General features: G+C 38.4%; 214 protein-coding genes, 1 pseudogene and 1 riboswitch (2 of these 216 only partly in view). Of the genes and pseudogenes, 106 read left to right on the top strand and 109 right to left on the bottom strand.

Features of this window, described 5'->3' with window-relative positions; all coding sequences use genetic code 11:
- From infB to PKC55_RS00270, 11 genes and pseudogenes are all read right to left on the bottom strand, one after another.
- On the bottom strand, nt 1–1644 hold the 5' portion of the coding sequence (infB, locus tag PKC55_RS00220; RefSeq protein WP_291127659.1) for a translation initiation factor IF-2. 1329 nt of this gene lie to the left of the window's left edge; 1644 of the gene's 2973 nt are visible here — the first part of the coding sequence; it begins with the start codon at nt 1642–1644; its stop codon lies off the left edge, out of view.
- 118 nt (nt 1645–1762) lie between these two features.
- Nucleotides 1763–3019, bottom strand: a complete 1257-nt coding sequence (gene nusA / locus PKC55_RS00225) for a transcription termination factor NusA (RefSeq protein WP_135104724.1) — start codon at nt 3017–3019, stop codon at nt 1763–1765.
- A 5-nt stretch (nt 3020–3024) separates the two neighbouring features.
- Nucleotides 3025–3492: a ribosome assembly cofactor RimP gene (gene rimP / locus PKC55_RS00230; RefSeq protein ID WP_291127656.1), complete on the bottom strand. Its 468-nt coding sequence runs from the start codon at nt 3490–3492 to the stop codon at nt 3025–3027.
- Nucleotides 3493–3625: 133 nt separating this feature from the next.
- Complete coding sequence (locus PKC55_RS00235; RefSeq protein ID WP_135104726.1) at nt 3626–5893, bottom strand: RelA/SpoT family protein; 2268 nt, start codon at nt 5891–5893, stop codon at nt 3626–3628.
- Nucleotides 5894–6717: 824 nt separating this feature from the next.
- Nucleotides 6718–7995: pseudogene (locus tag PKC55_RS18165) on the bottom strand (LysM peptidoglycan-binding domain-containing protein); the annotation flags it as partial.
- Nucleotides 7996–8021: 26 nt separating this feature from the next.
- Nucleotides 8022–8720, bottom strand: a complete 699-nt coding sequence (locus PKC55_RS00245; RefSeq protein ID WP_135104728.1) for a DUF5683 domain-containing protein — start codon at nt 8718–8720, stop codon at nt 8022–8024.
- Nucleotides 8721–8746: 26 nt separating this feature from the next.
- A complete protein-coding gene (locus PKC55_RS00250) occupies nt 8747–9655 on the bottom strand; it encodes a ParB/RepB/Spo0J family partition protein (protein ID WP_135104729.1) in 909 nt (302 codons plus the stop codon).
- Nucleotides 9656–9689: 34 nt separating this feature from the next.
- Nucleotides 9690–10454 (bottom strand): ParA family protein, encoded by a 765-nt coding sequence (locus tag PKC55_RS00255; RefSeq protein WP_291127645.1) that lies wholly within the window; start codon nt 10452–10454, stop codon nt 9690–9692.
- Between the two features lie 152 nt (nt 10455–10606).
- A complete protein-coding gene (locus tag PKC55_RS00260; protein WP_324371363.1) occupies nt 10607–11770 on the bottom strand; it encodes a glycosyltransferase in 1164 nt (387 codons plus the stop codon).
- The gene (gene hemH, locus PKC55_RS00265; protein ID WP_135104732.1) at nt 11771–12730 is read right to left on the bottom strand and encodes a ferrochelatase; all 960 of its coding nucleotides are present in this window, start codon (nt 12728–12730) and stop codon (nt 11771–11773) included.
- 81 nt (nt 12731–12811) lie between these two features.
- On the bottom strand, nt 12812–13786 hold the full coding sequence (locus tag PKC55_RS00270) for a type I phosphomannose isomerase catalytic subunit (RefSeq protein WP_291126422.1): 975 nt from the start codon (nt 13784–13786) through the stop codon (nt 12812–12814).
- Between the two features lie 258 nt (nt 13787–14044).
- On the opposite strand from PKC55_RS00270, the gene PKC55_RS00275 reads away from it, so the two are divergent.
- Nucleotides 14045–14647 carry a hypothetical protein gene (locus PKC55_RS00275; protein WP_291126424.1) on the top strand — a complete coding sequence of 201 codons (603 nt, stop codon included), beginning with the start codon at nt 14045–14047 and terminating at the stop codon, nt 14645–14647.
- Nucleotides 14648–14704: 57 nt separating this feature from the next.
- On the opposite strand, the gene PKC55_RS00280 is transcribed toward PKC55_RS00275, so the two are convergent.
- The 4 genes from PKC55_RS00280 to PKC55_RS00295 are packed head-to-tail and all read right to left on the bottom strand — an operon-like array spanning nt 14705 to nt 18044.
- Nucleotides 14705–16711 carry an alpha amylase C-terminal domain-containing protein gene (locus tag PKC55_RS00280; RefSeq protein WP_291126426.1) on the bottom strand — a complete coding sequence of 669 codons (2007 nt, stop codon included), beginning with the start codon at nt 16709–16711 and terminating at the stop codon, nt 14705–14707.
- A 48-nt stretch (nt 16712–16759) separates the two neighbouring features.
- Nucleotides 16760–17206 (bottom strand): NanQ anomerase/TabA/YiaL family protein, encoded by a 447-nt coding sequence (locus PKC55_RS00285; RefSeq protein WP_324371368.1) that lies wholly within the window; start codon nt 17204–17206, stop codon nt 16760–16762.
- A gap of 14 nt (nt 17207–17220) precedes the next feature.
- Nucleotides 17221–17619, bottom strand: coding sequence for a DUF805 domain-containing protein (locus tag PKC55_RS00290; protein WP_291028681.1), 399 nt, complete (start codon nt 17617–17619; stop codon nt 17221–17223).
- Between the two features lie 20 nt (nt 17620–17639).
- Nucleotides 17640–18044 (bottom strand): DUF8479 domain-containing protein, encoded by a 405-nt coding sequence (locus tag PKC55_RS00295; protein ID WP_291028682.1) that lies wholly within the window; start codon nt 18042–18044, stop codon nt 17640–17642.
- Between the two features lie 164 nt (nt 18045–18208).
- Here PKC55_RS00295 and PKC55_RS00300 point away from each other — a divergent pair, with 164 nt between their 5' ends.
- From PKC55_RS00300 to PKC55_RS00325, 6 genes are all read left to right on the top strand, one after another.
- The gene (locus PKC55_RS00300) at nt 18209–20362 is read left to right on the top strand and encodes a M3 family metallopeptidase (protein WP_291028683.1); all 2154 of its coding nucleotides are present in this window, start codon (nt 18209–18211) and stop codon (nt 20360–20362) included.
- 98 nt (nt 20363–20460) lie between these two features.
- On the top strand, nt 20461–21027 hold the full coding sequence (gene efp / locus PKC55_RS00305) for an elongation factor P (protein ID WP_135104740.1): 567 nt from the start codon (nt 20461–20463) through the stop codon (nt 21025–21027).
- Nucleotides 21028–21157: 130 nt separating this feature from the next.
- Complete coding sequence (gene radC, locus PKC55_RS00310) at nt 21158–21856, top strand: RadC family protein (protein WP_291128794.1); 699 nt, start codon at nt 21158–21160, stop codon at nt 21854–21856.
- Between the two features lie 21 nt (nt 21857–21877).
- On the top strand, nt 21878–22429 hold the full coding sequence (locus PKC55_RS00315; protein WP_291128792.1) for an SMI1/KNR4 family protein: 552 nt from the start codon (nt 21878–21880) through the stop codon (nt 22427–22429).
- Nucleotides 22430–22524: 95 nt separating this feature from the next.
- On the top strand, nt 22525–22839 hold the full coding sequence (locus PKC55_RS00320) for a metal-sulfur cluster assembly factor (RefSeq protein WP_006843372.1): 315 nt from the start codon (nt 22525–22527) through the stop codon (nt 22837–22839).
- 73 nt (nt 22840–22912) lie between these two features.
- On the top strand, nt 22913–23656 hold the full coding sequence (locus tag PKC55_RS00325; RefSeq protein WP_324371807.1) for a UDP-2,3-diacylglucosamine diphosphatase: 744 nt from the start codon (nt 22913–22915) through the stop codon (nt 23654–23656).
- A gap of 67 nt (nt 23657–23723) precedes the next feature.
- On the opposite strand, the gene PKC55_RS00330 is transcribed toward PKC55_RS00325, so the two are convergent.
- Nucleotides 23724–24200: an outer membrane protein gene (locus PKC55_RS00330; RefSeq protein WP_291128787.1), complete on the bottom strand. Its 477-nt coding sequence runs from the start codon at nt 24198–24200 to the stop codon at nt 23724–23726.
- A 400-nt stretch (nt 24201–24600) separates the two neighbouring features.
- Between PKC55_RS00330 and PKC55_RS00335 the strand changes: the two genes are divergently transcribed.
- Entirely contained in the window at nt 24601–24948 is a 348-nt protein-coding gene (locus PKC55_RS00335; RefSeq protein ID WP_291128784.1) for a CidA/LrgA family protein, read from the top strand.
- A complete protein-coding gene (locus PKC55_RS00340; protein ID WP_291128781.1) occupies nt 24945–25643 on the top strand; it encodes an LrgB family protein in 699 nt (232 codons plus the stop codon). Before PKC55_RS00335 ends, PKC55_RS00340 begins: the two co-directional genes overlap by 4 nt.
- 72 nt (nt 25644–25715) lie before the next feature.
- Here the strand turns inward: PKC55_RS00340 and PKC55_RS00345 are convergent, their stop codons facing one another.
- Nucleotides 25716–26849, bottom strand: coding sequence for an NAD(P)-dependent alcohol dehydrogenase (locus PKC55_RS00345; RefSeq protein ID WP_291128778.1), 1134 nt, complete (start codon nt 26847–26849; stop codon nt 25716–25718).
- A 313-nt stretch (nt 26850–27162) separates the two neighbouring features.
- Here PKC55_RS00345 and PKC55_RS00350 point away from each other — a divergent pair, with 313 nt between their 5' ends.
- From PKC55_RS00350 to PKC55_RS00455, 22 genes are all read left to right on the top strand, one after another.
- Nucleotides 27163–29040 carry an ABC-F family ATP-binding cassette domain-containing protein gene (locus PKC55_RS00350; RefSeq protein ID WP_291128775.1) on the top strand — a complete coding sequence of 626 codons (1878 nt, stop codon included), beginning with the start codon at nt 27163–27165 and terminating at the stop codon, nt 29038–29040.
- Nucleotides 29041–29171: 131 nt separating this feature from the next.
- Entirely contained in the window at nt 29172–29657 is a 486-nt protein-coding gene (locus tag PKC55_RS00355; RefSeq protein ID WP_135104749.1) for a GyrI-like domain-containing protein, read from the top strand.
- Nucleotides 29658–29757: 100 nt separating this feature from the next.
- The gene (locus PKC55_RS00360) at nt 29758–30303 is read left to right on the top strand and encodes an REP-associated tyrosine transposase (RefSeq protein WP_291128773.1); all 546 of its coding nucleotides are present in this window, start codon (nt 29758–29760) and stop codon (nt 30301–30303) included.
- Nucleotides 30304–30566: 263 nt separating this feature from the next.
- Nucleotides 30567–31394, top strand: a complete 828-nt coding sequence (murI, locus tag PKC55_RS00365; RefSeq protein WP_291128803.1) for a glutamate racemase — start codon at nt 30567–30569, stop codon at nt 31392–31394.
- 158 nt (nt 31395–31552) lie between these two features.
- Complete coding sequence (locus PKC55_RS00370; protein ID WP_291128770.1) at nt 31553–32200, top strand: hypothetical protein; 648 nt, start codon at nt 31553–31555, stop codon at nt 32198–32200.
- Nucleotides 32201–32381: 181 nt separating this feature from the next.
- Nucleotides 32382–33989: a sulfatase family protein gene (locus PKC55_RS00375; protein WP_324371377.1), complete on the top strand. Its 1608-nt coding sequence runs from the start codon at nt 32382–32384 to the stop codon at nt 33987–33989.
- Nucleotides 33990–34059: 70 nt separating this feature from the next.
- Nucleotides 34060–35235: an anaerobic sulfatase-maturation protein gene (locus PKC55_RS00380; RefSeq protein ID WP_291129175.1), complete on the top strand. Its 1176-nt coding sequence runs from the start codon at nt 34060–34062 to the stop codon at nt 35233–35235.
- Between the two features lie 60 nt (nt 35236–35295).
- Nucleotides 35296–36381 carry a DNA polymerase IV gene (gene dinB / locus PKC55_RS00385; protein WP_291129173.1) on the top strand — a complete coding sequence of 362 codons (1086 nt, stop codon included), beginning with the start codon at nt 35296–35298 and terminating at the stop codon, nt 36379–36381.
- 63 nt (nt 36382–36444) lie between these two features.
- Nucleotides 36445–36660 carry a hypothetical protein gene (locus PKC55_RS00390; RefSeq protein ID WP_018074919.1) on the top strand — a complete coding sequence of 72 codons (216 nt, stop codon included), beginning with the start codon at nt 36445–36447 and terminating at the stop codon, nt 36658–36660.
- Nucleotides 36657–37103, top strand: coding sequence for a nucleoside deaminase (locus tag PKC55_RS00395; RefSeq protein ID WP_291129170.1), 447 nt, complete (start codon nt 36657–36659; stop codon nt 37101–37103). Before PKC55_RS00390 ends, PKC55_RS00395 begins: the two co-directional genes overlap by 4 nt.
- Before the next feature lie 139 nt (nt 37104–37242).
- Nucleotides 37243–38001: a NigD1/NigD2 family lipoprotein gene (locus tag PKC55_RS00400; RefSeq protein ID WP_135104754.1), complete on the top strand. Its 759-nt coding sequence runs from the start codon at nt 37243–37245 to the stop codon at nt 37999–38001.
- A gap of 174 nt (nt 38002–38175) precedes the next feature.
- Nucleotides 38176–38688 carry a Fur family transcriptional regulator gene (locus tag PKC55_RS00405; protein ID WP_283685844.1) on the top strand — a complete coding sequence of 171 codons (513 nt, stop codon included), beginning with the start codon at nt 38176–38178 and terminating at the stop codon, nt 38686–38688.
- Nucleotides 38685–39950: an adenylosuccinate synthase gene (locus tag PKC55_RS00410; protein WP_324371383.1), complete on the top strand. Its 1266-nt coding sequence runs from the start codon at nt 38685–38687 to the stop codon at nt 39948–39950. Before PKC55_RS00405 ends, PKC55_RS00410 begins: the two co-directional genes overlap by 4 nt.
- A 263-nt stretch (nt 39951–40213) precedes the next feature.
- Entirely contained in the window at nt 40214–40897 is a 684-nt protein-coding gene (locus tag PKC55_RS00415) for a zinc metallopeptidase (RefSeq protein WP_135104757.1), read from the top strand.
- Between the two features lie 151 nt (nt 40898–41048).
- A complete protein-coding gene (locus PKC55_RS00420) occupies nt 41049–42182 on the top strand; it encodes a metallophosphoesterase (RefSeq protein ID WP_291028696.1) in 1134 nt (377 codons plus the stop codon).
- Nucleotides 42179–43372: a metallophosphoesterase gene (locus PKC55_RS00425; RefSeq protein ID WP_291124469.1), complete on the top strand. Its 1194-nt coding sequence runs from the start codon at nt 42179–42181 to the stop codon at nt 43370–43372. Before PKC55_RS00420 ends, PKC55_RS00425 begins: the two co-directional genes overlap by 4 nt.
- Nucleotides 43373–43382: 10 nt before the next feature.
- Nucleotides 43383–45047 carry a DNA repair protein RecN gene (recN, locus tag PKC55_RS00430; protein ID WP_324371809.1) on the top strand — a complete coding sequence of 555 codons (1665 nt, stop codon included), beginning with the start codon at nt 43383–43385 and terminating at the stop codon, nt 45045–45047.
- A 5-nt stretch (nt 45048–45052) separates the two neighbouring features.
- Nucleotides 45053–46156: a DegT/DnrJ/EryC1/StrS family aminotransferase gene (locus tag PKC55_RS00435; protein ID WP_291130637.1), complete on the top strand. Its 1104-nt coding sequence runs from the start codon at nt 45053–45055 to the stop codon at nt 46154–46156.
- Nucleotides 46157–46489: 333 nt separating this feature from the next.
- On the top strand, nt 46490–47833 hold the full coding sequence (gene purB, locus PKC55_RS00440; protein ID WP_135104762.1) for an adenylosuccinate lyase: 1344 nt from the start codon (nt 46490–46492) through the stop codon (nt 47831–47833).
- 77 nt (nt 47834–47910) lie between these two features.
- On the top strand, nt 47911–49356 hold the full coding sequence (locus PKC55_RS00445) for a pseudouridine synthase (protein WP_135104763.1): 1446 nt from the start codon (nt 47911–47913) through the stop codon (nt 49354–49356).
- 99 nt (nt 49357–49455) lie between these two features.
- The gene (gene asnS, locus PKC55_RS00450) at nt 49456–50856 is read left to right on the top strand and encodes an asparagine--tRNA ligase (protein WP_291130631.1); all 1401 of its coding nucleotides are present in this window, start codon (nt 49456–49458) and stop codon (nt 50854–50856) included.
- A 126-nt stretch (nt 50857–50982) separates the two neighbouring features.
- On the top strand, nt 50983–51651 hold the full coding sequence (locus PKC55_RS00455; RefSeq protein ID WP_006843347.1) for an HD domain-containing protein: 669 nt from the start codon (nt 50983–50985) through the stop codon (nt 51649–51651).
- A gap of 71 nt (nt 51652–51722) precedes the next feature.
- On the opposite strand, the gene PKC55_RS00460 is transcribed toward PKC55_RS00455, so the two are convergent.
- The 6 genes from PKC55_RS00460 to lon form a co-directional block, all read right to left on the bottom strand.
- Nucleotides 51723–51974 carry a DUF4834 family protein gene (locus tag PKC55_RS00460; protein WP_006843346.1) on the bottom strand — a complete coding sequence of 84 codons (252 nt, stop codon included), beginning with the start codon at nt 51972–51974 and terminating at the stop codon, nt 51723–51725.
- A gap of 128 nt (nt 51975–52102) precedes the next feature.
- Nucleotides 52103–52681, bottom strand: coding sequence for a manganese efflux pump MntP (locus PKC55_RS00465; RefSeq protein ID WP_291028703.1), 579 nt, complete (start codon nt 52679–52681; stop codon nt 52103–52105).
- Nucleotides 52678–53196, bottom strand: a complete 519-nt coding sequence (locus tag PKC55_RS00470) for a nitroreductase family protein (RefSeq protein ID WP_291130627.1) — start codon at nt 53194–53196, stop codon at nt 52678–52680. The genes PKC55_RS00465 and PKC55_RS00470 overlap by 4 nt, the downstream gene beginning before the upstream one ends.
- A gap of 86 nt (nt 53197–53282) precedes the next feature.
- Entirely contained in the window at nt 53283–54233 is a 951-nt protein-coding gene (locus tag PKC55_RS00475; protein ID WP_291130625.1) for a glycosyltransferase family 2 protein, read from the bottom strand.
- Nucleotides 54234–54240: 7 nt separating this feature from the next.
- Nucleotides 54241–54795, bottom strand: a complete 555-nt coding sequence (locus PKC55_RS00480) for a DUF4199 domain-containing protein (RefSeq protein WP_135104769.1) — start codon at nt 54793–54795, stop codon at nt 54241–54243.
- 150 nt (nt 54796–54945) lie between these two features.
- Nucleotides 54946–57435, bottom strand: coding sequence for an endopeptidase La (lon, locus tag PKC55_RS00485; RefSeq protein WP_283685854.1), 2490 nt, complete (start codon nt 57433–57435; stop codon nt 54946–54948).
- 199 nt (nt 57436–57634) lie between these two features.
- Here lon and PKC55_RS00490 point away from each other — a divergent pair, with 199 nt between their 5' ends.
- A complete protein-coding gene (locus tag PKC55_RS00490; RefSeq protein WP_291130623.1) occupies nt 57635–58345 on the top strand; it encodes a tRNA1(Val) (adenine(37)-N6)-methyltransferase in 711 nt (236 codons plus the stop codon).
- 40 nt (nt 58346–58385) lie between these two features.
- Here PKC55_RS00490 and PKC55_RS00495 read toward each other — a convergent pair whose 3' ends face one another.
- The 3 genes from PKC55_RS00495 to panC are packed head-to-tail and all read right to left on the bottom strand — an operon-like array spanning nt 58386 to nt 61022.
- Entirely contained in the window at nt 58386–59741 is a 1356-nt protein-coding gene (locus PKC55_RS00495; protein ID WP_291130620.1) for an MATE family efflux transporter, read from the bottom strand.
- 60 nt (nt 59742–59801) lie between these two features.
- Nucleotides 59802–60155, bottom strand: coding sequence for an aspartate 1-decarboxylase (gene panD / locus PKC55_RS00500; RefSeq protein WP_006843338.1), 354 nt, complete (start codon nt 60153–60155; stop codon nt 59802–59804).
- A 15-nt stretch (nt 60156–60170) separates the two neighbouring features.
- Nucleotides 60171–61022, bottom strand: a complete 852-nt coding sequence (gene panC, locus PKC55_RS00505) for a pantoate--beta-alanine ligase (RefSeq protein WP_283685857.1) — start codon at nt 61020–61022, stop codon at nt 60171–60173.
- A 229-nt stretch (nt 61023–61251) separates the two neighbouring features.
- Here panC and PKC55_RS00510 point away from each other — a divergent pair, with 229 nt between their 5' ends.
- From PKC55_RS00510 to PKC55_RS00530, 5 genes are all read left to right on the top strand, one after another.
- Nucleotides 61252–62058, top strand: coding sequence for a glycogen/starch synthase (locus tag PKC55_RS00510; RefSeq protein ID WP_135104774.1), 807 nt, complete (start codon nt 61252–61254; stop codon nt 62056–62058).
- A gap of 97 nt (nt 62059–62155) precedes the next feature.
- Nucleotides 62156–63571 carry a DUF4270 domain-containing protein gene (gene bamH / locus PKC55_RS00515; protein ID WP_283685858.1) on the top strand — a complete coding sequence of 472 codons (1416 nt, stop codon included), beginning with the start codon at nt 62156–62158 and terminating at the stop codon, nt 63569–63571.
- A gap of 17 nt (nt 63572–63588) precedes the next feature.
- Nucleotides 63589–63969: a DUF8478 family putative metalloprotein gene (locus PKC55_RS00520; protein ID WP_291028711.1), complete on the top strand. Its 381-nt coding sequence runs from the start codon at nt 63589–63591 to the stop codon at nt 63967–63969.
- A 197-nt stretch (nt 63970–64166) separates the two neighbouring features.
- A complete protein-coding gene (locus PKC55_RS00525; protein ID WP_291130615.1) occupies nt 64167–66452 on the top strand; it encodes a TonB-dependent receptor in 2286 nt (761 codons plus the stop codon).
- Between the two features lie 302 nt (nt 66453–66754).
- A complete protein-coding gene (locus PKC55_RS00530; protein ID WP_135104778.1) occupies nt 66755–67402 on the top strand; it encodes a LysE family translocator in 648 nt (215 codons plus the stop codon).
- Between the two features lie 12 nt (nt 67403–67414).
- Here PKC55_RS00530 and PKC55_RS00535 read toward each other — a convergent pair whose 3' ends face one another.
- From PKC55_RS00535 to PKC55_RS00560, 6 genes are all read right to left on the bottom strand, one after another.
- Nucleotides 67415–68797, bottom strand: a complete 1383-nt coding sequence (locus PKC55_RS00535) for a DUF3329 domain-containing protein (RefSeq protein ID WP_291130612.1) — start codon at nt 68795–68797, stop codon at nt 67415–67417.
- 94 nt (nt 68798–68891) lie between these two features.
- Nucleotides 68892–71435 carry an adenosylcobalamin-dependent ribonucleoside-diphosphate reductase gene (locus tag PKC55_RS00540; RefSeq protein ID WP_283685862.1) on the bottom strand — a complete coding sequence of 848 codons (2544 nt, stop codon included), beginning with the start codon at nt 71433–71435 and terminating at the stop codon, nt 68892–68894.
- Nucleotides 71436–71762: 327 nt separating this feature from the next.
- On the bottom strand, nt 71763–72518 hold the full coding sequence (locus tag PKC55_RS00545) for a zinc ribbon domain-containing protein (RefSeq protein WP_135104781.1): 756 nt from the start codon (nt 72516–72518) through the stop codon (nt 71763–71765).
- 111 nt (nt 72519–72629) lie between these two features.
- Complete coding sequence (locus tag PKC55_RS00550) at nt 72630–73724, bottom strand: Nif3-like dinuclear metal center hexameric protein (protein WP_252638566.1); 1095 nt, start codon at nt 73722–73724, stop codon at nt 72630–72632.
- Nucleotides 73725–73875: 151 nt separating this feature from the next.
- The gene (dnaJ, locus tag PKC55_RS00555) at nt 73876–75012 is read right to left on the bottom strand and encodes a molecular chaperone DnaJ (protein ID WP_135104783.1); all 1137 of its coding nucleotides are present in this window, start codon (nt 75010–75012) and stop codon (nt 73876–73878) included.
- A 15-nt stretch (nt 75013–75027) separates the two neighbouring features.
- Nucleotides 75028–75582 carry a nucleotide exchange factor GrpE gene (locus PKC55_RS00560; RefSeq protein WP_135104784.1) on the bottom strand — a complete coding sequence of 185 codons (555 nt, stop codon included), beginning with the start codon at nt 75580–75582 and terminating at the stop codon, nt 75028–75030.
- Between the two features lie 395 nt (nt 75583–75977).
- On the opposite strand from PKC55_RS00560, the gene PKC55_RS00565 reads away from it, so the two are divergent.
- Nucleotides 75978–76505, top strand: coding sequence for a hypothetical protein (locus PKC55_RS00565; RefSeq protein ID WP_135104785.1), 528 nt, complete (start codon nt 75978–75980; stop codon nt 76503–76505).
- Nucleotides 76506–76974: 469 nt separating this feature from the next.
- Nucleotides 76975–78804: an SLC13 family permease gene (locus PKC55_RS00570; RefSeq protein ID WP_324371811.1), complete on the top strand. Its 1830-nt coding sequence runs from the start codon at nt 76975–76977 to the stop codon at nt 78802–78804.
- Nucleotides 78805–78810: 6 nt separating this feature from the next.
- Here the strand turns inward: PKC55_RS00570 and msrC are convergent, their stop codons facing one another.
- The 18 genes from msrC to PKC55_RS00660 form a co-directional block, all read right to left on the bottom strand.
- Nucleotides 78811–79293 carry a free L-methionine (R)-S-oxide reductase MsrC gene (msrC, locus tag PKC55_RS00575; protein ID WP_291130602.1) on the bottom strand — a complete coding sequence of 161 codons (483 nt, stop codon included), beginning with the start codon at nt 79291–79293 and terminating at the stop codon, nt 78811–78813.
- 8 nt (nt 79294–79301) lie between these two features.
- Nucleotides 79302–80459 carry a glycosyltransferase family 4 protein gene (locus tag PKC55_RS00580; protein WP_291130599.1) on the bottom strand — a complete coding sequence of 386 codons (1158 nt, stop codon included), beginning with the start codon at nt 80457–80459 and terminating at the stop codon, nt 79302–79304.
- Nucleotides 80460–80690: 231 nt separating this feature from the next.
- On the bottom strand, nt 80691–81812 hold the full coding sequence (locus PKC55_RS00585) for a glycosyltransferase family 4 protein (protein WP_291130597.1): 1122 nt from the start codon (nt 81810–81812) through the stop codon (nt 80691–80693).
- Between the two features lie 10 nt (nt 81813–81822).
- Complete coding sequence (locus tag PKC55_RS00590; RefSeq protein ID WP_291130594.1) at nt 81823–82959, bottom strand: glycosyltransferase family 4 protein; 1137 nt, start codon at nt 82957–82959, stop codon at nt 81823–81825.
- Nucleotides 82960–82970: 11 nt separating this feature from the next.
- On the bottom strand, nt 82971–83990 hold the full coding sequence (locus tag PKC55_RS00595) for an EpsG family protein (RefSeq protein ID WP_303895587.1): 1020 nt from the start codon (nt 83988–83990) through the stop codon (nt 82971–82973).
- Nucleotides 83991–84092: 102 nt separating this feature from the next.
- Entirely contained in the window at nt 84093–85022 is a 930-nt protein-coding gene (locus PKC55_RS00600; protein ID WP_291130589.1) for a hypothetical protein, read from the bottom strand.
- Nucleotides 85023–85024: 2 nt separating this feature from the next.
- A complete protein-coding gene (locus PKC55_RS00605; protein WP_291130586.1) occupies nt 85025–86317 on the bottom strand; it encodes a lipopolysaccharide biosynthesis protein in 1293 nt (430 codons plus the stop codon).
- Nucleotides 86318–86332: 15 nt separating this feature from the next.
- Nucleotides 86333–87379, bottom strand: coding sequence for a hypothetical protein (locus PKC55_RS00610; protein ID WP_291130583.1), 1047 nt, complete (start codon nt 87377–87379; stop codon nt 86333–86335).
- A gap of 35 nt (nt 87380–87414) precedes the next feature.
- A complete protein-coding gene (gene pseI / locus PKC55_RS00615) occupies nt 87415–88422 on the bottom strand; it encodes a pseudaminic acid synthase (protein WP_291130581.1) in 1008 nt (335 codons plus the stop codon).
- Entirely contained in the window at nt 88419–88850 is a 432-nt protein-coding gene (locus PKC55_RS00620; protein ID WP_291130579.1) for a GNAT family N-acetyltransferase, read from the bottom strand. The genes pseI and PKC55_RS00620 overlap by 4 nt, the downstream gene beginning before the upstream one ends.
- A 49-nt stretch (nt 88851–88899) precedes the next feature.
- Complete coding sequence (locus PKC55_RS00625; protein WP_291130577.1) at nt 88900–89949, bottom strand: PseG/SpsG family protein; 1050 nt, start codon at nt 89947–89949, stop codon at nt 88900–88902.
- The gene (locus PKC55_RS00630; RefSeq protein ID WP_291130575.1) at nt 89930–90886 is read right to left on the bottom strand and encodes an ATP-grasp domain-containing protein; all 957 of its coding nucleotides are present in this window, start codon (nt 90884–90886) and stop codon (nt 89930–89932) included. The genes PKC55_RS00625 and PKC55_RS00630 overlap by 20 nt, the downstream gene beginning before the upstream one ends.
- Nucleotides 90883–91554, bottom strand: coding sequence for a pseudaminic acid cytidylyltransferase (pseF, locus tag PKC55_RS00635; protein ID WP_291130573.1), 672 nt, complete (start codon nt 91552–91554; stop codon nt 90883–90885). Before pseF ends, PKC55_RS00630 begins: the two co-directional genes overlap by 4 nt.
- Nucleotides 91547–92734: a UDP-4-amino-4,6-dideoxy-N-acetyl-beta-L-altrosamine transaminase gene (pseC, locus tag PKC55_RS00640; protein WP_291130570.1), complete on the bottom strand. Its 1188-nt coding sequence runs from the start codon at nt 92732–92734 to the stop codon at nt 91547–91549. The genes pseF and pseC overlap by 8 nt, the downstream gene beginning before the upstream one ends.
- Complete coding sequence (gene pseB, locus PKC55_RS00645; RefSeq protein WP_291130566.1) at nt 92731–93741, bottom strand: UDP-N-acetylglucosamine 4,6-dehydratase (inverting); 1011 nt, start codon at nt 93739–93741, stop codon at nt 92731–92733. The genes pseC and pseB overlap by 4 nt, the downstream gene beginning before the upstream one ends.
- Nucleotides 93742–93764: 23 nt before the next feature.
- A complete protein-coding gene (locus tag PKC55_RS00650; protein ID WP_291130563.1) occupies nt 93765–94844 on the bottom strand; it encodes a Wzz/FepE/Etk N-terminal domain-containing protein in 1080 nt (359 codons plus the stop codon).
- 1 nt (nt 94845) lies between these two features.
- Nucleotides 94846–97263 (bottom strand): SLBB domain-containing protein, encoded by a 2418-nt coding sequence (locus PKC55_RS00655; protein WP_324371415.1) that lies wholly within the window; start codon nt 97261–97263, stop codon nt 94846–94848.
- A gap of 299 nt (nt 97264–97562) precedes the next feature.
- Complete coding sequence (locus PKC55_RS00660; protein ID WP_291126545.1) at nt 97563–98153, bottom strand: D-sedoheptulose-7-phosphate isomerase; 591 nt, start codon at nt 98151–98153, stop codon at nt 97563–97565.
- A 133-nt stretch (nt 98154–98286) separates the two neighbouring features.
- Here PKC55_RS00660 and PKC55_RS00665 point away from each other — a divergent pair, with 133 nt between their 5' ends.
- Entirely contained in the window at nt 98287–99210 is a 924-nt protein-coding gene (locus PKC55_RS00665; RefSeq protein ID WP_291126547.1) for an HU domain-containing protein, read from the top strand.
- Between the two features lie 73 nt (nt 99211–99283).
- Here the strand turns inward: PKC55_RS00665 and upp are convergent, their stop codons facing one another.
- The 3 genes from upp to PKC55_RS00680 form a co-directional block, all read right to left on the bottom strand.
- Nucleotides 99284–99940 (bottom strand): uracil phosphoribosyltransferase, encoded by a 657-nt coding sequence (gene upp / locus PKC55_RS00670; protein ID WP_291126549.1) that lies wholly within the window; start codon nt 99938–99940, stop codon nt 99284–99286.
- Nucleotides 99941–100003: 63 nt separating this feature from the next.
- Nucleotides 100004–100750 carry a shikimate dehydrogenase family protein gene (locus tag PKC55_RS00675; RefSeq protein WP_291126551.1) on the bottom strand — a complete coding sequence of 249 codons (747 nt, stop codon included), beginning with the start codon at nt 100748–100750 and terminating at the stop codon, nt 100004–100006.
- Between the two features lie 80 nt (nt 100751–100830).
- Nucleotides 100831–101448, bottom strand: coding sequence for an OmpH/Skp family outer membrane protein (locus tag PKC55_RS00680; protein WP_135104808.1), 618 nt, complete (start codon nt 101446–101448; stop codon nt 100831–100833).
- A gap of 210 nt (nt 101449–101658) precedes the next feature.
- Here PKC55_RS00680 and PKC55_RS00685 point away from each other — a divergent pair, with 210 nt between their 5' ends.
- The 4 genes from PKC55_RS00685 to PKC55_RS00700 all read left to right on the top strand — a co-directional run bounded on the left by PKC55_RS00685 (nt 101659) and on the right by PKC55_RS00700 (nt 106898).
- On the top strand, nt 101659–103116 hold the full coding sequence (locus PKC55_RS00685; RefSeq protein WP_291028737.1) for an aminoacyl-histidine dipeptidase: 1458 nt from the start codon (nt 101659–101661) through the stop codon (nt 103114–103116).
- A gap of 178 nt (nt 103117–103294) precedes the next feature.
- Nucleotides 103295–104023, top strand: coding sequence for a DsbA family oxidoreductase (locus PKC55_RS00690; protein ID WP_324371422.1), 729 nt, complete (start codon nt 103295–103297; stop codon nt 104021–104023).
- 399 nt (nt 104024–104422) lie between these two features.
- Complete coding sequence (locus PKC55_RS00695; protein ID WP_291126555.1) at nt 104423–105880, top strand: choice-of-anchor Q domain-containing protein; 1458 nt, start codon at nt 104423–104425, stop codon at nt 105878–105880.
- Nucleotides 105881–105950: 70 nt separating this feature from the next.
- Nucleotides 105951–106898, top strand: a complete 948-nt coding sequence (locus PKC55_RS00700; protein WP_291126557.1) for an endonuclease/exonuclease/phosphatase family protein — start codon at nt 105951–105953, stop codon at nt 106896–106898.
- 1 nt (nt 106899) lies between these two features.
- Here the strand turns inward: PKC55_RS00700 and PKC55_RS00705 are convergent, their stop codons facing one another.
- Nucleotides 106900–107373 (bottom strand): MarR family winged helix-turn-helix transcriptional regulator, encoded by a 474-nt coding sequence (locus PKC55_RS00705; RefSeq protein WP_135104813.1) that lies wholly within the window; start codon nt 107371–107373, stop codon nt 106900–106902.
- A gap of 154 nt (nt 107374–107527) precedes the next feature.
- Between PKC55_RS00705 and rpsF the strand changes: the two genes are divergently transcribed.
- The 3 genes from rpsF to rplI are packed head-to-tail and all read left to right on the top strand — an operon-like array spanning nt 107528 to nt 108615.
- Nucleotides 107528–107884 carry a 30S ribosomal protein S6 gene (gene rpsF, locus PKC55_RS00710; protein WP_006843294.1) on the top strand — a complete coding sequence of 119 codons (357 nt, stop codon included), beginning with the start codon at nt 107528–107530 and terminating at the stop codon, nt 107882–107884.
- A gap of 3 nt (nt 107885–107887) precedes the next feature.
- Nucleotides 107888–108154 (top strand): 30S ribosomal protein S18, encoded by a 267-nt coding sequence (gene rpsR / locus PKC55_RS00715; RefSeq protein WP_006798740.1) that lies wholly within the window; start codon nt 107888–107890, stop codon nt 108152–108154.
- Between the two features lie 17 nt (nt 108155–108171).
- A complete protein-coding gene (rplI, locus tag PKC55_RS00720) occupies nt 108172–108615 on the top strand; it encodes a 50S ribosomal protein L9 (protein WP_135104814.1) in 444 nt (147 codons plus the stop codon).
- A gap of 75 nt (nt 108616–108690) precedes the next feature.
- On the opposite strand, the gene PKC55_RS00725 is transcribed toward rplI, so the two are convergent.
- Nucleotides 108691–109605 (bottom strand): ketopantoate reductase family protein, encoded by a 915-nt coding sequence (locus PKC55_RS00725; RefSeq protein WP_291126559.1) that lies wholly within the window; start codon nt 109603–109605, stop codon nt 108691–108693.
- 11 nt (nt 109606–109616) lie between these two features.
- The gene (locus PKC55_RS00730) at nt 109617–110444 is read right to left on the bottom strand and encodes an AraC family transcriptional regulator (RefSeq protein WP_291126561.1); all 828 of its coding nucleotides are present in this window, start codon (nt 110442–110444) and stop codon (nt 109617–109619) included.
- Nucleotides 110445–110808: 364 nt separating this feature from the next.
- On the opposite strand from PKC55_RS00730, the gene gnd reads away from it, so the two are divergent.
- The 3 genes from gnd to pgl all read left to right on the top strand — a co-directional run bounded on the left by gnd (nt 110809) and on the right by pgl (nt 114052).
- The gene (gene gnd / locus PKC55_RS00735; RefSeq protein WP_291126563.1) at nt 110809–111705 is read left to right on the top strand and encodes a phosphogluconate dehydrogenase (NAD(+)-dependent, decarboxylating); all 897 of its coding nucleotides are present in this window, start codon (nt 110809–110811) and stop codon (nt 111703–111705) included.
- Between the two features lie 89 nt (nt 111706–111794).
- Nucleotides 111795–113330 (top strand): glucose-6-phosphate dehydrogenase, encoded by a 1536-nt coding sequence (gene zwf, locus PKC55_RS00740; protein WP_291126565.1) that lies wholly within the window; start codon nt 111795–111797, stop codon nt 113328–113330.
- Nucleotides 113327–114052 (top strand): 6-phosphogluconolactonase, encoded by a 726-nt coding sequence (gene pgl / locus PKC55_RS00745; protein WP_291126567.1) that lies wholly within the window; start codon nt 113327–113329, stop codon nt 114050–114052. The genes zwf and pgl overlap by 4 nt, the downstream gene beginning before the upstream one ends.
- 127 nt (nt 114053–114179) lie before the next feature.
- On the opposite strand, the gene PKC55_RS00750 is transcribed toward pgl, so the two are convergent.
- Together PKC55_RS00750 and PKC55_RS00755 are read right to left on the bottom strand one after the other, a co-directional pair.
- A complete protein-coding gene (locus PKC55_RS00750; RefSeq protein ID WP_291126569.1) occupies nt 114180–115694 on the bottom strand; it encodes a GH3 auxin-responsive promoter family protein in 1515 nt (504 codons plus the stop codon).
- On the bottom strand, nt 115691–116386 hold the full coding sequence (locus PKC55_RS00755) for a Crp/Fnr family transcriptional regulator (RefSeq protein WP_135105280.1): 696 nt from the start codon (nt 116384–116386) through the stop codon (nt 115691–115693). Before PKC55_RS00755 ends, PKC55_RS00750 begins: the two co-directional genes overlap by 4 nt.
- A gap of 611 nt (nt 116387–116997) precedes the next feature.
- Between PKC55_RS00755 and tig the strand changes: the two genes are divergently transcribed.
- The 7 genes from tig to PKC55_RS00790 all read left to right on the top strand — a co-directional run bounded on the left by tig (nt 116998) and on the right by PKC55_RS00790 (nt 125562).
- Nucleotides 116998–118386 (top strand): trigger factor, encoded by a 1389-nt coding sequence (tig, locus tag PKC55_RS00760; RefSeq protein WP_291126571.1) that lies wholly within the window; start codon nt 116998–117000, stop codon nt 118384–118386.
- Between the two features lie 243 nt (nt 118387–118629).
- On the top strand, nt 118630–119301 hold the full coding sequence (clpP, locus tag PKC55_RS00765; RefSeq protein ID WP_006843285.1) for an ATP-dependent Clp endopeptidase proteolytic subunit ClpP: 672 nt from the start codon (nt 118630–118632) through the stop codon (nt 119299–119301).
- A 36-nt stretch (nt 119302–119337) separates the two neighbouring features.
- A complete protein-coding gene (clpX, locus tag PKC55_RS00770) occupies nt 119338–120573 on the top strand; it encodes an ATP-dependent Clp protease ATP-binding subunit ClpX (protein ID WP_135104820.1) in 1236 nt (411 codons plus the stop codon).
- 89 nt (nt 120574–120662) lie between these two features.
- Entirely contained in the window at nt 120663–122858 is a 2196-nt protein-coding gene (recQ, locus tag PKC55_RS00775; protein WP_291126573.1) for a DNA helicase RecQ, read from the top strand.
- 3 nt (nt 122859–122861) lie between these two features.
- A complete protein-coding gene (gene coaD / locus PKC55_RS00780) occupies nt 122862–123320 on the top strand; it encodes a pantetheine-phosphate adenylyltransferase (protein WP_291028742.1) in 459 nt (152 codons plus the stop codon).
- Between the two features lie 66 nt (nt 123321–123386).
- A complete protein-coding gene (locus PKC55_RS00785) occupies nt 123387–124982 on the top strand; it encodes a S41 family peptidase (protein ID WP_135104823.1) in 1596 nt (531 codons plus the stop codon).
- 76 nt (nt 124983–125058) lie between these two features.
- Nucleotides 125059–125562, top strand: coding sequence for a pyridoxamine 5'-phosphate oxidase family protein (locus tag PKC55_RS00790; RefSeq protein WP_135104824.1), 504 nt, complete (start codon nt 125059–125061; stop codon nt 125560–125562).
- Here PKC55_RS00790 and PKC55_RS00795 read toward each other — a convergent pair.
- The 3 genes from PKC55_RS00795 to PKC55_RS00805 all read right to left on the bottom strand — a co-directional run bounded on the left by PKC55_RS00795 (nt 125559) and on the right by PKC55_RS00805 (nt 127862).
- Nucleotides 125559–126119 (bottom strand): NUDIX hydrolase, encoded by a 561-nt coding sequence (locus PKC55_RS00795; RefSeq protein WP_291126575.1) that lies wholly within the window; start codon nt 126117–126119, stop codon nt 125559–125561. The genes PKC55_RS00790 and PKC55_RS00795 overlap by 4 nt on opposite strands.
- Nucleotides 126120–126148: 29 nt before the next feature.
- The gene (locus PKC55_RS00800) at nt 126149–126964 is read right to left on the bottom strand and encodes a peptidylprolyl isomerase (RefSeq protein WP_291028744.1); all 816 of its coding nucleotides are present in this window, start codon (nt 126962–126964) and stop codon (nt 126149–126151) included.
- A gap of 193 nt (nt 126965–127157) precedes the next feature.
- Nucleotides 127158–127862 carry a hypothetical protein gene (locus PKC55_RS00805; RefSeq protein WP_291028745.1) on the bottom strand — a complete coding sequence of 235 codons (705 nt, stop codon included), beginning with the start codon at nt 127860–127862 and terminating at the stop codon, nt 127158–127160.
- 139 nt (nt 127863–128001) lie between these two features.
- On the opposite strand from PKC55_RS00805, the gene pyrH reads away from it, so the two are divergent.
- The 9 genes from pyrH (at nt 128002) to PKC55_RS00850 (ending at nt 136439) form a co-directional block, all read left to right on the top strand.
- Nucleotides 128002–128712 carry a UMP kinase gene (gene pyrH, locus PKC55_RS00810; RefSeq protein WP_135104827.1) on the top strand — a complete coding sequence of 237 codons (711 nt, stop codon included), beginning with the start codon at nt 128002–128004 and terminating at the stop codon, nt 128710–128712.
- Nucleotides 128699–129040 carry a hypothetical protein gene (locus tag PKC55_RS00815; protein WP_291126577.1) on the top strand — a complete coding sequence of 114 codons (342 nt, stop codon included), beginning with the start codon at nt 128699–128701 and terminating at the stop codon, nt 129038–129040. The genes pyrH and PKC55_RS00815 overlap by 14 nt, the downstream gene beginning before the upstream one ends.
- Before the next feature lie 47 nt (nt 129041–129087).
- Nucleotides 129088–129651, top strand: coding sequence for a ribosome recycling factor (gene frr, locus PKC55_RS00820; protein WP_135104828.1), 564 nt, complete (start codon nt 129088–129090; stop codon nt 129649–129651).
- 89 nt (nt 129652–129740) lie between these two features.
- A complete protein-coding gene (rsgA, locus tag PKC55_RS00825) occupies nt 129741–130667 on the top strand; it encodes a ribosome small subunit-dependent GTPase A (protein ID WP_324371439.1) in 927 nt (308 codons plus the stop codon).
- A 2-nt stretch (nt 130668–130669) separates the two neighbouring features.
- Nucleotides 130670–131038, top strand: coding sequence for a ribosomal maturation YjgA family protein (locus tag PKC55_RS00830; protein WP_291126579.1), 369 nt, complete (start codon nt 130670–130672; stop codon nt 131036–131038).
- 161 nt (nt 131039–131199) lie between these two features.
- A complete protein-coding gene (gene cls / locus PKC55_RS00835; protein ID WP_324371441.1) occupies nt 131200–132636 on the top strand; it encodes a cardiolipin synthase in 1437 nt (478 codons plus the stop codon).
- Nucleotides 132637–132983: 347 nt separating this feature from the next.
- Nucleotides 132984–134135 carry a GDP-mannose 4,6-dehydratase gene (gene gmd / locus PKC55_RS00840; RefSeq protein WP_291128334.1) on the top strand — a complete coding sequence of 384 codons (1152 nt, stop codon included), beginning with the start codon at nt 132984–132986 and terminating at the stop codon, nt 134133–134135.
- 19 nt (nt 134136–134154) lie between these two features.
- The gene (locus PKC55_RS00845; protein WP_291128343.1) at nt 134155–135255 is read left to right on the top strand and encodes a GDP-L-fucose synthase family protein; all 1101 of its coding nucleotides are present in this window, start codon (nt 134155–134157) and stop codon (nt 135253–135255) included.
- A 38-nt stretch (nt 135256–135293) separates the two neighbouring features.
- Nucleotides 135294–136439, top strand: a complete 1146-nt coding sequence (locus PKC55_RS00850) for an OmpA family protein (RefSeq protein ID WP_291128332.1) — start codon at nt 135294–135296, stop codon at nt 136437–136439.
- Nucleotides 136440–136720: 281 nt separating this feature from the next.
- On the opposite strand, the gene PKC55_RS00855 is transcribed toward PKC55_RS00850, so the two are convergent.
- Together PKC55_RS00855 and PKC55_RS00860 are read right to left on the bottom strand one after the other, a co-directional pair.
- Nucleotides 136721–138613: a DUF3858 domain-containing protein gene (locus PKC55_RS00855; RefSeq protein WP_291128329.1), complete on the bottom strand. Its 1893-nt coding sequence runs from the start codon at nt 138611–138613 to the stop codon at nt 136721–136723.
- Nucleotides 138614–138628: 15 nt separating this feature from the next.
- A complete protein-coding gene (locus PKC55_RS00860; protein WP_228093805.1) occupies nt 138629–140617 on the bottom strand; it encodes a DUF3858 domain-containing protein in 1989 nt (662 codons plus the stop codon).
- 486 nt (nt 140618–141103) lie between these two features.
- On the opposite strand from PKC55_RS00860, the gene PKC55_RS00865 reads away from it, so the two are divergent.
- Genes PKC55_RS00865 through PKC55_RS00930 form a run of 14 tightly spaced genes read left to right on the top strand, consistent with a single transcriptional unit; the run spans nt 141104 to nt 153959 of the window.
- Nucleotides 141104–141472, top strand: coding sequence for an NADH-quinone oxidoreductase subunit A (locus PKC55_RS00865; RefSeq protein ID WP_291128326.1), 369 nt, complete (start codon nt 141104–141106; stop codon nt 141470–141472).
- A gap of 13 nt (nt 141473–141485) precedes the next feature.
- Nucleotides 141486–142037 (top strand): NADH-quinone oxidoreductase subunit B, encoded by a 552-nt coding sequence (locus PKC55_RS00870; protein WP_006843264.1) that lies wholly within the window; start codon nt 141486–141488, stop codon nt 142035–142037.
- A complete protein-coding gene (locus PKC55_RS00875; RefSeq protein WP_291128323.1) occupies nt 142037–142570 on the top strand; it encodes an NADH-quinone oxidoreductase subunit C in 534 nt (177 codons plus the stop codon). Before PKC55_RS00870 ends, PKC55_RS00875 begins: the two co-directional genes overlap by 1 nt.
- Before the next feature lie 12 nt (nt 142571–142582).
- Nucleotides 142583–143818, top strand: coding sequence for an NADH-quinone oxidoreductase subunit D (locus PKC55_RS00880; protein WP_291128322.1), 1236 nt, complete (start codon nt 142583–142585; stop codon nt 143816–143818).
- Nucleotides 143819–143826: 8 nt separating this feature from the next.
- Complete coding sequence (locus PKC55_RS00885; protein WP_291128319.1) at nt 143827–144351, top strand: NADH-quinone oxidoreductase subunit NuoE family protein; 525 nt, start codon at nt 143827–143829, stop codon at nt 144349–144351.
- Nucleotides 144352–144356: 5 nt separating this feature from the next.
- Nucleotides 144357–145712 carry an NADH-quinone oxidoreductase subunit NuoF gene (nuoF, locus tag PKC55_RS00890; RefSeq protein WP_135104840.1) on the top strand — a complete coding sequence of 452 codons (1356 nt, stop codon included), beginning with the start codon at nt 144357–144359 and terminating at the stop codon, nt 145710–145712.
- A gap of 6 nt (nt 145713–145718) precedes the next feature.
- Nucleotides 145719–146762: an NADH-quinone oxidoreductase subunit G gene (locus PKC55_RS00895; RefSeq protein ID WP_135104841.1), complete on the top strand. Its 1044-nt coding sequence runs from the start codon at nt 145719–145721 to the stop codon at nt 146760–146762.
- An 8-nt stretch (nt 146763–146770) separates the two neighbouring features.
- Nucleotides 146771–147814 (top strand): NADH-quinone oxidoreductase subunit NuoH, encoded by a 1044-nt coding sequence (nuoH, locus tag PKC55_RS00900; RefSeq protein ID WP_324371449.1) that lies wholly within the window; start codon nt 146771–146773, stop codon nt 147812–147814.
- Nucleotides 147815–147830: 16 nt separating this feature from the next.
- The gene (locus tag PKC55_RS00905) at nt 147831–148364 is read left to right on the top strand and encodes a NuoI/complex I 23 kDa subunit family protein (protein ID WP_006843257.1); all 534 of its coding nucleotides are present in this window, start codon (nt 147831–147833) and stop codon (nt 148362–148364) included.
- Nucleotides 148365–148389: 25 nt separating this feature from the next.
- On the top strand, nt 148390–148893 hold the full coding sequence (locus PKC55_RS00910) for an NADH-quinone oxidoreductase subunit J family protein (protein WP_135104843.1): 504 nt from the start codon (nt 148390–148392) through the stop codon (nt 148891–148893).
- 3 nt (nt 148894–148896) lie between these two features.
- The gene (gene nuoK, locus PKC55_RS00915) at nt 148897–149220 is read left to right on the top strand and encodes an NADH-quinone oxidoreductase subunit NuoK (protein WP_252638624.1); all 324 of its coding nucleotides are present in this window, start codon (nt 148897–148899) and stop codon (nt 149218–149220) included.
- 6 nt (nt 149221–149226) lie between these two features.
- A complete protein-coding gene (nuoL, locus tag PKC55_RS00920) occupies nt 149227–151101 on the top strand; it encodes an NADH-quinone oxidoreductase subunit L (RefSeq protein WP_324371453.1) in 1875 nt (624 codons plus the stop codon).
- Nucleotides 151102–151116: 15 nt separating this feature from the next.
- Nucleotides 151117–152550, top strand: a complete 1434-nt coding sequence (locus PKC55_RS00925; protein ID WP_135104846.1) for a complex I subunit 4 family protein — start codon at nt 151117–151119, stop codon at nt 152548–152550.
- A gap of 17 nt (nt 152551–152567) precedes the next feature.
- Nucleotides 152568–153959 carry an NADH-quinone oxidoreductase subunit N gene (locus tag PKC55_RS00930; RefSeq protein ID WP_135104847.1) on the top strand — a complete coding sequence of 464 codons (1392 nt, stop codon included), beginning with the start codon at nt 152568–152570 and terminating at the stop codon, nt 153957–153959.
- Nucleotides 153960–154148: 189 nt separating this feature from the next.
- Here PKC55_RS00930 and PKC55_RS00935 read toward each other — a convergent pair whose 3' ends face one another.
- From PKC55_RS00935 to PKC55_RS00950, 4 genes are read right to left on the bottom strand one after another with little or no spacing between them, the layout of a single operon-like run.
- Nucleotides 154149–155108 carry an RnfABCDGE type electron transport complex subunit D gene (locus tag PKC55_RS00935; RefSeq protein ID WP_291127907.1) on the bottom strand — a complete coding sequence of 320 codons (960 nt, stop codon included), beginning with the start codon at nt 155106–155108 and terminating at the stop codon, nt 154149–154151.
- Complete coding sequence (rsxC, locus tag PKC55_RS00940) at nt 155095–156387, bottom strand: electron transport complex subunit RsxC (protein ID WP_291127909.1); 1293 nt, start codon at nt 156385–156387, stop codon at nt 155095–155097. The genes PKC55_RS00935 and rsxC overlap by 14 nt, the downstream gene beginning before the upstream one ends.
- Nucleotides 156388–156414: 27 nt before the next feature.
- Nucleotides 156415–157320 carry an FAD:protein FMN transferase gene (locus tag PKC55_RS00945; RefSeq protein WP_291127912.1) on the bottom strand — a complete coding sequence of 302 codons (906 nt, stop codon included), beginning with the start codon at nt 157318–157320 and terminating at the stop codon, nt 156415–156417.
- An 8-nt stretch (nt 157321–157328) separates the two neighbouring features.
- On the bottom strand, nt 157329–157748 hold the full coding sequence (locus PKC55_RS00950; RefSeq protein WP_291127914.1) for a hypothetical protein: 420 nt from the start codon (nt 157746–157748) through the stop codon (nt 157329–157331).
- Between the two features lie 147 nt (nt 157749–157895).
- Between PKC55_RS00950 and PKC55_RS00955 the strand changes: the two genes are divergently transcribed.
- The 6 genes from PKC55_RS00955 to PKC55_RS00980 all read left to right on the top strand — a co-directional run bounded on the left by PKC55_RS00955 (nt 157896) and on the right by PKC55_RS00980 (nt 164398).
- Entirely contained in the window at nt 157896–158417 is a 522-nt protein-coding gene (locus PKC55_RS00955) for a hypothetical protein (protein WP_291127916.1), read from the top strand.
- 91 nt (nt 158418–158508) lie between these two features.
- Entirely contained in the window at nt 158509–160377 is a 1869-nt protein-coding gene (locus PKC55_RS00960) for an alpha-L-fucosidase (RefSeq protein ID WP_291127919.1), read from the top strand.
- 33 nt (nt 160378–160410) lie between these two features.
- Nucleotides 160411–160989 (top strand): hypothetical protein, encoded by a 579-nt coding sequence (locus tag PKC55_RS00965; RefSeq protein WP_291127922.1) that lies wholly within the window; start codon nt 160411–160413, stop codon nt 160987–160989.
- A 25-nt stretch (nt 160990–161014) separates the two neighbouring features.
- Nucleotides 161015–161563 carry a hypothetical protein gene (locus PKC55_RS00970; protein ID WP_291127925.1) on the top strand — a complete coding sequence of 183 codons (549 nt, stop codon included), beginning with the start codon at nt 161015–161017 and terminating at the stop codon, nt 161561–161563.
- A 111-nt stretch (nt 161564–161674) separates the two neighbouring features.
- Nucleotides 161675–162988: a ribosome biogenesis GTPase Der gene (gene der / locus PKC55_RS00975; RefSeq protein ID WP_135104856.1), complete on the top strand. Its 1314-nt coding sequence runs from the start codon at nt 161675–161677 to the stop codon at nt 162986–162988.
- Between the two features lie 9 nt (nt 162989–162997).
- Complete coding sequence (locus PKC55_RS00980; RefSeq protein ID WP_291127930.1) at nt 162998–164398, top strand: DUF3329 domain-containing protein; 1401 nt, start codon at nt 162998–163000, stop codon at nt 164396–164398.
- Nucleotides 164399–164665: 267 nt separating this feature from the next.
- Here PKC55_RS00980 and PKC55_RS00985 read toward each other — a convergent pair whose 3' ends face one another.
- From PKC55_RS00985 to PKC55_RS01000, 4 genes are all read right to left on the bottom strand, one after another.
- Nucleotides 164666–167902 carry a UvrD-helicase domain-containing protein gene (locus PKC55_RS00985; RefSeq protein WP_324371460.1) on the bottom strand — a complete coding sequence of 1079 codons (3237 nt, stop codon included), beginning with the start codon at nt 167900–167902 and terminating at the stop codon, nt 164666–164668.
- Nucleotides 167880–168224: a translation initiation factor gene (locus PKC55_RS00990; RefSeq protein WP_185146739.1), complete on the bottom strand. Its 345-nt coding sequence runs from the start codon at nt 168222–168224 to the stop codon at nt 167880–167882. The genes PKC55_RS00985 and PKC55_RS00990 overlap by 23 nt, the downstream gene beginning before the upstream one ends.
- A gap of 50 nt (nt 168225–168274) precedes the next feature.
- Nucleotides 168275–168874, bottom strand: coding sequence for a nitroreductase family protein (locus PKC55_RS00995; RefSeq protein WP_324371462.1), 600 nt, complete (start codon nt 168872–168874; stop codon nt 168275–168277).
- Between the two features lie 121 nt (nt 168875–168995).
- Nucleotides 168996–170330, bottom strand: a complete 1335-nt coding sequence (locus tag PKC55_RS01000) for an NADP-specific glutamate dehydrogenase (RefSeq protein WP_291123998.1) — start codon at nt 170328–170330, stop codon at nt 168996–168998.
- Between the two features lie 204 nt (nt 170331–170534).
- On the opposite strand from PKC55_RS01000, the gene rfbB reads away from it, so the two are divergent.
- From rfbB to PKC55_RS01025, 5 genes are all read left to right on the top strand, one after another.
- Nucleotides 170535–171671: a dTDP-glucose 4,6-dehydratase gene (gene rfbB, locus PKC55_RS01005; protein ID WP_291123996.1), complete on the top strand. Its 1137-nt coding sequence runs from the start codon at nt 170535–170537 to the stop codon at nt 171669–171671.
- 22 nt (nt 171672–171693) lie between these two features.
- Nucleotides 171694–172407: a hypothetical protein gene (locus PKC55_RS01010; protein ID WP_324371466.1), complete on the top strand. Its 714-nt coding sequence runs from the start codon at nt 171694–171696 to the stop codon at nt 172405–172407.
- Nucleotides 172408–172440: 33 nt separating this feature from the next.
- Nucleotides 172441–173448 (top strand): UDP-N-acetylmuramate dehydrogenase, encoded by a 1008-nt coding sequence (gene murB / locus PKC55_RS01015; RefSeq protein WP_291123994.1) that lies wholly within the window; start codon nt 172441–172443, stop codon nt 173446–173448.
- Between the two features lie 21 nt (nt 173449–173469).
- On the top strand, nt 173470–174774 hold the full coding sequence (gene murA / locus PKC55_RS01020; protein WP_291028769.1) for a UDP-N-acetylglucosamine 1-carboxyvinyltransferase: 1305 nt from the start codon (nt 173470–173472) through the stop codon (nt 174772–174774).
- 96 nt (nt 174775–174870) lie between these two features.
- Nucleotides 174871–175512, top strand: a complete 642-nt coding sequence (locus tag PKC55_RS01025) for a DUF6891 domain-containing protein (RefSeq protein ID WP_252638651.1) — start codon at nt 174871–174873, stop codon at nt 175510–175512.
- 66 nt (nt 175513–175578) lie between these two features.
- Here the strand turns inward: PKC55_RS01025 and PKC55_RS01030 are convergent, their stop codons facing one another.
- From PKC55_RS01030 to PKC55_RS01040, 3 genes are all read right to left on the bottom strand, one after another.
- Nucleotides 175579–176640 (bottom strand): NADH:flavin oxidoreductase/NADH oxidase, encoded by a 1062-nt coding sequence (locus PKC55_RS01030; protein WP_291123992.1) that lies wholly within the window; start codon nt 176638–176640, stop codon nt 175579–175581.
- A gap of 14 nt (nt 176641–176654) precedes the next feature.
- Entirely contained in the window at nt 176655–177818 is a 1164-nt protein-coding gene (gene pncB, locus PKC55_RS01035) for a nicotinate phosphoribosyltransferase (RefSeq protein WP_291123990.1), read from the bottom strand.
- Between the two features lie 138 nt (nt 177819–177956).
- A complete protein-coding gene (locus tag PKC55_RS01040) occupies nt 177957–179201 on the bottom strand; it encodes a DUF1015 domain-containing protein (RefSeq protein WP_324371473.1) in 1245 nt (414 codons plus the stop codon).
- Nucleotides 179202–179479: 278 nt separating this feature from the next.
- On the opposite strand from PKC55_RS01040, the gene serC reads away from it, so the two are divergent.
- The 6 genes from serC to PKC55_RS01070 all read left to right on the top strand — a co-directional run bounded on the left by serC (nt 179480) and on the right by PKC55_RS01070 (nt 187039).
- Complete coding sequence (gene serC / locus PKC55_RS01045) at nt 179480–180553, top strand: 3-phosphoserine/phosphohydroxythreonine transaminase (protein WP_135104870.1); 1074 nt, start codon at nt 179480–179482, stop codon at nt 180551–180553.
- Nucleotides 180553–181476, top strand: a complete 924-nt coding sequence (locus tag PKC55_RS01050; protein ID WP_283685922.1) for an NAD(P)-dependent oxidoreductase — start codon at nt 180553–180555, stop codon at nt 181474–181476. Before serC ends, PKC55_RS01050 begins: the two co-directional genes overlap by 1 nt.
- 432 nt (nt 181477–181908) lie before the next feature.
- Nucleotides 181909–182754: a hypothetical protein gene (locus PKC55_RS01055; RefSeq protein WP_291128746.1), complete on the top strand. Its 846-nt coding sequence runs from the start codon at nt 181909–181911 to the stop codon at nt 182752–182754.
- 318 nt (nt 182755–183072) lie between these two features.
- Entirely contained in the window at nt 183073–185055 is a 1983-nt protein-coding gene (gene porE / locus PKC55_RS01060; protein ID WP_291128749.1) for a PorE family type IX secretion system protein, read from the top strand.
- 1 nt (nt 185056) lies between these two features.
- Nucleotides 185057–185953 (top strand): type IX secretion system protein PorD, encoded by an 897-nt coding sequence (gene porD, locus PKC55_RS01065; RefSeq protein WP_291128752.1) that lies wholly within the window; start codon nt 185057–185059, stop codon nt 185951–185953.
- 15 nt (nt 185954–185968) lie between these two features.
- On the top strand, nt 185969–187039 hold the full coding sequence (locus tag PKC55_RS01070; protein WP_291128755.1) for a hypothetical protein: 1071 nt from the start codon (nt 185969–185971) through the stop codon (nt 187037–187039).
- A gap of 32 nt (nt 187040–187071) precedes the next feature.
- On the opposite strand, the gene PKC55_RS01075 is transcribed toward PKC55_RS01070, so the two are convergent.
- The 8 genes from PKC55_RS01075 to PKC55_RS01110 all read right to left on the bottom strand — a co-directional run bounded on the left by PKC55_RS01075 (nt 187072) and on the right by PKC55_RS01110 (nt 195160).
- Nucleotides 187072–187428 (bottom strand): hypothetical protein, encoded by a 357-nt coding sequence (locus tag PKC55_RS01075; RefSeq protein ID WP_135104876.1) that lies wholly within the window; start codon nt 187426–187428, stop codon nt 187072–187074.
- Between the two features lie 319 nt (nt 187429–187747).
- Nucleotides 187748–188800: a type IX secretion system ring subunit PorN/GldN gene (gene porN / locus PKC55_RS01080; RefSeq protein ID WP_291028778.1), complete on the bottom strand. Its 1053-nt coding sequence runs from the start codon at nt 188798–188800 to the stop codon at nt 187748–187750.
- Between the two features lie 5 nt (nt 188801–188805).
- A complete protein-coding gene (gene porK, locus PKC55_RS01085) occupies nt 188806–190227 on the bottom strand; it encodes a T9SS ring complex lipoprotein PorK/GldK (RefSeq protein ID WP_291127282.1) in 1422 nt (473 codons plus the stop codon).
- A gap of 80 nt (nt 190228–190307) precedes the next feature.
- Nucleotides 190308–191279, bottom strand: coding sequence for a PorP/SprF family type IX secretion system membrane protein (locus PKC55_RS01090; protein WP_291127285.1), 972 nt, complete (start codon nt 191277–191279; stop codon nt 190308–190310).
- Nucleotides 191280–191570: 291 nt separating this feature from the next.
- On the bottom strand, nt 191571–192068 hold the full coding sequence (locus tag PKC55_RS01095; protein WP_303892152.1) for a hypothetical protein: 498 nt from the start codon (nt 192066–192068) through the stop codon (nt 191571–191573).
- Between the two features lie 69 nt (nt 192069–192137).
- Complete coding sequence (miaA, locus tag PKC55_RS01100) at nt 192138–193046, bottom strand: tRNA (adenosine(37)-N6)-dimethylallyltransferase MiaA (protein ID WP_291130663.1); 909 nt, start codon at nt 193044–193046, stop codon at nt 192138–192140.
- Nucleotides 193046–193597 (bottom strand): IS1096 element passenger TnpR family protein, encoded by a 552-nt coding sequence (locus PKC55_RS01105; protein ID WP_006843218.1) that lies wholly within the window; start codon nt 193595–193597, stop codon nt 193046–193048. The genes miaA and PKC55_RS01105 overlap by 1 nt, the downstream gene beginning before the upstream one ends.
- Nucleotides 193598–193699: 102 nt before the next feature.
- Nucleotides 193700–195160 (bottom strand): ATP-binding cassette domain-containing protein, encoded by a 1461-nt coding sequence (locus tag PKC55_RS01110; protein WP_291130667.1) that lies wholly within the window; start codon nt 195158–195160, stop codon nt 193700–193702.
- Between the two features lie 230 nt (nt 195161–195390).
- Between PKC55_RS01110 and PKC55_RS01115 the strand changes: the two genes are divergently transcribed.
- A complete protein-coding gene (locus PKC55_RS01115) occupies nt 195391–196044 on the top strand; it encodes an OmpA family protein (protein WP_291130670.1) in 654 nt (217 codons plus the stop codon).
- Between the two features lie 130 nt (nt 196045–196174).
- Complete coding sequence (locus PKC55_RS01120; protein ID WP_291028785.1) at nt 196175–196609, top strand: META domain-containing protein; 435 nt, start codon at nt 196175–196177, stop codon at nt 196607–196609.
- A gap of 10 nt (nt 196610–196619) precedes the next feature.
- Here PKC55_RS01120 and PKC55_RS01125 read toward each other — a convergent pair whose 3' ends face one another.
- From PKC55_RS01125 to PKC55_RS01145, 5 genes are all read right to left on the bottom strand, one after another.
- A complete protein-coding gene (locus tag PKC55_RS01125) occupies nt 196620–197558 on the bottom strand; it encodes a putative 2-dehydropantoate 2-reductase (protein ID WP_291130673.1) in 939 nt (312 codons plus the stop codon).
- A 30-nt stretch (nt 197559–197588) separates the two neighbouring features.
- The gene (locus PKC55_RS01130) at nt 197589–198371 is read right to left on the bottom strand and encodes a hypothetical protein (protein ID WP_291130675.1); all 783 of its coding nucleotides are present in this window, start codon (nt 198369–198371) and stop codon (nt 197589–197591) included.
- An 82-nt stretch (nt 198372–198453) separates the two neighbouring features.
- On the bottom strand, nt 198454–199209 hold the full coding sequence (locus PKC55_RS01135) for a succinate dehydrogenase/fumarate reductase iron-sulfur subunit (protein WP_135104886.1): 756 nt from the start codon (nt 199207–199209) through the stop codon (nt 198454–198456).
- Nucleotides 199210–199220: 11 nt separating this feature from the next.
- A complete protein-coding gene (locus PKC55_RS01140; protein ID WP_283685936.1) occupies nt 199221–201179 on the bottom strand; it encodes a fumarate reductase/succinate dehydrogenase flavoprotein subunit in 1959 nt (652 codons plus the stop codon).
- A 41-nt stretch (nt 201180–201220) separates the two neighbouring features.
- Nucleotides 201221–201922: a succinate dehydrogenase cytochrome b subunit gene (locus PKC55_RS01145; protein ID WP_135104888.1), complete on the bottom strand. Its 702-nt coding sequence runs from the start codon at nt 201920–201922 to the stop codon at nt 201221–201223.
- 617 nt (nt 201923–202539) lie between these two features.
- Here PKC55_RS01145 and PKC55_RS01150 point away from each other — a divergent pair.
- A complete protein-coding gene (locus PKC55_RS01150; RefSeq protein WP_006843210.1) occupies nt 202540–202740 on the top strand; it encodes a hypothetical protein in 201 nt (66 codons plus the stop codon).
- Here PKC55_RS01150 and PKC55_RS01155 read toward each other — a convergent pair.
- The 12 genes from PKC55_RS01155 to PKC55_RS01210 all read right to left on the bottom strand — a co-directional run bounded on the left by PKC55_RS01155 (nt 202733) and on the right by PKC55_RS01210 (nt 215925).
- A complete protein-coding gene (locus PKC55_RS01155; protein ID WP_291130678.1) occupies nt 202733–203794 on the bottom strand; it encodes a glycosyltransferase family 4 protein in 1062 nt (353 codons plus the stop codon). The two genes, PKC55_RS01150 and PKC55_RS01155, sit on opposite strands and share 8 nt — an antisense overlap.
- Before the next feature lie 6 nt (nt 203795–203800).
- The gene (locus tag PKC55_RS01160; RefSeq protein ID WP_291130680.1) at nt 203801–204895 is read right to left on the bottom strand and encodes a hypothetical protein; all 1095 of its coding nucleotides are present in this window, start codon (nt 204893–204895) and stop codon (nt 203801–203803) included.
- Between the two features lie 3 nt (nt 204896–204898).
- Entirely contained in the window at nt 204899–206350 is a 1452-nt protein-coding gene (locus tag PKC55_RS01165) for an MBOAT family O-acyltransferase (RefSeq protein ID WP_324371490.1), read from the bottom strand.
- A gap of 3 nt (nt 206351–206353) precedes the next feature.
- Nucleotides 206354–207199: a hypothetical protein gene (locus tag PKC55_RS01170; protein ID WP_291130685.1), complete on the bottom strand. Its 846-nt coding sequence runs from the start codon at nt 207197–207199 to the stop codon at nt 206354–206356.
- Between the two features lie 6 nt (nt 207200–207205).
- Complete coding sequence (locus PKC55_RS01175) at nt 207206–208234, bottom strand: GHMP family kinase ATP-binding protein (RefSeq protein ID WP_291130686.1); 1029 nt, start codon at nt 208232–208234, stop codon at nt 207206–207208.
- 11 nt (nt 208235–208245) lie between these two features.
- On the bottom strand, nt 208246–208803 hold the full coding sequence (locus PKC55_RS01180) for a D-glycero-alpha-D-manno-heptose-1,7-bisphosphate 7-phosphatase (RefSeq protein WP_324371493.1): 558 nt from the start codon (nt 208801–208803) through the stop codon (nt 208246–208248).
- A 7-nt stretch (nt 208804–208810) separates the two neighbouring features.
- Complete coding sequence (locus PKC55_RS01185) at nt 208811–209506, bottom strand: nucleotidyltransferase family protein (protein ID WP_291125649.1); 696 nt, start codon at nt 209504–209506, stop codon at nt 208811–208813.
- 27 nt (nt 209507–209533) lie between these two features.
- The gene (locus PKC55_RS01190; protein ID WP_291125647.1) at nt 209534–210808 is read right to left on the bottom strand and encodes a hypothetical protein; all 1275 of its coding nucleotides are present in this window, start codon (nt 210806–210808) and stop codon (nt 209534–209536) included.
- A gap of 5 nt (nt 210809–210813) precedes the next feature.
- Nucleotides 210814–211878 (bottom strand): glycosyltransferase family 2 protein, encoded by a 1065-nt coding sequence (locus PKC55_RS01195; protein WP_324371497.1) that lies wholly within the window; start codon nt 211876–211878, stop codon nt 210814–210816.
- A complete protein-coding gene (locus PKC55_RS01200) occupies nt 211875–212939 on the bottom strand; it encodes a glycosyltransferase (protein WP_291124900.1) in 1065 nt (354 codons plus the stop codon). Before PKC55_RS01200 ends, PKC55_RS01195 begins: the two co-directional genes overlap by 4 nt.
- 114 nt (nt 212940–213053) lie before the next feature.
- Nucleotides 213054–213647 (bottom strand): nicotinamide riboside transporter PnuC, encoded by a 594-nt coding sequence (gene pnuC / locus PKC55_RS01205; RefSeq protein ID WP_291124898.1) that lies wholly within the window; start codon nt 213645–213647, stop codon nt 213054–213056.
- Nucleotides 213648–213705: 58 nt separating this feature from the next.
- Nucleotides 213706–215925, bottom strand: a complete 2220-nt coding sequence (locus PKC55_RS01210; protein WP_324371500.1) for a TonB-dependent receptor — start codon at nt 215923–215925, stop codon at nt 213706–213708.
- A gap of 104 nt (nt 215926–216029) precedes the next feature.
- Nucleotides 216030–216125, bottom strand: a riboswitch (TPP riboswitch).
- A gap of 150 nt (nt 216126–216275) precedes the next feature.
- Between PKC55_RS01210 and PKC55_RS01215 the strand changes: the two genes are divergently transcribed.
- Complete coding sequence (locus PKC55_RS01215) at nt 216276–216824, top strand: hypothetical protein (RefSeq protein ID WP_135104900.1); 549 nt, start codon at nt 216276–216278, stop codon at nt 216822–216824.
- Nucleotides 216821–220162, top strand: a complete 3342-nt coding sequence (locus tag PKC55_RS01220) for an AAA domain-containing protein (protein WP_324371503.1) — start codon at nt 216821–216823, stop codon at nt 220160–220162. The genes PKC55_RS01215 and PKC55_RS01220 overlap by 4 nt, the downstream gene beginning before the upstream one ends.
- 315 nt (nt 220163–220477) lie before the next feature.
- Here PKC55_RS01220 and recA read toward each other — a convergent pair whose 3' ends face one another.
- Genes recA through PKC55_RS01240 form a run of 4 tightly spaced genes read right to left on the bottom strand, consistent with a single transcriptional unit; the run spans nt 220478 to nt 223153 of the window.
- On the bottom strand, nt 220478–221500 hold the full coding sequence (gene recA, locus PKC55_RS01225) for a recombinase RecA (protein ID WP_135104902.1): 1023 nt from the start codon (nt 221498–221500) through the stop codon (nt 220478–220480).
- Between the two features lie 29 nt (nt 221501–221529).
- Nucleotides 221530–221994, bottom strand: coding sequence for a thioredoxin-dependent thiol peroxidase (bcp, locus tag PKC55_RS01230; RefSeq protein ID WP_283685951.1), 465 nt, complete (start codon nt 221992–221994; stop codon nt 221530–221532).
- A 12-nt stretch (nt 221995–222006) separates the two neighbouring features.
- Entirely contained in the window at nt 222007–222534 is a 528-nt protein-coding gene (locus PKC55_RS01235; RefSeq protein WP_252636969.1) for a hypothetical protein, read from the bottom strand.
- Between the two features lie 43 nt (nt 222535–222577).
- Nucleotides 222578–223153, bottom strand: coding sequence for an LOG family protein (locus PKC55_RS01240; protein ID WP_272040719.1), 576 nt, complete (start codon nt 223151–223153; stop codon nt 222578–222580).
- A gap of 306 nt (nt 223154–223459) precedes the next feature.
- On the opposite strand from PKC55_RS01240, the gene PKC55_RS01245 reads away from it, so the two are divergent.
- Nucleotides 223460–223939 carry a surface-adhesin E family protein gene (locus PKC55_RS01245; RefSeq protein WP_291130103.1) on the top strand — a complete coding sequence of 160 codons (480 nt, stop codon included), beginning with the start codon at nt 223460–223462 and terminating at the stop codon, nt 223937–223939.
- A 43-nt stretch (nt 223940–223982) separates the two neighbouring features.
- Here the strand turns inward: PKC55_RS01245 and PKC55_RS01250 are convergent, their stop codons facing one another.
- Nucleotides 223983–224372 (bottom strand): hypothetical protein, encoded by a 390-nt coding sequence (locus PKC55_RS01250; protein ID WP_291130106.1) that lies wholly within the window; start codon nt 224370–224372, stop codon nt 223983–223985.
- A 241-nt stretch (nt 224373–224613) separates the two neighbouring features.
- Between PKC55_RS01250 and PKC55_RS01255 the strand changes: the two genes are divergently transcribed.
- Together PKC55_RS01255 and PKC55_RS01260 are read left to right on the top strand one after the other, a co-directional pair.
- Entirely contained in the window at nt 224614–224925 is a 312-nt protein-coding gene (locus PKC55_RS01255) for a hypothetical protein (protein WP_296952204.1), read from the top strand.
- A gap of 132 nt (nt 224926–225057) precedes the next feature.
- The gene (locus tag PKC55_RS01260) at nt 225058–226011 is read left to right on the top strand and encodes an NAD-dependent epimerase/dehydratase family protein (RefSeq protein ID WP_291128290.1); all 954 of its coding nucleotides are present in this window, start codon (nt 225058–225060) and stop codon (nt 226009–226011) included.
- Between the two features lie 10 nt (nt 226012–226021).
- Here the strand turns inward: PKC55_RS01260 and PKC55_RS01265 are convergent, their stop codons facing one another.
- On the bottom strand, nt 226022–226390 hold the full coding sequence (locus PKC55_RS01265; RefSeq protein ID WP_291128293.1) for a YccF domain-containing protein: 369 nt from the start codon (nt 226388–226390) through the stop codon (nt 226022–226024).
- Nucleotides 226391–226549: 159 nt separating this feature from the next.
- Here PKC55_RS01265 and PKC55_RS01270 point away from each other — a divergent pair, with 159 nt between their 5' ends.
- On the top strand, nt 226550–226939 hold the full coding sequence (locus PKC55_RS01270; protein WP_291128296.1) for a lipocalin family protein: 390 nt from the start codon (nt 226550–226552) through the stop codon (nt 226937–226939).
- Between the two features lie 47 nt (nt 226940–226986).
- Here PKC55_RS01270 and PKC55_RS01275 read toward each other — a convergent pair whose 3' ends face one another.
- From PKC55_RS01275 to PKC55_RS01290, 4 genes are all read right to left on the bottom strand, one after another.
- On the bottom strand, nt 226987–227991 hold the full coding sequence (locus tag PKC55_RS01275; protein WP_291128299.1) for a hypothetical protein: 1005 nt from the start codon (nt 227989–227991) through the stop codon (nt 226987–226989).
- A gap of 154 nt (nt 227992–228145) precedes the next feature.
- Nucleotides 228146–228601, bottom strand: coding sequence for a lipocalin family protein (locus PKC55_RS01280; protein WP_283685960.1), 456 nt, complete (start codon nt 228599–228601; stop codon nt 228146–228148).
- A gap of 35 nt (nt 228602–228636) precedes the next feature.
- The gene (locus PKC55_RS01285; protein ID WP_291128303.1) at nt 228637–229296 is read right to left on the bottom strand and encodes an oxidoreductase; all 660 of its coding nucleotides are present in this window, start codon (nt 229294–229296) and stop codon (nt 228637–228639) included.
- Nucleotides 229297–229325: 29 nt separating this feature from the next.
- Nucleotides 229326–230686, bottom strand: partial view of an endonuclease MutS2 gene (locus PKC55_RS01290; RefSeq protein ID WP_291128306.1) — the 3' portion only. Its footprint extends 1102 nt past the window's final position; the window shows 1361 of its 2463 coding nt (coding positions 1103–2463); the start codon falls outside the window, past its right edge; the stop codon is at nt 229326–229328.

Below are 230686 nucleotides of genomic sequence, written 5' to 3' on the forward strand. Positions count from 1 at the left end.
CCCCGGAGTATCGAGGAATGTGATACGTCTTCCCGATTTCAGTTTAACGTTGTATGCCCCGATGTGCTGGGTGATTCCCCCTGCTTCGCCAGCAATCACATTTGTTTGGCGTATGGTATCCAATAACGATGTTTTACCGTGGTCTACGTGTCCCATTACGGTAACGATAGGAGCACGAGGTTCCATATCTTCCGGATTGTCTTCTTCCTCGTTTATTGCTTCCACTACTTCGGCACTTACGTATTCGGTTTCGAATCCGAATTCTTCGGCAACGATATTGATCGTTTCAGCATCTAGTCGTTGGTTGATAGACACCATGATACCGATACTCATACAAGTAGAGATAACTTTTATAACAGGTACATTCATCATGTTGGCGAGGTCGTTGGCGGTTACAAATTCTGTAATCTTCAACACCTTGCTTTCGTGCATCTGTTGTTCGAGTTCCTCCTGTTGTCTTTGAGATACAGCTTCACGCTTCTCTCTTCTATATTTAGCCCCTTTGTTTTTTCCGCCTTTGCTAGTCAAACGCGCCAGGGTTTCTTTTATTTGCTTTTGTACGTCTTCTTCGTTTACGGCATGCTTGATGATAGGCTTGCGTACGCTGCGTTTCGATCTGTCGCCTCCGGCATTTGGCTGTTGTTGTCCGCCACCGCCACCTTGAGGTATAGCTCCTTTCTCGATATCGACTTTTCCTTTTTTGATACGATTGCGTTTTTTCTTCGATGCGTCATCATTGTCATCGTTGATTGCTTTTCGTTTCTTCTCTTCGTCTGTTTCTTTTTTCAACAGGCGAACAGTGTTTTCTTTCACCCTTTTCTGATCTTGCATTTCTTTTTCCAAGCGTTCTTTTTTCTTTTCGGCTTTGGTTTTCTTTGCAGGACGGGTTTTGTCGTTTATCGAACTTAGATCGATAGAGCCTTTTACAACAATGTTTGATTTTATTGTTGCCTTATTCAGCCTGAATATCTTATCTCCCTTTTCTTCTGTTTCCTCATTTGCGGGAGCTGTAGACGTTGGTTGAGGTTTATCCTCTTTTTCTTCGTCTTTCTCAATAATGGCTTTTTCTTCTTTTTGTATAAACACAGGTTCTTCTTTTGGTGTTTTTTCTATAGCCGGTTGCTTTATTTCTTCTTCGGCCTTAGGCTCTTCTTCTTCTTTTTCTACTATAGGAGCCGGGGCTTCTGCTACTTCTATTTCTGGGGCTTTTACTTCAGGAACTTCAACCTTTGGTGCTTCAACAACCGGAGCCTCTACCTCAGGGGCTTGCTCTTCTTGTTTCACTTCTACTCTTTTTGGTCTGTTCAGAGCATCGAGATCAATCTTATCCACAATCTGCACATGCGGCTTAATGGATTCGGGTATCTCTGTTCTGATCACTTCCGGTTCACTTTGAGCTTTGGCTTCTTCCTCTTCTTTCTTAGCCTGAGCTTTGACAAGCTCTTTCTTTTCTTCTCGTCTGCTTAATAGTGCATCGATGTCGGAGTCTCGTCCGAATTCTTTTACCAGCAATTCGTATTGTTCACTGCCAATTTTAGTATTCGGGTTTGATTCTACATCAAAGCCTTTCTTATGTAGGAATTCAACAAGGCTGCTGATTCCTACATTCAAATCTTTGGATATTTTTATTAATCTTATCGACATATATTTTTTTTAATTCTAAAAATAGACAGTGAACCCAATAAATGCTTCTGAAAACAGATGAGGTTGGCTTTCTCCAAATACAAAAGTATTAAGAAATCAGCTAATCACCAAATAAAGCTTAAGCTTCATCATCAAATTCGGCACGTAAAATATTGAGTACTTCGTCTACAGTGTTTTCTTCAAGGTCGGCTTCCTGTATGAGTTTGTCTCTGTCGGTAGCCAACACGTTTTTAGCTGTAACACAACCAATTTTTTTCAACTGATCGATAACCCATCCGTCGATTTCGTCGCGGAATTCGTCTAAGTAGATATCTTCTTCGTCGAAGTCGTCGATGTCGCGGTACACATCTATCGTGTATCCGGTAAGCATACTGGCCAGCTTGATATTGAAACCGCCCTTACCGATAGCAAGTGATACTTCTTCGGGACGCAACAATACTTCTGCACGTTTTTCTTCTTCGTTGATCTTCACCGAAGTTATTTTGGCAGGGCTAAGAGCACGTTGTATATACAGGTTCATATTCGACGTATAGTTGATAATGTCGATATTTTCGTTGCGCAACTCTCTCACGATTCCATGTATACGCGATCCTTTCATACCCACGCAGGCACCCACAGGGTCGATGCGCTCATCGTACGATTCTACGGCTACTTTGGCTCTTTCTCCCGGTATGCGGGCTATGTTTTTTATTGTGATCAGTCCGTCGTTTATTTCAGGAACTTCGAGCTCGAGCAATCTTTCGAGGAATGTCGGTGAAGTTCTTGATAAAATAATCTTCGGATTGTTGTTCTTATTGTCAACTCTTTCTACTACTGCACGAACATGCTCGCCTTTGCGGAAAAAGTCGCTAGGGATCTGCTCTGTTTTAGGTAAAAGAAGTTCTTCTTTTTCGTCATCGAGCAACAAGATTTCTTTTTTCCATATCTGGTAGACTTCACCCGATACGATTTCGCCTATCTTCTCTTTGTAACGGTTATATAAGCTTTCTTTTTGCAGCTCAAGTATTTTGGATGTCAACGTCTGGCGAAGGTTAAGGATGGCACGACGTCCGAAGTCTTCGAAAAACACTTCGTCTGTCACTTCTTCTCCTACCTCAAAGTCTTCGTCTATCTTTTTGGCTTCCGAAAGTGCAATTTCTGTATTATCATCCTCTAATTGATCGTCTTCTACGATGACACGGTTGCGCCATATCTCAAGGTCTCCTTTGTCGGGGTTGATGATTACGTCATAATTATCATTCGACCCAAACAGTTTTGCTATTACATTGCGGAAAGAGTCTTCGAGCACACTGATCATAGTCATTCTGTCTATGCTCTTCAGTTCTTTAAATTCTGAAAATGTATCAATTAGATTGATAGTTTCTTTCTTAGCCATGGTTGTTATTTAAATCTTATTAAATATTTTGTATGTTTTACGTCTTGATAAACAAAAGAGAAATCTTCGTCTACTGCAACTTTCTTTTTCCCTCCATCGGGTTTCACCATTTTGGTAACGGTAATTACAAAAGAATTATCGTCGCACGATTTGAGTACACCCGAAAGTTTTTGTCCTTTCTTCGTCAGCACTTCCACTTCGTTACCAATATTTTTCTTGTACTGGCGTGGTATTTTCAGAGGAGAAGTAATACCTGCCGATCCTACTTCGAGCTCAAAATCTTCTGCATCCCTGTCCAGATGCGATTCTATATTACGGCTCAATGCAATGCAGTCGTCAATGCTTACACCTTCGTCGCTGTCTACTTCTACAACAATAGCATTGCCGGGCTTTACCACTACATCTACAAGAAACATTGTTGTTCCTTTCAGATATTTCTCTGTGATATCTTTAATGAGTTCTTTTTCTATCATCTTTTTACCAAGTAATAAAAAAAGGAAGCCATAGCCTCCTTCTCTCCCTTTTGTATTTCGGATACAAAATTAGGGAATTTTATTTTTTTTTCCAAATTTTGGAAGCGAATATCTTGATCTTAAGATTTTTTATTTATACAGGTTGAGTATATTCCCCGCCAATTTGCTTCCTATTAACGGCTTTTACTCCCTTTATTTTGGCTAAGCGAGCGCATAATGCCTGCAAGTCGTTCACATCGTGAACGTTTACCACGATTCGCCCTTCAAATACGCCATCGTTGGATTCTATGCTCATATTCTTGATATTCAGCGATCCGGCAGTGATCACTTTTGTGATGTCATTGAGCATTCCTATGCGGTCGATACCGTTTATGGTGATGGCCGAAATGAACGGAAATTGTGTATAGCTACCCCATTCGAGGTTTACAATCCTGTTGCCGTGGCTGGCTTTTAACTTGAGTGCTACGGGGCAGTTTATGCTGTGTACTTCTACTTCGTTGTTATCTGTAATATATCCGATTACCTTGTCGCCCGGAATAGGGTTGCAGCAGGTTGGCATTATAAAATTCTTGTTGAAAGAATCTTCTTCGAGGATATATGTTTTTTTAGGATCAATCGGTTCGTTCTCCGATATTTTTGTTTCTGCTTTCCCTATCTTTTTGCCTACATGCAATGCTTGTTTCATGTAGCTGAATATACCATTGTTAGGGTTTTGCCTTTTTAGGGTTAGCAGCTTTTCTATTTTCTGCGGCAGTGCTATTTCTTGGTTGCCGATAGCATAGAAAAGGTCTTCTTTATTCGTTTTCTGATAGTAGTCCATCATTTTGTCGAGGATGGGCTGCGTGATCTCTATCGTTGAACCTTCTGTGCTTTTGTAAAGCATTTCCTCTCCTTGCTTAGCGATGTCCCTTTTCAGTTTTCGCAGAGCATATTCTACCTTTGTGCGGGCTTTGGCAGTAGTAACGATGCTCAGCCATTCCAGCTTAGGAATCTGCGATTTGGATGTAAGTATTTCTACCTGATCTCCGCTTTTTAGCTTTTCACTCAGCGGAACGAGTTTATGATTTACTTTGGCACCGATGCAATGGTCTCCGATGTCGGAGTGCAGATCGTAAGCAAAGTCTAAAGCTGTGGCTCCCTGCGCCAATGTCCTGATTTCACCTTTTGGGGTGAAGACGAATATTTCTTGCGAAAAAAGATTAAGCTTTATTGTATCCAGAAAGTCCAACGCATTGGGGCTTGGGCTTTCCAGTATTTCCTGAATTGTTTTGAGCCACTTGTCTAGCTCGGTATCTTCTTCTATTTTGCCTTCTTTGTATTTCCAATGTGCCGCAAATCCTTTTTCGGCTACATCGTCCATGCGACGGCTACGGATTTGTATTTCTACCCACTGCCCGTCGGGTCCCATTACGGTGAGGTGCAGTGCTTGATAACCGTTGGCTTTAGGGCGGCTAACCCAGTCTCGGATACGATCGGGGCGAAGCTTGTAAATATCTGTTATGACGGAATATATATCCCAACATCGCTTTTTCTCGTCTACACCGAGTTCGTTTTCGAAAATGATACGGACAGCGAATATATCGTATATCTCCTCGAATGGCACACCTTTGGCTTGCATCTTATTCCAGATAGAATACACCGATTTGTCTCGAGCCCTGATTTCGTATTTGAATCCAAGCTCATTCAGTTTTTCTATAACCGGTTGTGCAAAATGCTCGTAGAGGTCTTTTCTGGAGAGGTGTGTTTCTTGAAGTTTGGATGATATTTCCTGATATATTTGTGGGTTTTCCCATTTGAAGCTGAGTTCTTCAAGTTCTGTTTTTATGGCAAATAGTCCTAAGCGATGGGCTAGGGGTGCATAAATAAACATGGTTTCTCCGGCTATCTTGTATTGCTTGGCCGGAGCCATAGACCCCAATGTGCGCATGTTGTGCAGGCGGTCGGCTATCTTGACCAGAATGACACGGATGTCGTCCGACATGGTAAGCAACAGTTTTCTGAAATTCTCGGCCTGTGCCGAAACATTCTCCCCAAACATGCCACTCGATATTTTTGTAAGCCCGTCTACAATCTGAGCTATTTTTTCGCCAAAGAGAACTTTTATATCTTCTACTGTATATTCGGTATCTTCTACCACGTCGTGCAGCAATGCCGCACAGATGGATGTGGAACCCAGCCCTATCTCGCCGCAGACAATGCGTGCGACGGCTATCGGGTGCATAATATATGGCTCTCCCGAACGGCGACGGGCTCCTTTGTGAGCCTCCTTTGCCAGAAGGAAAGCTTTGGTTATAATTTCTACCTTGCGCCTGTGGTTCGTCTTAAGATAATCATCGATCAGACCGTTAAATTCCGACTCGATGGCTAAATCATCATTCGTATGTGTATCCTCTTTACCCATAAATATTCAGTAAGGATACAAAAATAATAAATTCAACGATAATTAACAGCAAGAGTGTTGCAATAAAGTGGTTTTAACAATAATGTTTTATTTCCTTATTAGTTGCCGGCTGTAAGCGTTTCGTCTTTCGTTGGCTGTTGGGCTTTGATATTAGATGCACCTTCGGTTCTGCTGTCGGGAAGAATGATCAATAATCGTTGTCCAACCTTTGCTACATTCGATGACAACTTATTCCAAGTTATGATCTCCTTTTTTGTTACATTATAGCGTGAAGCTATCTGTGTAATGGTTTCTCCAATTCTTACTTTGTGGTATATAATTTTGGATTCGCCTGCCGAGCGGGTTTCTTTAGCAGTAGAGTTGTCATCCTCATCGTCTTCATCGTCTGAAGCTATGCGTACACGAGGAAGTTGAGACTCATCTCGTTCTGTTCCTACTTTTTTCAGGTAGGTATCGAACAGTGATGCTGTAAAGGCTGTGTCGATTTCTACTGTTGGCAATATTGGCTCACTCAGTTTGTTTTGCACAGCTACTTCTTCTTCTACCTCAATATATTTCGTTTTCTGAATCTTTAGTTGCTTACCGGCTATCAGGCTATTGCTTTTTATATTGTTCCATTTTTTTAGCTGAGCCACTGTTGTTCCGTTTTTCTTTGCTATCCCTGCCCAAGTATCACCTCTGCGAACTTTGTAGTATGAGGTTACTGTTTTGGCTTCGGTTTTTTTGATGGTATTTACCGACTTATTGCTAGTGTTGTCCGAGCTTTGGGTATTGGATGCCAATACTGCTTCGCCTGATTGTTGTTCTGCCTTTTGCGGAACTTCACGATATATTTTCAGGCGTCTGCCTACTGTCAGTTTGTTAGACGATAGGCTATTCCATTGTTTTATCTGATTGGATGTTACTCCGTATTTGCTTGCCAGCTTAGATAGTGTGTCTCCTCTTTTTACCCGATAAGTAATTGTTTTGGAGCCCGATGTACCTCCGCCAACTACGTCTAATCCTGCAACCTTGCGGTGCGGCATCAGCTCCTCAAACTTATGAGCATATATTGTATCCTTGTTTTCTATAAATGCAGATACTTTTTGTATTGGCAGGTTCAGTGCATATCCTTTGTATTCGCCGGGTATTATGTCGCTCTTAAACTGAGGGTTGAACTGGCGCAAGTCGTCAACAGATACATTTATTATATCGGCAATTTGCTGGAAGTGCACGTTTTTATTAATCATCAACGAGTCCATCGATGCTGGATTGCTGCACTCTATAGGACAGATATTATGATCGTTGTAATAATTCATTATATACGTGGCAGCAATAAATGCAGGTACATATCCTCTTGTTTCGCGAGGCAGATAAGGGTAGATAGCCCAATAGTCGGTTTGTCCGCCACTGCGTCGTATGGCTTTGTTTACATTTCCGGGTCCGCAATTGTATGCAGCAATTACAAGGTTCCAGTCGCCATAGATAGAGTATAAATCTTTTAGGTATTTGGCTGCGGCATTTGTCGACTTCATCGGGTCGCGGCGTTCGTCTACCAAACTGTTTATCTCCAGATCGTACATCTTTCCGGTACTTGCCATGAATTGCCAAAGTCCTGTTGCTCCTACTCTTGAGCGGGCAATAGGATTGAGTGCTGATTCTATAACGGGCAGATATTTTAGTTCGAGAGGTAATCCTTCACGGTCGAGAGCTTCTTCGAATAGAGGAAAATAAAATTTTCCTTCACCCAGCATGTAGCTCACCTGATTTTTTCTACGTCCGGCATACATTTCTATATAGCTTCTGACTACGGGATTGAATACCATTTCCATCTTAGTGGGCAGGCTGTACAAGCGGCGGATGTAAATCGAATCGTCAAAAACGATTGGCAGGTCGCTTAGCGATTTGCAATCGTCTCCATATTTAACATTCTTACTCCATGTAGACAACAACTGGTCGTAATTTTGCTCCATGTCTGCAGGGAAAACAATCGAATTGTCTGTGATTGTGTCGCGTAATGCGAGAGATTTGCGATTACTTTGCCCGACGACTGCGAGTGAGCAGCCAATAAGAAATCCGGTAAATATAATTTTTCTCAGCATAAGTGTTTTTTTATGATACATAGCAAGGGATAGGAACCCTGCTTAGTTTAAAAATTTATAATACATTGAAGCCCGAAAGCGGCTTTAGAATAGGGTGTCGGTATCCAGATCATGGGTTCAATCCGCATGGATAGATCCGGAGACATATCAAAATCATATAATTGAGCATCGACATACGCGTCGATCATACATAGTGCATATACTCCAACCGAAGCAATAATAGCCAAGTCGCGATTTCTCCTGAAAAAGTCTTTCTGACGCTTAAATCTATCGATCCAAACTTGCTTATTTGCTTGTACATCTTTGTTACTGATAAAGTTCAGATAGCTCGTTCCTGTTCCCAATACCAAGTCTTTATAAGCCTGCGAATACTCGTTGTACCGTGCTCCATTCCATGTTATGGCATAGGTAAGCCCTAATGCGCCTCCATAGATAATGGGTAGTTTCCAGTATTTGCGGTTATAAATTTGCCCTGCTCCGGGAAAGATAGCCGAGTATAAGACTGCCTTCTTAGAGTCAGGCTTAAACTCAGGTTTGCCAATCGTAATTATAGAATCGGCTAATACCACTACAGGTTTTTCGCTTATCAGCGGAGATACGGTATCACTCTTGATAGCGTTTTCTTTTGCTTCCCGCCGTGCATTTTTGAGAATGGTAGAATCGTTTGGAAGTGCCTCCTGAGCATTGCTACTCAGACAAAAGTTCCCTAAAACGCAACACAAACCAATTATTAACCCCTTCCTCATATAGATATTACGGAGAATACTTCGTTTTATTTTTTTAATTGGTCAAAAATAGCTATAATTTTTTCCAGATCTTCTTCCGACTTGAAAGGGATGCTTATTTTCCCTTTTCCTTTTTCGTTGCAAGTCAGTTGAACCTTTGTAGAAAAGAATTTTGATAAATGGTCTTTCAACAATTCAAATTCTTCGGGAGTCGCCTTTTTTATCCCCGCTTTTTTTACGGTTTCTACTGCTTTCTCTTCTTTAAGCAGGTCTTCAAGCTTTTCTCCCTTGCTGATAGCTCTTACGTATTCTTCTACTTTGCGCACCGACAGTCCTTCTTCAAGTATCAGTTCGTATACTTCGAGCTGAGCCGCAGGGTCTTCGAGTGTGACAAGTGTACGGGCGTGTGCCATATCTATCTTCTTGTCTCTGATGCCCATTTGTATTTCAGCTGGAAGCTTCAACAAGCGCAGATAGTTGGCTATTGTTGTCCTTTTCTTTCCTACACGTTCGCTTAGTCGTTCCTGTGTAAGATCATATGTTTCTATCAGATTCTGATATGCCAAAGCTATTTCTATCGAGTTGAGGTCTTCACGCTGGATATTTTCCACAAGGGCCATCTCCATCACATTTTCGTCCTCTGCCGTTTTTATATATGCAGGGATTGTAGTCAGGGAGGCCATGAGTGAAGCTCTGTAGCGACGCTCTCCGGCTATGATCTGATATGAGTCTTCGTTTATTTTTCGTAAAGTAATTGGCTGTATAACACCTATCTGCCGAATAGAAGATGCAAGCTCTTGTAATGCTTCGTCATCAAAAATACGTCTTGGCTGATCGGGATTAGCCTGTATTTTCGATAATTCTATTTCGTTGATAGAGGAAGAGCCTTCGGTCTTTACTTCGTCAATGGCAATCAGTGCATCGAGTCCTCTTCCTAAAACCATTTTTTTAGCCATAATTGTTAGTTATATATTCTACAGAAAAACAAAGTTAAGAATTTTTCTCAATAAGCTCTTGCGCCAGCTGCATATGATTGATCGCTCCTTTGGATGCTGCATCATATACCAATACCGGCTGAGCGAAACTTTGCGATTCGCTGAGCTTGATATTTCGCTGTATAACGGTAGTAAATACCAAGTCTTGGAAGTGGTTTTTCACCTCTTCATATATTTGGTTTGCCAAACGTAAACGGGCATCGTACATCGTGAGAAGGAATCCTTCTATTTCTAATGCCGGGTTTAGCTTGTTCTTTATTATCTTTATTGTATTCAGTAATTTGCTGATTCCTTCGAGGGCGAAATATTCGCACTGCACGGGTATGATGATAGAGTCTGCCGCTGTAAGTGCGTTTACTGTAATCAGCCCCAATGACGGAGAGCAGTCGATGAGTATAAAATCATAATCGGTCTTCATGGGAACTAACACTGCCGCCAGTTGTTTTTCCCTGTTTTCTATATTCAGCATTTCCAGTTCGGCTCCTACCAGATTGATGTGCGAAGGCAGTACATCAAGGCGTTCTATATCGGTCTTTACGATTGCATCTTTGGGCAATGCTGTACCGATAAGGCATTCATAGATCGTTTTGTTTACTTTCTTTATGTCTACCCCAAGTCCGGAAGATGCATTTGCTTGAGGGTCGGCGTCTACTACCAGTACCTTTTTTTCGAGTGCTGCCAACGATGCCGCCAAGTTGATTGTGGTGGTGGTTTTTCCTACGCCACCCTTTTGATTAGCTAATGCTATAATTTTACCCATAGAGAAAGTTAATAATAAAATTTCCGAGGACAAATTAAATAAATAAAAATAGGATTTAGAAGTTAAATATGTGTAACAAGATATTTTTTGTTGAAAAGTCAGGCAGATTGTTAATAAAAGCCGAGCGCATTTATCTGCTTGTACACCAAAAGCTATGAATTAACAGCCAATAGTTTTTCCACGCTTTTCAGCCAGCCTTGATAGTCGAATCGGGCAACAGCCTTGTCGAGGTCTGCACTGTATTTAACGGACAGGGTAGGGTTGTCCAAAACCATCTTCATGCCCTGATAAACCCCTTCGGTACTATTCTCTACAAGGATGCCGTATTTGCCTCCGTCTACAATGTCGCCGGGGCCTCCGCAGTTGGTTGTTATCACAGGTGTTTTTAGTGCCATCGATTCGAGTAAGGCGAGTGAAAAGCTTTCTCTCTCTGATACACATAGCGACCACTTGCATTGTAATATATAAGGAAAAGGATTGTCGATGCGTCCTTTCAGCGTGATTGTGTCCTGCAGGTGTGATATTGCAATAGAATCTTGCATCGATTGGCTATCCATGCCTTCGCCTATTATATATATATGGAAATCATACCCTTCTTCTTTTAACCTCCTTGCTGCACTAATCAGTCTGTCGGTGCGCTTTTCGGGAGAAGTGCGTGTCAGTAATATGAAGTTAGTTTGTCCTTGCGGCAGGGTTTTTATCGTTTGTTTCGATTTTTCTATCGCTTTTGTAAGGTCTATAGCGTTGTATAATACCCGTATGTCCTGATTGGGACTTGTTCCGTTGTGCAACACCGAGAGGTATGCGTTTCTGGCTGCATCCGATACGCATATTATTTTATCGAAATGGTTGTATGACGCTTGTACAAGCTTTAATTGCTTCTTGTTGAGCCATACGGAAAATTTATCTCGCAAAGAACCTGTTTCGTATATGCGTTTATATAAAATATTGTGTATCCATAAAATTTTAGGTAATTGCATCTTGCTGAATATACGAGCAAAGAATGTTTCTTTGAAACAAACGATCTGGTCGTAGTCAGATTCTTTTATGCCTTTCCATTTCGCAAACAAGCGGGGAAAGAATACCATAAAATTCTCTCCCAACTTTCTTTTCAGGTGCGATGTATTCTCTTTGTATATATACTTTATAGTAATGGATTGTGATATTTCTTCGATCAATATATTCTTCTCCGAAGGCATTGGCAAAAGAAGCGTGATCACGCAGCCTTTACCTGCCAGATGATTGAGCAGACTCACCAATAACTTTTCGGTTCCGCCTGTTTCCATGCCATCGTTGAAGAATAAAATACGTTTCATCTAAGAAATTATTTTAGCTACAGCTTCTACCCAATGCGGCTCACTGTTGAGGCAAGGGATATATGTAAGGTCTGTACCTCCTTGTTTTAGGAACAGTTCTTTTGTTCTTATATCTATATCGTATAATGTTTCCAGATTGTCGGCAGCAAAGCCCGGAGCAACCACCAGCAGTTTCTTCTGACCTTCTTCTGCCAGTTCTTTTACTATTTCATCCAAGTCGGGGCCCAGCCATTTCTTTCCCATCGCCGAGTGGTAGGTTTGGCGGGTTTTCTTGGTGTCTATACCCAGCTCCTTGATCACAAGCCTCACCGTTTCTTTGGTTTGATATACGTAGTCGAATTCTTTCCCTTTCTTCCAGCCTTCTTCTACATGGTCGAGCGGCAGGCTGTGGAAGCTGAAAATAATTTTGTCGTATTCTTTTTCGATATATGGTCGTATACTTTCGGCTAAAGCTGAAATATAGGCAGGATGATTGAAGTACGGCTCTATAAATTTTAGTCTGAAAGGGTATGGACGTTTAAAAAACTCTTTGCCAACCTGATCTACCGCTGTCTTGTACGATGATTCTGCATACTGTGGGAACAGAGGGAACACAACCACCTCGTGCAATCGGTTATTCTTGCTCATCAGGTAATCGAGTGCGGCAGTCGTATCGGGCTGTCCGTATCTCATGGCGGGTTCGGTGGGGAGGCCTGTGAGCTCTTCCAGCTTTTCGGACAATTGTTTTGCCTGATGTATCAATGGTGAGTCGTCGAGCGAATTGTCCCAGATGAGTTCATAATGCGCTGTAGAGCTGAACTGACGGAGCGGAATAATAATTCCGTTGACCAAGATAGGTCGAAACCAATCGGGAACGGTCATCACATAGGGGTCTGAAAGCATCGATCGGATAAAGAATTTTACATCTTTTCGTTCACATGTTTTCGGACTCCCTGTATTTACTATTAATACTCCTCTCATTTTTCTTCTAAAAAAGACACCATACACTCCCGGAAAGGAAAATATGGTGTCGCGTTATTATATAAATATCTTATAAACTAACTATACATATGTTTCCAAAAGTAGGACATTGCCTTCGGGGCTGATGCTTACGCTTTGTGTGTCGGCAGGGATAAGGATTGTTTCGCCTTGCTTCACACTCAGGTCGTTGCCTTTATTGTCTCGTATATTGCAAGCACCTCCCATACAAATATAAGCAACAAATGAGTCATTGTTACTATAGTCTCTTGTAATATCTTTGGTAAGCTCAAGCAGATTGGTTGTGAAATATCTGCACGATTCCAATTCTACAGGTTGATTTTCCTTGCGTGTGTATGCTGTTTGGTAGCTGTCGTACAATTTATAATCGATAGCATCTTTTGCCAATTCGGTATGCAGTTCGCGTCCGTTACCGTTGGCATCTTTACGGTTGTAGTCGTAGATGCGGTATGTGATGTTCGATGTTTGTTGTATTTCGGCGATGAATGTTCCCGCACCGATTGCATGAACACGTCCGGCAGGCAAGAAGAATACATCTCCTTTTTTAACGTCATGTTTTGCAAGGTAATCTACAAATGTATTGTCTTCAATGCTTTTTACATATCCATCGGGAGTTATTTCTTTTTCGAATCCTGAATATAGGAATGCGCCCGGAGCAGCATTGATAACATACCACATTTCGGTTTTCCCGAAAGAGTTGTGTCTTTTCTTTGCCAATTCATCGTCTGGGTGTACTTGTATCGACAGATTGTCGCGTGCATCTATAAACTTGATAAGCAAAGGGAATGTAGTGCCGAACGTTTCGAAATTCTTCTTTCCGAGCAACTGCTCTTTGTATGTAGAAATAATTTCGTCGAGGCTTTTGTTTTCCAACGCACCGTTGGCCACTACCGAAACGTTGCCTTCCACGCTTGATATTTCCCAGCTTTCGCCGATCCCTTCCTGAAGCGGGCTTACGTTTTTAAACTTACATATTTCGTCTCCCCCCCAGATGATGGATTTGAGGATAGGTTTAAATTTTAATGGGTATAAACTCATTTGGTTGAAAATTTATTTTTGTGATTACACGGAATATCCGTGATTGCGATTAATCTATTTTCGTGATTTCCGATCAGTATGCTTACGTTTATTGTATGCTTTTCAAGAAATCAGAACAAAAATAGTCAATCTTTTTATTATTATCCGTTATTATTTAATTTACCTAAATAAGTGTAATCTTTATTTATAAAAATTTAATATATTCGTAGAAACTTACTAAGCACACAAACTTACAGTTACACGATAATAGAGTACACTATGAATTTTATTTTTGGAACAAGGGGAACGTCTGCTTCTCCTATTCACACAGGACAGTCATGCCCTGCATGTGGTAAGGAAGATTCTATTCTGATGATGCCATATCAGCGTTATTTTCATCTGCTTCGGATTCCTTTATTTCCCACAACTAAACACTTCATTCCTGTTTGTTGTTCATGCGAAACATCGTTTACTATTCAACAATTTCCCGTGACGGACGAAATTCGCAATCGGTTTAGAACTCCTCGGTGGATATTCATTATGCCATCTGTGCTCGCACTACTAGTCATCTTTATTCTTGTATGGGTTGTAATAAACGCTATATCCGGCGAAGTGGATATAAAAGACAAAGTAGAGAATCCACAGGTCGGTGACGTTTACTATGTGAGGTACGACAAAAATGAATATAGCCTGATGAAGGTTGCGTCATTTACGGTCGATTCTATTTATTTTTATTTATCTCCCGGTAGAGCCGAAGATAGAGGGCTGGATATGCTGCCCGGAGTTGATGTTTATGATACAATCTTAAAGAAGGGTTTTTCGAAGAATGAACTGAAATATAATTCGGTGAAAGAAGTGGTAATATTGAAGATTGAAAGATGAAAATTGCCTTAAAGGTATACTCCTTCTTCCTTTAAGGCAACTTGTTTTATCTGATAGCTAGTCTATTTTTCTCAGAACAAAAGCCGTACGTGCAGGTATATACAACTTGAGCCAGCCTTTTCCGTCTTTGTGGTATAGCTCGTCATGTATAGTGAAGTGTTCTATACTGTCGTCCGTCAGGCCATTACCTCCAAAAGCGAGAGAGTCGGTATCGAGCACCACCTGATATTTTCCTTCGGGAGCAAGGAATCCATAGTCGTAGAACGATTGGCTCGGGTTGAAACTGAAAACAAATATCAGATTGCCACGCATGTAGGCGAGCACCTGATCTTCGTCCTTATCCCACAATCTTATAATAGGTGTTTGCTCAAATTTTTTTTCCGATTTTAGAAGCGAAAGCATGGCTTTATCAAAGTCGCCCAAATAATGATAGCGCAGGTCTTTGTTGTCTGCCAGCCACCATTGTCTGCGGGCATACTTGTGCGACCACCCATTGCCCTCGCGAGGGAAGTCTACCCATTCGGGATGCCCGAATTCGTTACCCATAAAGTTGAGGTAGCCGCCATTGATTGTTGAGGCGGTTGCAAGGCGTATCATTTTATGCAGCGCTATCCCTCTGTCGGTGGCATACGAGCTGCCGTAATGCTTCGACATATACCAATACATATCAGAGTCTATAAGCCTGAATATTATTGTTTTGTCGCCTACCAATGCTTGGTCGTGGCTCTCGGCATAAGAGATTGTTTTCTCTTCCTCACGGCGATTTGTCAGTTCCCAGAATATGCTTGTAGGATGCCAGTCTTCGTCTTTTCGCTCTTTGATGATTTTTATCCAGTAGTCGGGTATGTTCATCGCCATGCGGTAGTCGAAGCCGTATCCGCCGTCTTTTATCTTTGTAGCCAGCCCCGGCATGCCGCTTACTTCTTCTGCTATGGTAATGGCGTTTGGACGTACTTCGTGGATTAGCTTGTTTGCCAATGTAAGGTAGCAAATGGCATCGTCGTCTTCGTTGCCGTTGTAGTAGTCCTCATAGCCGCTAAAGTTATCTCCCAGTCCGTGCGAGTAATAAAGCATAGAGGTGACGCCATCGAAACGGAATCCGTCGAAGTTGTATTCCTCGAGCCAAAACTTACAGTTGGAAAGCAGGAAGTGTATTACCTGACTTTTTCCATAGTCGAAAATCAATGAATCCCAAGCCGGATGTTCGCGCCTGCTGCCTCCATGAAAATATTGGGTGTAAGATCCATCGAATCGTCCCAGTCCTTCTTTTTCATTTTTTACGGCATGTGAGTGTACGATATCCATAATCACGGCTATACCCATCGCATGCGCATCGTCTATCAGGTGCTTTAGTTCGTCGGGTGTGCCAAAGCGTGAAGATGCCGCAAAAAAGCTGGAGACGTGATATCCGAACGAGCCGTAATACGGATGCTCCTGTATTGCCATTATCTGGATAGCATTATAGCCGTCTTCTTTGATACGGGGAAGCACATTTATTCTGAACTCTTCGTATGTACCCACTCTTTCGTCTTCTACAGCCATCCCTATATGGCATTCGTAAATCAAAAGGGGGTTCGTGTTGGGCTTAAATTTTTTTGTGCGAAACTCATAAGGCAGAAACGGGTCCCACACCTGTGCGCTGAATATATGAGTATGATGGTCTTGTACTACCCTGGTTGTCCATGCGGGGATACGTTCGCCCTCGCCACCATTCCAACATACAATAAGTTTGTACAGGTCGTGGTGTTTTATTTTGTCCAGAGGCAGTTCTATTTGCCACTCACCGTTACCGTTTGGTTGCAGTCTGAATTCTTCAGTTTTTTGCCAGCCGTTGAAATCGCCTATCATATAGATCGCGGTTGCATTCGGGGCCCATTCTCTGAATATCCACGACTTTTCTGTTTTGTGAAGCCCAAAATACAGGTGTCCTGAGGCAAATTCAGAAAGAGTGATCTTTCCGTTGCAGGTAAGGTCGGCCTCTCTTTTCTGAATATATTCATAACGGCCTTCTATCGCTGCTGCATAAGGTTCTAACCAAGGGTCGTTTTTAATGAGTTTAAGCATGTCTGTCAATTGTTAATTACAGTTCGTCTCCCAAAGTGGGGGAGGAACTTATATTTTTATTTTTACCACTACTTTTCTTACCTGTCCTTCGCCTATGCAAGGGGCATGCCCATCTTCGGGGAAGAATATAAGAAAGTTGCCGGGTAAGACTGTTATCTGTGTTTCAACTTTGTCGTCAAAGAACTGAATGTCTTTTTCTTCATCAAAGTTGCCAATAGGATGCGTCAGGTCTTGGCGAGCTTTCCACCCAAAGGTTTCAGGCCTGCTTATTGGCAGTTGTATATCTATATATTTGTTATGTGCCTCCGGCTTCGCATTGTCGGCGGCTCTCAGGTCGCTGTCGCTTACCATTACAAAAAGGTCTTTGCCTTTCAGCTCTGTTTTAGTCGGTTCGGCTTTCGAGAAATCAATTGATTTCAGATAGTCGAATGCCTGTTTAAACAGCGGGTGTAGATGTTCGTATTTTCCTGAGTTTTCTAATTTGTCTAATATCATTTTTATTTCTTCTTTTACTCCTGTTCGGGTACTCCTATATTGTCTATCATATCTTCTACACTTTCGTTGCCTTCGCCTTTGGGATTAAACCCATATTCATTTTCGCCATAATCACTTCCTGCAAAAAGCATCCAAAAAGCATAAAAAGGGACGAGTTGAAACCATCCGCTATTACCTCTGTCGTGGCATCTTTTCGCTCCTTGTGCAATCAAAAACCAATAGGCTGGTATCAAAAGAAGGAAAATGATGAGAAAACTCCAGTTTACATCCTCAAGTATTCCAGACAAGGCAAGAATGAGGGCAATCGTATAATAGTATGCTACATAAATAAGATAACTAAGTCCATATTCTAATCTGCGGATACGTCCTTTTGCAGAAAATGGATTTTGAAACATGCGTTGTTTGTCTTCCATATTTTATTTTGTAATCCTTTTTATTGCTTATATTCTTGAGGTGTTATGATTGTAGAAAATATATACTTTCCATTTTGGTCGTTGTATATATACTTTACGGTAATATCGTTATCCCTGAATATTTTTAAGTCGGGATTTGTTTTCAATACCTCCAAAAGCTGCGGCTTCAATTGTGTTTTGAAAGTGGTGGTATCACTTATCACCACTTGTAGTATGGTAAGATGATACTCAAAATTACTACTGCCTACAGCAACGCACTTATCTAGGCGAGTCCACTGATCCAATGTCTTAGGGCAATCTTTGTTTGTCTCGGCAGCTATTGCCTGCAACTTGCTTTCGATACTGCCTGCACACCGGGTGAATGAAAAAATGCTAATTAGCAGAAATGTGCAAATGAGGTTTCGGCTACTTAGAAGTTTGTTCATGGATTCTTAAATTTTATAAACCATACAAGTTTAAGAAAATTAATCGGATTATCTGTTAATTCCGCTGTTTTTTATTGTGGAAGCCGATTAAATGTTTCTCCTTAACGTTATTTTTACTTACTTTTGTCATAAAATCTAATCATTCACACGATTAACTTATTTGTATGAAGAAAATCTTATTTATTCTTAGTATTCTAATTATGGTTTATTCTTGTAACACTACAAGCAATAAGGATGGGAAAGATAATCCTTTCTTTTCCGAATTCGACACTCCGGAAGGGGTTCCTCCTTTTGATAAAATAAAAGCAGAACATTTTATGCCTGCTTTCGAAGAAGCAATGAAGCGTCATAATGCCGAGATTGATTCTATCATCAATAACCCCGAAGCACCTACTTTCCAAAATACAGTAGTGGCTTTGGACGAGTCGGGCCGGATGCTTGATCGGGTAGGTTCTGTATTTTCTGTAATGACAGGTACAATGTCCGATTCTGTGTATCAGAACATAGAAAAAGAGATTACGCCTTTACGTACCGAGCACTATGATAATATCAACTTCAACGAAAAGCTTTTTGCTCGCATCAAAACCGTGTACGACGATAGCCTGCAAGTAAAGACCTTGACAACAGAGCAAAAGATGTTGTTGGATAAAACATACAAAGGCTTTGTCCGTTCGGGTATCCTTTTGGATGGTTCGAAGCAAGCACGTTTGCGTGAGATCAACAAAGAGCTGAGCAACGCATCGCTTAGTTTTAATCAGAACCTGTTGAAAGAGACAGATAGCTACCAATTGGTAATTGATAAAAAAGAAGACCTCTCGGGACTTCCTGAGGATGTGATTGCCGCTGCTGCTAAAACAGCAAAAGATAAAGGGCTGGAAGGCAAATGGGTGTTTGGGCTGAGTAAGCCAAGCTGGGAGCCGTTTTTGCAATATGCCGACAATCGTGCGCTTCGCGAAAAACTATATAAGGCGATGTATATGCGTTGTGATAACGGAAATGAATTCGACAACAAAGAAAACATCAAGAAGATAGTTAGCCTCAGACTCGAAAAAGCAAATATGCTAGGCTATAAATCACACGCCGACTATGTGCTCGAAGAAACAATGGCTAAGACTCCTGAAAATGTGATGGGGCTGCTAAACAATATATGGAAGTATGCTTTGCCGCAAGCTCAAAAAGAGGCTGCCGAACTTCAGGCTATTGCCAAGAAAGAAGGACATGATATAAAAATAGAATCGTGGGACTGGTGGTACTATGCCGAAAAGCTTCGTAAAGAAAAATACGCATTGGATGAAGAGGCTTTGAAACCTTACTTCAAAGCAGATAATGTGCGTGAAGGTGTATTTGCTGTCGCAAACAAACTATATGGCATTACATTCAAGCCGAAAACAGATATACCTGTATATCAGCAAGACGTAAAAGCATATGAGGTAAGTGATGCTGACGGTTCATTTATCGGAATCATTTATTTCGATGATTTTGCACGTCAGGGTAAGCGTCCGGGAGCATGGATGAGCAGCTTTCGCAAACAGGAAGTATATAAAGGTGAGTTTGTTTATCCATTGATCTACAATGTGGGTAACTACAATCCTCCAACAGATGGCAAGCCGGCACTGTTGACTCTCGATCAGGTGGAAACGATGTTCCACGAATTCGGACATGGATTGCACGGATTGTTATCTAAATGTACTTACAACGGCGTGTCGGGTACATCGGTTGTTCGCGACTTTGTAGAGCTGCCTTCTCAGATCATGGAGCACTGGGCATTTGAACCGGAAGTGTTGAAGATGTATGCAAAGCATTATGAAACAGGTGAAACTATTCCTGCCGAGTTGATACAAAAGATTCAGAATGCGGGTTACTTCAATCAAGGATTTGCTACCACTGAACTTGTGGCTGCTGCAATTCTGGATATGAAATGGCATACCCTGACCGCTTCTTCTCCAAACTTTGACCCTAAACATGGCGAAGGTCTTGAAAAACTGAACGTAGATAAATTTGAGGCAGATGCAATGAAAGAAATCGGCTTGATCTCCGAAATAATACCTCGATACAGAAGCACGTATTTCCAACATGTATTCAGCGGAGGTTATTCTTCGGGATATTACAGCTACTTGTGGTCTGAAGTTTTGGACTCTGACGCATTCCAGGCTTTTGTAGAAAAAGGAAATATTTTTGATCAGGAAACTGCAAAATCGTTCCGTGAAAACGTATTGTCGAAAGGCGGATCGGAAGAGCCAATGGTATTGTACAAAAAGTTCAGGGGCGCAGAACCTAATCCGATTTATCTGTTGAAGAACAGGGGATTTGTAAAGTAATAAGTTCTAAGTTGTTTGTTAACTGATAACTGTTGGCTGATAAATGTAATTTATTATCTTTGCAACTCGAAAAAAATAATAACAATAAAATACAATCAATGGCAACTACTGCAGATATAAGAAACGGTATGTGCATCGATATCGATGGACAATATTATGTAATAATCGAATTCCTTCATGTGAAACCCGGTAAAGGTGCCGCATTTGTACGTACAAAAATGAGAAGTGTAACTACCGGACGTGTTCTTGAAAGAACATTCAATGCCGGAGTGAAGCTGGATGAAGTACGTATAGAAAGACGTCCGTATCAATTCCTTTATCAGGACGATATGGGGTATAACTTTATGAATACCGAAACTTTCGAACAAATATCTCTTGCAGGGGATATGATAGCCGGGGTGGCTTTTCTTAAAGAAGGAGATATGGTAGAGATACAGGTGCATGCCGAAACAGAAACTGTATTGACAGCCGAAATGCCTCAGAACGTTGTACTTTTGGTAACGTATACCGAACCCGGACTGAAAGGCGATACTGCAACCAATACGTTAAAGCCGGCTACAGTAGAAACAGGGGCTGAGGTGCGTGTTCCACTCTTTATTAACGAAGGAGACAAAATTAAAATTAATACAGCCGATGGCTCGTATGTAGAAAGAGTAAAAGCATAGTAATTATTACTTTTATAGAGGATAAGGTCAGTTTTCAAAACTGGCCTTATTTTTTTTTATAAAATATTTTATATTCAAATTTTATTATATATTTTTGAAGTTGAATGGATCTAGGAGACAAATAACCTACATGAAACTTAATACGAAACTAAACATTAAGGATTGGGCTCAAGAAGACCGACCCCGCGAAAAGATGTTGTTAAAAGGGGTATCGGCACTTTCTGATGCTGAATTGCTAGGTATACTGATCGGTTCGGGCAATAAAAGCGAAACAGCGGTTGAGCTGTCCCAACGGATTTTACATAGCGTTTCCAATAACCTGAACACTCTGGGTAAATTGGAAATAAAAGACCTTATAAAGGATTTTAAAGGAATAGGAGAAGCGAAAGCAATAACAATAGTGGCGGCACTGGAATTGGGAAAAAGAAGGAAATTGTCTGAAGCCCTTGTCAGTCCGCAAATTACGTCCAGTAAAGATGTGTATGATATATTTCATCCGATATTAGCAGACCTAAAGCATGAAGAAGTATGGGTTTTGTTCCTTAACCGGGCTAATAAAGTGGTGAAAAATATACAGATAAGTAAAGGTGGTTTGACCGCAACAGTAGTGGATATCCGTCTTATAATGAAAGAAGGTATTCAATCCTTAGCCTCGGCTATGGTATTGTGTCATAATCATCCCTCGGGAAGCACTCAACCGAGCGACGATGATGATCAGATTACAAAGCGGCTCAAAGAAGCAGGATATATTATGGATATCCGCCTGCTCGATCATATTATTGTTTGTGACAACTCATACTACAGCTATATGGATACTGGGAGATTATAGAAGAGCAAAATAAGTATAAAGATGAAAACCGCTATTACACAAAACTCAATTGTAGAGGAAAGTTGGCCTCGTATAGAGAGCTATTTATTGAAACGAGGCGTGAAACCTGATGCAGTATTACTACCCGGGGCAACGCAAGAACAGATAGGCTGGGCCGAGTCTGTGCTTGGTGTAAAGTTACCCATCGATTTTCTCGAATTTTATAAAATACATAACGGACAGATACCCAATGCGTATGGTATCGTCAACGGCGAAGAGCTGATGAGTCTTGAACGTATTGTAGAAGAATGGGTAATCTGGCAACGTCTGGCTACTACCGGAGCCTTTGATGATGCGATGGCAAATGCAGACGATGGCGTACAAGATGTGTGGCATAGTCGCTTGTGGATACCTTTTACCGACGATGGCTTGGGTAATCACTTGTGTTTAGATATGGCTCCAGCAAACAGGGGATCGCGGGGTCAGATAATTCGTATATGGCACGACGATACCGGTCGATTCAGGCAAGCACCATCTTTTGGCTCTTGGGTTGCTAATTTTGCATACGACTTGAACCGGGCGATGTTCGTATAATCATCTTTTTTCATTATTTTTGTACCTCTAACAGAGGGTGATTGTAAACATTATATGCCAAAGAATGTTTATAACTCACATACAAAAAATGAATTATGAGTGATTTATTACAATTAGAAAGCAAAATAGTAAACATGTTGAAGACTGTTTACGACCCGGAAATACCAGTCAACGTTTACGATCTCGGACTAATCTACGAAGTGGATATAGACGATGATAAAAATGTAACCATCACAATGACGCTGACAGCTCCAAACTGTCCGGCAGCCGATTTTATACTCGAAGATGTAAGATATAAAGTACAGTCGGTTGCGGGAGTCAATAATGTGATCGTAGATCTTACTTTCGAGCCCGAGTGGAACAAAGATATGCTTAGCGAAGAGGCAAAACTTGAGTTAGGATTTTTATAAAACACTGGCGGTGGGAAAGAAAGTTTATTTTTTATCCGATGCCCATTTGGGTTCTGCTTTTCATAAGAAAAGAATGGATAAGCAACAGATGATGACATTGCCATCTGTAAAAATCAAAGAAAGTTATTTCCCACAACATGAGGTGGAGCGCAAGCTGTGTCGTTGGCTTGATATGGTAAAGCAAGATGCACAGGCTGTTTATCTGTTGGGTGATATCTTCGACTACTGGTTCGAGTACCGGAATGTGGTTCCGCGTGGATTTGTCCGCTTCTTGGGCAAAGTAGCCGAGCTTACAGATATGGGGATAGAGGTGCATTTCTTTATCGGCAATCACGATATTTGGGTGACCGACTACTTACAGAAAGAGTGTGGTATGATTGTTCATGTTCAGCCTTTGGTCAAAGAAATATTCGGCAAAAAGTTTTTTCTGGCACATGGAGATGGCTTAGGAGATGATTCCGCATCATTTAAAATCCTGCGGTCTGTTTTCCATAGCAAAATATGCAGAAAAGCTTATGCCGCTATTCATCCCCGTTGGACGGTAGGCTTTGCGCAATGGTGGTCGAACCACAATCGTGAGAACGACGAGATGCCGGACTATTTTGGTGAAGATAAAGAGCACTTGGTGGTTTATGCCAAAAATCATTTGAAGCTGGCTCCGAATATCAACTTCTTCATCTTCGGACATCGGCATATAATGCTCGATCTGATGATTTCTGCTACCGGCAGAGTGGTGATATTGGGCGATTGGATTAAGTTTTTCTCTTATGGAGTATACGATGGTGAGAACTTTTCGTTAGAGATGTTTGAAGAGTAAACGGTTAAATAATAGACACAAAAAAAGGGAGAATAAAGATTCTCCCTTTTTTGTTGTTTATAGATATTTAGAACTTAACACCATATCCAAATCCTACAGTGAAATGGTCAGCATCGCTGAATGTATACTTCATTTCGAGGTTTAAGAAAGTATTGCTGCTCAGATTATACTCCAAGCCTCCACCAAGATTGAATCCCCAGTTTGTGAAGCCATTACTGCCACCACCATTACTACCAGAATAGCGATTGTTCAACATTGCCAAACCTGCTAAAGGGAATACACTTACATTACCTTCTAATGGAAATACATAATGTGCATTTACGTTGATATCAAGCCCTGTAACTTTATTCTTAGGAAATAAGAACATTACATCCGGTGCAATACGAATATTGTTAGTGATGTTGTATCTGCCTTCAGCACCAATCATCAAACGACCCGGGTCTGATTGATAACCGGCTTGAAGAACGCCTGATTTTTCACCTTGTTGTGCTTGCACTCCGATTGCCAATAAGGCAAACATAAAAACGAATAATACTTTTTTCATATACAATTATTTAATAAATTATTATACAATAAAATATACTTTAAATATTTAAAATTAAGATTTGATTATTTTTTCAGATTGTAATGTGCTACGGTTAAAAAATTTGTTCTGGTTTTAATTTTTTATTTAATATTATTATTGTGTCCTTTTTTAAATCCCTTTTAACAAACAAACGCACAAACATAATATAAAGTTCACAAATATTTGTGCTTTTAGGTTTGTTTTTTCTAAATAAAAGCGTTTTTGATAAATATTTACAGCCTCTGAAATGACTTTAAAATCTACATAGTTAAATAATACTTAGGGAGTTTACTCTGCCTGAAAAATTAAAGTGAGGTCTGATAGCTTATCAATAAAAAACATCTAACTTTGTACCCGAGTTAATTAGAAGGTTATCGTTATGAAAATGATAAAAGGTATCTTTATCATTCTCCTGTTTTATTTCTTGGGACAAGGAATCAGTTATCTTATTCAAGGATTCGTTCCCGGGAATATCATCGGAATGATTTTATTATTCCTCAGTCTTTACTTCAAGGCTATCTCTCCCGACAATGTAAAAGACGTAGCAAATGTGTTTACCCGCAACATGGCAATATTCTTTATTCCTGCCGGAGCAGGCTTATTGGGTGCGTATGGTGTGATCAGTAAATTCTGGATGTCTATACTCATCGTTTGTTCGGTGAGTACGGTATTGGTTATTGTGGTTGTCGCTATTGTTCAACAACAAATGGAACGAAGAAGAAAATGAGAGCACTATTTGAATCCACAGAATTTACGCTTCTCCTTGTTTTTGGCAGTTACCTGTTCGGACAATGGGTTTTTAAGAAGACACGCATCGCTTTGTTGCATCCTATGATTGTTGCCATTGCTATTATTATAGCATTCTTGAAGGTGACAGGTATTGATTACCGGACTTTTGAAGAGAGTAGCCGGTTCGTTAGCTTCATGCTCGGGCCTTCCGTTGTGGCGTTAGGCTATATCCTATACGAGCAGTTGGCATACCTCAAAGGCAATGTAATATCCATCCTTACCTCTATCTTTATGGGTAGTATTGTGGGGATACTAAGTGTGGTACTATTAGCGAGAATAACAGGAGCCGATCAGATGCTTATCCATTCTCTCGAACCCAAATCGGTGACTACACCTATTGCGATGAGTATTGCCGAACAATCGGGCGGTAATGTATCGCTTACGGCGGTGATTGTGCTTTTCTGCGGTATATTCGGAAGTATTATCGGACCACCTATATTACGTTTGCTGGGTATCAAAAGTAGTGTTGCCAAAGGCTTGGCGATGGGGGCTTCGTCGCACGGGGTAGGTACAGCCAAAGCGATGGAAATGGGGATGATAGAGGGTGCATTGAGCGGGCTTGCCATCGGTTTGATGGGGGTAATGACTGCATTGCTGATACCGATATTGCACCAGCTGTTTGCTTCATTATAGAAAAAGGCCGATAGGATGAAAAATCCTTATCAGCCTCCAAGCATAAATAGCTTATTGAATTCAGCAAAACTCTTATCTCAAAGATGATATGTCTATAACGTAACGGAATTGAACTTTTCCGGCCAGTACATTTTTGTATGCTTCATTTACCTGTTGTATCGGTATAATCTCTACCATCGGGTAAATGTTGTTAGCGACCGAGTAATCCATCATTTCCTGTGTCTCGCGTATGCCGCCAATCAACGTTCCATATATTTTCTTGCGTCCTTGCAGAGCCCACGTTTGCACAGATGGCATATCTTTGATAGCCGGAACACCAATCAGAACCATTGTACCATCAACTTTCAGCATCGACAGATACGATTCTACGCTGAACGAAGCAGGGATCGTGCTCAAAATGAGATCGAATGTACCTTCCAGACCTTTCGATTCGTCTGCATTTTTTGTGTTTACATATCTTACCGCACCCAGTTTGGCGGCAGCCTCACGTTTATCTTCGGTAATGTCGAAAACAGTAACTTCGGCTCCCATCTTAATGGCATATTGCACAGCCATATGTCCCAATCCTCCAAAGCCCGCAACAGCAACCTTATCGCCCGCCTTCACCTTATTATATTTCAAAGGCGAATAGGTAGTAATACCTGCACATAGAAGAGGAGCTATTTTTTCGAGAGGAGCTCCTTTCGGTATGGTTATCGCAAAAGCTTCTCTGACAACGATGTTGTTTGAGTATCCGCCTTGCGTATATCCGTCACCTTCCTTGCTGCTGTAGGTATAAGTAGCCCCTTTGGTGCAATATTGTTCTTCACCCGCTTTGCAGTAGTGACATTCTCCGCACGAGTTGACCATACAACCCACGCCTGCATAATCTCCGACTTTGAACTTAGTAACATTCTTGCCTGCTTTCACTACCTTGCCCACAATCTCATGTCCCGGAACAAGCGGATAGGCTACTTGCCCCCAGTCGCCTTTAACGGTATGTATATCTGAGTGGCAGATACCCGAATACAGTACCTCTATCAGAATATCATCATCGTTGAGGTTTCTGCGTTCAAATTCGTAAGGGGTAAGAGGAGCGGAGGGATCTGTTGCAGCATAAGCTTTTGTACAGATATGCCCATCATGTTGGTGATCGCATTGAGCATTCAGGTGAATGACTCCGAAAATAAACAGAGCAACGAAGCTGCTAAGAAATTGTGTCTTCATGATGATTGTCGATACTTTAAAGTGATAGACTAAAATGACCGTATACATAATATGATCGTTGAGAAAAGAAAAACCCTAAAGGAAAAATCACTTTTTTTATACCCGAGATTTGAAAATATTCTTGTCTTATTTTACATGATAAAGACAAAAGATACTCCCTATCGTCAGTATGACTGAGTGGAGGTGATCTGCGGTGATAACGTTTTAGGTTACTTATAATATCAGGCAGTTCTTTTTTTGGTTACCTTTGCGATGATTAGAAATACAATCTCGGTTTAGAAAAATAGTTTTCAATTTATAACTCAAAATATATATGGCTTCTTTTCTGCAAGTTGAAGGACTTACAAAAAGCTTTGGTGATCTGGTTTTGTTTCGTGATATATCATTCGGTATAGCCGAAGGCGAACGCATCGGGTTGATCGCAAAAAATGGGTCGGGCAAGACCACCTTGTTGAATATCCTCACAGGAAAAGAACCTTACGATAGCGGAGCCGTTGTTTTTCGCCGCGACTTGCGTGTTGCCTATCTTGAACAAGATCCTACCTATCCCGAGAATCTGACGGTGTTAGAAGCGTGTTTCCATTCGGGGAATGATGTTACAGACCTCATTGCCGAATACGAAAGGGTAATCAACTCGAAAGATCATTCGGGGCTTGATGCTATCTTGCAGAAGATGGATATTTTGCAGGCATGGGACTACGAGCATCGTGCAAAGCAGATTTTGGGACAACTGAAAATTACCGATTTCGAACAAAAAATATCGCAGCTATCGGGAGGACAGCTCAAACGTGTGGCTCTCGCCAATGTGCTGATTACCGAACCCGATCTTATTATTCTCGATGAGCCTACCAATCACCTCGACCTCGATATGGTGGAGTGGCTCGAAGAATACCTTCAACGTTCACGTTTGAGTCTGTTGATGGTAACGCACGACCGCTATTTTCTCGATCGTGTATGTAACGAAATCATAGAGATAGATCAACAACAGTTGTATCAGTATAAAGGAAATTTTTCGTATTATCTCGAAAAGCGTGACGAGCGTATTTCTGCTCAGAATGCCGAACTGGATCGTGCTAACAATATTCTGCGTAAAGAGCTGGAGTGGATGCGGCGTCAACCGCAAGCCCGTGCTACGAAGGCAAAGTCGAGGATCGATGCATTCTACGATCTGGAAAAGAAAGCCCAGCAGGTGCGTGATGCCGGAAATGTGCAATTACAGATGAAAGGTACATATATCGGCAATAAGATTTTCGAAGCGCAGCATGTTTATAAATCCTTTGGAGATATTAAGATACTCGAAGACTTTAATTATGTGTTTGCCCGATACGAAAAACTGGGTATTGTAGGAAATAACGGTACGGGGAAATCTACTTTCATCAAAATGCTGATGGGGGAGGTTGCTCCCGACAAAGGAGGTTTCGATATTGGAGAAACTGTAAAATTCGGTTACTATAGTCAGGACGGACTGAAGTTTGACGAGCAGATGAAGGTTATTGATGTGGTTCAGAATATAGCTGAGGTGATAGATTTGGGCAATGGCAGCAGACTGACAGCATCGCAATTTCTACAACATTTTCTCTTTCCACCCGAAAAACAACACAATTTTGTCTATAAACTTTCGGGAGGAGAAAAACGCCGTCTGTATCTCTGTACAGTCTTGATAACCAACCCAAACTTCTTGGTGTTAGACGAGCCTACCAACGATTTGGATATCGTCACGCTCAATATTCTCGAAGAATACCTTCAACAGTTCAAAGGCTGTGTGATTGTGGTATCGCACGACCGCTATTTTATGGATAAGGTGGTAGATCACTTGCTTGCTTTTCAGGGAAGTGCACGTATAAAGGATTTTCCCGGAAACTATACTCAATACCGTGAGTGGAAAGAAGTGCAGGAGCTTCTTGAAAAAGAAAAGGAACAGGCTGCGAAGCCTAAAGAAGAAAAGGTGCAACAGGCGCAGCCCAAGAATGACGAAAAGAAAAAGCTTTCGTTCAAAGAAAAGCGCGAGTTTGAAGAACTCGACGCTCTGATACCGCAACTCGAAGAAGAAAAAGCGAACCTTGAAAATGAATTATCCAGCGGTACATTATCTACCGATGAGTTGTTACAGAAATCAAATCGTATCAGTCAACTGATAGAGGCGATAGAAGAAAAGACAATGCGTTGGCTGGAGTTGAGCGAGCTGGCATAGTATTAGAATAGGTGATTGCAAATCCCTCATGACTTAATCTTTCGGATTGCAAATCCTTATAGTAGAACGCAGGTGATTACAAATCCCCTGCAACGAAAGTATTAATTACATTCGATAAAGATAGAAATATAATGAAAAATTTGAATGTTAAAATAATAGAGTTAAACGAACGAAAATTAGTAGGATTATCTTTAGAAATGTCTTATGCTAATAACTTGACCGCAAATTTGTGGAGAAGTTTTATGCCTCGAAAGCATGAAATTAAACGTATAATAAATTCTGATTTAATCTCTATGCAAATTTATCCAGTTTCTTTTGATTTTTCTCCAAATATAAATTTTAGAAAGTGGGCTGCTGTAGAGGTTTCACTGGTTGAAGATATTCCTCAGAATATGGAAAGTTATACTATACAAGGAGGACTTTATGCCCTGATTCATTATAAGGGGTTGAGTACAGATACACGTGTCTTTGGATATATTTTTAATGAGTGGCTACCCCAATCTGAATATCTCTTAGATAATAACAGACCTCATTTTGAAGTGTTGGGTGAGAAATATAAAAATAATGATCCTGAATCTGAAGAGGATATCTATATCCCGATAAAGATTAAAAAGTAAAGAGAAGATTTGTTCCTCTCCAATTTTACCGTCCGATCGTCCTTTCGGATTTGCAATCCGAAAGTATATATTAGCAGGATTTGCAATCCGCAATAGAATCATGATAAATATACAAAACCGAATAGCACAAGATATATATTTTACAACAACTACAGTTGTCGATTGGGTTGATATCTTTACTCGTCCACGATATAAACATATCATAATAGAGTCATTGCAATACTGTCAACAAAACAAAGGTTTATTAATATATGCGTGGGTATTAATGAGTAATCATTTGCATATGATTGTAAGTGCAGAAGGAGAAAATACGATGAGTGACATTTTGCGTGATTTCAAGAAACATACAAATAAGGAAATTATGCGTTCGTTAGAGAGCGACATTCAGGAGTCGCGTCGCGAATGGATGTTAAACCGTTTTGAGTACGCTGCACGAAACGATAAGAAGATTAAGAATTATCATTTTTGGCAAGATGGGAACGATATGCAACCTATTTATATGTATGACTATTTAGTACAAAAATTGAATTATATCCACCAAAATCCAGTAGTAGCCGAAATTGTTAATAAGCCGGAGGACTATAAATATAGTTCGGCTGTAGATTATACAGGCGGGAAGGGTCTGCTAAATGTAATTATTGTTTAGTTTTTTTCAGATTGTAAATCCTTATAATAGATGGCAGGTGATTACAAATCCCCTGCAACGAAAAAACCTAACTTGCGGATTGCAAATCCACAAGAACGAAATTCCTTCCCAATTTTACCGCCCTTTCGGATTTAACTACGTTACACTCCGTTGATTGCTAATTGCAATCCGAAAGCTCAACACAAGAACATATTAAATTTTTAATATCAAGATTAATCAAATAACTTCAATATTGTATTTATCTTTGCAGAAACAAAAAGATGATGCTTAAACCCGGACCTATTGGTGTATTTGATTCAGGATATGGAGGTCTCACGATACTCTCGGAGATACAAGCTCTTATGCCCGAATATGATTATTGCTACCTTGGCGATAATTCACGTGCACCTTATGGCGCTCGGTCGTTTGAGGTAGTCTATGAGTTTACCAAGCAGGCTGTAACGGCATTGTTCGATATGGGGTGTAACCTTGTTATCCTTGCCTGTAATACAGCATCGGCAAAAGCTTTGCGTACCATTCAGCAAAAAGATCTGCCAAATATGAATCCTGATAAGAGGGTGTTGGGTATTATACGCCCTACAGCCGAGATCATTGGACAGATAACACGCAGCAGGCATGTAGGAGTATTGGGTACAGTGGGCACTATACAGTCGCAGTCGTACCCGATAGAGATAAACAAACTGTTTCCCGATATAAAAGTAACCGGTGAGGCTTGCCCTATGTGGGTTCCTTTGGTAGAAAATAACGAATACGAAAGTGAAGGAGCAGATTACTTTGTGAAAAAAAATCTCGATAATATTTTAGCTAAAGATCCCGATATAGATACACTTATTCTTGGCTGCACGCATTACCCGTTGTTGCTGAATAAGATAAAGAAAGTCCTACCCAAGGAGGTAACCGCCTTGCCTCAGGGAGAATACATTGCCCATAGCCTCAAAGATTATCTGCGACGGCATCCTGAGATGGATGAGGCGTGTACCAAAAACGGAGAGACACATTATTTTACAACCGAATCTTCCGAAAAGTTTTCAGGTGCGGCAACTATTTTTCTGAACAAAGAGATAGAAGTAAAGCACATTACACTCGATTAAAAATCCCTTATTTTTCGGTCTGCTAAAAAACAATTATATTTGTTTTTATTAATTGGCATGGATTTTACAAAAAGGAAATAGAAAAGTAAAAACCCCCCTATTGTATATTATATAAATATACATCATTTAGAGCATTTCAATAAAAATAAACAAACAGAATGAGCTACCTTTCGAAAGAATATCAGGAACAGTGGAATTTCTCAAAATATCCTCCAAGTGCTTATCGCATCTTTGGATTTGTGTTTAGCAAACAACCCGGAAGTTTTAACTACAATAAAAATATTGTTCAGATATTTACATTAAAACCAGATGATTTACCCGAACAAATTAGAATTGATAATTTCAAGAAATTATGTCAAAGCTTGTTCAGAGAGGTGAATGTAAAAGAAGACTTAGATGTAAAAACAGAAACTGACCATGAAAGTAAAGAGACTACAATCACTTTCTCTTCCAACAATATTTGCAACTGCTTGCAGTCTTTAAAATATGAAGATGAGAAGATACTCTTCAATACGCTTTACAAACCATCATTGGGAACATATCCCTTGAGTCTCAATCAGCGTGTCGAGTTTATTTTGGGAGTTTATTTAAATCATTCTCATCACAAAACAAAAATGCTGTTTCGCGACAACTATCCTAAAATGGCATTGACTCATAGTTTTATGGCTGATCTGGCGGGAGAGGATGACGAATTTATTTTAACTTCACGTTTCGACAAGTCGCATAGCCACGTTATTGAGATTAACGAAAATGGGCAACTGTGGAAAAAAATAGAAACATTGCTTCAAGAATATGGGTATCAATAATAAGTGATGATTCTTTTTTCGCTTCTTGAACCTGCGATTTTCTATTTTTCAGGAAGTATAACATTAGATGTAAGGAACGTAATATAAAAGTAACAGCCTGAGGCGTGTTACTTTTGTTTTATCATTCAATTTATTTTTATTAATTTTAGAGTATTGTTTTAACCCAAACACCTGATATCCCATGATAGATTTAAAGAGGTTTACTTTAGTAATTATTCCTGCGTCAATACTCAGCCCATATAGTTATAGCCAAAATAAACAGAGTGATGCACCTCAATCCCGTCCCAATATTATTCATATAATGACGGACGATCATTCGTTTCAGACAATCAGTGCATACGGGCATCCTATCTCCAAGTTAGCACCTACACCCAACATAGACCGGTTAGCGAACGAAGGCATGTTGTTTCAGCAAGCTTTTGTCGAAAACTCATTGTCTACCCCTAGCCGTGCATGTCTTATGACAGGCTTGTATAGCCATCAGAACGGGCAACGTCAGTTGGGTGCAGGTATAGATACAACCAAAATCTTTTTTTCTGAATTACTTACGCAGGCAGGATATCAAACAGGAGTTGTAGGTAAATGGCATATGCAATGCGAACCAAAAGGATTTGATTATTATTGCGTGCTCAACGATCAGGGAGATTATTATAATCCGAGCTTCAAAACGAAAGACTCTCACGGCAAATACATACGTGAAGAGGGGTATGCAACCAACCTGATTACAACTCATTCGATAGACTTTCTTAAAAACAGAGACAGGAGCAAACCTTTTGCCCTGTTGGTACATCATAAAGCTCCACACAGAAACTGGATGCCCGAAGCGAAGTACTATGATTTGTACGAAGATGTGGAATTCCCTAAACCGGAAACATTCTATGACGATTACGAAAGCCGTTGCTCTGCTGCCCGTACTCAGGATATGACTATCGATAAGACGATGACATTTATTTATGATCTGAAACTAAATGAATTGAAGAATACACCACCCTATAATAAGGAATGGAGTGACGGTGGATTGCAACAGGCGATGGATCAAATGACTCCCGCTCAACGTGAAGCTTGGGAGAAGTCCTATCATCCTAAGAATATGGAATTCATTAATAGTAATCTGTCCGGCGATGCGCTGCTCGATTGGAAATTTCAACGTTATATGAGAGATTATCTTCGCTGTATAAAATCGATTGACGATGAAGTCGGACGCTTGATTGATTACCTCGAAAAAGAGGGTTTGATGGATAATACAATTATTGTGTACACCTCCGATCAAGGTTTTTATATGGGAGAACATGGGTGGTTTGATAAGCGTTTTATGTACGAAGAATCGTTCAGAACACCGCTGATAATACGTTATCCCAAAGCCATAATGTCAGGGACGAAAACCGATGCTTTGGTGCAGAATATAGACTTTGCTCCTACTTACTTGTCATTAGCCGGAATAGAGAAACCCACAGAAATGAGCGGAGTTTCTCTTGAAGGATTGTTTGACGGCAAAACTCCTAAAAATTGGAGAAAAGATTTATATTATCACTATTATGATTATCCTGCAATTCACAATGTACGCCGTCATGATGGTGTGAGGACAGAAAGGTATAAGCTGATTCATTTTTACGGTAAAGGAGAAATAGGCAATGATGAAGATATCAATTGTAACGAGTTGTTTGACTTGCAAAATGATCCGACTGAATTACATAATCTCTACGGAAAAGAAGGGTATGAAGAAATAACGAAGGAGTTGCAGACTACTCTCGATAATTATAGAAAGAAACTCAAGGTAGATGAATTTTAAGTGAGTGAAAAACTTTTTCCGTCCTTCTATTATCAACTAGAAATAATATCACAATCTAAAACCAGACCGGATGTCTTCGAAAACGTATGCTCCTTTTGCAAAGCCACTGTATGTGATGCTCAAGCCAATAGGTGCTGTTTGTAATCTAGGGTGCACTTACTGTTATTATCTGGAGAAGAACGAACTGTATCCCGACAAAGGTAATAAGACAATAATGAGTGATGATCTTCTGGAACGGTTTGTCTCTCAATACATCGAGGCGCAAACCATGCAGCCGATACTGTTTACATGGCATGGGGGCGAACCTTTGATGCGTGACATCTCGTTTTATAAGAAAGCACTGGAGTTGCAACGTAAATATGCTAAAGGGAAACAGATATCGAATACCCTGCAAACCAACGGCACGCTGTTGAACGATGAATGGTGTGAATTTTTTAGAGAAAACAACTTCCTGATCGGCATTTCCATTGATGGGGCTAAGCCCTTCCATGACAAATACAGAACAACAAAAGATATGCGTCCGACATTCGATCGTGTTGTGGGGGGGATCAATCTTCTAAAGAAGCATGGAGTGGAATACAATATAATGGGAGTTGTAAATGACTTTAATATCAACCATCCGCTACAGTTTTATCAGTTTTTTAAAGATATCGATTCTCATTACATCCAATTCTCTCCTGCTGTGGAAAGAGACTGCAAAGGGAATGTGACTCAATGGAGTGTTACACCCGAAAAATGGGGCGATTTTCTTATTGCTATATTCAACGAGTGGGTAAGGAAAGATGTCGGAACATATTTTGTTCAATACTTCGATTCTGCACTGGCCAATTGGGTGGGTGTCGACCCCGGAATTTGTATCTTTGCTAAGAATTGCGGACATGCCGGAGTTATGGAATTTAATGGTGATGTGTATTCTTGCGATCACTTTGTATATCCTCAATATAAGTTGGGTAATATAAAAGACAAGACATTGATGGAGATGATGTATTCGACGCAACAAACCGAATTTGGATTAGCAAAGTCAGCTTCTTTGTCATCTCAGTGTAAGCAATGTAAGTATTTGTTTGCTTGTCGTGGCGAATGCCCTAAAAACCGAATGTCAAAAACTCAATCGGGCGAAGAAATAAATTATCTATGTAATGGCTATTACAAGTTCTTCGAACATATAGCCCCCTATATGGACTTCATGAAAAAAGAGTTGGAAGCACAACGTCCTCCCGGTAATATTATGAAAGTCTTAAAATAATTATTGCAATAAGATTTTTATGTACACTTTTGTTACTTTTTAGTTGGAGTAAGAAAGAATATGCGAAAAATAATCCACATAGATATGGATGCTTTCTATGCATCTATCGAGCAACGCGATTATCCCGAATATAGGGATAAGCCTCTTGCTGTGGGTTATGCGGGACCTCGGGGAGTAGTGGCGGCAGCCAGTTACGAGGCTCGTCGCTACGGGGTACGTTCGGCTATGGCTTCCAAAACGGCTTTGCGTAAATGTCCGCATCTAATATTCGTTCCTGCACGCTTCGATGTCTATAAGTCTGTTTCGAAACAAATAATGGAGATATTCCACGAATATACCGATTTGGTAGAGCCCCTCTCGCTGGACGAGGCGTTCCTCGATGTTACCGAGAATAATATGAATATAGCTTCAGCCACTCATATAGCACAGGAGATAAAGCAAAAAATACGAGAAGCTACAAACCTAACGGCTTCGGCGGGAGTTTCGTTTAATAAATTTTTAGCAAAGATTGCCTCCGATCAGGATAAACCAAACGGGCTGTTTGTTGTAAAGCCTAAAGTAGCTGAGCAGTTTGTAGAATCACTAGCTATTGAGCAATTCTTTGGGGTAGGGAAGGTCACCGCCAAAGTAATGCATCAAATGGGTATCAAGACGGGGTGGGACTTGAAGCAACGTTCGGAGAATGAACTTGTATCTGTTTTTGGTAAAGCAGGACATATTTATTATCAGAATGCACGAGCCATCGATTATCGTCCTGTAGAGTCGCAACGCATCAGAAAGTCCATCAGCTCCGAAACAACCTTCGACAGGGATATCGACTCGCTTGACGAATTGGCGGTGGAGTTGGATGCCGTGGCACGTGATACGTTCGATTACCTACAGAAGAAGAAGTTTAAGGGAAGAACCGTAACGCTGAAAATCAAATATGCTGACTTTAAGATAATAACCCGAAGCCGTACATTCGCTGATGCTGTGGAAGACTACGAATCGTTTTACAAAGCAGGATTTGAGTTGCTTAAGCTCGTCGATCTATCTCCTAAAGTTCGCCTTATTGGTTTGGGTGTAAAGAATAGCGATGATGAAATGGGTTGGTATGATGCTGTGCAGTTGCGCATCAATTTTGAAGAAGATGAGGCTAAAGGTTAGGCTAAATGTATATTCTTCTCAAAATCCTTTCAGATATTCAGATAAGTACTTACTTTTGCAGCAATGAAACCAAAGAAGAAAGGGGCACATAGTAACCGCACGAAGCATTTGCTTTTCTCGCTCAACGAAGAAGAGTATGCCCTTATATCTTCGTACATCAAAAAATACAAGATAGCCAACCGTTCGCGATGGTGCAGGGAAACAATTATTACCCATGTGCTAAAAAGCCTTGAGCAGGATTATCCTACGCTTTTTGGCGAAAACGAAATGCGCCGATGACAACTAATATTCTCAACGACGAGTACTATATGCGTCAGGCTCTTAACGAAGCCCGTCAGGCATTCGGCAAGGGTGAAGTTCCTATAGGTGCGATAGTTGTTTGCAAGGGGCGTATCATTGCACGTGGACACAATCTCACCGAAACGCTCAACGATGTCACAGCCCATGCAGAGATGCAGGCGATTACGGCAGCCGCCAATGTACTTGGTGGTAAATATCTTACCGATTGTATTCTGTATGTTACCATAGAGCCATGCCCGATGTGTGCCGGAGGTTTACTCTGGTCTCAAATATCTAAAATTGTATATGGGGCAAAAGATGAAAAAAAAGGCTACTCTGTATTTTCCCCATCCATATTACACCCCAAAACTGAAGTTGTTTCCGGTGTCATGGAAGACGAATGCGCTTCTTTGATGAAAGAATTTTTCAAACAGAAGAGGTAGTTAACTTTCTGTATTATAGACAATAACTAATTGTTTAACATTAATTTATATTTTCTCATGCAACATGAGAGACGAAATATTGTCTATTATATTGTAAGGCAAAAGTATTTTAAACTATACATTAAAAAATTAAAGAGTTATGAAGAAAACTGTAAAACTATTTTTAGCATCAATTCTCGGCTTTGTTTTAACAGCAGGATTTTCTTCTTGTTCGGACGATGATGGTTACTCACTCGATAAATACTGGGTGTCTATGGTAACCGTAAACAAAGTGGGAGAAAATACGTATGATTTTACGCTCGACAATGGAAAAAAACTGTGGATTGCAGCTCCTGTTGGGTTAAATCTGAAACCAAAATATAACAGAGCTATTATAAACTACACAATTTTATCCGACCAATATCAGGGATATGATCATGCTATCAAACTCAACGGCTACAAAGAAGTGTTGACAAAGGGCGTAGTATACATTCCGTCCGACGATCAGGCAAAGCAAGACAGCATCGGTCACAATCCTATTAAGGTTCATTCTGCATGGGCAAGCGGAGGCTATCTGAATATCTATTTTGGATATAACAGTGGCGGAACCACAGCCCACATGCTCAATCTTGTGTCAGCACAGCCCGACTTGTCGGTGTCAGGTGATGTGGTGAAGCTGGAATTCAGACACAACCAACGACAAGATCCGGAGCATTATCCTGTGAGTGGCTATGTATCTTTCGATCTAGCACCATATTTGATAGCAGGACGAGATAAAGTAACATTTGAAATAACATGGATGGACTTTGGTGGGAAAACCAAGACAGATACGATTGAATACAAGTATGGTGCGGTTGAGGCTCAATCTAAAGACATACCAAGCGACGACAGTAAAACAACTAACCTGAATATTTATTAATATTCTTTTTGATTTCCTTTCGAAAAAGAGAGCTCGTGAGAGTTCTCTTTTTCTTTTTTCTGCTATAAAGTCTTTGAGATACTGGTTTTTATGAACACTTTCTTTTTTTTCTGAGGTTATACCACTGTTTATTCTTTAAAAAGATGTATTTTTGTTCAGATCAGATTTTTTTAAATGGATAACATTAAACTAAAAGACCAAGTTAAGAACGAATTCACAGATTATCTGAATTTAAACAAGCATCGTAAAACTCCCGAAAGATACGCAATACTGGATCACATCTATTCTACTAAAGGGCATTTCGATATGGACTCCCTTTACAATTCTATGAAGCAGTCGTGTTTTAGGGTTAGCCGAGCCACATTGTACAATACTATAGAGCTGTTGCTGGATTGCAATCTGGTAGTCAAGCATCAGTTTGGAGCAAATGTGTCTCAGTACGAACGTGCTTATGGAAATGAGAACCATGACCATCTGATCTGTCTTAGTTGCGGCGAGGTGAAAGAGCACAAAAATGGCAACCTGTTCACTCCTGCGCAACAGAAAAAACTACAACGCTTCAAGGTTAGCTATTACAGCATGTATATTTATGGTATATGCAACAAATGTATGCGGGCTAAGAAGACGGAAGAAAAAAAGAATAAAGTAACAGAAAGTAAGAATACTCGTATTAATAAGAAAAAATGAAAGTAGATGTATTGCTCGGCCTGCAATGGGGCGACGAAGGTAAAGGAAAGATAGTAGATGTTCTAACGCCTGATTATGAAATCGTAGCCCGTTTTCAAGGTGGCCCAAATGCAGGGCATACACTTGAGTTTGAAGGCAAAAAGTATGTTCTCCGTTCAGTGCCATCCGGTATATTTCAGGGTAATAAACTGAATGTTATCGGCAACGGTGTTGTTCTCGATCCTGCTTTATTCAAAGGAGAAATAGAAGCATTGGAAAAATCGGGACATGATCTCAAATCGAGACTATATATCTCAAAGAAGGCTCACCTTATCCTTCCTACACACCGTTTGCTCGACGCATGCTACGAAGCATCGAAGGGAGACTCTAAGATAGGAACTACAGGTAAGGGTATTGGCCCTACATATACCGACAAGGTTAGCCGCAACGGCTTGCGTGTGGGCGATATTCTTCACAACTTTGAAGAAAAGTACAATGCTGCCAAAGCAAAGCATCTGAGAATTCTCAATCAATATAATTACGATACAAATGCGCTGTCTGATATCGAAAAAGAGTGGTTTGAAGGAGTGAAGAAGCTCAAAGAATTTACTTTTATCGACAGCGAGCACTTTATAAATAATGCTACCAAGTCGGGCAAAAAAATATTGGCAGAAGGAGCACAAGGTACAATGCTGGATATCGATTTCGGATCGTATCCGTTTGTTACTTCTTCCAATACAATTACAGCCGGAGCGTCTACAGGTCTGGGTGTTGCCCCTCGGAACATCGGTGAGGTGTATGGTATCTTCAAGGCATATTGTACACGCGTGGGTAGCGGGCCGTTTCCTACCGAGCTGCATGATGCTACGGGAGATAAGTTGCGTGAATTCGGATTTGAGTTTGGCTCGGTAACAGGTCGCCCGCGTCGTTGCGGATGGATCGATCTGGTTGCTTTGCGCTATGCTATAATGATAGATGGTGTGAGCCAGTTGATAATGATGAAGAGCGACGTGCTCGATACATTCGAAACGATAAAAGCCTGTGTGGCTTATGAAGTAAACGGAGAGAGAGTAACCGAATTCCCTTTCGAGATAGATGATAGTATCAAACCTATATATCAGGAAATGAAAGGCTGGAAAACCGATATGACAAAAATGCAGAAGGAAGACCAGTTCCCGAAAGAATTCAGCGATTATGTTGCATTCCTCGAAAAAGAACTGGGTGTGCCTATCCGTATTGTTTCGCTCGGACCTGACAGAGCGCAGACCATTATTCGTAAATAATTTCTGATAAGAAATATATCGACCTCTTTGTCATGCTGAATGAGAGTAAGGCGTCTTGAGATAGAAAAAGACGATTTTGTCTCATTCTGCATGACATTAGGTTTTTTAATAGAGATGACTGAAACGAAAAATAAGTCAAATTTAATTAAGAAATGTGATTGTCATTCAAATACATTATATGACAAAAACTCAGGTGGCACATTTTTTGTTTAGTTACTAACAAGTAAATTAGTAGAAAAAATCATTTTAAAAAGAAATAGACTATGCCTATAGGTTGGATATTATTTGGACTAATAGCAATAGCCAGTTTTGCAGTTCAGCAGATGCTGAAAAGCAAGTTTAATAAGTACTCTAAAGTTCCGTTGAGCAGCGGAATGACAGGTCGTGATGTAGCCGAAAAGATGCTTCATGACAATGGAATTTATGATGTGAAAGTTGTATCTACAAGCGGTATGCTTTCGGATCACTACAACCCTGCCAATAAGACAGTCAATCTGAGCGAAGGTGTATATGCCAGCAATAGTGTGGCTGCTGCTGCTGTAGCTGCTCACGAATGTGGTCATGCGGTACAGCATGCTCACGAGTATGGACCGTTGAAGATGCGTTCGGCTCTTGTACCTGTTGTAAGCTTTTCATCAAGCATTGTGATGTGGGTTATTCTTGCCGGAATATTTACGATTAATATATTCCCTGCCTTGATATGGATTGGTATTGCGCTTTTTGCAATGACAACGATATTCAGTTTTGTTACACTCCCTGTAGAGGTGAATGCCAGCAGCCGTGCTTTGGCATGGCTTAATACTGCCGGAGTGACAAATGTAAACAATCATGATATGGCAAAGGATGCTCTCAAATGGGCAGCTTATACCTATGTGATAGCAGCCATCGGCTCATTGGCTACACTTATATATTACATCATGATAGCCATGAGTGGCAGACGTAGCTAATCGTTTATACGATAGAAAGATATTCGAAAGAGTGGTCATTGGCGACTGCTCTTTTTTCACATAAACCGAAAGGTTGATAGCCCGTACTTTTTACCTATGCATCTTTTGCATCTGTATATACATACACACAATAAACGTATAAATGAAATCGATGTTTTTTATTATAGTATTCACAGTATACCTCTTAGCTAATTTTTATGTATTCAGGCACTTTTGGATTGCGATGCCTCCGAGTAATGTGGGGCGTATAGCACTTCTGTCGTTTGCGGTTATAGCGGTTACTTCATTTTTTATATCCTTCCTGATCGGTGACTCCTTACCGGTAGGGCTTACTTCGTTGCTATACAAAGTGGGCACAGCATGGTTTTTCATCCTTCTTTATTTCCTTATGATAATTGCTGCAAAGGATTTGCTGGGGCTTAGTAATAAGTTGCTGCACTTTATGCCGAGCGATTCCATCACCCGTTATACGAGAGACAACTGGGTTGGTCTGGGGCTCATGGTAGGCTTTGTTGCACTGTTGATGACCTGCGGCTATCTTAAATATCAGTGGAAAGTGAGGGTCGATCTTCCTGTTCAGATATATAAAACCTTTGGTGATACCATTTCACCACGCTCGTTACGCATTGTTGCCATTACCGATCTGCATTTGGGGTACGGTATCGGTGAAAAGGAGTTTGAAAAATGGGTAGACCTTATAAATGCTGAAAATCCCGACATTGTACTCATTGCCGGAGATATTATCGACAATAGCGTGCGTCCGCTCAAAGAAGGGCATTTCGCAGAAGTCTTTCATAAGATAAAGGCACCGATGGGCATTTATGCTTGCCCCGGAAATCACGAGTATATAAGCGGAGCAAAAGAGAGCTTCGATTTTATTACAAAAGCAGGGGTACATCTCTTGCGTGATTCTGTAGCTGAGGTAGATAGTTGTTTTTACGTGGTTGGGAGAGACGATAAGTCTAACCCGAATCGCAAATCATTGGAGGAGCTTGTCGCGGGGCTCGATCATACCAAGCCAATCATAATGCTCGATCATCAGCCTTATCACCTCGAAGAGGCAGAAGCCAACGGTATCGATATACAGATTTCGGGACATACCCACCAAGGGCAGGTGTGGCCTATATCGATGATTACCAAAAAACTATATGAGAGAGATCATGGTTTTGTAAAAAAAGGGAATGCAAATATATACGTAAGTTCGGGTATTGGTCTCTGGGGAGGGAAATTCCGTATAGGTACACAATCCGAGTATGTTGTAATAGATGTGAATAAAAAGAAATGAGAGTCTTTTTCAATGCCATAATGATTCAGATATTCTTCAGTGCATACATCTACTGGAGAGGATGGCAGGCATTGCCCGATAAGAAGTATATTAAGATTCCCTACACTGCCATATATGTTGCAGAGCTGATAATATACTTTATCGGATTCTTTACCTCAAAACACTTATCGTTCGATGCGCTTCATACATTCGCCTGGACGGGTACAACGTGGATGTTGTTTACTATCTATATGACGTCTTTGCTCTTATTGTATGATTTAGTGAAATATATAAATAAAAAGAAAAAAATATTTTCGCTCGATTTTGCAGCAAAAAAGCCCCGACTTGTTTATTTTTGTACAGCATTGCTTTTGGTAGTGGCTGTGATGTGGAATGGGAACTACCGATTCTGGCATCCTGTGATAACGGAGAAGAACCTCACGATAGAGAAGCATTCGCCCAATGTGAAAAACTTGCGCATCGTGGTAGCTACAGATATACATGCGGGATATCTGATCGACAAGAAAATTATTTCCATGTATGTGGATAAGATAATGGAGCAGAAACCCGACCTGATATTGTTGGTGGGTGATATTGTCGATTATGATGCCAAATCGCTATACGAGCAGCAAATGGAAACAGAGTTTCATCGGCTCAAAGCTCCTTATGGGGTGTATGCGTCTACAGGAAATCATGAGTATATAGAGCTGGACGAGCCTAAGGACGAAAAAATCCTGTGGTTGAGCCAAAAGGCCGGAATAAATGTTTTGCGTGATACTACTGTTATGATCGCAGATTCTTTCTATCTTGTAGGCAGGGAAGATGATATGTGTAAAAACCGTAAACAATTACCCGAAATAATGCAGGGGGTAGACAGGCAATATCCTGTCATTGTGATGAATCACGAGCCGCATCGCTTACAGGAGGAGGTTGAAGCCGGTGCAGATATTGCTCTGTATGGTCATACGCACAACGGTCAGTTTTTTCCAAACAATGTGATTATGGCTGCTTCGTCCATGATATACAATTCGGGGATATTGCCGGAGAGCATTTCTTCCAAAATGAGATTTATGTATGAGATTCCGTACGGATATAAGAAAAAAGGAAATACACATGTATATGTGTCCTCCGGACTTGGATTGGCGGGACCTCAATACAGGATTGGCACAGTGTCGGAGATTGTAGTTCTCAATGTCAACTTTAGTAAATGATATATTAGCCATGCTAAGATCGCTATACATAAAAAATTATGCCTTGATAGACAGTCTTGAAATTGACTTCGAGTCTGGCTTTTCTGTTATTACCGGAGAAACAGGAGCCGGAAAGTCTATTATTCTGGGGGCACTGTCTCTTATACTTGGGCAGCGTGCCGATATCAAGGCTATCAAGCAGGGGGAGAGTAAATGTGTTATCGAAGGATCGTTCGATGTTTCGGCATACGATCTCAGAGCTTTCTGCGAAGAGAAAGGCATAGAGTACGATCCCGATAGTTATATCCTGCGCAGGGAAATACTCTCTACCGGAAAATCAAGAGCATTTATCAACGATTCGCCTGTCTCACTCACTGATCTGAAAGAATTGGGTGGTCAGTTGATCGATATACACTCGCAGCATCAGAACTTGTTGCTATCCGACACCCGTTTCCAAATGCAGGTGGTAGATGCTTTGGCGGGCAACAAAGAGTTGCTGAGCAGATACCAACAAGCTTTCCATCAATACAAGCAATCGGAAAAGGCATTGGCAGAGCTGCGTGAAGCGGTGAGGAAAAGTAAAGAGGAAGAAGATTATCTTCGTTTTCAGATCGAATCCTTGACAGAAGCCGCTCTTCAGGAAGGAGAGCAGGAAGAATTGGAAAACGAACTGGAGACACTTACTCACGCCGAAGATATAAAGTCGGCATTATTCAAGATACACTCCTTGTTGTCTGACGATGATAAGGGAATCGTGCTGGGTCTCAAAGAAGGACTCAATACGTCTCAACAGTTAGCAAAGGTATATGCCCGTTCGGAAGAAATATCCGAGCGTTTGCAAACAGCGTATATCGATCTTAAAGACCTTGCCTCCGAAATGGATAAGCTCGCAAACGACGTGGAATTCAACCCTGAGCGTTTGGCTTTTATCGAATCACGGCTCGATCTGATCTACACATTGCAGAAGAAATATCATGTAAATGCTGTGTCAGAACTGTTGGCTTTGTATGAAGAATTTAAACAAAAGATAGAAAATATAGAGTCATCCGATCAGCAAGTGGAAGCTCTTGAAAAGGAAGTCCACGAAAAGTCGGAAAAGGTATTCGCTCTAGCTAAGCAGTTGACTGATAGTCGTACGTCGATAACCGATAGTTTCGAGAAAGATCTCACCGATCGGGTTGCTTATCTGGGTATGCCTAACATTCGTTTCAGAAGTGAAATTATAACAGAGAAACATCCCAATATATATGGGTTAGACAGTGTGCTATTTCAGTTCTCTGCAAACAAAAATATACCTCTACAGCCTGTTGCGGAGATAGCCTCCGGCGGTGAAATTTCACGTCTGATGCTCTGCCTCAAATCCATGATTGCAGGTGCAACCGCATTGCCTACTATTATATTCGATGAAATAGATACAGGTGTTTCGGGCGAGATAGCAGACAAAATGGGAGAGGTGATGCGTGAGTTTGGCAAGAATATGCAAGTGCTGGCAATAACACACTTGCCTCAGATTGCAGCCAAAGGTAAAGCGCATTACAAGGTTTACAAATCGGAAGACGAACATACCACAACTACAAACTTGGTGCGCTTGTCCGAAGAAGAACGTTTAACGGAAATAGCCCGTATGCTGAGTGGTTCTACAGTAACAGAGGCAGCTATACAAAATGCGAAAGTAATGTTGGGCAAAAAAGTCTAAACAGCATGAACGAAATTTTATTCCTTAACTTAAAACGAGAAAACGAACGCTATGCAACTGAACTGAAAGAAGCAACTGCTCGTATTATACACTCAGGCTGGTATATACGAGGAGCGGCGAATGAATCCTTTCAGTCTCAATTTGCTTCTTATTGCGGTGTCTCTCACTGTGTGGGTGTGGGCAACGGTCTTGATGCCCTGCGTCTCATTCTGATGGGATATATGGTGATGGGGCGTATAAAGGAGGGTGATGAGGTAATTCTTCCTGCAAATACATTTATCGCTACGGCCTTAGCCGTTTCGCAATCCGGGCTTGTTCCTGTTTTGGCAGATTGCGACCTTGTGACATACAATATCGATCCTGCTTCAGCAGAAGAAAAGATAACAAACAAAACCTGTGCTATAATTGCCGTTCATCTATATGGGCAAGTCGCAGATATGGATAAGCTCAAGCAACTATCATTCAAATATAACCTTCTGCTTATCGAAGATGCTGCACAAGCGCATGGTGCAGTCTATAAAGGCAGAAAAGCGGGTAGTATTGGTGATGCGGCAGCATTTAGCTTTTATCCTGTAAAGAATCTTGGCTCGTTGGGCGATGCAGGAGCTGTAACAACGGACGATGCACAATTGGCAGAGGTGGTGAATAGTTTATCAAATTATGGTTCAGATGAAAAATATATACACAACTACAAGGGACTGAACTCCCGTCTTGATGAAATGCAAGCTGCAATACTCTCAGTTAAATTAAAATATTTGGACGCGGATAATTCACGCCGTCGGGAGATTGCAAAGTTTTACTTGGATAACATAAAAAATGACAGGTTCATTTTACCCGAAATAAGAGATTGGGGTAGCCATGTGTTTCATTTGTTTGTGTTGCGTTGCAAAGATCGTGAAGAACTCCAACAGTACTTATCGCAAAACTCCATCCAGACTCAAATACATTACCCTTATGCTATACACAAACAGCCGGCTTATGCTGAACTAAATCATTTGCATTTGCCTGTTTCGGAACTGTTGCAAGATGAGGTATTGAGTCTTCCGCTTTATCCGTCTTTGCGAGAAGATGAATTGGTAAAGATAATTAAGACTTTAAATAGTTTTTAATTCTTTGATTGTTAGTTTTTTTATCTTCTGTGTGGTGTTCGCTTCTCTCGTTTTTTAAAGAAAATTGTAAACGCATATAGAGAAATTCGAAGTGAATTTTTTATCTCGTAAGAAATGCGGTACAATGTTTTTATAAATGCTCTTCAGGTAAAGAACTTCAAGGCTGTTTTGTTTTGTCTTAAAAAGATAAAAAAAACGATGATTTACAGTCTATAAAAACCTTTTAGAACTATATTTTGTTGTATATTTGTAGTTCAAAGTAAGTAGTGATATTGAAAGAGAGATTTTTTAAGAAAAGACTAATTAAAAACACATAAGTACTTATAACATAAAATGAGACTAACTCCCTTAACTGCCATTTCGCCAATAGATGGTCGTTATCGCAATAAGACAGAGAAACTAGCCGATTATTTTTCAGAGTATGCCCTTGTAAAGTATCGCGTGCGAGTAGAAGTAGAATACTTTATAGCTCTATGCGAATTGCCGCTACCTCAATTGAAAAATATAGATAAAGAAGTTTTTCCTAAACTGCAGTCTATCGTTGATAATTTTTCGGAAGAAGATGCTTCACGTGTAAAAGAGACTGAAAAAGTAACAAATCATGATGTAAAAGCTGTCGAATATTTTATAAAAGAGAAATTCGATGAGCTTGGGCTTGAACAATACAAAGAGTTTATTCACTTTGGACTTACCTCGCAGGATATAAATAATACATCTGTACCATTATCTTTAAAAGATGCTTTGACAGACGTGTATTATCCTTTGCTCGACGAGTTGATCGTGAAGCTTACATCTCAGGCTGAGGCTTGGGCTGACGTAGCTATGCTCGCCAAAACGCACGGACAACCGGCATCACCAACACGCTTGGGTAAGGAGATTATGGTTTTTGCCAGCCGCCTTCAGGCTCAGTTGCAATTGCTCCGATCGGTACCTTTGTCGGCTAAATTTGGAGGAGCTACAGGAAACTATAACGCACACACGGTAGCCTATCCCGAATATGACTGGAAAGCTTTTGGAAACAAGTTTGTATCCGAAAAGTTGGGCTTGGTGAGAGAAGAGTGGACAACACAGATATCCAATTATGACAACTTGGCAGCGGTGTTTGATGCTTTGAAACGCATCGATACGATAATGATAGACCTCAACAGAGATTTTTGGCAATATATTTCGATGGAATATTTTAAGCAAAAGATCAAAGAGGGCGAAATAGGATCATCGGCAATGCCGCACAAAGTAAACCCTATCGATTTTGAAAATGCAGAAGGTAACCTAGGTATAGCAAATGCAATATTGGAGCACTTGGCTGGTAAACTGCCTGTTTCGCGCTTGCAAAGAGACTTGACAGACTCTACTGTATTGCGTAATATCGGTATACCGATGGGGCATATCGTGATTGCTATTCAAAGTACATTGAAAGGGTTGGATAAATTATTATTGAATAAAGAAGCATTATATAGAGATCTGGACAATTGCTGGGCAGTTGTAGCAGAAGGAATTCAAACGATTCTTCGTCGTGAAGGATATCCGAAACCTTATGAAGCACTGAAGGCTCTTACTCGTACGAACAATGCAATTACAGCAGAATCAATTGCAGAATTCATCGATGAGCTGAATGTCAGTGATGCTGTGAAAGATGAACTGAGAAAAATTACACCTCATACTTACACTGGTGTATAAATTTTTACGTTGTATAATAACCGTGAGGTTGTTTTGAAAAAAATGAATGTAATATAATTAAACAAGAAAAAAATCAAATGGTGACAGAAAATGGAAATGATAGAGACGGCCGGGATGGTTACTCTTCATCAGAAAACAAATCAAATGGAAATGATCCTGTAAAGAAGAAGCGAGCTCGTGTAGGCGATCTACGCAAACAATCTTACGATAGCCCTGACCGTGGAAAAGAAAGAAATCCGTATAAGGCTGGTGGCGACAGACAAGGCTCTTCTTACGATAGAGGAAACGAAGAACGTCGATCATATAGCGGTGGCGGTTATTCCGATAATAGAGATAGAGACGGCGGTGGCTATTCAGGTAGTCGTGGCGGTAACTACGATTCTGGTAATCGCGGAGGTAATTACAATAGCGGTAACCGTAGCGGTGGTAACTATAGCAGCGGTGGTAACCGTGGCGGTAACTATGACTCGGGCAATCGTGGAGGTAATTACAATAGTGGTAACCGTAGCGGTGGCAACTACAGCAGTGGTGGCGGTAGCTATGGCGGTGGTAATCGCACCGGAGGTAGCAGCTATGGTGGCGGTAATCGTACCGGAGGCAGCAGTTATGGCGGCGGCAATCGTACCGGAGGTGGTAGCTATGGCGGTGGCAATCGTGGCGGTGGCGGTAGCTATGGCGGCGGTAATCGCAGCGGCGGTAGCAGTTATGGTGGTGCTAACCGTGGTGGCAGTGGCTATAATAAGGCAGCCGAAGGAGTTAAAAGACTTGTTAAGCCTGTAAAGTACAAAGAAAATATAGATCCAAGTACACCTTTACGTTTGAACAAATATCTGGCTAATGCCGGAGTATGTTCTCGTCGCGAAGCTGATGCGTTTATCACATCGGGTGTAGTGAAGGTAAACGGTGAGGTAGTAGATCAGTTGGGAGCAAAAGTTACACGTGGTGACTTGGTTACATTCCACGATCAACCGGTACGCTTGGAAAGTAAAGTATATGTATTGCTCAACAAACCGAAAAATTGTGTGACAACATCAGATGATCCGCAAAACCGTCTTACTGTGATGGACTTGGTGAAAAATGCCTGCCCTGAACGTATCTATCCGGTTGGTCGTCTCGATAGAAACACAACAGGTGTTTTATTGTTGACAAACGACGGAGACCTTGCGTCTAAACTGATGCATCCTAAGTTTAAGAAAAAGAAAATCTATCAGGTAACTCTCGACCGTGACGTAGCTATCGAAGATATGCAGGCTATAGCCGACGGAGTAGAGCTGGATGATGGAGAGATACATGCCGACTCAATCGCATATCAGGCAGAAGATGTACTGAATGTAGTGGGTATTGAAATACACTCGGGACGTAACCGAATTGTTCGTCGTATATTCGAAAAGTTAGGTTATCAGGTGGTGAAACTCGACCGTGTATACTTTGCCGGATTGACAAAGAAAAACATACCGAGAAGCAAATGGCGTTATCTGACCGAAAAAGAAGTGAACATGCTTCGTATGGGAGCTTTTGAATAAAATAATTATATTAAATGAAGACTTGGCATAACCTGAAAAAGGCATTATGCCAAGTTTGTTCAAAATAGACAAATTGAAGATTTAATACACATTACAAAAATGGAAAGTATTCGTAGAACAAAAATTGTAGATCTGCTCCGAAAAGAGAAAGAATTTGGAGCTACAGTCGCCGTAAAAGGATGGGTAAGAACTATTCGTGGTAATAAATATGTGAATTTTATTCACCTGAACGATGGCTCTACAATTCATAATCTTCAGATCGTAGCCGATGTGGAAAAATTTGGAGAGACGTTCTTCAAACCTGTAACTACCGGAGCATGTATCCATGTTATCGGAAAGTTAGTGGAATCGCAGGGTAAGGGGCAAACAATGGAAATTCAGGCAGATTCAGTAGAGATCTACGGAACAGCAGACCCTGAAACTTATCCCTTGCAAAAGAAAGGGCACTCACTCGAGTTTTTGAGAGAGATTGCTTATCTGCGCCCTCGTACAAATACTTTCGGTGCAATATTCCGTATACGTCACCATATGGCTTATGCCATTCATAAATATTTCAATGATAATGGATTTTTCTATTTCCATACTCCTATTGTAACCGCTTCGGATGCAGAAGGTGCAGGGTCTATGTTTCAGGTAACTACACTCGACTTTAATAATGTTCCACGCAACGATAAAGGGCAGGTAGACTATGCCGAAGATTTCTTCGGACGCCAGACCAACCTTACCGTATCGGGACAGCTCGAAGGAGAGCTTGGAGCAATGGCTCTTGGTGCTATTTATACATTTGGTCCGACATTCCGTGCCGAGAATTCAAATACTCCACGACATCTTGCCGAATTTTGGATGATAGAGCCCGAAGTAGCGTTCTATGATATCCACGACAATATGGACTTGGCGGAAGACTTCCTTAAATATCTGATACGTTATGCATTGGAAAATTGTAAGGATGATCTTGAATTCCTGAGCGAGCATTTTGATAAAGAATTGATAGACCGACTGAACTTTGTTACAGCTAACGACTTTGTACGTCTTACATATACCGAAGGGGTAGAAATACTCGAGAAGAGCGGACACAAGTTTGAATTCCCTGTTTATTGGGGAGCTGACTTGCAATCGGAACATGAACGCTATCTGGTAGAAAAGCACTTCAAACGTCCTGTTATCCTGACCGACTATCCAAAGGAGATCAAGTCTTTCTATATGAAACAGAACGAAGATGGTAAAACTGTTCGTGGAATGGATGTCCTTTTCCCAAAGATCGGAGAAATTATCGGAGGTTCGGAGCGTGAAGCTGATTATGATAAACTTATTACTCGTACCAAGGAGCTAGGTATGAATACAGACCCTATTTGGTGGTACCTCGAAACACGTAAATTCGGAACAGCGCCTCATGCCGGTTTCGGATTAGGATTTGAACGTCTTATCCTCTTTATTACAGGTATGGCGAATATCCGTGATGTGATTCCTTTCCCTCGTACACCAAACAATGCCGAGTTTTAAATCAGGTAATCAAGTATATGGAAGAGCAGCAAAATATTTTGCTGCTCTTTTTATTTTAAGAAGTTAGTTCTTTGTATTACTCAAAAAATAATATATTTGTAGCCCCACACCCTACAAATACTGAATATGAGTATTAAAATAACATTTGCAGACGTAAAGAAGTCTCAGGAAATAAAAACATATATCAAGCAGGCCGACGCATCATTGGCTGTGATGGGATACACCGAACATAGCTTTGCCCATACAACCAAATGCGCCGAAGTTGCAGGACAATTACTAAAAGATCTGGGCTATGAAGATCGGGATATAGAATTGGCAAAAATAGCTGCTTATATGCACGATATAGGGAATGTAATAAATCGTGCCGACCATGCGCAAAGCGGAGCAGTGATGGCTTTTAGGTTATTAGAAAAAATGGGTATGCCAGCCGAAGATATTGCAACGATTATCACTGCTATAGGAAACCATGATGAAAAAACAGCCTTCCCTGTCAATGCTGTAGCGGCAGCACTCATTATTGCCGATAAGACAGATGTGCGTCGCAGCAGGGTACGCCGCAAAAGAACTATACATACCGATATACATGATAGAGTAAACTATGCGGTAGAGAAAGCGGATTTAAAACTCGACACAGAGAATAAAACTATAACGCTTTGTCTTACAATTGATACGAAGATAAGTGCTGTGATGGAATATTTTGAGATCTTTATAGAGCGTATGCTCCTATGCCGTAAGGCGACAGACTATTTCGGGTTCAGCTTTAAATTGAATATAAATGGTAATGCGATAATGTAGACATTTAATGTATAAACAAATAAAGCAGAAAACCGTTAGACTTTCTGCTTTTTGTTTATGTTTACTTTTTCCTATTCTTTTATCTCTTCAAACTTTACATATTCGCCTTCGTTCTTCGAAAAGACTTTGCGCTGATCGTTTTTTGATGAGTGATTGTATTGCTCGTTATTATTCGATGAATAAGTATTATTTGCCCTTTGTCCCGAAAAAGGAGAAGACGATGGTCTTCCGAATATAAAAGACGCTACTCCCCTGATCAGAGAAAAGACAAACATTATCCCTAAAATAGCAATGGAAAATATCAGAAAGAATATAAGTGTCATTTGTTTTTAGTTTTATAAATTATAAGCAAAGCAAATATAATATTTGCCTTACTAAAGATAACACGTATATAAGCCTTTAGATGTAATAGTTTTATTTATTTAACAAGACTTTAGCATTGTAAACAATATCAGATAATAGCCAGCCCTTCGTGATGAAAAACTGTATGTTGCATAAGTATACTGCATCCGATAATGATGAGGATAATGCCTCCTATGATATTTATTCTAAGGTTGTACCGTTGTCCTACTTTGCTTCCCGATATCACGCCAAACGAAGCTACAAGCATTGTGACTACACCTATGACTATTGCCGGAAAGAATATATTTATATTGATTAGCGACATGGATAGCCCTACGGCTGTGGCATCGATACTGGTTGCAACGCCCAGACTAAACATGGTTTTAAAATTAAGCGGATTGAATGGTTTACTCTCTCCTTCGTTTTTGATACTCGAGTATATTACTCTTGTGCCTAAGAAAAAGAGAATGATAAATGCCAGCCAATGATCGTACTCGTCGATATATTCAGCAAATGTAGAGCCTATAAACCATCCGAAAACAGTGAGGCTCATTTGCATGAATGCCAGCATACCCGCTATTTTCAGGATGTTGATCGTGTCGTGATTTTTTATTATAGCCCCACTGGTAAGTGCTATAACGAGACTGTCCATCGACAGGCCTATTGCTAATATAATAATTTGGATCATATCCATTTTGTAATCTCGTTCAGTCCCTTGCGGTTTTTGTTTGGGCTAATACTTTTTTCTTCGTCAATATATCCGAGGGGGAATATGGCTATGGCTTCCAGATGAGCCGGTATATCGAGAGCCTTACGCAGAATATGAGGGTCGAAGTTACAAACCCAACACGTTCCTAAGCCTGTTTCAGCCGCTGCGAGGCATATATGCTCGGCAGCAATGGCTGCGTCTACATCACCAAAGTCTTTATTGTCAGTGTTTTTCCTTTTCCACGATTGCTCAGAGTCTTTGCAAACGATAATATGCATAGGTGCCGATTTGAACCACTCTCTGTTGTACGATTCCTGTATTTTTTCTATTGCATCCTTGTTGGTAACAACATAGAATACCCAAGGCTGATAGTTACAAGCTGATGGTGCCAGGCGTGCACAATCAAGAATGTAATTCACTTTTTCCGCTTCTATAGGTTGAGGCATGTAAGCCCTAACCGAATAGCGGTTTTCGATAAGATTTTTTAGTCGCATTAGCTTTATGTAGTAGTCTTAACTGATATCCTTTTATTCTTAATGTAATGAAAAGGATACAGCTATAGGCTGATATTCAGACTTACTTATAATTCTTCTTCTACTTTATAATTGTTCCTTTCGCTCGAACTGCGTGAGATAATCTCTCCCAGAAATCCCGCAAGAAAAAGTTGGGTTCCCAGTATCATCATTGTCATAGCAATAAAGAAGTACGGTGAACTAGTCACCAACGGGTGCGCTATTCCTTTGCTCATAGCATACAATTTGCTGCAACCTAAAATAACAGCAGCTATGAATCCGATAAAGAACATGACAGTACCCCATAGTCCAAAAAAGTGCATTGGTTTTCGTCCAAATACCGATAAGAACCAAAGGGTTAGCAAATCGAGATAACCGTTTACAAAACGGCTGAATCCGGCAAATTTACTTTTGCCGTATTTTCGGGCTTGGTGGTGTACTTCTTTTTCTGTAATTTTTGTAAACCCTGCTATTTTTGCAAGGTATGGTATATAACGGTGCATATCGTTATATATCTCTATGCTTTTCACCACATCTTTGCGATAGGCTTTCAGCCCGCAGTTGAAGTCGTGGAGCTTCACTCCCGAAACTTTTCTTGCTGTGGCATTAAATAGCTTTGTCGGCAATGTTTTCGACAGTGGATCGTAACGTTTCTTTTTCCATCCCGAAACAAGATCATACTTGTCTTCCTTTATCATCTTGTAGAGTTCCGGTATTTCGTCCGGACTGTCTTGCAAGTCGGCATCCATTGTGATCACAACATCGCCGGTTGTAAGTCCGAAGGCGCAATGCAAGGCAGGAGATTTGCCATAGTTGCGTCTGAATCGGATTGCTTTTACATTTTTGTCCGATTTTTTTAAATCAGATATTATTTCCCAAGAACGGTCTTTGCTGCCATCGTCAACAAAAATGATCTCGTACGAGAAGCCGTTCTCATTCATAACCCTTTTTATCCACGCATGGAGCTCGCTTAGCGATTCTTCTTCATTATATAAAGGTATAACAACAGATATATCCATAGATGCCTTAGTTATTCTTTTTTATTTTGACTACAAAGTTGAGAACAAAGCTAAGGAAAAATCCTAAGAATATGTTCTTTATAAATTCCATTACGATATATGTCAGTTTGTTGGAAAATATTACTCTCATAATGTCTTTTGCCCGTTCGTAGTCGGCCTCAGGTACTTTTATTATAGGGGCAACTTCTATACTTTTCATCACCGGCTCTATCATGCGGCTAAAGAATGCCGGGTCGATAAACTGATAGTGAGCAAACATGATTACACCTTCGAGAAAAGAGGCGTAAAAGCACATCAATACCGTAAAGGCGATGCAATGCCATGCGCTTTGCGGATTGTCGGGGTCGGAAGTCTTAAACCTGTAATAGAAAATATACACTACCAGCAATGTGACAATGTTGAGCAGATAAAAGATGAATGCAAACCTGTCTGATACACCTATGCCTGCTACAATTAGAAATATGTATCTGATAACCCAGAACAATCCGAGCAACAGACCATAAAACATAGCATATCTGTTGATTATAGAGAAGCTCTCGCCTAAACGTTGATTTTTTGCCATAAGTGATACAAATGTAAGAAAATTATCAGATTCTATAAAGCAGACCCATAAACAATTACCAAGAAATAAGTAAGAGGGTAGAGTATTATAGAAAGAGGCTATCCAAAAAATTAGACAGCCTCTTTATGTATTCAGAAATATCTTTACCTATTAGTTCCCTTTGTTCTCTTTTTCTTCTTTTATGGTTAAGTCTAAAGGGTGTTTCACCTTCTCTTTTAGCAAAGCTATATCGAGAACCTCCTTTATGTCATCTACATAGTGGAAAGTCAATCCTTTGAGATATAGAGGTTTGATTTCATCTATATTCTTTTTGTTTTCTTTACAAAGGATAATCTCTTTTATTCCGGCACGTTTTGCAGCCAGTATTTTCTCACGGATGCCACCCACAGGAAGAACTTTTCCACGCAGGGTTATTTCTCCGGTCATTGCCAGATTTGGTCTAACCTTGCGTTGGGTGAAAGCCGAAGCCAGCGATGTAACCATTGTTATACCTGCTGACGGGCCATCTTTCGGAATAGCTCCTTCGGGAACGTGTACATGTACATTCCAGTTGTCGAATACCTTTTCGTCGATACCGAGCAATTGCTGTCCGTGCGACTGTAAGTATTGGAGTGCAAGTATTGCCGATTCTTTCATCACATCCCCCAGATTTCCTGTAAGGGTTAGTTTGCCGCCCTTGCCTTTGTTTAGCGAAGTTTCTATAAACAGAATTTCTCCACCTACCGAGGTCCAAGCCAAGCCTGTAACGACTCCAGCATATTCGTTACCCTGATATTGATCACGGGTATATTCTACTGCTCCCAGATATTCTTGCAAATCATCCGGATCGATCACTTTCTTGTATTCATCGTCAGAAGCTACCTTACGAGCGAGTTTACGCATAATCTTGGCAATCTTCTTATCCAGTTCACGTACTCCCGATTCGCGGGTATAGTTTTCTACAATTTTTTCTATTGTCTTTTTCGGGATATCGATAGCGTCTTTTGTCAGTCCGTGATTTTCCAATTGTTTAGGTATCAAGTGACGGCGAGCTATTTCTATTTTCTCTTCTATAATGTATCCGCTCACGTCTATCAGTTCCATACGGTCGAGCAATGGCTGAGAGATGGTCGATAGGTTGTTTGCTGTAGCAAGGAACATTACTTTCGATAAATCGTAATCGATATTCAGGTAATTGTCGTGGAATGTTGAATTTTGTTCAGGGTCAAGGACTTCCAATAGTGCAGAAGACGGATCACCTTTAAAATCACTACCTATTTTATCGATTTCATCCAGCACAAACACAGGATTTGAAGAACCGGCTTTCAGTATATTCTGAATAATACGTCCCGGCATCGCACCTATATATGTACGGCGGTGTCCTCGTATTTCGGACTCGTCGTGCAATCCACCCAAAGACACTCTCACATAGTTACGGTTGAGTGCTTTTGCTACAGATTTGCCTAAGGATGTTTTACCTACTCCCGGAGGGCCATAAAGACAAATGATCGGCGATTTGAGGTCACCTTTCAGTTTCAGTACGGCAAGATGCTCAATAATACGCTCTTTTACTTTCTCCAAACCAAAGTGATCTTGATCGAGCACTTTCTGAGCATTTTTCAGATTGAAGTTGTCTTTCGTGTACTCACCCCAAGGCAAGTCGAGTATGGTTTCTATATATGTATATTGAGTAGAGTAGTCGGGCGACTGCGGATGCAGGCGTTCGAGCTTTGTTATTTCTTTTTCGAAAATAGCGGCTACATCTTTACCCCACTTCTTCTTTGCTGCTCTCTGCTTAAACTCTTCGAGGTCGGCTTGTTGAGGGCTTCCGCCCAATTCGTCCTGAATTGTTTTTATCTGTTGTTGAAGGAAGTATTCTTTTTGTTGTTGGTTGAGCTCTTCACGTGTTTTCATTTGTATATTGAGCTTCATCTCCATCATCTGAGTTTCACGATTGAGGATAACCAATAGGCGGTAAGCACGTTCTTTTTCGTCGTCTATTTCCAACAGAGCTTGCTTCTCCGATCCCGAAACAGGCAGATTTGCGCAACAGTAATTTACCAATACCGAAGATACACTATCCGACTTTATTCGCTGTATGAATTCCTTTGGTGGTTCGCCATACATACGTAGCATGAGTATCATCTGGTCGCGAATAGAATCTAACAGTGCTTTGTATTCTGTGTCTGTCTTGAGAACAGGAACACTTTCCTTTATTTCGTATCTTCCTTTAAGGAATGGTTCGGTTTGTGTCAGTTCTGTCAGGCGAAAACGTTTTTTTCCTTGAAAGATGACAGTCACGTTCTCATCGTCTGGAAGCTCGATTACACGTATAATTTCGCCAATAACGCCTATTGAATACAGGTCGTTGATTTCGGGTTCTTCGTTGTCTGCGTCTTTTTGGCAGACAAGTCCCACGTATTTCCCTTTCAGACGGCTTACACTTTTTATCAGCTTCAACGATTTTTTTCGTGCAACGGATATCGGCATGCTCGTCCCCGGAAAAATAATCGTGTTTCTTAGCGGAAGAATCGCGATTTCTTCTTTCAGGTCGTTTTCATTTATATAGCAATCTCCATCATCGAAGTCATTAGCTATGATCGATATAACCGGTCCATTGTTTTCTTCGAGACTGAGAAAATCTTTCTTTTTACTAAACATATTTATAATCCTTGTTTTTGTTTTTATGCTCCTTTTTACAAGAAGCAGATAAAAATATGGAATAATAACTAACTTTGCTTACATATATAACAAAATTTATGCCATAAATGGTTATAGATTTTTTGAATGAGTGATAGTATAATACATGTAATAAAAAATTATACATTGATTCTACTATAAAAATGTTACTTATATAGATATGCCGAATCCTTATTTTAGGTTCAAAAAGTTTACAGTTTATCACGATCGTTGTGCCATGAAGGTAGGTACAGACGGTGTTTTGCTTGGTGCATGGGTCAATGTTTCAGGCGATAATATTCTGGATATAGGTACAGGTACGGGACTCATTTCGTTGATGATGGCTCAGCGCAACGAAAAAGCTGTAATAGACGCAATAGACATTGATAGCGATGCTGTAAGCCAGGCAAACGATAATATTGAAAATTCTCCATTTGGTAACCGTATCAATTCTTGGAATGCTTCGTTGCAAGAGTTTAGCTCAAAAGCTGAGAAACGATATGATGTGATTGTTTCCAACCCTCCTTTTTTTGTACAATCCTTAAAGTCGCCAAACAAAGAACGTTCTTTGGCAAGGCATACAGATAGTTTGCCTGTCGCAGATTTGATTGGCTTGTCTGCTTCACTTTTGTCTCAAAGGGGGCGGATGTCTTTTATCTATCCTTTTGATTACAAAGTAGAGCTTATAAAGCTTGCAGAACAATATAAATTATCAGTGTCACGTATTGCCAATGTGTTTCCTACCCCTGATTCTGTACCAAAACGCATTCTGATAGAACTGTCGAAAGAAGAAGCCACACCAATCGAAAATGATTTGATTATAGAAAAAGCAAGACATGTATATTCAGATGACTTTACTGCTTTATTGAAAGATTTTTATCTGAAAATGTAAATTTATTTTTCGGATTATACGTTTCGCTATAACTGTTTTCCTACACTACTTTATTTTGCCATCGGGCTCGTGTAAGATATACGATTGAGAATATTAATAGAGGTCCCCAATAAAAGTATTCTACAGTCCAACACCACGCTACAGACATTTCCTTATATATTACTATCCACGACATAGCCACAATGTATATTACCATTGTTATCATTTCCAATATAAGGGCAGCTTTGGTGTTTCCTGTTCCAGATATGGAGTTGAATACTACAATACTTAGCGCTGATATCGGTAGCGAGAAAAGTAATACGATGAGAGGTATTACCGTTTCTCCAATAAGCGTTTTCTGATCTATAGGAGCTATGATTGATATCCAAAACTCGGGAGAAATAAATGTTATTCCCATCATGAGAACGATTATTCCCAGGTTTAATAAGCATATTTTCTTCACAAGGGGGATAACTCCTTTTATATTCCCTGCGCCCATTGTATTACCCACCAGTGTGTTGGCGGTGGTGGCCAAAGCATTCATCGGAATAAAGTAAACCATATAGAAACTTCGGACGAGGTTTGTTATTTTAAGCGCATCTTCGGAGTGCTGTTCTATGGCAACGAAGAAGATAAACCATGTAGACATGGAGATAAAATACTGCACCATCGTAAAGGATGATATATTCAGGATGCTTCGGATAATGGATAGCTTGAATTTCATCTTTGCAAAACCATATTTCTTGAAGTCGACGGTTGCAAATGTATATATGGTAAAAAATAGCACAGAGGCTATCTCTGACAATACAGCAGCGATGGCAGCACCTTCAATTCCCATTTCGGGGCAACCGAAGTTACCGAATATCAGGGCATAGTCGGCTATGATATTTACAACAGCCATTGTGATTGCATTGAATGTCAATACTTTTGTGCGGGCGATTCCTACATAGAATGCACGGAACATTACGTTGAATGCCGCAAAGAAAAACCCGTAGATGCGTATTGATAAATATCTGTCGATAGCGTCAAATACGTCCGGCGATTTGAGGAATGTAGACAGCACCTGATCGATCAGTAGCTGTGACATGAAAAACAGAATAAGAGCAAATACTTGTAAAAACATAAGCCCCTGTATCACGATAGTACCTATCTTATCGTAATTCTTTTCGCCATTGCGACGGCTGATCATAATCTGCCCACCGATACTGAAACCGAAGCAAAGCGTAAAAATGGCTACATAATATATTCCCGCAAGTCCCGAAGCACTTTGGTATATACCCGCCAAACCGGGGTGGTCGGGGTTGACAACATGTCCGAGGAAAAAAGTACCTGTGAGTTGTATAATATTCTGGGCAAGTAATCCTAACATAATAGGAATACTTACCTTCCATATATCTTTATATGTATATGAATGCATAAGTTTAGCTGTTTGCTATTTGCCAATAGCAGAGTTAATACAAATTCCTAAAAATAGGTCTTATTTGATAATCTTGTTAGTCTTAGTGTCAGGAAATACAACCCATGGCTTGAAAGACTTAGCTTCTTCAAACTCCATTTGGGCATAAGACATTATAATAACAATGTCTCCCGGTTGTACTTTGCGGGCGGCAGCTCCATTTAGGCAAATAGCACCCGATCCACGTTCGCCTCTGATGACGTATGTTTCGAGGCGTTCGCCATTGTTGTTGTTGACGATCTGGACTTTTTCGCCTTCTATCAGGTTTGCCGCGTCCATCAAATCTTCATCTATCGTGATACTTCCGATATAATTCAAGTTGGCTTCGGTTACAGTAACACGGTGTAACTTCGATTTTACAACTTCTATGATCATTTTTTATCTTTATAATTAAGCTTTCGCTTTGTATACAATATTATCTATCAAACGTACATCGCCACAAAATACTGCGATGCATCCTACTATATAATCAGATTCTTGCCAGTTGTTTACCGACTGTAAAGAATCGCCGTCTACTATTTCGTAGTATTCCACATCCAACTCTTCATGAGAATTGAGCTGATTGGTTACTTTGTCTATTACCTCTTTTACGGTCTGGGATTGCATCCATTCCTTACTTTCGAATAAGGTTTTAGATATATTTACAGCTACCTGTTTTTGAGCTGCGTTCAGTCTTTCGTTCCGACTGCTTAGTGCCAGTCCGCTGGGTTCCCGTACTATTGGCATTGGGACAATCTGTACCGGCAGCTCCAGTTGCTTGACCATAGCCCTGATTACAGCCAATTGCTGGAAGTCTTTTTCTCCAAAATAAGCTTTGTCAGGTTTTACAATGTCAAACAAACGGCTTACAACTTGTGCTACACCGTTGAAGTGCCCGGGGCGATGCACGCCTTCCATCACTTTGTCAATCTGTCCAAAATCGAACTCTCTTGTATCCGGCTCGGGGTATATTTCTTTTTCGGAAGGAGCAAAGACGAAGTCTACGCCTGCTTTTTCCAGAAATAGGCAATCTTGTTCCAGGTTGCGCGGATATTTTACAAGATCTTCTTTGTTGTTAAACTGTGTCGGGTTTACAAATATGCTGACAATAGAGATGTCATTGTCTGCGATACATTGTTTTACAAGAGAAATATGACCGTTATGCAGTGCACCCATGGTGGGTACGAATCCTATTTTTTTGTCTTTCAGGCGCAATGGTGCAACAACATCTTGTACCTCTTTTACAGTATTTAATAATCTCATCTTTTTCAAAAATCAAAAGCGGATACAAAGCAACTAAATATTTGTGTAACGACGAAACAATCAGGCTTTTTTGTTTCAATTTTAACGAATAAATCTTCACCAAAACAAGGAAGAAAGACCTTAAATTAAAGGGTTGCAGGATTTTGTCTTGTAAAATTTGCAAAAAACAAGATTTTTTTTTATTATCTTTGTACTTTCAATTCAAGAAACAGAAGAGGATTATAATTAAATGGGTACTAAAAAGATTTTATACATCACGCAGGAGATCACTCCTTACTTGCCGGATTCACCAATAGCAACTAATTGTAGATACTTACCTCAAGCAATACAAGAAAAAGGACAGGAAATAAGAACGTTTATGCCGAAGTTCGGCAGTATAAACGAACGGCGTAATCAGTTGCATGAAGTTATACGCCTATCGGGAATGAATCTTATAATAGATGATACAGACCATCCTCTGATAATAAAAGTGGCATCGATACAGGCTGCCCGCATGCAGATCTACTTTATAGATAATGATGATTACTTCAAACGTAAATATACTGTGGCGGATGATCACGGAGTGGAGTTTGACGACAATGACGAACGAAGCATATTCTATGTGAGGGGTGTATTGGAAACAATAAAAAAACTTCGTTGGATACCTGATGTAATCGATTGTCATGGTTGGATGACAGCACTTACAGGTCTTTATATTAAGACAGCGTATGCTGACGACCCTTGTTTCAAAAACTCAAAGGTTGTTTACTCTCTCTATAATGATGACTTTAAGAAGCCGTTCAGCAATAAATTTATCGACAAATTAAAGTTCGACGGAATAAAAGATAAGGAAATCACAGACCTAAAAGGTGTTGTTGATTTCGAAACTCTGGCTAAATTTGCGATTAAAAATGCAGACGGAGTAATACAAAGTGAAGATTTGATCAATAAAGATGTACTCGATTACGCAAGTAAATCAGGTAAAAACTTCCTTCCTTATCAGGGAGATCTGGAAAATTCTGTTGATGCAATCAATAATTTTTACGAGAATCTTTAAAGTATCTAAAATAAAAATAGAAAAATGCTGTTTTATTTCATGAGAACAGCATTTTTTTGGATATTTGAAACCAATTTAATTTAACCCTTAATTTTGAATGAAGAGTAAAGCTTTACTGAGTCTGATAATTACAATCCTGATGGTTGTTTTTATTTCTTGTGATGACGATTTGAACAAGATAGGAAATTCTATACTGCCCGAAGGAGACGATATATTTGTATATGTTGATACTGTTGCCATAACAGCAAGAACCGTATCGCTCGAAGATTCGGTATATGCCAAATCTCAAATGGGGTTATTAGGAAATTATGTGGACCCTGTATTCGGGAACATAAAGTCTGACTATTTATCGGAACTATATTGTCCTGAAAATACTGAGTTTCCACCAAAGACGCTTTCTATCGATTCGACTTTTCTTGAGGTCATTTCAGATCAGTATCTGGGTGATAGTATCGCTCCGTTTGGTATAGCTGCATACAAAGCAACACAACCTCTTACTGCTAATTTCTTTACGAATATAGATCCGAAGAAATATTGTGATATGTCGCAACCTCTAGGACAAGGTATATTTACAGTAACTTCTGCTCCGAACAATAGCGGTCAAAGGACGTATTCACTTCGCCTCAAAAAGGATATGGGGCAAGAGTTTTATGATGAATGGGTGAACTCGAAAGGTGCAACATTCAAAAACTCTGATTCTTTCCGTAAATTCTTTAAAGGTATGTATCTTACATCTACCTTTGGTTCGGGAACAATGATTAGCGCGAGTACTACAATATTTAAGGTATATCTTAAATATAATGGCAGAAATGTAGCTGATACTGAAGACTCTGTTCGAGTAGGGGTGTTCAGAATGGCATTTACGCCCGAAGTGATACAGTTGAACCACATTCAGAACAAAAATCCTGATTACTTGTTTACTAACAATGATACACGTACATACATGAAAAGCCCGGCGGGAGTATGTACCGAATTGACAATACCTTTGGCTGAAATAATGAAAAAAGCCGAAGAGACGGGCAAGAAAAATAATAAATTGAACGCTGCTAACTTTAAGATTAAAGGATTCACCGAAGAGGAAGAAAAAACCAATTTGGGAAGACCATCAACTCTTTTGTTTATAAATAAAGATTCTTTGACTAATTTCTTCTCAGATAGGAATAAGAATAGACCGGATGCTAAAACCAGTTTTGTCATGGAGCGGTCATCGACGACTAATATTTATAACTTCGTCTATGGAAATATAGCGAGTAGTACAGTGAATAATATCGCTAACCTGATTAATCACTATATGGATTATTATAAAGGAAAAGACAATATTCCTGATCTTAAATATTTGGTTATACCTGTTTCGACTAAGACTCAATCGTCTACAACGTCTTCAGGGTCGAGTGTTACTATGTACACAAATGTTTACAACTTAATGACTCCTGCTTCAGCTATATTCAGAACAGATGTTAATAATATGAAGATGGGGCTTATATTCAGTAACTATAACAGCACCTCGAAATGATTAGCTAAAAAGATATAGTGTCGAGAAATAAAATAAGATACACAGCCAGAGTATTATTCCTATTGTATATAGGATATCTGGGCTGTGTATCTTATTTTGTACATAGCCACGTCTACAATGGAGTGGTGTATGTACATTCCCACCCATACAAAAAACTGGCAAAAGGTGGTGACGATAACAGGCAACTGCCATTCGAAACTCATCATCATACCTCAGCCGGTTTCTTTACTTTCAATCAGGTATCTAATCTAGCTTCTTTTGAGGCTGTATCTTCCCATATCGGTGATATATATATTCCCGAGATAATCTTTACATACAAGCAGGTAATACTAAAGGATGTAATTCCTCCTGTTCTGTATTCTGCCAACTATAGAGCACCCCCTTCATTTCTATCCTGAGACAATATAAAGTCTAATTATGAGGAATTGATTTCCTCCTTATGATTGAAGTGTTCATGCTTCAATCTTTATTCATTTAACTTATTCCCAAAAAAGTGTAATGCAAATTTCTTCGACGAGATTTGTGTTGCCAATACATCATACAAAATGGTGCATTACTGCATTGTTATTGTACCATTACTATATATTTAATCAATATGAAAAAGATTATACTTTTATCATTCTATATACTATATGCTATAAGTTCTATAGCGCAATCGAAAACTTCATCAATCAAAGGGCATGTCCTCGATGGGCAAACCGAAGAGCACCTTCCGGGTGTAACTGTTTATATCGATAAAACCAAGCATGCTGCCGTAACAGACGAAACAGGGCATTTTTCTATCGACAAAATGCCCGCAGGGACATATATTCTGGTAACTCAGTATATCGGATATGCTCCCATAAGGCAAGAGGTAACTATAGGGCAGGGTGTTACCCGAAATGTAACCATGTACATAGAACCTGAGAATCAGCAACTCGGCGAAATTGCAGTAACAGCATCTTTGAGGGCTCTCAATCGGAAGATTTCGCCTGTGGTGGTGAACGAGCTTACAACAAAAACATTTGAGGCTACCAACTCCGTATCGCTCTCGCAAGGCTTGAATTATATGCCGGGCTTGCGTGTAGAAACCAATTGCCAGAATTGCGGTACACAAGAAGTCCGCATCAATGGTTTGGAGGGGCAGTACTCGCAAATGCTTATTGACGGACAAGCTGTATTTACATCCCTATCTAAAATGTATGGATTAGAACAGATGCCGACTAATATGATAGAACAAGTAGAAGTAATCAGAGGTGGCGGTTCTGTACTTTATGGAGCAAATGCAATTGGTGGAGTTATTAATGTGATAACAAAAGAGCCGGAGAAAAATTCTTATCAGGCAAAATACAATATGTCTTTGATAGACGGAAAATCGGCAGATAATATCCTGTCTCTCAACTCTTCATTTGTAGACAGGACAAAGACTTCGGGTATTTCATTATTTGCTAATATGCGCCATCGTAATGCATGGGATGCCAATGATGATGGTTTCTCCGAAATTGGAAAAAATAAGGCGACATCTATTGGTTTCCGCAGTTTTACAAAGCCTACTTTAAATGATAAGCTCACGCTCGAATATCACTATATCTCCGAGTACAGAAGGGGAGGAGATAATCTCAATCGCCCACCCCATGAAGCGGAGATAGCCGAGACTACAGATTATAGTATACATGCAGGGAGTGTAGGTTATGTACATTCGAGTGACGATAACAAACGTAAGCTGACGGTGAATGGCTCTATTCAAAAAACAGGTAGAGATAGTTACTATGGCGGCGGTCGTGATCTGAATGGGTACGGTAATACATCCGAACTGGCAGCTACAGGTACTGTTCGCTACGAGGTGAATTCCGATAAACTGCTGTTTATGCCTGCTAAATTTACTGTAGGTTTTACACAAGAGTATACAAACCTTCATGATACGATTCATAGCCGGAATATAAAGCAAATTTTGAATGTAAGTAGCCTCTATGCGCAGAATGAATGGCGCGACGACAAGCTGACTTTCATTGTAGGAATAAGAGGTGACAAGCATAACAAGCTGAGTAATATAAATATCATTCCCCGGTCAAGCATCAGATACAGAGTGGGAGAGAAGGTGAATCTGCGTGCGGCATATTCGATGGGATACAGAGCTCCCGAAATAATTGCTTCTGATCTGGACGTACCTGTTATCGGAGGAAAGGCTACAATTACTGTTCTTGGTGAAAACCTGAAACGTGAATATTCGAATGCTATCAATGGAGGATTTGATTATACTTTGTTTAATAATAAGTTTTATTCCTATTTTCTTGTCGAAGGATTTTACAATAAGATAAACAGGGTGTTTATAGTAGAAGAAACAGGAACCGACGCTATGGGTAATATTATAATGACCCGCAAGAATGGAGATGGTGCATACGTATACGGGTTGAATCTGGAAACAACAATACAGCCTATCGACTGGCTTGAGCTGCAAGGAGGATTTACTTGGCAGAGAAGCCGCTATACAGAGCCCGTAAGCTGGTCGTCAGAGTCGTATGTAGAACCTGTGAAGAAGATGCTCCGATCACCTGATACCTACGGGTTCTTTTCGGCAATGGCTACGCCTAAGAAAAGCTATGCCGTGTCTTTGTCGGGTGTGTATACAGGCTCTATGTTGGCTCCCCACTTTGCCGGTGCAGAGGGTGTTGATAAAGATGTGACTGTAAAAACACGCAGCTTTGTGGATATGACCGTGAAGTTGTCTTATTTCTTCAATCTGAATGCTACTAACAAAGTGGAGATTAATGGCGGAATACAGAACATGTTCAACCAGATACAGAAAGATTACGACAAAGGCCCTAACAGGGATTCTGAGTACATTTATGGGCCATCATTGCCTCGTACATTCTTTATTGGTCTTAAAATAAGTTCTATATAAATATAAAGGTGTCTCAAGGATGGCGTAAGACTCTTGGGGCACCTTCTCCTTTTTATTCTCCACTTTTCAATTTTTTATTTAACAAGATAAAAGAAAATATAAATTGATATTTTTAAACCACCGATGATGATTCGATTAGATTAAAAATCCTTAATCTCAAACTCGGTTTTACCGCATTTGTGTCATATTCTAAGATTTTGATACTATCTTTGTGAAGCTGAGAGGGACTCTTAACTATAAAAAAATGAAACCTTATAGTTTTTCCCTGTTGACAGACAGGGTGTTCCACTAATATATAGTTAATGGTATATATCATTATAAAAGGATTATTTATTGGTTTTTTATCTTCTGCTCCTATGGGACCTGTTGGTATGCTGTGTATTCAGCGTACTCTGAATGAAGGAAAGAAGCAAGGGTTGATAACCGGACTCGGAGCCGCTGTGGGTGATATGTTGATAGCATTACTTGCTATTATTGCAGCTTTAGGTCTAGGGTTCAGCACCGAATTTATTCAACAACACGAAGGCCCTCTTAAGATTGTGGGTAGTGTCGTCCTCATTGCTTTCGGGTATGTAGTTTTTAATAAAAACCCGTCGAAAAGCCTTACTAAACTAAAAGAAAATGCTATGTCTTTCTGGAAGGTCTTTGCTTCTTCGCTAGGACTTACCGTTTCCAATATTGCTACGTTATTTCTTTATATAGCCCTGTTTGCTCGTTTCAATGTGATTGATGCGGATAAGCCTTTCGGGTACGATCTTCTTACCATATCTTTTATTGGTATCGGAGCTATGCTGTGGTGGCTGCTAGTCACTTATTTTGTTAATAAACTGCGTTCCCGCTTCAATCCCAGAGGGCTTCAGATATTTAATAAGATCATAGGGGTATTATTGGTAGGTCTGGGTGTAGCCGGTATTATTACAGGTACGCTGATGGGAATAGATATCTTCTAGCTTAATGCCGTTTCAATCTTTTAGTTTGATCCTTATCCCATAATAGCGAGACATTAGCTCCTCTGAATATGGGTCTTCTCCGTGTATGTACGAACTTCCGTTGTATCGTGTAAATTCACAATAATCTAAACCTTTTTCTTTCGCTTGTTTTATAGCAACTTCCCGTTGTGCTACTATCTTGCTGTATGAATTAATTTCTTTCCAGCCCAGATAAAAGGTAAATAAAAAGGCTATCAGTGATACTGATACTACGATAAGTCTTATTTGCCTCAAAAATACGTTTTTATAATCCAGGTTGTAAAAGCAGATGCCTATGGCAATAATAAGGAAAGTGACAACGCCGAAAAGTGCTCTGCGGGGGAATGTAGGTGAAGCCAGCATGGCGTATACTGCTGCAATAGCAGCTACTGTATATATAAGCACAAGCTTCATTTTGTCTTTTTTATCTCCTCTCGAGAAACGACTGAAAGTGATAACGGAAATGAGAGTAATAAGAAAAAGAGGTCCGCTATAATAAAAAAATGTAAGCGTCCACATAAATAGACGATAACTTAAGTTGTATAGGCTGAATGATGTGGATTCTCCCGCTCTTACGAAGTTTCCCGGAGCAGCTATCATGATGATAAAGCCTATAATAGCTCCGGCAAATCCCGCAATAGCCCAAACAGGAATAGCCCACTTGTGCGAACGGTAATATATGAAAAAGCCTATAACAATCACTAACATTGCAGCCGCTGTATTTTCGTTTGTCCATCCGGCTAGTATTCCCGGTATGAAAATACACATAGAGTAAAAAGCTTGTAATATAGGCCTTGATACTCTTCCTGTATACAGCCTGAAGGGCAAAAGGAATAGTAAAATCAGCCATGTTCCCCAAAGGTAGTTGGCAGAGCCCGTTAGCCAAAAGATGGTATCGCCAATTACGGGTTGTGAAAACCATACTCCAAGATTGACGGTTAAGAATAAGAAAATACTATTTTTTGTTCTTCCTTTGATGTGCAGGTAGATTAAGAAGATATAGCTTAAATAAACTAGTGTATTTAGTAGATCTGCTACATTGGTAGGAAGTATTAGCAGTATTTGTGCGATAAAATGAACAACGGAGCGTCCTCCCCACATGTAGTAATGGTTGACTTGAGAATGTATAATGTCCTTGATCGAAGTGATACGACCTTCTTCTCCGTAGATAAAGAGATATGCAAAGTCATCGGATATAATAGGAGTCAATCTGTTTAGTGAATATAGAGCTGTGAAACAGATTAGTATCACAACTATCCAACACGCCCTTATCTTTGTTTTGGTGTTGCTGATAGAATATAAGAGTCTCTCCGTCTTGCTATATATTTTTCGAAAAAGAGATACTCCATGATCGAAACTGTTGTTCTGGGCGTACATGAAGTTATTGTAAGTTTGCTACAAAAATACAATAAAAAACAAAAGCAGCAAGATAAATTGTCTTGCTGCTTTGTTATTATTATTGAAAAATGCTTTATCCGCATTTCGATGCACCACAGTTTGTACATTTCATACAACCTTCTTGATATACCAATGTCTCTAATCCACAGACAGGACATTTTTGACCTTTGGCTTCTGTTTCGTTCGGTAGGTATTTCTTCAGTGCACGTTCAACACCATTCTTCCATGTGTTGATAGTTTCGCTGTTGAGTTCAAGTCCCTGAACAAGTTTTACAACCTGATCGATAGGCATTCCGTAACGCAACACTCCCGATATCAGTTTGGCGTAGTTCCAGAACTCCGGGTTGAACTTGCCGTTCAGTCCTTCGATTGTTGTTTTATAACCTCTCTTATTCTTAAACTGGAAGTCGTATGAACGTTGACCTTCGTCGTTCATTGTTTTGATAATCACACCTTGATTGATGTTCTTCGGAAGCACAAGACCTTCGTCGTCGTCCGACAATCCGGTAAAGATCTCGTAAGGGCGTCCGTCTAATAAGCCGATGAAAGCAATCCATTTTTCCTTGTTGTTTTGGAATTTGATGACATCCGCAGCCAGTTCGCGAGGGCGTTCCATTACTATCTGAGGGCGTTCGTAGCAGTCTCCGCAGTCTTCTTCTTCTTTTTTGCTGTCGTTGGCAATAAGAACTCCGGCACGTGATCCGTCACGGTATACAGTACATCCTTTACATCCGCTTTTCCATGCTTCTATATAAAGTTGGTTCACGAGGTCTTCCGAAACATCTGATGGCAGATTGATGGTTACACTGATAGAGTGGTCTACCCACTTTTGGATGCGTCCCTGCATTTTTACTTTCTGTAGCCAGTCTACATCGTTTGAAGTAGCCTTGTAGTAAGGCGATTCGGCAACCATCTTGTCTATTTCTTCATTTGTATATCGTTTGGCAGCAGGATATCCTTTGCTTTCCATCCATGTTACAAACTTATGGTGGAATACGACATATTCTTCCCAAGAGTCTCCGTTTTCGTCAACAAAGTCTACACGTACTTCCTTGTCGTTCGGATTCACTTTGCGGCGGCGTTTATACACCGGGAGGAATACCGGCTCGATACCTGATGTCGACTGTGTCATCAAGCTTGTTGTTCCTGTAGGTGCTACTGTAAGACATGCTATGTTGCGACGTCCGTATTTTTCCATGTCTTTGTATAGTTTCGGATCAACTTCAGCCAAACGATTGATGAAAGGATTGTTTCTTTCACGTTCGATGTCGAATATCTCGAATGCTCCACGTTCCTTCGCCAGTTCCACAGAAGCACGGTATGCAGCAATAGCCAGTGTGCGGTGTACTTCTTCGGCAAAAGTTGTAGCCTCTTCTGTTCCGTAGCGCAAGCCCATAGCGGCAATCATGTCGCCCTCGGCTGTGATACCTACTCCTGTACGGCGGCCTTGTAGTGTTTTCTTACGGATTTTTTCCCATAGATGTCTTTCAGGCCATTTTACTTCTTCGTTTTCAGGGTCAATTTCTATTTTGTTCAGGATCTTATCTATCTTCTCGGTTTCAAGATCGATAATATCGTCCATGATTCGTTGTGCCAGTCCTACGTGTTTTTTGAATAGTTCGAAGTCGAAATATGCATCTTCCTTGAATGGATTCACTACGTATGAATATAAATTGATAGCCAATAGACGGCAGCTGTCATAAGGACAAAGAGGAATCTCTCCACATGGATTTGTGGATATAGTCTTGAATCCAAGGTCTGCATAGCAGTCCGGCACAGATTCTCTGATGATGGTATCCCAAAACAATACTCCCGGTTCGGCCGATTTCCATGCATTGTGAACTATCTTTTTCCACAGGTCGGTAGCGTTAGTGTCTCTTACTGTAGTCGGGTTGTTCGAGTCTATTGGGTATTGCTGAGTATACGGTGTTCCGTCTACTACTGCTTGCATAAAGGCATCGTCTATCCTCACTGAAACATTGGCGCCCGTAACCTTCCCTTCTATCATTTTTGCATCAATGAACGATTCCGAGTCAGGGTGCTTTATAGATACGCTAAGCATAAGGGCTCCACGACGTCCATCTTGAGCGACTTCACGTGTAGAGTTGGAATATCTTTCCATAAAAGGGACAAGTCCGGTAGATGTAAGAGCTGAGTTCTTTACCGGAGATCCTTTAGGACGTATGTGTGATAAATCGTGTCCAACACCTCCACGGCGTTTCATTAGTTGTACTTGTTCTTCGTCGACGCGGATAATAGCTCCGTACGAATCCGATGATCCATCCATGCCGATAACAAAACAGTTCGACAATGATGCTATTTGATAGTCATTACCTATCCCTGTCATTGGGCTTCCTTGTGGCACAATATATTTAAATTGGTCAAACAAGTCGTATAGCTCTTGGGTAGTGAGTCCATTTTTATATTTTGATTCTATACGGCCTATTTCGTTCGCCAATCTCCAATGCATATCTTCGGGCGATTGTTCGTAGATATTGCCTGTCGCATCTTTTAGGGCATATTTGTTAACCCATACTTTAGCGGCTAGCTCATCACCGTTAAAGTAATCAAGTGCGGCTTTATACGCCTCGTCAAAAGTGTAAACCTTCTGTGCCATTTGTTTATGTTTTTTATATAAATTATTTCGTTTGTTTCTCTTGATTTTTTTTGTTAATGCAATATTACAGATTATGTGATGATGAAACAAATTTTGCAATATATATTTATTAACAAAGTGAAAAGTTTTCCGTTTTAAAATTTAATTGTCTGAAAATTAGATGCATAAAAATTTTATATTGGAGAAAAGTTTTCCGTTTTGTTTTTCACTGTATAATAAATAGAACAAGATGTGGAAGATAATGTTTAAGAAAAGAGCAAAAAAAATAATCAGAAAGATCTTTTTAACCTTTCCGATTATTTGTAAAATATGTTATTTTCTGATAAGTTACTCTGCTGCTATCAGTTCCGGATCAATCATGATACGACCACAATATTCGCAAACGATAATTTTCTTACCGATTTTGATATCCATTTGTTTTTGTGGTGGAATTTTGTTGAAGCAACCCCCGCAAGCACCACGCTCTATACATACAACAGCCAAACCGTTGCGTGCACTTTTGCGAATTCTCTTGAAGGCTTGTAATAAACGAGGTTCTACTTCGGCCTCGATATCTTTCACTTCGTCGCGAAGTTGTTCTTCTTGTTGCTTTGTTTCAGATACAATGCCATCCAGTTCTTCTTTCTTTTGAGCAAGGTCGGCAGCACGTTCGCTAAGAAAAGCTTTGCTCTTTTCTATTTGCTCAGCAAGGCTTTTAGAATCCTGGCTAAATTCGCGGATACGTTTTTCTGAAAGCTCAATTTCCAATGTTTCGAACTCTATCTCTTTGCTGAGGTGATCAAACTCACGATTGTTGCGAACATTATCAAGCTGTTCTTTATATTTTGCAATTTTGAGCTCGCTGTCTTTTGCTTTTTGCTTTTGATGCGAAATTGCAGTATCAGCTTCTTTTAATTCAGCCTCGTGTTTTTTGATACGAGTTTCCAATCCGATGATTTCATCTTCAAGGTCGGCTACTTCAAGAGGAAGTTCTCCACGTAGGATTTTGATATTATCTATTTCAGATAGTTTCAGCTGTAGATGATAAAGCGTATGTAGCTTTTCTTCTACCGTTACTTCTTTTTCTGTAGATTTTTTTGCCATAAGATATTTTTGTTTATTGAATTTCTATCATAAAAAAATGCAGTAATCGAATAGCTTCAACTATCTTCTTACTACATCATCCGTAATAAGCGGGAGTACGTCACCGCCTGATTACAAATATTTTACAGGATTTACGTCAAACCCTGACATATATACTGCAAAGGTAGGATATTTTTTTGAAATAATATCGAAAAAAATATTCTTTGTGAAAATTTCAGACTCGTAATGTCCTATCACTGCAAGCAATATTTTGTCTTCTACGTCATAGAAGTCGTTATACTTGGCCTCTCCCGTGATGAAAATATCAGCGCTGTAAGAAACTGCTTTCGGAATAAGAAATGCCCCGCTGCCGCTGCATATAGCCACATCGCGTATGGGTGTGCCACGCAAAGGCGAGTGTTGCAGCATATTGAGGTGGAATGTGTCTTTTAGTAAGTATAAGAAATCTTCTTCGTCCATCTCTTCGGGCAGTGTACCCACGATACCGCTTCCAGCTTTACTCCACTCGTTTTGTAAAGCATAGAAATCGTATGCGGGTTCTTCGTAGGGATGTACGGAAATGAGTGCGCGCAAAACTTCCGACCGCTTGTATACAGGCAATACCATTTCGATGCGTGTCTCGGGTTCGGTGTGTAATTCGCCTATTTCGCCGCAGTAGGGCTTGGCTTCATCACCTGCTCTGAATGTTCCTTCTCCTGTAATATTGTAGCTGCACGAGTCGTAGTTGCCTATCGATCCGGCTCCTGCATTGAATAATGTGTTGCGCAAAAGCTCGGCATGTGAATGTGGAACAAAGGTTACAAGCTTAAGTAGTTTGTCCTTTTGCGGATCAAGAATCCTTACATGTTGCAGGTTGAGCATATCAGCCAAATACTGATTAATTCCTTCCGAGGCATTATCCAGATTCGTGTGTGCGGCATATACAACGATGTCGTGCTTGCATGCCTTTATCATGCAACGTTCGATATAATTTTTGCCTGTGAGAGATTTGAAACTGCGGAACGCCAGAGGATGGTGCGATATGATCAGATTGCAGCCTAAGGCTATCGCTTCGTCCATTACAGCCTCGGTGACGTCTATACAAACAATTGCGCCTTTGGCTTCCTGATGTATATCTCCTATTTGCACTCCACTATTATCAAATCCTTCCTGCAAAGGAATAGGGGCAATCTGTTCTATGACATGCAGAATATCTTTAATCTTCATCGCTCGCTGTATTTGTATAAACGTTAGGTTATAACAAAGATATAATAGAAAATGAAATATTACATCATTTATATAGATCAGGAGAAATAAAAAAGCAACTCTCCCTTATAGAAGGAAGAATTGCTTTTTATTTATCTAAATAATATTGAGATTAATCGAACATTTTTCTGAAATGAGTGAATATCTTCTCTTTTACCGATTTGCTAGGCTGAAAGTTAGGAGAGTTTTCCAATCCTGTGAGGGTTTCTTTCTCGCTGTCGCTCAGGTTTTCGGGAATATACACACTGATGTTTATCAACAAGTCTCCCGTGCCGTATCTGTTGATGCTTGGCAAACCTTTATTTTTGAGTCGCAAAACCTTACCCGGTTGTGTTCCCGGTTCTATCGTTACCTTTACCTTTCCGTCTATAGTAGGTACAACGACATTACCACCCAGTGCGGCTGTAGAAACACTTAACAGTAGGTTGTAAACTATATCATTGTCGTCTCTGAACAACTCAGGATGCGGTTCTTCTTCTACCAAGATAAGTAAGTCGCCATTTATACCACCATGGCGGGCTGCATTTCCCTTACCACTCATCGATAGTTGCATGCCTTCTGCTACTCCGGCAGGAATGTTGATGGTTATCACTTCTTCTTCGCGGGTGATACCTTCTCCGGCACAGTGAGCACATTTTTTTGTGATGGTCTTTCCTTCACCGTTACATGTCGGGCAGGTAGATTGTGTCTGCATTTGCCCCAAAATGGTGTTCATCACACGAGTAACAACACCCGAGCCTTTACAGGTCGAACATGTTTCGTAGGCTGTACCTTTGTCGGCTCCTGTACCTTTACAGTGCGTACAAGAAACAAATTTGTTTACTTTTATTTTTTTCTCTACGCCCGATGCGATATCTTTCAGAGATAATTTGACTTTTACACGAAGGTCTGAACCTCTGTTTGTTCTAGGGCCACGTTGCCCGCCAAATCCGCCAAATCCTCCTCCAAAGTGCCCGCCGAATATATCGCCAAACTGAGAGAATATGTCATCCATCGAGAATCCTCCTGCGCCGCCAAATCCGCCCGGAGCTTCGTGTCCGTATCTGTCATATTTGGCACGTTTCTGCTCGTCGCTCAGTATTTCGTAGGCTTCGGCAGCTTCCTTAAATTTTTCTTCTGCCTCACTGTTTCCCGGATTTTTGTCGGGGTGATACTGAATTGCTTTTTTGCGATATGCTTTTTTTATTTCCTCAGATGTTGCGGTCTTGGTTACCTCCAGCACTTCGTAGTAGTCTCTCTTTGTTGCCATCGAAATATTCTTGTTTTATTTTGCAACAATTACTTTAGGATATCTGATGATTTTATCATCGAGTGTATATCCTTTCTGTATACTGTCTATGATTTTGTCTTTGTCTTCTTCGCTCTGAGCCGGAATAGTAGTTACCGCCTCATGCTTATCGGTGTCGAATGCATGACCAATGGTTTCTATCTCTTTTACTCCGTGCTTGGTGAGGAAGTTTGAAAACTTGCTGTATATAAGATCTATACCTTCTTTTACAGCATCTATGTCTTCCGTTTTTGAGATGTTGTCTAATGCTCTCTCAAAGTCATCGACTACCGCTATGATGTCAAGCAACACTCTTTCGCTACCTGATTTAAGCAGCTCGGCTTTTTCTTTCAATGTACGTTTGCGATAGTTGTCGAATTCAGCATTAAGGCGCAGGTAAGAGTTGTTGAGCTCATTGTATTTTGCTTCCCAATCGGTCACATTGTCACTTGCTTCGTCTCCTGCATTTTCTTCTGTCTGATTATTTGTCAGATTGTCTGTTTCTACAAATTCATCTCTCTCAAGATCTTTATCAGAAATATCCTCTTTCATATTTTATATTTATTTTATTTTCAGCTAATAACAAAGATATTGTCAATAAATTAACAAGCGTAATTTATTGTATCCAAATTGATGTTGATAAGTATATAGCAAAAGGCTTGCCAAAATTCTGATGGAGTCTCAATTCTCAAATAAAATATCGATTGTACTTCAAAGAATATATAGAGTATCTTTGTTGTGCTGAACGGATTGATATACCCTTAAATTGTCAAGCTTTATTTTTTGAGATATATAAAAAGTAAATGCAACGAAAAAGACTCGTATTGCATCATAATATTATAGGAGATGAACTTGCTTATTTCTATTCAGAAAGTATTGCTAAAATAAAAACATCTAGTTTGAAAAAATAATATATTGCTAATAAAGAACCCCAAAGTGTATAGACTATGAAACATAAAATGCTACTTATACTATTGTTCGTTGGTTTTGCTTTTACATCTTGTGATAAAGGCGATTTTGAATATGAAGATAAATTCAAGGATAGTCAGGAAGTTTGGAATCGTTTTAAGAAACAAACTAATAATACATACGAATATACAACAACCGGAGCTACATGGGTTGGTTATTCGTGGCAAACGACTATCACTGTTTATAATGGCAAGGTAAATCAGCGAAGCTTTAAATATACTGGCTATCCGAGTGAAGTAAGTCCTAATCTTGAATTGGAATGGACTGAAACAGGATTGCAACTAGGTAGTCATAAAGATACGCCGGCATCGGATGTTTTAACTCTTGATGAAGTTTATCAAAGGGCGGAACAAGACTGGTTGAAAAAAAGGAAAGGGACAGAAACTTACTTTGAAACAAAAAATGATGGAATGATTTCCTTGTGTGGTTATAATGAGAAGGGTTGCCAAGATGATTGTTTTACAGGTATAAGTATCAGAAGTATTATCGGAGGTATTATTGATTAAAAATATATTTTTGATATTCGTGTAACATTTAAAAAATATTAGCGTATAACATAATGTGTGAACATTCTTGTTTTTGTAGTGTTTTAGAGTATAATTTATAGAAAGATATTCCTTTTTCACATATAAGTATCTTTGTACACAGAAGCGTGTTTGTATGTTGTTGTTTTCTGAACGGAACGGAGTCTTGCTTGTAGACTGTTAAGCCTTAGGCGCTTCATTCTGTTCGGAGACAACTAAATTTCTCTCCTTAGCAAGCCGTAAGAGAATCCTTCGTATAATATCCCTTTTTCTATAAAAAGACTTCGTACTCAACGAAAGTGAAAAAATACAAACAATTCTTATCTTTTTATTGTTGTTGTTAGAAACAAGTAGCTGGATGAATCAGTATTTTTTATCTTTGCATTGTTTACAAACTGGAAAGGAATTATAAACAATTACGCAAATGGAACTTTCGTCTTTACTATCTCCTATCAATATAACATTAGCAACTTTGTTGGTCGCTTCTTTTTTCTTCATGCGGGGAAAGGTTCGCTCAGACCTTGTAGCTGTATGTGCTTTGCTCATGTTGGCATTAACCGGAGTTTTGACTCCTACCGAAGCATTAGCCGGTTTTTCCAATTCGGTTGTAATTATGATGATTGGTCTCTTTGTTGTAGGAGCAGGTATTTTCCGCACAGGTTTGGCAAAGATGATTAGTAGTAAAATACTTCAGACTGCAGGACAGAATGAGAATAAACTCTTTATTCTGGTAATGTTGGTTACGGCCTCTATCGGGGCTTTTGTGAGTAATACGGGCACTGTGGCCGTGATGATGCCTATCATTGTGAGTATGGCTGCGAGTGCCAATATAAGTCCACGTCGTTACCTTATGCCTTTGGCTTTTGCCAGTAGTATGGGTATGTTTACGTTGATTAGTACACCTCCCAATCTTGTGATTCAGAATGCGCTTGTTGATGCAGGATATGAGGCATTATCCTTTTTCTCGTTTGCGCCTATCGGTTTCATTGCGTTGGGTATTGGTGTTGTAGTTCTTTTCTTCTTGAGTAAGTTGCTTGTTTCAAAGAGTGATTCATCATCGGGCAAGAAGAAAGAAGGAAAATCTTTGGTTGAATTGGCTCAGGAATACCAACTGCAACAACAATCGTACAAGGTAGAGGTAAAGTCTGATTCGCCTTTGTTGAACAAAACGCTTGCCGAACTAAAGATTGCTTCAGCCTACGATATAAGTATCAGTAAAATTATACGTAAGAATGGTAATTCGAGATTCAGAAAAAAGTTTATAGAGGAGGTTGCAGGCCCCAAGTCGGTAATATTGAAAGATGATGTATTATATTGCCTCGGAGATATAGAAAATATAGAAAGATTTGTTTCTGATAATGATCTCCATTTGGAGAAAAAATCCGATGAAACTCCATTCGCAGGATTTCAGGAGTCGGGTATTGCAGAGATATTTATTATGCCTAATTCCAGATTAATAAATCGTACAATTTCTGAAATTAGTTTCAGGGAGGAATATAACGTAAATGTGTTGGGTATTCAGCGTCAGAATGAATATAAGATGCGGGACATTAAAGATACCAAGTTGCATTCGGGGGATGCTCTTCTTATACAGGGTACTTGGAAAGATTTGGCAAACTTAGACAACAGGCAGGATGATCTGGTGCTTGTAGGTCAACCACTGAAAGAGGCAGCTAAAGTAACATTGGATCAGAATGCTCCTATTGCAGCCGGTATAATGATATTGATGGTATTGGCAATGGTGTTAGAGATTCTCCCTTCGGTGATTGCTATTATGTTAGCTGCTGTGCTGATGGTGGTAACAGGCTGTCTTCGTAATATGGAAGAAGCGTATAATAGTATAAACTGGGAAAGTGTAGTACTGATTGGTGCAATGTTGCCGATGGCTACTGCTTTTCAGAATACAGGAGTAGATACTCTTATCTCAGGTTCTTTGGTTAATCATTTGGGCGATATGGGCCCTTATGCGTTGCTTGCGGGGATTTACTTTTGTACGTCTTTGCTCACTATGTTTATAAGTAATACTGCCACAGCGGTGCTGTTTACACCTATAGCCTTAAAGGCTGCTGAGGGGATGGGCATAAGTCCTTATCCGTTCTTGTTTGCTGTAGCAGTTGCGGCCAGTATGTGTTTTGCTTCTCCGTTTTCTACACCGCCCAATGCATTGGTGATGACTGCGGGGCGTTATACCTTTATGGATTATATGAAGGTCGGCTTGCCTTTGCAAGTGATTATGGGAATAATTATGATACTGGCTCTTCCTTTATTGTTTCCTTTCTAAAACGATTTAATTGATTTTATCTTCAAGGAGCTTCACTATCTGCTCGAGGTAGAGAGCGTCCGTTTTGTCGAAATGATTGAGGTGTTCACTATCTACATCCAAAACAGCGATCACATCGTTATGGTTGAATAGAGGCACTACGATTTCGGACTGCGAAGCGGCATCACAAGCTATATGTCCGGGGAATTCGTTAACATTCTCTACTATAACTGTTCGCTTTTCTTTCCATGCTGTGCCGCAAACGCCTTTACCGTATTTGATACGGGTGCAGGCTATTGTTCCTTGGAATGGGCCGAGCACAAGTTCTTCTCTTTTTACTATATAGAATCCTACCCAGAAAAATCCAAACGTCATTTTCAAGGCAGCAGATATATTTGCCATGTTGGCAATAGTGTCTGTCTCCCCTTCAAGCAAGCCTTTTAGCTGGGGTAGGAGAGTGAGGTATTTTTCTTCTTTGGAAGAAGTGGATATGTGGAGAGAGTGTGACATGATGTTTTTCAGTAAGAATCTATATGTATTTTCTCATAATAGGATTCTAATTTTTTTATAAAATGGTTTATATTATGATTCTTATTTACAAAACTATATGCATTTTCTCCAATTCTTCTTTGCAATGATTGATCCTCTATAAGATTTGATATTGCCTGTATATAGTCATCTACTGTCATACATGAAAATCCATTTTCATTATTTTGAATAACATCGTTACAGCCATCACATTTGCTTGTTACACAAGGAGTACCTAAAGACATCGCTTCTAATAAAGACAGAGGAAGACCTTCAAATATAGATGTAAGAATAAAAATATCAAGTGATTTGAGATATTCTAGAGAAATATTTCTATCTCCCCATGGTAGAATATTAAACTTGTCTGATATATTATACTTATCAATAAGATTTAGAGTTTCCTCCTTCAAATGCTCATCTAGTCCTGAACCTAATATAGAGAAATGAACATTAGGATATTTCTTTAATACCTGATTAGCTATTTCTACAAGTAATAAAGGGTTTTTTTGATAAGTTAGACGTGCAATAGTACCTATTTTTATTACATCAGATTGAGTATTAAATAATCTCTTTGTTTCTTTTGTTACTATGGGAATCGCATTAGGTATTACATCTATCTTATAATTAGGGATCCCAATTTCAAAATGCATCTTTATTGATTCAGAGTAAGAACATCCCAGGACTTTATAGGTATATTTGCTTGTTAATGCTTCAACTAAAAGAAATGTAGCTCTTTTTATTCCACTAAAAGACATATAGGAAATTCCATGTGGAGTAAAAATACTTTTTTTGTTTAGTTGTTTCGATGCAATTCTTCCAATAAAGCCAGCTTTAGAACTGTGAAGATGTATAATGTCTGGGGTTATTTTTTTTATTAATTTTCTTATTTGTAGAAAAGATTTTATATCCAACCATACATTGAAACCTCTGGCCATATCGATAGTTAAACATTCGATATCTTTTTCTTTGCAATACTCAGAAAAAGCCTTGTTAGGAGGTGCAATAACTGTTAATGCAAACTTTGTTTGATCTAGTCGTTCTATAATCTGACGAATATATATTTCTACTCCACCAAAAGATTGTGTTATATATAGTAAATTTATTTTATTCTTCATCCCAAGAAATTTTTGGTTTTCTACAATATTCATGACTTTTTTCTGTAGGGGATCTTCAAGAGTATCTATTAAGATTACATAATTTTCTTTTTTATTCGATTCTAAAAGTCGTAGTTTTTACTTATTCTTATTCTTATTATAAATAAGAGAACCATGTATAAAAAGATACTTTACAATACTTTTATGTTCTATTCTAGTTCTAACGTCATTATATATATTATCCCTTGTAACCTAATAATGTATTAATTATTAAACCTTCAACGATTATTTGTTTATGAGTGTTTCTATAATAGAAATAGTCGAATTCGCTGCATTTTCCCAGGTAAACATCTTTGCTCTTTGAAGGCCCTTCTCTTTTAAATTATGTCTTACAGCCGTATTCTTTAATATAACATTCATTTTATTAGAAATATCATGTATGTCATAAGGGTCAAAATATATTGCAGCATCTCCACATATTTCAGGCATACATGCTGCATTAGAAATAATAACAGGTGTGTTTTCTAGCATTGCTTCAAGGGGAGGAAATCCAAAACCTTCATATATAGAAGGAAATATTAAGGCCAATGCTCGTTTATACGCCATTTTAAGTTCACAGTCAGATAATTTACCTAAAAAGTGAACATATTTTCTAAGAAGAGGATGTTTTTCCACAATATCAAAGGCAGAAGCATCAGCTGTTATTAGACCATCCATCTTCCCTATAATAACCAAGTGAGGAATATTTTGTTCTTTCTCGTTTTTTAGTAAAAACAGTTTATATGCTTCAATAGCTCTTCTAAAGTTTTTATGAGGTTTAATATTACCTACAGCCAAAAAATAATCATAATTTATTTGGTCGATTTTTGAAGTATTACCATTATTCCCCAAGATAGGATCCACGCCATTATGAACGATTTTGATTTTACTCTCATATTTTTTATTGGTATATTTTATAATTTCTTTTTTGGAAAATTCTGATACTGTAATAACTTTATCTGATTTTCGTAGTGCTGCATCAATAACAACCTTAGCATATATTTTTTGGGATAAAGTTAATGTATTATGGAATGCCAAATGAAAGACATCGTGAAGAGTAACAAGTCTTTTATTTGCTTTTATAGGAAATAAAGGCACATTAAGATGAGGTGACCAGAATAAATCACACTTTGGGATAATTTTGGGATAATTTATTTGTTCCGCTATAGAATAAAATGGATCAGTAAAATTAATTATAGAAACATTTTCATTTTTTAATCTCGTTTCCAGATACTTTTCATCACCTAAAACAACTAAATTAGAGAAACGAGGTAATGTATTTATTAATATTTTATCTATATATCGACCTATTCCCGAATTATTAATCATTCGTGCATCAAATACGACTCTTTTTTTTATAATATTCATACCAGACTATTTAATTATTTAATAGATTATTAAATAAGAGTATCCAATTTTTCATAATACTGTCAATATCATAAAGTAGTGAAGTCTGATAGCTATTCCAACCCATGTTACTTCTCAGCTCTTCATTGTCAATTAGTTTGTTGATAGAATTAGCAAAATCTTCTATATCGCCCTCCTCTACCAAGAAACCATTGACTCCATTTTTTATAATATCGGATGGACCACACTTGCATCTGAAAGCTACAATAGGTAGTCCACAAGCGGAAGCTTCCAATAGTACCATCGGAAAACCTTCATATCTTGAAGACAACGCATAAATTGAACTTGACAAGTACTCCTTTAGAATATCATCTGTTTGAGTCTTTTCTAGTCTAATGACACTCTGTAGATTAAGTTTATTTATTTTTTCATTCAATTCTTCATATAATATACCACTCCCTACTATTTTTAATATCCACTCAGGATGTTTTTTATGAATAATGCTCCAGCTGTCAATTAATAAATCAAATCCTTTTTGGTATGTATAACGTCCTATGGCTATAACTTGTTTAGATAATAAATTAGCTCTATTAGCGGATTTTAGCATACACGGATTGGAAATCACTTCTAAGTTCTTAAAGGCTTTCCAATATCCTTTATCTTCGTTGGTTAATAGTATTAGTTTATCGAATTTTTTACACAGCCTTGTATTGAACTTATCCCTTATCAAATCAGCCAATTTAAATATCCCTTTTCGTCCTAATTGCAGTCTGTGAAATTTATTAAAATGAGATTCAATTATTTTTTTACTTCCATCATTAATATTATTAATAAAAAACATTTCGTTTCCAAACATAGAAATTGTAATGTCAGGCTGGGTTTTAAGAAGAAACTCTGTAAGTTTTTTTTTGTGGAATATCAGTTTTGAAATGAAAGGCAATATTTTTCTGAATACAGAGTTATCATTTTCTTCTGCATAATTAATAGCTAAGTCATGTGTTTTGATTTTGGGAGAAAGAGGAAAGAAAGGCTTTCTGTTTTTTTGCCCTGTTGTTATGATATATATATCATATCCCAGATTTTCTGCTAAATAATTAGCCTTCATGGACAAAACACGTTCCATCCCTCCTGAATTAAATGTTCCATATATGCAATAGACTATTTTCATATAGAATATGTTTAGAAAAGTATAGTTTTATATGGTATAAAATATGAACTTTCACCCGGATCTGATAAAAGCTTATATAATGACCATACAGCATATAAAACTACTGCAATATAAACTATAACTTTAAGTATTTTATTTTTTGTTAAATATACAAAAATAGGTAATATAATTAAATCTAAAAATTTAAAATAATTTCCAAATCGAATAGCAAACTCCTGTATGGAATTGAACAACATAAAAATAAATACACCCATAACATAAATGGATAGAATAGTATTATAATAAGAAATTTTTTTCTCACCTTCTCTTCTATAGGCGAATAGTGAAAGCAGAATAGCTATCCTCAACATGAAAGACATATTAATACCTAATTGCTGTCCCCAAGTTGTAGAATATATATATGCACTAAACTTTAACCCTAAATCTGTGGGCATATAAGGAACTATGTAACTGAAGTTATCTCTTATATCAAAAATTACGAGAGGTAATAAGGCTACCAAAATGATTAAAACCCATTTAAAAGATAGCTGTTTTATATATTTAAGTAATAAAAATGCAGGAATTAGAATAAATGCTGAATTGTGAAAGAAGCATGCGATAAAGAATAGAATCCATGCTTTTTTCTTGTTATTATCAATATAAGCAATATAAGCAAACATCACAATACTATAAGCTATAGCATTTCTGATTTGTCCCATATCCGAAACTAAAAATAATGTTGTCGAATATAATAAGACTGAGAGTAAAGGGTAAGGAGATAGTTTGTGACAAAAGTAAAGCCTTGAAAATATTAGAAAAGCAGACAAACAAAAAAGAAATCCATGAAAACCCAATCCAATAAAATTGAAAAGGGATGTAAAGAAAGCATAACCAATCTCTATAGTATAAATTATATAAATTCTATCTTTTAAAGAGATTGTTTTATACATATCTACATACTGGTCATAATCAAAGCCTATTTCTCTAGTTCCAGCAAATAGTAGCAGTATAAAACTCACTATTATTAAAATAACTTTGATATATTTATCCATTAATTTTTTATCAACAAACTCTGCTAATGAGAATGCAAATAATAAGCTAAAAAGGAAAATGTAGATACTCACAATAAATTAATTATAATGTACTTTTAATATTTACAAATCTAACAATATATTCTTTTTAATATTTTCGTATATATTTTTGGATTTCTCGTTGTTGCTGATGTTAATCTCCTGTATATGATCATGTGTAGAAAGTGGTAGATAAATTATTGTTGTCGAATTTTCATGTACCACAACAACTTTGCTACATATTTTTATTAGGTTAACTATTAGTAATTCAGCAGGCATTTTTTTTATAATAAAATCAAAATCATATGATTCTAGAGAAGATCTAAAATGTGGATGAGGCTTTAAGATTGTAGTGTAATTTTGAAAATCGTTCAATATTTTTTTATAATTAGAGTTAATATTCCATGAACCTAATAATAAAAAGATTTTTTTATTTTTTAATAATGCAAAATCTATCTCATTGAAAAAATATTTACTTTCTAGAGAGTTTATTGCAGATTCATAAAATGAACTAGTTAGTTTTTTTACTTTCTTCGCCTTTGATTCTGGTACTAATCTATTTAATACAGTAGGATGGTAAACAAATATAGTTTTGGTCAAACCATTACCTCCCATCCAATTAGTTACTTTAAATATTTTTCTGATTTTATTGAAAAATACACCATTACTTCTGTATGGAAAGTATCTGTATGAGCCAAAGCCTTCTTCGTAAGTAGAAATATTTTTTCTCTTTACAAAAAATAATAAAATAGTTATAATGGTTGATATATCAGAGTAAAGATACAAATTATCGTATTTTCTTGAGTTGACAATGAAATATATTATAGCAGCAAAATCATTAGGGAATAACATAACTTTGTTCCAATATTTTATCTTTTTTATATAACCTGCAAATTCGGGAGCATCAAAAAAATTATTAACAAGAAAACAATCTTTTTTTTCAAATTTTTCACTTGGTATATTTTTCGAATTGAAATATTGCAATGGTTTGGATATTAAAAATGCACTTCTCATGTTTAATCTTTCTTTATTAATGGATATATCCTCTGACTGTAAATTAGAACCAACATACATATACAAAAGTTACTAAATAAATTTATGTATGCAGTATATATATTTGAATAACGAGTAAAAGCAAAAGATAGGATAAAATGACCAATAGATACCAAAGTTGTAATAAACATTAATTTCTTGGTTTTTTTATAATAGAATAAATAGTTTACAAATAAATAATAAATACATTGAAAAAAAGAAGCATAACATAATGGAAAAAGAAGAGGTAAAGTGTCAACGTATTTAGGGAAAAAATAAGGTATTAGGATATATGAACCAATGAAGATGACCGTTGTTAGAATAAAAAAAAATGAACTCATCAAACAAGTTTGTTTTAATAACTGTCCTTTGGTTTTACTATTTTGATTAGATAAATTTTTATATAAGAAAATAGAGTTTGATGCATTAAAAGATACCCCTATTATATTAATAATGTTACCAAAATTAAGAGCAAAACTGAATAGTCCGACAGATGTAGAGCCACAAAAGAAGTTCATTATATATCGGTCCATTCCTTGTCTAAGCCATCCTGCTGTTAGATGTGGGATTAACGGGGCTCCGTATGATAGACTTTCTTTAAGTATTCTGATATTTATTCTTTGAAAAACTAAAAGTTTTCTGTATATTAAAAAATATAAAGAAATAAAGAAGAATATTCCCGCAACAATAAATTGGGCATATATGCGTCCTTCCCAATCCATATGGAATGAAATTATAAAAATTAAGGTTAATATAAAATTCAGAAAAACAGTCCCCAGGCTATATAGTCCATATCTTATGGGTTGTTCTTTAAGTCTCCAGATCTCCAGATTTACAGTAGTAAAAAGTTGAAAGAAACAGATTAAAGCAGCAATGATTTGATATCCTATCGAGAAACCTAATATTTCCTGTAGTTCATTTTTAACAATTAATAAAATGATAATAATTAGTATAAGTACTACAGAAGCTATTGAAAATACAGTATTGATTACTTTCTTAAAATCCGTTTCACTTTTACGAAAATAGCTATTCCCAATATATCCATTTGTCCCTAATGATAATAAAATAGCTAAAACTGTGATTAGAGTTGTGAATAAATTTAGTTTGCCATAACCTTCTGGTAAAAGATATCTAGCAAGAATAAAAAGTAATAAAAAATTGATACCGTTATTTAAAAAAGCGAAAAAGGTAAATAGAAAGCCATTTCTGACATTCGAATTAGATTTTAACTTTTTAATATTTCCTATGAGTATATTATTTTTAATAATATTATCCATTAGAATAAAAACATCTTAATTTATTTTATTTAGTATATTCTCTATGGATATCTTTACCAGATAGATAGACGAATGTTTATGATTAGTAGTATAATATGATACCCAAAGCTGATCTTTAACTACAATAGCCCCAGGATACGCAGAATCCCCTCTGCCCGGAAACGTATAAATAAGTTCCAGGTTATTATTTTCTTTTAAATGATACAAGACGTTTCCTCCGCTATTTCCCCTACCAGTAACAAATATTTTATCCTTAATTTCTATGATTTTTGGGCTTTCTATACGTTGATTTAAGGTATGCCAATCCCATTTATTATAAGGGTACTTCGCCTTACCAATGTAGCCATTAGATCCATTAGAGCGGATAATGATAGTCATATCATTGTTTGTAGAAAAATGAATATCTGCTTCATTTGTATTATTAACCAACTCTGCTATAACTTCGAAGTTTATCCCATCTTTTGAAGATACTAAGATGGGATTCTTGGGTGATGAGTAAGCAACTCCATATGCAATACCATTATGCCACACAACTTTCCATAGCCAATATTGAGAAAATACATTATCGCTGTTTGAAATTTTGATATTATTGCTTGCACTGATTGATAATTGATTACTATCAAGTAAACTCATAGAAGCAAAGGAATTCATTGTTTTTTGAAATATAAGTTTGTTTTGATCATTCAAAACTGAGCATCCATAAACGACCATTAGTTTATTATCTGGGGTTATAGAAAATTTAGGGTCGCGAAGATCGTATCCCTTATCAACGATATACGATGCGGGATACCATTCGATACCATTATATGATTCTAATATTGTTATTTTTCCATATGATTTAGATGATGAGGGTATGTGTTCATAAGCTTCTCTAAAAGTACAGTAATACTTGCTATTGAATTTAATGAGATCTGTGAATGCACAATGAGGACTTTTGTTCCATATGCATTCAAACGAAATAATGCCAGGTTCATTCCATGATAAATCACTATCCTCTTCCTTAGAACAAGACGGTAAAAAGTATAATAGAAACAGTATTAGTAGTGATCCAAGTTTACTCATAACATTCTTTTCAGTTTTTTATAATATTTCCTTCATTATTGTAAAAAATCAAAACTAAAAGGTTCTCCTTTCTTAATATTTCTATTAACTTTTTTCCCTAGTATATCAGGTAGATATTTTGGATGTAGTCCATATCCTGGACGTATTGAGCGTACATTATTTACGGTAATAAAGTCTCCTTCTTTAATGTCTTCTGTAACGAATAAAGACCGTCTTCTTGATTTATCTTTTTCTGATATATCATATGTTATAATTCCTAGAGATTGTTCTGCCTCTCTTACAGCCGATACCATTTCGTAAAACTCATTTGGCTCCATGGAAAAGGACGCATCGGGACCTCCCATGCTTCTATCCAGTATGAAATGTTTCTCTACAACTGTTGCACCTAAGGCCACTGATACAACAGGAACTGTTGAACCTAAAGTGTGATCTGATACACCTACTTTTACATTAAAAGTTTCTTTCAGATTTTTTATCGTTAATAAATTTGCTTTTTCGATAGTTGCAGGATATTCTGAGGTACATTTTAATAGTGTAATGTCATTATTCCCCATTTTCCGACATGCTTTTATGGCTAAATCAATATCACCAAGTTCAGCGACTCCAGTCGAAATAATCATAGGTTTTCCTTTGGATGCAATGTGCTCAATAAGAGGTATATCTGTTATTTCAAAGGAAGCTACTTTATAAATTGGAATATCTATTGATTCTAAAAAGTCAACACCTTCTATGTCAAAAGGTGAAGAAAAAAAGATTAATCCTAGATCTTCTGCAATCTTTTTTAATTGAGGTTGCCATTGATATGGCATCGAAGCTTCTTCAAAAAGATTCCAAGGGGTATAACCTTTCCACAAACCTTCACTGCGTGGGGCAAAATAGCCTGTATCTAAATTCAGGGTCAAACTTTGTGGTTTATATGTTTGTATTTTAACTGCATCTGCCCCAGCTTTAGCCATTGCTTGAATAGTATTCACAGCAAGATTGAAATCATTGTTGTGGTTTGCTGATAATTCAGCTATAATGAAAGTATTACTCTTATTCATTTTATCTCTTTTTTCATGAGGGCAACAAGGAAATGTCCTGATCTATATGAAGCTAATGTTTCGGCTATTTTAGTAAAACCGAGCCCTTCATAATAATTCACAAGAAAGCCATCATTTATAACGCAATCTAAATATAGTTCTTTTACTGAATTCTCTTTTAAATATTTCAATGCATATTGAATTGCAATTTTCCCTAAGCCTTTTTCTATGTTATTCGTATTTACAGACACTGTATTTAACCAAATCGAACTGCTCAATGTCAAAAAGCTTTTCCATTCATGATAATCGCTCCTTTTTGTTAGGCTAAGGAAAACCTTCATTTCATTTTCTTTGTCAAACAGTCCAAAATTTTCACCTTTTGTCTGCCTATCAATTAATTTTTGTATATCTATAGGTTGAAGCCATTGCCTGATACCTTTTTGTAGCATCCTTTCAACTAGGTTGCAATGTAAATTATATGCAATTGAGAGTTCGCTATTATAAATCTTTCGAAAATAATACTTCATTAGAAAGAAGATCTATAATTTTATTATTATTACTTATTTTTCTTTTCATTGATTTCGACATAGATTTCCTCGTTTCATAATCATTAATAAAGTTAATAATATATTCACTAATATTTTTAGAAACTAAATCATCATAAAATCCCATACTTATGCCTATTCCTTCATTTTGTAGGGATCTTGCTATTTGGTTCTGTTCTTCATTAAATGAAAGCGCTAGAAAAGGAATTCCTAGTAAAGCCAATTCAAATCGAGTATTTCCTCCGTTAATTACAGCAATATCATTTTTCATCATGATTTCAGCCACATTGTTTATATTTTGGTGATATTTTATTTGATGAATAGATTTTAGGTGCTTTAAGCGGAGTTCTTTTAGTCTTTGGTAATTAAATCCTGCTCCCAATATATAATTGACTGTAAGTGGAGACATAATTAGCTCTAAAGAATCTGCAACCATTTCAGTTAATTGGTAAGGATCACTCCCTCCCATTGAGACTAAGACTTTGTTTACTTGTTTTTTTACATTGAAGATTTTTTTATTTTTAAATTCATCTCGAAAAATAAATAAAGAATTCCCTGTGTAGATTCTAATCTTTTTATCTCTTTCTAGTTTTTTTATCTCTTTCTTATACTTATGTGTCTGAAAACCTATCTGGAATATGTAATCAGTTTCCAGTCCATAGTCCTTAAAAACATGATCAATGATGCTAACAGTAGGAGCTTGTATATTATTTACAATATCAATATATTCTTTCCATGAATTTTTGTATAAATCTAAAATTACTAGAGAGCAATTACTTAACTTCTTGAACAATGCTGATAATTGAACAACTCTGATGTTTTTTAAATTTTCAAGGATTATTTTTTCCCCTATTATACCATTACAATAAAAAATAACGTTAATATCCTTTTTTATGAATTCGTCGGCTAGAGCCATACAACGATATAAGTGCCCTAAACCAATTTGTTCATTGGCTTCAGTAATAAAAGCTATTGTTTTCCTTTTAAATCCTTTTTGCTCCATCTTCTGTGCGTTCTCCTACGATTTCAAACTGTGGACAATACTGATTATTTTCAATTTTTTTCTTTCTAAAGTTATCTACAATTATTTGAGGTGTATTAGCCCCTGCTAAATGGCTAAATATGTAATCTCCACTAAATCTTAGGTTTATGTCGATTAAGTATCCTTTCCCATCTTTGAAAATTACATCAAAGTTGGCTGTTCCTTTATGTTTCAGTTTCTCACTCCATATTCTTGCTGTGTTTTCCCAAAAAGCTGGATTTATTGTTTTCGCTTGAAAAGATTCACCTCCTTTTTGAGTAATCTTTCTTCTTCCTAATACTCTTAAAAAGTTACCTTGTAAATCATTTATAATATCAAAGCCATATTCAACACCTTCAAGCATTTCTTGGATAACATATGGAGTATTCTTGCTCGTTGTACTAATAAATTGTTTTAATTCGTTTATATTATGAATAATTTCATTACCCCTTGCCCCTTTTCCGAATCTAGGTTTTGCAATGAGTGGAAATTGATCGCATTGCTTGATGTTAAATTGAGCATCCATTAACCATGTTTTAGCACTTGGTAGATGAAGTTCTTTTGACAATGATGGGAGTTGGTATTTATCATTTGTTTTTAGGACTATTTCATAATCTGCTCCAAGTAATATACATCCAATATTTGAAAATGCTTTATTGTATTTTTCCAAAATGATTATGTCATCAACATTAAAAGATAATAGTAGTTCTATTTTATGATTTTTGCAGATATCGAGCATCCAGAGAATGTATTTTTCTGAACTGAATGGAGGGGCAATAAATGATTTATCTGCTATTTTTAATGCTTTAGCATTTTCATCACAATCAGTCGCGAAAACTTTGCCTCTACCTTTCAATGCTTCTTTGAAAGCATTGACTAAAAATGATTGCCGTCCAACAGCTGAAATTAGTATGTTCATTTATGCAACATTTTATATTTTAATTCTGCTAGTATCCAATCTTCTTCTGTGTCAATATCTTGAGCCTGAGATTCTGGCAATTCAAAACCGTATTTATTAGAGCCTCTTAAAGATGTATCAAACTTCATCCAATAAAACAGTCCTGCATCGTGATATGCTGGTTCTATATCTTGGGATCGGGTATTCTGATATTCTGGATAAAACATATATACTTTACCATCATTTAATTTTATAGCTCTTTGTATGGGGTAAGAAAAACGAATAACAGGGCGGACTGAATCAACGCCATTTTCTATTAATATAGAATAGCCTTTTTGTATATTTTCTCTTGTAATTAATGGAGCTGTTGGTAAAATACAACAAATATATTTAAATTGTTTGTTTAAATTCAGATATGACTCTTTTACTTCATCTATTACATCTGCTAGCGTAGCATGATCGTTTGCATTTTGAGAACTACGCATAAAAGGAACACTAGCACCGAACTGTTTTGCTATTTGAGCTATTTCCATATCATCTGTCGATACTATTATTTCGTCAAATAATTCGGAATCTATTGCCGCTTGAATTGAGTAAGCAATAATTGGTTTCCCTAAAAAATCTTTTATGTTTTTCCTGGGTATTCTTTTACTTCCTCCTCTGGCTGGAATAATCGCTAGGTTATTCATAGTATGCTTTTATTTTCTCAATCACATAATCTTGTTCCTCGTCTGTCAGAGTGGGGTACATTGGTAGACTCAGGCAATGCCTATAATATTCTTCTGAATGAGGCATATCGCCTTCTTCCCAACCATACGCCCTATAATAAGGCATTAAATGTGTTGGTATATAATGTATTTGCGCGAAAATATTATTCTCCCTTAAATAGTTATATAGATTCAATCTATCAGTAACCTCGATTACATATAAATGATATGCATGACCTTCGACTACCCCTGATTGCCTTTTTATATAAGGCTTATTTTTTAAAGCCTGATTATATTTTTTTGCTATTTCTCTTCGTTTAGCTAAACCTTCATCAGCCTTTTTCAGCTGAGTGATACCTAATGCAGACTGGAAGTCCGTTAAACGATAGTTATACCCAAGGGTCTGCATCTCCATGTACCATCCTGGATAGCAGTCAACCTCTCTGACACCATTCGCAAATTCGGTCGTATTTTGATAGATAGAACTATCTTTAGTAATACCATGAGTTCTTAGAAGTATAAGCTTCTTGTATAACTTTTCATCATTAGTTGTTATCATACCACCCTCACCACAGGCTATATGTTTTACTGGATGGAATGAGAATATAGCTAGATCTGCAAAGCTTCCATTCCCACAAAATTGTTTTTGACCTTTGCTATCTATAAAATATCCTCCTGGTGCATGGCATGCGTCTTCTATTATCCATAAATTATATTCATTCGCTAACCTTCTGTATTTTTCCAAATTGTTTGCTCTTCCTGCAAAATCAACAGGGATTATACCTTTATAAGTGCCTTTAGGTTTTGATTTTATTAATGTCTCTACTTTATCATAGTCCAATAGATATGTTTCTGGATTGATGTCAGAAAATATGACTTCACCCCCACAATAGCGGACGCAATTGGCAGATGCAGCAAAGGTGATGGGAGTAGTGATTACTTTATCTCCTTCTTTTATATCTAAAGCCATCGTACACAGATGTAAGGCGGCTGTTCCATTTGCTACAGCCACAGCATATTTGCATCCTATATAGTTTGCAAATTTTTTTTCAAATTCAGCTATCTTAGGACCTTGAGTAAGAAAATCTGAATGCAAAGCATTTATAACTGCTTTAATATCCTCTTCCGTTATGTGTTGACGTCCATATGGTATTGCTTTCATATCTTAAATGTTGAATCAACGTGTTCTTTTATTAATTTCCTTAAACTGTCAACAGTTTCCCAATCGGAATTTTCACCTGAGTTATAGGTGAAGCCTTTCGCTACGGGCTTTGCATTATACTTTTCGATAAAACTGTCTAGTTTCCAAGAGTGGGTTACAGGTAAAATTACATAATATTTGCCGAGATCGTACGTATGGAAAGAGTCTGATGAAGTTATCATTTCTTCATGTATTTTTTCGCCAGGTCGTATGCCTACATTGACTTGCTTGCATTCTGGAGCAATTGCAGTTGCCAAATCAGTTATGCGATATGATGGAATTTTAGGTATGAATATTTCTCCGCCCCATGCATGTTCCAGCGCATACATAACCATATCTACGCCACCTTGCAATGAAATGTTGAATCGGGTCATACTCGGATCAGTAATCGGGAGCATGCCTTCTTCTCTTTTCTTTATAAAAAATGGGATAACAGATCCATTAGATCCCATTACATTACCATAACGTACAACAGAGAAACATATAGGATTATCTCCTTTTATATTATTAGCTGCAACGAATAATTTATCAGATGTTAGCTTAGTTGCCCCATATAAATTTATTGGAGCGCAAGCCTTGTCTGTAGATAATGCTACTACTCTTTGAACTTTTGTAGCAAGACATGCCTCGACTACATTCTGAGCTCCGTTTATATTTGTTTTTATACATTCATCGGGGTTATACTCGGCAATAGGAACATGTTTCATTGCTGCTGCATGAATAACATAATCTACAGATTGTAGCGCTCTGATTAATCGGTCTTTGTCTCGGACATCTCCTATGAAGAATCGAATTTGAGGATATTTGTTTTTCGGATAGTCTTGTGACATCTGAAACTGTTTTTGCTCGTCTCTGGAAAAGATTATAAGTCTCTTAACTAGTGGATATTTATCTATTATATATTTAGTAAGGGCTTTTCCTAGGGAGCCGGTTCCACCTGTAATTAAAATTGATTTATTGTTTAACATTCTATTTAGATTCTTTTAAATATTTAATTATTCACTAATCGTTTTAATATATCCTTTCTTAAAATCCATATTGAAGCTCCTACAAAAGATAGAAATAAAACTCCAAATAATATTATTTTTTTTTGTGGCTTCGATGCGTATAACGGTTCTATAGAAGGTTGTATAATTGTAAATACAGGTGTTGTGTTTTGTACTTTGATTTTAGCCATTTGTAATTGTTGTGCTGTTTGATTATATACAGAGTATGCAAGTGTTACCTCATTTTGCAGTCTCTCTTGTGTAGTCCTATATCTTGCAGAAACTACATTCATATTACCATCAATAAACGAAGCAAGAGTCGACTGTGCTTTATTATAATTTTCCTTAGCTTCTTGATTAAGTTTTTCTGCAAAAAGTAAATCCTCTCTGGCTTTTTGTGTCCGATACTGTATAATGTAAGATTGAAGATATGAAGTGAGAGTATCTGCTATGAACGCTGATACCTTTGGGCTTTGCATGGTGACATCTATACTTATGGTACTTGTCTTTTTGTCAGAGCTAACTGTTAATTTATTTCTTAATGATTCTATTACTGCTGTTTCTTCCTTCGATAGTACTCTTGGAGATTTTTCTTTGCTTTCACTTGTTTGTTCAGCTGAAGTAACTAATCTTTTTAGATAAAAAGGAATATTCAATATATATCCCCACCATGCCTCCTTTTCGTAGTCTTTTATATAGGTATAGAGGTTAGTCTCTATCTTATTATCACTGTCGCTTATCGGAATTTCAAATAAACCTTTAAGAAATGATGTTGAGCTAAATATCGTGGGATATAAACTCGGTGAAGCTAAAGCATCTTCACCTGAATTATTGTTAAGATTAACTCCTGCTAATGCAGCTAAAGAACTTATTGTTCCAGTATTTCGAGACTGTGAATCCGGGGTTAATATTACCGTCGTTGTATATTCCTTAGGTATACTAAAGGCAACTACCAATCCGAAAATAAAACCTATACCGACAACTTTTAGTATAAACTTTTTCTTTAGCCAGATTTTGTTTACCAATGCCAATAAGTCTATCTCTTTTTCCTCTGATATATTATCTTGTCTTTTTAGTCCTTCCATTTTACTTGCTCAAATTATTTATTAATAAAGCAACGACAGAAGCCATAGAAGTAACACTGGTACCTAGGCTTAATATCTGAGCTAATGACATTTTATCTTTCTGTTCCTTAGATGGAATAACAATATTACATCCGGGTTGGATTGCATCTCTATTTGAACCCTTTACCTTTGCAACAGTTCCATTCATATATACGATGTATGCTCTTTTCTTTTCTGCCAAATCACTGTATCCTCCAGCTTGATTAATGTAATAAGATACTTTCTGTCCTTTCTTGTATAGAACAGTATTTGGGTACATAACGGAGCCATTTATTCTTACTGTATTATCATATTCCGGTACAATAAGTTGATCTCCCTCACGAAGAACAAGGTCATATTCTGATTTTGGATTTGCAATGGCTTTGTCCAATTCTATACCTACTGAGTAATAAGGATTAATGTTTAATAAATCTGTAGAAATAGAGTCTTTCAGTCCCTTAGATAGGGCTTGCATAGCTTTTCTTTCTTCAGTCATTTCCATTATTGTTTTTTCTCTTAACAATCGTGCTCCGGCAGAAAATGCGTGGGGGGTTAAATTGCCAGCTCTTTTTACAATATCCGAAAGCCTTTCAGTTTTTTCCTTCAAAGCATATTTGCCCGGAAATAGAACTTCGCCCGCAATTTCTATATTTCTTTGTTCGATATATCCCGGACTACGTCTTACATAAACTTGATCGTATGGATTCAATGCAAAATCGGGTGGACCATCTACTACTAATCCATTCTTTATATTAAATGTATAAATATCAGCTATCACATTTGGGCTCTCAATACTTAAAGGGTCAACGATCCTTCTCGAAACATCCACTTTTGCTAAAGAGGCTGACTTTAGAAGCCCTCCTGCTTTGATGATTAAATCTTCGATACTTGTTCCTTCTGCATAGTCGTATTCACCGGGAACCTGTACATCTCCATAAATGGTGAAGCTGCCTAATTCAACTAATACGCTATCTGAAGCTACGAGAAGCATATCATTCTTCTTCAGATTGATATCAGCGGTACGACCTTCAAGAAGATTTTTCAGGTTGATAGGAACTGTTTCACGAGTTAAGTCAGCTCTTTCCCTTGTGAGTATCGCTCTGTTGAGGAATGCATTTTCTTTAATGCCTCCGGCTTTTTCGATTAGATTCTTTATTGTTTTTATCTGTTCGCCCACTTCATAGTAACCGGGTCTGAATACAGCACCTTTTATTTCAACTCTATTGTCAAACTGATTTAATCCCGCACTGACAAAGATACTATCTTTATCGTCCAATATGAAGTTCTCAAAATCTTTTGAACTAACAGTATATGCCTTATCGTATTTCCCTGTCTTTCTGGTAATATCTATTTTTTCTTTGTATGCATCACCCGTAAAACCTCCCGAATATTTGATTAGGTCTGAAAGGGTTTCGGTTACTGTCATCTCATAAAACATAGGACGTTTTATTTTTCCTACTATCTCTACAAGAGAGATATATGGAGGAACCATAATAATATCTCCGTCCATCAAACGGGTTTCGCCACTTGCATTCCCATTCAATAGGTACTGATAGATATCTATTGTTTTTATGAGCTTACCTTTACGATACAGTTGAATAGAACGTAAAGAACCGATGTCATTTATCCCTCCTGCATTGTATAAAGCATGAAATACAGATGAGAGAGAAGATAAGGCATATGTACCCGGTACGGCCACCTCTCCTAATATGTTTATTTGGATAGTACGTATTTGGCCTAAAGTAAGTTTTATTTGGGAAGACCCTCCTTCATTACCGATGCCTGAATAAACACTCGAAAACTTTTGTTGTATATAAGAGTTTGCTTCTCTTATTGTCATTCCGTTTAAGTAAACAGGGCCAAGCCTGTCTACCACAATACTCCCCTCCGGAGAAATTGTTTGTTGTAGTGATGCTTGAGATGCCCCCCAGATATCAATTACTATTTCATCACCGGGTCCTAATTTATAATCTTCGGGCGTCGGGATATTCATATTAGGTAGAAATGAAAGATTCTTTTGGTTGAATATATTTTTACCGAAAATTACAGGTTTGTTATCTTCTAAAAAGCCATATTCTCGTTGGTATTCCAACAGTCTGGCTATGGAGTCATTTCTAAGAGCATACGTTTCACTCGTTACGTCTTTTCTGAGTGTTGGTCTGCTTGTAGGGGTGTTTATATTGCTGGTATTCTGATTTTGCTGATTTACCTGACTTTTTATCCTTAATAGCTGGTCTTGAGTTGCTCCCCGCTTCAAAAGTTCGGTAGCAATCATTTGTTGGGAAGTTCCTTTGGCTGCCTCTGTTTTAACATATTCTATGACCTGTGAGTCGGACATCTGGGCAAACAACAGGTTTCCTGAAATTAATGAAATAAAAAAATAAAGAATAACTCTTTTCATATATTTAAAATATTAAAGGCTTAAAGCAATGACTCTAGATTTTCTATGTTAATTTGTCTTGAAGGTTTATATTTTAGTACACAATTCAATAATCTATAAATATTCTTTTGCAACAACCATCAGCGTATATTTAGGTGCCTGTCAGATGGTTCTGGGGTGATCTATTTTGATATTGTGTCTTGATCATACAATATTTGTTATTTTTAACGTTACAAATGTAGCTAATTTTTAAGTTAAAACAATTTTAGATAATTATATATTGGTATCCGGAGTCGGTTTTAATACAATCAAGATTGAGGCTACTTTTGATTTCCAAATAACTCTTCTTCAACGATACAGCAAATAATATGAGCTATTAGTATATGTGATTCCTGTATCCTTGGAGTTTCCTCCGACGGAACTTTTATACAAATATTACATAGCTCAGAAGCTTTGCCTCCCGATTTACCCGTCAAAACTATAGATTTTATGCCTTTTTCTTTACATGCATGTAGTGCCCTGACAATGTTTTCGGAGTTGCCGGATGTTGTAAGACCGATAAAAATGTCGCCTTCTGCACCCTGAGCATGCACTTGTCTCTCAAAAAGCCTGTCGAATCCGTAGTCGTTTCCTATTGCTGTTATAATAGATGTATCAGTTGATAATGCTATGGAAGGGATTCCGGGCCTATCGAAATAAAATCGGCTAACAAACTCCCCGGCTATATGTTGTGCATCCGCAGCACTTCCTCCATTTCCTGCAATCAGTGTTTTTTTTCCTCTTTTGTAAGCATTCACTGTTGCTGTAACAGCATCTTTGATACTTACCATGATAGCAGGATTGGATAGTATAGATTCCTTTACAGAGATAGACTTTCGGATGTGCTCTGTAATAATTTGTTCAAGTTCCATATTCTGTTTTAGCTAATTAGTCCCAAAAGTAACTTTTTTTTTAACAATTTTCACGGTTAATTGTTAGTAACTTTTTAAATAAAAGAGAACATCATCTTTTTCATTTCTACAACTTATAATTATCTTTGCCTCTATGGAAAACAAAGTCTTTACATATTTAGAATTTGCCTTGCCAATCCATAACTGTGTGATTATACCGGAGTTGGGTGGGTTTATTGTCAATCAGGAGGAACCATTGCATCATATTGATGCTAATGTGTGCGTACCCGGATATATGATAACTTTCAACCCTGATCTGAAGCATGATGATGGTGTAATCGTCTCTTATTATATAAGAGACGGGAAAATGACATATAATGCTGCATTGCAAAAAATAAAAGATTTTGTCAAAGGGTTAAAACAAGACCTTTCTACTCAAAAGCCTGTATCTTGTGGAAGATTGGGTAGCTTATACATGAATAAGGAAGGTAAACTTTTGTTCGAGGCTAATCCATCTTTTGTGTTTCCATCTCTTTATGGTCTTACCGCTGTAGGGTTAAGTAATCTGTCGGATATAAATAGACGGGAGTCTGCTTCGAGAAAAAACTTTCCGGTTAAATATACGCTCGGAAGTGTTGCCGCTGCCTTGGTTGCAATGTTTTTATTCACTGTACCATCAGCAAATGTAAGTAATAATATAGGTTTGCAAGGTGCCATACCTCAACAGTCAGGCTTTATCTCTTCTCTTGCAGAACAAGTAAAACCATTGTTGGAAGCTGATTCTGTTAAAGTTCTAGAAACCAAGGTGGAGAGCAAAGAGCCTGAAGCTCAGCCTCAATCTTTACGTACATACTATATCATTGTAGGGGGAGAGGATACGCAATCTAGAGCAGAACGTTTGTTGGATAAGATTAAGAAGAGTGGTCTTCAGAGTGTAAATATCTTAGAGGCAGGAGGTCGTTTCCGTATCTATGTCGCTTCATTCTCAGAGAAGCCTGAAGCCGAAGGCTTTTTGGACACATTCCGTAAAGAGAATCCAAAATACGAAACAGCTTGGTTGTATTCCAAAAGGAACTAATTAGTAGAGCGATATATAGCAAAAAAAGAGGAAAGATTATCTTTCCTCTTTTTTGATTTATAAAATGTCTTGCTTATTCTTTTTCTCCGTATGCCAAATCTCCGGCATCACCTAATCCGGGAACTATATATGCCGATTCGTTCAGTTCTGGATCGATAGCCGCAGCCCATATTGTAGTCTTTTCCTGAGGGAAGTTTTTTGCACAATAGTCAATAGCTTGCTTGCTTGCTATTATAGTTGCTATATGTACATGGCTTGGCTCACCTTTTGTCAATAGGGCCTGATACGATAAATCCATACTGCCACCTGTAGCTAACATCGGGTCGGTGAGAATCAAAACCTTATTCTCTATTTGTGGAGAAGCGATGTATTCGATGTGGATATGAAAACTTTGATGGTTTTCTCTGTATTTCCTGTAGGCAGAAACAAAAGCATTCTCCGCTTTGTCGAAGCATTCTAGAAATCCATGATGAAAAACAAGTCCTGCACGAAGTATTGTAGCGATAACGATAGGGTCGGTAGGCACATTTGTGATCGATGTACCCAGAGGTGTTTGAGTTTCGAGCGGCGCGTAATTCAGTGTTTTACTGATCTCATAAGCCATTGTTTCTCCTATGCGTTCAACATTTCGTCTGAAACGCATGCTATCCTTTTGGATGTTTACATCGCGCAACTCGCTGACAAAACGATTGAGGATAGTGTTTTGCTCTGAAAGATTTATAATTCTCATCTTGATTTTTGACTTTAAAGGTATAAGTTTTCTTTCACATTTCTATTTGTCTTACCAAGGAATTTATTCATTCCATATTTTCCATGCCGCAACGGCTTGCAGCTCGAGCATTTGGGCTCCGTTTTTTATGCTAGCCTTATTCTCTTTGCCCAGCCTCAGAAACTTTGTTTCAGCCGGATTATACACCAGATCGAACAGCAGGTGTCTGTCTGTGAGTAGGGTGTATGGGATGTCGGGGGCATTGTCTACGTCCGGAAAAGTGCCCAGTGGCGATGTGTTGACGATGACGCTATATTCCTTCATTACGTGTGAGTCGATATCGCTGTATGACAATTGTCCTTCACTCGGAGTTCTCGATACATATATCCACTCTATGCTTAGTGCATCTAACGCTCCTTTTACCGCTTTGGATGCACCGCCTGTTCCTAATATCAATGCTTTTTTATGGATAGCCGTATTGATAAGGGGCCTGATAGACTCCTGAAATCCGATAATGTCGGAGTTGTATCCGATCAATCTTATTGCATTGTTTTTGTCTCGGATTACTTTTACCACATTTACAGCCCCGATACTTTCAGCCCCTTTGTCGAGCCCATCGAGGTATGGTATTATTTTTTCTTTGTATGGGATTGTTACATTCAGACCTTTAAGGTTTGGATAGTTGCGGATAATATCAGTAAATTGAGAGATATCTTCAATCTCAAAATTGAGGTACTCTGCATCAATTCCCTCCTTTTCGAATTTCTCGGTAAAGAATTTCTTGGAAAATGAGTGTTTCAGAGGGTATCCGATTAGTCCATACGTGTCCATAATGCTAATTTTTTCTCTATACTGCAAAAAAATAGGATAACTCCAATTTGGTGTTACCCTATTTTTAAATCATTTACCTATTACTTAGAAGCTTCAGGTTTGTAGCGGCTATTCAACAGGGTTATCACCTTCTGTGTAATATCATAACCATCTTTGGCTAACAGAACATTATCCAAACCTGTATTGCTAAATATCATTTGGTAGTTGGCTGTTTTGTTCATCTCCTTCAATATCAGGCGAACAGAATCGGCCATCTGTGTATTTACTTTTTGCTGTTCTCTCAGATAATCTTCTTGCAATTTTTGAGCCATTGCATGCAAGTCGCTTTCCAATTTTTGGATACGTGCAGCTTCTTGTTGTGCTCTTTCTTGACTTAAGAATGCATTGTTTTGAACTTTTCTCTGAAATTCTGCGCCTTCGGCTTCTAGTTGTCTTTGCTTTTGGGTAAGAGTAGCATTTGAACTATTGTACTTTTTCATCAACGCATCATTCGCATCTTTAGCATAATTGTAGTTTATCAAAAGTGAATCTACATTTACATAAGCTATAGGAAGCATGCCGGTAGAGTCTCCTTTTGTGAATGTGAGAGATGAGTCTTCAGTTCCTGTGTTTCCCTTATTAGATGTGAAAAATAAAATGAAAAGGACGATTATTGCAACAGCAAAAACGCCATTAATAATGTAAGAGATATTTTTCATTTATAAAAACATTTAGTTAATCTTATCCTGTAGCAAAAAACAAGGCGCAATTATGCCTGTGTTTTTTAACGACTTGGCAAAGATATATCTTTATGTTAAAACAACATCAATTTTAAACCTTTAAAAGTTGTAAAAAAATTGCATTTTAAGGTATATCTCTTTAATTTTATATGTTATTATGAAAGTGTAAGCAATAATTAAAATATTAATATGACAATTAAAGATTTAAAACCGAGTGGTATATGGAATTATTTCCACGAAATAACTCAAATTCCGAGACCTTCTAAAAAAGAAGAAAAAATAATCGCCTACCTATTAGAATTCGCAAAAAAACATAACCTGCAAGCCAAAAAAGACGATGCAGGCAACGTTTTGATAACAAAACCGGCAACCAAGGGTAAAGAAAATCTTCCGACCGTAATACTTCAAGGGCATGTGGATATGGTGTGCGAGAAAAATAGCGGAACCAAGCACGATTTTGACAACGACCCGATAGAAACCTATATAGATGGAGATTGGCTCAAAGCCAAAGGAACAACTCTGGGTGCTGATAATGGTATGGGGGTTGCTGCTGCTTTGACTATCTTGGCTTCGGATACAATAGAGCATGGCAAGCTCGAATGTTTGTTTACCGTAGACGAAGAAACAGGTTTGACAGGGGCGTATGCTTTAGGAAAAGATTTCCTCACCGGAGACGTGCTTATCAATCTGGATACAGAAGAAGAAGGTGAAATATATATAGGATGTGCCGGAGGGAAGATTACCACTGTTACATTTACATATAAGAAAGAAGAAGTGCCTGCCAACTATTTTTGGTTCAAAGTACAAGTGAATGGATTGAACGGAGGACACTCCGGAGCAGAAATCCATAAAGGGTTGGGTAATGCCAATAAGATATTGAACCGCTACTTGTGGGAGCTCAATAAAAAACAAGATTTGGTGCTTGCTGAGATCGACGGAGGAAATCTTCACAATGCTATTGCCCGCGAGGCTTACGCTATTGCCGGAGTACCATACAGCAAGAAGGAAGATGTAATCGTAGAATTGAATACACTGGTTCCGCAAATTGAGGGCGAACTGAAGGTTGTAGACCCGAATGTAAAAATGACGGTGTCTTCGACTGATACACCTGCTTTTGTGATCGATAAGGAAACAACCGGCAATTTGCTGAATGCAATTTATGCTTGTCCTCATGGCGTATTGGCGATGAGTCATGAAATACCCGATTTGGTAGAAACTTCTACAAATCTGGCTTCTATAAAAATGAAGGAGGGTAATACAATTGTGATAACAACAAGCCAAAGAAGCTCTACCAACTCGTTGAAAGATGATGCGGGTAATATTGTAAATGCTGTATTTACATTGGCTAAAGCTGAGGTTGTGCATTCGGCAGGATATCCCGGATGGAAGCCAAATCCGGATTCTAAAGTATTAGCAGTAGCTAAGAAGGCATACGAAAGTCTGTATGGTAAAGAACCTGAAATAATGGCTATACATGCCGGATTGGAATGTGGTCTGTTCTTAGAAAAATATCCGCATTTGGATATGATTTCATGTGGTCCGACAATTCGTAACGCGCACTCTCCCGAAGAACAGATAGAAATTCCTTCTGTTGCCAAATGGTGGCCTTTCTTATTGGAAGTGTTGAAGAATATTCCGGCTAAATAATAGCGGAAAGCCGGTTTTAAGAATACGAGTATGGGTGTGTGTAAAAAGTGACTTTGATTGTAAAGATTTACTTTTGACACACGCTCTTATCTTTTTTTCTCTTTTTTTAAGTAGTCAAGTAACAAATCCAGTTGTATATTGTTTTTATTACTTACGTATTAATTAAATCAATTGAATTATGGATAAAATGAAAATAGATATATGGTCAGATATAGCTTGTCCGCATTGCTATATTGGAAAACGTAGACTCGAAAAAGCTTTGGAGCAATTTCCGCATCGTAAGAATGTAGAACTTGTGTGGCACAGTTATGAGCTAGATCCTAGCTTACCGAAGAAAGCCGGAACACAATCCATTTACAGCTATTTTGCCAAGAAGTTTGCTATGTCCGAAGATGAGGCTCGCCGTACGCAGGCCAAAGTGGCGCAGATGGCTAAGAGTGTAGGTTTGGACTATGACTTCGACAATCTCGTTGTAGTTAGTACATCCGATGCTCTGAGATTGGTGAAACTGGCAAAGGAGTCTGGTTTGGGAACTGAGGCCGAAGAAGTTTTGTTTGATGCTTATTTTGTCAAAGGTCAGAATATAAGCGACCCTGCTGTGTTGGTGCAGTTAGGTACAAGCATCGGTCTGCAAGAATCTGAAATCTTCGCTATACTCGATAGTGATAAATATCTTTCGGATATAAAGAAGGATATAGAATACAGCGAGGATGAGCTTGGATTGGAATATATTCCTTTCTATTTGTTTAATAATAAGCAAGTGGTGCAAGGCTCTATCCCTGTGGAAGACTATCTCAAAGTGCTGAATGAGGCTTATGCCGATTGGGAAGGCAGCGGAGTTTCGTCCGAAAAAGGAGAAGTCATAAGTGGGCAATCGTGCTCGATAGACGGAGTATGCAGCTTATAGAGGTCTGATATATAAAAGAGGCTGTCTTATAGTTTTTACTGTTTTTTGTCATATTGGATATCTTGAACATCTTGAATTGGATATCGGGAGAGGAAAGTGAAGATAATGACAAAGAAGCACTGATGAGAAAAACTATAAGACAGCCTCTTTTCTTGTGATACTAAGACTTTTTGTATAATATTGTCATCGGATAATACTAATTGTTTAACGCACAAATTTTTATATCTATAATTATCTAGTAGAAGAGGCTTAGTTGCCGAATGTAAAAGGTGACAGATAAAAACAATAGAAAAAGTGTTACTTTTGTTACTTTTTAACAATCAGTGAAATTAAAGTTGTTGTATAACAGTCGAATACGAAATAATCAAAAAGTAACACCAAACTTAATAACTGTAACAAATGAAATATAGAGTAGTAGAGCTAGCCAAGATTAATATCTTTTCTTCATTTATGAAGTCCATCGGGGCTTTTGTCGTGCTAGTCTTGTTTCTTATGTTATTTAATAGTTGTCAGGAGGGTAATGACTTTTCGGATAGCGAAGAACTCTCGCTCTCATTCTCTAATGATACAATTCGTTTCGATACCGTTTTTACAACCTTGGGCTCGGCTACAAAACAGTTTAAGATATATAACAGAAACAATAACTCTCTAACCATACAATCCATCGAATTGGTGAACGCTTCAAAAAGCGGTTTCCGTATGAACATCGACGGCGAAAAAGGAACCAAGCTCACCAATGTGGATATACTGAAAAAAGACAGTTTGTACGGATTTATTGAGGTAACGGTAGATCCCACCAATACAAAGAACCCTGTACTGATAAAAGATTCGATTCGTCTTGTTGTGAACGGCAACATACAATATGTGCAGTTGGAGGCCGTAGGACAGGATGTATATATCTGGAAAGACAAGGTGGTGACAACCGACTCGTTGATAACAGGTGATAAACCACTGCTTATATACAATTCGCTTACCATAAATAAAGGTGTGACTCTGGATGTACAAAAAGGAACAACTTTCTTCTTGCGGAACAATGCTTCTGTAGATATATATGGTAGTATCATAGCGCAAGGAACGGTTCAAGAACCAATTGTTTTCAGGGGAAGCCGCTTTGATAATATAGACGGAAATATACCATACGATAATACTCCCGGACAATGGAGCGGGATAACTTTCCATGCCGAGAGTTATGACAATGTCCTCAATAATGTAATTGTAAAAAATGCAGTGCGGGGAGTAACATTTTCGGCGGCAGATACCCAATACAAGAAAGCTGAATTTGCAAACACAATTGTACAGAATACATCAGAGTATGGCTTGTTGGCGACAAACTGTTATATAAACTTTCAGAATTGCTTGTTTGCCAATTCAAAAGGTGCGGCTGTTTCGTTGATCGGCGGGAAATATAGTTTCTTACATTGCACGCTGGCTAATTATTATAGATGGTCGATGCGTCAAAAGGAGTGTCTGGCTATCGGGAATGTGTATGAGGGAAAGGCTTATGATTTGGATAAATGCGATTTTATCAACTCTATTGTATCCGGCTCAGCTTCGGGTGAACTGCTGCTAAGTGATGTTAGTACAGTTGGATACAACTATAGATTTCAGAACTGCCTGATTAAAGCGACTGAACAAAAGAATGAGCACTTTGTAAATACTGTGTGGAACGCAGATCCATTGTTTGTAAATATAAACAATAATAAGGATTACTCTTATAATTTCGAACTGCAAGCCACATCACCTGCTATCGGTAAGGCAGACAGATCTTACTCGTTGCTACTACCTTATGATCTAAAAGGACGTTCGAGACTTGCGGATACCGATCCTGATATTGGCTGTTATGAGTGGGGTGAGTAAAAGGCTATTGCTCTTGGTTCTTTTGTGTGCCTTCGTCTTCTTTTTGAGGGCGCAGGAAAAGTTTCGGGTCATGTTCTACAACGTTGAAAACCTGTATGACACAAAAGATAATCCGGCTACAAACGATGATGAATTCACTCCCGGCGGACAGTTGCATTGGACTAATTATCGCTATTGGCAGAAGTTGCATAACATAAGCAAAGCCATATCTTCGGTAGGGGAGGGATATCCTCCGGCGATAGTGGGGCTGTGCGAAGTGGAGAACGACTCTGTTCTTTATCATCTTACAAAGCGAACTGCATTACAGAAACATAAATATGAATATGTGATCACTCGGTCGAAAGACCTGAGAGGCTCAAATGTTGCCCTTCTTTATCAACGTGATCAGATAAAGATACTGAGCCGGAAATCATATACGCCCGATTTGGGAGACTCGGTACGCTCTACAAGAGATATATTGCATGTTACGGGCAAGGTAGTTAATGGCACATTGTTAGATGTTTTTGTTTGTCACTTCCCATCACGTCGTGAAGGTATCCGCAAGACCAGACCGCACCGTATAAAGTGCGCCCAACTGTTGAAACATAAAGTAGACAGTGTCTTGCACCTTCGTAAAGGGGCTAACGTTATCATTATGGGAGACTTTAACGACTACCCGAATGATATAAGTATGTCCGAAGTGCTCGGAGGAAAAAGGATCGAATCCGATATCTCAACTAAAGGTTTGTATAACCTTCTTTACGACAGGATTGACAAAAAGGGAGCAGGCTCTTACAAGTATAAGGGTAAATGGGGTTTTATTGATCAAATAGTTGTCAATGGAAACCTGTTAGAAAAAGGAGGAAAGGTATTTGTAAAAGATAAAACCGTACACGTTTTTTCGGCTGAATTCTTGTTAGAGGCAGACAATAAAAAGTATGGTGGACAAAAACCGTTCAGGACCTATTCAGGCTTCAAATATCTTGGTGGATACAGTGATCATTTACCTATTTATATGGATCTGCTTATCAGTCCCTGATTTATTTGTCGTCCAAGGCTTGACTTACGTTGCCGAACACCGCGGCAAGCAGTACTCTTACCTGTTTTAGCCCTTCCTCGTCTATTCCGTCGAGTGCGGCTTCCATGGTGGTGTAAACAGCTTTTCCGGCTTTTTCCTTGATCGACTTACCTAAATCGGTGAGATAGATAAGGTTGGATCGGCGATCGCTAACCGAAGCATTGCGATACACCAGATTTTGTTTTGTAAGATTATCTAGCAGGCGTGTCATACTAGGCTTATCCTTGAATGTTGAATTACATAACGTCTGTTGTGTAACCCCGTCTTCGCGCCACAGAAAAGCAAGGACAGTCCATTGTTCGGGAGTGATATCCAGTCCTTCTTTTTTGAAGTTCCTGTACATCATCCTGTTTATGGCCATCGATACTTTACCGTTAATAATGGGAAATATCAGGTCCAAATCCTGATCTAAGTTCAATGTTTCCTCGGTCTTCATGCATGTTCTTTTTCTGATTTTCATCACAAAAATAAGATAAGAAGTTGGTAAGTACAACAATTTTTGACAGTTTAGCATTTGTTGTTTTGATAAAAAAGCCTATCTTTGCACCTCATTTGTAAAAATGTATGTTTAATTTATAATTAATTAATTTATGAACAATTACGAAACCGTTTTCATTTTAACTCCCGTTTTGTCTGATGTTCAGATGAAGGAAGCGGTAGAAAAATTCAAGACTCTTTTGGTCAATGAAGGGGCCAAAATAGTAAGTGAAGAAAACTGGGGACTTCGCAAATTGGCTTATCCAATTCAGAAGAAATCAACCGGTTTTTATGCGATGTTAGAGTTCGAAGCTGATCCGTCTGTTATCGCTAAACTTGAAATTAACTTCCGTCGCGACGAGCGTGTGATCCGTTTCTTGACTTTCCGTCAAGACAAGTTCTCTCACGAGTACGCATTGAAGAGAAGAAGTTTAAAATCATCTAAAAAAGAAGAAGTAAAGGAGAATTAAGCTATGGCACAACAATCAGAAATCAGATATTTGACTCCGCCTTCAGTTGATGTGAAGAAAAAGAAATATTGCCGTTTCAAAAAGAATGGTATTAAATACATCGACTACAAAGACCCTGAGTTTTTAAAGAAATTCCTTAACGAACAAGGAAAAATTCTTCCTCGTCGTATTACAGGTACATCATTGAAATTCCAACGTCGTGTTGCACAAGCTGTAAAGAGAGCTCGCCATTTGGCTTTGCTTCCTTACGTAACAGACTTAATGAAATAAATAAGGAGGAGTAAGAAATGCAAGTTATATTAAAAGAAGACATCCTTAACTTAGGATATAAAGATGAAGTCGTAACTGTAAAAGACGGTTATGGACGTAACTACCTTATTCCCCAAGGTAAAGCTGTGATAGCATCAGAGTCTGCAAAGAAAGTATTAGCTGAAAACCTAAGACAACGCGCTCACAAACTTGAGAAAATCAAACAAGATGCTCAGGATTTGGCTGCTAAGTTGGAAGGAATTTCACTTACTATTGGTGCAAAAACAAGTTCTACAGGTACTATCTTTGGTTCTGTAACTAATATTCAAATAGCAGAAGCTCTTGAAAAATTAGGCTACAATGTAGATAGAAAAATTATTCTTATCAAAGAAGCTGTGAAAGAAGTAGGTAGCTACAAGGCTATCGCTAAACTTCACAAAGAAGTTTCTGTAGAAATACCTTTCGAAGTAGTTTCTGAATAATTATCGAAATTATATATAGCAGAGAGGCGGTTATTAAAAATAATCGCCTCTTTCGTTTTGTCTTTCATCCCGGGTCTAAGAAAACCTTTTCTTACTATTCATTATATTTCCTGTCATCAGCTTAACTTCGTCGGAAGCGTGTTTGATGTAACCGTCAAACATCATAACCATACTTTTATCACTGAATACTTTCCTTATCACTGGAATGCAAATAAACATAGGCATGTAATATAATTTATTTACTTTCTCTTTTTTAGGGTCGAATCCCACTTGTGAGCAAATATGAAACCCCTCTCTGGTGGCGAGTACGGCTTCTTTGATCGAGTTTTTTTTAGATAAGAAATCTTTCATCGACCCTCCGGCGTTGATCATACCTTGAGAAAAACCGGCTATGAAGGCATAGTGTGGGGTGAGCCATGTTTTTATTTGTTCCGATATGAATGGTTTCATGTTGGCTTTCTCCATAGCAGAAGCTATTCGTTCTATCCTGTCGCTGACTTTGCCATCGGCTTCGCCTAGCATTGTTTTCGAATATTTTGAGCCTGATATGATAGAATTTATGTTGTTTGAGTCTTTCCCTCCTCCCGCCATAAAAGGGAAGCCAAAGAAATATTGGGATGGAGATAAATACTTATTTATCATTTCAAAGTCGGAGATCCAAAGATTCTGAAAGAAAAGAATATGGGCTTCTCCTGCCGATTCTTTTAATACCGAGAGTATTTCTTCGAGGTGGTTGCACCCTGTAGAGACAATGATGTAATTGAAGTTGTGGCCAGACGAGAGACGGTCTATAATTGGGGGTCTGAAAATAATATTTTTGACTTGTATCTCTTTTGATCGAAAGTCTTTGCAATGGATCGTAATACCATTTTTCTCTATGGTTTGTTTTTTCTCCGGTTTCACTAAAACGGTGATATCATATCCTGCTTCGGAGAGTTGCCACGCATAAGTGCAGCCAATGACCCCTGCGCCGTAAATAAGTATTTTCATAATATATTAGTTTATTGTTTTACATCTACAAAAAGAGTGTTGAAAAGAGATTTATACTCTGAATAAGGCTCGCTATTTGTTAGAAATTCTGTAGGAGTGTAGTTAGAGAATGTTTTGATTTCTTTGATCAAGTGCGATTTATCGTAGAAACCATGTTCGAATGCTAATTCGCTGAGGCTAATTGTAGGATTGAGTATCATTTGTCTTAGGGTAAATGAGTAACGGACGATTCGTATATATTCTTTTGGATTTAGTCCAACATGTGACTTGAAAAGTCGTTTAAACTGCTTATAGCCTAAGCAGGTGTTGTTTGCTAGTTTATAAATATCTCTTTCTCCTTCGTTGATAGCCTGTATAGTCTGGCAAAAACGATCGAGATGGTTATTGTTTATATTTGATAGCTTCTTTAGTAAATAGTTTTCTATCGATTGAACACAAGAGCAGGTGTCGGTGCAATCCATCAAGCGATTTTTTAATTCTATCAAGCTTCTATCATTAAAATTTTCTATAGGGATGTTTGTCCCATACAAATCATCTACCTGTATATTAAAGAATGCCTTTGCTCCTGCGGGCTGAAAAATTATCATGATAAGATCAAGCGTATTGCTGAGTGATAAACTTACAGGAGTCATGGTTTGTCCGAAAATATATGCCTTCGGTAAAGAGGTATTGTCTATGTTGGATAATACTTGCCCTTCTCTGTTAAATACCAATCCTGTACAACCTGAGGGTATTACCCGCTGACAACTTTGCTCAATCCCACTTGCCAATATAAACCAATATTGTTTTATATACGGAGCCAGCAGGATTGATGGTGATATGGCAATAAATTTTTCCATCCTATATTGTTTATAAGACAAATATATGTGTAATTATTTTTGTTAGTGGTGTAAAAAATGGACTTTCAGTCTTAAATATATCTACTTTGTTTTTTAATACCATCAGATTATCATCGTATTTAGAAACATTATATTTATAGGTGTACTATATTATGGTTTCTGTGATATAGAAGAATTCTATATTGTATAATTTGAGCCTAAAGTATTGATTTATAGTTGTAATACATATCTATGAATATTATAATAGCATGTTGTTTATGATGTTATTTATAAAAATTGTAACTTAGCAAGGATTTGAAAATTAACTTTTCAGGCATTTGCTTGTTTAATTATATAAAATAACAAACGATAATATAAGAATAAGATGAAAATTGGATTCGTTGGATTAGGTAAGATGGGCGGTAAAATGGTAGAACGCCTTTTGAATCATGGACATGAAGTCGTAGTTTATAACCTTACTCAGAAAGAAGTTGATGAGGCAGCCTCTAAGGGTGCTCTTCCGGCTACAAGCATAAAGGATTTAGTAAATAAACTGGAAGGACGCAAGCTTGTGTGGCTGATGGTTCCGGCAGGAAAACCTGTGGATGAAAACATTGCAGAACTATTGACGCTACTTAGCCCGAATGATATAATCGTAGACGGAGGAAACAGCTACTGGAGAGAAACTGTAGAGAGAGGAAAGAAAATTAAAGAAAAAGGAGTTCATTACCTCGACTGTGGGACCAGTGGCGGTGTATGGGGATTGCAGAATGGCTACTGTCTAATGTATGGCGGAGACAAAGAGGCTTGTGATTTTGCAGAGCCTATATTTAAAAGTTTAGCTCCCGAAAACGGATATATGCGTTGTGGAGAAAGTGGTGCAGGCCACATGGTGAAAATGGTGCATAATGGCATCGAATACGGAATGATGCAGGCTTATGCCGAAGGCTTTGAGATAATGAAGAACTCACCATACGGGGTAGACTTGGAAAAAGTATCACGTGTGTGGATGGAAGGTTCAGTCGTTCGTTCATGGTTGCTCGAGCTGATCGGTAATGCATTGGAAGGTAACGAAAATCTTGAAGGAATCAAGGATTATGTAGCCGATAGTGGTGAAGGTCGCTGGACAGTACAAACAGCAATGGACTTTGATGTTCCTGCTCATGTTATTACAGCTTCGCTTTTCACTCGTTTCGAGTCACGACAAGAAACTTCGTATGCAATGAAACTTCTTGCTGCCATGCGTAATCAGTTTGGTGGTCACGAAATCAAAAAAGACTAAGCCCCGCAGTATCTCCGAGGAAATATTGAAAAGAATATAACGAAATGCTAACTTAAAAACTTCCCTTTTGGGGGAGAATGGAGGGGCTAATGAAATCAAAATCAATACAAGACCAAGCTCTGATTATTTTCGGAGCTTCTGGTGATTTAACATACCGAAAGCTGATACCGGCTATATTTGACTTGCATAAACAAAATTCACTACCGAAGAATTTTGCTGTGCTTGGTGTAGCTCGTAGTCAGTTTACAGACGATACCTTCCGCGATAAGATGAAGGATGGTATCAAGCAGTTTGCATTGGCAAAAGATGCTTTGGATGAAGAAATAGAGCAATTTTGCCAGAAGTTGCATTATCTGTCAATCAATACAGATGATGGAACAGAATATTCCAAATTGAAAGTACGGCTCGAAGCTCTCGATAAGAAAGAGGGTACAGCTGGGAATTATATATTTTACTTGTCAACACCACCTTCGCTCTATCCGCTTATACCTAAGTTTTTGGCAGAGCAAGGGTTGAATCAGGAGAATGGTAATTTTAGACGGATTATTATAGAAAAGCCTTTTGGTATTGATCTTAAATCTGCTGTGGAGCTGAATGTTTCGCTTCAGGAAAGTTATGATGAAGATCAGATATATCGTATAGACCATTATCTGGGTAAAGAGACTGTGCAAAATATGTTGGTAACACGTTTTGCGAATGGTATTTACGAGCCTCTTTGGAACCGAAACTATATCAGCCATGTGGAAATAACTGCTGCCGAGAGCATCGGCGTAGAAAACAGAGGTGGCTATTACGATCATTCGGGAGCACTCCGTGATATGGTGCAAAACCACTTATTGCAGTTGCTGGCTTTGGTGGCAATGGAACCGCCAATGTCTATAGACTCTGTTTCGATTCGCAACGAGAAATTGAAAGTTTTTCAGGCTCTACGCCCTATGTCGAACGACGACTTGTTTAAGAATGTTATTCGTGGGCAATACACAGCAGCTAACGTTAAAGGAAAATATGCCAAGGGATACCGTGAGGAAAAGGATGTGGATACCGATTCCCGTACCGAAACCTATGTGGCTATGAAGCTCTTTATAGACAACTGGCGCTGGGGTGGAGTTCCTTTCTATATACGCACAGGTAAACGTTTGCCGACTCGAGTCTCTGAAGTTGTTATTCACTTCAAACCTGCCCCTCAGAAATTATTTCCCGAAAGTGCAGATATGAGTAACGACGAAAATCAATTGGTGATACGTATTCAGCCGGATGAAGGTCTTTTGTTGAAAACAAAGATGAAAGTACCCGGAAGTGGCTATCAGGTTAAGAATGTGAATATGGACTTTCATTATTCACAACTACAAGATACTTATCTGCCTGAGGCTTACGAACGTCTTTTGCTCGATTGTATGGTTGGCGATTCTACGCTGTATATCCGTGGAGATGCTTTAGAGGCTACATGGAAATTTGTACAACCATTGCTCGACTTCTGGGAGAAGAACCCCGATGCACCCTTGCATGGCTATCCTTCCGGCTCGTGGGGACCAAATTGTGCCGATGAGCTGATTGAGGGTAAAAACCTCACATGGAGATATCCTTGTAAGAACCTGTCTGATGATGGAATATATTGTGAATTATGATAAAAGAAGAGATTAACATTTATTCGGATGCGAAAGCCCTGAGTGAGGGTTTTACGGCATTTTTGCAAAAGTTAATGGATGTATATCCGCGTGTAAACCTTGCATTGTCAGGTGGAACTACCCCAAAAGTAATTTTTGACTATTGGGCAGAAAACTGTAAAGATTCAATCGACTGGCAGCGACTGTTTTTCTTTTGGGGGGACGAACGCTGTGTTCCGCCCGAAAATGTCATGAATAATTATGGAATGACAAAGGATCATTTGTTTGACAAAGTTCCCAAAATTCCGAATAATAACATTTTCCGTATTCATGGCGAGAATGAACCAGAAGAAGAGGCTGAATGGTATAGCAAAATTTTGGAAACAAAAGTTATGCAGCGCCGTAATGCTCCTTGCTTCGAAATCGTAATGCTTGGTTTGGGAGACGATGGGCATACTGTTTCTATTTTCCCTGATCAGATATCATTGTGGGATAGTAAAGATTTCTGTGTGATAGGTGAGCATCCTGAAAGCAAAATGAAACGTGTAAGCCTTAGCGGTCAGGTAGTGAATAATGCACAGTATGTAGTTTTTCTTGCTACAGGAAAGAACAAAGCTGAGAAGGTAAGGGATATCATTAAGAACAGAGAGCAGTTTTTGGATAAATATCCGGCTGCTAAAGTAAATCCGAAGAAAGGATATCTTTATTGGTTCTTAGATGAGGACGCAGCAAGTTTGTTGTAAACGAAGCATCAAAATATAGATAGTAAGAAGTTATCTCGCATAGAGGTAGCTTCTTTTTTATATGTTAATAGGTGGGTGAGATGGCGTATTGAATAGTCTTATATTTCTTCTTTTGATTTATATCCGGCTATGAATTCATTGTGTCGCAAAATGCGATTACTTTTTCCAGATAATCTCTGTTGTTCGACAATCGTGGAATTTTGTTCTGTCCTCCAAGCTTGCCAATATGCTTTAACCATTCGTTAAAAGTTCCTTTCGGTAGGCTTCTTACAATCGGCATGTTCAGCGATAAGTTGTACGAACGTTTAGCTTCGTAGTCGGAGTTTACCTTTTTTAGTTCGCTGTCTAGTAATCGGGTGAAATCTTCGAGGCTATTGGGTTCTACGGTAAACTCTATCAGCCACTCATGTGCTCCGTTGTTGTTATCCCCGAAGTAGACGGGGGCGGCTGTATATTCGCTTATTTGTGCGCCTGTAATCTTGCTTGCTTCTGCCAGAGCTTTTTCGGCATTGTCTATTATCAGTTCTTCGCCGAAAGCATTGATGAAGTTCTTGGTGCGCCCTGTTATGTGGAATAGATAAGGAGTAGTGGACGAAAACTCTATTGTATCGCCTATCATATATCTCCAAAGCCCTCCGTTTGTTGAAATAATTATAGCGTAATTCTGTCCGGTTTCTACTTCATCCAGTGTTAATGTTTTGGGATTTTCTTTGTCCCATTCACTCATCGGGACAAATTCGTAGTAGATTCCGCTATCCAACATTAACAGCATTTCTTTAGAGTTTTCGGAGAACTGTACCCCAAAGAAACCTTCCGATGCATTATATGTTTCCCAATAGTACATATCGGGCTTTTGTATCAGTTTCTTGTATTGCTCTTCGAATGGAGTAAAGCTCACACCACCATGAAAGAAAACTTCCAGATTAGGCCATATATCAGTGAGGTCGCGCCCGGTATTTGTCTTTATCTTTTTCAATAAGACGAGTAGCCATGAAGGTACGCCCATAAAAGCCCTCACATCGTTTTTTATAGCATAGTCGGTCAGTGCCTGCAACTTCGTCTCCCAATCGGGTAATAAGGAGATGCTTTCAGGTGTACGGCTAAACTTTGCCCAGAAATATAGATTCTTGATAAGAATAGCAGAGATGTCTCCTGTGAAGATACCGTCTCCTATGTTGTTTATTTGCTTGCTGCCGCCTAGTACTAGTGTTTTGCCAAAAAAGAATTTAGCATCCTTATTGGTTTGTGCATAGATAGCAAGCATTTGCTCTCCGCACTTGTAATGCCCTTTGGTGAGTGACTCGTGGGTTACAGGTATGTATTTACTCTTGTCCTCGGTAGTGCCCGATGACATGGCAAACCAACGTACAGGCTTGTTCCAAAGTACATTTTGTTCTTTATTTACAATGATACGATCCAGATAGGGGCGCAAATCTTCGTAGTGGAAGATTGGAACCTGTTTTCTGAAATCGTCTTTGTTTTTTATAGCCGAAAAATTGAACTGCTGCCCAAAGAATGTTTGCTCACCGTTGCGGAGCAGATATTCCAATATCTTCTCTTGCGTTTCGATAGGTTTGTTGATAAAGCTATCAATCTCTTTGTATCGGTAATCCAGATACTTGTGAGCGATTCGGGTAATCATCCGATTTTACTTATTTTTCGGAGCTTTTCTTCGTCTATAATTTTTATTTTGCGACCATCCAGCGTAATGATATGTTCGTCAACAAACGTTGACAGGGTGCGGATAGCATTCGATGTAGTCATATTTGATAAGTTAGCCAAGTCTTCCCTTGAAAGGTAGATGCTTATTGTAGCACCGTCTTCTTCAAGTCCGTAATTCTCGATAAGGAATATCAACGATTCGGCCAAACGTCCACGGATATGCTTCTGAGTAAGGTTTACAACTCGCTCGTCTGCTATTCCAAGGTCTATAGCCAATTCTTTAATAAAGAAACTGCCTAATTTAGAATTTGAAGCGACTATCTCGTTGATAAGTTTCATTGGTATGAAACAGATGGTCGAGGGTTCGAAAGCCGAAGCAGCCGTGACATAAGGCTGGTTGGCAAAAAAGGCGCGGTATCCAAAATACTGAGTAGGTCTTATCATTCTGATAATCTGGCTACGTCCGCCAACACCGTCTTTGTATATTTTCACTTTCCCTCTACACAGGCACATCAATTCCATTGGAATTTCTTCTTCCCTGTATATCACTTCATTTTTCTTGAAGTCCATAATTCTCGCATTAGCGGCAATTATAGTTTGTTCTTTGTCATTCAACAGATTCCATATTTCAGGAATACTTTCCGACAAGCTAACAGCATTACTATCTGTCATCATTCAAAACTGATAATGTAAAATATGTTATAAGCAAAGTTAATCAAAAAATATTATAAAACATGTTGCAAAACATCTTTTTAACGCATGCCCCTCTTTTTTATATAATTTTTTTGTACTTGAAAGGTCTTTTGTATACTCAAATATCACGTAATGTGTAGAGTAGGTGGCTTGATATTTTTCTTTTGCTTGGATTTATACTTGCGAAAATGTTTCGTCTGTAAAAAGTAACAAAAGTAACAGGTTTCTAATCTTTTTAACTGTTACTTTTCGCTTTCGGTTGATGATGGCAAATATTTCTAAGATTAGATAATCTGATATTAAAAAAATAACATCTCCAATTTTATAATTTACAGCTAAGCTCTCTCTTGTTTTGTTAAGTTTTTAGCACTGATATACCTAAATAATTCAGAAAGTATGAATTGTGTAAAAGTTAGTTTGTTAATAAACTATCTAATGTTTTAGTATGTTAAACAAATAAAGTTTTTATATTTCACTTTGAATATTACAATAATAAGACTATTTTTGCACCACCAAAAAATAGAGTGGTGTTTTTACTCCATTTGCATTTCGATTGAAATTTGTAACAATAACTAAATAAACTCGTTAAGATGAATGTATCTCTAACAAATGTAGATAGTGTAAACGCTATATTACAAATAAATGTAACGAAAGAAGATTATCAAGAAAAGCTTGATAACGCACTTAAGACATTCCGAAAAAAAGCTAACATACCGGGATTCCGTCCGGGAACTGTACCTATGGGTATGGTGAAAAAAATGTATGGTAAATCGATTTTGGCAGAAGAAGTAAACAAGCTTGTTGGCGAAAATCTATATAAATATATACAAGACAACAAACTAAATGTATTGGGTGAGCCTCTTCCGAACGAAGAAAAGCAACAACCAATAGATTTCTCACTCGAAGGTGACTATGAATTTTATTTCGACGTGGCTCTTGCTCCGGAAATAAAATTATCACTGACAAAAAAAGATAAAGTAAAATATTATGCTATTGAGGTAGACGAAGAGCTTGTTGATAAACAAATCGCTTCGTACAAAGCTAACTATGGCAAATATGAAAAAATAGAAGAAGGTGCAAAAGAAACAGACCTTATCAGAGGTACAATCTCTGAATTGGAAAATGGTAAGGTAAAAGAAGGTGGCATCTTTGTAGAAGCCGGTATTGTAATGCCTTCGTATATGAAAGACGAAGCAGAGCAAGCTAAATTTGTAGGTGCAAAGGCCGGAGATGTGATTGTATTCAATCCGGGTAAAGCTTACAATGGTAACGAGACAGAAATAGCATCTATGCTTCATATCGAAAAGGATGCGGTAGAAACAATAGCTGCTGAGTTTCAGTTTGCTATTACCGAGATCACTCGTTATCAGGAAGCAGAACTTGACCAAGACTTATTTGATAAAGTTTTTGGTGCAGGCAATGTAACTACCGAAGCTGACTTCAAAGCAAAAGTAAAAGAAACTATCGCAGAGCAGTTTGCACCGGATAGTGACTACAAATTCCTGTTGGATGCGAAAGAGCTTCTTGAAAAGAAAACAGGAGACTTGCAATTCCCTGATGCATTCCTTAAAAGATGGCTTATTGCTTCGGGCGAAGAAAGAACTGCTGAATCTGTAGACGCAGATTATCCGAAAATCATAGCAGATCTTAAATTCCACCTGATAAAAGAGCAAATAGCAAAAGATAACGATATCAAGATCGAAAACGAAGATATGAAAATCATTGCTATGCAAGCCGCAAGAGCTCAGTTTGCTCAATATGGAATGATGAATCTTCCTGACGAAATGGTTGAGAATTATGCAAATGATATGTTGAAAAACAAAGACAATGCACGCAACCTGCTCGATCGCGCAATGGAAAATAAGATCATCGACGTATTGAAATCAAAACTAGGACTCGAAGAAACTGTAATCTCGCTTGACGAGTTTCGCAAGTTCTTTGAGAAAGAAGAAGCAGCTGAAGCAGAAACTGAAGCGTAAATGAAAAAAAGATAAAAATAACGGACAGGAAGGATAGTGTTTTCTTTCTGTCCGTTTGTCTTTAACATTATAAATAAGGAAAATACATACATTATTATTCCAGCTTTTCAATTTTTTATTTATAACTTTGTTTATAAGAAATGAGGCTGTGCTATTAGCCTCTTTTTTATGCCTGTACGAGTGGCATGATAATTGTTTATAGTAATAATGGTAAAACATTATTTAATAAAAAAAGAAGATGTTATGAACAATGAATTTAGAAAGTATGCAACGAAGCATCTAGGCTTGAATGGGCTAGCTCTTGATAAATATATCGATATAACAAGCAGTTATATATCACCTACTATTATCGAAGAACGTCAGTTGAATGTTGCTCAGATGGATGTGTTCTCTCGTTTGATGATGGATCGTATTATCTTTTTGGGAACTCAGATCGACGACTATACAGCCAATGTGATACAGGCTCAATTGCTATATCTTGATTCTGCCGATTCGGGCAAAGATATATCTATTTATATAAATTCTCCCGGAGGATCGGTGTATGCAGGATATGGAGTTTATGACACTATGCAGTTTATCAACAGCGATGTGTCTACAATCTGTACAGGTATTGCCGCATCTATGGCAGCAGTATTGCTTGTTGCCGGAGAGAAAGGAAAACGATTTGCGTTGAAGCATTCACGCGTTATGATTCACCAGCCGTTGGGTGGTGCTCAAGGACAAGCTTCAGATATCGAGATCACCGCTCGTGAGATTGGTAAGGTGAAAAAAGAACTTTATACTATTATTTCAGACCACTCGGGACAACCATTTGACAAAGTGGCACTAGATTCGGACCGTGACTACTGGATGACTTCGGCTGAGGCTAAAGACTATGGAATGGTAGATGATGTTTTGATGAAAAATAAACAATAATTCAAAAATCAGATTCATTTACTCACAAAAGGATAAATGGCAAAAAAAGATACTAACGGCTATTGCAGTTTCTGTGGCAGAAGCGATAAGGATGTAAATATGCTTATCTCCGGTATGTCGGCTGACATCTGTGATAGCTGTGCTGAACAAGCATATCAGATTGTAAAAGAAAGCGTAGAGGCAAAGAAAACATCTTTGGGTATTGATAAAACACAATTGCCCGACCCAAAGACGATAAAAGAATACCTTGACGGATATATTATCGGTCAGGAGAATGCCAAGCGCTATCTGTCTGTGGCTGTGTATAACCACTACAAACGTATACTACAAGGGAAAGAAGATGATATAGAAATAGAAAAGTCGAATATCATTATGGTTGGCCCTACAGGTACAGGAAAAACATTGTTGGCACGTACCATCGCCAAGCTACTGCATGTCCCTTTCGCAATCGTAGACGCAACCGTGCTTACCGAAGCCGGATACGTAGGCGAAGATATAGAAAGCATTCTTACCCGACTGTTGCAAGCCTCAGACTATGATGTGGCAGCAGCAGAAAGAGGAATTGTTTTTATCGATGAAATAGATAAAATAGCCCGTAAGAGCGACAATCCATCAATCACCCGTGATGTTAGTGGTGAGGGTGTGCAACAGGGCTTACTTAAACTGCTGGAAGGCTCGATTGTGAACGTTCCGCCTCAAGGAGGACGTAAGCATCCTGACCAGAAGATGATTGCCGTAGATACCAAAAATATATTGTTTGTTTGTGGCGGAGCTTTCGACGGTATCGAAAGGAAGATAGCGCAACGGTTGAATACAATGGTTGTGGGTTATGCTTCGTCTAAAAGCAATGCGCAGGTAGACCGTAACAATCTGTTGCAATATGTAGCACCTCAGGATTTGAAATCTTTCGGACTGATCCCTGAGATTATAGGACGTCTGCCTATTTTGACATATCTTGACGCTCTGGATAGGAGTGCTCTTCGCCGGATACTTACCGAGCCGAAAAACTCTATCATTAAGCAGTATGTCAAATTGTTCAAAATGGATGGCGTTGATCTTACCTTCGAAGATGATGTATATGAGTACATTGTAGATAAAGCCGTGGAATATAAATTGGGAGCAAGAGGATTGAGATCCATAGTCGAAACCATTATGATGGATGCTATGTTTAATATCCCTTCCACAAAGCAGGCTCAACTGCATGTTACTAAAGAGTACGCTGTAGAGCAATTGGAGAACTCACAAGTCGTAAAACTAAGAAATTCATTATAAAGTTTGTTTTTTTTACAAAAAATAGCCTATTTTATATTGGAGAATTAAATTTAGGGGTTTATCTTCGTAATAATTAATAGCCTATTTATATGCCGGATATAGAGGATATATTGACGTGTTCATTGAAAAAGCATTTTGGCTTTGACAATTTTAAAGGTAACCAGAAGGCAATAATTCAGAACTTGCTGGATGGAAGAGATACCTTTGTGTTGATGCCTACGGGCGGCGGAAAGTCCCTCTGCTATCAGCTACCGGCACTCTTGATGGAGGGAACAGCAGTAATTATTTCTCCCCTGATAGCCCTGATGAAAAATCAGGTGGATGCCATGCGAAATTTTAGTGAAGAGGACGGCGTAGCGCACTTCATGAATTCGTCACTAAACAAAGCTGCGATAGAACAAGTAAAAGGTGATATACTTTCGGGAAAGACAAAACTATTATATGTAGCACCCGAATCTCTTACAAAAGAAGAGAATATAGACTTTCTGCGTCAGATAAAAATATCGTTTTATGCTATCGATGAGGCACATTGTATTTCGGAGTGGGGGCACGACTTCCGTCCTGAATACAGACGTATACGTCCCATTGTAAACGAAATAGGCAAGCATCCTATCATTGCACTTACTGCTACGGCAACACCAAAAGTGCAAATGGATATACAGAAGAACCTTGGAATGGTGGAAGCAGATGTGTTTAAATCATCATTCAACAGGGAAAATCTATATTACGAAGTTCGTTCAAAAACGGATAAAGTAGATAAGGATATAATAAAATACATTAAATCGCAAGGCACAAAGTCTGGGATTATATATTGTTTGAGTAGAAAGAAGGTAGAAGAGTTTGCCGAAATATTACAAACAAATAATATCAATGCACTGCCGTACCATGCCGGACTAGACCCAAGTACACGCTCTGCCAATCAGGATGCATTTCTGATGGAAAAAGTGAATGTAATTGTTGCTACCATTGCATTTGGTATGGGGATCGATAAGCCCGATGTGAGATATGTGATTCACTACGATATGCCAAAGAGCCTTGAAGGATACTACCAGGAAACCGGTAGGGCGGGACGCGATGGCAGTGAAGGAAAATGTATAGCGTTTTATTCATTCAAAGACTTACAGAAACTGGAGAAATTTATGCAGGGTAAGCCCGTTGCTGAACAGGAAATAGGAAAACAGCTACTCCTTGAGACCGCAGCATACGCCGAAACTGCATTATGCCGGAAGAAAGTACTTCTTCATTACTTTGGAGAAGAATATAAAGAGAAAAATTGTGGGAACTGTGACAATTGTGTAAATCCTAAAAAACAAGTGGAAGCTAAAGATTTATTATTGACGGCTATTGAAGCTGTAATTGCATTAAAAGAAAAGTTTAAAACTGATTACGTTATCAATATCTTGAGAGGTAAAGAAACCTCAGAGATAGAAACGTACGGGCATCAGGATTTAGATGTATTTGGATCAGGTGATGATACCGATGATGAAACATGGAACGCCGTTATACGTCAGGCATTAATAGCCGGGTATTTCGATAAGGATATCGAAAATTACGGCTTACTGAGAGTAACCAAAAAAGGAAAAGATTTCTTGAAAAAACCGGCATCGTTCAAGATTACCACAGCAGACGAAGAAGACTTGTCTGATGATGAGAACATAGATGATGTAGTGGTGAAAGGCGGCGGTGGCGGATCGGCAGTAGATCCGGTTTTGTTTTCTATCATGAAAGATCTTCGCAAGAAGATGGCAAAACACAACAATGTTCCCCCATACGTGATATTTCAAGATCCCTCTCTGGAGGCTATGGCTACAATCTACCCGATAACAATGGAGGAATTGCAAAATATTCCGGGGGTAGGAGCAGGTAAAGCAAAGAGATACGGGACAGAGTTTCTTGAAATAATAAAGAAGCACGTTGAAGAAAATGAAATAGAACGACCTGAAGATTTACGTGTAAAAACAGTAGCAAACAAATCGAAGCTAAAAGTAGCCATCGTACAGGCTATCGACCGCAAAGTAGCACTAGACGACTTGGCCGAATCGAAAGGGATTGATTTTGCCGAATTGCTGAGCGAAGTAGAAGCTATCGTATTCTCAGGAACAAAAATAAATATAGATTATTTCCTCAGAGAGGTTATAGATGAAGACCATCTCGACGATATATTTGAATATTTTCAAGAAGCAGAATCGGAAGATTTGGAAGCTGCGATCAATGAACTTGGCGAGTATTCTGAAGACGAAATACGCCTTGTCAGGATCAAGTTTATCTCCGATATGGCTAACTAAAGAATGAAGAGAAAAGCAATTTTTCCGGGGACATTCGATCCCTTTACAATAGGACATTATTCATTAGTGAAACGATCTCTCGAATTGGTAGATGAGATCGTTATTGCTATTGGAGTGAATGATACCAAGAAAACTTACTTTCCGCTCGATAAGCGCATAGATATGATCCGTTCTTTGTATACAGACGACAATCGCATAGTGGTAGGTACTTATGATAGCCTTACTGTAGACTATGCCAAAGAAACAGGATCAAATTTTATAATACGTGGAATCCGTTCTGTAAATGATTTTGAATACGAAAAAACGATTGCCGATATGAACAGAAATATATCGGGAATAGAAACAATCGTACTCTTTACAGAACCGGAACTAACACATATCAGTTCTACTATTGTACGCGAACTGTTGCGATTCGGACACGATGTCAGTCAGTTTATACCCAAAGGTATGAGTCTGGACTGAATAGTGATTAGTTAAAAATCAGATTTAATCAGCGTTAACCGCGATTATCCAAAATGTAATTCTAGTATGAAAAGAGTTCTAATGTCGGTTCTCGGTTTTTTTGTCATTGTTTTGGCCGCCTCTGCTCAGTTTAAGATGAGCGAAGGGTCTAAGAAAGTAGCTACAACAATCGCCGTTATCGAGAATATGTATGTAGATAAGGTAGACGACGGCAAGTTGGCCGAAGATGCAGTGAAAGCTTTGTTAGAAAAACTCGATCCTCACTCTACATATATCAGTGCCGATGAGGTAAAAGATATGAACGAGCCGCTGGAAGGTAATTTCGATGGTATAGGTATCTCTTTCAATATGCTTACAGATACACTGTATGTTATCGAAGCGCTTCCCGGAGGACCATCCGAGAAGGTAGGTCTTAGGGCAGGAGATAAGATATTATATGTAGACGATACGCTTATCGCCGGAGTTAAAATGTCTACCAAAGATGTCATGTCACGTCTTAAAGGGCCGAAAGGAACATCTGTAAACCTAAAAGTACAACGCAAGGGAATAGCTGATTTACTAAGCTTTAAGATTATTCGCGACAAAATTCCGATCTATAGTATCGATGCCACTTACATGGTGGATAAAACGACCGGATATATACGTATTATAAGATTTGGAGCAACCACTACCGAAGAATTCAGAAAAGCGCTTCAGAAGCTTAAAGAAAAGGGTATGGAGAATCTTATTCTCGACCTGGAATATAATGGCGGAGGATACATGGCTCCGGCTACTGAAATAGCTGATGATTTTCTGGATGCAGGCAAGTTGGTTGTATATACCGAAGGCTTACGCCAGCCGAGAAGAGATGAAGTTTCCACAGCTAAAGGCGCATTCGAGAAAGGACGTCTTGTCGTACTTATCAATGAAGGTTCTGCTTCGGCTAGTGAAATCTTGTCGGGAGCCGTACAGGATTGGGATAGAGGTGTGATTGTCGGTCGTCGCAGTTTCGGGAAAGGGCTTGTTCAGCGACAAATACCGCTTCCTGACGAATCGATGATAAGGCTCACTGTTGCCCGTTATTATACTCCTACTGGACGCTCTATACAAAAGCCGTATACAAAGGGAGATATTATGTCATACAATCTGGATGTAATAGAACGCTATAATAAAGGCGAGATGATGCATGCTGATAGTATACATTTCCCTGACTCATTGAAATATACAACTTTGCTGAATCATCGTACGGTATATGGCGGAGGTGGCATCATGCCCGACTATTTTGTGCCTGCCGATACAACTTTTGCATCAGAATATTACCGAAAAATCTGGAATAAAGGCATAACGCTGCGCATAGCTTATAATGAAGTGGATAATCACAGGACTGAGATTTTACAAAAATATCCTACAGCTACTGATTTCTACAAGCAATATCAAGTTTCGGACGAGATTATGAATAAGCTTATAGCAGCAGGAAAAGATGAAAAAGTCGACTTCGATGAGGATGGATATGAGAAGTCGAAAGAAACACTCAAGCGTCAGATAAAAGCATATATAGCACGTGATGTATATGATACGGAGACGATGGTGAGGGTATTCAACGAAGATAGCGAAACCTTTAAGAAAGCATACGAGATTATACGGAATGAGAAAATGTATAACGGATTGCTCAAAGGTAAATAAGAAATAAAATAAAAAAGAGCTGTATTCAAAATGCAGCTCTTTTGATTAATAGGAATAAAAGAATATATACAGCCTTATGATAACGATTAATATTGAAGAACGTCATTTGATAGAAGAGATAATTTCGAAAAACACCATATGCTATGTCGGCATGATAGATAAGGGAGGTTTTCCTTACGTCATCCCTATGAATTTCGGTTATCAAGATGATGTTATTTACCTACATTCGGCACAGGAGGGCAAGAGTATCGAATCTCTTCATATAAACCCGAATGTATGTATTACTTTCTGTGGTGAGTCGTCATTAACTTATCAGAATGAAGAGGTAGCATGTAGTTATCGTATGAAAGGAAGTAGTGTTATTTGCAGGGGCAAGGTCGTATTTGAAGAAGATTACGATAATAAAGTTAAGGCTTTGGACATAATGATGAAGAAATACACAACAAGGGCATTCACTTATTCTAAGCCGGCTGTAAATAACGTAAAGATTTGGAAAGTCGAGATCGATTCTATTTCATCAAAAGTATTTGGTGTTCCTCATCCAAATTCACGAAATTACAAAGATCAGCTCGAATTTTAGATAAGATGATTCGTTGCCAGATATTTCCACAATGCGGCGGCGTGCATAGATTGCCTGATCTCATCTTTTTTCAATAGCTCTACTAATTCGTCGATAGATAGCAGATGAACCGAAATGTCTTCGGTATCGTCTAAATGCTGTTCCGATATTTTTTCTACATCGGTAGCCAGAAAACAGTAAGTAGTGTTGGTGTGTGTACCGGGATTTGCCGAAGTGGTCATAAATAACTCCCATTTTCCGTTTCCGTAGCCCGTTTCTTCGAGGAGTTCCCTTCTTGCGGAAATTTCTGCGCTAGGGTCTTCCTCTTCGCATACACCTGCACATAGCTCCGGTGAGGTGCATTGCAGTCCGTGCCTGTATTGGCGTACCATCACAAACTGTTTGTTTTTGGTTATTCCTATGGTGCATACCCAGTCGGGATATTCGTATACATAATAATTTTGAATTTGGTTTCCGTTCGGTAATTCTACATGATCTTTGCGTACGGTAAACCAAGGCTCTTGTGAAAGATATTCACTATTTAATACCTTCCACTTTTTATTATCTGTATCGCTCATTTTTTGCTGTTAATACGTTGTTGGAATTTTTATTTCTCCAGAACCACTACGTTCATCAAGATGTTTTTAAGAGGCTTGTCTTTTTCGTTGGTTCTTACTCTTTGTATTTTATCCACAACGTCCATTCCTTCTATTACCTCGCCGAAAACGGTGTATTCATTGTCCAGAAAAGGAGTGCCACCCCTTGTTTTGTAATATTCCCGCTGCTCGTCTGTATACGAAACCTCAGACTTTCGGGCTTTGGCTTGCTCATCCGCTTGTTTCAGCCAATCAGCACGCATTGCAGATGCAGATATACTATCGCCGCTCTTTAGTAATGCTTTCAGATCATCAAGGTGTGCCGATTGTATTTCCTTATATATCTTTTGCTTAAAACGTTCGAAACGTTGTTTTTCTATCTCTGATAATTTATCGTCGAAGCATAATTCACCTGTCACTATATAGAACTGAGATGCATCAGAGGCTTTTGTTGGATTTTCGGCATCACCCCATCGTGCAGCCGCCAATACTCCCCGTTTGTGGTATAGCTGGGGAAACTTTATTTCGGCAGGGATTGTATCACCGAGCGTTTTCTCTTCTTTCAAAGCTGCAGAATCTGCAATATTCCTTGTTTGAGGATCTCCACCCTGTATCATAAAATCATTGATAACACGGTGAAACGTGAGGTTCTTATAGAATTCTTCTTCTGCTAATTTCAGAAAATTATCTCTGTGCCCCGGAGTCTCATTATAGAGCTTAACTTTTATATTGCCATAGCTTGTTTGTATAACGACTATGGGTTCTTTTGGTTTATTATTACACATGGTGAATAAAAAGATTAGACAGGCGATACATATATTTCTCATATCATTTTTCTGTATGAAGTCAGACAAAGATAATGTTTTTTGAGCACTTATTTTGAAATAATAGAAGCTTCGAATTCATATTTCAGAATCTTTTTACAATAAGGCTCTAAATAATGAATAACTACTGCCACATTCGCTCTTATGTATTTATTTTTACCACAGAATAAAAAGAGTATCACAGAGTTTCTTACATTCAGAAATTATCAAAATATTCTTGTATGGTTATCATTGGTTTTATTGTATCAAAGCCAAATTTCGCAGCTTGTATTTTCATCTCTTTTTCGGTATTGAATTCCTCTAATTGTCTTGTGCTTAGATTAAAAATATAGAATCTGATAGAGTTCAGCGAAGAAGAGGATTCCGTTTTTGCTAACAGAATATTTCTGTCAAAGGTGAAGTAAGTAATATCATGAAGAATAGGCTCGTTTTCATTGTGATCTGCAGCTATGTACTTTATCCCTTTTTCGTCTTGTAAAGTCCCTTTTTCGAGAACATCAATAGCAGTTATCGAATACGGATATATCACGGGCATACGGAAATAATCGCGAAGTCCCGCGTAAGAGAAATAACTATTCGGTATTATACTGTCGGTCGGTTGCATAGACTTCAGGCTGTCCATAAAAGGAGTTTCTGTATTTCTTGAAGATAAACTGTTGGCGAATATATCAACCCCTTCTTCAATTTTATTAGGAACAATTACCCTAATCGTTTCCACAACTTTTACTATTACTATAACAGTACAGATTATAGTTAACATAGAGAATAAAAATGTTAGTCCGCAGCCTATGTTCCGATCCTTGCTATGTTTCCATTTGATAATAGTCCATAATACGATTACGAACGTAATGAATCCAAGTAATAGTGCAAGGACAAATAAGAGCCAGCTTTGAGTGATCATAATAAATTTGTTTAGATGTGTAAAAATAACTAAATGCTGTTATATCAGTACTTTTAAATTATAATAAAAATCAATTCGTAAAGTTTGACTTTTATAATTTCACAAATTATACTAGATTTGCACTAATATAAAAGCAGAAATGGTAAAATATAACAGAATCCTCCTAAAACTGAGCGGTGAATCCCTCATGGGAGAACAGCAATATGGCATAGATGTAAACCGACTGAATGAATATGCCACGCAAATAAAGGCTGTAGCCGATATGGGTGTACAGATAAGTATTGTTATTGGAGGAGGAAATATTTTTCGAGGTCTGAGCGGAGCTTCCGAAGGATTCGACAGGGTAAAAGGAGACCAGATGGGTATGTTGGCCACTGTGATAAACAGTTTGGCTCTTAGTTCGGCTCTTACTGCAATAGGGCAGAAGTCGAGAGTACTTACAGCCATCAGGATGGAACCTATAGGAGAAATCTACAGCAAATGGAAAGCAATAGAGGCTATGGAAAATAGTGAAGTTGTTATCCTTTCTTGCGGAACAGGCAATCCATTTTTTACAACAGATACCGGTTCTTCGCTGAGGGGAATAGAAATAGAAGCCGATGTGATGCTCAAAGGTACACGTGTAGACGGAGTTTATACTGCCGATCCCGAAAAAGACCCTACAGCCGTTAAGTTTGATTCCATCTCTTACGATGAGGTTTACAAACGCGGACTGAAGGTTATGGATATGACTGCGACGGTGATGTGTAAGGAGAATAATTTGCCTATCGTTGTCTTCGATATGGATACTCCGGGCAATTTAGAGAAGCTAATTAAAGGTGAAAAAATAGGTACATATGTACATGCATAACAGAGAGAAAGTAGTAGTTGAAGATCAGTTGTATAATCAGGCTGTATATTTGATTAGAAAAAGGGAAAATCCCGAAAAGGTGAAGATCTTTCTAATCGAACGAGGGCTTAACGAAGAAGATGCTTATATCTTACTCGACCAAATTATACATCAGGTAGATAAAGAACATATGAAAACAGCACGAAGAAATATTTTTATGGGCTGTTTGATTTGTGCTGTAGGTGCGTTTATTACCATTACTGCACATACCTTGCTTACTTCTTTACTTATTTTGGCAGGGATAGGGCAACTTATTATTGGTCTTACCCAGTTGCCGAGTAGAGTGTAAGTAGATTTATTTAATCTTAAAATATTGAAAACAAAAAATATATATTTATGGCAGCAGACCTAAAACAAATCGAACAAAAGGCGGAAGCTAAGATGTCGGCCTCTGTAGAGTTTCTGGACGAAACGTTATCTCGTATTCGTGCCGGAAAAGCCAATCCGCATATTCTTGATGGTATAAAACTTGAGTATTACGGATCAATAACCCCGCTAAGTGGTGTGGCGGCTATCAATACCCCTGATGCTAGAACTATCATCGTTCAACCATGGGAAAAACAAATGCTGAAAGAGGTAGAAAAAGCCATTCTGAACTCTGATGTAGGTATCACGCCCGATAATAACGGCGAGGTGATACGTCTTTCTATCCCTCCGTTGACAGAAGAGCGTCGTAAACTCTTGGTAAAACAAGCGAAGCAGGAAGCCGAGGATGCTAAAGTGAGTGTGCGTAACGCTCGTCGTGATGCAATTGATACGATCAAAAAGTCAGTAAAGGAAGGCTTGGCTGAAGACGTTGCCAAAGATGGCGAAAACGAAATGCAAAAGCTTCATGATAAGTATATCAAAAAGATAGACGACCTGTTTGCTCTTAAAGAGAAAGAGATTTTAACTGTATAACGAAATATACCGAAAATAGAATATGCCAATATGCTGATCGCTTTACAGTATCGGCACATTGGCACATTTGCATTTTAAAGGATTGATTGATGAGTGGTCTTGTAATAAAAAATACGGGTAGTTGGTATTTGGTTCGTACCGATGACGGTAGCGACGTTGAATGTAAGGTAAAAGGAAACTTTCGTCTTAAAGATATACGTAGCACCAATCCCATTGCTGTAGGAGACAGAGTAACCATTGTACCAAACAATGAAGGCACTGCTCTGATAACGGAGATCGAAGACCGTAAGAATTATATTATACGCCGTTCGTCTAATTTATCGAAACAATCGCACATTTTGGCCGCTAATATCGATCTGTGTTTTTTGATTGTAACCGTTAATCATCCGATAACCTCTACTGTTTTTATTGACCGCTTTTTGGCTGCAGCCGAAGCGTATCGCGTGCCGGTGAATCTTATTTTCAACAAGACAGATCTATACGCAGAAGAGGAGATCGAATATATGGATGCTTTGATTAGTCTTTATGATTATATTGGCTACCCAAGCATTAAAATATCGGCTTTACATAACACAGGATTAGAAATTTTACAAGAGAGAATAAAGGACAAAACTACCTTGTTTTCGGGTCATTCGGGCGTCGGAAAGTCTACGCTTATCAACGCGCTCGTACCTGATGTTCACCTAAAGACGGGTGCAATATCCGGTTATCATGGCAAAGGAATGCATACAACCACTTTTTCGGAAATGATAGAATTGCCACAGGGGGGATTTATTATAGATACTCCCGGTATCAAAGGCTTTGGTACTGTAGATATGGAGAAGAATGAAATATTTCACTTCTTTCCCGAGATCTTTAAGGCGTCTAAAGACTGTCGTTACAATAACTGCATTCATATAAATGAACCCGGATGTGCAGTGCGTGATGCTGTAGAAAATCACTATATAAGCGAGAGCCGCTACAAGTCATACATAAGTATGATGCAAGAGGATATTGAAGAAAAATATAGGAAATAGACATGAGGTGGAGGTTTGATCTATCGTCATTCTTGATATCTATTGTTCTTTTTTTTGTAGAAGTCCTTATCGCTAAATTTGTAGATGATGCTTTTATTCGTCCTTATGGAGGTGATATCTTAGTTGTTATATTGATCTATTATTTTGTAAAGTCATTTGTCCGGATAAAGCCCTTGTGTTTAGCTTTGGGTGTGCTCTTTTTCGCCTATATGGTAGAGGTCGGGCAATACTTCAAGATGGTAGAAGTGCTGGGGCTTCAAGATTATAAAGTAATGAGGATTGTTTTAGGGACATCATTTTCCTGGGGCGATATTTTATGCTATACTGTTGGAGCTATTATCTGTTATCTTATCGACAGAAAAGAAAAATAGATATTCGATAATAACACAAATGACATCTTTACAATCATTCATACAAGAGCTTTTTCAAGAAAATATCAGATAGTATATGTAAGTCCTTCGAATTATTTGATAAAAAAAGAGCTTGAGTTTAAATTTGTTATAACTTTGAAAAAAATGTATACTATTTGCGTATGGATGTAGCAGCGCAAGCAACAGATCATCTTATCCTTCTTTTCCAGATACTTTATGTGGTTACGGCTTTGGGTACGATGGTTGTGATTATTTCGGAGAATAGGAACCCCTTGAAAACGATTTCTTGGGTGCTTATTCTATTGTTGCTTCCTTTGGTAGGTCTTATCATATACTATTTCTTCGGCGAAGATAATCGTAAGCAGCGTCTGATATCCCATAAGATGTATAAGAAACTCAATCGTCGGTCTATTGGTAGGCGAGAGTTGTTGGAAACGCTGAATCCACCTGTAGAGTATAAAGGGTTGGTGAATTTATTGAACCGATTGAAAGGCACGCCCTTATATGGTGGTAGTAGCGTCACTTTTTATTCTTCAGGACCCGATAAGTTTGAAGCTTTGTTCGAGGAGCTTGAGAAGGCGGAAAAGCATATACATATTCAATACTATATCTTCTTAGATGATGAAATAGGGTGCAAAACCCGAGATATATTGCTTCGTAAAGCAGCGGACGGCGTTGAAGTGCGTCTTATTTATGATGATGTTGGCTCTTGGAAAGCAAAGCGTAGCTTCTTTAAAAATATGCAAGCCGGAGGCGTTGAAGTTCAACCTTTCTTGAAGGTGGCATTCAAATTTTTGACAAGTAGAGTGAATTATCGGAATCACAGAAAAATTGTAGTTATTGATGGCAAAGTTGGCTTTGTTGGTGGAATGAATGTTGCAGATCGATATATCAACGGTGTGGGAAGTGGAATTTGGCGAGATAGTCATGTCAAGATAGAAGGCAAAGCTGTGGCAGGATTACAGACATCTTTTCTTATCGACTGGTATTCGTCTCGTAAAGAATTTCTAGCATCAGATACTTATTATCCTATACTTGATAGTCAGGGAGATAATATGATTCAGCTGGTTACAAGTGGACCCGTAGGGCAATTTAAAGATATACACTTAGGTGTTCTGCAAGCCATTTCTAATGCCAAAGAAAGTGTTTACATACAAACCCCTTATTTTATTCCTACCGACTCATTAATGCAGGTTATACAAATGGCGGCGATGCGTGGAGTGGATGTGCGCTTGATGTTGCCCCGCCATTCCGATACTACATTTGTGCATATTGCGTCCATGTCTTTCCTGAAAGAAGTTTTGGATGCCAAAGTGAGTGTCTATTTTTTTGAAGCCGGATTTCTTCATTCCAAGCTAATGACGGTAGACAACTCTCTTACTATAACAGGTTCGGCCAATATGGATATGCGTAGTTTCGAACATAATTTCGAAATTGATGCTTTTATATATAGCGAAGAAACTTGCCGCAAAGCCCAAGAGATATTCTTGAAAGATATGGAGAGCTCAACACAGTTGCTTGTCGAAGAATGGGATCAAAGGTCACGGATTGAAAAATTTAAAGAGTCTGTCATGCGCTTGTTCTCTCCATTATTATAATAGTAAAGTTGATACAAGATACATTTTATATAACTATATTATACTCAAGAGTATTGTTGAGATACTTGCCGATCAGAAGAATTGGAGTGTATGATAAATAAAATAGTTAAAAAAAAGCTTTTTGCAAATTTCAGGATTAGAGACTTATACGTCAAAAAATGAGAGAAAATCAATGTGTAATCTCTAATTTAAGGACTTTTTTATTTGTTTTAGTTAAAAAAAATATATCTTTGTTGCTTGAACTGATTATTCGTATTGGTTAAAAGATACAATAATTAGGAAAGGTTAAGTATAAAATTGATCATTAACATAAATCTTAATAAAGATTTTTTTATTAAGTAAACTATATGGGTAAAGTAGCACTCATCACAGGCGTTACAGGACAAGATGGAGCTTATTTGTCAGAATACTTGATAAAAAAGGGCTATACAGTACATGGACTAAAAAGAAGATCTTCCATGTTTAACACAGATCGTATAGACCATTTATATCAAGATCCTCATCTTGAAGATAGAAATATGATTCTTCATTATGGTGATATGACAGATAGCATGAATCTGACACGACTAATTGGCGATGTACAGCCCGATGAAATATATAATCTTGCGGCAATGAGCCATGTTAAGGTTAGTTTTGATATCCCTGAATATACAGCAAATGCAGACGGAATAGGTACTCTTCGTATATTAGAGGCTGTTCGTCTTCTTAATTTGGTAAATAAAACAAGGATATATCAGGCTTCAACATCCGAGCTTTATGGTTTGGTGCAAGAGATACCTCAAAAAGAAACAACACCATTTTATCCGAGAAGTCCGTATGCTGTCGCTAAAATGTATGCATATTGGATTACGGTTAATTATAGAGAGGCATACGGTATGCATGCCAGCAATGGTATCTTGTTTAATCATGAATCTCCATTGAGGGGTGAAACGTTTGTTACAAGAAAGGTGACACGTGCAGTTGCGCGTATAGTCTTAGGTCTTCAAGATAAGGTTTATATGGGAAATCTTTCCAGTAAACGAGATTGGGGACATGCCAAAGATTATATAAAGGCTATGTATCTTATTCTTCAACAAGATACTGCTGATGATTATGTTATCTCTACAGGCGTCACAACTACTATTCGTGACTTTATCAAAATGTCATTTTTAGAGGTCGGAGTAGATGTTGAGTTTAGAGGTGAAGATGAAAAGGAAGAAGGCTATATTGTAGGTGTTGATGAGAATAAATTCTCTAAAATAGTTGGAGCCGAATATTTAGAAGGCTTCATTAAGAGAATAGGACAATCTGTTGTAGGTGTCGATCCTGCTTATTTTCGTCCGACAGAAGTTGATATTCTTATTGGTGACAATACAAAGGCCAGGACTAAATTAGGCTGGGAGCCTACATACGATCTTAAAGCTTTATGTCAGGATATGGTTGTTCATGATGTAGAGCTGATGAAGAAAGAAGAATACCTCAAAAATGGAGGATATAGAATTTTGAATTACTTTGAATAAAAGTAAGAAAATATAGATGATAGAAAAGAATGCTAAAATATATGTAGCCGGCCATAGAGGCTTGGTTGGTTCTGCAATTCTTAAAAGTCTTGTAAGCAAAGGATACACAAATTTTGTCTTAAGAACGCATCAAGAATTAGATCTTACAGATCAAAAAGCTGTATCCGAATTTTTTACAAAGGAAAAGCCTGAATATGTTTTTTTAGCGGCGGCTAAAGTAGGAGGTATTATTGCCAATAACACATATCGTGGGCAATTCATTTATGAAAATTTGATGATCCAGAATAATGTAATTCATCAATCATATCTGAATAATGTTAAAAAATTAGTGTTTTTAGGTAGTTCTTGTATTTATCCCAAAGAAGCACCTCAGCCAATGACGGAAGATACACTGTTGACAGGCCCTTTGGAATACACAAATGAACCGTATGCAATAGCTAAAATAGCCGGTTTAAAGATGTGTGAGAGCTATAATATACAGTATGGAACGAATTTTATAGCGGTAATGCCAACAAACCTATATGGTTTGAATGATAATTTTAATCTTGAAACATCTCATGTATTGCCAGCAATTCTAAGAAAAGTACATTTGGGGAAATGCTTAGAAAATAATGCTTGGGATATTATAGAGCAGGACTTGAATGTTAGGCCGATAGAGGGAGTATCCGGAACCTCGTCTAAAACAGAAATACTAGAAATACTAGCTAAGTATGGTATAAAAAAAGTTGGAGATGTTGTTCAGGTCGAACTTTGGGGGTCAGGAAAACCGATGAGAGAATTCCTGTGGAGTCAGGAAATGGGAGATGCCACTGTTTTTGTGATGGAGTCTGTAAACTTTTTTGACTTAGTTGATGTTATACATGGAAGGGAGATAAAGAACACACACATTAATATTGGAACCGGTATTGAAATATCTATAAAAGATGTTGCAAACCTTGTAAAAGAAATAGTCGAATTCTCCGGAAGTTTGTGGTTTAATACAGATAAGCCAGATGGAACGATGAGAAAATTATCAGATGTATCAAAACTTAATTCTTTGGGCTGGCAACATCAAGTTGAAATAGAAGATGGCTTGAAGTTGATGTATGCTTGGTATACTGAGTATAATATATTAAATTAAAAAAAAAGAGTGTTTAATTATAATTTAAAAGATTGATTATGAAAAAAGTAAGTTTACTTTTAGTTTTAGTTTTTGCGGCTATGGCTATTTCTGCTCAAGATAGCGGATTTAGTACTAAAGTTGGTCGCAATGCAACTTTTGCGCGTAACGGTTTTTGGGATAACTGGTTCGTAGGAATTGGTGGTGGAGCAACAATGTATCTTAATGATAACGCAAATGATGCTAAATTCACTAACCGCCTTAACCTGGCTCCAACTGTTTTCGTAGGTAAATGGTATAATCCTTATTTCGGAGCACGTTTGAAATTTAATGGTGGTGGTTACCACACATTTAATCAAGGAGCAACAGTTATGAATCACCCTCATTATTTAGGTGCTAACGTTGACCTATTATTTAATGTTTCTAACTATTTGGGACATTATAACGAAAATCGCTTCTACAGCTTTATACCTTATGTTGGTATAGGATTTGTTCATGGATTTGACGAAGATTGGAAATCTATCAAGAACAACTCTGCTACATGGAATGCCGGTATTATCAACAATTTCCGTCTGTCTAACAGAGCTTCTCTATTCGTGGAAATAGCTGGAAACATGGTTCAAGAGTCTTTCGACCGTATGGGTGGTGGAGATTTCGAATGGGATGGCATGCTATCTGCATTCGTAGGATTTAACTTCAAAATCGGTAAGAAAAATGACTTCTCTGAAGCGTTGTTGATGGATCAAGGTCTTCTTGATGATCTAAACGGTCAAATCAACAAACTGCGTCAAGAAAATGAAGCTTTGAAAAACAGAAAAGTTGAAGCTCCAAAATGTCCAGATTGTCCAAAATGTCCAGAAGTTAAACCAGCTGAGGTTAAGAACTTCGTTTCTAACGTAGTATTCTTCCGTCTTGGTAGTGCAGTTATTGACAAAAACCAAGAAGTTAGCATCTACAACACAGCTAAATATCTACAAGATAATCCTAGCAAAAATGTTAAGATTGTAGGTTATGCTGATAAGAAAACTGGTACAGCTTCTATCAACATGAAACTTTCTGAAAAACGTGCTAAAAATGTTGCTAATGCGTTGATCAACAAATACAACATCAATAGCAACCGCGTTAAAGTTGAATGGAAAGGTGACACAGAACAACCATATGCAGAAAATGCATGGAACCGTGTTGCTATCTTCTTTGCTGAATAATTTCGGCTAACGAAAATATAAGAATAGGAAAGAGTGGAGTATATCTCCACTCTTTTTTTGTTTCGTATTGATGCAATGCACGATAAAAGAACGATTTTAGATAATGATATGCCTAAGATATGCTGGCTGATTTGATATTGCCATATATTCTCTGCCCTAGGCAAGTATAGAGCATTTGTTAAACAGAATCGGTGTGCTAAAATGTGTTATTAAAAGATAAAGCCGGAAGCTATCTAATAACTTCCGGCTTTATTTTTTAGAATTAACTTATTCTTATTTTATCAGATCTTCTTTAATACGAGTTTTCTCTTTATTGCTGAATTTATTTCAGAGAAAAAAGATTTGATTTCGTTGTAGCTCGATTTGTCATACTTTCCTGTAAAAATATCTATATTCTGTATATATATAATTTTACGATCTTCCACCTTGCATTGTGTCTTTAACTTCCCAAACGGAGTTTCTATTGAAATATCTTTAGGCAATGACTCGATCGTATATGTTTCAGGGATATTGAATGTGATAGAATCAGAATCAGAATATCCATTTTCTATTACGATATCCTGTTTCCGTATAGAAGATGTGAATATATTATAATTACCTTTTCTCAAAGGGCATACAGATGCAAATAATCGCATTCCGGTTTTATTCACAAAGTCTTCAGCTTCGAAATTTGCAGATAATGTACATGATGGTAGCGACGACCTGTCTTCAGAGACTTCGATTTGTGAAATCTTTATTTTTGGCATATTCACATTCGTATTGATGTAGTTCATCTCTTTTTCTCTGTCTTTAGATGTCATCCAATAAAAAAACTTGTCGTACAAATGCAAATGTTCAGTAAACTGCATTTTGCCTTTTGCCATTCCGTTTTCTGATATATCTATATCTAGCTTTGATACTTGATAATTTTGATCGTCTTTATATTCGGGTAAACGGCACATTTTGCCTCCTTCATTCGTTATAATAAGACTATTATGGCCTGCAATTTTATCATGTATATATCCAAAAGGAAGCTTTTGGCTTGTACATTCCAGCCAGATACTGTCGTTCTTGAAAGGTACCAGCAGAATAACATGGTCAAACTGATTAAAGTTAGGAAAATCAGGTAGTATATCCTTCTCTCTCATACTTACTATGCTGTAATTGGAAGGTATATCAACGGCTTTTAGCATGGCCATCATTAAATTGGTTAAGCCCTTACAGTCGCCAAATCCACTTTTACTTACAGATGTTGCATCGATAGGCTGATAGCCTCCTATGCCCAATTGTATACTGACATATCTTGTGTTATTCTGTAGATATTGATAAAGAATGGCCACCTTTTCTCTATCGTTTTTTGCATCTTTTGTGAGATCTTTGATTTTAACCACAAAATCGGCAGGAAGAATATCTTTCCCGGTTAACAAGCTTGACATCCATTTGCCATGATTTTCCCAGTTAGACAAATTGCCACAGGTTGAATCATAGCAGAAATCATTTGGCATTAATAATACTTTTGGGATAATTTCGCGAAATGGAGGAGCATAAGGTTCCCTGTCGATAGCTTTCATGTTTTCGAGTGATAGCGAATATATATGCTTATTACCGACAGTTTCATCTTTAATATTACAAGAATAATTAGAATAATAGCGAAGATTCATTCCTGTTGGGAGTTCAATCTTATAGCTAGCTTGTTTTAGCGATAACAGACTTCCATTGATAGGTATGAAAGGAGGGTAGTATAAAATACCGTTTTTCCATTTTTCCTGATAGGTATACTCTATAGTATAAGGGTATGTAGGGTTCTTATATTCATAGAACATAGAGTAGTCGTCGGTACTCAAATGTTCAGATAAGGATGAAGATATTAAGTCTTTTTTTCCTATCTTCTTGACTACTGTCCCCGACACATTTTTTATTACGCCCGAGAAATCTTTCAACTCCCTGAATTTATCATACGTTTCATTGAAATAACCATATTCCTCTCCCTGTTCATTTAGGATAGTTATTACCTTATTCACTGACAGTGTTGCATTATTCAAATCAGTTTGACTAAATACTGCAGAATAATTATCTACGATGGCGCATGCGTTCTCTCGCAAACTATCAACCTTTTGTATAACAAATTGCCCATAGGCTTGCGTTTGGGATAGAACAAATAAGAGAACACATGCAAATATATATCTGATATTCATATTAAGATAAGCATTTTAAATAGCAGAGGCCTTTTTCAGAACGATCTGCTCACTGTTTTTAGCTACAATTTTGGCATAAAAGTCTTTTAGTGACTCGTATTCTTCTGGCAAGAACGTTAATTTCTTTAATTGGAATTGATAGTGTAGCTTAATTGCATTTCCGGTCTGAGCCAGACGATATGTCAAAACGATATCATTATCATTTAATACTAATTTTGCAGCCTGAGGCAACTCGTCTACTACATACCCTTCAGGTATTTCTATATCTACAACTTGGAGGTAATTTGTCAAATAATCGAATTCTACAGGATATTCTCTTTTCTCTCTTTGAAAAGGATTTTCGGAAATATGTTTTTCCATCATTGGATTGATATATAAGAAATCATCCCCTAAGCTGGCGTCCGCAACCTGTGTATATTCCATCTTTATAGGAGCTGAAGTATCATCGATAGCCGAAACTGAAAAACTGTCGATCTTACAATTTGTCCTCTTTGCTAATGATTCAATGAAGTCTTCCTTGTTTTTGTGGTTATAATAGGATACTTTCATGTCATAGGCGGCATTACCTTTTCGGGTATCTATTATGGTTCCTATATATTTGGAATCATTGAATGTGAATTTTGCTGTTTTTAATACCGAGCCATTCGAAACGTTGCTAAGATTAACCCATCTACCGCCACTCTCACTCATTATACGTGCCTGAGGTACCATACACTTTTCAGGTAGTAAGTTCCAGTCTCCATACTTAGCAGACGCATCGGTATAGTACATAAGTGAATCTATCTTCAGTGCTGTAATTACATAATTAAATGCAGTTATACTAGGGTGGGATATTGGTAATCTTCCGTTTGTTCTGGTACTAAGTATAACAGGGAATGCGTCGAATCCTCCTGCTTTTAGAGCATTTATGAGTAAGTAGTTTACATCAGCACTGCTGCCTATTCCTTCTTTAAGAGCATCTTTTAGGTTACCCGGAACGATAGCTCTCTTGTCATTCCATTTCACCCGATATTTAACCATATCCTGTATTTCTTTTGCCCGTTTAAAGGTCGTCTCTCCTTTAGCTATTTCTTCTTTAAACAGATCAGCCTTTTTCATGTTGCTTCCAAGAGGACTAGAAAGGATATCTTTATCTATAGACTCCCATGAACTAGATTTATTTTCGGTCATGGAGTAGGGCATCTGTATGCTTTTTAGCTCAAAAGATACTTGTGTTATATAATCATTTATAGTCCACAGATATGCTTCTTTCTTCATTGCCGGAATATTGAAGCCTTCGCTTTTCAATGTTTCTGCATTACATCTTACAGTCGTTGCTTGTAAACGTCCGTAGTCGTCTTTATATCTTATATGGAAAGATTCATTGTCCGGCTCTTTGCTAGACTTTAAGTTGGCATATCCTTGATAGTTGATGTTGTATCGGAAGTATTCCGGAATTTTAGCCTCGAAGTTCACATAAGCAATAGGGATAGACTCTTGGAATCGGAAGTCTCTTAAGTTATAATAGTAGTCGGATACGATTGTATATTTATACTCAATCACAGACCCCACCTTTGCTGCAGGCATAGAAAATTTCTTTACTTTCAATGTGTTGTCAATGTCCTCGTCGGTAATGAATTCCTTCGCAAGTTTTGTTTTTGTGATTTTTCCATCTTCAAGATTATATGTTGTGCCCGATAAGCCATTGATTTGCTCTTTCGTTGATCTATTGGTTTCATAGTATGAGATTTCTTGGTTACACCAATCAAGACCATCTGTCTTCAAGATTTTTATTTTAACTTGTATGGCGTATTCAAACTGAAATCCATACAGTTCGCTAAAGATAAACCTTAAGTCCCCTTTTTTGAGTAGGATAACTGCCGAGGCTGTTGTGTCTTCCGGGTATACGGTCATATTCAGCTCATCCATAGTTGCATTGCCATACTTAGACTGAGAATGACTTTCCTGAACATGAAACAGAAAAATAAAACATAGCATTATAGCTAATAAGTAAGTTGTCTTCATTGTTTGGTTATTGAGATGTTGATAGATCATAAATTATGTAAATGTATGAAATAAAATATTAATTATGTTAAAAAATGGCTATGTCTTATAACATTTTTTTTGTTTATGGAAAACTGTCTGATATTGTCTCTATATCTATCTTTGCGCAGCACTCATCGAAGCAATCTCTCTGTATATAGCGCAATGGGAGTTGTTGCTTTGAATAAATCATTTTCGCAAATGAAAACCTACATATAAAATAGATCTAAAATAGTCTTAAATGTTAAAAATTTATTTCTTAAATTGATGTTATTCTTTTCACAATAATAATGTTTTTCTATAAAGACAATATTGCAAACTGCACTTGACAAAATGCTGCATTTTGGCTTCTGATGCCATTTGTTTATTGACTTATTGATAAAATATATGAGTCATTTTGTTCTTTTTTGAGAAATAAATAGAGTATCTTTGTAATCTGTAAAAACAAAGTGTGTTAAAATTAAGGATATGAATTCAAGTATATATGATTTTATACCTATTCTGATGCAAATCGTGTTTTCTGCGATATTTGTATTTGCTACGGTATTTATTTCTAAGATGTTAGGTCCAAGTCGTAGGAGTGCACGGAAAAATGCAAATTTTGAGTGTGGTCTCGATCCTATAGGCGATGCTCGTTCTCCGTTCCCTGTTAAATATTTCCTTGTTGCGATCTTGTTTGTTCTTTTCGACATCGAGATCGTTTTTATGTACCCATGGGCTGTAAACTTTAAAGAGCTTAGTTGGGAAGGATTTGGCAAGATGGGAATCTTTATCGGAATTATTGTGGTAGGTTTCTTGTACGAAGCCAAACGTAAGGCTTTGGATTGGGAGAGATAAAAATTAAACAAGTATGAGCAATTCTTCTAATATAAATGTAGTACCTGCTCCGGATGGATATAGGGGGCATGGGTTTTTTGCTACAAAATTTGACTACGTCATAGGTTTGGCTCGTGCCAATTCTCTATGGCCTTTGCCATTTGCTACATCCTGTTGCGGGATTGAGTTTATGGCTACAATGGCTGCTACGTACGATATGGGACGTTTTGGGGCAGAGCGTAACAGCTTTTCGCCACGTCAGGCAGATATGTTAATGGTAATGGGGACTATATCTAAAAAGATGGCTCCTATCCTTCGCCATGTATATGAACAAATGGCAGAACCTAAATGGGTGATTGCAGTAGGTGCATGTGCTTCTTCGGGAGGTATCTTCGATACATATTCGGTTTTGCAAGGTATCGATAAGGTAATTCCGGTCGATGTATATGTTCCCGGATGCCCTCCACGTCCTGAACAGATATTGGATGGTGTAATGCAATTGCAGGAGTTAGTAAAACATGAATCTATTCTTCGTAGAGGCTCGGAAAGATATCAGGAGCTTCTTGAATCATATAAATTTGAATAATGGCTCTCGATACTACAGTTATTGAAAATAAGATGAGCGAGAAATTCGGAACGGAAGTGATGAATTTCAGAATGGAACGGGATATTTTTACTTTCGAAGCTCCTCCGGCGGTAATCAAAGAAGTAATCCGTTTTATGAAAGATGATGAAACTCTGCGTTTCAACTTCTTGACAGACTTATGTGGGGTGCATTATCCTGATAATGACAAGAAGGCTCAGTTTGCTGTTGTTTATTTGCTCCACAACTGGATTGACAATGTGCGTGTACGTGTGAAAACGTTTCTTGATGGAGACAGACCGTATGTTGAATCTGTAGTGGACGTTTTTGCCGCAGCCAATTGGATGGAACGCGAGACTTATGATTTTTACGGGGTAATTTTCAAAGGACATCCCAATCTTAAGCGTATACTTAATGATGAGGGAATGGTATCGTTTCCGATGCGTAAAGATCATCCTCTCGAGGATGCAGGACGTACGGATAAGGATGACCGCTTCTTTGGTAGAACTCCCAATAATTATGAACAAACTAAATAGCAAAGTAAGGAAATGTCAGATCAACTAATAAATCCGGAACATCGCTTTGCGAAAATGATAAAAGAACAAGCCTTTGGGGATGATAAAGAGTTGTCCGTTCTTAACTTCGGGCCAACTCACCCTTCTACCCATGGTGTGTTTCAAAATATATTGCTGATGGATGGCGAGCGCATTTTGGATGCGGATACCACTATCGGTTATATTCACCGTGCATTTGAGAAGATTGCAGAACACCGCACTTTCTATCAGATTACAACCCTGACCGATCGTCTTAACTATTGTTCTGCCCCTCTGAATAATATGGCATGGTGGATGACTGTAGAAAAGTCACTTGGTGTAGAAGTTCCTAAACGTGCGCAATATATGCGTGTTATCGTTATGGAGCTGGCACGTATTACCGATCACCTGATATGTAACTCTATCTTGGGGGTCGACCTTGGTGCGTATACTCCTTTCTTGTATGTAATGCAATACAGAGAGTTGGCATACGAGATCTATGAAGAAATCTGCGGTGCACGTTTGACTACAAACATGGGGCGTATCGGCGGATTCGAAAGAGACTGGAGCGAAGCCGCATGGCGTAAGTTAGATGAGTTTATCGAAGGCTTCCCAAAAGCATGGGATCAGCTCGAGAGACTGTTTATCCGCAACCGTATCTTTATGGATCGTATCGTTGGTGTAGGTGCGATATCAGCCGAAAAGGCAATAAACTATGGGTTTACAGGGCCTAACTTGCGTGCTGCCGGTGTCGATTACGACGTGCGTGTAGCGAATCCATATAGTTCATACCAAGATTTTGATTTTAAAGTACCTGTAGGTTCATCCGGCGATACGTATGATCGTTGGTGTGTGCGTGCAGCAGAGATAAAAGAAAGCTTGAGCATAATTCGTCAGGCTCGCGATAATATGCCTGATGGTAGCTTCCATGCAGATGTGCCTGACTATTACCTTCCTCCAAAAGAAGAAGTGTATACACGGATGGAGCAGCTTATCCAACACTTCAAGATCGTGATGGGTGAAGTTCCTGTTCCTATAGCTGAAGTATATCATGCCGTAGAAGGTGCTAATGGAGAATTGGGTATTTATCTTATTACCGATGGCTCACGAGCTCCTTTCAGGGTGCACTTCCGCAGACCATGCTTTATCTATTATCAGGCGTTCCCTGAAATGATAAAAGGCGGGATGTTTTCGGATGCTGTTGCCACGCTTTCAAGTATTAATGTTATTGCCGGAGAATTAGATGCATAATCATGTCAATGGAAACTAAAGAATATACACAAGTAATAAATATGTCGGAGAGCCTGATGGCCCGTATCAATGAATTGTTGAGCCATTACCCTGCCGATAAAAAGAAATCTGCTTTACTACCCGTGCTTCATGCCGTACAGGATGCTCATGACAATTGGCTGAGCCTCGAACTGATGGATAAAGTAGCCGAGATATTGGAGATTACACCTATCGAAGTTTATGAAGTAGTAACATTTTATTCGATGTTCAATCAGAAACCGGTAGCTAAATATATGTTTGAGTTTTGCCGTACTGCTTGTTGTGGCTTGCGTGGTGGCGAAAACTTAATGGAATATACCTGTCAGAAACTGGGTGTTAAACCCGGCGAAATAACACCTGACGGGATGTTCAGTGTAGTAGGAGTAGAGTGCCTTGGAGCATGCGGATACGGTCCTATGCTTCAGTTGGGAGACAACTATCATGAAAATCTTAACAAAGAAAAGATTGATAAACTGATCGAAGATTGTAAACAAGGAAAAGTAAACCTATATTAATTGCGATGGCTAGAAAAGTATTATTAGAGAAATTAGATATTCCGGGAATAGCGGAATACGAAGTTTATCGCAAGAATGGCGGGTATGCGTCTGTGGAGAAAGCACTGAAAACTATGACCCCCGATGAGGTTGTAGAAGAAGTAAAAACCTCAGGGGTAAGAGGTCGTGGAGGTGCAGGTTTCCCGATGGGCTTGAAGTGGAGCTTTATTGATAAGAAGTCCGGTAAGCCTCGCCACTTGGTTGTAAATGCCGATGAATCGGAACCGGGTACATTCAAAGACCGCTTCTTGATGCATCATATTCCGCATTTGCTAATCGAAGGTGCTATTGTTTCCAGTTATGCATTAGAGGCTAATTTATCATATATCTATATCCGCGGCGAATATATGTGGATATTCAAGATATTAGAAAAAGCAATTAAGGAAGCTTATGCCAATGGTTGGCTGGGCAAAAATATATTGGGTACAGGCTATAATCTCGACTTGTATGTACATTGCGGAGCAGGGGCATATATTTGTGGAGAAGAAACAGCCTTGATAGAATCACTCGAAGGTAAGCGTGGTAATCCGCGTATCAAACCGCCATTCCCTGCTGTTAGCGGGTTGTGGGGTGAGCCTACAGTGGTGAACAATGTGGAGTCTATTTCTACTGTTTCGTGGATTATAAACAATGGTGGTGCTGAATACGCTAAAATTGGTGTAGGTAAATCTACAGGAACCAAGCTGATGTCGGCTTCGGGTCATATTAAGAATCCGGGTGTATATGAAATAGAATTAGGTTTGACTGTCGATGAATTTTTCAATTCAGACGAATATTGCGGTGGTATGCTGGACGACCGTCCGCTAAAGGCTGTAATACCCGGTGGGTGTTCGGTTCCGATCCTACCTCCTCAATATATATTTAAAACAGCAAATGGTGAAGATCGTTTGATCAGTTATGAATCGTTGGCTGACGGAGGTTTCGTTACTGGCTCTTCTCTCGGATCGGGAGGTTTCATTGTGTACAATGATACAGCATGTATCGTTCGTAATACATGGAATTTTTCTCGTTTCTTCCATCACGAAAGTTGTGGACAATGTTCTCCATGTCGTGAAGGTACAGGATGGATGGATAAAATCCTTCATCGCATCGAAACAGGACAAGGTAGAGAAGAAGATATCGACCTTCTATGGAGCATACAAAGTAAGATTGAAGGTAATACGATTTGTCCTCTTGGAGATGCGGCATCATGGCCGGTTGCAGCAGCAATACGCCATTTCCGTGAAGAGTTCGAATACCATGTACGCTTCCCTGAAAAGATAAAAAATAGAGATCATTTTGTAGACGAGCCTATGGAAAAAGTTCGTCACCTTTTGAAGTAAAGCAATATGAAAATTACAATAGATGGACATGTTTTAGACGTCGAACCTGGAACCACAGTGTTGCAGGCGGCACGTATGATAGGCGGAGCCAGTGTTCCTCCTACAATGTGCTATTACTCTAAGCTGGAAGATTGCGGTGGCAAATGTCGTTGTTGCTTGGTGGAGATAAACAAAGGCAGTGAAAGAGACCCTCGTCCTATGCCTAAGCTTCAGCCGTCATGTGTAACAGCTGTTCAGGACGGTATGGAAGTGAAAAGTGCTACATCCGAAAGGGCTCTGGAGGCACGAAAGGCTGTAACCGAATTTTTGTTGATCAACCATCCTCTCGACTGTCCGGTATGCGATCAGGCGGGAGAGTGCGATTTGCAGAACCTTGCTTATGGTAATAATAACTTCAAGTCGCGTTATATAGAAGAAAAGAGAACATTCGAACCCGAAAATATAGGCCCATACATACAATTGCATATGAATCGTTGTATTCTTTGCTACCGTTGTGTAAAACTGGCTGATCAATTAACTCCTGAACGTGTTCATGGAGTAGTGGGAAGAGGAGATCATGCTCAGATTTCTACATATATAGAACGTGCGATCGATAACGATTTTTCGGGCAATGTGATCGATGTTTGTCCTGTAGGAGCTCTTACCGATAAAACATTCCGATTCAAGTCTCGTGTTTGGTTCAACAAACCATTCAATGCACACCGTCATTGTACAAAATGTTCCGGAAAAGTAACACTATGGATGTTTGGCGACAAAGTTCAGCGTGTGACAGCCCGCAAAGACGAATGGCACGAAGTTGAAGAATTTATCTGTAACGAGTGTCGTTTCGAACATAAGAATGTTGAAGACTGGACTATAGAAGGTCCTCGCAAATTTGAGAAGCCGTCTGTAATCAATGTAAACAACTATACAGAGCCGATACATAAGGTTAAGATAAATACAGACGAACTTGTATTGGAAGGTCGTAAAGAAGATCAGAAGAAAATAAGCATGCCTGGTTCTCCTTATGATGCAGAGGAGTTGGAAGCTATAAAGAAAACAAAAGAATAAATAAAATAATGGAGATTGCACTTATTTTAGAAAAGTTGATCCTTATCGTTCTTGTGTTTGCTGTCACAATGCTTTTTGCGTTGTATTCTACTTATGCAGAACGTAAGGTGGCCGGTTTTTTACAAGATCGTCTCGGCCCGAACCGTGCAGGTATCTTTGGTTTGCTACAGCCTCTTTGCGATGGAGCTAAGTTGTTTGCCAAAGAAGACCTCATGCCAAATACGCCGAATAAGATTCTCTTTGTTGTCGGTCCGGCTGTTGCCATGACAGTCTCTTTGCTTGGGGGGGCGTTGATCCCATGGGCAGAGAAATTTGTTATAGCAGGCTATGGAGATGTTAAACCTTACATCGGAGATGTAAATGTAGCTATTCTATATATTGTAGCTGTATTATCTACAAGCGTATATGGTGTTGTAATCGGAGGATGGGCATCAAATAATAAATATTCCCTGATGGGAAGTATCCGTGCCGGAGCACAGATGATTTCGTACGAAATAGCAATGGGGCTTTCTCTTATTGCGCTGATTATGATGACAGGTTCTTTGAGCCTGGTAGATATCACTCAACAGCAAAGTGGCTGGCATGGTATGCAATGGAATGTGATTTATCAGCCATTGACATTTATTATTTTCCTTGTTTGTTCGTTTGCAGAATGTAACCGTACACCGTTCGACCTTGCAGAATGTGAGTCGGAGCTGGTTAACGGACACCATGTCGAATATTCTTCGTTGGGAATGGGATTCTATATGTTCTCTGAATATGCGAGCATGTTTTTCTCATCTGCATTTATCTCTGTTCTTTTCTTTGGAGGATACAATTATCCGGGAATAGATTGGGTAACAGAGAATTGGGGTATAAATATGGCTAGTGGTCTGGGTGTACTATCACTTCTAGCTAAAACTTCATTCTTCATTTTCTTCTATATGTGGGTGCGCTGGACAATACCGAGATTCAGATATGACCAACTGATGAAACTGGGATGGAAAATGCTGTTTCCGTTGGCAATAGTAAATATCATTTTGGTAGGAATTTTTGTCCTGATTTTTAAATGAAAATAAGAAATTAGCGATGTCAATAGAAAAAATATCATTATCAGGAAGAAAGACGGAGGTTGTTGATAAAAACATGACCTTCGCAGAAAAGATATACTTTCCTGCTGTGATAAAAGGGCTTATAATTACAATTAAGCACTTTTTCAAGAAGAAGGCGACTGTTCAGTATCCTGAGCAACAACGCGAATTTAGCCCTGTATATCGTGGACAGCATGTATTGATGCGTGACGATCAGGGGCGCGAACGCTGTACGGCATGCGGGTTGTGTGCCTTGTCTTGTCCGGCAGAAGCAATCACGATGGTGGCTGCTGAGCGTAAAAAAGGAGAAGAACATCTGTACCGTGAAGAAAAATATGCTTCGGAATATGAAATAAATATGCTACGCTGTATATTTTGCGGAATATGCGAAGAGGCTTGTCCGAAAGAAGCTATTTTCTTAACCAAGTCTAAGCTTCTGGTGAAGCCGAAATTAGAACGTGAAGACTTTATCTATGGAAAAGATAAACTCGTGATTTCGGTAGAGGATGCCAAAGCACGCAAATATGATTAAATAGAGATACGAGATAAATAATGATATGATTACAATAATTTTTTATATTCTGGCAACCATAACACTCGGTACGGGACTTCTGACGGTATTGTCTAAGAATCCTATCCATAGTGCAGTGTATATGATTATCTGTTTTTTCTCCATATCGGGGCACTTTTTGCTGCTGAATGCTTTGTTTCTATCGGTTATAAATATTGTGGTTTATGCCGGAGCTATCATGGTGTTATTGCTATTTACTCTGATGCTTATGAACCTGAGTGAAAGTCACGAGCCAAAGAAAAAAGTGATCAGTCGTGTGGCGGCTACAATATCGAGCTGCTTGATGGGAATTGTCCTGTTGGCTGCGCTTCTGAAGGCTACGCCTGTGATAGAAACATACAAAACCGAGGGGTTAGACTATCAGTCGGTAAGTATTATTGGTCAGGTGTTGCTTGACGAGTATTTAGTGCCATTTGAATTTGCTGCTATATTGCTTATAACGGCTATGATCGGGGCAGTACTTATTTCTAAAAAAGAGAAAAAAGCTTAAGCTATGCTGAATAATATATTAGAACAAGTAGGAATTGACAATTACATCTACCTCTGCATACTATTGTTTTGTGTAGGTGCAATTGGGATATTGTATCGTAGGAGTACGATTGTTATGTTGATGTCGGTAGAATTGATGCTGGCTTCTGCCAATATGTTGTTGGCTGTTTTTTCTGTGTATCATCAGGATACCAGCGGACAAGTGTTTGTGATATTCTCATTGGCCGTAGCTGCGGCAGAGGTGGCTGTCGGATTGGCTATTTTGGTTGCCATCTACAGAAACATAGGCACGATAGATATTGATGAATTGAAAAACTTAAAAGGATAAATTTGGATGGAAACAATATTAGTATTAATACTCTTGCTTAGTCCGTTTATCGGTTTCTCAATTAATTTACTGGTTGGTAAAAAATTAACGGGGCGCACATTACCCGGAATTATTGCTACCACAGCTGTAATTATAAGTTTTGTAATATCTCTTTACCTTTTCATCCAAAATCTTTCTACAGGTCAGGTTTTCAATGTCAACCTGTTTCAATGGATTGCATTAGGGGAGTTTACGACAGATCTGTCTTTCACGCTCGACCAACTGTCGCTAGTATGGTTGTTGTTTGTGACAGGTATCGGTACGCTGATACACATCTACTCGATGGGGTATATGCACGATGATGAAAATATAGACCGTTATTTCTCATATCTGAACCTATTTATCTTCTTTATGACGATACTTGTTTCGGGAAGTAATCTTCTCGTTATGTTTATCGGTTGGGAAGGTGTCGGTTTGTGTTCTTATCTGCTTATCGGTTTTTGGTCGAGAAATCATAAAAACAACGATGCGGCAAAGAAAGCCTTTGTGATGAATCGTATCGGAGACCTAGGTTTCCTTATCGGTATCTTTACATTGGGATATATGTTCAAAACGGTGGACTATGTTTCGCTAAAAGATCTTGTTACCAGTCCCGACCCATTGTTGGGCGTTGCCACATTGGCATTGTTTATAGGGGCTACAGGTAAAAGTGCACAGATACCGTTATATACATGGTTGCCCGATGCGATGGCAGGTCCTACTCCTGTATCGGCACTCATACATGCTGCAACGATGGTTACAGCAGGTATATTTATGGTGACACGATTGAACTTTATATTTGATCTCACTCCCGATATTCAGACTCTGATTGCTATTGTAGGTGCTGTAACTGCATTATTCGCTGCAACGATAGCTCTTACACAAAATGATATAAAGAAAGTACTTGCATACTCTACAGTATCGCAGCTCGGGCTGATGTTCTTGGCTCTTGGACTGGGTGCTTACCACGTGGCAGTATTTCATGTGATTACACATGCATTCTTTAAGGCTTGCTTATTCCTTGGCTCGGGTTCAGTTATCCATGCTATGGGAGGCGAACAGGATATGCGCAAGATGGGGGGGCTTAAGAATAAGATGAAGACGACGTATTATACGTTCTTGATCTCTACGTTATCGATTGCAGGTATTCCACCTTTGGCAGGTTTCTTCTCCAAAGATGAGATCATGCTGACAGCTTTCGAGCATAATATTTTCTTATGGATTCTAGCAGCGTTAGCATCTTTGCTTACTGCATTCTATATGTTCCGTTTGCTATATCTTACATTCTTCAAAGAGTTTAGAGGTACAGAAGAACAGAAACATCATTTGCACGAATCGCCAAGCAGTATGACTCTGCCGCTTATCGTACTGGCTTTCTTAGCATTTTTCGGAGGGCTTATCAGTATTCCTTTCGGAGGGCTTAGCTGGTTGAACGCTTACTTAGAGCCAATATTACCGGGTATTACAAGCGAGCATGCTCCTGTAGACCAGATGGTGTTGACAATGGTAATTTCTACTATCATCGCTATAGTTGGTATTGCATTGGCATACTCTAAATATATAAAGAAATCTGAAGTCCCTGCTGAGGATGATGAGATTTCGGGAGTTGCTAAAGTATCTTATAACAAATTCTACATTGATGAAATATACGATGCATTATTTGTAAAACCTCTTTATGCTTTAGCCGGCTTCTTTGAAAGTATAGTAGAAAGAGCATTAAAAAATATACTGAAAAGCTTCGGAGGCTTGGTCGAGTTATTGACAGTTCCGGCGCGAAGACTACAGAATGGAAGTCTCGGTTTTTATCTGTTTTTCTTTGTGTTGGGATTCAGTGCATTAATCATCTGTTTATTTCTTGTATAAAAATTAAAAAGAAACATGAATATCACTATTATATTAATCATATTATTGGTAGGTGCAATTCTTACTTATTTATCAGGAAATAGATTTGCCTCTAAAGTAGCTATGCTGTTCGGTGTTGCCGCAGCTATTTTTTCGGTAGCGTTATGTCTTAAATACGGAGCAGCAGGTGCAAATTTCAGCATAGATTGGATTAGTAAGCCTAATATCTCGTTTTCGTTAAAGGCCGACGGCTTGTCGATGGCCATGATATTAATGACTACGATACTACTGCCTATAATTATACTGGGTACGCAATCGCGCGAATTTAAGAATGAAAAGATGCTGTATAGCTTAGTCATGTTTATGGTTTTTGCTATGGTAGGCGCATTCTTAAGCAGCAACGCTCTATTGTATTATGTGTTTTGGGAAATGTCTCTTATCCCGATCTATTTTATCATCGTATTGTGGGGTAACGGCGAAATCGTCAAAAGACGTAAGGCTGCGATGACATTCTTCCTCTTTACATTTGCCGGATCATTGTTTATGCTTGCCGCTATTATATACATGTATACAAAAACGGGAAGCTTTCAGCTCGAAGCATTTTATAATGCGAGTCTGAGCCAAACAGAACAAATCTGGATATTCCTGGCATTCTTCCTTGCTTATGCTATTAAGATACCGATTTTCCCTTTCCATACTTGGCAGGCAAATGTGTATCAGAAAGCACCGGCAATAGGTACTATGTTACTTGCGGGTATCATGTCTAAGATGGGAGCATATAGCGTTATTCGTTGGCAGTTGCCTGTAACTCCTTACGCATCAAACGAGTTCAGAACAATAATCGTGATTCTGTGTATCATTGGAGTTGTATACGGAGCTATTATGGCGCTGCGTCAGGATGACTTAAAAAGATTTTTAGCGTATGCATCATTGTCTCACGTAGGATTTATTGCGGCGGGCTCTTATGCCTTGACATACGATGGTCTCGAAGGAGCTGTGATACTTATCCTGGCTCATGGTTTTGGTATTGTGGGTATGTTCTATTCCGCAGATGTAATCCAAACACGTATGCATACATTGACTATAAGTAAGATGGGTGGTATTAAAGAACATGCTCCAAAGTTTTCGGTGGCGTTCTTTATAAGCATCCTTTCTTCTATCGGTATACCGCTTACATTTAACTTTATCGGAGAGTTTACAATAATGTTCGGATTGTATCAGGTAAATCTTTGGTACGCCCTTACAATAGGAACAGCATTGTTCCTTGGTGCTCTCTTTATGTTGAGAATGTATCAGCAGGTAATGTTAGGAGAACCATCCGTGAATCCGTTCAGGGATTTGTCGAAGACCGAAACGGTAGTTTTCGCCTTAATAATAGGAGTACTTATATTTTTCGGGGTGTATGTGAAGCCGGTTACAGACTTGGTGTCTACAAGCCTGACAGAGATAGTAATGTATATTAACAGATAAAAATAGCCAGATATATAATGAGTACATTGATAGCCATCTCAGCATTAGGTATAATCTGCCTTTTATTAGAGATATTCAATTTGAGAAAAATCCTTATACCAGTTACACTTATCGGACTGATTGCTGTATTGGGGTTGACTGTTACCGAGTTTTACTTAGGACAATCTTTCCTTGGTACGGATAAGTACAATATGTTGGTATCAACAGGATTTTCGCAAGGATTCTCTATCCTGTTTATTATTCTTGCTGTACTGATTCTTGCGATGAGTCCCAAGTTTTATCAAGACAGAATAGATAAGATTGCCGACTATGTAGCCTTGAAGGTCTTTCTAGTGGCCGGAGCTGTGGCTATGGTCTCTTTCGGAAATTTTATTATGTTTTTTGTGGGACTTGAGGTATTGTCTATTGCCGCTTATATTTTGGCAGCCAGCGATCCGAAGAACTTGCGAAGTAACGAAGCGGGTATGAAGTATTTCATTATGGGTGCTTTTGCGTCCAGCTTTATTCTGTTTGGTATTGCTCTCATATATGGTGCATTTGGTTCGTTCGATATAGCTACAGTTGCTATTGCATCTACTGCTCAGGCAGGATCTTTACCTATATGGTTTAGTCTTGGTTTTGTGATGTTGACTGTCGGTTTGATGTTTAAAGCATCTATCGTACCCTTCCACTTTTGGGCGCCAGATGTTTATGAAGGCTCACCTACACTTTCTACTGCTCTGATGAGTACCTTGGTAAAGGTGGCTGCAATAGGGGCATTGTTTAAGGTAGTAACAATATTGTCTGTTGCGGTAACGCCTGTATATCAGATTGTATTGATCGTCTTGTCTATATTGACAATGACAGTCGGAAACGTAACAGCAATGAAGCAGAAAAACATAAAGCGTATGATGGCCTATTCGGGGATATCACATGCCGGATTTATGATGATGACCTTACTTGCAATTGGCACATCTGCAAATACAGTATTGTATTATGCCGCAGCATATAGCTTGGCGGGTATTGCTGCATTTGCTGTAATACTTGGTGTTTGCCGAGGAAAAGACAACGAGGATATGACAAACTTCTTTGGTTTGGTGAAACGTCAGCCGGTGTTGACTGCAATATTTATTTGCGCATTGTTGTCATTAAGTGGAATTCCTGTTTTTGCAGGCTTCTTTGCTAAGTTCTTTGTGTTTGATCAGATGTTACAATCAGGCCACTTAGTTCTTGTTATATTCGGTATTATAAATTCGATTATAGCCGTGTTCTATTATCTGGGAGTAGCAAATATAATGATCACCAAAGAAAGCGAGACAGAAGAGCCTCTACGAGTTCCTTTCGAATATAAAGCTGTAGCTGTAATCGCTATATCTTTGAATCTATTACTTGGAATTTTCCCTTCTGTAATTATGGGTCTGAACTTATAATTCGGTGAGATATAAAAAATAGAAAAGAGCAGATCTGACGGTCTGCTCTTTTTTGTATTGATATTTTTCTCTCCTATTCCGCTTTTATTCCCTTCGCTATGAACCTTATGATGCAATAAGCAATATAAATAAATACAAGATACATTATCAATCCTGTATGATGCAGATAGATAACAGCGAATGTAGCCATTAGTATATACATGCCGTAAGTGATAGACCTTGCCACAAACGGGTAAGAATATCTAATTTTTGTCCCCATACATTCGGACGGAATACCCAGTTGATAGGTACAACGAAGGCATTCAACAATAGTATCGAGTAAGACATGTATTCATACTTCACATCATTGATGATGCAGAGTATTGATGTTAAACCTATCATCGCTCCATAATATAACTTTCCATAGTTGGTGGTTGCACTTGTGGGCATGTCTGTTGCCATAAATATAGTGCCGAGTAATAAGCCTCCCAAAGAAAACTGTATTGTATATTCGGTCAGGTTAGACACGGTAAGAAGCAATACAGTAAAAGCCGCTAATAAGGCAAATGGGATGTGCCATGAGATTCTTTGCCTAATCAACAAGAACAAACCGCCTAGCACTAAAAAGAATATCGAATATTCGCCTATTGCTCCCGATGCTTTATAAAATAATTGGTTTATAAAACTGTCGTTGAATATATTGAGCTCATTTATATTCACTGCAGTCTTGTCGTACCAAATAGTGCGTGAAGCCATCACAGCGGGAAAGAACACAGTCATAAACTCTCGTCCGATCAGCGCAGGATTGAATATATTACGCCCTAAGCCACCCCAGAGTAATTTTCCGAACAGAACGGCCATGCTTCCTCCGAATGCAACAACATAGAGTGGTGTGAAAGGTGCAATTGTGAATGCAAGCAAAATTCCCGAAATAATGGCTGACCCATCAGAAAGAGATTCCGTGCTTTTGGAAAAGATAATGGAGAATAAAAATTCTGTTAATAACGCACTTCCTACTGCCACCAAGATTACCATGACAGGTACAAACCCGAATGCCAGATACGACATGGCTATACATGGGAGCAATGCTAAAATAACATCTGCCATTACACGGCTGGTACTATCACTTTTCCTGACAAAGGGTGCAAATATTGTTTTATCTGATTGCATTTGCTAGTTCTTTAAGTTTTACTTTTCCTTCTTTTATGCTTTCTATGAGCGGCACATTACTTGGGCAGATGTATTCGCAAGCTGCGCATTCAATGCAACTGCTAATACTGTATTTCTCAAGATTGAAATATTTCTTTTTTCTGTAATTCTCCTCAAACTTCATTGGCATCAAGCTCATGGGACATACATCCACGCAGTAGCCGCACGAGATACAATTACTTCTTTTTATTTCTTCTTTCTTTAGAAATAGTATTCCCGATGCTCCTTTGGTTACAGGTATCGACAGGTCTTGTATTGCCTTCCCCATCATCGGGCCTCCCTGTACGATGGTATTACCCGAAGTTTCTATCCCTAGCGATTTTGTGATATGTCGTATCGGTGTTCCTATTTTCACTTCGTAATTGCCATAATTAGTAGATCGCTCACCCGAGATTGTTATTATCCGGCTGATAACAGGCTTGTGATTTACTACCGCCTGATAAACAGAGTAGATAGTACCAATATTACTCACTATAATTCCCGCTTCGGCTGGTCGCTTCGATCTTGGTAGTTCAAAGCCTGTGGCAGAATTTATTAATTGTAATTCGCCACCTTGAGGGTACTGATCGGGCAATAATATTGCTTTGTAGCCTTTATTTTCTTCTTGTTGCAGATATGGAGCAAATACTTTTAAAAGTTCTCTATTCTGATGCTCTATACCAATGATAACATTGTCGGCATTGAGTATCTTTTTTATGATATCAATTCCTTTAAATAGCTCTTCGGTACGTTCTGCCATCAGTGAATAATCTGATGTAAGATAAGGTTCGCACTCTGCACCGTTTACAATAAAGGTATGTATCTTATGTTCCCCAACGCTATATTTTATAGCTGTTGGAAATTGAGCTCCACCTTGTCCTACTATACCTGCATCCTTAATTCGCTCTATCAACTCTTCGGGGCTACATTGGTTGTAATCTTTGTGCGAAATGTCGTTTACTTCCTCGTCCTTATAGTCATTCTGGATAACGATGGTTTTTACAGAAGAGCCATCTGCAAAAGGATAGTCTTTTGTTTCCAAAATCATGCCCGATACCGGTGCATGTACTTTGGTCGCAAACTTATCCTTTGCTTCTCCTATCAATTGATATTTCTTGACCTTATCGCCAACATTGACAACAGGAGTAGGAGCACAGCCTAAATATTCTGCGAGGGGAATGTATAGAAATGGAGCGTCTTCAATAGCCTGAATACTCTTCTTCTTGGTTTTCCCTTTCATCGAAAGTATGTGCATTATCATAGCTTTTGTTATTTTAATTTGAAATAACTATCTGAAATCTTGGGTGTATATAATATTATTATCACTATCGAGCATAAAACCTTTTATGTTGTAATGTTCCGATAGTAGATCAATCTTTTTTAAAAACCCTTCTGCCGATTCGTTAAACAGTGCCGTAGAGATCATATCACCTACCATACATTTGTCGCTGATAATTCCCACCTGCTTGTTTGCCGACGGAAAACCCGTAATAGGATTTAGTATATGTCCATATTCTTTGCCATCTATACTTACAAAAGTTTTGGACTGAGATGATGTGGAATATGCCTGATTTGAAATGTTTAACTTGGATAAAACTTCTTCCGTTTGGGGATGCCTCACCATGACTTGCCATCGTGGGTGCGATTCGTTATTTATTGCCATTATCGTACTGCCTCCGGCATTGATTATCGCATCATTTATACCCAATTCAAGCATTCTTTCAGTCAGACGATCTACAGCATAGGCTTTTATGAACGAACCAGTAATGATTTCCTGTCCTTTTTTTATCTTGACTTTTTTTCCGTTTATCTCTATGTGCCTATAATCAATGAGCTTTTTTACATCTTCTATTTCTTTGATTGAGGGTATTTGCCGTTGCTCATCTTTATAGAATCCCCACAGCCTAATAAGTGGCATAACTGTAATGTCATAAGTCCCATTAAAGAAATCTGAGATTGTAATTGCCTGATTTAGTATATATATAGTTTCCTCATCAACGTCTACAAAGCTGCCGCTGTTCTTATTTATTATGTCGAAATAAGAACCTGCTTGATACGAATTGTATTTCTTATCCACATGTTCGAAAATCGCAAATAATTCATCAAATATGCTTTCTTCGTAAAAAGCAGATAGCTTGATTTTTATATGCGAATGGAATAAGAATCGGGTCTGGGCTTTGTATAATAATTCCATTTACAGGTTTACTCTGTTCCTGACGACTCTTCGGGTGTTGCTTTTTCTATAACGGTTTGCTTGACTTCCTCTACCTTTTTTTCTTCCGTCTGGTTTTCCTTTTTACTCTCTACAGCTGTTGAAGCTTTTTTTGTCTGGGGTGTCGTAGAAGCTTTGGGCTTCACATCTTCTGCTTTTTTCTTTTCAGTCGATACTTTAGCCGGAGCAGTTAAACTCTTTACCTCTTCTTTTACCGGCTGCTCTTCGGTTTTGGGTTCGTCAGCAGGGGGTAAGACGATGGGCTGTTCAACTTCTTTTGTATTCTTTTCTTTTTCTTCTTTGGCTTTTTCTTCAGTATTGGCGGCATTTACCTTATAGCCCCAAATTACTAATAGAACTCCAAATAAAAAAAGGCCGGTTTTTTTCAATATCTGAACAATATTATTCATGCCTTTAACTATTTTATAACTTTATACAAAAATAAATTATTAGTCTGATCTGATAAAAAAGATTAACTATTTATAGCATTTATAATATTAAGCACAGAAAAGAGAAAAAATAGTGTATTTTTGTGACGCTGAAATATTAGTACTGTTATGAAAAAAGCTGCAATCTTAACAATTTTCTGTATCTGTTTTTTATCCGAGATATTTGCTATTTCTCATTCAGACGGTGACGTAAATAAATTGACTTTATCATGTTACTCGTTGAAGAATGAAAAGATAGGCCATTTAGCTTCCGATATCAGCAACTTTATTTTTCGCAGGAAAAACGGATATCTTTGGCCGGTAACCAAAATTTTATTTTCGAAAGATAAAGGCGTGTTGAAACTGGATATTACAGCTCTCGATAATGAATGGAACAAAATGTATGAGCCGGGAGAAAAGACTTATGGTTACTTCATTATGACGAATCGTATATTTATTATTTCGTCTAAAGAAAACGAACAAGTGGACTTTTCCGAATATTTTGATCCTGTAGAAGATGGTGATCGTATATTCGGCAGCTCAAATTCGAAGAAAATAATAAAAAATCCGAAGTGGGTTTATATAATAGACGAAAGTTGTACTTTCCCTAAACAATTGCGGGCTGCAAATTTAGAAGCGCTTGGCAGATAAATTAACCTGTTTATAATATTTTGTTCTTTTGTTTCGTTCAAGCAAAAGAATTACCAAACTTATTTTTATAGTTCTAATAAACTGAGATAACATGAAATTCAAATTAAGTTTAACCTTTTTCCTTTTTTTATTTTTATATCAAACTGCTAATTCCCAGAATCAGCCACTAAAGGCTTATGGAGCGATACCAACGCAAGATCAGGTCAACTGGCAACAAATGGAATACTATATGTTCACCCATTTTGGCCCTAATACTTTTACCGATGTAGAATGGGGAAATGGAAAAGAAGACCCGAAGGTATTTAATCCTACGAATGTAGACTGTCGTCAATGGGCAGCTACAGCGAAGGCCGCAGGTATGAAAGGTATTATTATCACGGCAAAGCACCACGATGGTTTTTGTTTGTGGCCAAGTAAATATAGTACGCATACAGTAAGAGAAAGCCTTTGGAAAGATGGAAAAGGAGACCTGTTGAAAGAGCTTTCTGAAGCTTGCCGCGAATATGGTTTAAAATTTGGAGTTTACTTATCTCCTTGGGATCAGAATCATCCTGCTTATGGAACACCTCAATATAATCAGGTTTTTGCAAATACATTGAATGAAGTGCTATCAGGATACGGAGAAGTGTTTGAGCAATGGTTTGATGGTGCAAACGGAGAAGGAAAAGACGGCAAAAAACAAGTCTATGATTGGAACTTATTTCACAATACAGTATATAGAAATCAACCTCAAGCTGTAATATTCAGTGATGTAGGCCCCGGCTGTCGCTGGATGGGTAATGAGCAGGGTGTTGCAGGTAAGACTAACTGGTCTACACTTAATATCAAGGGCTATGAACCGGGACACGGAGCACCGTCTGTAGATATTTTAAATACAGGCGTACAAGGTGGTGAAGCATGGGTTCCTGCCGAAACCGATGTTTCTATTCGTCCGGGATGGTTTTATAGTCCGTCTACAGACGATAAGGTAAAGTCCGTAGATAAATTGATGGATATATATTATACTTCTGTGGGACGTAATTCTAACTTGTTGTTGAATGTTCCTCCCGATCGCACAGGGCGTATTAATGCCAACGACTCTATTCGTTTGATGGAGTTTCGTAAAGCAAGAGAAGAATCATTTAGCAAAGATTTGATTGAAGGCGCTGAAATAAAAGCAAGTAATGTAAGAGACAACGCTACTCAATATTCTGTTGCAAACCTGCTTGATGATAACTATAATACGTATTGGGCTACAGACGATAGTGAATTAAATCCGTCTATTGAAATTGATTTGAAACAAGCGAAGACATTTAACCGTTTGGCATTACAAGAATATATCCCATTGGGGCAAAGAGTGGTATCGTTTAGTGTAAAATATTGGGATAAGGGAGTTTGGAAAGACTTGACGGATGCTACAACAATAGGCTATAAACGCATTTTACGCTTCCCTGCGATCTCTACTCAAAAACTGAAAATAAGCTTTACTGCTCTTGCTTGTCCGCTAATCAGCAAAGTAAGTTTGTATAATGCTCCCGAATTATTCTCGGCGACAGAAGTAGTAAATAAAGAAAATAATAAGAGCCTTTCTACATCTAAATGGAAATTAGTATCGCCTGTTGCTGATCTGTCAAAAATTACAGATAATGATGATAATACTATCCTTGAAGTAAAGAAAAAGACTCCATTGGTAATCGACTTGGGTGAAGCTGTGTTAATCAAAGGTTTTACTTATATTCCTTTCAATAAAGTACAATCATCAAATATTCTCAGATATAATTTTTATATCAGTTTAGATGGTAAGAATTGGACACAAGTGAAGAAGAATGCTATTTTCAACAATATAGCCAATAACCCGGTAAAACAAGATGTTACTTTGTTTGCAACGAATTCAGAAAAAGTTCGCTATATAAAATTAGAACCGATAGAGACAGTCGACTCAGGAGATAACTATTTTGTGGCAGGAATAAAACTGTTTTGATTATCTTTACGTTTTAGAAAAACAAGCCGGATAATGAGAAGTATATTATATATAATATTTTGCGCACTGTTTTTTGTCAGCTGTTCGAGTGAGGAGGAAGTGGATGGTGTACTACAGGTAACAAATGTAGACTTGTCTAGCCTCGCCGTGTATGCGGGTTCGGCTACAGGTGGAAAGCAAGTGCAATTTAATGAATTGAGAAGAACTGAGTTGGCAAATTATTTCTTTGAAGGTTCGTATAAATATGATTTATATGATAATATAAGGATTCAATTTGACAATGATAAATTGACTTATGTTGATTCTTTAGGACAAAAAAAAATAGTATCCAGCTATGTTTACGAAAAAGATTCTCTATTTATAAATAAACTTGATACGGTCAACAAGACTTGGCATAAAGTATTTGTGGCTCTTGGTAATGCAGATAACTTATATAGGGTTAAAGCTTTGGTGCGTTATCGTAACGAAAGAGGTAATGATACTATACGTTCGTTTAATCAGGCTGTAAGCTTGGAGAAAACGCTCGAAATGAGAGGGCTTTCTTCACTGAGCGAGATGACCGACCCGAAAGATACCCTTGTATGGTGTAATGCAATTTATCAGTTCAAATGATTCCTAAATCTAATTTGACCGTAAGATGATTTTTTCTAAAAAACGAAATAGACTTTTTGTCTTATCTGCAATTTTGTTGATAGCATGCAGCAACGAGAATAAGACGGATAATATACGATACATTAGCTCGTCTATTACAGATTTTAATATCTATAAAGGTACTGTGTCGGGTCCTGATACAGTTCTAACAAAGAAATTTGATCCCGCAACCGTCTTTACTAGTCTCTATGAACAATACCCTACTGATACATATATATTGTTCGATGATGATTTTATTTATGTAAATCAAGGAGATATAGTCAAAGAACGCAGCCTGTATCGCTTCCAGAATGATACTTTGTTGTATATTACTACAGGAGGCATAGAGCAATACTATGGAAGTGGTAGTAAAAAAAATCTGAGGATAAGACAGCATTATGTAGGATATAAGAGTACAGATAAGAATATTTCACTATTTGAGGGCATACCGACAGAAAAATTCACTTTAGATGATGCTCTTAAAAGTGCCCACAAAACGAGCCTGCCTGTAGGCGATACGATTATGTGGATTACACGAGTATCACACTTTCAATAGGATATAAGTTATAAAAATATGAAAGGCTTGCACACGCAAGCCTTTTTCGTTGAAAGTGTTTTCAATAAAAATACGTACCTTTGCACAAAATTTAGAGTACAATATACAAATATGGGAAATTTAGTAGCTATAGTTGGACGCCCCAACGTGGGTAAGTCAACCCTGTTTAATCGATTGACAGAAAGTCGCCAGGCTATAGTCGATGAAACTTCGGGTACGACCCGTGACCGCCAATACGGAAAAGTAGAGTGGGGTGGTCAGGATTTTTCGCTTGTGGATACAGGTGGATGGGTTGTGAATTCTGAGGATGTTTTTGAAAATGAAATAAATAAGCAAGTAGCCATTGCTATAGAAGAAGCTGATGTAATTCTGTTTATGGTAGATGTAATGAACGGACTTACAGATTTGGATTCGAGCGTTGCAAACATGCTTCGCCGCTCAAAGAAACCAATCCTTCTTGTCTCCAATAAAGCAGATAACTTTAATTTGCACGCTCAGTCGGCAGAATTCTATGCTCTCGGCTTAGGTGATCCTATTAATATTTCGGCGATCAACGGTTCGGGTACAGGAGATCTTTTGGATGTGATAATAACTAAGTTTACAAAAAAGGGAGAAGAGGAACATCTCGAAGATATACCACGTATTGCCATTGTTGGGCGACCTAATGCAGGGAAGTCATCTTTGGTAAATGCCTTGATGGATGAGGAACGTAATATTGTAACCAATATAGCCGGCACAACACGTGATTCGATCTATACACGGTTCGATAAGTTTAATCTGGACTTTTATCTTGTAGATACTGCGGGTATCCGTAAGAAAGGAAAGGTTACCGAAGATTTGGAATACTACTCGGTGATTCGTTCCATAAAAGCGATTGAAAATTCAGACGTTTGTGTTCTGATGCTTGATGCTACGCAAGGGATAGAGAGTCAGGATATGAATATATTTTCTCTTATTCAGAAAAACCGTAAAGGGCTTGTCGTTTGTGTAAACAAATGGGATTTGGTAGAGAATAAGGAACTGGTTGTCATAAAGACTTTCGAAAATGCAATTCGGGAGCGATTAGCACCTTTCACTGATTTCCCGATCATCTTTGCTTCGGCTATGACCAAACAACGTATTCTGAAAGTGTTAGAAACAGCTAAAGAAGTTTATGGTCGTAGAAAAACTAAGATTCCAACACATAAGCTGAATGAGATATTACTCCCTATCATAGAGCGCACTCCGCCTCCTGCGAATAAAGGAAAATATATCAAGATAAAGTATATTACGCAGTTACCTAATACACATGTTCCTACGTTTGTGTTCTTTTGTAACCTTCCTCAATGGATAAAAGATCCATACAAACGTTTTCTCGAAAATCGTATTCGTGATAATTGGGATTTGTCGGGTACTCCGATTAATATCATTATCAGAGAGAAATAAGATTTATGTATGATAGATAAACTAAATACAAAAAACTTGCAACTACAAAGATTTCTCTTTGTAGTTGTACTTTTTTGTATTGGTGCTACTATTTACTACTTTAACTACTTATTCCCTCTCCATGCCGACGATTGGGCCTATTCATTCAGAGAGGTACGGGTCGATTATGGTTTCCCTTCCAGCAATGAAAAGATAGCCAGCTTTAAAGATATACTCGAATCTCAGTATGCCCATTATTTTAATTGGGGTGGACGGTCGGTTGTTCACTTCATAGCCCAATTTCTTCTGTGGATAGGTACACCTTTTAATGATATAATAAATACATTAGCTTATGTAATTCTAATCTGCTCAATGTACTTTATTTGCAATAAGGGTAAGTCAACCAGCGCCTTTTTGCTGATAATAATCAGTACATCTGTGTGGTTTCTTGTTCCCCGGTTTACCTCTGATGTGTTTTGGATTACAGGAAGTGCTAACTATCTGTGGGGAACCTTGCTCATTATACTATTTATATATCCCTATGTGTCTTACTTTTTTGATGAGCGTACGGATGATAAACTTTATAAAACTGTATTATTTTTTTTCGCAGGAATCATAGCCGGATGGACAAATGAATCTACCGCCTCAGTTGCTACATTATTGATATTTATTTTTTGTATCTATTATAAGAAAAATTTAAAGCTTCCTAAATGGGCAATCTCAGGTTTGATTGGATTATGCTTTGGTTTTGCTCTGATGATTCTCGCACCCGGAAATTATGTTCGTGCGGCACTCGTTGCTAAGCAAAATGTGAGAGAACAGGGATTATCAATATTTGAAACTCTCTGGTCAAACTTATCGGATATGATGTCTATTCGATATTTGCCCTATATGCTTCCTGTCTCGCTGCTCTTTTTATTTTTTTTATTTCTCTTTTTCAAGAGCCGAAAAAATATGGAGAAAGATCAATATAAAAAGGTTTTGTTTGCAGCAGTACTATTCTTTGTTGCAGGTCAGCTTTCTTTCTTTATAATGATTGTATCACCTGTTTTCCCTGCTTGGGCTATGTTCGGGCAGATTGTTTTTATAGTTATTGCCATTGGTATCCTGTATGCGAATATAGAAATAAGACACAAGTTGTTCCACTATGCGAATTTGATAGCGATAATAGCATTGGTTAGTCTATATGGTATAGATTATTATAGAAAATACCCATCAATGAAGTTAATATCGGATGTCTATCAGGCTCGGGAAGCATCCTTGAAGGAGCAAGTGGCTAATGGAATACAAGATATTGTGTTTACCGACAAAGTTGCTGTTCATAGCAAATTTCACTACGAAGACCTGAGCACAAATCCTGATCAATGGCTGAACAATAAATACGCTTTCTACTATGGTGTAAGGTCGGTAAGAGTCGTAAGGGCAGATTGAGGAGAGAAGGTCGAATACCTATCGTTAATATTATTTAATCGTTTATTGTATTAGAGGTTATATAAAAAAGAAAAGGTTGTCATCACGACAACCAATCTTTATTGTTAACCTTAAAATCTAATACTATGAAAAACACATAATATAAACGTAGAATATGTGTAAATAGTTTATTTACACTGTATTAAAAATAGTAAAATAGTTAAATAATTAGTTAATTGGAACGTCAAAGCTTCCTGAAGTCGGCTCTTGTAAAGGATTCTCCATAAATTATATTTCTACAATTTTACCTAATCTGATGTAACAAATATATCCTTTTATGTCGGTGTAGCCCATTTTACGGATCTGATCAGCATAATATTTCACTTGACGGATATATTTTTTGTCTTCCTTTTCGCCGAATTTATAGTCAATTACAATAACCTCCTTGCCCTTTATCATCACACGGTCGGGGCGAACAAATTTGCCTTTGGGCTGTAATATCTGTATCTCGTTCAATACCTTGTACTCACCGCTATACCACGGTGCGACCAGAGGATTGGAAAGGTATTCTTCTAGTAGTCCTGTTATCTTGCTCTTATCACTAGCAGTCACTTCTCCCGCAATGTGATATTCTTCTACAGCTTTCTGTACGTCGTCAATTGTTTTTACCTTACTCACAATTTCGTGCATTAGAGTACCGTAGTCTCGCTGTCCGGTGTCCGTGAAAAAGTACTTGTTTTTCAACAATAGTTTTACTCTTTCGTCATAAGGAATGCTTGATAAGCTATCTACACTGATTTCTTCTACCGATCTGTGTGTAACTTTTTTGATTGGTATATAATTTTCACCTATTTCAAAAGTCGCAGTTTCTTCATCTATGTGTTGAGACAAGTCTGTGTAAGCTTGCTTGCCATTACCTACAGAGCCGCTGTTTATTGTAGCCCATAGCAAAGACGATATATTACTCACTTCTTCCTTCTTCGGCCTGGGGGCATAAGCTATCAGTTCGTTTTTTGCACGAGTGAAGGCCACGTACAATACATTGATATTGTCGATAAATGCATGAAGTCGCTCATCAAAATATTCGTAAGCAAAAATGGTGTTTTTTAGCTTTTGTGAATATTTTACAGGAACGAGGTGTAGTCTGTTGAATGGTTCTGTCTGTGGGTGACACCACAATATTGTAGTTAGTTTATGATCTATCTCCCAGTTGCAGAAGGGAATCAGTACAACATTAAAACCCAGCCCTTTCGACTTGTGTATTGTCATAATCCGTATCGCATCTTGACCATCCGGGGTAAAAATAGTTTTATTTGTACCCGTCTCGTCCCACCATCTGAGAAATGCATCCAGATCGGAAGAATTACGAACCGTGAAATCGAGCACCATATCTAAAAACGATTGTATATATACCTGCTCATCGTTTTCCATAGCTTCACGAAACAGATTGAAGATCTCTTCCGTCATTTCATACAATGGCAGTTCTCGTATATGGCTCAGCCTGTCCTCTATCTGTTGAGGCAGATCATCTTTTGCCGAGAAGTATTTGAGTAGCGCCTCTTCGGCATTCATTTGCTTGCTGTATTTGAAATATTCGAAAACAGCCAAGGCCTTTAACGATTTATCCAAAGGATTGTGCAAATGCTTTAGTAGGGCAATTATAAGTTTGATGCTCTTTGAGTTGCTTACAAACAGCGCTTCATCGGATATAATATCATAACGATATTTTGAGTCCGGGTGCAGCTTTTTATATTCCAACAAGCAATTTGCTACATCTGCTCCTTCTTTTTTTGTACGTACCAGTATGGCAATATCTTTGAGGCTGTAACCTCTTTCCTGCAACTGTTCTATCTCGACAGGTAATTGCTCCAATACATAATTCTGCCATATATGCTCGTCAGTATCAATAAACTCTACTCTTACTCGCCCTTCGTTTTTTTTATGGCTTTCGGGTATCTCCTGATACAGTTCGTCGTAAGCTTTTGTTATCCGTGTTAGGAATGGCTTGAGCCTTGCATTATCAATATCTTGCAATGATTTGTTAAATGTATCTTGCAGCAACGCCGAACCAATAGAGAATACTGCATTGTTGAAAGAAATAACATTGCGGGAGCTGCGCCAGTTGGTATCCAACGTATCATGTTCTATGCCCTCGCTTCGGAAATCTATATCGAGTTGTTCATCCAGAAGTTTCCAGTCTGAGTTTCTCCAACGATAAATACTTTGCTTTACATCGCCTACTATGTAGTTTTTGTTTCCGCTGCCAAGGCTATCCTTTACCAGAGGAAGAAAGTTTTGCCACTGCATGCCTGATGTGTCTTGAAACTCGTCGATCATGTAATTGTTGATTCGTTGACCGACCTTTTCGTATATAAATGGAGACTCATTGCCCTCTATGATACGGTTTAGCAGTTCGGTCGTATCCGAAATTAGCATGATATTATTCTCTGTTCTATATTCTCGTATTTTTTTGTCTACGTCTCCCAGGATTCCTAATGTGAAGAAGTAGCGGTTTATTTCGTATGCTGTCTGATAGATCAATGAGTTGTCATAGTGGCTTATGATGTCGCATACACAGATGTTGAGTTCAGGGTATACGCTTTCTATTTTATCCCGTGTTGCTGAACCTGTCGTTTTGGTGTACCAGCCGCTAAGGTTATCAGCTAACGTGCGGAACGTATCTGTTGGTTCGGCAATCGTTCCGTTAGCCCATTTCAAGAAATTAAGAAACGGAGAGCGGGTTCCTCCTTTAAAATCTTCACCTTTGAGTCCGAAGCGAGACATTATGTTCAATGCCTTTTCTCCGATCTGCTGCGATGCTTTTTCAAAATCTCTGATAATGGTAAACAGCATATCTTTGTAGTCGGTCATCAGCTGCTTATCGCTAATGTCTGTTTGCACCTGATTGCTGTATGCTTTGTAGCTTTCTTTAAATATTTCGGCCGATAGGGATTGTATATCGTTGCGGATATTCCAGGTTTCGCCGTTTTCTACTTTTTCTTCCGAAAAGCGGATTAACCAATCCAACAATAGTTTATTGTCTGTCTGTTCCAGATCGTACAGCATGGAGTCGATAGCTTCGCCCAATACCTTGTTGGTATCCAGTTCTACATTGTACCCACCACCTAAGCCGATTTCACGGGTAAAAGCCCGCATTGTTTGTTGGAAAAACTTGTCGATAGTGCTTACCGAAAAAGAAGAATAGTCGTGCAGGATACGCACCAGTATATCCCGAGCCTCTTTTCTTACCTGCTCTTCGTTGTATTTATATTCTTTCGAGAGAAAACTTATATGATCCGATTCCTTCCCTGTGGCGATATTTGCCAACTCTTCTATTATACGGCTTTTCATTTCGTCTGTAGCCTTATTGGTAAAGGTTACAGCGAGTATATGCCTGTATGCAAAAGGGGAAGAGAAAAGCAAATTAAGATACTTCTCTGTCAGTCGGTGTGTTTTTCCCGAGCCGGCAGAGGCTTTATATACGTATAAGTTTATTTCATCATCAAATGATGCGTGATTTGACATACCCTTCTTTTTGGAGTAGTTCTAATACTTTGTTACGGAGATCTCCCTGTACAATTATCTCGTGGTCTTTTGCCGATCCGCCAACACCACATTTAACCTTTAAGAATTTACCCAACTCTTCGAGATCTTCGCTTGTCCCTACAAATCCTGTGATCAGAGTCACGGCTTTTCCTTTTCGGTTGCGCTTATCGAGCTGGATGCGTAATTGCTGTTTCTCTTTCGGGAGGGTGTCTTGTTCCTCTTCCTTGTCTGTATCATATTTGAAGTCCGGATTTGTGGAATACACAACATTCAGACGGTCTTTCCAATCATTCATATCGATGGTATTTGTTCATTACAAAAATACGGATTATTTCAGGTAGATGTATAAAACTACCACTTATTCATGTGTATTTTCTTTTCGTCATACTTATATTTTACCGAATGGTTTCCCATCGGGTAGCCTATTGGTATTACAGCCAAGGGTAACACTTGTGCAGGCATATTCGTATGCTTTATCACTGTAGCCATTCTGTCCCGATAGGGGTAAGCGGCAGTCCACACGCCCCCGAGCTCCATCGCTTCGGCGGCTAGAAGAATGTTTTCTGTTGCAGCCGAACAATCGAGATACCAGTACGAAGAGCGGATGGTATCTCCACAAACAACAATTGCCATTGGCGCTTGAGATAACATTTTGGCTGTAGGTAGTTCTTCTGACATTTTATCCAATATAGACCTGTCATTTATAATCACAAATTCCCACGGACGGGTGTCTTTTCCCGATGGTGCAGACATACCGGCCTTTATTAGTGCCTGAACATCTTCATCCGAAACAGGTCTGTCTTTGATAAAACTGCGTACACTTTTTCTGTTATAGATTGCAGATAAGGCGGCCTCCTTTTTTGTTATTTGCTTTTCATCTTTTTGAGAACAACTCATAAAAGAGATACTACAAATAGTTATGAGACCGAAAAGTATATACTTTTTATTCATATTTGGCAGATGTTTTATTGTTGAAGTATTGCAAAGATATAAATTAATTTTTATGGATTTTAGCGAAAAGAAAAGGCTGAGTAAAAGTAATTACTCAGCCTCTTTTATTCATAAAACGGCTTTATACGATGCCTTGAGCCATTACGGCTTTAGCAACTTTCATAAATCCGGCTATGTTAGCACCTTTTACATAGTTTACATATCCGTCTTTTTCTGTACCGTATTTCACGCAATTTTCGTGGATATTCTGCATAATCCATTTCAGCTTCTTATCAACTTCCTCAGCAGACCAGCTTATGCGCTCCGAGTTTTGTGTCATTTCCAATCCAGATACAGAAACACCTCCGGCGTTTGCCGCTTTTCCCGGTGCATAGAGTAGTTTCGCTTGTTGGAATACTTCTATAGCCTCAGGTGTAGATGGCATATTAGCTCCTTCCGATATTGCGATAACACCATTTGCCACGAGTTTTTTTGCATCCTCTCCGTTTATTTCATTCTGTGTTGCCGATGGTAATGCGATATCGCCTTTTTCTCCCCAAGGGCGTGCATTCGGAACATACTTGCAACCGTATGTTTCTGCATATTCGCTGATACGGCCTCTGTAAAGCTCTTTCAACTCTTTTACATACTCCAGTTTCTCGGTTGTGATACCCTCAGGATCGTAGATGTACCCGTTAGAGTCTGATAATGTAACAGGTATTGCTCCCAGCTCTATCAGTTTTTCGCAAGTATATTGCGCTACATTTCCTGAACCTGAAACAAGACATTTTTTACCTTTTATGTCAATGCTTTTTGTTTTCAACATTTCGAGTAGGAAATATACATTTCCGTAACCTGTAGCCTCCGGGCGAATGAGCGAACCTCCGAATGTAAGCCCTTTACCTGTGAATGTTCCTGTAAATTCACGAGCCAATTTGCGGTACATTCCGAAGAAATAACCTACTTCGCGACCGCCTACGCCTATATCTCCTGCCGGAACGTCTGTGTCGGGACCAATGTTGCGCCAAAGTTCGAGCATAAAAGCCTGACAGAAGCGCATGATTTCTGCGGTAGATTTCCCTTTGGGACTAAAGTCTGAACCTCCCTTTGCTCCTCCCATAGGAAGCGTAGTAAGTGAGTTTTTAAACGTTTGCTCAAAAGCAAGGAACTTCAATATAGACGGATTTACAGAGGCGTGTAAGCGTAAGCCGCCTTTGTATGGGCCTATGGCATTGCAATGTTGTATGCGGTATCCCATGTTGGTATGTGTGTTGCCTTTGTCGTCAACCCACGTTACACGGAAAGAAAAGATACGATCAGGAATGCATAGTCTTTCTATTAAGTTTGCCTTCTCAAATTCAGGGTGTTGATTGTAAATCTCCTCAATGGATTCTAATACTTCCTGAACAGCCTGAAGATACTCAGGTTCGTTCGGAAATCTGCGTTTTAAGTCTTGTAATACTAATTCTACCTTCATTATAAAAAATGGATTTTGATTTATGGATGCCACAAATATATGAAAAAAATGTCTATTTGTTAAAAAATATAACATAAACGTGACAGTTTTTCAAAATAGAAGGATTGAGATAAATAAATTTACCTCATATAATACGGTCTCGAATGTTTTTAATATTGTTTTTTTCTTATTTTTGTGATGAATAATAAATAAGAATATAAAACAATGACATACTTGATCACAGGCGGAGCCGGATTTATAGGCTCGAATTTTGTGAAACGCATGTTGGCGACACATCCCGAAGCAAAACTCGTTATATTTGATGCACTTACATACGCCGGAAATCTTGGAACTCTGGCTGAGGAGTTGAAAGACTCCCGCGTAACATTCGTAAAGGGAGATATCTGTGATAAAAATATTACAGAGAAAGTTTTTTCGGATCATCAGATAGACTTTGTTGTCAACTTTGCGGCAGAGAGTCATGTTGATCGAAGTATCGAGAATCCTCAATTATTTTTACAGGTGAATATTCTTGGCACTCAGAATTTGTTGGATACAGCGAGAAAGTTTTGGACTATAGGCAAAGATGAAAATAATTATCCGATTTGGCGCGAAGGGGTAAAATTTTTGCAGGTATCTACAGATGAAGTATACGGATCGTTAGGCGAAGAAGGTTACTTTACAGAAGAAACTCCTTTAGATCCGCGCTCTCCTTATAGTGCAGCAAAAACAGGTGGCGACCTGATTGTAAAAGCTTATGGCGAAACTTATAAGATGCCGATTAATATAACTCGCTGTTCGAATAATTACGGGCCATTCCATTTTCCTGAAAAGCTTATTCCTCTGATTATACGCAATATTCTGGCAGGACAGCAACTTCCGGTATATGGCGATGGTAGCAATGTGCGAGATTGGCTATACGTGGACGACCATTGTAAGGCTATCGATATTGTTCTGCACAAAGGACGTGTGGGCGAAGTGTACAATATAGGAGGGCATAACGAACGAAAAAATATAGAGATCGTTAAACTGGTAATAAAAACAATACACGATATTATGGAGAAGGAGCCTAAGTATCGTGACGTATTGAAGAAAAAAGAGGTGGCCGCTGATGGAAGTATTGATATAAGTTGGATCAACGACAATCTCATCTCTTTTGTGAAAGACCGTCAGGGACATGACCAACGTTATGCTATTGACCCTGCTAAAATATCGAACGAACTGGGATGGTTGCCTGAGACGACCTTCGATAAAGGTATTGTGAAAACAATATATTGGTATCTCGACAATCAAACTTGGGTTGAAGAAGTTACTTCGGGCGACTATATGAAGTATTACGAACAAATGTACGGAAACAGATAAATATATTTCTGATTAATTATTTATGGAGCGCCTAAAATCTATATTGGCAGATAAAGTGCTTGACCTATCCTCAGGAAACGGGGAAGAAGTGAAGACAAAAATAGAAAAGATACAACGCTTTCGTGATTTCGCGAATGCTTTGAAGTCTTTTATGATCAAATATCCGGCTATAGAAGACGAGTTAATATCTATGGTTGAGAGCGGAGACTTTGACACAAAAGTGGCTTCATCACGTGTGGATACAATCATCCGTCTTGCTGATGCCGAAAGGGCGCAAGCCGGTAAGTTTACACCTCAGATTGTTGAGCCGACTAGTGCAGAAAATCAATTGCCGTTGGATCAAAACGAAGAGTCAGCGGTAGAAGATAGCTATATCAACCCTGATGATATTCCGATGGAGATATACGAGGGTGAAGAAGAAACGTTGGTTCAGACTGAAGATGTAGACTTTGAGGAAATCGAATCTATTTCGGAAGAAGTTGAAAAAGGTTACGTTCCTTTTGAAGATGTGAAAAGCGAAGAGGACGACTCCCTCGATATAAGCGAAGAGGAAAAGACCGCCAAAAGAAAGCAGACAATCCGCAGAGTTTTGCAAATAGTCGGTATTATTCTTGCTGTAATAGCTTTAATATTTATCATCAAATTCATCATGACCCATTGGCAGACAGTTCTCATTGTTCTTGGAATTGTTGTCGTACTGGGTATATTAATTTTCTGGTTGAAGCGAAAGCGTTGATACCGGATTTATGTAGAATCAATAATTCCTGAAATGGACTATTATAGGCAAACCCAATTAAAAGATTACAATTCATTAAAAACAGAAGCTCAAGCAAAGATTTTTTGCAAGCCCACTACAATCGAAGAGCTTCGCAAGTGTTTATCTGATTACCCGGACGAAAAAAAGCTGATAATAGGTGGCGGTTGCAACCTGTTTTTTACCAAAGACTTTGATGGACTGGTGATTTATCCCCATATCAAAGGGCTTCGTGAAATATCAGACGATGATGACGAAGACGATGATGTGTTTCTGGAAGTCAATGCTTCCGAAAACTGGGATGAACTCGTCGCTTATTGTGTTGAACGTGGTTTCGTGGGGCTCGAAAATCTTTCGCTGATTCCCGGTACAGTAGGTGCAGCACCTATACAAAACATAGGGGCTTATGGGGCTGAAGTAAAAGATGTGATACGAGAAGTTGTTGCAATAGATATGGAAACAGGGAAGATTGTTTCGTTTTCGAACGCTGAATGTGAGTTCGGATATCGTGACAGTATCTTCAAAAGGACAAATAAATATTTGATAGTATCCGTTGTTATCCACCTGAAACGTTCTTTCGTTTACACTCCCAAATACGCAGACCTGAATAAGGAGCTGGAAGAAATAGAAGAACCTACTGTTGAGGATGTACGTAATGCTGTTATACGTGTCCGTCAAAGAAAATTACCGGATGAAAGGGTACTGCCAAACGCCGGAAGTTTCTTTAAGAATCCGTATATAACAAAAGAGGCTGCGGATAAGATTTTACTGGAATATCCGACTCTGCCTGTTTTTCCGTATAAAGATGGGTTGGTAAAAACATCAGCCGCATTTCTTATTGACAAAGCAGGATATAAAGGAAAAAGAATAGGCGATGTAGGGACATATCCTAATCAGCCGCTTATTATAGTCAATTATGGCACAACCGATGGAAACAACATCGTCAGTTTTATGAAAGAAGTGCAGGGGGCAGTGAGCGATAAATTTGGTATCGAGCTTGAACCCGAAGTTAGAATTTATTAAAAAATTATATTAGCTAAAAACATGGCATCATTTATAATAGAGGGAGGTTGTCGCTTGAGTGGAGAAATTATTCCACAAGGAGCAAAGAATGAAGCGTTACAGGTTATTTGTGCGACATTACTTACCGCAGAGGAAGTTATTATAGAAAATATTCCGGATATTCTGGATGTAAACAACCTGATACGTCTATTGAGCGACATGGGTGTCGAAACCAAAAGGTTGGCAGAAGATACCTGGTCATTCAAGGCCGAAAATGTAAATATAGACTATCTGCAAACACCCGAGTTCTTGAAGAGAAGTGCCTCTCTGCGTGGCTCGGTGATGATTATAGGGCCTCTTGTAGCTCGTTTTGGCAGGGCTATTCTGCCTAAGCCTGGAGGAGATAAAATTGGTCGTCGTCGTCTCGATACTCACTTTGTGGGGATACAAAAACTAGGAGCTGAATTTAATTACAACGACGCAGAACAGATATATAATATATCAGCCGAAAAGCTGAAAGGTACATATATGCTTCTCGATGAGGCATCTGTTACCGGTACAGCCAATATTGTTATGGCAGCGGTATTAGCCGAAGGCGAAACTACAATCTATAATGCAGCCTGCGAACCATATATACAACAACTTTGCCGTTTGCTTACCAAGATGGGGGCCAAGATAGATGGGCAGGGATCTAACCTATTGCGTATCGAAGGAGTCACATCTTTAGGTGCTGCAAAGCATCGTATATTGCCCGATATGATCGAGATCGGTAGTTTTATAGGTATGGCAGCTATCACAGGATCGGAAGTTACAATAAAAGATGTAGCTTACGATGATTTGGGTATCATCCCCGATACATTCAGCCGTTTGGGTATCCAATTGGAGCGCAGAGGAGATGATATATATATTCCTGCACAGAAAGAATATACTATAGATACATTTATCGACGGGTCGATTCTTACTATTGCTGATGCTCCATGGCCGGGGTTGACTCCCGACCTAATCAGTGTGCTTCTTGTTGTGGCTACTCAGGCTAAGGGGAGTGTGTTGATACATCAGAAAATGTTTGAGAGCCGTTTGTTCTTTGTGGATAAACTTATCGATATGGGAGCACAGATAATACTTTGCGATCCGCACCGTGCAACGGTAATCGGTACAGGAAAACGTCCTATGCGTGCCACAACGATGACTTCACCGGACATCCGTGCCGGTATAGCTTTGCTTATTGCCGCTATGTGTGCCGATGGAAAAAGTACAATACACAATATAGAGCAGATAGACCGTGGATATCAGAATATCGACGTGCGTCTTAATCAGCTGGGCGCTAATATTATGAGATTGGACTAGAATTGATATTAACTTTAAATAATTGATACCTAACTAAACAAGTACACATTCTTTTGTTTCTGAAGGATGGGAAGTGTCTTAATTTTTTTTTACACTATGACAGAAAATGAAAAGTATCTCTATGATCATTTCCTTATTAGTATAAAATCAGGATTTGAATCTTTAGAAGATATTATTACAGAGGCTATTGAAGCTGTAGAAGATGAAGGCTGGGAAAGCGAAATCTCTGAAGAGTGGATTCGGGATATTTTTGGCAAGGAGTATGCGAAAAATGAATCTGAAAGTAAAACATGGCAACGCCCTACTGACACGGATAAGCTGCATACCGTTTTCGATAATCTTTGTAAAGAGAAAATTGTAGCGTTGCACAATGCCGGATATACACAATCTGAAGCTATATATGATGTGCAGGATGTATGGCAAGACCTGGAAGATAATGGGGTAAAACCTATCGGATATTGTTATTATCACGGGCAGGATTTGGAACGTGTAATACAAACCGGAGTGCTAAGTATCGGCTTCTATGGAGAAAAAGAGAAGAATGACAAGGAAGCTATATTGATAGGTAACAAAATTGTCGCCCAACTCAAGAATCAGGGCTTTACTGTGGAATGGGATGGTTCTGCATCGAAGCGTATTGAAGTTGTCGACTTTAAATGGCAAAATAGATTCACTTCCGATGATGAAGTTGCCGAAAAATGGGGATATGATAGAGTCCTCGATTTGATGGAAGAATAAAGAGAAGCGGCTGTAATGAAAAGGGGGGTGTCATCCTTTCCATTACAGCCGCTTAATTCTATACTTTTACTTTGCTCTTTCGTATTGAAGAGGCCATTTTAGATCATCTCCCAACGATTTTGCTGCATGAAGCGCAAAATAAGGGTCTCTTAATAATTCTCTGCCGATAAAAATAAGATCGGCCTCCTCCTTTTGTAAAATCTCCTCTGCCTGATTGGATTCAGTAATAAGCCCTACAGCTCCTGTAAGTATTCCTACCCGGCTTTTTATTTCTTTGGCAAAAGGTACTTGATAATTTTTTCCTACAGGTATTTTTACGTGCGGTAGATTACCTCCGGATGATACATCGATAACATCTACTCCTTTATCTTTCAATAACGATGCTAATTGTGTAGACTCTTCCGGATTCCAACCATTTTCTACCCAGTCGGTAGCAGATATTCTTACCCATAACGAGTGGTCTTCATCCAATAATGACCGTACAGCATCCACTATTTTAATTAACAATCGAATTCTATTCTCAAATGTACCACCATATTGATCTTTTCTTTGGTTGGTAAGAGGAGATAAGAACTGATGGATAAGGTATCCATGAGCCGCATGTATCTCTATTATCTTATATCCCGCTATTATCGAACGTTGCGCAGCGAGAGCGAAATCATATATTATTTTTTCGATCTCGACCTCTGTTAATTCTGCCGGAGTATTATCCGTCTCATAAAAAGAGATAGGGGAGGGTGCTACAGTCTGCCAACTATTTTCGCCTTCTTTTATTTGCTCTCCACCTTTCCATCCCAACTCGCAGCTTGCTTTACGCCCGGCATGAGCCAGTTGTATTCCCGGTATAGAGCCGTTTTCTTCGATTGCTGTTACTATTTCCTTGAGTTTTGATATATGCTCGTCTTTCCATATACCCAAATCTCCATACGAAATTCGACCTTCGGGACAAACGGCAGTTGCTTCCTGTATAACGGCTGCTACACCGCCTATAGCTCTACTGGCATAATGGACAAAGTGCCAATCGGTAGCGAAACCGTCATGCGCCGAATATTGACACATGGGAGACATGATAATCCTATTTTTGAGAGTAAGATTACGTATCGATAAATTACTAAATAGCTTAGACATATATTATTTGTTTATTATTCCAGTCCTAATGTTTTTATGCTTAAATCTATTTCTCTCGGATCTCCGGTATGCTTTCCTGCTACATCCGAAAGTTTTACGGCTTTCATGAAGTTCGCATCTTTCTTATGTAGTTTTACATCCGTTAGTTTGATAACGATATTCAACGCTTTAGATCCTACATCGTTCGAAAAGAATGTACCGATACCATATGTGTCGTGTATACGTCCGGCAACATGATCTTTTATTTCCTTAACTGTGTCTAGGTTTAGCGAGTCGCTGAATACTAATGTTTTGGAAGTGGCGTCTATGCGGTTTTGTTGATAAAAAGAGATAGCCTTGTCTGCAAAAACAAGAGGGTCTCCGCTATCGTGGCGTACTCCGTCAAATAGTTTAGCCTGTTTGAGGCTGAACGAATTGAAAAAAGAATCGGTAGTGTATGTATCTGTCAATGCAATACCCAGACTGCCGTCGTAGACTTCTACCCATGCTTCCAATCCCTTGATATTTGCCGACCGATAACCGAATATTGCGCCATGAAACATAAACCATTCGTGCGGCATTGTACCAATCGGAATCGTATTGTGTTTCATCGCAAAATATACATTGCTCGTCCCTTTGAAGTACTTTCCCGAATGAGCCTGAAGCGCTCCGATAACTTTATCTTCTACGTCGAAAGAAAAACGTCTGCGAGTACCAAATTCGGAATAATCGGCTTCCATTTCTTTCAGGGCTTTTGCTTTTATGATTGCATTTTCTTCTACATTTTGCGGGGTAGCTCCTGTCATCTGGAAATAAAGCTCGGAGATAATTGCCAGCAGCGGAACTTCCCAAAGTACAGTTCTGTACCAATAGCCCTCTATTACTACCCAGAGGTCTCCTCCTTCTTGAGTGATGGTCACTTCCTCCGGTTTATATCTGAATCCTTCAAGAAAGTCTACAAATACAGGATCGAAAAAATAACATTTGGCCTTTATAAATTTTTTCTCTTCGGCGGTTAATTGCAAGTTAGCCATAGATGCTACTTCTTCTTTCATCCGTTCGGCGAATCCTTCAGGGAATTGAGTCTTCCCTCGGTTCGTGAAAGCATATTTGACGTATGCCCACGGATATAGCTTTTGGATAGCTAGCATGACAGAAAATTTGTACAGATCGTTGTCTGTAAAATGTTTTATTATCATAATTCTGTGGTGGTGTTAAATTGTATAATTGACAAATATACCTTTTTATATAACAAATAAAGAACGCCGATGTTGTAGAGTTCTGCAACATCGGCTTATTTTTAGTTTTTCTTGTTTCTGTTTTAAAGAAAAGATATATTATTCCAGCTTGTGGATAACAAGTCCTGACCGTAGTTTAGGTTCAAACCATGTTGTTTTTGGTGGCATGATGTTGCCCGAGTCAGCAATGTCCATCAGTTGCTTCATGGTGACAGGGTATAAGGCCAGTGCCAGCTTCATCTCACCGCTATCTACACGTTTTTTCAGTTCGTCCAATCCTCTAATTCCTCCTACGAAATCGATACGCTGATCGGAACGCAAATCCTTTATGCCTAAAATTTTGTCCAATATATACTTCGAAGAGATAGTCACATCCAGGACGCCTATAGGGTCGTTGTCGTCGTAAGTATCTTCTTTTGCAGTCAGGCTATAGCATTTGCCGTCAAGATAGATGGAGAAATTATGTAAAGCGGTAGGCTTTTCAATTTCATCCCCCTTTTCTTCTACAATAAAATGTGCTTCTAGTTTTTTGAGAAATTCGTAAACACTCAATCCATTCAGGTCTTTTACCAGACGGTTGTAGTCTATTATATTGAGCTGGTTGTCGGGAAAGCAAACAGCCATAAAGTAGTTATACTCTTCGTCCCCCTTATGGTGAGGGTTTAATCTTGCTTTTTCTGCTCCAACCAATGCTGCCGCTGCTGAGCGATGGTGTCCGTCGGCTATATACAGGTAAGGTATAGTTGCAAATATATCCGTTATTTGTTGTATGTCCTCTTGATCTTTTATTACCCAGAAATGATGCCCTACACCGTCTGTTGCTTCAAAGTCATATTCAGGCGGAGTAGATATTGTATTTGTTATTATCTTATCCAAGTCTTTATTGTCAGGGTAGGCAAAAAATACAGGCTCTATATTCGCATTGTTCACACGTACATGTTTCATGCGATCTTCTTCCTTATCTCTGCGTGTGAGTTCGTGCTTTTTTATCTTTCCATTCATATAATCATCTACATGAGAACATACTACCAACCCATATTGAGTTTTTCCATTCATGGTTTGCGCATATACATAGTAGTACTCTTCAGTATCTTGCTCCAACCAACCCTTTTCCTGAAACTTGTTGAAATTCTGTACTGCACGTTGATATACATCTGGGTGATGTTCGTCGATTATTTCTACAAAATCTATCTCCGGCTTTATGATGCGGTAAAGAGATTTTTCGTTTCCTTCTGCTTCGAGTCGAGCTTCCAGAGAGCTTAAAACGTCGTAGGGGCGTGAGGCTATTTGCTCAACAATACTTTTGGGTGGTCTTATTCCTTTAAACGGTTTTATTAGGGCCATGCTGTTTAAATTGAATGGATTATAAGGTTAAAAATCAATTAAGGAAATGCAATCTTATCTTACTTTTTGCTATATGCAAATATATAAAAACAATAGCTAAAAGTATCATAATATGTAAAAAATCCAAATACCCCTGATACAAAAAGCATTTTGCTAGATTCTTGAAATTAAAATCAATAAAAGTCATTCTTAATCACAGTATTTCATATATAATTAGTAATTTTGAAGTCCAAAAATTAATATTGAAGAGTTCTTAATTCCCTAATTTAATATATAAAATGAAGAAATATAATTTTAGTGCAGGGCCATCAATCCTTCCCCAACAAACAATGGAGGAGACAGCAAAAGCTATTCTGGATTTTAATGGTTCTTCTTTTTCTTTAATGGAGGTAAGCCACAGGAGCAAGGATTTTCAGGCTGTAATGGACGAAACAGTTGAACTGTTTAAGGAATTATTAGAAATTCCGTCGGGCTACTCGGTGCTTTTCCTTGGAGGAGGTGCAAGTTTGCAATTTTGCATGGTACCTTTTAATTTACTAGAAAGAAAAGCGGCATATTTGAATACGGGGACGTGGGCAAGTAAAGCTCAGAAAGAAGCTAAACTGTTTGGTGAAGTAGTTGAAGTGGCATCATCTAAAGCTGCAAACTATACTTATATCCCAAAAGATTATACAATTCCTACCGATGCGGATTATTTCCACATCACTACCAATAATACGATTTTCGGAACAGAGATACATACCGATCTCGATTCTCCGGTGCCGTTGGTTGCAGATATGTCGTCAGACATTTTCTCTCGTCCGGTAGATATATCAAAATATGCTTTGATATATGGTGGTGCTCAGAAAAATCTGGCTCCATCGGGAGTGACTTTCGTTATCGTAAAAGATGAAATATTAGGAAAGGTAAATCGCCCTATCCCAACAATGTTGGATTATCGTACGCATATCGAAAACGGTTCGATGTTCAATACACCTCCTGTTGTTCCTGTATATGCTGCAATGCAAACATTGAGATGGTTGAAAGCGAATGGAGGTCTTGATGCAATGTATAAACGCAACAAAGAAAAGGCTGCATTGCTATATAACGAAATAGATCGCAGCTCCGTGTTTAAAGGTACATGTCAGGTTGAAGACCGTTCGTTGATGAATGTATGTTTTGTGATGACTTCCGAATATGAAGGAAATGAAGCAGCATTCTTAGAATTTGCGAAAGAACGTGGATTGTGTGAACTAAAAGGACACCGCTCTGTTGGTGGTTTCCGTGCATCTATTTACAATGCTATGCCTATCGAAGGTGTTCAGGCATTGGTGGATGCAATGAAAGAATTTGAAAAGAAAATAGCTAAATAATGAAAGTACTTATTGCTACAGACAAACCATTTGCTGCTGAGGCTGTAACTGGAATCAGAGAAGTTGTAGAGAAAGCCGGATTTGAATTGGTTTTGCTCGAAAAGTACACAGAGAAGAAACAATTGCTAGATGCGGTAGCCGATGTTGATGCTGCAATTATTCGTAGCGATATTTTCGATAAGGAAGTATTGGATGCTGCTAAGAATCTAAAGATTGTTGTACGTGCAGGAGCCGGTTATGATAATATTGATTTGGAAGCTGCCACAGCAAACAATATATGTGTTATGAATACGCCGGGGCAGAATGCGAACGCTGTTGCAGAGTTGGTGTTTGGTCTTGCTGTATATGCCATCCGCAATTTCTTTAAAGGTACGTCGGGAACAGAGCTTCTAGGTAAAAAATTGGGAATCCATGCTTATGGAAATGTAGGACGCAATGTTGCTCGTATAGCCAAAGGCTTTGGTATGGAAGTTTATGCTTTCGATCCGTTCTTGTCTAAAGAAGCTATCGAAAAAGAAGGCGTAAAAGCTGTTGGTTCTGCTGAAGAATTATACACTACATGTCAGTACGTATCTTTGCATATGCCTGCTACAGAAGAAACTGCTAATTCTATTAACTATGCGTTGATTAGCAAAATGCCTAAAAATGCATTACTGCTTAATACTGCTCGTAAAGAAGTAGTAGATGAAGCTTCGATAGTGAAGGTAATGGAAGAACGTAAAGATTTCAAATATGTAACAGACGTACTTCCCGGCAATCATGCTGAAATGACAGAAAAATTTGCAGGAAGATATTTCTCTACACCTAAAAAATCGGGTGCGCAAACCGAAGAAGCAAATATCAATGCCGGTATTGCTGCAGCCAATCAAATAGTAGACTTCATTAAGAACGGTAATGAACGTTTCAGAGTAAATGGAAAGTAAGATAACACCTATCTAACTATACTTTTTTTGAAAGGGATACTCGCTTAGAGTATCCCTTTCTTATTATTTAGATATATTTGTTTTTACTGAATTTATCTTATTAAGGAATATAAAACATTTACAGTCATATGTCATTGGCTCTGCTTCGCTCTGCCGAACATTTTTTTCTGAGAGTAGCGAAGGAATATTTATTCCCAAGCCTCAATACTTTCAAGAGAACTAGACTGTAATATTCTTTCAGAGAATGAGGACAAGATATTCTTCATGACAATTATTATCAATATCTTTGCTTTCATGCATATCGTCAGCTGTTCCCGAGAATAAGAGACAACGTCATTTTATAGCGGTAACGATCAAGTTAGTGACAAATCAACAATCTAAGTTGATAGTGAAGTGAAAAATTAGAAAGTATAAAAAATATATAACTAAATTATGGGAACTTGGGGAGTTGCAATATCATCAAATGATACTTATGCCGACATTTACAGTGAGTTTTTTGATTTATACAATGATGGGCTTGAAGTCGCTGAAATATCAGTAAAACTAATCAGAGAAAACCAAGAAATAATTGATGATCTTGAAGAGAGTAATAATTTTTGGTTTGCATTAGCCAAAGCCCAATGGGAATGTAAGCAACTAGAGAAAGATTTATTTCTCCGAATAAGGGAAATAATAGAATCAGGCAATGACCTTGAAGTCTGGAGGCGGCTTGAGGCTCCTGAAAAAGAGATTAAGAAGCGAAAGGATATTCTTCAAAGATTTCTTTTAAACCTTCAAGAAGAGCGACCTAAAGCGGAAGCAAGGAAAAAGAAAATAATTCGGCAGCCTGCTTTTGAAAAAGGCGATTGTTTGGTTTTCAAACTCGAAAATGGAAATTACGGAGGAGCAGTTGTCTTGGAAGCAATCCATGATACAGAATATGGGTACAATCTTATTGCAAGTACAAGGATTAATCAAGAAAATAAGCCTACTAAGAATGATTTCGAAAATGCAGAAATATTAATCATCAACTATGCAGAATGGGATAATAAACCGAATATTCATTGGTATTCACCAGTTCGACACAAAAATATTATAGAATTAGTTGAGAAGATAGACGTCATGGAAATTTGTCATAAATATAGTATAGATCGAGATTTATATGGGCATATGGGCGATTTTGGTATTTGGTTTATTGGAGTTGCAAATCAACAATTTGAATCAGAGAAAACAAAACTGCGTCCGACTAAAAGGCTAACAATAAAAGAAATGACAAAAAGGAAATGGAAAATAAGGTAAAACACGAAGTGCTAGTCACTAATTAACAATCCTTTCTCCCTGTGTTACTTTTTGAATCGTTGACAGTTAATCCCCGCAATACCCACTACAAGCAACCATGAAACGTTAGGTAAAACGTTAAAAAAACAATTTAGATTTGTCTTAGAATTCTTTTTGTGAAAATATATTTCTCATGACCGCGTGTGTAAAGTTCTGCGAAAAGGAATAAAGACTTGATAATTAGCCTGTCATGTTTCCAGTTTGAGGAAGCAATATTCTAAGCAGAAATGAGTTATATTTGTAAACTGTAACAACTTATTGTAATAACCTGAAAAAAGCTTGAAAAGATCTATATCTTACATATTTAGTATCCTTATTCTTTTATTGTCTGCATATTCTTGTAAACAAGTAAAACTGGAAGATGCAGACCGTAAGTTTGCACAAGGTGAATACTTTGTTGCGGCAGATATGTATCGCAAGATATACCGCAGCATCCCTGTAAAGAAGAGAGAGTTGAGAGGAGAAGTTGCTTTGCGTATGGCGGAGAGTTACAGGTTGATAAACAACCCTCTACGAGCGAATGCGGCATATGCTAATGCTGTTAGATATAAGGTGAACGACAGTACTTTGAATCTGCAATATGCGAGATCGTTGCAGAAGGTGGGAGATTATAAGCAAGCTGCTCGTTACTACGCTGATTTCTTAAAGCTTTTCCCTGATAATAAATTTGCTCTTAACGGGCTGGAAGGTACAAAGGTAGCCCCAGAGTGGAAAGCTAATCCGACATTGTATACAGTGAAGAGGATGGATTTATTTAATTCCAATCGGGGAGAGTTTAGTCCGATGTTGCTTCCTCCCGATTACGATCAGTTGTACTTTACATCTAACCGAGAAGGTGTTATAGGAGATACTATAAGTAATATTACAGGGTCTAAGCTCAACGATATATTCATGTCTCGCAAAGATGAAAGTGGAAACTGGATGAAGCCTGAACACTTGGATTCACCCATAAATACATCATCAGACGAGGGCACAACCTCCTTTTCAGCTACAGGCTCGGCAATGTATTTTACACAAACAAAACTCGATTCGGTAAATACTTCCTTTCCATCTATATATGTCTCATACCGTTCGTCGGGGTCATGGGGAAAGGGTACGAAAATAGAAATAAACAAGCGTGATACAACCAGTGTTTATGCCCATCCGGCGATAACTCCCTCGGGTGACTATATTTATTTTGTGTCCGACATGCCTGGAGGCTATGGCGGTAAAGATATTTGGCGGGCAAGTATGGTTGGCGATCTGGTCGAATTTGTTGAGAACTTGGGGCCCGATATCAATACGGCAGGAGACGAAATGTTTCCATATATGCGAAACGACTCTACCCTCTATTTTTCTTCGGACGGATATGTAGGGATGGGTGGTCTGGATATATATAAGGCTGAATATGACAAGAAGTCTAAAGGCTGGAAGATAGAGAATATAAAGTTCCCTATAAACTCTCAGGCAGATGATTTTGGTATAACGTTCGAAGGAAACAAAGAAAGTGGATTCTTTAGCTCCAACCGTGGCGATGGCAAAGGATTTGATCATATATATTCTTTTGCATATCCGGTAATTACAACTGTAGCTGAAGGATATATTGTGGATACAGACGATGAGTTTGTAACCAATGCCACTATACGTGTGGTAGGACGTGATGGAACGAATATGAGGTTTCCCGGAAAGAACGACGGGACTTACAAAATGGACGTAAAGCAAGGGGTAGACTATGTGTTTCTGGCAAGTGCCAAAGACCATCTGAATACACGTATGTCTCTCAAAACTATAACGATGGAGAAGGATTCGACCTATCTGTTAGATTTTATTCTTACCCCGATCAATAAGCCGGTGGTATTGGAAAATATATTCTATGAGTTCGACAAAGCAACCTTGCTTCCCGAATCAAAAAAAGAATTGGACGGTTTAATCGACTTGCTTAATACCAATCCGAATGTGACAATCGAACTTTCGGCTCATGCCGACAGAAAAGGGTCGGACGAATATAATATCAAACTCTCGCAACGCAGGGCTGAATCAGTGGTCAATTACCTGATAGCGGGAGGAATATCTAAAGATCGATTGACGGCTGTGGGCAAAGGTAAAAGTGAGCCTAAGGCGGTTACCAAAGCTATCGTAAAGAAGTATGACTTTTTGAAAGAAGGTGATATACTGAATGAGGAGTTTATTGAAGGGCTCACCCCAGAGCAACAGGAGATGGCTGACCAAGTAAATCGTCGGACAGAGTTTAAGGTGTTGAGTATTACATATAATCTCGAGTAGTATGTTAAGACTGACTTTATTTATAATATCTGTAATAATCTCTTTTGCTGCCACAGAGGCACAGGAGTTGAATGCAAAGCTCACTATAAACAGCAGTAAGGTTCCTGCGGCCAACCAAAACCTGTTTTCGGCAATGGAGAGCTCACTCAATCAGTTGTTGAATGATCAAGCATGGACAAATACCTCGTTCAACAGAAATGAGCGTATTGATTGCTCTGTGAATATTTCGATAAGTGAAATGACTTCGGATAATAGTTTTGTTGCAGAAATGCAGGTTACTTCACGTCGTCCTGTATATAATTCGACATATATAACTACTCTGATCAACTATAGAGATACTAAGTTTGAGTTTAATTATACACCGGGGGAATCTCTCGACTTGAGCAATATTACACTTTCTAATAATTTGGTAGCAGTAATATCCTTTTATGCTTATGTTGTCATAGGGCTTGATTTTGATTCGTTTTCCTTAAATGGTGGTGCTCCGTATTTTGCAAGGGCGATGGAAATCGCTAATATAGCTCAATCATTGAACACAAAAGGGTGGGAGCCTTTCTCCGGAAAAAATGATAACAGGTATGATCTTGCTGTGGCTTTTACCGATGAGAGCTCTAAAGCCTTTCATTCTTTCTGGTACAATTATCATCGCAATGGGTTGGACGAAATGGCAGCCAATGCTTCACGTGGAAGAATACGTATTATAGAAGCAATGGCAGACTTGCAGAAATTGTATGATTCACGTCCTTCTTCTCCATTGTTATTAATTATCGGTGAAACCAAATTGGATGAAATAGTACGTATCTGTTCTCAGGCTACAGCCGAAGAGAAGCAAGCTGTAAAAAAGCAGCTAAACCAGATATTTCCTACGAAAGGTTATCTTATAAATAACCTAAAATAAATGTTTTACAAAACTATGCTAAAAAGATTTTCACTTCTATTCTCTTTTATAATTGCTTGCGTATCCACTTCGGCGAATATGGCATCTCCGTGGATAGGTGGCAATCCGATGAGTGAAGCTTATTCGAGCAAGGATATAGATATTCTGCATGAGTCTTTACATGTCCGCATTATTGATTTTTATACAGCTAAGTATACGGTGATCTATACTGCTAAATCAGATAGAGCAGGGAAGCAGATTCCTCTTGTGTTTGATACAATGACTGATGTGTCTGAAAGTGATGGCTTTCGTGTATGGGTAGATGATAAAGAAGTTGCGATATCAAAGATACCTTCTTCATACGAAGACAGGGCGGCTCTTTCGTGGATAGATTCTTTGGATAATCATCTCTTGTACTCGCAGGAGAATGTTCCGAATTTGATCGGACTGAAATATTTTGAATTTGATCTTTCAGAGGGAGAGCATGCTATCAGGGTGGAGTATACAGTGCGTGCGAATGTGTATGTAGGTAATCCTGTCAGAGAGTTTACGTTGAGGTACAATCTTGCGCCGGCTCGTTTTTGGCGTACATTCGGAGGACTGGATATTGAGATAGATATAACAGGACTGGACGGCACATTCGAAACGAATTTGCCTGCTGAAAAAACGAGTCTTACCGATGCTGTAACACACTTGCATTTTTCGGACATACCATCAGATGAATTTGTTATAACTTACACACCTCAAGTAGGATGGTTTGCTAATGTTTTTGTGGTAATTGGGCATTGGTTAGTGCTTGCTTTTATTCTAGTACTGGGTATTGTACATGTTTATCTTACTTTGAGATATCGGATCAGGAAGCCGACAAAACGTTTTTCCCCTGTCGTAATAGTTGGAGGTATTTTAGCACCTATTCTTTATTTGTGTTTATATGTGTGGTCATATTCTTTAATAGATGTGGTGGTAGGAGAATATGCTTCGGGAAGGTATGGGTATGTATTCCTTATCTTTTTGCTATATCCTGTTGCTATGCCAATCTATTTGCTACTGATTTGGATGATTGATAACATGAAGAAGGATAAAATAAAAAAGGATGTCTCTATTTAAGAAACATCCTTCTATCTTCAATCTTGTTTTTCTCATTTGCTAGCCATGTACTTGCCTTGCTGATCGTTGATAGTAGTATTTAATATTGTCAAATACTTTCTATACTGTTTTTCAGACAAAACTGATCTTACATTAGCCAAATTAAAGAATAGCGCTTTTTCTGCTGCTTCTTTATCATTGTCGATCAGTGCGCTTTTTAGTTTTTCAGTAGAATCATAGAAGATAGCTCTCATATATTCTTTCTGATTGGAAGTTGCATTAACATATTCTGCAACAGTTTCGAATGTTGATTTGTTGTTCAATACCCAAAGAACATCATAATCGTTTTGCGCGTAAGAGCTGGCTCCTAATCCAAGCACAGCTACAACTAAAATTAATAACCTTTTCATAACCAATTTTTTAAATAAACAATCTTTACTTTAATAACCTAAACCTATAAGACAAAAAAAGACAGAGAGTACCTGTTATTTATCATGGTACTCTCTGTTTAATTATCTTGTATAGTAATAACCTAAAACTCTTTGCAAAGATAAAATGTATTTATTGAAAAGTAAAATATTTTAACACAAAAATGTCATATTAATGTTCAATGTGATATATATAAAACCTATAAGTATTCTTTTTGATATGTAGATATGGCAAACTTAAATAAAAAAGAGATTGCTTTTGCTAAACAACCTCTCCCTTAAGATATATCAGTTTATTTATTTATCGTCTGTCTCTGGCCGAATACGAGATAGCAGAGGTACTTTTTGCTTTCTTTGTTTTCGGTGCTTTATAATTGCTCTTTTTTGTACTTTTTGTATTGCCTGTTTGAATTTGATTGATCGAGTCGTTCACTATCCATAGTTCTTTGTCAAACTCCTTCAATTCGCCCTCTATTTTGTTTTGAGCCTCTTTTAATGTCTCTGGAGTCGTATATATCTGGTTGAGAAACTTATTTTCCATATTGGTAGTTTTGTATATTTCTCCTTCATACAAGCGCATACGGAAGTAATCGTCAATGGTTTTATTCATTACGTTGTTCTTGTCCGAAGCCATAATAGGCATACGAGCGGCATAAGGGCGTATGTTTTCGTATGGTATCCAAAACTGAGGTTCTTTTAAGCCTTGATTTGTAGATGTTCCGAAGTCTATACCATCAACGTATTGCTGACGAAACAGTACCGGGCAAATAGCCACTATTTTTACGCCTAGCACAGAATTAGACTGATCGAAGTACCAAGCTTCTTTGATATAATATCCCAAAGCTTCGTTGCTGGGAATGCTAAACTCATCATAAGAATAGGTATTACCGTTTTTTTGATAAGGTATCTCTAATCTCTCGAGTACGTCTCCAAAATTGATTTTCAGATTATCCACAAAAAGGTCAGTGCCATTATTCCAATCATAAGCAACAAGGTTTCCATCTCCCATCAGTTTAAAAATCATTGTATAGAAGTTCATTTGATTGCCAATAGGCTGTACCGGATAATACAGGGCAGCATTCTTTCCCTTTGTAAGGTCTAAAAAACGATACACTTCTCTGATCCATGTAGCATTCGATAAATCCTGTGTCTGTGTGTCGTTCATCATTTCTGCACGCACAGACAATTGGGGTACTTTTGGCCCGTTGTTGTTTTGCTGGGTATTACCCTGTTGTTGCTGTTGTCTTTTGGCTATTCTGTCTCGAAGCGATTCGGGTTGTTCTTGTGCATGCAACACAGAGATAAAGCTCAATCCGCAAATAACGACAGCCAATATTTTATATATCTTATTCATTTTCTTTACTTCTTAGATTTTGCAAATCCTACCTGAGTTCTTACACATCTAAATCCGATATACGAGCGTGGCTGATTTTGGAACTCACCTTCGCGCATGTCTCCTCTGATGTTTCTCCCTATATCTTTCCATGATCCACCTTTTACTACTTTCTTCTTTATAGCATATGGGTCTTCTTTGGCAGCATCGTATTTGTATTGAGGATTCATATCATTCATCATTGCTGTACCCGACTCGGTATAAGCCGTAGAAGTCCATTCGGAAACGTTACCGGCCAAATCATATATGCCAAAACGATTTGGTACATAAGACGCTACCCGAGCAGGGATAAGGTTTCCGTCTTTCGTATAGTTCCCTTCTCCCGGCTTGAAGTTTGCCATAAAGCAAGCCTTCTCGTCCATCGTACCTTCTTTATCCCACGGATATTTATTTTCGGTCTTACCATTACGTGCGGCAAACTCCCATTCTCCTTCTGTGGGCAATCGGAAGTTTTCGATCGGACGTCCATTTTTAGGTTGTCCCATTTTGTAGAACATGGTTCTCCACTCACAGAATGCAGTTGCTTGTTCCCAAGTTACACCTACGACCGGATAATCGTTATATCCCGAGTGAGAAAAATACATACGCATATATGGCTCATTGTAAGCATTGTTGAAATCGTTTACCCAAACAGTCGTATCGGGATAAACGTTTACAATCTTGGTATGTACAAAATCGAATAATGAGCTCAAAGGGCGGACTATTGTTTGGTTTACAGGGCGTCCTTCTTCATTGATATAAGCCGTATCTTTTGATATCATTACTACTTGATTGACATCTATTGCAATATCTGTATTGAGGGTTCGTTCCTGAGGTATCAAACGGTTTCTGCGTTTTGCTGCTTCGGTATAATCGAACCATTCATATTTGAAATTCATCTGACGAGGGTCTAATCCTCTATCTCCTGTTATGGGATGTATAAAAGTTACACTGTTTATTGCCAGCTCCTCTTCTTCCAAGGGACGTTTTGGTATCGGCCTCCTCCAATCGAGGTAAGGTTTTACCGGGTCACCGTATCTGTCTTCTGTGATCTTAAACGCTTCGTTTCCTCCGTAGGCAGGGTCGGCCAGACGTTCACGAATAATTGAATCACGTACCCAATAGACAAATTGGCGATATTTGGAATTGGTGACTTCTGTCTCGTCCATCCAAAAATTATCTACCGAAACTCCTTTCGGATTGGCTTTTATATCCCATAGGGAATCGTTCTCGGCCGGTCCCATTTCTATAGAACCTCTCGATACCAATACCATACCGTAAGGTGTAGGTTCGGCCCACGACGATCCCTTTTCGCCAACTACTTCACCGCCGATGCTTGATCCTACCGATTTACCACAAGAAGTAAATAGGATGAGTGAAGTTATAATTGCAAAAAACAAATGTTTCATATTTCTTTTAAGATCTGATTCTGTCAGTCAACTTTTTTATTTATTCTACTTGTAAGTTTGTATACTCGTCTTTTTTATAATTATAATATCCTTATGCTTTTGCCCGAATGCCTGTCTTTTCGCTTCTCTAAAGGCATACTATAGCGTATAAACAATTCATGGCTTCCATGACTGACCTTCGATATCTCTGATGTTGAAAGGTCGTATGAATAGCCTGCATCTATATTTTTTATTTTCACACCAAGCAAAAATACAAAACCGTCCCCTTTTCTCCAAGATATTCCTCCATTGAACATCTTTTTATATTCGGCTTTAGCTGTAACTTCCAATTGATAGGTGACAGCATCAGATTTAAAGAGAGCAGATGGTTGCAATTCTATCAACGGATTTCCCAGCTTTATATTGTATCCTCCTGTCAGATAATAGATACGAGAAATAAAAGAGGTGGTTTGTTCATCTATATCAAACTTGGGCTGCATCAGGTGCGTTATAGAAGCTCCCAAGTAATAAGTAGGAGTGATCCACGATACACCCACACCCATATCAAACTTCTTTTCACCTATAGCTGTGGTTGGGTTTGTAGGGTCTGTTTCTCCTTCAGATCCGTTTCCTGTTCCTTCTTCTCCGCTTGGTATATTCTGTATTCCGGAAGCGTCGAAGTCTATATTCATCATCCCCCCTTGTAAACCTACTCTCAGGTATCTGTTTTTCTTAAACTTAAACCGATAAGCGTATTGCAGCATAGTGGAGGTATTCGTAAATAATCCGAATTTATCAGTTATAACCATCGCACCCACTCCATGCTCCTTGCCCAGAAAGTTCATAGGCATATTCAATGAAACCAACGATGTTACCGGAGCTCTGTCTATACCTGTCCACTGACGGCGATGTAGCAAAGAGCTTTCTATAACATTTCTTTCTCCAACAAACGAAGGATTATAAAAGTTCTTCATATTCCAATATTGGCTGATCTGGGAATCCCACTGACCATATACAACACCCGAACCTAGAGTGAAAAACAGAAAGAATAATGTTATATAGTTAAGTTTCATTCACAAATGTCAGTGATAATGGAGTGCAAAGTAAGTACATTTTATTTTAATTAACGGCCGAAAGCCTTGTAAATTGTGTGTTTAGCTATAATTTGTATTTTAAATGTTCACTTGGTAAAAATTATTTCAATTCCAAAAAGTAACAAAAGTAACAGTTTTTCGGTATGTTTTTATTGTTACTTTATTTTGATCCAAAATAAGAATACCCTACTAATAGATATTTTTTTCATAAAGGTATAAAAAAACAGGCATGGGTTGATTATGCCTGTTTTATATATATCTTAAACGTATTTATTTTGTTTCACTATCCCATATCAAAGCAAGTTTGAAGTTATAAGCGTCAGGTAATACAGGAGTATCAGGAGAACCATCTGATGTTTGAATATAAAAGGTAACAGAAGGATTAGTTCCGTTTCCATAAAATATATCGAAACCTATATACTCGGTATACGGAGTAGCTAAGTCTTTATATGCTTGTACGAAAGGTAAGTTTTTTTGTACTTCATAAATGCTCCCATCCGGAGCTTCTTCATTTACAAAGACAGTTGCGGCAATTGTGCCAAATTCATACAATCTCTCATCTATCTCTTTTACGCTTATAGTCGCTTCATAGCGATTGTAAACGTCATTCCATCCCCATTGATTCTTTTCAACCTTAAAATCTTTTGTTTTAACTTCCGAACCTACATAATATTGTTCGGTAATATCGTCTCCACAACCCGTTAATCCGGTAATGCCAAATACAGCCAAAAGAGAGATAACTAAATACTTGTATAGCCTTGTTCTCATATAATAGTTTTTTATGATTGTTAAAAATACAGCTTCTATTTTAATTAAACAATAAAAGCTCACCTTTTGTTAATATCCGCTAATGGATATTATTTTTTTTAACGCATCATCTTCACTTGTTTCAGATAAGTTTATCCAGTGAATTTCTTTATCTCTCTTGAACCATGTGATTTGTTTGCGAGAGTAAATGCGTGTGCTTTGTTTTATCTTTTCGATAGCAAAATCAAGAGTCCATTCGCCATCCAGATATTTGAACAACTCTTTATATCCGACTGTATTTAATGCATTGAGGTGTCGTTGTGGATAAAAACGTCCGGCTTCTTCTAGCAGCCCCGAAGCAATCATTTCATCTACACGATTGTTTATCCTTTCGTACAATTCGGCTCTGTCGCGAGTCAATCCTATTTTTATAATTTCGAACGGACGTTCTTTTTTTGTTTGTGTTCTGAATGATGAATAAGGCTTGCCCGTCATCAGGCAAACTTCCAAAGCGTGAATCACACGCTTATAATTTTTTAGGTCTACTTCGTTATAAAAATCGGGGTCTAGTACTTTCAGTTGTGCCCGTATCGGTTCCAGTCCTTCTCGTTCGTACAATTCATAGACCTCTTTGCGGAGGCTCTCGTCTATTGTGGGTACATCGTCGATACCATTGCAGAGAGCATCGATATACATCATAGAACCACCAGTGGCTATAAGTACATCGTGCGATTTATGAAGATCTTCTATTATATTCAGGGCATCACGCTCAAATTCGCTGGCACTATAGTAGTCGGTAACATCAAGCATACCAACAAGGTGATGTAGAACACGTTCTTTTTGAGCTGTAGTCGGCGCAGCTGTGCCGACTTCAAGTCCTTTGAAAAATTGTCGGGAATCGGCTGATATGATAGGCGACTGATAGTGCTCAGCCAAGTTGAGACTTAGTGCTGTTTTCCCCACTCCTGTGGGGCCAAGCAGTACTATCAGGCGTTTCATTAATATTCTTCGTCGCTAGGCAACTGAACATCGTCTAATCCGTCAAAGCCTTCGGCATCCAGTTCGTCCATGTCGTATCCTTCGTCGCCATAGAAAGTCTCACCCGTATCCAACGATGTAGAACTTGCTGCAATTGTTTCGAAGTCAACAAACTGAGTAGGAGGGTTTCCTGTAGATTTAGTACATATGGCCTGCTCGAGGTTTTTTCCTGTAATGATTTCTCGTAGTTCCATAAAGAATGCACGCTCTGTCATATAATCAAATACGTACATCAATTTTTGTCTTTCATCTTCCAGAAAATCGTTCAGAATAGATTCTTCCATTGTATACGAATCTTCGTCCGAACTTGTATCCATTTCCACAAGGGTGATTTCTTGTTCTTTTTCCCAGTCGTCAGAGCAGATAAAGAATGAAGTCATCTCACCGTCTTTATAATCTACCGACTTAATAATTGCCTGATGCAGATCAAGAAAAGTATTATCTGCATCTATTTGAATCTCACGCTTGAAGTCTTCAACTTCATCTGATAAAAGTAAAAAACGGAATATCATTTTAATTTATGCTTATTTATTTCTGCTTCAAAAATAATAATTTTTTACAACATTTCTGCAAAATAAATGCAGGGATAGGAAAGTAGAATTACTTTATAACTTTCATTCATTTTTTATCAAAACTTTCCGCCTGTCCACTATGCTCGGGATTTCGTTTTCATAATGAGTGACATAGATTAGCGACTTGTTTGAATCACAATACCTTTCAAGAATTTCTTTTACTCTTCTTTTATTAATAATATCCAGTCCATGAAGCGGTTCGTCGAGTATAAGAAGATCGGGATTTTTTACGAACACCCGGGCTAACAATATCAGGCGTTGCTCTCCCGAAGACACGTTCAGAAAAGATACATCTTTGAGATGCTCCACTCTGAAAAGCTTCATCCATTCTAGAGCCACGACCTCTTGTTCTGTGTCGCACTTTCTGTATAAACCGATAGTGTCGAAAAAGCCTGATCCGACAACATCGAGACATCTCACATTCTTTAGATAGTAAAGATGCATCTCGGGAGATATGTATCCAATCCGCTTTTTTATATCCCAGATGCTTTCACCTGTACCCCTTTTACGGTCAAATAACGTTATGTCATTTGCATAGGCTTGAGGGTTATCACCGCATATCAAGCTCAATAGTGTTGATTTGCCCGCCCCATTGGCTCCAAGCAGAGCCCATTTTTCACCTCGTTTGATTTCCCAATCCAGATCTTTTAATATTGTTCGTTGTCCGTATCGGATATGAATGTTTTTTAGAATAGCGGCATTCTCATAAGTCTTGGTCTCTTCGTCATTAGATGTTTGTTTAAGTGTCTCCAGTCCTTCGATACCGACAGAGGGGAATAATGAAGTTACAAACTCCTTGTCTTCCTCAAAAGTCATGCGAGACATCGGTTGATATATCTGTTTGTCTTTTATCGGCAGAATATGAGTAACCATATCCGGTATATCGTTGGGGTTGGATAAGATCAATACAATCTGTAGATTATCGAGCTCGGATAAACGGGTGAGTAGGTCATTCAAAATTTTTCGGGATGACGTATCGAGTCCGATAAACGGGTTGTCGAGTATCAAAATACGAGGTCTCGATAAAAGAGAGCGCACAATCAAAAATTTGCGGAGCTCACCACTTGATAGAAGATTAACCTCTTTATTCATCAGATCTTCTATTCTGAACCATTCTACCAATGTATTCAACCATGTTTGATCGACATTCTGCACCAAATCTTTTGTTAGAGGTACTTCTTGCTCATCTCCCTTATTCCACCGTTGTTGGTAGTAGCTGTTCTGTGTATCAATAATGCTGTATATATCCCTGAAAGCAACACTTTTTACAACAGATGATACGGATAGATTTACCCCTGATTCATCAGCACTAATAATTTCACCCTCTTTAAGTGCATATTTACCCAATAATATATCTACCAAGAGCGTTTTTCCTCCGCCATTTGGACCAATAACCGCCCAGTGTTCGTTTTCTTTAATCGTCCAGTTTACGGGATGATTAAATCTTAAACTATCAATGCGAGGAGTCGCTCCTTTTATTTCAATTATAATCTTTTTATCCATAAGTAATAAATAAGTTACAAATATAATGAAAGTCGTATGTCGGTGCTTGCAGTATTCCGGAATAAAGAATTAATATCAAGCATTTTATTCAAAAAAGAGAGGGAATTTATCTCATTTTTTACATTTCATAAATCTTTTCTTAAAATATTTCCTATAATATAAGAAATATATTAAATTTGTCAATTGATACAAACAAAATAGGTATTTACCTTAACACCAAGTATATCATTATGAAACTAAGACTTCTACTGTCATTTATGCTTTTAGGGCTATTTGTATTTCCCGTAAAAGCTCAAAATGCAACTACCACATCTACGTCGAATGATCCGGCTGTGCAATTAATCAGTGATGATCGTGTAACAATATTGAGGGGAGATACTCCGGGACAAACTGTAGTATTGTCAAATGCTGCCACCAATAGGAGAAAGTATTTTGGTTGTCCGGACAGTATACCATCACTGTGCGCGCCAGTAAAAGATGCTCCTCCGATAGAGGCGGAGACCAGACCTCTCAAAAATCCCGACCCGATTGTAGCACCTGTGAAAAAAGATCCTTTCTTTTTGCCTAACCCTGTCTTTTTCCGTATAAATAAATATGTGATAGATGCATCCGAATGGTCTAAAATTGAGTTGGCTGTGAATTATTTGAACGAGCATCCCGGTTCGACTGTTGTCGTAACAGGATATGCAGATAAGAAAACAGGTACTGCTAAAATAAATATGAAGCTATCGGAACAACGTTCTAATGAGGTGGCAAAAGCTTTGGAAACAAAATATGGTATTGCCAAAAATAGAATATCTGTAAACTGGAAAGGTGATGGATTGCAGCCGTTCGAACTTGAGAATGATAAAAACCGTGCTGTGTTATTCTTGATAAATCCGTAGATAAAATATAATATAGAATAGGGTTGTTCCAAACAAAATCTGGAGCAACCCTATTTTTTTATTTATATGCAGCGTATTATACCTCCTAATCATCTATTAAATAGAGCGTAAACCTTAAATGAAATAAATTATGAAAATAAAATTTTTCCTTTTTTCTTTATTAGCTATTATTTTTCTAGGATGTAGCGACGATGAACATACCCTAAGTAAACAGATTCAGAATTCTTGGAAACTTGAAGGTTTTGGTAATAATACAGAATATAATGAGATATCAAGCTGTGAAACATGTTATACCCTTACGTTTCATAATACTAATAAATTCTATGGGTATACTCTCGCAAATAGTATAGCAGGAGAATATAATATCAATAAAGAATCTATTTCATTTAAAGATTTCCTTATGACAAAAGTGAATGAGCCCCAAATCAAGGGATTTAAAGGATATTTTGAAGGCTATTTAGAGTTAGTTCATTCGTTTACTTTAACCGAAAAGTCATTGAAGTTATATTATGGAGATAGGGGTGAATATATGCTATTTCGTTTAATTTATCAAGATTTAGATTAAAGAATCTGTGCTACCCTATTTTCTTATTGATATATTGATCCTGAATAAACCTCAATTGTTTTTCCAACATAGAAACCCGGGTCATCTCGTACCCTGCTTTCTGTGCCTCTATTATCGGTCGTGTATAAATATAGTCGATTTCTAAAGGACGATGAGCATCAAAATCAAGTTTCATACTTGGTGAATACGGTCTCATTTGTTGCGTCATAACCAGCATCTCATCGGCATAAGATTCTGGTATGGTAAATCTTCCTTGTCCTACGTGATTAGCACCACGTATCACGTCGAGCATCATCTCTTTCAATAGCTTTGCAGTTGACGGATGATTCATCAGTATATTTGTTTCTGTATTTAAGACAACGGTCATGCCATTATACGGAATGTTCCAAACAAGCTTCATCCACCGTGCTAACTCAAGTCCCAGAATATTTGATTCTATTCCTGCTTGTTTGAAATCGGAGCACACTTGTTCCAACACATTAGAATCTCTACAAGAGTAAGATCCTAAATTGAGTTTTCCATAATCAAAATGGGCTATATGCCCGCTCCCGATCTTACTAGAGCAGATAAAAGCCAAGCCACCTGCAATTTGTAATTCAGGAAACGTTTCTTGTAGATCAGCTTCCAATCCCAATCCATTTTGTATCAATATGACGACTGTGTCTTGATGTAAGAGGGGAGGGAGCAGCTCTTTTAAGAGGTTGTTGTTTGTTGATTTCAATGCAACCAAAACAACATCACACGCAGGCATGTCTTTCGTATTGCTATAAGCCAGAACATTCGATAAGTGAAAGTTTCCGTTAGTAGAATCAATCTGTAGCCCATGATTCTTTACATAGTCATAATCTGAATGAAACAAGAAGTGTACTTCGTGTCCACAGTGAGCTAAGTTTCCGCCATAATATCCGCCTATAGCTCCGGTTCCTATTACTGCATATTTTAGAGACATATATTACTTTTTTATTATAAAGGTATAGTTTTATGCTTCTCCATTTACTGCGATGTCGTATAATTTATTCTTTGTTATATTTACTTTAATAGACCAATAATATTCTCCACCGTCATTTACCGTTATCACAGCATCGTTTAGATAAGCTGTATTTATAAAACGGTCATTTTTATATAGAAAGTTAATCCAAACGATTTTGTCTCCATTTTTATTGATATATCCTACATATTGTCTTAAATAACGATTTAGGTTCTTTGTTATAAAGTCTGAATGGGTAGGTTCTTTTCTCTTTATATAAACAATGCTGTCCGTCAAGATTTTCTCAGTATATCTTACATCATCTAGTGTTGGGGTGTAACGCTCTTTTTGTTCATCAAAATTATGCCAAGTAGATGATTCTTTATCTATTATCCCACCATGAATAATCTTTCTCTCATTCATATAAATTACTTCAAAGTAGTTTTTATCTGGTAGTATTTGATAATCAAATGTTTTATTTTTTATCTCTGTTTGTTGTGTATTCTTATGAGGAGTACCTAAAAAGCCAATAACAATGATATTACATTCTCCCAAAATCCCGTTATAAAATGATATATCGACTATATTGTCTGAAATACAAATAGTGTCAACGAGTTTTTTTGTTTTGGCTATTATAATATCGTTCTTCTGCGAGTTTAGTCCGGCGTTATTTAGCCATTGTATGGTAATATCTTCATTGTTTATTGCTTTAATTACGGTGGGACAACTTCTTGTTGATGGTATGCATCCATGGACGCAAGTGATGCTAAATAAGATTAGAAAATATTTTGTCATAATATTAGGCCTTATATCATGCAATATTACAAAAAAAGCGACTACCATGAGGTAGTCGCTTTCCATATATTTATAAAGATTATTAGTCTTTAAATTTAGCTGATAAGAATTCGCGGTTGAGGCGGGCAATATTGCTAATAGAAATGTTCTTAGGACATTCTACTTCACATGCACCTGTATTTGTACAGTTTCCGAATCCTAATTCATCCATTTTAGCTACCATTGCTTTAGCACGGCGAGCACCTTCTACACGTCCTTGAGGAAGAAGTGCCAACTGGCTCACTTTCGCAGAAAGGAAGAGCATAGCCGAACCGTTCTTACAAGCAGCAACACAAGCTCCACATCCGATACAAGAAGCTGAATCCATTGCTTCATCAGCATCTACCTTAGGGATAGGAATAGCATTGGCATCAGGTATACCTCCGGTATTTACACTTACATATCCACCAGCCTGAATGATTTTATCGAAAGCATTACGATCTACCATCAAGTCGCGAATAACAGGGAACCCAGCTGAACGCCATGGCTCGATAGTAATAGTTTCGCCATCTTTAAATTTACGCATGTGCAACTGGCAAGTTGTAATGTCTTCATCCGGTCCGTGTGGATGTCCGTTTACGTAAAGACTACACATACCGCAAATACCTTCACGACAGTCGTGGTCAAATACTACCGGCTCTTTTCCTTGGTTTATAAGATTTTCATTCAGAATATCAAGCATCTCAAGAAATGAACTATCTACTGAAATACCATCAAGTGAATATGTCTCAAAAGCCCCTTTTACTTGTGGGCCTCTTTGACGCCAAACTTTTAATGTTATATTTATTAGTTTTTCCATTGTCGTTTATTTTATGCCTTGTAATTACGTTGTTGTCTTACTATAAACTCATAGTCTAGTGGCTCTTTTACAAGCTCAGGAGCTGAATCTTCGCCCTGATATTTCCAACATGCAACATAAGAGTAATTTTCATCGTCGCGCATCGCTTCCCCTTCAGGAGTTTGGTATTCTTCACGGAAGTGACCACCACACGATTCGTTACGATTCAATCCGTCATAAGCCATTAATAAACCGATTTCGATGAAGTCTGCCAAGCGTAGAGCTTTTTCCAACTCAGTATTCAGGTCATTGGCTTCGCCCGGTATAAGAACATTCGACCAGAATTCTTTTTTAACAGCTTTCAGTTCTTCGATTGCTTTCTCAAGAGATTCTTTTGTACGTGCCATACCTACAAAATCCCACATGATAAGACCCAATTGTTTGTGGATAGAGTCAACAGAACGTTTTCCTTTTATAGCCATCAGTTTAGCTATCTTCTCTTTGATTTCATTTTCTACTTCCGCAAATTCAGGAAGGTCTGTGCTGAAACGAGGCACAGTAATCTGATCGGCAAGATAATTCTGAATAGTATATGGTAATACGAAATAACCATCGGCTAGTCCCTGCATCAATGCTGATGCCCCAAGACGGTTTGCTCCGTGGTCTGAGAAGTTAGCTTCTCCCAGAGCAAACAAACCTTTGATAGAAGTCATCAACTCATAATCAACCCAGATACCACCCATTGTATAGTGGATAGCCGGATAAATCATCATCGGTGTTTCGTATGGGTTTTCGTCAACGATTTTGTCATACATCTGGAACAAGTTACCGTATTTAGCTTCAACTACGTTGCGTCCAAGACGTTTGATAGCATCGCTAAAGTCAAGATATACGGCAAGACCTGTAGATCCTACTCCATATCCTGCATCACATCTTTCTTTGGCTGCACGAGATGCAACGTCGCGTGGTACAAGGTTACCGAAAGCCGGATAACGTCTTTCCAAATAATAGTCTCTGTCTTCTTCTGCAATCTGAGTTGGTTTTAATTTACCTGCACGGATTGCTTCAGCATCTTCTTTTTTCTTTGGTACCCATATACGTCCGTCATTACGAAGAGATTCTGACATCAATGTCAATTTTGATTGGAACTCTCCATGAACAGGAATACATGTTGGGTGAATTTGAGCATAACAAGGATTTGCGAAGTATGCTCCCTTTTTGTATGCTTGGATAGCTGCCGATCCGTTAGAACCCATTGCGTTAGTAGAAAGGAAAAATGCATTTCCGTATCCACCTGTTGCTATTACTACAGCATGTGCCGCAAAACGTTCTAGTTTACCTGTTACAAGGTTGCGTGCAATAATACCACGTGCACGGCCATCGATCATAACAACGTCGACCATTTCGTAACGGGTATAAAGCTTCACGCTTCCCTTTTGCACCTGACGGCTCAGAGCCGAGTATGCACCTAATAACAATTGCTGTCCGGTTTGTCCTTTAGCATAAAAAGTACGGGATACCTGAGCTCCACCGAATGAACGGTTGTCAAGTAAGCCGCCGTATTCGCGAGCAAAAGGAACTCCCTGAGCTACGCATTGGTCGATGATGCTATTCGATACTTCAGCAAGACGATATACATTCGCCTCGCGAGCACGGTAGTCACCACCTTTGATTGTATCATAAAATAGACGGTATACAGAGTCGCCGTCGTTTTGATAATTCTTTGCTGCATTTATACCTCCCTGTGCTGCGATAGAGTGTGCACGGCGAGGAGAGTCCTGGATACAGAAGTTCAGTACATTGAAGCCCATCTCACCAAGTGATGCTGCTGCTGAAGCTCCTGCAAGACCTGTACCCACGATAATAACGTCAAGGCGACGTTTGTTAGCAGGGTTCACCAGTTTCTGGTGGTCTTTATAGTTGGTCCATTTGTCTGCTAATGGCCCATCAGGTATTTTTGAATCTTTTTTTGGATCTAGTATAGTACTCATATCTGTTTTTCTTTTAATCAATTAACAAAAATAATCAGTGCCTAAACAAATGGGCAAAAAGTAGCTCTTGCGTAGAAGTAAATAGTTACAAATGCAAACGCAAGACAAATAATAGTAGCAACTACTTGTCCAATTACTTTCCAGCGATTCATCCATACGCGATTGTTCCATCCGATGGTATGAACAGCACTCCAAAATCCGTGAGATAGGTGAAACCATAATGCTACATACCATATCAAATACGCTGCAACAATCCATTCTTTGCTGAAATAGTATTTGATAAAAGCAGCTCCATCTTGTGGAGATACTGTAGCATCGCCTAATTCTACATGATGATGTCCCATTAGTTCGGCAAACATCATTTTATACCAGAACTGGCTGAAATGTAGTACTAGGAATCCAATTACGATTACTCCCAAAACAAACATGTTCTGAGATGCCCATTGCACGTTTTTAGGGCGTACATTTACTGCATAACGATCATTACCGCGAGCTTTGCGATTTTGTAGGGTTAAGATAAGTGCATAAATGAAGTGAACTGCAACAAGTCCTCCTAAGACGGCAGTACCTGCCACAGCATACCAGTTAGCACCAAGAAGGGCACAAATGGTGTTGTAGGCCTCTTCCGAAAACACCGCCGTTACATTCATCGCCGCGTGAAACAGCAAGAATAAGACAAGAGCGATACCTGAGATACTCATGATCAACTTCTTGCCAATAGAAGATTTAAGTAACCAACTCATAAATCAAATCTGTTTTTAGTTATTTAGAATAGTTAATTTTAGATGTATTGATCGTTGACTATGATAGAAAAAAAACATGCGTAATCGCTTTTTTCTATTACCCTGCAAAAGTAGGTTAAATAAAGGTATTTTCAAAGTAAAAGCAAGAGCTTTTTAATCAAAAAGCAAAATCTGTAATTACTATATGAACATATCCGATTTCATTTATTGACCTATATTATACGTATTTAAGGTTGATATAGCATAAAGCTATAAATACACTCTGTTCTTATAAATATAGTCTTTTTATAGAAAGAGCCAAAATCTATGAGTTTTATTCTGTATGGCTCTTGTCGGTATGTTTTTAGTATTGATAACATTCTAAAAAAGCGTATAAAAGAATGGCATGGTAGCTTATTGTAGAATAATTTTATTTGCGAATGTCTTGAAAGCCTTATTCACAGATGAACTATTTCTTTCGTAATTTGTTTTATTTATAGTAATAATGACCTGTTTGGAGACTATAGCATAATTTACGAGATGTAATTCTTGTTAAATTTGTTTAAATAATCTGTATTTTTGCATCTTTCTGGCTTTTTATGCATCTAATAAGTAAATAAGCACAAATAATACCAATAATGAAAACTTCCAGGCCTTTTACAATGTCATACGCATTGATTCCTACTGCATTATTGTTAACATCAGTAGGCATTCTAAATTTTGATTCGGATAAAGTACTTGGATTCGCTTGTTTTGCTGCCTCTCTTATTCTTCTTGTTGTATCTCTGGTACAAATAGTAAAGGATAAAATCAGAGAGTCGAATCAAAAATTTACATAAATAATTGAGCCAACTCGTAAACTTGTTTGGCTGACTTGTCCCACGAATATTTTTTTATTTGTAGTAAACCTTTTTCTTGTAATTCTTTTCGCAGCGGTTCATCAACCAACAACTGTTCTATCTTTTGAGTAATATCTTCTACATTGTAAGGATTTACGTATAATGCTGCATCTTGGCTTACCTCGCGTAAGGCAGGTATATCTGAATTGATAACCGGACAGCCGTATGTCATCGATTCCAATGGCGGTAAGCCAAAGCCTTCGTACAACGAGGGGTATACAGATAATAAAGCATTCTGATACATGGTCTGTAATTTCTCATCGGGTATATAGCCCGGAAGATGTACATTTTCCCCGATTAGTTTTTGTAGATCAGGTGTATTGAAGGCTTTGAACGACATACCTATAATATATAGTTTCACCGACTTGTCTTTTATTTTGTCAAAGGCTTCTACAAGTCGTATAAAGTTTTTGCGGGGGTCCATCGATGATACTGCCAGAATATATCTTTCCGCTTCGGGGTTGCGTGTGAAATTCAATATTTCTTCTTTACTTGGCTTATTATGAAACGGTACGTTGCTATGTACTACATGTATCTTTTCGGCATTTATACCTAAAGTATCCACTATTTCTTTCTTCGAAAATTCACTGACGGTAAGTACTGCATGTGCTTTTTTTCCGATGCGAGGCATCATGTAATGGTAGAAACGGTAATAATTTTTTGAGAACCATTCGGGGTAACGCTCATGCGATACGTCGTGGATGGTCATGATTTGATTGCTATAATTTAGTGGGCCACAGCCTGTAAAGCTTATCAGCAATGGGCTGCCAATACGCTTCAGATAGCGGGGTAGGGATATCTGCTCCCAGAGATGTGTATTCAAAGAACCACACTTCACCACCTTGAAATTGAACTTATAATCCGGATGGATTTCCTTCGGTACAGCTACATGAAAATCGACACCCATTTCATGAAGTTTGTTACATATCTCGAAAGCATATCGATGTACGCCTGTTGCTTTTTGTGTCAAGTATCTTCCGTTAACTACAAACATATTATGTCAATTTTTGGGTAACCAATCTTTGTTTTGTTCTACAAATATATTCACTAAACTATCCAGTTGGTGTATCTTATTATCAATATTGGATGAGTTAAGTTCATATTCCGGATTATAAATATTTTCGAGTACTTTGTCTGTCAATGCCGGAGAAAAGTGTGTAACGTCCGAATAGTCATTCAGATCGGTAATTTCATTCATGTTGAAAAAGAACATTAATCGGGTATTGTTGTATGCCTTCAGGGACTGTTGCAGGTGATATATGAAATCGATGAACTGGTCGTAATACCCACTTTCTTTGGTATGATACCAGTATAGAGCTGAATATGGAGACAAAACAATTGTGTATTGAATATCTTTATGATCGTCTATAGCGATACTTTCCAGTAATGAAGCAAGTTTGCTCTGCATGCGTTCCTTCATTCCATCGAGTCGCTGGATAGATACTGTTTGTCCACTTAAGTAAAGATCCTTTACATGATCGGCATCGTAATAGTTCAAATAACTGTTGTTCCCTATTTGATCTATTTCTGTTTTCATCACATACTCTACGGGTATCTGTTCTTTACTTTTCAGATATAGAGGTAGTATCAGGTCGATGGGTAAGAAGCGTATGCATGCTTCATATCCATATAGATACTGTAGCTTATTGATAGGTTTGTCTTCGTATAGGAATCGCGGATAACGGACTTCTTCAAAGCCGAGATTGAACTGAGGAATGTCAAAGTTTATAATGAATGATTTTACACTATCTTTTTTGACTAACGAGTATAGATATTTCATTTCTTCGTTGTTCATTCCTCCGCTTGATAGCTTAACAGGTTTAACAGAAGGATTATTCTTTTTGAGAATAGATATATCATAATTCTGCACCATCGATGATCCGAGTACAACAGTATTGTAGTCGTAGTTGCGTGCGAGTCCTCCATTTTGCAGCCATGGACTCAGAAAATAGCGTCCATCTTTATTGACTCTGAACTGGAAAAATGGATCAACAATATAAGTAAGACAGCCCACGCCTAGCAGCATTACAATAGAGGCTATTGCAAATACGCTAAGGAATTTTTTGAATGAGTTTTTATTCTCTATCTTATTCATAGGCTAGAAGTTGAAATAAATAAACGCACCTACTCTCGAGAAATGAATTACCGACACCGTGAACAGCAAGGCGATAACCATCGCATTTTTTACCGTCGGTTTGAATTCATTGTACTTATCTATACTGTTCTTAGGATATAAAAACACCAATGTAGTCAAAATAGACAGGATAGCCAATACATATATCACAGCCATAGAGTCCGGATATGTTATGCTCGTGTTGTAAGCCATGTGGGCTATACCACTAAAGCTGAAACTCTCAGGAGCGAACATATTTTTAAGAACGGCGAGAGCTATGTCGAATGTCGGCGAACGGAATAATACCCATGCCGCATTTACAAACATAAATGTGAAGAATATCCGTATGAGGTTGGGTATTTTCTCCAGATGCTTCATGAATAGTCTCTCAAATATGCGTACGACCCCGTGTGCAATACCCCATACGATGAAAGTCCAAGCTGCGCCATGCCAAATACCACTGACAAAAAATACGGCAAACAGGTTGAAGCATGTACGGGCAAGACCTTTGCGATTCCCCCCCAGCGGATAATATATCAGTACGGCCAGAGATCGACCTAATGTGATGTGCCACCGTTTCCAAAACTCAGTTATACTTACAGACTTGTATGGAGAATAGAAGTTGACCGGAAGGTTGATGTTCATCATCTTAGCCAATCCTATTGCCATATCGGAATATCCGCTAAAATCGAAATATATCTGAAACGAATAAGATAGGGCGGTCAGCCACGAGGTTGCAAAACCAAGTTTTTCGGGCGATAGGTATGAGTAAAATACAAAATTGTCGAGCGTATCGGCTATTACAGCTTTCTTGAAAAGACCGATAACAAAGATGAAAAGACCGGCTGAAAAGTTCTTTGCATTGAAAAAGCGATTTTTCTCATCCAGATATTGATGCAGAACATCTTTAAGAAACACTATAGGCCCTGCTACTAACTGAGGAAAGAATACGATAAACAATGTATAATCCCAAAAGTTTGGTACTTTTTCTTCACGTTTTAAGACGCTGATAAGAAAAGCTATTTGTTGGAATGTGAAAAAGCTGATGCCGATGGGCAGCATGATATGTTTTATTACAAACTGCGTGTCGAAGGCATAGTTGATGTTTTCCAGAAAGAAATTGGAATATTTATAATAGCCTAAAAGCACAATGTTGAATATAACACCTATTGTAAATACTATTTTACGTGTAGGGGGCCTCGCTATATTCTGCACGCCGGTTGCAACAGAATAGTTGACTATTACAGAAGACATAATCAAAGCTATATACCAGAGATGTTCGAATCCTTGAAAAAATATAGCTCCATAAAATATCAGTGATGCTACGATCAAAAATATTTGCTGGAATCTGCGGCTTACATAACGTGCCATCCCGAAGTATAGCAAGAGTACTAGCGGCAGATAAATAAATACAAAACTGTATGTAGAGAATATCATATATTAAGTATTCTGCTGTTCTATATCTTTATAGGTTTTACCACTATACCAACTTCTCTTCACGAATAACTTACTTAATCCGATCCAAAACTTCATTTTGAATCTGTTCCAAGTTTTGTTATTACTTTTTGTTTCTGTAAAGTAATCATAGTTGGCAATGATATTAAAATAACGTTTTTTTTGCTCCATTCCTCCCTTCAGGTACTCAATATGATGCGTAACTGTTTTTGATTTGGGAAAGATATAAAAACGTCCTTCTTTGATGTTTGGTATATAAGGGTATTTGTATTTCACATAACTGGGAACATGCACAGGTGTATTTTCCTTTATCCACAGATAACCTGCGTTTGTATCTCTCAAGAAGTTGGATATATGACACTCGGGAAAAAGTTCAAAATCAAAGATTCCCGAATTTTTGATAATATATTGTGTCTTGATAATTGCAAAATCTGTAGCTAAGGCATAGTATTTGTCATACCAGTCGGCACTAGCCCAAACTGCAAAATCAGATTTGTCAAGCAAGCTTGTATATTTAGAGATAATACGATCACCATACATCCATGTGTCAGCTTCGAGGATAAGGGTGTATTTGCAGTCCGATGGAATATATTTAATACCTTCCATTAGTAATTGCGAATTGCCTCGCCTGTGTCCTGCGTTCTCTTCCAGTATTACGAGCTTGTCAATGAGCGGTAACGAATCGGGAGTGACTTCATAGCCATTGTTCTTGCCATTGCTGACAACAATTGTATAATAATCATTTTCCTTCCATGTATCAGATATGATCCGAAGATTATGTTTCAAATCTTCAATCCTGTCATATACACGTATAAGAATTGCTACTTTCATCTAGTTTTATTTAGTATACCAGGTTTCTAATCCCTTTTTTGTAAAAGTGTATGGTTGTATCTGCGCGTCCAATCCTTGTAAAGCTTTAGCTACGGAAAAACGTGTATTTCCCGGACAATAGAAAAACACATATCCTCCACCTCCGGCTCCCGATATTTTGCCTCCTGTGGCTCCGGCTGATATGGCTGTATCGTATAGTTCTTCGAAAAGCGGAGTGGAAATTCCGTCCGCCATGTCTCGTTTGTAAGTCCATCCCCGATGCAAAACATCTCCTATTTCGTCCAGATTATTTTTCAGAATAGCTTCCTTTATTTCATAAGACTGTTTTTTTATCTGATGCATTGCTTCTATTGACCTTTCTTGATGATCTTTAACATTCTTTTGTTGCTTTTCGATGATATCTCCCGAATTTCTACTCGAGTTGGTGTAGCAAAGCAACAAGTTGTTAGATAGCTCATTGATTATTTCGTTGCGGATGCGTAGAGGATTTACAATCACTTTGTCATCTGCATAGAATTCCATAAAGTTAAACCCTCCGAATGCTGCGGCATACTGATCTTGTTTTCCTCCTGCTTGCTTTAGGTCTATTCGTTCTATCTGATATGCCAGATATGCCAGGTCGTAATCGCCCAAAGGCAAAGATAGCCATTCGGTATATGCACCCAATATAGCAATGGCTAGTGTAGAGGACGTTCCTAGTCCCGAGCCAAAAGGTACTTCGAGAGCGCAGGTCAGTGTAAAAGACAAAGGCTTTTTTATAAAGTCTTTGATTACCCTGTTGTATATACCTTTCATCAAGTCGGCTTTGTCGTTGGCGATAGGTAGTTCGATCGCAGAATCGAAAATATATTCCTCATTTGTTTGTGGAATACGGAATACAATTTTGTTGTCGGTGCGAGGTTCAATATTTGCGAATGCATACAAATTTATAGTTGCATTCAATATACATCCTCCATACAAATCCGAGTATGGAGATACATCGGTTCCTCCACCTGCTAATCCTAATCGGAATGGGGCTTTACTTCTTATTATCATGACTTGATATTTTAAAATATCTTGAGCAGACTATCTGCAAACTTATATAGATTTTTGTAATGTGCGTTAATGTTCTCGTATATTTTATGACCTTCGGGATATTTATCACCCACTAGTATTGTGTACATTCCCAGTTTGTTGCCGAATTCAATGTCTGAGATGCTATTGCCTACCATAATTGATTTTTCGAACTCTATTTCGGGGAAATCAGCAAGTGCTTTAAAAGCCATTCCAACGTTGGGCTTTCTATTTATAGAGTCAGATGTCAGATCGGTACAATAATATATTCGATCTATATGTCCGCCCGAAGTTTCTATTTGGGATAGCATATAGCTATGTACTTCTTCCAAGTCGGATACGCTCATCCTGCCACGGCCAACTCCACGCTGATTGGTGACAATGAAAATGCGTTCGAATCTAGAAGATAACATTCTGATAGCCTGTAAAGTTTTGTCTATAAATACAAATTCTGGTATATTCTTGACATAATCGCTGGGGCGTTCTACATTAATAACGCCATCTCTATCAAGAAATAAATACTTGTATTTGTCTAAATTTAGTTTGTCCATATTAATTTTACAAGTTCTTAAAATCTTGGTTCGCCTTCGCAAAGTCGGAAGGAATTCCTATGTCGATAAAATAACCATCTTGCACACAGCCATAGAATGGAATATTGTTGATGTGCTTTTCCATCACATCTTTTTCGAAAGAAAATTTTTCAGGAAGGCTTAATGTCTGAAATAGATTTTTGTTTATTACGTACACTCCTCCATTGATTAATCCCTTTGCGCAATGCTGTTTCTCGTTAAAGCGAATGATGCGTTCCTTTTTATCCAAATCGACAGAACCATAACGGTCAAAATCTGTCATAGGTTTCAATGCTAGGGATATCATCGCTTTCTTTTCTTTATGAAACTCTGCTAGCAGAGTAGTATCTACATCAAAGAATGTATCTCCGTTGAAGATAAAGGCTTTATCTGTTTCTACTTTTTCGAATGCCAGCTTGATTGCCCCGCCTGTTCCTAAGGGAGAATCTTCTACGACATAAGATATCTTGAAAGGGTATGACTTGCCGTCGAGCCACTGTAGTATAACTTCCGATTTATAACCCAATGAAAGAATCAGGTGATCGAATTGCTGATTTTTTGCATAGTCGAACAAGTAACTCAAAAATGGTTTTCCGGCTACTTCGGCCATGCATTTCGGAACATCACTTACTACTGATTGTAAACGTGTACCCAGCCCTCCGGCTAATATAATACATTCTTTCATTTTGCTGCTTTTGCTATTACTGCTTCTTTATATCTTATTGTTTATACTTCTTTGCTTCATTTTTATTTTGCTCTTCGTATATAGCTTAGGCATATATACGTAATATTTATAGAACATGAAATAGAAGAATATGATGTATAATATGAGATTTAAGTCGATAAGTCCTTTTACATTCAGCGCCAAGGTATATACAAACATCGATATGGCAACCATATTAACACCCCAGTCTTTTGTTAAGCTAAGTTTTATGATATATAGCTGATATACGAAAAATCCCAGAGTTCCTATTATTCCCGAGAAGAATAGAAGTCGGCTATATCCCACATCGGTACCAAAAAATGTTGCTGTCCCTTGCCCTATAATCAGTTCTGAGAATTTTGTCGGTATCAAAAACATCTGAGATAATCCACTTGAAGACTTCGTTTCTAATCGCCCGTGTACAAAGAGGTTTGTAAACAATTCGAAAGCCCAGTCAGTAAAGCTCGAAAAGTAAAACATTGCAAAAGTATATCCGGCGACCATCAGGAATGCCGCTGCTATGACAAATGTCTTCGCTTGTTTCTTCACTGCCCTGTTGTCCCACAGATACAATACCGCAATAAGAGCAAACCCCACCGCCATACCTACAATCGTTGTACGAGCCATAAACAGACCGATATAAAAAATAAATACGTACAATGTAGCCAGTATAATAAACTCTTTGGTAGTAAGTTTCATTCTCATAAAGAGATAGGAAAGTAAGATAAGGGCAATACCACTGATTGCTCCCGCTCCAAAGAACCCGATGCCATATCCCAACAGGCGTTGCCCTCCGGCTTCCTCCATGATTTCTTCAGTGTACTCTCCACCTTCCATCTGTAAAGATATGAGGAATTCTTTAACAGGATCGCTTATGTACATCAAAAATGCGCAAAGAGACTGTAATGCGATGGCTCCGATAATGTATAAGAGAACTGTGTTGAGGGTAGGTTTTTTATGTATCTTAAATATAAGTAACATAATAATATATGCTGTAAAGAACCAGGCAATCCTACTCTTTACATAGTCGAAGCTAAATCCTCCGTCATCGGCTCCATTGTACCATACCGAAGTGTAAAAAATCAGAAATAAAGCAAAAGTGGCAACCATCACATATACAACTTCCCGAAATGGGAAACGATGATAGGCATAGATAGCTAGTCCGATCAAACCCGATAGAGAAATGAAAGATGAGCCTCGTACATCCAAAGCCTGTGGATAAATATAATAGAACGTTACCAATAAAGGAACCAACATTGGTAATACCTGTTTCAATTTAGGCATACACTTTATCTAAATACTAGTTTGTAAATAAGGGACTTTTTATATCTGAGTCTAAAAGTACACTTTGTATAAAAAATAGCCAAATCTCTTGATGTATAATTTCTTTCATCGTATAAAGATGAGGCTTTCATCATCTTTATTACTTTCAGACCTAAACGAGAATTTGCACACAGACGTAACCATGTAAGCGAAAGAAGCTTCACCAGATAATTTTCGTCACAGAAGTCTTTGTCTTTATTCAGTTTGAGTAAGGAAACCATAAATGCTTCACACTTGTCAAGATAGTCGAATGACGATTGTAAAGGAACACATTCTGCTACAGAAGTATAGATATTTATAAAGTCGTCATTGGTAGGCAAGCCCAAATGCTTGCAATGAATTTTAAATACCTTCTTCTTATTCTCTGTTTGCAGTTCTTCGTGCAAAGAGGATACTTGTTGCTTATGCACACGATAGAGCAACAAAGGTTCGCTTAGATTTCCCAACTTTGTTTTGTACATAGCTTCAGACCACAATGCATAGTCTTCGACATGTAAATACTCCGGCTCAAATTTTAATCCCAGGTCGGTAAATACTCTCTTGCGAATCATTACCGCCGGATGGCATATTCCCGACCGAAAAAGCATATATCCTCGCAACTCACGGTCGTGTATCGGGCTATGGTTTAAATCTTTTTTACTCGGATTTTTTGATCGGAAGGCATAAAACTGTGTGCTTACTATATCATGATCGGTATGTTTCTCCAAAAATGCGACTTCCTTTTCGATGCGAGTAGGCAAGGAGATATCGTCAGCATCCATACGTGCTATATAATCACCTTTGCACAGCAAGATACCTTTGTTCAATGTTTGTATTAATTTCAGATTCTTTTCATTGGTGAAAACACTTATACGGGAATCTTTTTCTGCCATAGCCTGTAATAAGTCTCCTGTTCTGTCAGTAGAACAGTCATTTATGGCTATAACTTCAAGGTTACGGTATGTTTGATTTAGAATCGAATTGATCGATTCTTCCACATACCTTTCTACATTATAGCAGGGTATTAATACAGAGACTAAAGGTTGGCTCATTTTTTATTTGCTACTATTGTGTTAAAGACAGCGCCATAACTGTCTACCATTTTCTCTATCGTAAAATTTGCAAGATATGATTGTCTTGCACACTCAGACATGCTTTTCTGAATGTTTTCGTCAGATAAAATATATTGTATTTTTTCTTCAAAGATAGAGGCTTTATTCTCTACCGCAAAACCATTCTTCCCGTCCAATACTTCTGTAATACCTCCTACAGCAGATGCAACTACCGGAACTTTGAATGCCAGAGCTTCGAGTATCGACATTGGCAAACCCTCGTAGTTGGATGGTAATATAAAAACATCAGCGTACCTTAAATAAGTAAAAGCAGAATGCATTTCACCCAAACAAAATACATTGGGCGGCAGTCCCTCTATTTCCTCTTTATTGCCAATCCACACAAAGGCATATTGAGGCATTTCATGTGCTATATCCAGAAATAAATCGAATTTCTTTTGTTTCGATATTCGCGAAATACACATGATTGTTTTGGGATAATCTTTTTTTATACTCTCTAACTTTTCAGTCAGAGGATCTTGTTCAATTTTATTTGTCAGATAGTGATCTGCAACGCCATTGTATATCCGTTCTACGTTTTTACAGATATTTTCTTCCTTCATCATATCCACATCGTATTGGCTCACCCCAATGATGCGGAATGCTTTGTGCTTCAACAATTTTTCGATAACTAAGAATTTCCGAAAAGCAGTCCTTATCGAATCAAATCCATGTACGGTATATACAATTGTTTTACGACCGAATACTAATCGTCCGATCGCTCCCATCTTGGAAGAGTGCAGGTGCACAACATCGGGTTTGTATTTGATACGATAATAGAATAATTTCAATAAAAGTATTATATCTTTTATTGAAACCTCTTTACAATGATTGTTTAGCTTAATGCGGGTAAAATTATCTCCCAAATTACTCCAGGCTTCGCCATTACCTCCATATAGGAGAAAGAGTTCGTGCTCAGAACTGAATTTTTTTACCAGGTCTGCAACTATAGTCTGGGCGCCGCCATATTCAGAAACCGTAATAACCTGGAAGATTTTCATGTAATTATCTTGTAGAATTGTTTGCTCTAACTGTTATCACCATTGATGCAAAGATAATATTTTTTATATCTTTTGTGTTACATATCTCTGTTTTATGACAATAACAAGACTGTATCACGAAGCTAACGCTAATCTTTTCCACTTGTAATATCCCATTATAGAGACAACGAAAAAGATAAAAAATAAACAGCCCGACATAATATCATGTTGAGCAAAGAGTAGGATACTTGAAATTAAATTTGCAGGAATTACCAATAGCCATTGTTCTACCCACTTTCGGGAGATCATCCACAATGCTACAATGTTGAGGGAGGTAGTGAGAGAGTCTCCAATCGTGATATATACGTTGTTGTCACTAAACGAAATAAGGATGCCATAAATAAATATGGCTATAAGAGCTACTCCGATTATTATAGGCAGGGTGTAGCGTTTGGTGGCGTGAGAGATGATCTCATCTCCTGTTTCTGTATCCCTGTTGCGGAATATCCATATCAGCCAGCCATATATAGATGCCCCCAAAAAATAGATGTATATACCCATACTGGCATATAGCTGCGTACTATAGAATATATAGATATAAAAAGCTGCCATGACGATACTTGCAGCCCACATCCATACATTGGCTTTGTATTCTAAGTAAAGGAAAATAAGGCCGATAATGGCTCCGACTATGCTGACCCAATTATTTTCTATAAAATATTCTATCATTGTTGTATATAAAATTGTGGGATGTTTTACTGCATCCCACAAAGTAAATCAAAATATATCAAAACCGATATCTTATCTTGCCCATCACGTTAGCTCCCGCTTGAGGAAATAACCCTTTATAAACTTGTTCTGTTCCATCTGCAAACTTATATGTATCCACCCATGCATTTGCATTATACTTTACATTTGTCAGATTGTTGATAAAAAACTGAAAATCAAATTTCCCTACTTTTTTGGCATCTAAGGTGTACGAAACAGCAAAGTCAGTAACGAAATAATCTGACAAGCGGTTATCAGGGTTTGACGTATTGTCGTAATACATTCTTCCAACGTACTTGTTGATGAAAGAGAAGCTTATATCTTCTTTTTCGAATGGCTTGAACGTAACCGTAAAGCTGCCGACTGTATTTGGTGAAAATGAAATGTCGGTAGATTTGAATGTTTCTGATATCTGCCCCAAGCTATTCCAGTCTGTTTGATTGTCGTAGTAAGGATAGTAAACAGTGTGATTCTTTATCTTGTTACGGCTCAGGGTCAAGTTTCCGGCTAGCTGTAGCCAATAGTTAGGCGTATAAGACAATGCCAGTTCTATCCCTGTGCGATAGCTGTCGGGTACATTTTCTTGCAATTTATAACCAACGTCGTTCAATTTTCCGGTTTGCACCAACTGGTCTTTATAATTCATATAATAAAGATTGGTACTGAAAGCTATTGTCGCATTCGCATATTTGTAACCCAGCTCATAGTCGTACAATCTTTCGGAAGTGATGGGGATTCCTCCTTCTTTGAGAGATTCTTTAAGGTCGGCACGCAGAGGTTCTCTGTTGGATATACCTAACGATCCGTAAATCTCGTTATAATCCGCAAAGCGATAAGATATTCCCCCTTTTGGATTAATAAAACTGTAGTAGTTCTTGCTTGACAGATTTGTAAGATCATCATCGATCCCTTTCATCCGATAGTCTACATAGCGTTCTTGTACTTCTGCGAATATCGACAGATTGGTCATTGGTTTGTATTCTGTTTTCAGGAAAACATTCATGTCTTGTTTATCGGCATTATTTCTATACCATTCGTAACCAACAGGTATATTCTGGTTGAACTTTACCCAGAGTAATCGCCCATAATGAGTTCCATCATAATAGCTATACATACTCCCTAAGGTGAAGTCAAACTTGTCTTTTTCCCATTTCAGATTTACCCCTCCTACATACAAATGATTCATCATCAGTTTGCGACGTATAAGATCTGATTTTTTGTAAGTAGTACCATCTACAGTCTGATTTTGGAGTCCGAATTCTGAAAATTTACGCCCTGTTTTATAATTTTCGTAATACCCATAGCCATGATTATAACTCAAGTTTACATTCAATGTCAGTGCATTTGTCAGATAACGGGTATAGATCAGCTGTCCGATATTCGAATAGTAGTTATCCGTTTCGTTATCATAATAGCGTGTATTGCCATTGTCGTCTTTATATTCCCCTGCCGGATTGTATCGCCTGTTTATAGCCAGCATGCTCGGATCGATACCTTCCCATGTAATGCCGGTATGCTGTATTCCGTTCATATAAATCAGCCGTATCAGTTGCCTGTCGGAGTAGTGAGACAATGCGGCATAGATATTCTTATGGTCTACCTTTCCATTACGGATATACCCGTCACTCTTTACGTAAGAGTATCTTGCGTCTAACGACAATCCGCTTTTCATAATGCCTGTACCTGCTGCTCCCGACAATAATAGTGTATTATATTGTCCGTAGGCTGTAGATATGTCGGCATAGGGTTTGGGTTTTCCTCCCAGTGTTTGCATCGAAATACTTGCTCCGAAAGAAGCCGCACCGTTGGTAGATGTTCCCACTCCGCGTTGCACTTGCATACTTTGCAATGAGTTTGACAAATCCGGCAAATTGACCCAGTATACTTCCTGACTTTCAGGATTATTCAGCGGCATCCCATTCAGGGTGATATTAATACGGTTGGCATCAGTTCCACGAATGCGAAACGAAGTGTTGCCTACAGCCGTTCCACCTTCTGTATACGAGACTACAGATGGGAGGGTTTGCATTATAGCCGGAATGTTTTTTGCAGCGTTGTCTCCTTTTAGTTGTTTTTCGGTCAGACTAGAGTATGCTATCGGAGCATCCTGACCTACACGTGTTGCAGACACAACAACTTCATCTAGTTTTACAACTTTCAAACTATCTGCTTTTTGTTGTGCGAAAATCCCTATTCCATTTATCAATATTATGGAAAGAGAAAGAAAGACCTTTTTCATTTAAGATATAAATTTTGCCAGACATACGTAAATATGTCCTGATGTTAAACAAAAAAGGGGTTTGATAAGATAATTTCCCGAATGTTAAAGATATGCGTGTGCGCAATTGCATATTTCTCTATCCCTCCGCCGGCATTACCCGGATCAGGTGTATGGGTGTGATCTCAGCCCGTTATTTTAAGGCACCCCTAAGATTTCGTTGTCAAAGATAGATATTCTATTTTGATATATAACAAGCAGTCACTTATAAAAGTTTTCTATAACTATTATTCCCGATGTTACAAAACCTCATTTTCATAGTCATATATATAAGATAAAATTATTTAACTTTGTCACTAAATTATTTAATTATGAAATACTATATGAACAAGCTTTGCGTAATCTTATTGACTCTCCTCATTTTAGTCGGATTTTCGTCGTGTGAAACAGATGATTATATATCAAGGACAAATCTCAACTGTGAATTCCAATCATATACTAGTAAAACCGGATTTTTCTCAAGTAATGGAGGAGGCAGTTATACTTTCAATGATTTGCCCGGTCTTGGAAATGGTTCTATTATTGGGATGGAATATCAAGGAACCGAATTGGTTATCACCGGAGATTTGCGCTATGGAGATGTTATTCGTGATTTGTATATCGATGTAGAAGGGATGACTCCTTTTCTTTTTTCGCCAAAGATAGATGTATTGAAGGATTATGAGGTAATGGTATTCGATACAGCTAAAGATCCTGAATTTTATGATTTCATGAATAGCGTTATGCGCAGATTCTACAATCAAGGGGGGATAAATGTTATTGTTGATGGATATCTTACAAATAGGGCAGGTATCCCTATTAATGGTACGAAGATAGAGATATATCTTAAAAGTTATCTTGATGTAAGATTGCGGGAATGATAATATCTGTATCCGACTATCTCTCTGAGATACAGCAGATAGATAAAACCAATCTATCGCTAAGAAATAAATATATCTGCCTCAAACAGATACTGGAAAGAAGCTGCAAGGAAATCACTAAAGGTGAATCTTTGCAGTTTCCTTCTTTATTTTCTCGGCTGGTCTTCATATCTCAGAAGTATGATTTGCCTAAGCGTATAGAGTGGCGGTTACATACAATCCGTATCAGGAGTTCTTTTCTGCAAAGAGATGAGAATAATCTGGTTACACCTAAACAATACGACGATGCTAAACAAAGCATAGAGTTGTTTTATGCATTTTTGCAAGGTGATTATAGCCATGGAATACCCGAAGGTACCGAACAAGAGGATAAGAAAACCTTACCGCTGGATAGGCTGCGTGTGCAGGTGCTCGATATAGATAAAGAAAACCAGTTGCTGATTTGTCAACCCGAGACTTTACCTCAAGAAACATTAGCAGTAAGATATAATGTATCTGCAAATGAGGTATTCAATCCTACTATCGATCGCTTGTGGATTGGCGCCCAGCTAAATCTGCTAGATGTAAAAAAGGATGGAAACGGCTGTTATATTCCTTCCGTATTTGTACTTGAACCCGACTATCTGATCGATGCTTCTGCAATGGCAGAGTGTTTTCAATCGTATGGTAATTCTCACTTGCATTACTTCCGCAGAAAGTTTGAGCCGAATGCGAATTCTCACTATATACTGTTAGGAAATCTGGCAAACTTCTTTCTCGATGAGCTTATCTATGCTGAGAATCCCCGAACATTGAAGTTTGAAGATGTGTTTCTGAAGTCTTTTCGTCAGATGCCCTTCGAATATGCATCATGCCAAGACATAAAGGACAATTTGGATTTTCGCAACTTCATGTCGAGGGCAGAAAGCCAGTTTAATAATATCCGGCGAGTAATAATAAACGATATGCCCACAAATGGCTTTGATACTACCCTGTGTACATTAGAGCCTTCCTTCTTTTGCGAGAAATACGGTTTTCAAGGGCGGCTCGACCTGTTGCAACTCTCCGATGAGGAGGATGGCGCAGACCGTATCATAGAATTAAAGTCGGGCAAGCCACCTTATCCTCGTGAAGATGTAACAAAGATCGCTTCGAACCACGAAACGCAGACTGCCATCTATCGGCTCATGATACAAAGTGTATTCAACAAGGATGCACGTCATATCTATCCTACGATCTTATATTCGAGTGCTGACAATGCCGGAGAGAATATCCGCTTTGCTGCCAGATACCAACGCTTGGAGAAAGAGATTATCAATACTCGCAATCTGATTGTCGCTACCGAACACGATTTATATTCGGGTGATGTGCAAACGGTAGAACAAATTTTCAAAGAGCTCTTCAGTCTAGATAATTATGGCAGAGCACCTCAGTTCTTTATAGATAAGCTAAAAGAATTGGAGGACGTTCTTACTAAATCATCTCCATTAGAAAAAACATACGCCTATCGCTACATTAACTTTGTAGCAAGGGAGCTATACTTGCAAAAAACAGGAGATGAGAATTTTGATACAGCAATGAGTGTCTCTGCCCTGTGGAATACAACTTTTTCTGAGCGCAAAGAAGCCTTAGATCTGATCTCTGATCTCGATATAGACGATATAGACGACAGTGGTCGGGATATGGTGATCCGATTCAATCGATTAGCTCCTCAAGATTGTGTAAACTTTCGGGTAGGAGAAATCTGTATCTTATATCCGAAGCAAGATGAGGACGATACGGTACTCACCAACCAAATACTAAAAGGCACAGTTGTAGAAATATCATCTCATTCGGTCACCCTCCGTTTTAGATACAAGCAGCGAAACAGAGCTTTCTTTTCTCGTTACAGGCTTTGGGCGGTAGAGCACGATAAACTCGATCATGGGTATAATGCCATGTATAAAAGCCTGTTTGGTTTTCTCTCTGCTCCTGCTGATAAGAAGGAACTCTTGCTAGGACTTAAAGAGCCGAACTATGTCTCCCATGAGAACCGTCCCGATAAAGAACTGACTCAAGAGGAGAGGGGTGAAAGCGTTATAAAAAAGGCCTTTTCGGCTGATGATTACTTCCTTATAGTAGGGCCTCCCGGTACAGGCAAGACGTCCATCTTTGCACGGCAACTCATCGAGCGTCTTCATGCAAAAGAAGATAGTAACATCCTTGTTATGGCATACACCAATCGTGCTGTAGATGAGTTATGTGCTGCTATCTGTCAAGCATTTTCAGAAGATGAATCCGTGTGTGATCGATATATCCGTATAGGTTCGGAACTATCATGCGGAGAGCCATATCGACATCGACTGTTGCAGAATATCTCATATAAAGCTACAAACCGCAAAGACCTATTACAGGCAATCGCCTCAACTCGGATATTTGTAGGAACATTAGCATCTATAATGGGTAAGCCGGAACTATTTGACCTGAAACATTTTGATGTGGCAATTATCGATGAGGCTTCACAAATATTGGAATCTCAGATAATAGGACTGCTTCCTCTGTTTGATAAGTTTATTATGATTGGTGATCACAAGCAGTTATCTACTATTACATTGCAGGATGAATCCCGATCGAAGGTCGATAGTAGCATCTTAAATGATATTGAGCTTTACGATTGCCGTGAATCTCTTTTCGAACGGCTGTTCCGTATTTGCCAAAAACAAGGATGGACGCATGCCTATGATACACTTACATATCATGGACGTATGCATCAGGATATTGCACGTCTTGTAAATGCTCACTTCTATGACAATATATTAAAGATCGCAACCGAGAGGCAGCAAGCCGACTTGAATTATCCTTCTTTTGATCCGAATGATCCATATCAGACCATGATATCAAACAAGCGGGTTTGCTTTATCCCTGTCAGAGAGATAGATGATGCAAGTGTATCCGATAAAACGAACGATGCCGAAGCCGAAATTGCTGTCTCCTTGTCAATCGCTTTACTGGATATCTACAAGGCTAATAATCTTCTTTTCGACCCTCAAAGAACGCTTGGTATTATCACTCCATACCGAAATCAGATAGCCCTGATCAGGAAAAAGCTCGAAGAAACAGGTATTGCTGAGTTGTCTGATATTATGATTGATACCGTAGAGCGTTATCAAGGTAGCCAGCGTGATGTGATTATACTTTCCTTCTGTTTCAATAAACCTTACCAACTCAAAAACTTTTGTAGTATGAACCGAGAGGGAACAGTAGATCGTAAACTCAATGTTGCTCTTACCCGTGCACGTGAGCAGCTCTTTCTGATTGGTAACGATTATATACTGCACCAGCATCCGATATACAGGAAGATACTACAACATATTACATAAATTCTCTATAAAAAGGTGACAGATGTCACTTTTTTAATTTCAGGTGTAAGTAATTGGTGGATAGTTTTATATGTTGTATTTTGAATGCAAAAGGTGACAAAAGTGACACTATTTCATTGTTTTTCTATATGTAACCTTTTATTTATTTCTGCCTTTCGCTAAAGACCGGAATAATGGGGAACAGTATCCGAATATACCCTGCTATATAAGATAAATAGAAAGAGATATGATAATAAAAAAAAACTGTTTGAAGAGCAAAATATAGTTTTACTCTTCAAACAGCCTCTTCGCTATTCCTAGATTGCTTTGCTTATATTAGTGCTTTTCTTTCAATGCTTCGAAAATTAAGCCTGCTATCTCTTCTGCCAACTCAGGATTGTCTTTTATCACTTCTTTTGCCGACTCACGTCCTTGTGCCAGTTTGGTTTCATTGTAGCTGTACCACGAACCGCTTTTCTTGATGATACCAAGTTCTGCACCAAGATCTATGATTTCTCCCGAGCGAGAGATACCCTCACCGTACATGATATCGAATTCAGCTTTGCGGAAAGGAGGCGCAACTTTATTTTTTGCTACCTTCACACGAGTCTGGCTACCCCTTACCTCATCTCCGTCTTTCAATTGTCCGATACGGCGAATATCAAGGCGTACAGATGCATAGTATTTCAGGGCGTTACCTCCGGTAGTTGTTTCGGGTGAACCGAACATAACACCGATCTTGTCGCGCAACTGGTTGATAAATATACAGATGGTGTTTGTTTTGTTGATCGCAGCAGTTAATTTACGCAATGCTTGCGACATCAAACGAGCCTGTAATCCCATTTTTGAATCACCCATCTCGCCTTCTAGTTCTGCTTTAGGTGTCAGTGCGGCAACCGAGTCGATAACAATGATATCGATAGCCGAAGAACGAATCAATTGCTCTGCTATTTCGAGAGCTTGCTCACCGCTGTCTGGCTGCGATATATATAGGTTTTCGATGTCAACTCCAAGTTTTTCGGCATAAAAACGATCGAAGGCATGTTCAGCATCCACAAAGGCTGCTATACCTCCTGCTTTTTGTGCTTCGGCTATAGCATGTATAGCCAGGGTTGTTTTACCTGACGATTCGGGACCGTATATTTCGATCACCCTGCCGCGAGGATATCCGCCTACACCGAGTGCAGCGTTCAGGGCTATAGAACCTGTAGAAACAACAGCTATCTCATCGATTTTATCATCGCCCATTTTCATTATCGAGCCTTTTCCGTAGCTCTTCTCTATCTTGTCCATTGCAGCTTGCAGAGCTTTCAGCTTCTCTGTGTTTGGGGCTGCTTTTTTTTCTTTTTCTTCTGCCATTATTTCTCTTTGATAATTATATGAAACTTTTATTTATTTAGATCTAATATTTGTTGAGCGTGCTCTTTGGTTTTTATTTCCTTCGGAGTTATTATTTGCTCTATAATGCCCGATTCGTTTATCAGGAATGTTGTGCGAAATGTGCCCATGTATTTACGTCCGGCAAGTGTTTTCTCACCCCATACACCGAATTGCTCCACAAGCTTTTTGTTTGTATCGGCAATCAGCGGAAAAGGCAATTGTTGCTTTTCTATAAACTTCTGATGCGATTTTTCGTTGTCGACACTAACGCCCAGTATTTGGTAACCGGCTTTTCTGAGTTGCGAAAAGTTATCCCGCAAACTACAAGCCTCAGCTGTACAGCCCGGGGTATTGTCTTTCGGATAGAAATATAATACAAGCTTACTCCCTTGATAGTCGGATGCTTTTACTTCTTTTCCGTCCTGATCGATTCCTAAAATTTCAGGTATTTTATCTCCAACAGTAAGTGCCATATTTATATTGTTTTATTTTTGTATATAGAATGTCTTTTCGTATTCGCTTTTTTTATCTCTAACATTGTTTCTCAGGTCAATAGCTTCGTTCGATATATCTGTAAACTTAGCCGATGCTTTGTTGTACACTATAGCGTCGGTGTTCGCATCATCACCCAATGTTCCCAGATGTTCCAGCGCAATAACCTTATCTTTTACAGCACTGAGGTATGCCAGTACTGCCAGTTGGTAACTCTCTCCCCCTTTGTATATCGGAGTCTCTTTTACGGTCGTCAGGTATTTATCGATTTCCTCCAGAGTTTCTATTCTGTTTTTCGTGAGGTTAGCATTCGATTTTTTATCCCACACATCTTGCACCAATTTTTCATATCTGGAGTATGCTGCATCACTGTAATTGACGGCATCCAGTAATAAATAATTGTAATGCGTTTTCGAGTCTCCTTTATTTGTCTTTTCTACAATACGTTTTGTTACCGTCTGGGCATTTACAATTGTAACTGATCCCAGCATTGCCACTGCAATGAATAAATACTTTTTCATACTAAGGTGTGTTTTGTTTAGTTTGTATATTAAGATTGAAGGATTATTTCACTTCAAACCATTTGTCGTTGGCCGGAGGTATATAATCTTCCATTTTTTTCAGCAAACTGCCAATATTACCATCTATCAACAAAAGATCAAGATATTCATTTTTTAGAAAACCATTTTTGATCATTGTTTTCGACATCGTAATAAGCGGATCATAATATCCGTTGGTATTCAATACTGCTATCGGTTTTTTGTGTAATGCCAATTGAGCCCAAGTAAGCATTTCAAATAATTCGTCTAAGGTTCCGTATCCTCCCGCTAGAGCGATAACTCCATCGCTGATCTCGTTCATTAAGGCTTTGCGTTGGTGCATTGTTTCTACGATATGAATCTCTGTCAGGTTGGTATGTTCCAACTCCTTGCTTTTCAGAAATTCGGGTATAACACCTATTACTTCTCCACCCTCGCTTAGTGCGCCATTGGCTACATATCCCATAAGCCCTACGTGTGCACCTCCATATACAATGCCATAGCCTTTTTGTGCGATTGTTTTTCCGAGTAGGGTTGCTTGTTCTGCAAAGATTTTATCTGAACCTGAGGCCGAGCCGCAGAATATTGATATATATTTCATTATTAATTTATAAAATTAAAAATCCAAAGAAATGTATGGATACATACATTCGCTAAAGAGTTTCCAGCAAAGATGTTTTGTCAATGCAATGTTTTCGTTTCGCTTATCTTATCATAGCAAAGATAATAATATTATTAGATAAAAAATGATATGTAAACCTGATGTTGAAAACTATTTTATCAGAGAATTAGATCAAAGACTGGTATTACTTTCTGCTTATTTTGTAAGTTTACATTTTCTATTTATAAATACGCCCCTGTTATTTTATAAAGAATATTACTAATGTGCATTAAATTAAAAATGAGGATGAAATATATATTAATCGCAATTATAGCCGTATTGTCTTTTTCGGCTTGTCAGACCTCCCGTCAGGTGGGAGCAGGTATTTATGGTTGGCACAATGTAGCCGTAACCGAAGATATGGAAATCTATACAGACACCCTCAATCTGAAGCAAGACGGAGCAGTGTCTTACGCCTACGAAAAACGAATATACACTTCTACCGAAGCTCGTAAGGCCTATGTGGATAAAATAAGAGACAGGTATGTGGCGATGAAAAAGCCGGAAAAGGCGGAGAAATGGAACGATTTCAGTTATTGTATTTATTATAGTATGTACGATTGTTCAAACAGACGCTTTAGAGTCTTATCTGTAGAAGATTATGACTTGTCAGGTAAACTGATTCAGAAAACAGTCACATCCAAAGATAAACTGAGATGGCTAGAGGTGAATGCCAAAACTGTAGGTGATTACACTTTCTTCTTTGTTTGCGATTACGGAAAGTGATTTAGATGATTGATAATAGGATTTTACCGAATGTGGTTTAGCGTCAGTTCGATTCTTTCTCTCTGATACGAACCAGCCTCATTATAATCTTATTGGGGTCATCCTTATCTAAAATGGTTAGGACATCGTCTTTTAGCACAAACGTTTCTGTCCTTTGTTTCCCCATTCTATCCGTAACGGTAATGAGATTGTTGTTGATCCTATAAAAGCCTAAGCATTCTGTTTTGCTGACAAGACCATTCGTTTTTATTTCCAGATACATAGAATCTCGGTCTATCTTCAACTCCGGAGCTACGATGGTATCTCCGTTTACTATAATGACAGTGTCACAGTTGTGTTCCATTTCTACAGCCCAACGCCCCTCTAATGTAGGTTGAGTGCTGCATGCCATCAAGATAGTTAAGAATGAAAAACAAAAAAGTAAATGTTTCATCAATATACTGCTTTAGAGGGGTTGAAGGTAGGAAAAAATAATCAGAATCTATATAAAATGGTTTTGCATTATAAACTTTCTTAATTCAAATATCAGGCTTTATTCATTGTGTTTAACTATACTAAAAAAGGAATATACAAGTTATTTAAAGTAAACAAATGCATTTAATTGATTGTTATCATTATAAATATCTTATATTTGTTAATAATAGAATTATATAACACATAAATTACAGCACATTATGAAGGGATTTATTTTAGGTTTAGCTGTAGGTGCACTAGGTGTATATGCAGCATTGAAACTATCCGATGAGGAAACAAGAGAAGAATTACGCACAAGAGTAAACAGCGCTACGGATAAAGCGAAGTCTGAGCTAGACTATGGGTTGGCTGTAGGCAAAAGTAAGGCTTTGCGTGTAGGCGTAAAGGCAAGGCAAGAAGTAAGAAAAGGAAAACAAAAAATAAATGAAGTTACCGGCGAAGTGGCAGGAAAGTTGGCGAACGAATTGTCGGAAATAGAAGCAAAGGCTAAAGCAAATGCAGCAAAGGCTTAACTCCGTTTGTTTTATAATATAAAGAAAGAGATAATCGTATGGTTATCTCTTTTTTTTGTGTAAACAGCTTTATCTGTTTCTGTAACATGGGGAAATATTTCATATATTTATATTTCGAACAAAAATTGCACAATGAAGAAAATTGCTATCACCGGGGCTGCCGGAAACTTAGGAGGGCTCTTAGCTCAGGAACTTCAACACAAAGAAAATGTACACCTGAATTTGCTGATACACAAAAAAGATGTAGCCGAGAATCTGAAAGGTAAGAACAATGTATCTGTGTTTCGGGTTGATCTGGCAAGCCCCAAAACATTGGGAGACGTATTAGCCGGAGTTGATGTGGTTGTACATTTTGCAGGGGTTTTGTTTAAGGCTAATCCCGAAAAGTTTTTGCCAACTACAAACACTCTATACTTTAAAAACTTACTCGATGGAGCTATACAGCAGAAGGTGAAACGTGTAATATTGATTAGTTTTCCTCATGTTGAAGGAGAATGTACTCCCAATAATCCCGCAACAGGGCACTTGGATGGACAGCCCGAATCGATGCATGCCCGTACTCGCCTTGAAGAAGAAAAGCTCTTGTTCGGCTATGGTGACAAATACGGCATAGAGGCTGTCTCTCTGCGCGTAGGAATGGTCTATGGCAAAGGGATATTAATGATAGATGCTGCACAGTGGTTTGCTCGACATTGGCTTTTGGGCGTGTGGCGGAAACCTACATATATTCATCTTATTTCGAAAGTGGATTTTGCAAATGCCACTATTGCCGCAGCCCTGAAGCCTGATATCAAAGGGATATATCACATAGGTGACGAAGGAGTGCAAACCTTACAGCAATTCTTAGACGATATTACTGCTTATAGAGGAAATCGCAAGCCGTGGCGTATGCCTGTATGGATGATAATGGCTGCAGCAAAAGGGTCGGAACTGTTTTCATCTTTGTTTGGCACACAGAGCCCTCTCACCGTAGACTTTGTCAAAATAGGGATGGTTTCATACTATGGTGATACCCGTCGTATGAGAAACGAATTATTGCCCGAGCTGAAATTTAAGACTTATCGGGATGGGATAGAGCTGTTTTGATGATTGGGGTTTATCTGATTTCTTTTCCGAAAGGAACAAGAGCTAGATGTATCAGTTTAAAATGCTGTTTTCCAAACGGAATGCCTATTATTGTGATACAGAGAAGAACTCCCCAGAACAAGTGTGTAAGGGCAATCCAGAATCCTCCGATTATGATCCATATAATATTCATCACCAGATTGAGGCAGCCCGGAGCAGAGTCTTTCGATTCAACATGGCTCCCGAATGGCCATATTGCAAGTATTCCCAGCTTGAAAGCTTGTAGTCCGAAGGGAATGCCGATGATGGTCAATAACATAACAAATCCGGAAATGAAGTATTCGATGGCTATCATAAAGCCTCCGCAAATCAACCATATTATATTCCCTATTGTTTTCATACGTAACTTGTGCTTAAAGGTATTTAAATAAGATAAATAAAATCAGTTGAACAAATATAGCAGGATTTTGTAAAAGCAATGAGAATATTCTGACTTTTTATGGAGCGAATGTCTCGTTAATGAAAAATAATTTGTTTTTTTGTGGTAAACATGGAACGAATGTCTGTTAGATTGATAAGCCTTTTAGGTTTTATTTTTACTTTCCTATTCTTGGTTAGTTGCAAGCCCTACAATAGCGATGAGGTAAATAACCAGATGATACAAGGAAAATGGCAGCTTGTGGCTGTGGAATCGAAAAGAAACGATTCGGCAAGCCTAGACCTGAATCAGCAAGATGTATATTTATACTTTAATGGAAATAAGTGTACGCAAGAAATTGTCGGGCTTGTAAAGTCGGACTATACCTTTATAATACATAATTTTACACTGATGTTGTATAAAGATTCTATATTCGATAATAAGCTTGATATATACACTTTAACTGTCGACTCTTTAGTTTTTAAGCAAGGAGGAGACAGGTCTCTAAAATATAAAAGAACAGGACTGTAAGTTTGCCTGTTCTTCTATAATTTGTGTATGTATGTTGTAGATGCTTTTTAATCTATCCTTCTGAGAAACCTTCTCATTTCGTATATTATATCGGGTCTGGCATCAGTCCTGAACTTGTTGAAGCTAACGAAAGAATCAAACTCTTTATTCGTAGATGAATCTGTTCTTTTTTTCCAGTCTGTAACCCAAAGAAAAGGTGCTGTGGGTACATAATTTCCAAGTGTATCAACTGCATTATCTACAAAGTAATAAACAATGTCGTCAACGATTTTTACGGGATATTTACCTGTGATTCGTACTCCATCATTATCCGGGTCACGGAAATCTATATTTACAGATGTCTTTCCATTTCCTTCATCATTGAACGTATATGTGTTGCCTTTCAGCTTAGCCAGTGTTTCTTTCGAATAAGTAGCGTCGTATACCCCATTAGCCAATAGCTGATAATCATATACTTCCCATTTTCCGAGTAGGCTGCTATATTTACCCTTAACATCTACTTTCTCCATATTGGGATGTATATTCGGTGCTTTTTCTATATTTCTCATCGATCTGCCGTCTCTGATCTTATAGCCATCTACCGTAAAGTATTTGAATACCGTAAAAGCCTCCTTGTTTTTATAAAATATAGAGATTGTTTCGGTATTTACAAAAGAAGTATCTCTCCCGTTATGTCGTGTAACATTCATGGTGATCAGACCATCTTTTACATCGTAAGTACCTTTATCTATAAGCTCATCCAGTACATTTGAGTTTTCGAATGTGTAAACGCCTTTCGAGTCTATATAGAACTTGTTTATAAATCCGTCATAATCTACTGATCTGAAATTTGGATATGCCGATTCGGACCCATCTTCTTTGACTTTAATTACTTGTTTCTCCGAGTTATATATTTCCCATGTGCCCAATAAATCATCTTTAGTAAGGTCGGATGGAGTAATTGTTTCTGTATTGGTATCCGGTTTGTCAGGAGTATCGCTGTTGCAACTGCTTAATCCTATAATAGTACATATTAAGGGAAAAATGCAAAGTAGTTTTTTCGTCATTATCATTTGGAGAACGTTTTGTATAGTTTATGCCTGTTTGCTGTGCAAAGATATAATAATATCTGCAAATGAATGAAATGTATAGCTTTGTTTTTGCTTTATTTAATTGTATTCTATCGTTTTAGCCTCTATGAATAGATTAAATGTATTTTTTTGTAAATTAGTGCATAGATATGTTAATGTGGTTTTGTCGACTCAAATTTTGCCTCTTTAATATGAGCGGATAAGAAAAATCATAATCGGAAACGTATAGTGTCATTATTCCGTTTTTGATGGATCGTATTTGTAACGACAATTTTTTTGGTGTAAGTTTTTTCGTATTGTTGTTTTGTAGAAATTCAAAATAAGTAATATCGATGCTGTTATTCTCAATCAAATACTTTCCTGTAATATTGAAAAGAATGACTCCGTCCATCGATTCACCTAAATGAAAAGTAGAATCATCCTTGAATATGTATATATAAGGATATTCCGTCTCTGAATATTGCCCCGGCTTGTCAGTTTCTTTTACTTCTACCCATCGTCCGGCAATGTCGCTTTTTGTGTAAGAAACATCTTGTCCAAAAAGGTGAAGAAAAGAGATCGAGAGTAAGCAGAATAGGATAACCTTTTTCATACTAGTTAGGTGTTAAGATATGCGGAAGTGAAACCTTATTTCGCAATATCTGTTATCTCGTCCGAACGGTATATATGAAGCCCTACTGTATTCTGTTGAGCAACTCTGTACATGGCTTCAGCTACATCCTTCGCTTTGATCGGACGATATTTCTTTAATTTGCCTGTAAGAAATATGGAGAATATTTTCATCGCAAAACTTAGTACTCTTTCTCTAAAGCGGAATTCTTTCCTGTTACCTTCCAACAACGATGGTCTGAATATGGATATAGACTGGAACGGCAATTTCCTTAGCTCTTCTTCGCACTTGCCTTTTATGCGTAAATAGAAGTTGCTCGATTCCGGATTAGCTCCAATTGCTGATATAATTGAGAATTGCTTTATGCCATTCACAGCAGCTACCTTTGCAAATTGAAGAGGGTAGGTAAGGTCTACTTTTTTGAATGCTTCTTGGCTTCCGGCTTTTTTGATGGTCGTTCCCAAGCAGCAAAACATATCGTTTCCTTCCATATAATCTTTATACGAGTCTACGTCGTCGAAGTCTACGATATGCTGAACCAGTTTGGGGTGCGATATTTTAGTCTCGCGACGTACAAAACATATCGTTTTATCGTAGATGTCACTATTTAATAATATTCTCATTAGATGTGATCCCGTCAATCCGGTACTTCCTATCAATATTGCGGTTTTTGCCATCTCTTTATCCTTTTGCTTTTCTGTTTTTATTATTCAAGGTCTACTACAGTAATTCCTGTTCCTCCAAATTGTACATGCTCATCCTGAAAATTTCGCACACCTTGAGCCGTACGGAGATAGTCTCGTATCATCTGTCTTAGTGCTCCCGTTCCCGTTCCGTGTAATATTCGTATTCGAGAAACCCCTACGAGCACTGCATCGTCTACAAAATACATGACTGCTTGCAGTGCCTCTTCGCCACGCATACCTCTCACATCTATATCTTGCTTGAAGTTGAGTTTCTTCTCTCGGAGATCGTCGCTGGCTGCTACGCTGATTGTAGTGCTGCGGTTTTCACGTTTTACTTGATTTTTACTTATATATTCAAGCGTTTCGAGTTTTACGGTCGATTTGATCATACCAAATGCAACTGTAGCACTTCCTTTTTGTATATCAAGTACTTGTCCGATTGAAGTTTGTCCTTTGATGCGTACATTGTCTCCAATAGCGATTATTTGTTCTTTAATCTCTTTGGGTTGTTCGCTTTTTTTCTTTTTATTTTTTTCTTTCTCTTTTAACTTCTCTATTTTCTTAGCGATCTTATCATCCGAGAAATTTTTTTCGTCTGCTAATGACGATTTGAATTCGTTGAGAGTCAATCGGGCTTGCTTTGTCTTTTCCTTCTCGGCCTGCGATTCTCGAATTGTACGTATCGTATTCTCTATTTTTGCATTGGCCTCAGATAAAACCCTTTCTGCATCAGCCTTAGCCTGACGGAGTATCTCTTTCCGTTGTTTTTCGACACTCAGCAGATCTGTTTCGTATGTTGTGGTAATCTCTTCAAGCCGTTTTTCTTTCTGACGGATGCTTTGGCGTTTAGTTTCCCAATATCGTTTATCTCTGACAATATCTTGGAGGTATTTGTCCATATTGATGTAGTCACTGCCTACTACTTCAGAAGCATCGGCAATTACATCTTCCGGCAAACCTATTTTTCGGGCTATTTCTATTGCAAAAGAGCTTCCGGGGTTGCCGATAGATAAAGTGAACAGCGGTTGCATCAGGTGGCGATCGTATAGCATTGCCCCATTGATAACACCTTTATGTTCATTTGCATAATGTTTAAGGTTTTGGTAGTGAGTTGTGATTACACCAAAAGACTCTTTTTCATTAAAGCGTTTAAGCAGGGATTCTGCTATTGCGCCACCGATTTGCGGTTCGGTTCCCCCTCCAAATTCGTCTATAAGTAAGATTGTTTTTTCATCGCAGTTTCTTACAAAAAACTTCATATTAGTTAGGTGCGAACTGTATGTACTCAAATCATTTTCTATAGATTGTTCGTCACCTATATCTATAAATATATTGTTGAATATCCCTACTTTCGAATTTTCTGCTAAAGGTATCGGTATTC

It is taken from the genome of Dysgonomonas sp., from assembly GCF_035323175.1.
In the GTDB taxonomy this organism is placed as follows: domain Bacteria; phylum Bacteroidota; class Bacteroidia; order Bacteroidales; family Dysgonomonadaceae; genus Dysgonomonas.

Bases quoted from the DNA above. Each gene is read 5' to 3' on its own strand.
- nusA (WP_135104724.1), bottom strand. From the start codon at position 3,019: ATGGCTAAGAAAGAAACTATCAATCTAATTGATACATTTTCAGAATTT.
- rimP (WP_291127656.1), bottom strand. From the start codon at position 3,492: ATGATAGAAAAAGAACTCATTAAAGATATCACAGAGAAATATCTGAAA.
- PKC55_RS00235 (WP_135104726.1), bottom strand. From the start codon at position 5,893: ATGGGTAAAGAGGATACACATACGAATGATGATTTAGCCATCGAGTCG.
- PKC55_RS00245 (WP_135104728.1), bottom strand. From the start codon at position 8,720: ATGAGGAAGGGGTTAATAATTGGTTTGTGTTGCGTTTTAGGGAACTTT.
- PKC55_RS00250 (WP_135104729.1), bottom strand. From the start codon at position 9,655: ATGGCTAAAAAAATGGTTTTAGGAAGAGGACTCGATGCACTGATTGCC.
- PKC55_RS00255 (WP_291127645.1), bottom strand. From the start codon at position 10,454: ATGGGTAAAATTATAGCATTAGCTAATCAAAAGGGTGGCGTAGGAAAA.
- PKC55_RS00260 (WP_324371363.1), bottom strand. From the start codon at position 11,770: ATGAAACGTATTTTATTCTTCAACGATGGCATGGAAACAGGCGGAACC.
- hemH (WP_135104732.1), bottom strand. From the start codon at position 12,730: ATGAGAGGAGTATTAATAGTAAATACAGGGAGTCCGAAAACATGTGAA.
- PKC55_RS00270 (WP_291126422.1), bottom strand. From the start codon at position 13,786: ATGAGTTTATACCCATTAAAATTTAAACCTATCCTCAAATCCATCATC.
- PKC55_RS00275 (WP_291126424.1), top strand. From the start codon at position 14,045: ATGAATTTTATTTTTGGAACAAGGGGAACGTCTGCTTCTCCTATTCAC.
- PKC55_RS00280 (WP_291126426.1), bottom strand. From the start codon at position 16,711: ATGCTTAAACTCATTAAAAACGACCCTTGGTTAGAACCTTATGCAGCA.
- PKC55_RS00285 (WP_324371368.1), bottom strand. From the start codon at position 17,206: ATGATATTAGACAAATTAGAAAACTCAGGAAAATACGAACATCTACAC.
- PKC55_RS00290 (WP_291028681.1), bottom strand. From the start codon at position 17,619: ATGGAAGACAAACAACGCATGTTTCAAAATCCATTTTCTGCAAAAGGA.
- PKC55_RS00295 (WP_291028682.1), bottom strand. From the start codon at position 18,044: ATGAACAAACTTCTAAGTAGCCGAAACCTCATTTGCACATTTCTGCTA.
- PKC55_RS00300 (WP_291028683.1), top strand. From the start codon at position 18,209: ATGAAGAAAATCTTATTTATTCTTAGTATTCTAATTATGGTTTATTCT.
- efp (WP_135104740.1), top strand. From the start codon at position 20,461: ATGGCAACTACTGCAGATATAAGAAACGGTATGTGCATCGATATCGAT.
- radC (WP_291128794.1), top strand. From the start codon at position 21,158: ATGAAACTTAATACGAAACTAAACATTAAGGATTGGGCTCAAGAAGAC.
- PKC55_RS00315 (WP_291128792.1), top strand. From the start codon at position 21,878: ATGAAAACCGCTATTACACAAAACTCAATTGTAGAGGAAAGTTGGCCT.
- PKC55_RS00320 (WP_006843372.1), top strand. From the start codon at position 22,525: ATGAGTGATTTATTACAATTAGAAAGCAAAATAGTAAACATGTTGAAG.
- PKC55_RS00325 (WP_324371807.1), top strand. From the start codon at position 22,913: ATGGATAAGCAACAGATGATGACATTGCCATCTGTAAAAATCAAAGAA.
- PKC55_RS00330 (WP_291128787.1), bottom strand. From the start codon at position 24,200: ATGAAAAAAGTATTATTCGTTTTTATGTTTGCCTTATTGGCAATCGGA.
- PKC55_RS00335 (WP_291128784.1), top strand. From the start codon at position 24,601: ATGAAAATGATAAAAGGTATCTTTATCATTCTCCTGTTTTATTTCTTG.
- PKC55_RS00340 (WP_291128781.1), top strand. From the start codon at position 24,945: ATGAGAGCACTATTTGAATCCACAGAATTTACGCTTCTCCTTGTTTTT.
- PKC55_RS00345 (WP_291128778.1), bottom strand. From the start codon at position 26,849: ATGAAGACACAATTTCTTAGCAGCTTCGTTGCTCTGTTTATTTTCGGA.
- PKC55_RS00350 (WP_291128775.1), top strand. From the start codon at position 27,163: ATGGCTTCTTTTCTGCAAGTTGAAGGACTTACAAAAAGCTTTGGTGAT.
- PKC55_RS00355 (WP_135104749.1), top strand. From the start codon at position 29,172: ATGAAAAATTTGAATGTTAAAATAATAGAGTTAAACGAACGAAAATTA.
- PKC55_RS00360 (WP_291128773.1), top strand. From the start codon at position 29,758: ATGATAAATATACAAAACCGAATAGCACAAGATATATATTTTACAACA.
- murI (WP_291128803.1), top strand. From the start codon at position 30,567: ATGCTTAAACCCGGACCTATTGGTGTATTTGATTCAGGATATGGAGGT.
- PKC55_RS00370 (WP_291128770.1), top strand. From the start codon at position 31,553: ATGAGCTACCTTTCGAAAGAATATCAGGAACAGTGGAATTTCTCAAAA.
- PKC55_RS00375 (WP_324371377.1), top strand. From the start codon at position 32,382: ATGATAGATTTAAAGAGGTTTACTTTAGTAATTATTCCTGCGTCAATA.
- PKC55_RS00380 (WP_291129175.1), top strand. From the start codon at position 34,060: ATGTCTTCGAAAACGTATGCTCCTTTTGCAAAGCCACTGTATGTGATG.
- dinB (WP_291129173.1), top strand. From the start codon at position 35,296: ATGCGAAAAATAATCCACATAGATATGGATGCTTTCTATGCATCTATC.
- PKC55_RS00390 (WP_018074919.1), top strand. From the start codon at position 36,445: ATGAAACCAAAGAAGAAAGGGGCACATAGTAACCGCACGAAGCATTTG.
- PKC55_RS00395 (WP_291129170.1), top strand. From the start codon at position 36,657: ATGACAACTAATATTCTCAACGACGAGTACTATATGCGTCAGGCTCTT.
- PKC55_RS00400 (WP_135104754.1), top strand. From the start codon at position 37,243: ATGAAGAAAACTGTAAAACTATTTTTAGCATCAATTCTCGGCTTTGTT.
- PKC55_RS00405 (WP_283685844.1), top strand. From the start codon at position 38,176: ATGGATAACATTAAACTAAAAGACCAAGTTAAGAACGAATTCACAGAT.
- PKC55_RS00410 (WP_324371383.1), top strand. From the start codon at position 38,685: ATGAAAGTAGATGTATTGCTCGGCCTGCAATGGGGCGACGAAGGTAAA.
- PKC55_RS00415 (WP_135104757.1), top strand. From the start codon at position 40,214: ATGCCTATAGGTTGGATATTATTTGGACTAATAGCAATAGCCAGTTTT.
- PKC55_RS00420 (WP_291028696.1), top strand. From the start codon at position 41,049: ATGTTTTTTATTATAGTATTCACAGTATACCTCTTAGCTAATTTTTAT.
- PKC55_RS00425 (WP_291124469.1), top strand. From the start codon at position 42,179: ATGAGAGTCTTTTTCAATGCCATAATGATTCAGATATTCTTCAGTGCA.
- recN (WP_324371809.1), top strand. From the start codon at position 43,383: ATGCTAAGATCGCTATACATAAAAAATTATGCCTTGATAGACAGTCTT.
- PKC55_RS00435 (WP_291130637.1), top strand. From the start codon at position 45,053: ATGAACGAAATTTTATTCCTTAACTTAAAACGAGAAAACGAACGCTAT.
- purB (WP_135104762.1), top strand. From the start codon at position 46,490: ATGAGACTAACTCCCTTAACTGCCATTTCGCCAATAGATGGTCGTTAT.
- PKC55_RS00445 (WP_135104763.1), top strand. From the start codon at position 47,911: ATGGTGACAGAAAATGGAAATGATAGAGACGGCCGGGATGGTTACTCT.
- asnS (WP_291130631.1), top strand. From the start codon at position 49,456: ATGGAAAGTATTCGTAGAACAAAAATTGTAGATCTGCTCCGAAAAGAG.
- PKC55_RS00455 (WP_006843347.1), top strand. From the start codon at position 50,983: ATGAGTATTAAAATAACATTTGCAGACGTAAAGAAGTCTCAGGAAATA.
- PKC55_RS00460 (WP_006843346.1), bottom strand. From the start codon at position 51,974: ATGACACTTATATTCTTTCTGATATTTTCCATTGCTATTTTAGGGATA.
- PKC55_RS00465 (WP_291028703.1), bottom strand. From the start codon at position 52,681: ATGATCCAAATTATTATATTAGCAATAGGCCTGTCGATGGACAGTCTC.
- PKC55_RS00470 (WP_291130627.1), bottom strand. From the start codon at position 53,196: ATGCGACTAAAAAATCTTATCGAAAACCGCTATTCGGTTAGGGCTTAC.
- PKC55_RS00475 (WP_291130625.1), bottom strand. From the start codon at position 54,233: ATGGATATATCTGTTGTTATACCTTTATATAATGAAGAAGAATCGCTA.
- PKC55_RS00480 (WP_135104769.1), bottom strand. From the start codon at position 54,795: ATGGCAAAAAATCAACGTTTAGGCGAGAGCTTCTCTATAATCAACAGA.
- lon (WP_283685854.1), bottom strand. From the start codon at position 57,435: ATGTTTAGTAAAAAGAAAGATTTTCTCAGTCTCGAAGAAAACAATGGA.
- PKC55_RS00490 (WP_291130623.1), top strand. From the start codon at position 57,635: ATGCCGAATCCTTATTTTAGGTTCAAAAAGTTTACAGTTTATCACGAT.
- PKC55_RS00495 (WP_291130620.1), bottom strand. From the start codon at position 59,741: ATGCATTCATATACATATAAAGATATATGGAAGGTAAGTATTCCTATT.
- panD (WP_006843338.1), bottom strand. From the start codon at position 60,155: ATGATCATAGAAGTTGTAAAATCGAAGTTACACCGTGTTACTGTAACC.
- panC (WP_283685857.1), bottom strand. From the start codon at position 61,022: ATGAGATTATTAAATACTGTAAAAGAGGTACAAGATGTTGTTGCACCA.
- PKC55_RS00510 (WP_135104774.1), top strand. From the start codon at position 61,252: ATGGGTACTAAAAAGATTTTATACATCACGCAGGAGATCACTCCTTAC.
- bamH (WP_283685858.1), top strand. From the start codon at position 62,156: ATGAAGAGTAAAGCTTTACTGAGTCTGATAATTACAATCCTGATGGTT.
- PKC55_RS00525 (WP_291130615.1), top strand. From the start codon at position 64,167: ATGAAAAAGATTATACTTTTATCATTCTATATACTATATGCTATAAGT.
- PKC55_RS00530 (WP_135104778.1), top strand. From the start codon at position 66,755: ATGGTATATATCATTATAAAAGGATTATTTATTGGTTTTTTATCTTCT.
- PKC55_RS00535 (WP_291130612.1), bottom strand. From the start codon at position 68,797: ATGTACGCCCAGAACAACAGTTTCGATCATGGAGTATCTCTTTTTCGA.
- PKC55_RS00540 (WP_283685862.1), bottom strand. From the start codon at position 71,435: ATGGCACAGAAGGTTTACACTTTTGACGAGGCGTATAAAGCCGCACTT.
- PKC55_RS00545 (WP_135104781.1), bottom strand. From the start codon at position 72,518: ATGGCAAAAAAATCTACAGAAAAAGAAGTAACGGTAGAAGAAAAGCTA.
- PKC55_RS00550 (WP_252638566.1), bottom strand. From the start codon at position 73,724: ATGAAGATTAAAGATATTCTGCATGTCATAGAACAGATTGCCCCTATT.
- dnaJ (WP_135104783.1), bottom strand. From the start codon at position 75,012: ATGGCAACAAAGAGAGACTACTACGAAGTGCTGGAGGTAACCAAGACC.
- PKC55_RS00560 (WP_135104784.1), bottom strand. From the start codon at position 75,582: ATGAAAGAGGATATTTCTGATAAAGATCTTGAGAGAGATGAATTTGTA.
- PKC55_RS00565 (WP_135104785.1), top strand. From the start codon at position 75,978: ATGAAACATAAAATGCTACTTATACTATTGTTCGTTGGTTTTGCTTTT.
- msrC (WP_291130602.1), bottom strand. From the start codon at position 79,293: ATGTCACACTCTCTCCACATATCCACTTCTTCCAAAGAAGAAAAATAC.
- PKC55_RS00580 (WP_291130599.1), bottom strand. From the start codon at position 80,459: ATGAATATTGTAGAAAACCAAAAATTTCTTGGGATGAAGAATAAAATA.
- PKC55_RS00585 (WP_291130597.1), bottom strand. From the start codon at position 81,812: ATGAATATTATAAAAAAAAGAGTCGTATTTGATGCACGAATGATTAAT.
- PKC55_RS00590 (WP_291130594.1), bottom strand. From the start codon at position 82,959: ATGAAAATAGTCTATTGCATATATGGAACATTTAATTCAGGAGGGATG.
- PKC55_RS00595 (WP_303895587.1), bottom strand. From the start codon at position 83,990: ATGGATAAATATATCAAAGTTATTTTAATAATAGTGAGTTTTATACTG.
- PKC55_RS00600 (WP_291130589.1), bottom strand. From the start codon at position 85,022: ATGAGAAGTGCATTTTTAATATCCAAACCATTGCAATATTTCAATTCG.
- PKC55_RS00605 (WP_291130586.1), bottom strand. From the start codon at position 86,317: ATGGATAATATTATTAAAAATAATATACTCATAGGAAATATTAAAAAG.
- PKC55_RS00610 (WP_291130583.1), bottom strand. From the start codon at position 87,379: ATGAGTAAACTTGGATCACTACTAATACTGTTTCTATTATACTTTTTA.
- pseI (WP_291130581.1), bottom strand. From the start codon at position 88,422: ATGAATAAGAGTAATACTTTCATTATAGCTGAATTATCAGCAAACCAC.
- PKC55_RS00620 (WP_291130579.1), bottom strand. From the start codon at position 88,850: ATGCTACAAAAAGGTATCAGGCAATGGCTTCAACCTATAGATATACAA.
- PKC55_RS00625 (WP_291130577.1), bottom strand. From the start codon at position 89,949: ATGGAGCAAAAAGGATTTAAAAGGAAAACAATAGCTTTTATTACTGAA.
- PKC55_RS00630 (WP_291130575.1), bottom strand. From the start codon at position 90,886: ATGAACATACTAATTTCAGCTGTTGGACGGCAATCATTTTTAGTCAAT.
- pseF (WP_291130573.1), bottom strand. From the start codon at position 91,554: ATGAATAACCTAGCGATTATTCCAGCCAGAGGAGGAAGTAAAAGAATA.
- pseC (WP_291130570.1), bottom strand. From the start codon at position 92,734: ATGAAAGCAATACCATATGGACGTCAACACATAACGGAAGAGGATATT.
- pseB (WP_291130566.1), bottom strand. From the start codon at position 93,741: ATGTTAAACAATAAATCAATTTTAATTACAGGTGGAACCGGCTCCCTA.
- PKC55_RS00650 (WP_291130563.1), bottom strand. From the start codon at position 94,844: ATGGAAGGACTAAAAAGACAAGATAATATATCAGAGGAAAAAGAGATA.
- PKC55_RS00655 (WP_324371415.1), bottom strand. From the start codon at position 97,263: ATGAAAAGAGTTATTCTTTATTTTTTTATTTCATTAATTTCAGGAAAC.
- PKC55_RS00660 (WP_291126545.1), bottom strand. From the start codon at position 98,153: ATGGAACTTGAACAAATTATTACAGAGCACATCCGAAAGTCTATCTCT.
- PKC55_RS00665 (WP_291126547.1), top strand. From the start codon at position 98,287: ATGGAAAACAAAGTCTTTACATATTTAGAATTTGCCTTGCCAATCCAT.
- upp (WP_291126549.1), bottom strand. From the start codon at position 99,940: ATGAGAATTATAAATCTTTCAGAGCAAAACACTATCCTCAATCGTTTT.
- PKC55_RS00675 (WP_291126551.1), bottom strand. From the start codon at position 100,750: ATGGACACGTATGGACTAATCGGATACCCTCTGAAACACTCATTTTCC.
- PKC55_RS00680 (WP_135104808.1), bottom strand. From the start codon at position 101,448: ATGAAAAATATCTCTTACATTATTAATGGCGTTTTTGCTGTTGCAATA.
- PKC55_RS00685 (WP_291028737.1), top strand. From the start codon at position 101,659: ATGACAATTAAAGATTTAAAACCGAGTGGTATATGGAATTATTTCCAC.
- PKC55_RS00690 (WP_324371422.1), top strand. From the start codon at position 103,295: ATGGATAAAATGAAAATAGATATATGGTCAGATATAGCTTGTCCGCAT.
- PKC55_RS00695 (WP_291126555.1), top strand. From the start codon at position 104,423: ATGAAATATAGAGTAGTAGAGCTAGCCAAGATTAATATCTTTTCTTCA.
- PKC55_RS00700 (WP_291126557.1), top strand. From the start codon at position 105,951: ATGTTCTACAACGTTGAAAACCTGTATGACACAAAAGATAATCCGGCT.
- PKC55_RS00705 (WP_135104813.1), bottom strand. From the start codon at position 107,373: ATGAAGACCGAGGAAACATTGAACTTAGATCAGGATTTGGACCTGATA.
- rpsF (WP_006843294.1), top strand. From the start codon at position 107,528: ATGAACAATTACGAAACCGTTTTCATTTTAACTCCCGTTTTGTCTGAT.
- rpsR (WP_006798740.1), top strand. From the start codon at position 107,888: ATGGCACAACAATCAGAAATCAGATATTTGACTCCGCCTTCAGTTGAT.
- rplI (WP_135104814.1), top strand. From the start codon at position 108,172: ATGCAAGTTATATTAAAAGAAGACATCCTTAACTTAGGATATAAAGAT.
- PKC55_RS00725 (WP_291126559.1), bottom strand. From the start codon at position 109,605: ATGAAAATACTTATTTACGGCGCAGGGGTCATTGGCTGCACTTATGCG.
- PKC55_RS00730 (WP_291126561.1), bottom strand. From the start codon at position 110,444: ATGGAAAAATTTATTGCCATATCACCATCAATCCTGCTGGCTCCGTAT.
- gnd (WP_291126563.1), top strand. From the start codon at position 110,809: ATGAAAATTGGATTCGTTGGATTAGGTAAGATGGGCGGTAAAATGGTA.
- zwf (WP_291126565.1), top strand. From the start codon at position 111,795: ATGAAATCAAAATCAATACAAGACCAAGCTCTGATTATTTTCGGAGCT.
- pgl (WP_291126567.1), top strand. From the start codon at position 113,327: ATGATAAAAGAAGAGATTAACATTTATTCGGATGCGAAAGCCCTGAGT.
- PKC55_RS00750 (WP_291126569.1), bottom strand. From the start codon at position 115,694: ATGATTACCCGAATCGCTCACAAGTATCTGGATTACCGATACAAAGAG.
- PKC55_RS00755 (WP_135105280.1), bottom strand. From the start codon at position 116,386: ATGACAGATAGTAATGCTGTTAGCTTGTCGGAAAGTATTCCTGAAATA.
- tig (WP_291126571.1), top strand. From the start codon at position 116,998: ATGAATGTATCTCTAACAAATGTAGATAGTGTAAACGCTATATTACAA.
- clpP (WP_006843285.1), top strand. From the start codon at position 118,630: ATGAACAATGAATTTAGAAAGTATGCAACGAAGCATCTAGGCTTGAAT.
- clpX (WP_135104820.1), top strand. From the start codon at position 119,338: ATGGCAAAAAAAGATACTAACGGCTATTGCAGTTTCTGTGGCAGAAGC.
- recQ (WP_291126573.1), top strand. From the start codon at position 120,663: ATGCCGGATATAGAGGATATATTGACGTGTTCATTGAAAAAGCATTTT.
- coaD (WP_291028742.1), top strand. From the start codon at position 122,862: ATGAAGAGAAAAGCAATTTTTCCGGGGACATTCGATCCCTTTACAATA.
- PKC55_RS00785 (WP_135104823.1), top strand. From the start codon at position 123,387: ATGAAAAGAGTTCTAATGTCGGTTCTCGGTTTTTTTGTCATTGTTTTG.
- PKC55_RS00790 (WP_135104824.1), top strand. From the start codon at position 125,059: ATGATAACGATTAATATTGAAGAACGTCATTTGATAGAAGAGATAATT.
- PKC55_RS00795 (WP_291126575.1), bottom strand. From the start codon at position 126,119: ATGAGCGATACAGATAATAAAAAGTGGAAGGTATTAAATAGTGAATAT.
- PKC55_RS00800 (WP_291028744.1), bottom strand. From the start codon at position 126,964: ATGAGAAATATATGTATCGCCTGTCTAATCTTTTTATTCACCATGTGT.
- PKC55_RS00805 (WP_291028745.1), bottom strand. From the start codon at position 127,862: ATGATCACTCAAAGCTGGCTCTTATTTGTCCTTGCACTATTACTTGGA.
- pyrH (WP_135104827.1), top strand. From the start codon at position 128,002: ATGGTAAAATATAACAGAATCCTCCTAAAACTGAGCGGTGAATCCCTC.
- PKC55_RS00815 (WP_291126577.1), top strand. From the start codon at position 128,699: ATGTACATGCATAACAGAGAGAAAGTAGTAGTTGAAGATCAGTTGTAT.
- frr (WP_135104828.1), top strand. From the start codon at position 129,088: ATGGCAGCAGACCTAAAACAAATCGAACAAAAGGCGGAAGCTAAGATG.
- rsgA (WP_324371439.1), top strand. From the start codon at position 129,741: ATGAGTGGTCTTGTAATAAAAAATACGGGTAGTTGGTATTTGGTTCGT.
- PKC55_RS00830 (WP_291126579.1), top strand. From the start codon at position 130,670: ATGAGGTGGAGGTTTGATCTATCGTCATTCTTGATATCTATTGTTCTT.
- cls (WP_324371441.1), top strand. From the start codon at position 131,200: ATGGATGTAGCAGCGCAAGCAACAGATCATCTTATCCTTCTTTTCCAG.
- gmd (WP_291128334.1), top strand. From the start codon at position 132,984: ATGGGTAAAGTAGCACTCATCACAGGCGTTACAGGACAAGATGGAGCT.
- PKC55_RS00850 (WP_291128332.1), top strand. From the start codon at position 135,294: ATGAAAAAAGTAAGTTTACTTTTAGTTTTAGTTTTTGCGGCTATGGCT.
- PKC55_RS00855 (WP_291128329.1), bottom strand. From the start codon at position 138,613: ATGAATATCAGATATATATTTGCATGTGTTCTCTTATTTGTTCTATCC.
- PKC55_RS00860 (WP_228093805.1), bottom strand. From the start codon at position 140,617: ATGAAGACAACTTACTTATTAGCTATAATGCTATGTTTTATTTTTCTG.
- PKC55_RS00865 (WP_291128326.1), top strand. From the start codon at position 141,104: ATGAATTCAAGTATATATGATTTTATACCTATTCTGATGCAAATCGTG.
- PKC55_RS00870 (WP_006843264.1), top strand. From the start codon at position 141,486: ATGAGCAATTCTTCTAATATAAATGTAGTACCTGCTCCGGATGGATAT.
- PKC55_RS00875 (WP_291128323.1), top strand. From the start codon at position 142,037: ATGGCTCTCGATACTACAGTTATTGAAAATAAGATGAGCGAGAAATTC.
- PKC55_RS00880 (WP_291128322.1), top strand. From the start codon at position 142,583: ATGTCAGATCAACTAATAAATCCGGAACATCGCTTTGCGAAAATGATA.
- PKC55_RS00885 (WP_291128319.1), top strand. From the start codon at position 143,827: ATGGAAACTAAAGAATATACACAAGTAATAAATATGTCGGAGAGCCTG.
- nuoF (WP_135104840.1), top strand. From the start codon at position 144,357: ATGGCTAGAAAAGTATTATTAGAGAAATTAGATATTCCGGGAATAGCG.
- PKC55_RS00895 (WP_135104841.1), top strand. From the start codon at position 145,719: ATGAAAATTACAATAGATGGACATGTTTTAGACGTCGAACCTGGAACC.
- nuoH (WP_324371449.1), top strand. From the start codon at position 146,771: ATGGAGATTGCACTTATTTTAGAAAAGTTGATCCTTATCGTTCTTGTG.
- PKC55_RS00905 (WP_006843257.1), top strand. From the start codon at position 147,831: ATGTCAATAGAAAAAATATCATTATCAGGAAGAAAGACGGAGGTTGTT.
- PKC55_RS00910 (WP_135104843.1), top strand. From the start codon at position 148,390: ATGATTACAATAATTTTTTATATTCTGGCAACCATAACACTCGGTACG.
- nuoK (WP_252638624.1), top strand. From the start codon at position 148,897: ATGCTGAATAATATATTAGAACAAGTAGGAATTGACAATTACATCTAC.
- nuoL (WP_324371453.1), top strand. From the start codon at position 149,227: ATGGAAACAATATTAGTATTAATACTCTTGCTTAGTCCGTTTATCGGT.
- PKC55_RS00925 (WP_135104846.1), top strand. From the start codon at position 151,117: ATGAATATCACTATTATATTAATCATATTATTGGTAGGTGCAATTCTT.
- PKC55_RS00930 (WP_135104847.1), top strand. From the start codon at position 152,568: ATGAGTACATTGATAGCCATCTCAGCATTAGGTATAATCTGCCTTTTA.
- PKC55_RS00935 (WP_291127907.1), bottom strand. From the start codon at position 155,108: ATGCAATCAGATAAAACAATATTTGCACCCTTTGTCAGGAAAAGTGAT.
- rsxC (WP_291127909.1), bottom strand. From the start codon at position 156,387: ATGATAATGCACATACTTTCGATGAAAGGGAAAACCAAGAAGAAGAGT.
- PKC55_RS00945 (WP_291127912.1), bottom strand. From the start codon at position 157,320: ATGGAATTATTATACAAAGCCCAGACCCGATTCTTATTCCATTCGCAT.
- PKC55_RS00950 (WP_291127914.1), bottom strand. From the start codon at position 157,748: ATGAATAATATTGTTCAGATATTGAAAAAAACCGGCCTTTTTTTATTT.
- PKC55_RS00955 (WP_291127916.1), top strand. From the start codon at position 157,896: ATGAAAAAAGCTGCAATCTTAACAATTTTCTGTATCTGTTTTTTATCC.
- PKC55_RS00960 (WP_291127919.1), top strand. From the start codon at position 158,509: ATGAAATTCAAATTAAGTTTAACCTTTTTCCTTTTTTTATTTTTATAT.
- PKC55_RS00965 (WP_291127922.1), top strand. From the start codon at position 160,411: ATGAGAAGTATATTATATATAATATTTTGCGCACTGTTTTTTGTCAGC.
- PKC55_RS00970 (WP_291127925.1), top strand. From the start codon at position 161,015: ATGATTTTTTCTAAAAAACGAAATAGACTTTTTGTCTTATCTGCAATT.
- der (WP_135104856.1), top strand. From the start codon at position 161,675: ATGGGAAATTTAGTAGCTATAGTTGGACGCCCCAACGTGGGTAAGTCA.
- PKC55_RS00980 (WP_291127930.1), top strand. From the start codon at position 162,998: ATGATAGATAAACTAAATACAAAAAACTTGCAACTACAAAGATTTCTC.
- PKC55_RS00985 (WP_324371460.1), bottom strand. From the start codon at position 167,902: ATGTCAAATCACGCATCATTTGATGATGAAATAAACTTATACGTATAT.
- PKC55_RS00995 (WP_324371462.1), bottom strand. From the start codon at position 168,874: ATGAATAAAAAGTATATACTTTTCGGTCTCATAACTATTTGTAGTATC.
- PKC55_RS01000 (WP_291123998.1), bottom strand. From the start codon at position 170,330: ATGAAGGTAGAATTAGTATTACAAGACTTAAAACGCAGATTTCCGAAC.
- rfbB (WP_291123996.1), top strand. From the start codon at position 170,535: ATGACATACTTGATCACAGGCGGAGCCGGATTTATAGGCTCGAATTTT.
- PKC55_RS01010 (WP_324371466.1), top strand. From the start codon at position 171,694: ATGGAGCGCCTAAAATCTATATTGGCAGATAAAGTGCTTGACCTATCC.
- murB (WP_291123994.1), top strand. From the start codon at position 172,441: ATGGACTATTATAGGCAAACCCAATTAAAAGATTACAATTCATTAAAA.
- murA (WP_291028769.1), top strand. From the start codon at position 173,470: ATGGCATCATTTATAATAGAGGGAGGTTGTCGCTTGAGTGGAGAAATT.
- PKC55_RS01025 (WP_252638651.1), top strand. From the start codon at position 174,871: ATGACAGAAAATGAAAAGTATCTCTATGATCATTTCCTTATTAGTATA.
- PKC55_RS01030 (WP_291123992.1), bottom strand. From the start codon at position 176,640: ATGTCTAAGCTATTTAGTAATTTATCGATACGTAATCTTACTCTCAAA.
- pncB (WP_291123990.1), bottom strand. From the start codon at position 177,818: ATGATAATAAAACATTTTACAGACAACGATCTGTACAAATTTTCTGTC.
- PKC55_RS01040 (WP_324371473.1), bottom strand. From the start codon at position 179,201: ATGGCCCTAATAAAACCGTTTAAAGGAATAAGACCACCCAAAAGTATT.
- serC (WP_135104870.1), top strand. From the start codon at position 179,480: ATGAAGAAATATAATTTTAGTGCAGGGCCATCAATCCTTCCCCAACAA.
- PKC55_RS01050 (WP_283685922.1), top strand. From the start codon at position 180,553: ATGAAAGTACTTATTGCTACAGACAAACCATTTGCTGCTGAGGCTGTA.
- PKC55_RS01055 (WP_291128746.1), top strand. From the start codon at position 181,909: ATGGGAACTTGGGGAGTTGCAATATCATCAAATGATACTTATGCCGAC.
- porD (WP_291128752.1), top strand. From the start codon at position 185,057: ATGTTAAGACTGACTTTATTTATAATATCTGTAATAATCTCTTTTGCT.
- PKC55_RS01070 (WP_291128755.1), top strand. From the start codon at position 185,969: ATGCTAAAAAGATTTTCACTTCTATTCTCTTTTATAATTGCTTGCGTA.
- PKC55_RS01075 (WP_135104876.1), bottom strand. From the start codon at position 187,428: ATGAAAAGGTTATTAATTTTAGTTGTAGCTGTGCTTGGATTAGGAGCC.
- porN (WP_291028778.1), bottom strand. From the start codon at position 188,800: ATGAATAAGATATATAAAATATTGGCTGTCGTTATTTGCGGATTGAGC.
- porK (WP_291127282.1), bottom strand. From the start codon at position 190,227: ATGAAACATTTGTTTTTTGCAATTATAACTTCACTCATCCTATTTACT.
- PKC55_RS01090 (WP_291127285.1), bottom strand. From the start codon at position 191,279: ATGAAACTTAACTATATAACATTATTCTTTCTGTTTTTCACTCTAGGT.
- PKC55_RS01095 (WP_303892152.1), bottom strand. From the start codon at position 192,068: ATGAGAACAAGGCTATACAAGTATTTAGTTATCTCTCTTTTGGCTGTA.
- miaA (WP_291130663.1), bottom strand. From the start codon at position 193,046: ATGAAACGCCTGATAGTACTGCTTGGCCCCACAGGAGTGGGGAAAACA.
- PKC55_RS01105 (WP_006843218.1), bottom strand. From the start codon at position 193,597: ATGATATTCCGTTTTTTACTTTTATCAGATGAAGTTGAAGACTTCAAG.
- PKC55_RS01110 (WP_291130667.1), bottom strand. From the start codon at position 195,160: ATGGATAAAAAGATTATAATTGAAATAAAAGGAGCGACTCCTCGCATT.
- PKC55_RS01115 (WP_291130670.1), top strand. From the start codon at position 195,391: ATGAAACTAAGACTTCTACTGTCATTTATGCTTTTAGGGCTATTTGTA.
- PKC55_RS01120 (WP_291028785.1), top strand. From the start codon at position 196,175: ATGAAAATAAAATTTTTCCTTTTTTCTTTATTAGCTATTATTTTTCTA.
- PKC55_RS01125 (WP_291130673.1), bottom strand. From the start codon at position 197,558: ATGTCTCTAAAATATGCAGTAATAGGAACCGGAGCTATAGGCGGATAT.
- PKC55_RS01130 (WP_291130675.1), bottom strand. From the start codon at position 198,371: ATGACAAAATATTTTCTAATCTTATTTAGCATCACTTGCGTCCATGGA.
- PKC55_RS01135 (WP_135104886.1), bottom strand. From the start codon at position 199,209: ATGGAAAAACTAATAAATATAACATTAAAAGTTTGGCGTCAAAGAGGC.
- PKC55_RS01140 (WP_283685936.1), bottom strand. From the start codon at position 201,179: ATGAGTACTATACTAGATCCAAAAAAAGATTCAAAAATACCTGATGGG.
- PKC55_RS01145 (WP_135104888.1), bottom strand. From the start codon at position 201,922: ATGAGTTGGTTACTTAAATCTTCTATTGGCAAGAAGTTGATCATGAGT.
- PKC55_RS01150 (WP_006843210.1), top strand. From the start codon at position 202,540: ATGAAAACTTCCAGGCCTTTTACAATGTCATACGCATTGATTCCTACT.
- PKC55_RS01155 (WP_291130678.1), bottom strand. From the start codon at position 203,794: ATGTTTGTAGTTAACGGAAGATACTTGACACAAAAAGCAACAGGCGTA.
- PKC55_RS01160 (WP_291130680.1), bottom strand. From the start codon at position 204,895: ATGAATAAGATAGAGAATAAAAACTCATTCAAAAAATTCCTTAGCGTA.
- PKC55_RS01165 (WP_324371490.1), bottom strand. From the start codon at position 206,350: ATGATATTCTCTACATACAGTTTTGTATTTATTTATCTGCCGCTAGTA.
- PKC55_RS01170 (WP_291130685.1), bottom strand. From the start codon at position 207,199: ATGAAAGTAGCAATTCTTATACGTGTATATGACAGGATTGAAGATTTG.
- PKC55_RS01175 (WP_291130686.1), bottom strand. From the start codon at position 208,234: ATGATAATAAGAAGTAAAGCCCCATTCCGATTAGGATTAGCAGGTGGA.
- PKC55_RS01180 (WP_324371493.1), bottom strand. From the start codon at position 208,803: ATGGACAAACTAAATTTAGACAAATACAAGTATTTATTTCTTGATAGA.
- PKC55_RS01185 (WP_291125649.1), bottom strand. From the start codon at position 209,506: ATGAAAGAATGTATTATATTAGCCGGAGGGCTGGGTACACGTTTACAA.
- PKC55_RS01190 (WP_291125647.1), bottom strand. From the start codon at position 210,808: ATGCCTAAATTGAAACAGGTATTACCAATGTTGGTTCCTTTATTGGTA.
- PKC55_RS01195 (WP_324371497.1), bottom strand. From the start codon at position 211,878: ATGAGCCAACCTTTAGTCTCTGTATTAATACCCTGCTATAATGTAGAA.
- PKC55_RS01200 (WP_291124900.1), bottom strand. From the start codon at position 212,939: ATGAAAATCTTCCAGGTTATTACGGTTTCTGAATATGGCGGCGCCCAG.
- pnuC (WP_291124898.1), bottom strand. From the start codon at position 213,647: ATGATAGAATATTTTATAGAAAATAATTGGGTCAGCATAGTCGGAGCC.
- PKC55_RS01210 (WP_324371500.1), bottom strand. From the start codon at position 215,925: ATGAAAAAGGTCTTTCTTTCTCTTTCCATAATATTGATAAATGGAATA.
- PKC55_RS01215 (WP_135104900.1), top strand. From the start codon at position 216,276: ATGAAATACTATATGAACAAGCTTTGCGTAATCTTATTGACTCTCCTC.
- PKC55_RS01220 (WP_324371503.1), top strand. From the start codon at position 216,821: ATGATAATATCTGTATCCGACTATCTCTCTGAGATACAGCAGATAGAT.
- recA (WP_135104902.1), bottom strand. From the start codon at position 221,500: ATGGCAGAAGAAAAAGAAAAAAAAGCAGCCCCAAACACAGAGAAGCTG.
- bcp (WP_283685951.1), bottom strand. From the start codon at position 221,994: ATGGCACTTACTGTTGGAGATAAAATACCTGAAATTTTAGGAATCGAT.
- PKC55_RS01235 (WP_252636969.1), bottom strand. From the start codon at position 222,534: ATGAAAAAGTATTTATTCATTGCAGTGGCAATGCTGGGATCAGTTACA.
- PKC55_RS01240 (WP_272040719.1), bottom strand. From the start codon at position 223,153: ATGAAATATATATCAATATTCTGCGGCTCGGCCTCAGGTTCAGATAAA.
- PKC55_RS01245 (WP_291130103.1), top strand. From the start codon at position 223,460: ATGAAATATATATTAATCGCAATTATAGCCGTATTGTCTTTTTCGGCT.
- PKC55_RS01250 (WP_291130106.1), bottom strand. From the start codon at position 224,372: ATGAAACATTTACTTTTTTGTTTTTCATTCTTAACTATCTTGATGGCA.
- PKC55_RS01255 (WP_296952204.1), top strand. From the start codon at position 224,614: ATGAAGGGATTTATTTTAGGTTTAGCTGTAGGTGCACTAGGTGTATAT.
- PKC55_RS01260 (WP_291128290.1), top strand. From the start codon at position 225,058: ATGAAGAAAATTGCTATCACCGGGGCTGCCGGAAACTTAGGAGGGCTC.
- PKC55_RS01265 (WP_291128293.1), bottom strand. From the start codon at position 226,390: ATGAAAACAATAGGGAATATAATATGGTTGATTTGCGGAGGCTTTATG.
- PKC55_RS01270 (WP_291128296.1), top strand. From the start codon at position 226,550: ATGTCTGTTAGATTGATAAGCCTTTTAGGTTTTATTTTTACTTTCCTA.
- PKC55_RS01275 (WP_291128299.1), bottom strand. From the start codon at position 227,991: ATGATAATGACGAAAAAACTACTTTGCATTTTTCCCTTAATATGTACT.
- PKC55_RS01280 (WP_283685960.1), bottom strand. From the start codon at position 228,601: ATGAAAAAGGTTATCCTATTCTGCTTACTCTCGATCTCTTTTCTTCAC.
- PKC55_RS01285 (WP_291128303.1), bottom strand. From the start codon at position 229,296: ATGGCAAAAACCGCAATATTGATAGGAAGTACCGGATTGACGGGATCA.